At 35.0% G+C, this 230,686-nt stretch carries 197 protein-coding genes and 1 riboswitch (1 of these 198 cut by a window edge); of the genes, 103 read left to right on the plus strand and 94 right to left on the minus strand.

What is annotated here, in order from left to right:
- Together Y10_RS02845 and Y10_RS02850 are read left to right on the plus strand one after the other, a co-directional pair.
- Positions 1-121: the 3' end of a hypothetical protein gene (locus Y10_RS02845; RefSeq protein ID WP_281763853.1), read on the plus strand. 263 nt of this gene lie to the left of the window's left edge; 121 of the gene's 384 nt are visible here — the last part of the coding sequence; the start codon falls outside the window, past its left edge; the stop codon is at positions 119-121.
- 127 nt (positions 122-248) lie between these two features.
- The gene (locus Y10_RS02850) at positions 249-503 is read left to right on the plus strand and encodes a hypothetical protein (protein WP_281763854.1); all 255 of its coding nucleotides are present in this window, start codon (positions 249-251) and stop codon (positions 501-503) included.
- Between the two features lie 71 nt (positions 504-574).
- Here Y10_RS02850 and Y10_RS02855 read toward each other — a convergent pair whose 3' ends face one another.
- The 4 genes from Y10_RS02855 to lepA form a co-directional block, all read right to left on the minus strand.
- On the minus strand, positions 575-1,447 hold the full coding sequence (locus tag Y10_RS02855; RefSeq protein WP_281763855.1) for a hypothetical protein: 873 nt from the start codon (positions 1,445-1,447) through the stop codon (positions 575-577).
- 330 nt (positions 1,448-1,777) lie between these two features.
- A complete protein-coding gene (locus Y10_RS02860; protein ID WP_281763856.1) occupies positions 1,778-3,601 on the minus strand; it encodes a cytochrome c peroxidase in 1,824 nt (607 codons plus the stop codon).
- A gap of 77 nt (positions 3,602-3,678) precedes the next feature.
- Entirely contained in the window at positions 3,679-5,226 is a 1,548-nt protein-coding gene (locus Y10_RS02865; RefSeq protein ID WP_281763857.1) for a PhoX family protein, read from the minus strand.
- Positions 5,227-5,504: 278 nt separating this feature from the next.
- Positions 5,505-7,301 carry a translation elongation factor 4 gene (gene lepA, locus Y10_RS02870; protein WP_281763858.1) on the minus strand — a complete coding sequence of 599 codons (1,797 nt, stop codon included), beginning with the start codon at positions 7,299-7,301 and terminating at the stop codon, positions 5,505-5,507.
- Positions 7,302-7,445: 144 nt separating this feature from the next.
- Here lepA and Y10_RS02875 point away from each other — a divergent pair, with 144 nt between their 5' ends.
- On the plus strand, positions 7,446-9,836 hold the full coding sequence (locus tag Y10_RS02875) for a TonB-dependent receptor domain-containing protein (protein ID WP_281763859.1): 2,391 nt from the start codon (positions 7,446-7,448) through the stop codon (positions 9,834-9,836).
- Between the two features lie 73 nt (positions 9,837-9,909).
- Here Y10_RS02875 and Y10_RS02880 read toward each other — a convergent pair whose 3' ends face one another.
- Entirely contained in the window at positions 9,910-10,932 is a 1,023-nt protein-coding gene (locus Y10_RS02880) for a hypothetical protein (protein ID WP_281763860.1), read from the minus strand.
- 136 nt (positions 10,933-11,068) lie between these two features.
- Here Y10_RS02880 and dusB point away from each other — a divergent pair, with 136 nt between their 5' ends.
- The 4 genes from dusB (at position 11,069) to Y10_RS02900 (ending at position 14,196) form a co-directional block, all read left to right on the plus strand.
- On the plus strand, positions 11,069-12,061 hold the full coding sequence (gene dusB, locus Y10_RS02885) for a tRNA dihydrouridine synthase DusB (protein ID WP_281763861.1): 993 nt from the start codon (positions 11,069-11,071) through the stop codon (positions 12,059-12,061).
- Positions 12,062-12,160: 99 nt separating this feature from the next.
- The gene (locus Y10_RS02890; RefSeq protein WP_281763862.1) at positions 12,161-12,682 is read left to right on the plus strand and encodes a DUF3575 domain-containing protein; all 522 of its coding nucleotides are present in this window, start codon (positions 12,161-12,163) and stop codon (positions 12,680-12,682) included.
- A 126-nt stretch (positions 12,683-12,808) separates the two neighbouring features.
- The gene (locus Y10_RS02895) at positions 12,809-13,507 is read left to right on the plus strand and encodes a CoA transferase subunit A (protein ID WP_281763863.1); all 699 of its coding nucleotides are present in this window, start codon (positions 12,809-12,811) and stop codon (positions 13,505-13,507) included.
- A 35-nt stretch (positions 13,508-13,542) separates the two neighbouring features.
- Positions 13,543-14,196, plus strand: a complete 654-nt coding sequence (locus Y10_RS02900; RefSeq protein WP_281763864.1) for a 3-oxoacid CoA-transferase subunit B — start codon at positions 13,543-13,545, stop codon at positions 14,194-14,196.
- 98 nt (positions 14,197-14,294) lie between these two features.
- On the opposite strand, the gene mqo is transcribed toward Y10_RS02900, so the two are convergent.
- Positions 14,295-15,824, minus strand: a complete 1,530-nt coding sequence (gene mqo, locus Y10_RS02905; protein ID WP_281763865.1) for a malate dehydrogenase (quinone) — start codon at positions 15,822-15,824, stop codon at positions 14,295-14,297.
- Between the two features lie 98 nt (positions 15,825-15,922).
- The gene (locus Y10_RS02910) at positions 15,923-17,623 is read right to left on the minus strand and encodes an ABC transporter ATP-binding protein (protein WP_281763866.1); all 1,701 of its coding nucleotides are present in this window, start codon (positions 17,621-17,623) and stop codon (positions 15,923-15,925) included.
- Positions 17,624-17,758: 135 nt separating this feature from the next.
- Here Y10_RS02910 and lepB point away from each other — a divergent pair, with 135 nt between their 5' ends.
- The 3 genes from lepB to Y10_RS02925 all read left to right on the plus strand — a co-directional run bounded on the left by lepB (position 17,759) and on the right by Y10_RS02925 (position 20,593).
- Positions 17,759-19,333, plus strand: a complete 1,575-nt coding sequence (gene lepB / locus Y10_RS02915) for a signal peptidase I (RefSeq protein ID WP_281763867.1) — start codon at positions 17,759-17,761, stop codon at positions 19,331-19,333.
- 139 nt (positions 19,334-19,472) lie between these two features.
- Complete coding sequence (locus Y10_RS02920; RefSeq protein ID WP_281763868.1) at positions 19,473-19,949, plus strand: response regulator transcription factor; 477 nt, start codon at positions 19,473-19,475, stop codon at positions 19,947-19,949.
- Between the two features lie 107 nt (positions 19,950-20,056).
- A complete protein-coding gene (locus tag Y10_RS02925; RefSeq protein WP_281763869.1) occupies positions 20,057-20,593 on the plus strand; it encodes a DUF4199 domain-containing protein in 537 nt (178 codons plus the stop codon).
- Positions 20,594-20,684: 91 nt separating this feature from the next.
- On the opposite strand, the gene Y10_RS02930 is transcribed toward Y10_RS02925, so the two are convergent.
- Both Y10_RS02930 and Y10_RS02935 read right to left on the minus strand, forming a co-directional pair.
- Positions 20,685-21,812 (minus strand): PepSY-associated TM helix domain-containing protein, encoded by a 1,128-nt coding sequence (locus Y10_RS02930; protein ID WP_281763870.1) that lies wholly within the window; start codon positions 21,810-21,812, stop codon positions 20,685-20,687.
- 47 nt (positions 21,813-21,859) lie between these two features.
- Entirely contained in the window at positions 21,860-24,262 is a 2,403-nt protein-coding gene (locus tag Y10_RS02935; RefSeq protein ID WP_281763871.1) for a TonB-dependent receptor, read from the minus strand.
- A 343-nt stretch (positions 24,263-24,605) separates the two neighbouring features.
- On the opposite strand from Y10_RS02935, the gene Y10_RS02940 reads away from it, so the two are divergent.
- A complete protein-coding gene (locus Y10_RS02940; RefSeq protein WP_281763872.1) occupies positions 24,606-25,292 on the plus strand; it encodes a hypothetical protein in 687 nt (228 codons plus the stop codon).
- Between the two features lie 58 nt (positions 25,293-25,350).
- On the opposite strand, the gene Y10_RS02945 is transcribed toward Y10_RS02940, so the two are convergent.
- The 7 genes from Y10_RS02945 to Y10_RS02975 all read right to left on the minus strand — a co-directional run bounded on the left by Y10_RS02945 (position 25,351) and on the right by Y10_RS02975 (position 30,439).
- A complete protein-coding gene (locus tag Y10_RS02945) occupies positions 25,351-26,064 on the minus strand; it encodes a 3'-5' exonuclease (RefSeq protein WP_281763873.1) in 714 nt (237 codons plus the stop codon).
- The gene (locus Y10_RS02950) at positions 26,048-27,211 is read right to left on the minus strand and encodes a serine hydrolase domain-containing protein (protein WP_281763874.1); all 1,164 of its coding nucleotides are present in this window, start codon (positions 27,209-27,211) and stop codon (positions 26,048-26,050) included. Before Y10_RS02950 ends, Y10_RS02945 begins: the two co-directional genes overlap by 17 nt.
- 46 nt (positions 27,212-27,257) lie before the next feature.
- Positions 27,258-27,740: a methylated-DNA--[protein]-cysteine S-methyltransferase gene (locus Y10_RS02955; RefSeq protein ID WP_281763875.1), complete on the minus strand. Its 483-nt coding sequence runs from the start codon at positions 27,738-27,740 to the stop codon at positions 27,258-27,260.
- Entirely contained in the window at positions 27,733-28,803 is a 1,071-nt protein-coding gene (locus Y10_RS02960; RefSeq protein WP_281763876.1) for a CNNM domain-containing protein, read from the minus strand. The genes Y10_RS02955 and Y10_RS02960 overlap by 8 nt, the downstream gene beginning before the upstream one ends.
- Positions 28,804-29,005: 202 nt before the next feature.
- Complete coding sequence (locus Y10_RS02965; RefSeq protein ID WP_281763877.1) at positions 29,006-29,467, minus strand: hypothetical protein; 462 nt, start codon at positions 29,465-29,467, stop codon at positions 29,006-29,008.
- Between the two features lie 54 nt (positions 29,468-29,521).
- Positions 29,522-29,833: a hypothetical protein gene (locus Y10_RS02970; RefSeq protein ID WP_281763878.1), complete on the minus strand. Its 312-nt coding sequence runs from the start codon at positions 29,831-29,833 to the stop codon at positions 29,522-29,524.
- 102 nt (positions 29,834-29,935) lie between these two features.
- Positions 29,936-30,439 carry a DinB family protein gene (locus Y10_RS02975; RefSeq protein WP_281763879.1) on the minus strand — a complete coding sequence of 168 codons (504 nt, stop codon included), beginning with the start codon at positions 30,437-30,439 and terminating at the stop codon, positions 29,936-29,938.
- Positions 30,440-30,628: 189 nt separating this feature from the next.
- On the opposite strand from Y10_RS02975, the gene Y10_RS02980 reads away from it, so the two are divergent.
- Positions 30,629-31,339 (plus strand): alpha/beta fold hydrolase, encoded by a 711-nt coding sequence (locus tag Y10_RS02980; RefSeq protein ID WP_281763880.1) that lies wholly within the window; start codon positions 30,629-30,631, stop codon positions 31,337-31,339.
- Here Y10_RS02980 and Y10_RS02985 read toward each other — a convergent pair.
- The 4 genes from Y10_RS02985 to hemF form a co-directional block, all read right to left on the minus strand.
- On the minus strand, positions 31,336-31,887 hold the full coding sequence (locus Y10_RS02985; RefSeq protein ID WP_281763881.1) for a GNAT family N-acetyltransferase: 552 nt from the start codon (positions 31,885-31,887) through the stop codon (positions 31,336-31,338). The genes Y10_RS02980 and Y10_RS02985 overlap by 4 nt on opposite strands.
- Before the next feature lie 63 nt (positions 31,888-31,950).
- Positions 31,951-32,946: a porphobilinogen synthase gene (hemB, locus tag Y10_RS02990; RefSeq protein ID WP_281763882.1), complete on the minus strand. Its 996-nt coding sequence runs from the start codon at positions 32,944-32,946 to the stop codon at positions 31,951-31,953.
- Positions 32,947-33,125: 179 nt separating this feature from the next.
- Entirely contained in the window at positions 33,126-33,512 is a 387-nt protein-coding gene (locus tag Y10_RS02995) for a YchJ family protein (RefSeq protein WP_281763883.1), read from the minus strand.
- Entirely contained in the window at positions 33,512-34,414 is a 903-nt protein-coding gene (hemF, locus tag Y10_RS03000) for an oxygen-dependent coproporphyrinogen oxidase (protein ID WP_281763884.1), read from the minus strand. The genes Y10_RS02995 and hemF overlap by 1 nt, the downstream gene beginning before the upstream one ends.
- A gap of 159 nt (positions 34,415-34,573) precedes the next feature.
- Here hemF and Y10_RS03005 point away from each other — a divergent pair, with 159 nt between their 5' ends.
- Positions 34,574-37,285, plus strand: coding sequence for a T9SS-dependent M36 family metallopeptidase (locus tag Y10_RS03005; RefSeq protein WP_281763885.1), 2,712 nt, complete (start codon positions 34,574-34,576; stop codon positions 37,283-37,285).
- Positions 37,286-37,392: 107 nt separating this feature from the next.
- Here Y10_RS03005 and Y10_RS03010 read toward each other — a convergent pair whose 3' ends face one another.
- The 8 genes from Y10_RS03010 to hemA are packed head-to-tail and all read right to left on the minus strand — an operon-like array spanning position 37,393 to position 44,710.
- The gene (locus Y10_RS03010) at positions 37,393-37,791 is read right to left on the minus strand and encodes a hypothetical protein (RefSeq protein WP_281763886.1); all 399 of its coding nucleotides are present in this window, start codon (positions 37,789-37,791) and stop codon (positions 37,393-37,395) included.
- Between the two features lie 2 nt (positions 37,792-37,793).
- Positions 37,794-38,387 carry a DUF3575 domain-containing protein gene (locus tag Y10_RS03015; protein ID WP_281763887.1) on the minus strand — a complete coding sequence of 198 codons (594 nt, stop codon included), beginning with the start codon at positions 38,385-38,387 and terminating at the stop codon, positions 37,794-37,796.
- 5 nt (positions 38,388-38,392) lie between these two features.
- Positions 38,393-39,427: a uroporphyrinogen decarboxylase gene (gene hemE, locus Y10_RS03020; RefSeq protein WP_281763888.1), complete on the minus strand. Its 1,035-nt coding sequence runs from the start codon at positions 39,425-39,427 to the stop codon at positions 38,393-38,395.
- Positions 39,424-40,104, minus strand: a complete 681-nt coding sequence (locus Y10_RS03025; protein ID WP_281763889.1) for a uroporphyrinogen-III synthase — start codon at positions 40,102-40,104, stop codon at positions 39,424-39,426. The genes hemE and Y10_RS03025 overlap by 4 nt, the downstream gene beginning before the upstream one ends.
- Positions 40,104-40,793 carry a potassium channel family protein gene (locus tag Y10_RS03030; RefSeq protein WP_281763890.1) on the minus strand — a complete coding sequence of 230 codons (690 nt, stop codon included), beginning with the start codon at positions 40,791-40,793 and terminating at the stop codon, positions 40,104-40,106. Before Y10_RS03030 ends, Y10_RS03025 begins: the two co-directional genes overlap by 1 nt.
- A 5-nt stretch (positions 40,794-40,798) precedes the next feature.
- Positions 40,799-42,535 (minus strand): TrkH family potassium uptake protein, encoded by a 1,737-nt coding sequence (locus tag Y10_RS03035; protein ID WP_281763891.1) that lies wholly within the window; start codon positions 42,533-42,535, stop codon positions 40,799-40,801.
- On the minus strand, positions 42,528-43,457 hold the full coding sequence (gene hemC / locus Y10_RS03040; RefSeq protein WP_281763892.1) for a hydroxymethylbilane synthase: 930 nt from the start codon (positions 43,455-43,457) through the stop codon (positions 42,528-42,530). The genes Y10_RS03035 and hemC overlap by 8 nt, the downstream gene beginning before the upstream one ends.
- Entirely contained in the window at positions 43,457-44,710 is a 1,254-nt protein-coding gene (gene hemA / locus Y10_RS03045) for a glutamyl-tRNA reductase (protein ID WP_281763893.1), read from the minus strand. The genes hemC and hemA overlap by 1 nt, the downstream gene beginning before the upstream one ends.
- 201 nt (positions 44,711-44,911) lie before the next feature.
- Between hemA and Y10_RS03050 the strand changes: the two genes are divergently transcribed.
- A complete protein-coding gene (locus Y10_RS03050) occupies positions 44,912-45,799 on the plus strand; it encodes an AraC family transcriptional regulator (RefSeq protein ID WP_281763894.1) in 888 nt (295 codons plus the stop codon).
- A gap of 9 nt (positions 45,800-45,808) precedes the next feature.
- Here the strand turns inward: Y10_RS03050 and Y10_RS03055 are convergent, their stop codons facing one another.
- Positions 45,809-49,303, minus strand: a complete 3,495-nt coding sequence (locus tag Y10_RS03055; RefSeq protein WP_281763895.1) for a TraB/GumN family protein — start codon at positions 49,301-49,303, stop codon at positions 45,809-45,811.
- A gap of 61 nt (positions 49,304-49,364) precedes the next feature.
- Here Y10_RS03055 and hemH point away from each other — a divergent pair, with 61 nt between their 5' ends.
- The 12 genes from hemH to Y10_RS03115 all read left to right on the plus strand — a co-directional run bounded on the left by hemH (position 49,365) and on the right by Y10_RS03115 (position 60,845).
- Complete coding sequence (gene hemH / locus Y10_RS03060) at positions 49,365-50,396, plus strand: ferrochelatase (protein ID WP_281763896.1); 1,032 nt, start codon at positions 49,365-49,367, stop codon at positions 50,394-50,396.
- 12 nt (positions 50,397-50,408) lie between these two features.
- Positions 50,409-50,960: a CopD family protein gene (locus Y10_RS03065; RefSeq protein WP_281763897.1), complete on the plus strand. Its 552-nt coding sequence runs from the start codon at positions 50,409-50,411 to the stop codon at positions 50,958-50,960.
- A gap of 129 nt (positions 50,961-51,089) precedes the next feature.
- The gene (locus Y10_RS03070; RefSeq protein WP_281764758.1) at positions 51,090-52,505 is read left to right on the plus strand and encodes a sensor histidine kinase; all 1,416 of its coding nucleotides are present in this window, start codon (positions 51,090-51,092) and stop codon (positions 52,503-52,505) included.
- Positions 52,506-52,507: 2 nt separating this feature from the next.
- On the plus strand, positions 52,508-53,290 hold the full coding sequence (locus tag Y10_RS03075) for an enoyl-CoA hydratase-related protein (protein ID WP_281763898.1): 783 nt from the start codon (positions 52,508-52,510) through the stop codon (positions 53,288-53,290).
- A gap of 131 nt (positions 53,291-53,421) precedes the next feature.
- A complete protein-coding gene (locus Y10_RS03080) occupies positions 53,422-54,582 on the plus strand; it encodes a hypothetical protein (RefSeq protein WP_281763899.1) in 1,161 nt (386 codons plus the stop codon).
- Between the two features lie 141 nt (positions 54,583-54,723).
- The gene (locus tag Y10_RS03085) at positions 54,724-55,797 is read left to right on the plus strand and encodes a PA0069 family radical SAM protein (RefSeq protein ID WP_281763900.1); all 1,074 of its coding nucleotides are present in this window, start codon (positions 54,724-54,726) and stop codon (positions 55,795-55,797) included.
- An 80-nt stretch (positions 55,798-55,877) separates the two neighbouring features.
- Positions 55,878-56,315, plus strand: coding sequence for a hypothetical protein (locus Y10_RS03090; protein WP_281763901.1), 438 nt, complete (start codon positions 55,878-55,880; stop codon positions 56,313-56,315).
- A 929-nt stretch (positions 56,316-57,244) separates the two neighbouring features.
- Positions 57,245-57,760, plus strand: a complete 516-nt coding sequence (locus Y10_RS03095; protein ID WP_281763902.1) for a hypothetical protein — start codon at positions 57,245-57,247, stop codon at positions 57,758-57,760.
- Between the two features lie 88 nt (positions 57,761-57,848).
- On the plus strand, positions 57,849-58,487 hold the full coding sequence (locus Y10_RS03100) for a hypothetical protein (RefSeq protein ID WP_281763903.1): 639 nt from the start codon (positions 57,849-57,851) through the stop codon (positions 58,485-58,487).
- A 98-nt stretch (positions 58,488-58,585) separates the two neighbouring features.
- The gene (locus Y10_RS03105) at positions 58,586-59,236 is read left to right on the plus strand and encodes a hypothetical protein (protein ID WP_281763904.1); all 651 of its coding nucleotides are present in this window, start codon (positions 58,586-58,588) and stop codon (positions 59,234-59,236) included.
- A 134-nt stretch (positions 59,237-59,370) separates the two neighbouring features.
- On the plus strand, positions 59,371-60,168 hold the full coding sequence (locus Y10_RS03110; RefSeq protein WP_281763905.1) for a sensor histidine kinase: 798 nt from the start codon (positions 59,371-59,373) through the stop codon (positions 60,166-60,168).
- Positions 60,169-60,170: 2 nt separating this feature from the next.
- Positions 60,171-60,845, plus strand: coding sequence for a response regulator transcription factor (locus tag Y10_RS03115; protein ID WP_281763906.1), 675 nt, complete (start codon positions 60,171-60,173; stop codon positions 60,843-60,845).
- On the opposite strand, the gene Y10_RS03120 is transcribed toward Y10_RS03115, so the two are convergent.
- From Y10_RS03120 to Y10_RS03135, 4 genes are all read right to left on the minus strand, one after another.
- A complete protein-coding gene (locus tag Y10_RS03120) occupies positions 60,842-61,291 on the minus strand; it encodes a hypothetical protein (RefSeq protein ID WP_281763907.1) in 450 nt (149 codons plus the stop codon). The genes Y10_RS03115 and Y10_RS03120 overlap by 4 nt on opposite strands.
- Positions 61,292-61,373: 82 nt before the next feature.
- Positions 61,374-62,036, minus strand: a complete 663-nt coding sequence (locus Y10_RS03125) for an HD domain-containing protein (RefSeq protein WP_281763908.1) — start codon at positions 62,034-62,036, stop codon at positions 61,374-61,376.
- A 15-nt stretch (positions 62,037-62,051) separates the two neighbouring features.
- Positions 62,052-62,786 carry a lysophospholipid acyltransferase family protein gene (locus Y10_RS03130; RefSeq protein WP_281763909.1) on the minus strand — a complete coding sequence of 245 codons (735 nt, stop codon included), beginning with the start codon at positions 62,784-62,786 and terminating at the stop codon, positions 62,052-62,054.
- Between the two features lie 151 nt (positions 62,787-62,937).
- A complete protein-coding gene (locus Y10_RS03135; RefSeq protein ID WP_281763910.1) occupies positions 62,938-63,348 on the minus strand; it encodes a BrxA/BrxB family bacilliredoxin in 411 nt (136 codons plus the stop codon).
- Between the two features lie 204 nt (positions 63,349-63,552).
- Here Y10_RS03135 and Y10_RS03140 point away from each other — a divergent pair, with 204 nt between their 5' ends.
- The gene (locus Y10_RS03140; RefSeq protein ID WP_281763911.1) at positions 63,553-64,269 is read left to right on the plus strand and encodes a molecular chaperone DjiA; all 717 of its coding nucleotides are present in this window, start codon (positions 63,553-63,555) and stop codon (positions 64,267-64,269) included.
- 71 nt (positions 64,270-64,340) lie between these two features.
- Here the strand turns inward: Y10_RS03140 and Y10_RS03145 are convergent, their stop codons facing one another.
- Entirely contained in the window at positions 64,341-66,713 is a 2,373-nt protein-coding gene (locus tag Y10_RS03145; RefSeq protein WP_281763912.1) for a TonB-dependent receptor, read from the minus strand.
- Between the two features lie 169 nt (positions 66,714-66,882).
- Here Y10_RS03145 and Y10_RS03150 point away from each other — a divergent pair, with 169 nt between their 5' ends.
- The 3 genes from Y10_RS03150 (at position 66,883) to Y10_RS03160 (ending at position 69,600) form a co-directional block, all read left to right on the plus strand.
- Positions 66,883-67,467, plus strand: a complete 585-nt coding sequence (locus Y10_RS03150; RefSeq protein ID WP_281763913.1) for a HupE/UreJ family protein — start codon at positions 66,883-66,885, stop codon at positions 67,465-67,467.
- Between the two features lie 101 nt (positions 67,468-67,568).
- Positions 67,569-68,000, plus strand: a complete 432-nt coding sequence (locus tag Y10_RS03155) for a deoxycytidylate deaminase (protein ID WP_281763914.1) — start codon at positions 67,569-67,571, stop codon at positions 67,998-68,000.
- Positions 68,001-68,004: 4 nt separating this feature from the next.
- Positions 68,005-69,600: a S41 family peptidase gene (locus Y10_RS03160; RefSeq protein ID WP_281763915.1), complete on the plus strand. Its 1,596-nt coding sequence runs from the start codon at positions 68,005-68,007 to the stop codon at positions 69,598-69,600.
- Positions 69,601-69,644: 44 nt separating this feature from the next.
- Here the strand turns inward: Y10_RS03160 and Y10_RS03165 are convergent, their stop codons facing one another.
- Genes Y10_RS03165 through Y10_RS03175 form a run of 3 tightly spaced genes read right to left on the minus strand, consistent with a single transcriptional unit; the run spans position 69,645 to position 71,042 of the window.
- A complete protein-coding gene (locus tag Y10_RS03165; protein WP_281763916.1) occupies positions 69,645-70,259 on the minus strand; it encodes an FAD-dependent oxidoreductase in 615 nt (204 codons plus the stop codon).
- Complete coding sequence (locus tag Y10_RS03170) at positions 70,259-70,459, minus strand: hypothetical protein (RefSeq protein WP_281763917.1); 201 nt, start codon at positions 70,457-70,459, stop codon at positions 70,259-70,261. The genes Y10_RS03165 and Y10_RS03170 overlap by 1 nt, the downstream gene beginning before the upstream one ends.
- A 10-nt stretch (positions 70,460-70,469) precedes the next feature.
- The gene (locus Y10_RS03175) at positions 70,470-71,042 is read right to left on the minus strand and encodes a MarC family protein (protein WP_281763918.1); all 573 of its coding nucleotides are present in this window, start codon (positions 71,040-71,042) and stop codon (positions 70,470-70,472) included.
- Positions 71,043-71,171: 129 nt separating this feature from the next.
- On the opposite strand from Y10_RS03175, the gene Y10_RS03180 reads away from it, so the two are divergent.
- Both Y10_RS03180 and Y10_RS03185 read left to right on the plus strand, forming a co-directional pair.
- The gene (locus Y10_RS03180) at positions 71,172-71,744 is read left to right on the plus strand and encodes a DUF3109 family protein (RefSeq protein WP_281763919.1); all 573 of its coding nucleotides are present in this window, start codon (positions 71,172-71,174) and stop codon (positions 71,742-71,744) included.
- A 45-nt stretch (positions 71,745-71,789) separates the two neighbouring features.
- Positions 71,790-72,371 carry a hypothetical protein gene (locus tag Y10_RS03185; protein ID WP_281763920.1) on the plus strand — a complete coding sequence of 194 codons (582 nt, stop codon included), beginning with the start codon at positions 71,790-71,792 and terminating at the stop codon, positions 72,369-72,371.
- Here the strand turns inward: Y10_RS03185 and Y10_RS03190 are convergent.
- From Y10_RS03190 to Y10_RS03205, 4 genes are all read right to left on the minus strand, one after another.
- On the minus strand, positions 72,368-73,216 hold the full coding sequence (locus tag Y10_RS03190; protein ID WP_281763921.1) for an alpha/beta hydrolase family protein: 849 nt from the start codon (positions 73,214-73,216) through the stop codon (positions 72,368-72,370). The genes Y10_RS03185 and Y10_RS03190 overlap by 4 nt on opposite strands.
- Before the next feature lie 4 nt (positions 73,217-73,220).
- Complete coding sequence (locus tag Y10_RS03195; protein WP_281763922.1) at positions 73,221-75,962, minus strand: PD-(D/E)XK nuclease family protein; 2,742 nt, start codon at positions 75,960-75,962, stop codon at positions 73,221-73,223.
- A gap of 65 nt (positions 75,963-76,027) precedes the next feature.
- On the minus strand, positions 76,028-77,416 hold the full coding sequence (locus tag Y10_RS03200) for an OmpA family protein (protein WP_281763923.1): 1,389 nt from the start codon (positions 77,414-77,416) through the stop codon (positions 76,028-76,030).
- A gap of 216 nt (positions 77,417-77,632) precedes the next feature.
- Positions 77,633-80,749 (minus strand): UvrD-helicase domain-containing protein, encoded by a 3,117-nt coding sequence (locus Y10_RS03205; RefSeq protein WP_281763924.1) that lies wholly within the window; start codon positions 80,747-80,749, stop codon positions 77,633-77,635.
- 122 nt (positions 80,750-80,871) lie between these two features.
- Between Y10_RS03205 and Y10_RS03210 the strand changes: the two genes are divergently transcribed.
- Positions 80,872-81,477 (plus strand): superoxide dismutase, encoded by a 606-nt coding sequence (locus Y10_RS03210; RefSeq protein ID WP_281763925.1) that lies wholly within the window; start codon positions 80,872-80,874, stop codon positions 81,475-81,477.
- A gap of 252 nt (positions 81,478-81,729) precedes the next feature.
- Here Y10_RS03210 and Y10_RS03215 read toward each other — a convergent pair whose 3' ends face one another.
- From Y10_RS03215 to purN, 4 genes are all read right to left on the minus strand, one after another.
- Positions 81,730-83,628, minus strand: a complete 1,899-nt coding sequence (locus Y10_RS03215) for an amidophosphoribosyltransferase (RefSeq protein WP_281763926.1) — start codon at positions 83,626-83,628, stop codon at positions 81,730-81,732.
- A 105-nt stretch (positions 83,629-83,733) separates the two neighbouring features.
- Positions 83,734-84,660: a PfkB family carbohydrate kinase gene (locus tag Y10_RS03220; protein WP_281763927.1), complete on the minus strand. Its 927-nt coding sequence runs from the start codon at positions 84,658-84,660 to the stop codon at positions 83,734-83,736.
- A 78-nt stretch (positions 84,661-84,738) separates the two neighbouring features.
- A complete protein-coding gene (gene rnhA / locus Y10_RS03225) occupies positions 84,739-85,206 on the minus strand; it encodes a ribonuclease HI (protein WP_281763928.1) in 468 nt (155 codons plus the stop codon).
- A complete protein-coding gene (purN, locus tag Y10_RS03230; protein WP_281763929.1) occupies positions 85,199-85,765 on the minus strand; it encodes a phosphoribosylglycinamide formyltransferase in 567 nt (188 codons plus the stop codon). Before purN ends, rnhA begins: the two co-directional genes overlap by 8 nt.
- A gap of 178 nt (positions 85,766-85,943) precedes the next feature.
- On the opposite strand from purN, the gene Y10_RS03235 reads away from it, so the two are divergent.
- The 5 genes from Y10_RS03235 to pyk all read left to right on the plus strand — a co-directional run bounded on the left by Y10_RS03235 (position 85,944) and on the right by pyk (position 90,319).
- Positions 85,944-86,177: an acyl carrier protein gene (locus Y10_RS03235; protein WP_008236559.1), complete on the plus strand. Its 234-nt coding sequence runs from the start codon at positions 85,944-85,946 to the stop codon at positions 86,175-86,177.
- A 111-nt stretch (positions 86,178-86,288) separates the two neighbouring features.
- A complete protein-coding gene (gene fabF, locus Y10_RS03240; protein ID WP_281763930.1) occupies positions 86,289-87,542 on the plus strand; it encodes a beta-ketoacyl-ACP synthase II in 1,254 nt (417 codons plus the stop codon).
- 3 nt (positions 87,543-87,545) lie between these two features.
- Positions 87,546-88,286 carry a ribonuclease III gene (gene rnc / locus Y10_RS03245; RefSeq protein WP_281763931.1) on the plus strand — a complete coding sequence of 247 codons (741 nt, stop codon included), beginning with the start codon at positions 87,546-87,548 and terminating at the stop codon, positions 88,284-88,286.
- A 114-nt stretch (positions 88,287-88,400) separates the two neighbouring features.
- Positions 88,401-88,871, plus strand: coding sequence for an IPExxxVDY family protein (locus Y10_RS03250; protein WP_281763932.1), 471 nt, complete (start codon positions 88,401-88,403; stop codon positions 88,869-88,871).
- 2 nt (positions 88,872-88,873) lie between these two features.
- On the plus strand, positions 88,874-90,319 hold the full coding sequence (pyk, locus tag Y10_RS03255; RefSeq protein WP_281763933.1) for a pyruvate kinase: 1,446 nt from the start codon (positions 88,874-88,876) through the stop codon (positions 90,317-90,319).
- A gap of 62 nt (positions 90,320-90,381) precedes the next feature.
- On the opposite strand, the gene dinB is transcribed toward pyk, so the two are convergent.
- Positions 90,382-91,491, minus strand: coding sequence for a DNA polymerase IV (gene dinB / locus Y10_RS03260; RefSeq protein ID WP_281763934.1), 1,110 nt, complete (start codon positions 91,489-91,491; stop codon positions 90,382-90,384).
- An 89-nt stretch (positions 91,492-91,580) separates the two neighbouring features.
- Between dinB and Y10_RS16930 the strand changes: the two genes are divergently transcribed.
- From Y10_RS16930 to Y10_RS03290, 7 genes are all read left to right on the plus strand, one after another.
- Positions 91,581-92,009 carry an NAD(P)H-binding protein gene (locus Y10_RS16930; RefSeq protein WP_309297813.1) on the plus strand — a complete coding sequence of 143 codons (429 nt, stop codon included), beginning with the start codon at positions 91,581-91,583 and terminating at the stop codon, positions 92,007-92,009.
- Positions 92,002-92,244 carry a Rossmann-fold NAD(P)-binding domain-containing protein gene (locus Y10_RS16935; RefSeq protein ID WP_309297814.1) on the plus strand — a complete coding sequence of 81 codons (243 nt, stop codon included), beginning with the start codon at positions 92,002-92,004 and terminating at the stop codon, positions 92,242-92,244. Before Y10_RS16930 ends, Y10_RS16935 begins: the two co-directional genes overlap by 8 nt.
- A 19-nt stretch (positions 92,245-92,263) precedes the next feature.
- Positions 92,264-92,325, plus strand: a riboswitch (Fluoride riboswitch).
- 38 nt (positions 92,326-92,363) lie between these two features.
- Positions 92,364-93,665 carry a voltage-gated chloride channel family protein gene (locus Y10_RS03270; RefSeq protein ID WP_281763935.1) on the plus strand — a complete coding sequence of 434 codons (1,302 nt, stop codon included), beginning with the start codon at positions 92,364-92,366 and terminating at the stop codon, positions 93,663-93,665.
- Between the two features lie 9 nt (positions 93,666-93,674).
- Entirely contained in the window at positions 93,675-94,142 is a 468-nt protein-coding gene (locus Y10_RS03275; protein WP_281763936.1) for a CYTH domain-containing protein, read from the plus strand.
- 1 nt (position 94,143) lies between these two features.
- Positions 94,144-94,620, plus strand: a complete 477-nt coding sequence (locus Y10_RS03280) for a YciI family protein (RefSeq protein ID WP_281763937.1) — start codon at positions 94,144-94,146, stop codon at positions 94,618-94,620.
- Positions 94,621-94,735: 115 nt separating this feature from the next.
- Positions 94,736-94,987 carry a GIY-YIG nuclease family protein gene (locus Y10_RS03285; RefSeq protein ID WP_281763938.1) on the plus strand — a complete coding sequence of 84 codons (252 nt, stop codon included), beginning with the start codon at positions 94,736-94,738 and terminating at the stop codon, positions 94,985-94,987.
- 75 nt (positions 94,988-95,062) lie between these two features.
- On the plus strand, positions 95,063-95,389 hold the full coding sequence (locus tag Y10_RS03290) for a GIY-YIG nuclease family protein (protein ID WP_281763939.1): 327 nt from the start codon (positions 95,063-95,065) through the stop codon (positions 95,387-95,389).
- Between the two features lie 145 nt (positions 95,390-95,534).
- Here Y10_RS03290 and Y10_RS03295 read toward each other — a convergent pair whose 3' ends face one another.
- From Y10_RS03295 to pbpC, 5 genes are all read right to left on the minus strand, one after another.
- Positions 95,535-96,950 (minus strand): efflux transporter outer membrane subunit, encoded by a 1,416-nt coding sequence (locus Y10_RS03295; RefSeq protein ID WP_281763940.1) that lies wholly within the window; start codon positions 96,948-96,950, stop codon positions 95,535-95,537.
- 2 nt (positions 96,951-96,952) lie between these two features.
- Positions 96,953-100,105, minus strand: coding sequence for an efflux RND transporter permease subunit (locus Y10_RS03300; RefSeq protein WP_281763941.1), 3,153 nt, complete (start codon positions 100,103-100,105; stop codon positions 96,953-96,955).
- An 18-nt stretch (positions 100,106-100,123) separates the two neighbouring features.
- Complete coding sequence (locus Y10_RS03305) at positions 100,124-101,260, minus strand: efflux RND transporter periplasmic adaptor subunit (protein WP_281763942.1); 1,137 nt, start codon at positions 101,258-101,260, stop codon at positions 100,124-100,126.
- Positions 101,257-101,784 (minus strand): GbsR/MarR family transcriptional regulator, encoded by a 528-nt coding sequence (locus tag Y10_RS03310; protein ID WP_281763943.1) that lies wholly within the window; start codon positions 101,782-101,784, stop codon positions 101,257-101,259. The genes Y10_RS03305 and Y10_RS03310 overlap by 4 nt, the downstream gene beginning before the upstream one ends.
- A 69-nt stretch (positions 101,785-101,853) precedes the next feature.
- Positions 101,854-104,205, minus strand: coding sequence for a penicillin-binding protein 1C (gene pbpC, locus Y10_RS03315; RefSeq protein WP_281763944.1), 2,352 nt, complete (start codon positions 104,203-104,205; stop codon positions 101,854-101,856).
- A 259-nt stretch (positions 104,206-104,464) separates the two neighbouring features.
- On the opposite strand from pbpC, the gene Y10_RS03320 reads away from it, so the two are divergent.
- A complete protein-coding gene (locus Y10_RS03320; protein ID WP_281763945.1) occupies positions 104,465-107,344 on the plus strand; it encodes a T9SS type A sorting domain-containing protein in 2,880 nt (959 codons plus the stop codon).
- Positions 107,345-107,502: 158 nt separating this feature from the next.
- Here the strand turns inward: Y10_RS03320 and Y10_RS03325 are convergent, their stop codons facing one another.
- Both Y10_RS03325 and Y10_RS03330 read right to left on the minus strand, forming a co-directional pair.
- Positions 107,503-113,064 carry an alpha-2-macroglobulin family protein gene (locus Y10_RS03325; protein WP_281763946.1) on the minus strand — a complete coding sequence of 1,854 codons (5,562 nt, stop codon included), beginning with the start codon at positions 113,062-113,064 and terminating at the stop codon, positions 107,503-107,505.
- Between the two features lies 1 nt (position 113,065).
- Positions 113,066-114,115, minus strand: coding sequence for an isoaspartyl peptidase/L-asparaginase family protein (locus Y10_RS03330; RefSeq protein WP_281763947.1), 1,050 nt, complete (start codon positions 114,113-114,115; stop codon positions 113,066-113,068).
- Between the two features lie 182 nt (positions 114,116-114,297).
- On the opposite strand from Y10_RS03330, the gene Y10_RS03335 reads away from it, so the two are divergent.
- The 3 genes from Y10_RS03335 (at position 114,298) to Y10_RS03345 (ending at position 118,187) form a co-directional block, all read left to right on the plus strand.
- Positions 114,298-114,837 (plus strand): 3-hydroxyanthranilate 3,4-dioxygenase, encoded by a 540-nt coding sequence (locus Y10_RS03335; RefSeq protein WP_281763948.1) that lies wholly within the window; start codon positions 114,298-114,300, stop codon positions 114,835-114,837.
- Positions 114,838-114,910: 73 nt separating this feature from the next.
- A complete protein-coding gene (amaB, locus tag Y10_RS03340) occupies positions 114,911-116,464 on the plus strand; it encodes an L-piperidine-6-carboxylate dehydrogenase (protein ID WP_281763949.1) in 1,554 nt (517 codons plus the stop codon).
- Positions 116,465-116,786: 322 nt separating this feature from the next.
- Entirely contained in the window at positions 116,787-118,187 is a 1,401-nt protein-coding gene (locus Y10_RS03345) for a choice-of-anchor tandem repeat GloVer-containing protein (RefSeq protein WP_281763950.1), read from the plus strand.
- Positions 118,188-118,212: 25 nt separating this feature from the next.
- Here the strand turns inward: Y10_RS03345 and Y10_RS03350 are convergent, their stop codons facing one another.
- Entirely contained in the window at positions 118,213-118,944 is a 732-nt protein-coding gene (locus Y10_RS03350) for a LytR/AlgR family response regulator transcription factor (RefSeq protein ID WP_281763951.1), read from the minus strand.
- Entirely contained in the window at positions 118,944-119,972 is a 1,029-nt protein-coding gene (locus tag Y10_RS03355; RefSeq protein WP_281763952.1) for a sensor histidine kinase, read from the minus strand. The genes Y10_RS03350 and Y10_RS03355 overlap by 1 nt, the downstream gene beginning before the upstream one ends.
- A gap of 212 nt (positions 119,973-120,184) precedes the next feature.
- Between Y10_RS03355 and Y10_RS03360 the strand changes: the two genes are divergently transcribed.
- Positions 120,185-122,566: an outer membrane beta-barrel protein gene (locus Y10_RS03360; protein ID WP_281763953.1), complete on the plus strand. Its 2,382-nt coding sequence runs from the start codon at positions 120,185-120,187 to the stop codon at positions 122,564-122,566.
- Between the two features lie 144 nt (positions 122,567-122,710).
- Positions 122,711-123,943: a DUF2254 domain-containing protein gene (locus tag Y10_RS03365; RefSeq protein WP_281763954.1), complete on the plus strand. Its 1,233-nt coding sequence runs from the start codon at positions 122,711-122,713 to the stop codon at positions 123,941-123,943.
- Positions 123,944-123,991: 48 nt separating this feature from the next.
- On the opposite strand, the gene Y10_RS03370 is transcribed toward Y10_RS03365, so the two are convergent.
- From Y10_RS03370 to Y10_RS03385, 4 genes are all read right to left on the minus strand, one after another.
- Positions 123,992-125,014, minus strand: coding sequence for a T9SS type A sorting domain-containing protein (locus Y10_RS03370; RefSeq protein ID WP_281763955.1), 1,023 nt, complete (start codon positions 125,012-125,014; stop codon positions 123,992-123,994).
- Positions 125,015-125,148: 134 nt separating this feature from the next.
- Positions 125,149-125,730 (minus strand): PhnA domain-containing protein, encoded by a 582-nt coding sequence (locus Y10_RS03375; RefSeq protein WP_281763956.1) that lies wholly within the window; start codon positions 125,728-125,730, stop codon positions 125,149-125,151.
- A 27-nt stretch (positions 125,731-125,757) separates the two neighbouring features.
- Complete coding sequence (locus tag Y10_RS03380) at positions 125,758-126,468, minus strand: SDR family oxidoreductase (protein WP_281763957.1); 711 nt, start codon at positions 126,466-126,468, stop codon at positions 125,758-125,760.
- A gap of 206 nt (positions 126,469-126,674) precedes the next feature.
- The gene (locus Y10_RS03385) at positions 126,675-127,361 is read right to left on the minus strand and encodes an NUDIX hydrolase (protein WP_281763958.1); all 687 of its coding nucleotides are present in this window, start codon (positions 127,359-127,361) and stop codon (positions 126,675-126,677) included.
- Between the two features lie 229 nt (positions 127,362-127,590).
- Here Y10_RS03385 and Y10_RS03390 point away from each other — a divergent pair, with 229 nt between their 5' ends.
- The 17 genes from Y10_RS03390 to Y10_RS03470 all read left to right on the plus strand — a co-directional run bounded on the left by Y10_RS03390 (position 127,591) and on the right by Y10_RS03470 (position 156,427).
- On the plus strand, positions 127,591-130,623 hold the full coding sequence (locus Y10_RS03390) for a SusC/RagA family TonB-linked outer membrane protein (protein WP_281763959.1): 3,033 nt from the start codon (positions 127,591-127,593) through the stop codon (positions 130,621-130,623).
- A gap of 20 nt (positions 130,624-130,643) precedes the next feature.
- Complete coding sequence (locus tag Y10_RS03395; protein WP_281763960.1) at positions 130,644-132,215, plus strand: RagB/SusD family nutrient uptake outer membrane protein; 1,572 nt, start codon at positions 130,644-130,646, stop codon at positions 132,213-132,215.
- A 264-nt stretch (positions 132,216-132,479) separates the two neighbouring features.
- The gene (locus Y10_RS03400) at positions 132,480-135,512 is read left to right on the plus strand and encodes a SusC/RagA family TonB-linked outer membrane protein (RefSeq protein ID WP_281763961.1); all 3,033 of its coding nucleotides are present in this window, start codon (positions 132,480-132,482) and stop codon (positions 135,510-135,512) included.
- Between the two features lie 10 nt (positions 135,513-135,522).
- A complete protein-coding gene (locus tag Y10_RS03405; RefSeq protein ID WP_281763962.1) occupies positions 135,523-137,154 on the plus strand; it encodes a RagB/SusD family nutrient uptake outer membrane protein in 1,632 nt (543 codons plus the stop codon).
- 80 nt (positions 137,155-137,234) lie between these two features.
- Positions 137,235-138,782, plus strand: a complete 1,548-nt coding sequence (locus Y10_RS03410) for an alpha-N-arabinofuranosidase (protein WP_408733604.1) — start codon at positions 137,235-137,237, stop codon at positions 138,780-138,782.
- Between the two features lie 8 nt (positions 138,783-138,790).
- Positions 138,791-140,404: an arabinan endo-1,5-alpha-L-arabinosidase gene (locus tag Y10_RS03415; RefSeq protein ID WP_281763963.1), complete on the plus strand. Its 1,614-nt coding sequence runs from the start codon at positions 138,791-138,793 to the stop codon at positions 140,402-140,404.
- A 10-nt stretch (positions 140,405-140,414) separates the two neighbouring features.
- Entirely contained in the window at positions 140,415-141,416 is a 1,002-nt protein-coding gene (locus Y10_RS03420; protein ID WP_281763964.1) for a glycoside hydrolase family 43 protein, read from the plus strand.
- Between the two features lie 4 nt (positions 141,417-141,420).
- Complete coding sequence (locus tag Y10_RS03425; protein WP_281763965.1) at positions 141,421-142,416, plus strand: arabinan endo-1,5-alpha-L-arabinosidase; 996 nt, start codon at positions 141,421-141,423, stop codon at positions 142,414-142,416.
- A gap of 1 nt (position 142,417) precedes the next feature.
- Positions 142,418-144,496 (plus strand): carbohydrate binding domain-containing protein, encoded by a 2,079-nt coding sequence (locus Y10_RS03430; protein WP_281763966.1) that lies wholly within the window; start codon positions 142,418-142,420, stop codon positions 144,494-144,496.
- Positions 144,483-146,495 carry a glycoside hydrolase family 127 protein gene (locus Y10_RS03435; RefSeq protein WP_281763967.1) on the plus strand — a complete coding sequence of 671 codons (2,013 nt, stop codon included), beginning with the start codon at positions 144,483-144,485 and terminating at the stop codon, positions 146,493-146,495. The genes Y10_RS03430 and Y10_RS03435 overlap by 14 nt, the downstream gene beginning before the upstream one ends.
- Before the next feature lie 21 nt (positions 146,496-146,516).
- Complete coding sequence (locus Y10_RS03440; RefSeq protein ID WP_281763968.1) at positions 146,517-148,502, plus strand: alpha-L-arabinofuranosidase C-terminal domain-containing protein; 1,986 nt, start codon at positions 146,517-146,519, stop codon at positions 148,500-148,502.
- Positions 148,503-148,584: 82 nt separating this feature from the next.
- On the plus strand, positions 148,585-150,276 hold the full coding sequence (locus Y10_RS03445) for a ribulokinase (RefSeq protein WP_281763969.1): 1,692 nt from the start codon (positions 148,585-148,587) through the stop codon (positions 150,274-150,276).
- Positions 150,260-150,964, plus strand: a complete 705-nt coding sequence (locus Y10_RS03450; protein WP_281763970.1) for an L-ribulose-5-phosphate 4-epimerase — start codon at positions 150,260-150,262, stop codon at positions 150,962-150,964. Before Y10_RS03445 ends, Y10_RS03450 begins: the two co-directional genes overlap by 17 nt.
- Positions 150,965-150,990: 26 nt before the next feature.
- Positions 150,991-152,481 carry an L-arabinose isomerase gene (gene araA, locus Y10_RS03455; protein WP_281763971.1) on the plus strand — a complete coding sequence of 497 codons (1,491 nt, stop codon included), beginning with the start codon at positions 150,991-150,993 and terminating at the stop codon, positions 152,479-152,481.
- A gap of 17 nt (positions 152,482-152,498) precedes the next feature.
- Complete coding sequence (locus tag Y10_RS03460) at positions 152,499-153,680, plus strand: aldose epimerase family protein (protein WP_281763972.1); 1,182 nt, start codon at positions 152,499-152,501, stop codon at positions 153,678-153,680.
- 16 nt (positions 153,681-153,696) lie between these two features.
- Entirely contained in the window at positions 153,697-155,583 is a 1,887-nt protein-coding gene (locus Y10_RS03465; RefSeq protein WP_281763973.1) for a sodium:solute symporter family transporter, read from the plus strand.
- 190 nt (positions 155,584-155,773) lie between these two features.
- Positions 155,774-156,427, plus strand: a complete 654-nt coding sequence (locus tag Y10_RS03470; protein WP_281763974.1) for a DUF3108 domain-containing protein — start codon at positions 155,774-155,776, stop codon at positions 156,425-156,427.
- A 90-nt stretch (positions 156,428-156,517) separates the two neighbouring features.
- On the opposite strand, the gene Y10_RS03475 is transcribed toward Y10_RS03470, so the two are convergent.
- The 3 genes from Y10_RS03475 to Y10_RS03485 form a co-directional block, all read right to left on the minus strand.
- Entirely contained in the window at positions 156,518-158,449 is a 1,932-nt protein-coding gene (locus tag Y10_RS03475; protein ID WP_281763975.1) for a glycoside hydrolase family 97 protein, read from the minus strand.
- A gap of 61 nt (positions 158,450-158,510) precedes the next feature.
- Positions 158,511-159,236 carry a metallophosphoesterase family protein gene (locus Y10_RS03480; protein WP_281763976.1) on the minus strand — a complete coding sequence of 242 codons (726 nt, stop codon included), beginning with the start codon at positions 159,234-159,236 and terminating at the stop codon, positions 158,511-158,513.
- Positions 159,237-159,343: 107 nt separating this feature from the next.
- Positions 159,344-160,480: an ATP-binding protein gene (locus tag Y10_RS03485; protein ID WP_281763977.1), complete on the minus strand. Its 1,137-nt coding sequence runs from the start codon at positions 160,478-160,480 to the stop codon at positions 159,344-159,346.
- Between the two features lie 191 nt (positions 160,481-160,671).
- Between Y10_RS03485 and Y10_RS03490 the strand changes: the two genes are divergently transcribed.
- The 5 genes from Y10_RS03490 to ygiD all read left to right on the plus strand — a co-directional run bounded on the left by Y10_RS03490 (position 160,672) and on the right by ygiD (position 164,069).
- The gene (locus tag Y10_RS03490) at positions 160,672-161,253 is read left to right on the plus strand and encodes a Crp/Fnr family transcriptional regulator (protein ID WP_281763978.1); all 582 of its coding nucleotides are present in this window, start codon (positions 160,672-160,674) and stop codon (positions 161,251-161,253) included.
- Between the two features lie 109 nt (positions 161,254-161,362).
- Positions 161,363-162,022: an NADPH-dependent F420 reductase gene (locus Y10_RS03495; RefSeq protein ID WP_281763979.1), complete on the plus strand. Its 660-nt coding sequence runs from the start codon at positions 161,363-161,365 to the stop codon at positions 162,020-162,022.
- Between the two features lie 37 nt (positions 162,023-162,059).
- Complete coding sequence (locus Y10_RS03500) at positions 162,060-162,632, plus strand: YceI family protein (protein WP_281763980.1); 573 nt, start codon at positions 162,060-162,062, stop codon at positions 162,630-162,632.
- A gap of 43 nt (positions 162,633-162,675) precedes the next feature.
- On the plus strand, positions 162,676-163,176 hold the full coding sequence (locus tag Y10_RS03505) for a VOC family protein (protein ID WP_281763981.1): 501 nt from the start codon (positions 162,676-162,678) through the stop codon (positions 163,174-163,176).
- A gap of 14 nt (positions 163,177-163,190) precedes the next feature.
- A complete protein-coding gene (gene ygiD, locus Y10_RS03510; protein WP_281763982.1) occupies positions 163,191-164,069 on the plus strand; it encodes a 4,5-DOPA-extradiol-dioxygenase in 879 nt (292 codons plus the stop codon).
- A gap of 95 nt (positions 164,070-164,164) precedes the next feature.
- On the opposite strand, the gene Y10_RS03515 is transcribed toward ygiD, so the two are convergent.
- Together Y10_RS03515 and Y10_RS03520 are read right to left on the minus strand one after the other, a co-directional pair.
- Complete coding sequence (locus Y10_RS03515) at positions 164,165-164,929, minus strand: SDR family NAD(P)-dependent oxidoreductase (RefSeq protein ID WP_408733605.1); 765 nt, start codon at positions 164,927-164,929, stop codon at positions 164,165-164,167.
- 12 nt (positions 164,930-164,941) lie between these two features.
- Complete coding sequence (locus Y10_RS03520; RefSeq protein WP_281763983.1) at positions 164,942-165,805, minus strand: aldo/keto reductase; 864 nt, start codon at positions 165,803-165,805, stop codon at positions 164,942-164,944.
- 182 nt (positions 165,806-165,987) lie between these two features.
- Between Y10_RS03520 and Y10_RS03525 the strand changes: the two genes are divergently transcribed.
- The 10 genes from Y10_RS03525 (at position 165,988) to Y10_RS03570 (ending at position 177,130) form a co-directional block, all read left to right on the plus strand.
- Positions 165,988-166,989 (plus strand): AAA family ATPase, encoded by a 1,002-nt coding sequence (locus Y10_RS03525; protein WP_281764761.1) that lies wholly within the window; start codon positions 165,988-165,990, stop codon positions 166,987-166,989.
- Positions 166,990-167,060: 71 nt separating this feature from the next.
- A complete protein-coding gene (locus tag Y10_RS03530; protein ID WP_281763984.1) occupies positions 167,061-167,927 on the plus strand; it encodes a DUF58 domain-containing protein in 867 nt (288 codons plus the stop codon).
- Between the two features lie 4 nt (positions 167,928-167,931).
- Positions 167,932-169,635, plus strand: a complete 1,704-nt coding sequence (locus Y10_RS03535) for a hypothetical protein (protein ID WP_281763985.1) — start codon at positions 167,932-167,934, stop codon at positions 169,633-169,635.
- Between the two features lies 1 nt (position 169,636).
- A complete protein-coding gene (locus Y10_RS03540; protein WP_281763986.1) occupies positions 169,637-170,638 on the plus strand; it encodes a vWA domain-containing protein in 1,002 nt (333 codons plus the stop codon).
- Positions 170,639-170,646: 8 nt separating this feature from the next.
- Entirely contained in the window at positions 170,647-171,705 is a 1,059-nt protein-coding gene (locus Y10_RS03545) for a vWA domain-containing protein (protein WP_281763987.1), read from the plus strand.
- Positions 171,702-172,514 (plus strand): tetratricopeptide repeat protein, encoded by an 813-nt coding sequence (locus Y10_RS03550; protein ID WP_281763988.1) that lies wholly within the window; start codon positions 171,702-171,704, stop codon positions 172,512-172,514. The genes Y10_RS03545 and Y10_RS03550 overlap by 4 nt, the downstream gene beginning before the upstream one ends.
- A gap of 21 nt (positions 172,515-172,535) precedes the next feature.
- Positions 172,536-174,317, plus strand: a complete 1,782-nt coding sequence (locus Y10_RS03555; RefSeq protein ID WP_281763989.1) for a BatD family protein — start codon at positions 172,536-172,538, stop codon at positions 174,315-174,317.
- A 12-nt stretch (positions 174,318-174,329) separates the two neighbouring features.
- Positions 174,330-175,079 carry a tetratricopeptide repeat protein gene (locus Y10_RS03560; RefSeq protein ID WP_281763990.1) on the plus strand — a complete coding sequence of 250 codons (750 nt, stop codon included), beginning with the start codon at positions 174,330-174,332 and terminating at the stop codon, positions 175,077-175,079.
- An 88-nt stretch (positions 175,080-175,167) separates the two neighbouring features.
- Positions 175,168-175,476, plus strand: a complete 309-nt coding sequence (locus tag Y10_RS03565; protein ID WP_281763991.1) for a hypothetical protein — start codon at positions 175,168-175,170, stop codon at positions 175,474-175,476.
- A 76-nt stretch (positions 175,477-175,552) separates the two neighbouring features.
- Positions 175,553-177,130: a SulP family inorganic anion transporter gene (locus Y10_RS03570; protein WP_281763992.1), complete on the plus strand. Its 1,578-nt coding sequence runs from the start codon at positions 175,553-175,555 to the stop codon at positions 177,128-177,130.
- Positions 177,131-177,212: 82 nt separating this feature from the next.
- Here Y10_RS03570 and Y10_RS03575 read toward each other — a convergent pair whose 3' ends face one another.
- Positions 177,213-177,737 carry a CvpA family protein gene (locus Y10_RS03575; RefSeq protein ID WP_281763993.1) on the minus strand — a complete coding sequence of 175 codons (525 nt, stop codon included), beginning with the start codon at positions 177,735-177,737 and terminating at the stop codon, positions 177,213-177,215.
- 71 nt (positions 177,738-177,808) lie between these two features.
- Between Y10_RS03575 and Y10_RS03580 the strand changes: the two genes are divergently transcribed.
- A complete protein-coding gene (locus tag Y10_RS03580; RefSeq protein WP_281763994.1) occupies positions 177,809-178,174 on the plus strand; it encodes a hypothetical protein in 366 nt (121 codons plus the stop codon).
- Here the strand turns inward: Y10_RS03580 and Y10_RS03585 are convergent.
- Positions 178,155-178,985 carry an endonuclease/exonuclease/phosphatase family protein gene (locus Y10_RS03585; protein ID WP_281763995.1) on the minus strand — a complete coding sequence of 277 codons (831 nt, stop codon included), beginning with the start codon at positions 178,983-178,985 and terminating at the stop codon, positions 178,155-178,157. The two genes, Y10_RS03580 and Y10_RS03585, sit on opposite strands and share 20 nt — an antisense overlap.
- A gap of 124 nt (positions 178,986-179,109) precedes the next feature.
- Between Y10_RS03585 and Y10_RS03590 the strand changes: the two genes are divergently transcribed.
- The 3 genes from Y10_RS03590 to Y10_RS03600 all read left to right on the plus strand — a co-directional run bounded on the left by Y10_RS03590 (position 179,110) and on the right by Y10_RS03600 (position 181,305).
- Positions 179,110-179,727 (plus strand): hypothetical protein, encoded by a 618-nt coding sequence (locus Y10_RS03590; RefSeq protein WP_281763996.1) that lies wholly within the window; start codon positions 179,110-179,112, stop codon positions 179,725-179,727.
- Positions 179,728-179,806: 79 nt separating this feature from the next.
- Positions 179,807-180,826 carry a phenylalanine--tRNA ligase subunit alpha gene (pheS, locus tag Y10_RS03595; protein ID WP_281763997.1) on the plus strand — a complete coding sequence of 340 codons (1,020 nt, stop codon included), beginning with the start codon at positions 179,807-179,809 and terminating at the stop codon, positions 180,824-180,826.
- Positions 180,827-180,909: 83 nt separating this feature from the next.
- A complete protein-coding gene (locus Y10_RS03600) occupies positions 180,910-181,305 on the plus strand; it encodes a hypothetical protein (RefSeq protein ID WP_281763998.1) in 396 nt (131 codons plus the stop codon).
- An 89-nt stretch (positions 181,306-181,394) separates the two neighbouring features.
- On the opposite strand, the gene Y10_RS03605 is transcribed toward Y10_RS03600, so the two are convergent.
- Positions 181,395-183,518: a T9SS type A sorting domain-containing protein gene (locus Y10_RS03605; RefSeq protein WP_281763999.1), complete on the minus strand. Its 2,124-nt coding sequence runs from the start codon at positions 183,516-183,518 to the stop codon at positions 181,395-181,397.
- 199 nt (positions 183,519-183,717) lie between these two features.
- On the opposite strand from Y10_RS03605, the gene Y10_RS03610 reads away from it, so the two are divergent.
- The gene (locus Y10_RS03610; protein ID WP_281764000.1) at positions 183,718-186,402 is read left to right on the plus strand and encodes a zinc-dependent metalloprotease; all 2,685 of its coding nucleotides are present in this window, start codon (positions 183,718-183,720) and stop codon (positions 186,400-186,402) included.
- A gap of 85 nt (positions 186,403-186,487) precedes the next feature.
- Here the strand turns inward: Y10_RS03610 and Y10_RS03615 are convergent, their stop codons facing one another.
- From Y10_RS03615 to Y10_RS03630, 4 genes are all read right to left on the minus strand, one after another.
- A complete protein-coding gene (locus Y10_RS03615) occupies positions 186,488-187,477 on the minus strand; it encodes an aspartate-semialdehyde dehydrogenase (protein WP_281764001.1) in 990 nt (329 codons plus the stop codon).
- Positions 187,478-187,696: 219 nt separating this feature from the next.
- Positions 187,697-188,113, minus strand: a complete 417-nt coding sequence (mscL, locus tag Y10_RS03620) for a large-conductance mechanosensitive channel protein MscL (protein WP_281764762.1) — start codon at positions 188,111-188,113, stop codon at positions 187,697-187,699.
- Between the two features lie 86 nt (positions 188,114-188,199).
- A complete protein-coding gene (gene alr, locus Y10_RS03625) occupies positions 188,200-189,306 on the minus strand; it encodes an alanine racemase (protein WP_281764002.1) in 1,107 nt (368 codons plus the stop codon).
- The gene (locus Y10_RS03630) at positions 189,290-189,952 is read right to left on the minus strand and encodes a thymidine kinase (RefSeq protein WP_281764003.1); all 663 of its coding nucleotides are present in this window, start codon (positions 189,950-189,952) and stop codon (positions 189,290-189,292) included. The genes alr and Y10_RS03630 overlap by 17 nt, the downstream gene beginning before the upstream one ends.
- 106 nt (positions 189,953-190,058) lie before the next feature.
- Between Y10_RS03630 and Y10_RS03635 the strand changes: the two genes are divergently transcribed.
- The gene (locus tag Y10_RS03635) at positions 190,059-190,850 is read left to right on the plus strand and encodes a hypothetical protein (protein ID WP_281764004.1); all 792 of its coding nucleotides are present in this window, start codon (positions 190,059-190,061) and stop codon (positions 190,848-190,850) included.
- A 31-nt stretch (positions 190,851-190,881) separates the two neighbouring features.
- Positions 190,882-191,571 (plus strand): 16S rRNA (cytidine(1402)-2'-O)-methyltransferase, encoded by a 690-nt coding sequence (gene rsmI / locus Y10_RS03640; RefSeq protein WP_281764005.1) that lies wholly within the window; start codon positions 190,882-190,884, stop codon positions 191,569-191,571.
- 88 nt (positions 191,572-191,659) lie between these two features.
- Here the strand turns inward: rsmI and Y10_RS03645 are convergent, their stop codons facing one another.
- Entirely contained in the window at positions 191,660-192,058 is a 399-nt protein-coding gene (locus tag Y10_RS03645; protein ID WP_281764006.1) for an ankyrin repeat domain-containing protein, read from the minus strand.
- Between the two features lie 711 nt (positions 192,059-192,769).
- Here Y10_RS03645 and proC point away from each other — a divergent pair.
- From proC to Y10_RS03675, 6 genes are all read left to right on the plus strand, one after another.
- Positions 192,770-193,576 carry a pyrroline-5-carboxylate reductase gene (gene proC / locus Y10_RS03650; protein ID WP_281764007.1) on the plus strand — a complete coding sequence of 269 codons (807 nt, stop codon included), beginning with the start codon at positions 192,770-192,772 and terminating at the stop codon, positions 193,574-193,576.
- 17 nt (positions 193,577-193,593) lie between these two features.
- Positions 193,594-194,364 carry a glutamate 5-kinase gene (gene proB, locus Y10_RS03655; protein ID WP_281764008.1) on the plus strand — a complete coding sequence of 257 codons (771 nt, stop codon included), beginning with the start codon at positions 193,594-193,596 and terminating at the stop codon, positions 194,362-194,364.
- 15 nt (positions 194,365-194,379) lie between these two features.
- Positions 194,380-195,579: a glutamate-5-semialdehyde dehydrogenase gene (locus tag Y10_RS03660; RefSeq protein WP_281764009.1), complete on the plus strand. Its 1,200-nt coding sequence runs from the start codon at positions 194,380-194,382 to the stop codon at positions 195,577-195,579.
- Between the two features lie 76 nt (positions 195,580-195,655).
- Complete coding sequence (locus Y10_RS03665; RefSeq protein WP_281764010.1) at positions 195,656-196,015, plus strand: YraN family protein; 360 nt, start codon at positions 195,656-195,658, stop codon at positions 196,013-196,015.
- A gap of 64 nt (positions 196,016-196,079) precedes the next feature.
- Complete coding sequence (locus Y10_RS03670; protein WP_281764011.1) at positions 196,080-196,739, plus strand: aspartate kinase; 660 nt, start codon at positions 196,080-196,082, stop codon at positions 196,737-196,739.
- Positions 196,740-196,811: 72 nt separating this feature from the next.
- Positions 196,812-199,004, plus strand: a complete 2,193-nt coding sequence (locus Y10_RS03675; RefSeq protein WP_281764012.1) for a M12 family metallo-peptidase — start codon at positions 196,812-196,814, stop codon at positions 199,002-199,004.
- A gap of 63 nt (positions 199,005-199,067) precedes the next feature.
- Here Y10_RS03675 and mfd read toward each other — a convergent pair whose 3' ends face one another.
- The 8 genes from mfd to Y10_RS03715 form a co-directional block, all read right to left on the minus strand.
- Positions 199,068-202,409, minus strand: a complete 3,342-nt coding sequence (gene mfd, locus Y10_RS03680; protein WP_281764013.1) for a transcription-repair coupling factor — start codon at positions 202,407-202,409, stop codon at positions 199,068-199,070.
- A 58-nt stretch (positions 202,410-202,467) separates the two neighbouring features.
- Positions 202,468-203,253 carry a tryptophan-rich sensory protein gene (locus Y10_RS03685; RefSeq protein WP_281764014.1) on the minus strand — a complete coding sequence of 262 codons (786 nt, stop codon included), beginning with the start codon at positions 203,251-203,253 and terminating at the stop codon, positions 202,468-202,470.
- A 76-nt stretch (positions 203,254-203,329) separates the two neighbouring features.
- Positions 203,330-203,974, minus strand: a complete 645-nt coding sequence (gene pdeM, locus Y10_RS03690) for a ligase-associated DNA damage response endonuclease PdeM (RefSeq protein ID WP_281764015.1) — start codon at positions 203,972-203,974, stop codon at positions 203,330-203,332.
- A complete protein-coding gene (locus Y10_RS03695; RefSeq protein ID WP_281764016.1) occupies positions 203,971-204,174 on the minus strand; it encodes a hypothetical protein in 204 nt (67 codons plus the stop codon). The genes pdeM and Y10_RS03695 overlap by 4 nt, the downstream gene beginning before the upstream one ends.
- A gap of 21 nt (positions 204,175-204,195) precedes the next feature.
- The gene (locus tag Y10_RS03700) at positions 204,196-206,664 is read right to left on the minus strand and encodes a ligase-associated DNA damage response DEXH box helicase (protein WP_281764017.1); all 2,469 of its coding nucleotides are present in this window, start codon (positions 206,662-206,664) and stop codon (positions 204,196-204,198) included.
- An 82-nt stretch (positions 206,665-206,746) separates the two neighbouring features.
- Positions 206,747-207,244 carry a hypothetical protein gene (locus Y10_RS03705; RefSeq protein ID WP_281764018.1) on the minus strand — a complete coding sequence of 166 codons (498 nt, stop codon included), beginning with the start codon at positions 207,242-207,244 and terminating at the stop codon, positions 206,747-206,749.
- A gap of 108 nt (positions 207,245-207,352) precedes the next feature.
- Positions 207,353-208,942 (minus strand): ATP-dependent DNA ligase, encoded by a 1,590-nt coding sequence (locus tag Y10_RS03710; RefSeq protein ID WP_281764019.1) that lies wholly within the window; start codon positions 208,940-208,942, stop codon positions 207,353-207,355.
- Positions 208,939-209,958: a ligase-associated DNA damage response exonuclease gene (locus Y10_RS03715; protein WP_281764020.1), complete on the minus strand. Its 1,020-nt coding sequence runs from the start codon at positions 209,956-209,958 to the stop codon at positions 208,939-208,941. The genes Y10_RS03710 and Y10_RS03715 overlap by 4 nt, the downstream gene beginning before the upstream one ends.
- A 139-nt stretch (positions 209,959-210,097) precedes the next feature.
- On the opposite strand from Y10_RS03715, the gene Y10_RS03720 reads away from it, so the two are divergent.
- On the plus strand, positions 210,098-210,529 hold the full coding sequence (locus Y10_RS03720; protein WP_281764021.1) for a TerB family tellurite resistance protein: 432 nt from the start codon (positions 210,098-210,100) through the stop codon (positions 210,527-210,529).
- Between the two features lie 34 nt (positions 210,530-210,563).
- On the opposite strand, the gene fbp is transcribed toward Y10_RS03720, so the two are convergent.
- Positions 210,564-211,574 (minus strand): class 1 fructose-bisphosphatase, encoded by a 1,011-nt coding sequence (gene fbp, locus Y10_RS03725; RefSeq protein ID WP_281764022.1) that lies wholly within the window; start codon positions 211,572-211,574, stop codon positions 210,564-210,566.
- 126 nt (positions 211,575-211,700) lie between these two features.
- Here fbp and Y10_RS03730 point away from each other — a divergent pair, with 126 nt between their 5' ends.
- Genes Y10_RS03730 through Y10_RS03745 form a run of 4 tightly spaced genes read left to right on the plus strand, consistent with a single transcriptional unit; the run spans position 211,701 to position 216,286 of the window.
- Complete coding sequence (locus Y10_RS03730) at positions 211,701-212,192, plus strand: GNAT family N-acetyltransferase (protein WP_408733606.1); 492 nt, start codon at positions 211,701-211,703, stop codon at positions 212,190-212,192.
- Positions 212,179-213,429, plus strand: coding sequence for an aspartate kinase (locus tag Y10_RS03735; protein ID WP_281764023.1), 1,251 nt, complete (start codon positions 212,179-212,181; stop codon positions 213,427-213,429). The genes Y10_RS03730 and Y10_RS03735 overlap by 14 nt, the downstream gene beginning before the upstream one ends.
- A 45-nt stretch (positions 213,430-213,474) precedes the next feature.
- Positions 213,475-215,289 (plus strand): lysophospholipid acyltransferase family protein, encoded by a 1,815-nt coding sequence (locus tag Y10_RS03740; protein ID WP_281764024.1) that lies wholly within the window; start codon positions 213,475-213,477, stop codon positions 215,287-215,289.
- The gene (locus Y10_RS03745; RefSeq protein ID WP_281764025.1) at positions 215,282-216,286 is read left to right on the plus strand and encodes a carboxypeptidase-like regulatory domain-containing protein; all 1,005 of its coding nucleotides are present in this window, start codon (positions 215,282-215,284) and stop codon (positions 216,284-216,286) included. The genes Y10_RS03740 and Y10_RS03745 overlap by 8 nt, the downstream gene beginning before the upstream one ends.
- Before the next feature lie 36 nt (positions 216,287-216,322).
- Here the strand turns inward: Y10_RS03745 and Y10_RS03750 are convergent, their stop codons facing one another.
- The 7 genes from Y10_RS03750 to Y10_RS03780 all read right to left on the minus strand — a co-directional run bounded on the left by Y10_RS03750 (position 216,323) and on the right by Y10_RS03780 (position 221,104).
- The gene (locus tag Y10_RS03750; RefSeq protein WP_281764026.1) at positions 216,323-216,580 is read right to left on the minus strand and encodes a TM2 domain-containing protein; all 258 of its coding nucleotides are present in this window, start codon (positions 216,578-216,580) and stop codon (positions 216,323-216,325) included.
- 38 nt (positions 216,581-216,618) lie between these two features.
- Complete coding sequence (locus Y10_RS03755; protein WP_281764027.1) at positions 216,619-217,005, minus strand: VOC family protein; 387 nt, start codon at positions 217,003-217,005, stop codon at positions 216,619-216,621.
- Between the two features lie 73 nt (positions 217,006-217,078).
- The gene (locus Y10_RS03760; RefSeq protein ID WP_281764028.1) at positions 217,079-217,534 is read right to left on the minus strand and encodes a DUF1801 domain-containing protein; all 456 of its coding nucleotides are present in this window, start codon (positions 217,532-217,534) and stop codon (positions 217,079-217,081) included.
- 30 nt (positions 217,535-217,564) lie between these two features.
- Positions 217,565-218,503 carry a 2-hydroxyacid dehydrogenase gene (locus tag Y10_RS03765; RefSeq protein ID WP_281764029.1) on the minus strand — a complete coding sequence of 313 codons (939 nt, stop codon included), beginning with the start codon at positions 218,501-218,503 and terminating at the stop codon, positions 217,565-217,567.
- A gap of 85 nt (positions 218,504-218,588) precedes the next feature.
- Positions 218,589-219,944 (minus strand): magnesium transporter, encoded by a 1,356-nt coding sequence (gene mgtE / locus Y10_RS03770; RefSeq protein ID WP_281764030.1) that lies wholly within the window; start codon positions 219,942-219,944, stop codon positions 218,589-218,591.
- 65 nt (positions 219,945-220,009) lie between these two features.
- Positions 220,010-220,789: a 16S rRNA (adenine(1518)-N(6)/adenine(1519)-N(6))-dimethyltransferase RsmA gene (rsmA, locus tag Y10_RS03775; protein ID WP_281764031.1), complete on the minus strand. Its 780-nt coding sequence runs from the start codon at positions 220,787-220,789 to the stop codon at positions 220,010-220,012.
- 3 nt (positions 220,790-220,792) lie between these two features.
- Positions 220,793-221,104, minus strand: a complete 312-nt coding sequence (locus Y10_RS03780) for a DUF4286 family protein (protein WP_281764032.1) — start codon at positions 221,102-221,104, stop codon at positions 220,793-220,795.
- Positions 221,105-221,207: 103 nt separating this feature from the next.
- Here Y10_RS03780 and Y10_RS03785 point away from each other — a divergent pair, with 103 nt between their 5' ends.
- Complete coding sequence (locus Y10_RS03785) at positions 221,208-222,158, plus strand: NADP-dependent oxidoreductase (RefSeq protein WP_281764033.1); 951 nt, start codon at positions 221,208-221,210, stop codon at positions 222,156-222,158.
- 58 nt (positions 222,159-222,216) lie between these two features.
- Here the strand turns inward: Y10_RS03785 and Y10_RS03790 are convergent, their stop codons facing one another.
- On the minus strand, positions 222,217-223,209 hold the full coding sequence (locus Y10_RS03790; protein ID WP_281764034.1) for an aldo/keto reductase: 993 nt from the start codon (positions 223,207-223,209) through the stop codon (positions 222,217-222,219).
- A gap of 273 nt (positions 223,210-223,482) precedes the next feature.
- Here Y10_RS03790 and Y10_RS03795 point away from each other — a divergent pair, with 273 nt between their 5' ends.
- Positions 223,483-224,106, plus strand: a complete 624-nt coding sequence (locus tag Y10_RS03795; RefSeq protein ID WP_281764035.1) for a MarC family protein — start codon at positions 223,483-223,485, stop codon at positions 224,104-224,106.
- On the opposite strand, the gene Y10_RS03800 is transcribed toward Y10_RS03795, so the two are convergent.
- The 5 genes from Y10_RS03800 to Y10_RS03820 all read right to left on the minus strand — a co-directional run bounded on the left by Y10_RS03800 (position 224,101) and on the right by Y10_RS03820 (position 230,686).
- Positions 224,101-225,894: a tetratricopeptide repeat protein gene (locus Y10_RS03800; RefSeq protein WP_281764036.1), complete on the minus strand. Its 1,794-nt coding sequence runs from the start codon at positions 225,892-225,894 to the stop codon at positions 224,101-224,103. The two genes, Y10_RS03795 and Y10_RS03800, sit on opposite strands and share 6 nt — an antisense overlap.
- 109 nt (positions 225,895-226,003) lie before the next feature.
- The gene (serS, locus tag Y10_RS03805) at positions 226,004-227,275 is read right to left on the minus strand and encodes a serine--tRNA ligase (protein WP_281764037.1); all 1,272 of its coding nucleotides are present in this window, start codon (positions 227,273-227,275) and stop codon (positions 226,004-226,006) included.
- Between the two features lie 95 nt (positions 227,276-227,370).
- Positions 227,371-228,687, minus strand: coding sequence for an HTTM domain-containing protein (locus Y10_RS03810; RefSeq protein ID WP_281764038.1), 1,317 nt, complete (start codon positions 228,685-228,687; stop codon positions 227,371-227,373).
- On the minus strand, positions 228,677-229,615 hold the full coding sequence (locus tag Y10_RS03815; RefSeq protein ID WP_281764039.1) for a bifunctional riboflavin kinase/FAD synthetase: 939 nt from the start codon (positions 229,613-229,615) through the stop codon (positions 228,677-228,679). The genes Y10_RS03810 and Y10_RS03815 overlap by 11 nt, the downstream gene beginning before the upstream one ends.
- Before the next feature lie 69 nt (positions 229,616-229,684).
- Complete coding sequence (locus Y10_RS03820) at positions 229,685-230,686, minus strand: NAD(P)H-dependent glycerol-3-phosphate dehydrogenase (protein ID WP_281764040.1); 1,002 nt, start codon at positions 230,684-230,686, stop codon at positions 229,685-229,687.

Genomic DNA, 230,686 nt, shown 5'->3' on the forward strand with positions numbered 1-230,686 from the left:
TGTTGATTTATACTTGAGTAAAGTAGGTTTCGATAGTCTTGATAAGAATAAATATGAATTAATAGATATCTTACCTACTGATAAAGATAAGTTTACCAGATTAGAGAATGAAAGGAATTAACTATTGTGTTTTTAAGAAATTAATGAACAGACGATACCTCTTTATATTTGCATTACTATTGATTTCCTGTTTGGAAACCATCATTTCTAAATTTAGAAGGAGTTATATTAAATAAATATTTAAAGATTTGATTAACAATAAGAAAATTTTGATTTCTATTTTACTAAATTCATTAATACTAATAGGGGCAGGTTATGGTTTGGGAATATTAGTATTATTAGATTTTATAAGTATAAATATTTTTCTAAAGGAAGATTTTAATTTTCATTTGGATGAGACTTATGATAGTAGATTGATCGCAACAGGATTAATAGCTTTTTTAGGAAAATTAATTCTTTTGTTAAGTATGCTGATGACAAATTTTTATTTAAAAAATGGATAGCCAATCTTGGGTTTTTAATGTTAATAGCATCATTTATGATATTAACATCAGGTGACTGGGGTTATAATAGACTATTTATGTGTAACATTTTTCAAAGCATCTTCAATAATAGAATAAATAACATAAGGGAATTTTCGCTTATTGATATCGAACTTTTTATTTTTAAATTTATCTGTATAAGTATTTGATAGATTTACATCTTCCAATTTTTCTCTAAGTTTCGCATAGTATCCTTCCAGTTCAATTAAAATTTTTTTATGTGTTGACTTTTGAGATTCAAAACGTTCGAGCATTTTTTCTGGTTTAGAGAAGTCTATTTTAGATTCATCATGTCTAAGAATGAATGCAGAAACAATTTTTATATAATCTAATAGAGATATTTTACCCGCGTTCCTACCTTTTTCTTTTGTTTTAGCTTTATATTTATTACCAAACAAAAAAATTAGCCAATAATTAAATGTTCTAGGGTCTGGATAACCCAATTCTTTCCGTGTTTGAGATAAACTAAATGTATTAATTTTGTGGATATAGCTGATTATTTCATTTTTCGAATCTTCTGAAATATCAAGTATTTCTTCAAAAGCAGGTTTCATATAATTTTCATAATCATGAAGCATTTTAGGAGCAATTTTTTTAAAACTTAATGAAGATTCAGATGCTTTAAAATCACTCATACGTTTTAATAAATCTTTACAACCGGTAGACTCTGAAAAAATCTCGATTATGACTTTCCAATAGTTATAATAAAAATCTTTTTTTAATTTTTCTGTAACAGCAGCTTGCAAATCATCATCATTATCATGACTGTTTACTAAATCTTCAAAAACTTTTTCAGCTTCTTCACGACTGCCATATTTTTTTATATAAAAATTCTCTATGATGCTAAAAGTTGTATCAGAGGTAATGCCAAGTATTTCATTTATTTTTAAATCTTCTAATTTCATAATATAAAAATAGCAATGTATAAAAACACTGCTATTTTTAAAAGAATTAATGATACGTAATTAATTTTCTTCTCTTGAATGCCAATATTCATCATTATTAGGATTCATTTGGTTTGCGTGATTATCCAAATCAGCTTGAGTTGGATAATCTTTTTTAAATATTAATTTTTTCATTAGTAAAACGTTTAAAATTTATATGGCGTAAATGTACTATGAGTTTCTAGTGAAATTTTTTAATTAATACACGATTAGATATTTTTATTAGTTAAAGTATAAAAAAAAACCAACCCCCGTAAAGGAGTTGGTTTCTTCAAAGTGTTTGTGTTTGTTTTAGTGTGTACCTTCTACATTTGTATCGGTAAGTGTTTTCATAAAAGCAACTAGTGCTTTTTGCTCCGTTTCCGTAAGCTCTAAATTATCAAACGGTAGGGTTTGGTAGGGTAGGTCAAAACCTAGTCCGCCACCGCCACCTTTATTATAAAAGTCTACAACTTGTTCTAAAGTGGTGTACACGCCGTTGTGCATATAGGGTGCAGTTTGTGCTGCATTACGTACTGTTGGGGTTTTAAACATGCCTTTGTGCAAGTCTACCTTATAGTACCAATAAAAGCCAGTATCGTCATCCAATTCTGTGTTATCAGCTGTTTCTGGTACACCAATTACTTCTTTTTCGCTGTTGTTAAAAAATGGAGGTACGGTACCATTGGTAAGCGGAATAAAGTGGCAAGTAGCACACAATGCTTTACCAGCAAATAAGTTAAAGCCTAACTGCTCCTCTGGTGTAAAGGTATTTTCTTCTCCACGTATGTTACGGTCAAACTTAGCATTAAACCCATTTAATGTGCTCATGTATGCCGAAAGTGCTTTAATAACAACTGTGTTTCTGCTAGGTATTTTACCATATGCATTTTCAAACATTTTAATATAGGTAGTATCTTCTAAAATAGCATCCGAAAACTGGTGCACATCGGTATCAAATTCATCTTTGTTGTTAAAAACAGAAGTTATTTGGTCGGCAATAGTTTCTGATCTTCCATCTAAAAAGTAACTCTTTTGAAAAATAGAATTGATAAGCGTAGGTGCATTTCTTTGCAGTTTTTGTCCTTTGTTACCCTGGGAAATAGCCCTACCATCGGTATATGCCTTTTCAGGGTCGTGACAGGTAATACAGCTCATATTTTTTGTGGAAGATAGATTTTCATCGTAGAAAAGTTTCTTACCTAATGCTATTTGTTGGTTGGTTGGTTTGCTGTTGTTAGGTGGTAAAAAATAAGCGGTATTAAAACTATTGTTTTCAAAAAACGTAGGCGCATCAAAATTGAACGGATACGCTAAGCTACCCTCCCATAAGTTGCTGGTTTTACGTATAGCCACCCAATTACGTGTAATAGGGTTCATATAATCTCTAATAAACGTATAGCGGTCAAACCCAGCAAAGTTGGTATGGTTTTGTAAATAGGCTACGGCCTTTTTAATGTTGTTATTAAAACTGTTGTGAAGTGCGTTGTCTTTTTCTGTAATTACAGGAGCCAATGTTTCACCATACAATTGTTGTAATGATAGCAAAGAAACCTCAGCTTCGTGCAAGCCAATGTTGCTTACAGGGGTATCAAACCCGGTAATAGAAAATGAAATAATACGCAGTAATTGTTGGTGCGTAGCTACAAAAAAACGCTTGGGAGTAAGCTCTCTTTTTACAATGTTTTTACGAAGTACATTTAACAACCCTATGGTCATTTCTACTTCGGTGGTAAAAACGTCTGGTGCGGTTTCACCCTCGTAAACACCTTCTTCTATTTTTTGCAACCCAATAGGTGCCATTACACGGTTGTTATCGTCTTTAAAAACAGGTAGGGCAGGACCATTTGCTTGGTGACCCACCTCTGGGTTTAAATAAGATGCAAAGGGCTCTGCTTTTTTAAAGTATAAACGCGCTTCTGTAAACAGTTGTTTGCTGTTTTGGTGAGCTGCGCCTACAGCTTTTAAAGCATTTAATTTTACCATAGCACTGTCTAAATTCTGTAGGTAGTAGGCATGCGCATTTTCCCAACCAGTTTTGGCTACAGTAGTTTCATATTCCGGGGTTTGTTTTTTACATCCGGTGATGAGTGTAAGGGCAATAAGTGCAAATAATAGGGTACTTTTAGTTTTCATACCAAGAGCGTTTTAAAAAAATAAGATACCCCTGCACAGGAAATGCAGAGGTATACTTTTTATGGAAAGTCTATACCTTATTTAGGTAAGTTTTGTAATACAATAATTTGAGATGCTTGGTCGTCTTCATAAACAGCAGAATGGTCATGACCATCTAAGTTTTTAAAGTCGTCACTTTCCCAGTAGTGTGGCTGCACCGCTAAGATGAAAGTTCCTGCAACACCCACTTTGTCTGATACATCAATTAACGAACCGAATTCTCCGCTAATTCCTGTACTGTTATTAGGGTCTAAATCTTGACGAACTACTAATTCTAATAATTTATTGATGTTGTTACCATTTAAATCACTTTGGTAAATGTAAGAAGCGTGTCCTTTACTAAAAGAGTTAGGATCTTCTTGTACGTAGATAAAGTTTTCAGTAACACAAATGTTATCAGGGCTTTGTAATTCAGCCAAGTTACCATCCATGTTATTAGTGTTTGTGTTACCACTAATGATTTGCTTTAAAGTACCTTGTAATGGGTTGTTAGGGTCTAAAACTAATTTGTAAACAGTACCCCAATCGTTATAAGTACCTTGTCCTGGACCTCTACCAGTTACGTTAAAATATACATTTCTAGCAGCAGCATCACTACCTTTTTGGTAATCAACATCTTCAACTCTCATAAACTGAGTAGCTAATACGTTGTTACATTCTGTTTCCACTTCGTTTTTAGTTAAAGAAGCTGCATTTGTAATTTCTACAAACTCTACTTCGTACTCTACACCAAAGTCAAAGTTACCTTCGTTGTATTGCGTAGTAGCATCTACTGCCATAGCACCACCTGTACCGTTAGAAACTTCTTTAGTTCTAAGTACATATACTTTACCATTATCAAAATCTGCATCACCACTTTGAGAGTAATACATAATAACCTGACCTTCTGAATTGCTAGAGTCATCGTCACCACCAATAATAACAGTAGCACCCGAATAAGCACCCTGAGGTAATGGCACAGCATTTTCCCAAGAGAATTCTCCTAACGCATCTAACCCATAATCAGCAGCAGGGTCTGGGCTTGGGTTCCAAGGGTCAATACCTTTTACATCATAGTTAATACTTTCAGAAGCAGAAAGAAATAAATCTTGGCTACCACCATGAATATCAGCTTCCCACATTGTAGCAGAACACTGACGTGCGTAATCTGCAACACCAGAGTTTAATAAATAATCTCCAGCAATAGGGTTAAAATACTGATCTAAACGAATACGAGCTACAGCATAACTGTCTTCACAGTTTACAACATAAATATACTCGTCTCCATCTTTTAATAAACCTGCACCATCTGCAGAACCAGCTAATTGAAAGTTGGTATCTCCAATCATATCAGGAGAACTGATTAAAGAATACGCTTTTACGTAATTAAATTGTGGAGCAATAGCCACTAAAGGATCTACTGAAGATTTGTTTTCAAACATAGTTTGTTCTGTTGTGTAGTCCTCACCGTCTTGACCGTCTTGTCCGTTCTGACCATCAACGCCATTAATACCATCTCTTCCGTCTTCACCTGTACATGATACAAATACACCAGCAAGGGCTACAGAAGCAAATAGCAATTTTGTAAAGTTTTTTGAGATTTTCATTGTTTACGAGTAATTAAGTGTTTTGATGGTCTCAAAAATATCCCGTAGAAATGAAAGTGTATTTAAGCTAAGGTTGTGAATGCTTTAAGTAACTATGTCGTCTATATTACCAAGTTTAAATTTCTATTAATCAAAGTTGTAAATTTTTTTTATACGAAATAAAGATTATTTTATACCACACGTATAATGGTGTACTTATAACTATAACTAGGTGGTATATAACAAAAAAATCCGGAGCATGACTCCGGATTTATATATAATGTATAGGGTTACTATATTTAATCGTTTAGTTTAAGTACCGCCATAAATGCTTGTTGCGGTATTTCTACATTACCTACTTGGCGCATACGCTTTTTACCTTTTTTCTGCTTTTCTAGTAGTTTACGTTTACGCGAGATATCTCCCCCGTAACATTTAGCAGTTACATCTTTACGTAAGGCCTTAATAGTTTCACGAGAAATAATTTTAGCACCAATAGCCGCCTGAATAGGAATATCAAATTGTTGGCGTGGTATTAACTCTCTTAATTTCTCACACATTTTTTTACCAATGTTATAGGCATTGTCTGCGTGAATTAAAGCAGATAGTGCATCTACACTCTGTGCATTAATAAGTACGTCTACCCTTACCAATTTAGAAGCTCTCATACCAATAGGGCTATAGTCAAAAGAAGCATACCCTTTAGATACCGTTTTTAAACGGTCATAGAAATCAAATACAATTTCTGCTAATGGCATGTCAAAGTTTAACTCTACACGTTCTGGTGTTAAGTAGGTTTGGTTGGTAATTTGTCCACGTTTTTCAATACATAAACTCATAACAGGCCCTACAAAATCTGCCTTGGTAATAATACTTGCTTTAATAAACGGCTCTTCTACACGATCCATAATGGTAGGATCTGGCATATCAGAAGGGTTGTTTACTACAATAATATCATTAGGATTCTTTTTTGTAAATGCGTGGTAGCTAACGTTAGGTACCGTAGTAATCACGGTCATGTCAAACTCACGCTCTAAACGTTCCTGAATAATTTCTAAGTGAAGCATTCCTAAGAATCCGCATCGGAAACCAAAACCTAAAGCCGCAGAACTTTCAGGAGTAAATACCAATGAAGCATCGTTCAATTGTAATTTTTCCATAGAAGCTCTTAACTCTTCATAATCTTCTGTATCTACCGGATAAATACCAGCAAATACCATTGGTTTTACATTTTCAAAACCAGAAATCATGTTTTGTGTAGGGTTTACAGCATCGGTAATCGTATCACCCACTTTTACTTCACGGGCGTCTTTAATACCTGTAATTAAGTACCCTACGTCTCCTGCAGAAATAATTTGCTTAGGATGTTGTACTAATTTTAAGGTACCAATTTCATCGGCATTATAGGTTTTACCCGTTGCCATGAATTTGATTTTCTGATTTTTTTTAATTTGTCCGTTTAATACTCTGAAGTACGTTTCAACCCCACGGAAAGGATTGTAAACAGAATCGAAAATAAGTGCTTGTAAAGGTTCATCTTCTGTACCTTTAGGAGCAGGGATGCGTTCAATAATAGCATTTAATATTTCTTCAATACCAATACCTGTTTTAGCCGAAGCCGGAATTACCTCATCGGCATCGCATCCTAAAAGGTCTACAATATCATCGGTAACTTCTTCAGGGTTAGCACTTGGTAAATCTACTTTATTTAAAACAGGAATAATTTCTAAGTCGTTTTCTAAAGCTAAGTATAAGTTAGAAATAGTTTGTGCCTGTATACTTTGTGCAGCATCTACTACTAGTAGCGCACCTTCACAGGCAGCAATAGAACGTGATACCTCGTAACTAAAGTCAACGTGACCTGGGGTGTCAATAAGGTTTAAAACATAGGTTTCTCCTTTATACACATATTCCATTTGAATAGCATGACTCTTAATGGTAATACCACGCTCACGCTCCAAATCCATACTATCAAGTAACTGATCTTGCTTTTCTCGTTCCGTTACGGCCCCTGTAAAATCCAAGAGTCTATCGGCCAGTGTACTCTTACCATGGTCAATGTGTGCTATAATACAAAAGTTACGAATGTGCTTCATCTTCCTTAAATTGCTTTCTTATCAATTTGCAAATATAATGTATTTACTAGGCCATTTCACAGTGCTATGTATATTTGTTTCCAAGTAAGAAAAAATTGATATATTTGTTAATGATTTGTTAACAACTCTAACCAAACAATTCTTATGAAAAAAATAGCAGTGCTATGTACTTTGGCGGTTTTTTATAGCACCACGATATTCGCTCAAGAATATCAAATATCCGGCAAAGTTGTAGATAATAACAACGCTCCTGTTTCTTATGCAACCATATTACTAAACACCACCAATGATGAGGCAATTAAAGGAGTTGCCAGTGATGATAATGGAGCTTTTACCATTACAGGTTTAAAAGAAGGAACCTATAAAATTGTATGTTCGTTTGTTGGTTTTACTACCACCACGCAAGAGGTTTCTGTAACAGGAGATATCACGGTACCCCCAATAGTAATGCAACCTAGCAACGAAAATTTAGAAGAAGTAACTGTAAGTGCTAAAAAGCCTACGGTTAAAAAACTATCGGACCGTATAGTGTTTGATGTAGCTAGTACTTCTTTAACCAATGGTAGTACTTGGGGTGTATTAGAAAAAACGCCACAGATTATTTTACTAAACAACCAGCTTACGGTAAAAGGGCAAAGTCCAACGGTTTACATCAACAATAAAAAAGTACACCTTTCCTCGGCAGAGCTACAGCAGTTATTAGAAAGTACGCCAGCAACTTCTATAGAAGCGGTTGAGGTAATTACTAGTCCGTCTGCAAAATACGATGCAGAAGATGCTATTGTAGTAAATATTAAAATGGGTAAAAACCTAATTACGGGCTATAATGGTAACATTGGCGGTAATTATACGCAAGGTATTTATCCTAAATATGCTCTTAGTACTGGGCACTTTTATAAAACGGATAAGTTAAACGTATATTTAAGCTATGGGTTTAACAAGAAGAAGTTAGATAGAATTACATCGGAGTATGTTCAGTTTTATGACAATACCCAAGAAAACGGATATTGGGATAGTGCTATTGACTTAGATACTTGGCAAGAAGACCATACCGTTACTACGAATATAGATTATGAGTTAAGTGCCAAAAGCAATTTAAATTTTTCTGCCAATCTGTTATATAACCCGTATTGGGAGCGTAACACCAAAAGTAATACTATTGCTTATGACAATTTTGGGGTTATAGATTCTACCTTTAATTCTTTTAATAATACAAGAGATAACAAAACAAACATAGCTTTAAATCTTGGGTATACTTATGCTATAGATGATGAAGGACAAAATCTTTCGGTTTTGTTACACCATACCAATTATGATTATGAACGTTCACAAAACGTAGTAACTAATTATTATGATGCCGCTGCTAGTTTGTTAAATAGCAATACCATTAACTCATTACAAAATCAGGATATAAGTATTACTACAGGTCAGGTAGATTATGAATTGCCTTTACCAAAAAGTGCTACCCTTTCTTTTGGAGCGAAAGGAGTTACTATTGATACCGGAAGCGATTTACTACAAGAAGGTGTAGAAAACGGTGCCGATAATGCTTATGACTTTGATTATACTGAAACTAATATTGCAGGGTATACCAGTTTTTCTAAGAGCTTTACAAAGTGGAGTATGAGGGCAGGTGTACGTGCTGAATATACCGATGCGGAAGGAACCGCAGCAGATGCTACCGATAATAATAGCTTTGATTATTTAAAATGGTTTCCATCGGCAAGTTTGTCGTATGATCCGGCAGACAATCATAGCTTTGCATTTTCCTATAAGCGTAGTATTAACAGACCTTCTTATAAGCGTTTAAATCCGTTTCGTTACTATTTAAGTGATAATAGTTTTGTAACTGGAAACTCTAGATTGTTACCAGCTTTAAAACACTACATGAATATAGATTATACTTTTAAAAGAGCGTATACAGTATCTTTATTCTATAAGCATATTAGTGACCCAATGTCTGAATTAAGTTTTCAGGAAAATGAAACCAGAAAACTTAAGTATGTTGCAGATAACTTAGAAAGAGAAGAATCTTATGGGTTAGATTTATATGTTAGTAAACCTATTTCTAACCGTTGGTATTTGTATTTTGAGTCGTCTACTTTTTACAATAAACTTCAGTTTTTTGCGGTAGAGAATAATAATGCACTTGTTGATAATAACAGATGGACAGGGTGGTTTTTTATGGGTAACTATTTTACCTTTTTAAAAGATAACTCTTGGCTAGTAGATGTTACTTATATGTATGTATTACCAGCTAACGATGCCAATGCACAGGTAACAGCACGTAGTAACTTTTCTATTTCTATGAGTAAATCGTTATGGAACAACCGTGCTAGTCTAAGCTTACAAGCCAACGATATTTTTAACGGACAAATATTTACTAGCTCAACCGAGTATTTAAACCAATCTAACGCATACCGAAGCAGATTTGAAAACCGAACTATTATGTTAGGTTTTAAATATAAGTTTGGTAATTACCGCCTTAGAAACAACAAACAAGATATTGACGTTGAAGAGCGCGAACGATTATAATTTTTAACAAGCCCAAATACTTACCCTAGGTATATTTCTTGCGTCTGTTACTATTTAGTAGCAGGCGCTTTTTTTATAAAACCAATTTTGCTATAACTGCTTTGGGTTGTACATAGTTTAGGTAATATTCAGTAGCTTCTTTTTCTAGTTGATTTTTTGTAGCTGTACTTTCTATGAGGGTTTGTATGGCCTTTTTTAAAGAGGCTTCATCATTAATCTCTATACACGGTAAGGCTTTTGGTAGCTTATTGTAAAGAGGGGTAGTAATAATAGCTTTTCCCATGGCAAGATATTCTCCTAATTTCCAACCATGACAAAAATGTACAGCGGGTGTATTAAAAACCATGTACGAGGCTTTTGTTTTAGCAATGTATGCCGTTGTAGGGTACGGCGTATCAAAACAATCTTCTTTGTATGTTTTGTACTGTGGGTGTTCTGGCGTAGCCCAAAAACCACCTTCAAATATAATAGGTAGTTGTTTGCAAATACGCATAAATTGGTGTCGCCTTTCATTGGTTTCAGCTACACAGTTTTCATCTTTCCACAGGCTTGCAATCATAAAAACATACGGTTTTTTGTTGCTATTGGAGTGTAGGGTATTTTGGTAATCGGCTAGTACGTTGCGTTTATGTTGGTGGTAATAATCTTTAAAGTACTTTTTAGGAAACTGAAACTTAGCTTTTTTACAGCGGATATAATTGGTTATAGCCATGAGTGCCGTTTTAGGGGCACTCCATATGCGTATACCAAAACTAGGTGGTATATGTACCAGTTTTTCTAAAAACTGAGGTGCTGTTTCAGCGGGGTTAAAATTTATTTTAGCGTATGCATGGCACCATTGGTATGCATTTTTACTAATATCAGGTGGGTCACAAAAATCTACTATGTAGCGTTTTTCTGTGCCATTTTCATCTATTACAAAAGCAAAATAATGCTCAAAAGAAAAAGCTTCATTGTCTTTGTCTAGTGCTGTAAACGGATGTGCCGAAAAAGATACCTGTTGTTTTCCAAATACCTCATAAAGCCCTTGTATGTAAAAGGATGCATATAAAATTCTAGAGCGGGGGTCTATGTATACTTTTGCGGGCGTTGGCATTTGCTAAAAACGTTTCTCAAATATAGTATATTAAGTAGTATTTAAACCAAGTAGTTTTGCATTTACAGAGGTGTACGTAGTACTATAGCATATAGAAAAGATAAAAACTTATCTTTGCATCAAAATCTGGAATATTTTGGTAAAAATAGGAAACATAGAGTTAGGAGAATTTCCGTTGTTGTTAGCACCAATGGAAGATGTAAGTGATCCGCCGTTTAGAAGACTGTGTAAAATGCACGGGGCAGATATGTTGTATTCAGAATTTATTTCTTCTGAGGGCTTAATACGTGATGCTATTAAGAGCAAGATGAAGCTTGATATTTTTGATTACGAACGTCCTGTTGGTATTCAGATTTTTGGTGGAGATGAAGAAGCGATGGCAATGTCTGCCAAAATAGTAGAAACGGTAAAGCCAGATGTATTAGATATTAACTTTGGTTGCCCGGTAAAAAAGGTGGTTACCAAAGGGGCTGGTGCCGGAGTATTAAAAGATGTAGATTTAATGATACGCCTAACCAAGGCAGTGATAGATAGTACCAGTTTACCGGTAACGGTAAAAACCCGATTGGGTTGGGACGATAGCTCTATAAATATTGATGAGGTAGCAGAACGTTTGCAAGATGTAGGGGTACAAGCCTTAAGTATACATGGTAGAACCCGTGCCCAACTATACAAAGGAGAGGCAGATTGGGTACCCATTGCACGCGTGAAAGAAAATCCTAGAATTACCATGCCTATATTTGGTAATGGGGATGTAGATTCTCCTGAAAAAGCCTTAGAATACCGCAATAAGTACGGGGTAGATGGTATTATGATTGGTAGGGCTGCTATTGGATATCCGTGGATTTTTAACGAGATAAAACACTTTTTTGAAACTGGTGAACATTTAGATCCGCCTACAATTGCTGATAGAGTAGAGGCTGCTAAAAATCATCTTACATGGTCTACCGAATGGAAAGGAGAACGTTTAGGAATTATGGAAATGCGTAGGCACTATACCAATTACTTTAAAGGAATACCTCATTTTAAAGAGTACCGACAACAGTTGGTTACTAATGATAATTTAGATGAGCTATACGGAGTATTTGACCAAATACTAGAGAATTTTAAGGATACAGTGATAAAATAAAATTTATAAAGGTTGCAAACGCAACCTTTTTTGTTTTTAAGAATCTACTTACTAATTAATAAACTTATTAATTAGTACAACCTAACAAAATAACCTAAAATGAAAAAAATCACGTTGATGCTTTTAATCGTTCTTGGGCTCTGTAAAGTACAGGCACAAAACGGACAAAATACCTCATACGATAACAATGAAGTGAGTTTAAATTTACTGTATACTGCTTTAGGTTTACCCGAGGTTACCTATGAGCGTATTATTTCTGACAACGGATCTATAGGACTTTCTGCGGCAATTTCGCTTAATGATGAGCATATTGATATTAATTATATTTCTACTGCTTTCTACAGATTCTATTTTGGAAAAAAAAGAGCCGCTGGCTTTTATTTAGAAGGAAATGTTACCGTGTTTGAGGAAACAGTTGAAAAAGTTTGGGACTTGAGCTACAACCATGAAGATATAAATAAAGTTGGTTACGGAATGGGTGTAAGTGTAGGTGCCAAGTTTTTAAACAATCATAATTGGACAGGTACCATTTACGGCGGACTAGGTGGTAATTTTGCAGATTATGCAAATGCACAAAGTGCTTATTTAAGGGCAGGTATATCTATAGGAAAACGATTTTAGAAAAGGTTACCAATAGATTAAAAAGAGGGGTGTAAATATTAATATTTACACCCCTCTTTTTAGTTTATGTTAAAAAATGTATATTGTTATTGAAAAATTCGTATTTTAATAAAAAAATATTACATAATGATTAAAAAAGTAGTTTCGGGTGTTGAAGCAGCTTTAAGCGGTGTTACAGATGGAATGACCCTAATGTTGGGAGGTTTTGGATTGTGCGGAATTCCGGAAAATAGTATCTCGCAATTGGTAAAGTTAAATGTACAAGGGCTTACTTGTATTTCTAATAATGCTGGAGTAGACAATTTTGGATTAGGGTTGCTACTTCAGAAAAAACAAATACGTAAAATGATTTCTTCTTATGTGGGAGAAAATGACGAGTTTGAACGCCAAATGTTAAGTGGTGAATTAGAGGTAGAATTAACACCACAAGGTACATTGGCAGAGAAATGCAGGGCTGCTCAAGCGGGTATTCCAGCATTTTTTACACCCGCAGGCTATGGTACCGAAGTTGCCCAAGGTAAAGAAAGTAGAGAATTTAATGGTAAAATGTACTTAATGGAAGAGGCCTACAAAGCAGATTTTGCTTTTGTGAAAGCTTGGAAGGGCGATGAAGCTGGTAACTTGGTATTTAAGGGTACCGCCCGTAATTTTAACCCGTGTATGTGCGGTGCTGCTAAAGTTACCGTAGTGGAGGTTGAAGAGTTGCTGCCAGCTGGGGCATTAGACCCAAATGAAATTCATATACCCGGAATTTTTGTAAACCGAATTTTTAAGGGCACCCATTATGAAAAACGTATTGAGCAACGAACAGTGAGAAGTAAGTAACGGGAGCGGTATTACCAACATTTTAATTTTAGAACATGTTAGATAAAAACGGTATAGCAAAACGAATTGCAAAAGAAGTAAAAGACGGCTATTATGTAAACCTAGGAATAGGAATACCTACTTTGGTAGCTAATTTTGTACGCGATGATATTGCAGTAGAATTTCAGAGTGAAAACGGAGTATTGGGTATGGGACCTTTTCCGTTTGAGGGAGAGGAAGATGCAGATGTAATTAATGCAGGCAAGCAAACCATTACTACATTGGACGGGGCTAGTTTTTTTGATTCTGCTACTAGTTTTGCCATGATACGCGGTAAGCATGTAGACCTTACTATATTAGGAGCTATGGAAGTAGCAGAAAACGGTGATATTGCCAATTGGAAAATACCGGGTAAAATGGTTAAAGGTATGGGAGGTGCTATGGACTTGGTAGCCTCTGCCGAAAATATCATAGTGGCTATGATGCATACCAATAGAGCAGGAGCGTCTAAATTACTGCCGCAATGTTCATTACCCTTAACAGGAGTAGGGTGCGTAAAAAAAATAGTGACTAATATGGCGGTATTAGAAGTAACCGCTGAAGGGTTTTTACTTTTAGAACGAGCACCAGGTGTAAGTGTAGAAGAAATAAAAAATGCAACCGCAGGAAAACTAATTGTAAACGGAGATATTCCGGAGATGAAGTTATAAAAAGAAAGAGGCTGGCTAAAATTCTTTGTGCTATATAGGTTAAATAGTTAGGTATTTAGACCCAATAATTTTTTTCATGATAGCCAGCCTTTCTGCTATTAACTAACGTAAGATGAAACTTCTTCTCTTTTATGTTGCATTGCTGGTGTAAGACCTAAAATAGCGGCAGTACGTTGTCTGCTGTCACTATACTCTTTTGGAGCAATACTTGCTTTGTTATACGAAGGTATAATTTCTTGAATTTTACCTTTCCATGCTGCTTCAAAACGTTCAGGGAAACATCTTTGAAGCAAATCTATCATTATAGATACTGCGGTAGAGGCTCCTGGAGAAGCTCCTAATAATCCGGCTAAAGAACCGTCTTCACAGCATACAATTTCAGTTCCGAATTTAAGTACACCACCTTTACCATCTTTTTGAATTACTTGTACACGTTGTCCGGCAAGTTCTTCATCCCAATCTTCTGCTTTTGCATCTGGGAAATAGTCTCTTAAGGCGTTTAATTTATCTTCTTTGGTTTGGCGTACCTGCTCAATTAAATATTTGGTTAACGGTATGTTGTGAATTCCGGCAGACATCATTGGTACAATGTTATCTTTACGCATAGAACCTACAAAATCCCAATAGGATCCGTTTTTCAAAAACTTGGTTGAAAATCCGGCAAATGGTCCAAATAATAAACTAGCTTTTCCATTAATTTGTCGGCTATCTAAGTGAGGAACCGACATTGGTGGCGCCCCAATTTTAGCTTTACCGTATACTTTAGCGTGGTGTTGTTTTACAACTTCAGGATTGTTACAAATTAACCACTCACCACTAACTGGGAATCCGCCATACCCTTTTGCCTCTTTAATATGAGATTTTTCTAATAAGGTAATTGCTTTTCCGCCAGCACCAATAAACACAAAGTTTGCTTTTTTGGTACTTTTCTTTTTAGTAGCAAGATTTTTTACTTTTAACTCCCATGAACCGTCTTCTTTCTTTTTCAGATTTTTTACCTCATGTGCCATGTGTAAATCAATCTGGTTATGGAAAAGTAAGTTCATTAAGATTTTACGAGTAAGTTCTCCATAGTTTACATCAGTACCATGTTCCATTCGGGTGGCAGCAACTGGCTCTCCTTTTTTACGATCTTTCATCACTAAAGGTAACCAACTTGCAATTTCATCCCAATCTTCAGAGTACTTCATGTCTTTAAACAATGGGTGCGTAGAAAGTGTTTCCCATCTTTTCCTCAAAAAATTTACGTCGTCTTCTCCCCAAACAAAGCTCATGTGTGGTGTAGGTGTAATAAAATCTTCAGGGTTACTGATAATTTCATTTTCTACTAGGTGAGCCCAAAATTCTCTTGATAAATCAAAAGAGCTTGCAACATCAATGGCTTTCTTAATATCAATAGAGCCATCTTCTTTTTCAGGGGTATAATTTAGTTCACAAAAACCTGCATGTCCGGTACCGGCATTATTCATAGCATTAGAGCTTTCACCGGAAATAACATCTAGTTTTTCGTAAACAGTAATGGTAAGAGTCGGATCTAATTTTTTTAGAAGTACTGCTAAAGTAGCACTCATAATTCCGGCTCCTATTAAAACCACTTCTTGAGTTTCAGGAACAGAATTCTTACGCATATTAATTGTGTTTTGGTGTTACAAAGGTATAACAATAGCTGTTAAACAATTGCAATTTTTTTACTAAAAATTAAGAAGTGTTAGAAATTCAACAAAAATTATTTACGAAAACGTTTTTTTATTGCATTTTCCTTAGGGATAGCAGCTATTAGTTTGTGCGTGTATTCTGACTTCGGGTTTGCGTAAATAACATCTGCATCGCCAATTTCTTCTATTTTACCCTTATTCATTACAATTAATTGATCGCTCATGTATTTCACTACGGCTAAATCATGGGAAATAAAAAGGTATGTAAAACCAAAATTTTCTTTTAACTCATTCAATAAATTAAGTACTTGTGCTTGTACCGAAATATCTAAGGCAGAGACAGATTCATCACAAATAATAAGTTTGGGCTGTAATGCAATGGTACGTGCAATACCAATACGTTGACGTTGCCCACCAGAAAATTCATGCGGATATCTATTGTAGTGATCGGCTTCTAAACCAACCCGCTCTAAAAGCGCAATAACCCTTTCTTTACGTTGTGCATCATTTTCATAAAGTCCGTGCACTTTCATAGGTTCTAAAATGGCGTTTCCTACGGCTATTCTAGGGTTGAGTGAAGAATACGGATCTTGAAAAATAAGCTGAATTTCTTTGCGTAACGTTTTAATTTGGCTACTGTTGAGTTTGGTAATATCGGTACCTCTATAGCGTATGCTACCCGCCGTGGCTTTGTCTAACTGCAAAATGGCATTACCAAGGGTAGATTTTCCGCAGCCGCTTTCGCCTACCAAACCAACGGTTTCGCCTTCGTATACTTTAAAGGAAACATCATTTACAGCTTTAAAGCTGGTACTTTTTCCGAATAAAGAGGCTTGACCCAAGTACTCTTTTTCAACATTAGCAACTTCTAATAAGGGAGGTTGACTGTATAGTTGTTGATGTTTTTCTGCTCGGTCTTGTGCTGTAACTATGGTGTTATCAATAGTATTATTTAAAAAATCGGCTATGGTGGGTAGTTTTGCCAGCCTAACGTCTAATGAAGGTCTAGAGGCTAGTAAAGCTTTAGTATAGGTATGTTGTGGCTGGTTAAATATAGTTGCCGCACTACCTTGTTCTACAATAGCTCCCTTGTACATAACCACTACTTTATCGGCAATTTCTGAAACCAATGCTAAATCATGAGAAATAAATATGATGCTCATATTGGTTTCTTGCTGTAGTTTTTTTAGCAGCTTTATAATTTCCTTTTGTACGGTTACATCTAGTGCTGTTGTAGGTTCATCTGCAATAAGTAATTTAGGTTTACAGGCTATTGCCATAGCAATCATTACCCGCTGTTTTTGTCCGCCAGATATTTGATGCGGATATTTGTTGTACAACACCTCGGGTTCTGGTAGTTGCACTTTTTCAAACAGCGATAAAACCTCTGCTTTCGCCTCTTTGGTAGTTAGTTTGGTATGTGCTTTCAAAATTTCTAGTACTTGCTTACCACATTTCATAGAGGGGTTTAAAGATGACATAGGCTCTTGAAAAATCATGGAAATTTGATTTCCTCTTATCCGTCTAAATTCCTTTTCTGAAAGTTGCGTAAGTTCTTGATCTTGAAAGCTAATACTACCAGACGATATGTTACTTATTTTTTTAGGAAGTAAGCCCATTAATGCTAATGATGAAACTGATTTACCACTACCAGATTCTCCTACAATACCAATAATTTCATTGGTCTCTACACTATAAGAGATGTTATGGATAACATTGGTAAAAGCGTTTTCTTTTTTAAACGCAACCGATAAATTAGTAACCTTTAGCATAGGTTAAAGATAGTAGAATTATGTGAATTATAGTTGTTAGGGTAGGCACATACATTTTAAATACATCACGTGAAATAGTAAATATAACTGTAACAATACCTTACTTTTGTCTACCTATGTGATTAAAAATTTGAAATGACATTTTCTCAGTGGCTTATATTTTTACTTGTAGTACAGGTAATACATTTTGCAGGAACTTATAAATTATACCAACGTGCAGGCAGAAAAGCCTGGGAAGCATTGGTGCCTGTATACAATGCGGTGGTGCTTATGAAAATAATAAACCGCCCTAAGTGGTGGGTAGTACTGCTGTTTTTACCAGTAATTAATTTGGCCATGATACCTATTGTATGGGTAGAAACCATACGTAGCTTTGGTAAAAACAGTATGAAAGATACGTATTTGGGGGTGCTAACATTAGGGTTTTATATTTACTATGTAAACTATGCTACAGATGCTGCCTATATACCCAACCGTAGTTTAAAACCAACAACAGCTATTGGCGAGTGGACAAACTCTATTTTGTTTGCGGTGGTTGCTGCTACTTTTGTACATATGTATATTATGCAGCCCTTTGTAATACCTTCTTCTTCTTTAGAAAAAAGTTTACTGGTGGGCGATTTTCTTTTTGTAAGTAAGTTTCATTACGGAGCAAGAGTACCTATGACTACCATTGCAGCACCCTTTGTGCATGATACGTTACCTGTAGTAGGGTCTAAGTCATACGTGTTTGATGATGATTATGAGAAACGAGAAACTTCTTTTTGGAATTCGTTTCAGCTGCCCTATTTACGATTACCTGGTTTTCAGAAGATAAAGAATAATGATATTGTGGTATTTAATCAGCCGGCAGATACGCTGAAGGATATGAACAATTTTCATCCCGATAGAAACTATTACAAGCCAATTGATAAAAAAACAAACTTGGTAAAACGCTGTGTGGGTATTGCGGGCGATACCTTAGAGATTAAAAATGGTTATGTGTTTATTAATGGAAAACAAACACAATTACCAGAGCGTGCTAAACCCCAATATGGTTTTTATGTAGATACCGATAATCAGCAGATACCGCTTGGCGCATTAAAAGAGCGCTACGGATTTAGAGAAGGAGGTAGCTATAAGAATGGCTATTATTTAACCTTAACAGATGAAGAAGCTGCCCGATTAAAAGAGCATCCTTTGGTAAAAAGTGTAGAGAAGCAATTGGTGTTAGATGGGGTAAAGGGAGAAGTGTTTCCGTATATAGATTCTTTACAATGGAACCGCGATAATTACGGACCAATTTATATTCCGGAAGAAGGTGCTACCATTGATATTACAAAAGCAAACTTACCTTTTTACAAACGTATTATAACCGAGTACGAGCATAATAATTTAACCACTGCTGGAAATGATATTTTTATTAATGGTAAAAAGGCAACTACCTATACGTTTAAACAGAATTACTATTGGATGATGGGCGACAACCGCCATAATTCATTAGATGCACGTATGTGGGGTTATGTACCTTTTGATCATGTAGTTGGTAAACCTGTGTTTATATTTATGAGTTTTGAGAAAAATGCTCAGGGCTTTGACAAAATACGTTGGGACAGGCTTTTTACTACCGTTGGTGGTAGCGGTAAGCCCGTATCGTATTTTTGGTATGCGGTGGTTATTGGGGTATTGATATATATAGGGTCTAAATATTATAAGAAGAAAAAGGCATAATAGCTATTTAAGAAATACAATTTAAAAGGAGTTTATCAGACAGATGAACTCCTTTTTTTATTTCAATGTAGCTTTGTAGAAACTTCAATTACTATATTGCTAACGCAATTAGAAGTAATTCAGTAAAATAGATATTCAATTGAAATACCGCTCCTTTTTTAAAAAATATAAAACTACCATTTTATATGGTGTTAGCTTGGCTTTACTGCTTTTTTTGTTGAGGTGGTTAGAGCTTCGATTTGTTGTTTTTGAACACTATTTTGAAATTTATATTGGCTTTATTGCCCTTATATTTACCGCACTTGGTATTTGGTTGGCAGCAAAACTTACCAAACCAAAAGTTGAAACACGTATTATAGAAAAGGAAATTTATATAACCCCAAAGGCAACATTTACTATTAATACGCAACAATTGGAAATGCTTGAAATTACCAAGCGCGAATTAGAAATATTACAGTTGATAGCATTAGGGCATACGAACCAAGAAATAGCATCTGAACTAAGTGTGTCGGTAAGCACGGTAAAATCGCATAATCAGAATTTGTTTAGTAAATTACAAGTACAACGACGTACGCAAGCTGTAGAAAAGGCAAAGCGCTTAGGACTAATACCATAACTCATACTTTGGTACTAAAAAGGGAGAATTTTAAAGAAATGGCCAAAAGTATGAGATAGAAATTAGGCAAAACCTGTACTATTGTTGCATCTTAAAAACGTATTACAATGAAAAAAATTACTCTTGTTTATGGACTTATTGCCGGTGTTATAGTGTCGGCATCTATGTTGTTATCTATTAGTGGTATGTTTGATACCGAAGGTGCCGTAGATTTTGATAAGGGAATGATAATTGGCTATGCCTCTATGCTTATAGCCTTTTCTATGGTGTTTATAGGCATTAGAAATTATAGGAATAATTATAATGGTGGGGTAATTAGTTTTGGGAAGGCTTTTAAAGTTGGTGGTATTATTGTGCTAATTGCTTCTACGGTGTATGTAGTATCTTGGTTGATAGACTATTTTTATTTTATTCCGGATTTTATGGAAAAGTATGCCGAGCATACCATTGCCAATTTAAGAGCAGCCGGAGCTACCCAAGCAGAAATAGACCAACAAGTACAAGAGATGGCAGACTATGCTGAAATGTACAAGAACCCATTTATTAATGCCGGGTTTACGTATATGGAAATACTGCCTCCAGGATTAATTGTTACGCTTATTAGTGCTTTGATACTTAAGCGCAAGGAAAAGACGATTGCGTAAACAATTTTAATAAATTGTATCGGTTTGTGTTTTACAGCACAAACCGACTACAACAAATAATATATGAAAGGTGGTTTGTATGCAGTTAGTTTTATTTCTTTTTTCTTTTTCCCCACCAAATTATAAACCCTGTAATAGGCAAACTGGTAGCAATAATACCTGTGATAAAAGTGAGTAGTTTACCTAATTGCCCCCACCATTGTCCCATATGTAGTTGCCATACTGTATTTTCAGTTTTTGCGTGTGTAATCGTTTTTTCAGATAGGTTAATCTGGTCACCAGAATATTTGTCAAAGGCAATTATTTCGTCACCTTCTATACTTTTTAAACCTGGTTTTCCTGCAGTAAAAGCAAATGCGCCCAAATTTTGTACTTGGTATACCCATATACTAGCAGCCTCTTTCTGAGGAAATTTTTCGTCTAGAGTTTTATATGCGAATGCTGCCATGTCTAGAGGAATTTTGTTGGAGTCTGCTTTAGGTAGTTTTTCTATAATACCTAGTTCATCACCACCGGCAACCTTAACGGTAACATCCATTAAAGTATGGAAAAAAATAATGAGCCCTGTACCACTTAGAATAACACATAATAACAAGGAATAGAATCCGAAAACATTATGTAAATCATAATTTAAACGTTTAAATTTTGCACTCCATTTTACAGTAAAGCTTGCTTTTTTGGTTGTTTTATTCCATTTTTTTGGCCACCATAAAATGAGACCAGTAAGACAGTTAACAAAAAAAACAATAGTAGAAATAGCCACAATCCATCCACCAATAGAGCCTGCTAATAGTTGTGCATGTAAATGTGCTGTAATAAAGAAAAAATAAATAGTACTATCTTTTTTAAGAATTTCACCTGTATATGGGTTCACATACATCATAAACATTTTGACATTCTTTCTGTCAAAAATTCTTAAACGAAGACTTCGGTTGGGCTCTTTATAAAATACAGCTTCAGATACAGCATACATAGAGTCTTGCTGTAATACTTTTTCATTAATTTCTGAGTAAGTTAATTTGTGTTCTCCTGGAGTTACATATTTGGCTTCTCCGGCAGAGAGGTCCATAATCTCATCTGTATACACAATAATAGTACCTGTAATACAAACAAAAACAACAATAATACCCGATACAATACTAGGCCATAAATGTATCCATGCAACTACCTTGTTAAAGGTAGATTTTCCTTTTTTCTTTTTGTGTACTTTTTGCTTCATAAAATAAAAGAAAGTTGGCCCATGGAGACCAACTTTCAACGGAAAGGTTAAAATTTATAAGTGAAGTTTACAACAAAATTTCTTGTTTTTTGTGGTTGAGCCCAGTAGCTTGCAGCCCAGTACTCTTCATTTGTAATGTTGTTCAGTTTAAACCCAATTCTATATTTAGGCTGGTCATAAAATATGGTACTGTTAATAACAGTATATTCAGGAAGCGTAAAAGTGTTAGCATCGTTGAAATAAGATTCACCTACATAATTTCCTCCAAATCCTAGTCCAAAACCTTTTAAAGTACCTTTACTAAAGTTATAGCTAGTCCAAAAGTTGGCAACATTATAAGGAGTAGAGTAAGGTTTATTGCCTTCTACATCTATATCAGCTTTGGTATATCTACTTTCGTTATATCCGTATCCTGCAATAATATTCCAACCGGTTAATGGGTTGGCAATTACTTCTAATTCTAAACCTTTGCTATTTTGAGTACCATCTTGTACTGCATTAAAAACACCAATGTTGTTAGGGTCTGGAACACTACGTACAATATCTCTTACGGTGATATCATAATAACTTGCAGTTAACGCTAGTTTATTGTTAAATAAATCTGCTTTTACTCCTCCTTCAATTTGGGTAGCATGTTCTGGGTCATAAGTAACAGCTACGCCATCGGTTTCACTAGGATCTACATTTTGAAAACCATCCATAAAGTTTCCGAATAGGGTTAGTTGATCTTTCATAACTTCATAGGTAATACCTAGTTTTGGTGAGAAAGCAGTTTGGTCATAATCTGCTTCCTTATTCTTATAATGGTCTACACGTAAGCTAGCCATTATGTTTAAACGGTCTGCAATGGTAATTACATCAGATACATAGGCACTATAGGTTTCCTGTTCTCTTGTTACTCTAGCATACGGGTCAGTCTCTCCGAGTGTAGTTAGGTATGATTGATAATTGATATCGGCATCGGTATCCTGTGGGCTAATTACATCATATACATAGCGGGTTCTTCGGTCTTTAGTAGTGAGGTAATAATAGTCTAATCCTACCAAAATTTTGTTTTCTACATTACCAAATTTCATGGTGCCATTAAAGTTTTGCTGTATTTGAGTACTATTAAAGTTACTCACAATATTCATTGGCATTCTTCTTATGCTGCTATCTGTTAAATAAGTTAAGAATAAGTAGTTTGCATTATTATCTGTATTGGCAGTTGAAATATTGGTTTGTGAGGTCCAATTATCTGATATTTGATAGATTGCCTGAGCAAATACATTGAACACATCAGCTTCACTTTGTAATTGGTCACTACCAAAAGAGAAGTCAAAGTTGTAATCTAGTTCATCAAAGCTATTAGCAGTTACCCCGCTACCATCATCAGCTTTATTAATTCCAATGTAGTTACTTGGTCTATTGGTATGGAATAATTCGGCTTCTATGTTTAACGTTAAACGGTCATTTACCAGATATGTTAAACTAGGTGTTACTGCATAGTTATTTTGGTGACCTAAGTTTTGGAAACTTTTTTCGTTGTGTTTAGCTGCATTTAATCTAAATAAAACGGTTTTATCTTTATTTAAAGGGGTGTTAATATCAGCAGTAATTCTAGATAAGCCAAAACTACCTAATGAGTATCCAACCTCGCCACCAAAACTACTATATGGTTTTTTGGTAACTCGGTTAACTAACCCACTATAAGATGTTAAGGTAGAACCAAACAGAGTAGCAGATGGCCCTTTAATTACTTCTAAACGTTCTAGGTTAACTGGGTCTGTCATAGTAACAAAAGTTGTAGCCATACCATTACGCATGTTAACACCTGTACTAAAACCACGCATATACATGGTTAAACCAACTCCGCCAGAACCAACACTTTCTACAAGGTTACTTACACCAGGAGTATTTACCAAAGCTCCTTGAACGTCGGTAACTAGCTGCTCTTGCATTACATCTTTTGAGATTACCGAATATACCTGTGGGTTTTGCATATAACTTATCGGCATGTGCGATACGGTTTTACTCTCTTTTTTACTGAATTTATTTTGGTTACTTTCTACTACTACTTCATTCAGTATTTCATTTTGCTGTTTTAAGGTAAAATCTACTTTAATCTCTGTGTTAGTAGTAACAATTATTTTTTTGGTTTGGGTTTCCATACCTACGTAGGCTACTTTAATGGTATAGGTGCCTTGTTCTAATCCTCCAATGAAAAAGTACCCTCTTTCATTGGTTACAGTTCCTAAAGAGGTGCCTTCAATAGTAATATTTGCTTGAGCAATAGGAGTGCCATTCGTATCAGTAATATAACCAGACACAGCGCTAGCTATAAAATGATTCTTAATATCTGTATTTAGATGGGTTTTTTCGAAGGAGTATAGAGGATTATTTATAGTTACTCCTAACAAACAAATAGCTAAGGAAAGTGTGCTAATTTTTAATTTATAGGTAAACTTCATAATTGATTATTAGTTTAATTTATTGACAAATGTATAAACTTATTTAGATTTAATAAAAATAATAAACAGAAAAAGTAGTGTTTTTTTGTAAGTGATTGTAACATACTAAAACATATTTTTTTCGACATGTGTCGGGTTTAAAATTGTTATAAGGAATTATAAAAGCTTATATTTTGGTTGTTAGATTCATAGTCTCTTTTATTAGCAATTTGATGCTTAAATAAAAGGAGGATGTATTTGTGTTAACGATCTTTTTGCAAACTCGAAATGCTTTTAATATTGATTACCAAATGTATTAGGAAACTTAAATGGATATAATTAGTTTTATATTTTTAGCTATACTATGAAAAGAGTTTTATACATATCAATTTTAGGTTTGTTTTTAACTCCTTCTGCTTGGGCACAAAAAGTAACCGATACCACTTATTTTGAAGGAACTATTACTTACGATATTACTTATATTTCTAGCAAAAAGGGAATTGATAAGAATAGACTCATGGCGTTGGAGGGTAATAAGATGGTTATGACTTTTAAGAATGGTAACTATAAAAAAGAATTTTTTGCGCCTGATAAGTCTTGGTTACGTAGTTATTACCTGCTAGTAGAAAATAAAAAAACATACGCAAAAGTGGCAGATACCGATACGGTATATTGGTATAGTATGGCACAGCGGACCAGCGATGCTTTTATTACTAAAGGTAAAGACAGTGTAATTTTAAACCATAAGGTAGTAGGGTTTAATTCAAATATAAAAGTGACATTAAAAACACAACCAGATTCGGTATTTTATGTTACTAGTAGTTACTATTTTGCTCCTGATTTAAAGGTAAATCCAGATTGGTATGAAGGTTTTACCGAGTACCGTTTTGACGAATTATTTAGAAGAGGAAAAGGAATACAACTCTTTATGATTGAAGAAGGACTTTATTGGACAAAGATATACACACCAACAGCTATTAATAGAAGACCCGTAAAAGATAGTGAGTTGACCCTTAATTTACCAGAAGGCACTGTGTTTTTGGAATTGTAAATTGGTTAGTATTATGGTAATGGGTATTTACAATTTTTTCAAAATAATAAGCTACTCCTTACACATGCAAAATCTCATCATCGGTTAGTAGCGCTTCATTTCTAAAGCGTAGTAAAATTTGAGCAACGGCAATAGTATCTTTTTCGCAATAGGTGATAATACGGTCTATGTTTTTTTCTTCATAAAAAACAGCACGTACCTCGCTACCATCTATATCATCTTTAGGAGATGGAATGCCTAAAATGTGGGTAAGTAGCTTTAAAGAAGTATAGTTTTTAAAATCGCCAAACTTCCAGAGTTCCATGGTGTCTAGGTGGGGTACTTCCCAAGGTTTTTTACCAAACAGGTTTAGTTTATAGGGGATGTCTATGCTATGAATTACCATTCTTCTGGTAATGTACGGAAAGTCAAATTCCTTTCCATTATGTGCGCATAGCAATTGTTGTGGATGTTGGTAATGGGTATCTAACAGATTTTTAAACTCTAACAGCAACTGTTTTTCTTCCCCATAAAAGGTAGTTACCCTAAAGGAGCGGGTATCTCCTTTCAGCACAAAATAACCAACTGAAATACAGATAATTTTACCAAACTCTGCCCAAATACCGGCGTTGTTATAAAACTCCTCTGCCGAAAATTCTTCTTTACGTTGGTATGCCGATTTAAGCTCCCAGAGTTTTTGGGAAGTTTCATCCAGTTCGTTAAAGTTTTCAAACTCCGGTACAGTTTCAATATCCAGAAAAAGAATTTTGTCTAAGCTAATCCTTTTGAGCATGGTCCATCATTTTATAAGCCTCGTCTATATACCCGTAGGTATCTGCGGTAAAGGGGTCACCTTCATATAAACGTTTGTTTGGGCGTGTGTGTCCTAGGCGTACAATAATAATATTATCTTCTGGTTCTACAATTACATATTGCCCTAAATGTCCGCGTAACATAAAAAAGTCTTTATTGCGGTGGTGCAATAACCACAAGCCGTATCCATATTCAGGGCTTTCTTTAAAACGTGGGTGGGTAGATTTTAATACAAAAGCTTTGGGTAAAATACGTGTTTCATTCCAAACCCCATCATCTTTATATAGTTTTCCCATACGGGCAAAATCACGGGCATTACTAGCAATACAGCAATAGGCTTTTTCCATACCCATTTCTTCACTGTCTACTTGCCAAAGGGCTTCATTTTCTGCCCCCATAGGTTCCCAAAATTTTTCTTCAAAACTTTCGGCTAACGATTTTCCGGTGGCTTTTTCTAATACCATACCTAAAAGTTGGGTATTACCACTTAAGTAAATATACTCTTGGCCTGGGGGAGAGGTAATAGGTACCTCAAGCATCATGCTTCTTAAATCGGTATCAAAATAGGCACGGGTGGTAATGCTAAACGGACTGTAATAACTCTCATCCCATTGCATACCCGATGCCATTGATGAAAGATCTCCCACGGTTAGGTCTTCTGCATATTCTCCTTCTAGCTCTGGTAAATAATGTGTTACGGGTTCATCTAAACTCTGAATTTTACCTTCCATAATAGCATTTCCTAGCAAGGCAGAAACCATTGTTTTTGCCATAGAAAACGAGTTGCTTTTACTGTTTTTGGTATACCCATCAAAATACTCTTCAAACCAAATGCTATCATTTTTTATGATGAGGTATGCAACACTTTTGTTGTCTTTGTGCAGTTTGGTAAGTCTATCGGTAGGCGTTGCTGTATTGTAGTTTTTATGTAAAGGCCACGGCTGTGGTTGGTTACTCTTTTCAATTACATGATTATCAAATTCTTCATAGTCCTCTAAAAAAGCAGTGGAATGCCCGTTAAAATAAATGGTTTTGACTGCTGTAAATAAATATCCGTATCCAAATACGTACAAAGCCACACAAAGTACTGCTACTATGATAAGCAGCCATTTTAAGCATTTTTTCATTATTTTTTGGTTTTATTAGAGTACGTATAAAAATAATGAAAATATATTAAAATAACGACTGTTGTTTTACGGGGTTTTCAAGTTCAAGCAACCACTTCTTTCTCCATAGTCCGCCAGCATAACCTGTAAGTGACCCGTCTGACCCAATTACCCTATGGCATGGTACTATAATCCATAACGGATTTTTACCATTGGCAGCAGCAACTGCCCTGATGGCTTTTATATCTCCTAACTGTGTTGAAAGCGCTGCATAAGACATGGTTTTACCATACGGTATTTGTACCAGTGCATTCCATACCTTCTTCTGAAAATCGGTTCCTGTGGGGTTAAGTTTACAGGTAAACTCTTGTAAGTTTCCTTTAAAATATTCGGTAAGTTCAGTTACACAGAGTTGTAAACTTTCGGGAATAGTTGTAGAAATAGGAACTTCTGCATCGAGTACTTTTATTTGTTGAATACCGTTAGCATTCCCTGAAATTTCTGTTACCCCTAACGGAGTTTTCATCAAGGCATGTTCTAAATTATTCATTTTTTTGTTCTTCTATCATGCCTAATAATTTAGCGCGGTGCTCCCAATTTCTTCGGGCAAGTTGTTGTAGGTCTTCAATAGAATCGCTTTCATCCATAATTTCTAAGCCTAGCAAAGTTTCAATAACATCTTCTTGGGTAACCAATCCGCTTACCGATCCGTATTCATCTATAACCAAAGCCATGTGGTTTTTACTTTGTATGAGTTCTTCAAAAAGCTCAGGAATAGGTTTGGTACGGTTGGTAATAAGTATGGTACGGCGTATGCTATCTAAAGTATCGCTTCCTCTACCATCTACTAATGCTTGTAAAGCATCTGTTTTAAGCACCAGGCCTTTTATATTATCACTATCTTCATGGTATACAGGTATACGAGAGAAGCGTAAGGTTTTGTTTTTGTTATAAAAATCTTCAATGGTTTCTTGCTCATCTGCTATTTTCATTACCGTTCTAGGTGTCATCACATCTTTCGCCTGAATATCATTAAAGGAGATTAAGTTTTTAATAATTTTAGATTCCGACTCTAAAAAGACACCTTCCTTTTCTGCAATTTCTGCCATAGCACTAAAGTCTTCTCTACTAACCATACTAGCATGCCCGCTACCCCCAATAAGTTTGGTAATACGTTGTGCCAACCAAAGTATACCTGTATATTTTAATGGGAATATCATTATTTGTAAGGCAGTGGTAGTAAATGCGGCTAGCTTTTTCCAGTTAGAAGCCCCAATGGTTTTTGGAATAATTTCTGAAACCACTAAAATCAAAAACGTCATAACTGCCGATACTATGCCTACAGCATTAGAACCGTTTCCAAAAGCAGTTTCTGCCTGCGAACCCACCAATATAGCACCCACTGTATGCGCAACGGTATTAATGGTTAATATAGAAATTAAAGGTTTGTCTATATCATTTTTTAAATGTTCTAGGGTGGTTGCATATGCTTTGCCTTCTTCCTTTTTTATAGAAATAAAAGTAGGCGTAATGCTCAACAATACCGCTTCTAAGACCGAGCATAGAAACGAAAAGAAGATAGATACAACAGCATAAACTATAAGTAGTGTCATTAATTTGATTAAAAGTTAAGATACTAAGTTAATAAATTAGTAAAAAAACCATCTTAAGGAAATGTAAAAAAGAGAATGCCGGGTTAATGAGTTTTGTTAAAAGTACTTACCAATATGAGGAAAAAGCTAAATGAGAAGAAATGAAATAAAGGGATTGGCAGCCTTATAACCATTAACCCGGCAACAATTTAAAATCAACAAATTATAATCTTTGAAGCCTATGAACCATATTTTTGGTTTGGTCTACTATGTTATTACATTGCAACTGATTGGGGTATGTTTCATCAAACACATTAAGGTGTTCTGACGTATTGGGGTTTTTTACGGTAACGATAATTTTACTTATAATACTTTTACCATTTGCTAGCTTTTCATCTTCAAAACGTGCTATGATAGCATGGGTGTTTTTATCAAATTGTGCAACTTGATTTGTAGTAGCGTTTGAATTGAAAATGATGCCTCTTTTTTCATTAGTATTCACTAAAAAAATTAAATGGCCAATTTCTACAGGTTCTATCCCTGAAAGGTTAAATTTTGTAGCTGTTTGTTGTATGTAGTTTTTAACAGCTCTGGTTTTGTTGCGTTCACGAAAAACCAGGTATAAAATGGGTACCATAAAAATAAATAAAAATAGGATACCCAATAGTGTTCCACTATTGCTCATTATATGTATTTAATTAATTGAATTTCTTAAAATATGTTTTTGAAAATCAATTAATTAGTAGAAAAAGTGAAACGGAAAAATAACCTTTAGCAGTTGTTCCTTTTTAGTGAAAGCATTAAGGGCAGTCTTAGTATAGTTATTTAAGACTGGTATATAAAAGGTTTGATTTTGGCTTTTTGAGATATAGTCAGTAGAAAAGTTAGGCTGACTCTCGTTTTGTTGATCAGATTGTGAAATACTAGTTTCTTCTAGTATAGCAATAGCATTTTTACTTTCAGATTGCTTAGCAATTGTTTTAGCAGCAACCGTATGTTCAGTAGCTGTAGTAGTGGTTGTTTCTGCTTTTGCCGCAAACGACAAAAACATAACTAAAACAGCTATTAAGTATTTACTATATGTATTGCTAAATTTCACACAACAATATTAAGGTATTCTAAATAGGTAAATTATAATTAAAAGTTAAAATAATTACCAACCGCTATATCTGGGCGGAGCCACATTGTTTAGGTTTAAATACACAATAATTTGTCCGCGGTGATGTGTTACGTGATCTTGTAGTAGATTTAAAATTTGGAGTTTCGTTTTTGGTCCGGCAAAAAAATCAACTACGGTACTCAGGTCTTTTTCATCCGTTGATTTCACTGCATTTCTGGCATTAGAAAAAGCCGCTTTTAATAAGGAGATGATTTCTTCTTTATCACTTACTTCTGTGTATTTTTCTACTTTTTCACCTTTAAAGTAGGTGTTGCTTAACCAATTGATGTTATTAGCTATATGTACCAGTTGTTCTGCAAAACTCATTTCTCTTTCGGTGGGTTTAAAACTATAGTGGTTTGCAGGCATAGCCTCGGCAATCTCTAAAAGATAGTGTTCAGAGTTAGTCCATTTTTCTTGCCAAGCTGTTAAGGGTTTATCTTGTGCAGTAGCCATAGTTACGGTTATCAATGCAATTAGGGTAATAAGCTTTTTCATAGAAACTATAAAATTAGGGGGTTGTACAAGAAGAATGCAATTTGCCCAAGCATAACTTCTTTAGTATGGGGTAAATGTACAAATTTCTTTTTTTAAGAATTTTAGGTAAGTGTGTTAACGGAATAGTTAAAGTGTTTACAAATTTGAGTTAGTGCATGCACTTTGTAGGTATCTTACGGATAAAAAAAGATGAACGTAGTTTTTATTCATTATTTCGGAGGTAAGGGTGAAAGCTGGCAATGGGTAGATAGTTTATTAAACGGAGTACATGCCTATTATATGACCCTGCCTGGTTTTGGAGGTACTACTGCACTAAAACATGTAGATATACATAAAATGGCAAATGCTGTATTACAGTATTTAGCATATCACGAGATAAAAGAGTGTGTTTTGGTGGGGCATTCAATGGGCGGAAAACTTGCGTTATTGGCTGCTGCAATGGCAAAAGATGTTACCATACAAAAGGTTGTATTAGTAGCACCTAGCCCCCCAACTATTGAGGCTATGCCTGAAAGAGAAAAAATAAGAATGTTGCATCACCCAGATTACACAGAGGCAGAGACCACGGTAATTAACGGTACCTACCAAGCCTTGCCAATGCCAAAATTAGAATTTGCCATACAAACCCAACTAGAGGTAGAAAATAATACTTGGAAGTGGTGGTTAGAAGAAGGAATGAAAAACTCTGTGTTGGCGGAAGTTGAAAATTTAAAGGTGCCTTTATATTTAATTTGCTCTGAGCATGATAATGCCATTACTAAAGAAATGATACAAGATGAGGTACTTTCTAATTTAAGATTTGAAAAGATATATACCACTAGTCATGTTGGGCATTTACTTCCTATTGAGAACCCGCAATATGTAGCTGCTATTTTAAAGCAAATAGTAGCAGCAGATTAATTACGTTTATCCCATTCCGTTTTAAGCATGGCATACTGATACTCACTACCCCAACTACCTTTAAAAAAGATATTTTCAATAAAATGAGCCTCTTTTCTAAATCCTAAACTTTCTATAAGGGCTATAGAGGCTTTGTTTTCTACATCTATAATTTCTTCTACTCGGTGTAGTTGTTTTTCGTTAAACAGAAAAGAAAGTATACCTAGCATAGCTTCTTTAGCAAAACCTTTTTGTTGCTCTAAGTGAGAGATAGTAATACCAATAGTTGCAATGCGAGGTTCGTGCTCGTACAGCCGAATGGCACAATCTCCTATCAGTTTATTATTGGCAACCTCTTCAATGGCATATTGTACCCATTGCCCTGGTTTACCATATTGTTTTGGATATTCTTGTTGAATGAAAGCTTTACATTGGTCTAGTGTTAAAACATCAAACCCTTGGTATTTGGTTACATCTGGGTTAGAACGGTATACATAGAAATCTTGTAGATCGCTCAATTTTAAATTTCTAATATGTAATCGGGGGGTGTTAATCTTTATAAACTCCATTGTATGTATTCGTACTAAAAATAAAAATCCCCGTACTTATTTGTATGGGGATTTTATTTAATATTATTTGTTTAAAAGAATAGCTGCTTGCTTAGCAAAATAGGTAGAAATAATACTAGCCCCGGCACGTTTTATACACATAAGTTGTTCTAGCATTATTTGGTCATGGTCTAACCATCCTCTTTCTGCGGCTGCTTTTACCATAGCATATTCGCCAGATACTTGGTATACTGCAACAGGCACATCTACCGCATCTTTAACTTCGCGTACAATATCTAAATATGCCATTCCTGGTTTTACCATTACAATATCGGCACCTTCATTTACATCATCTACCGCTTCTTTAATAGCTTCAATACGGTTGGCATAATCCATTTGATAGGTCTTTTTGTCTTTAGGTACTTCTATACCTGCTTGTTTAGGTGCAGAATCTAAAGCATCTCTAAACGGCCCATAAAAAGCAGAAGCATATTTAGCACTATAACTCATAATACCTACATTCGGGAATCCGCTTTCTTCCAAAGCAGTTCTAATAGCCAATACTCTTCCGTCCATCATATCACTAGGAGCTACAAAATCGGCACCTGCTTCGGCATGGCTAAGACTCATTCTGGTTAAAGCATTTACAGTAGCATCGTTTATAATTTGTCCGTTTTCAATAATACCATCGTGTCCGTAAGTAGAGTATGGGTCTAAGGCAACATCTGGCATTACAATCATTTCTGGCACAGCATCTTTAATGGCTTTAATGGTTTGTTGCATTAAACCATCTTTATTCCATGCTTCTTTACCGGTATTATCTTTTAGGTTTTCGCTAACCTTTACATATATATTAACAGCTTTAATACCAAGGTTCCAAAGCTCTTTAACTTCTTGTACAGTACCATCTATAGATTGCCTGTAGATACCTGGCATAGAAGGTATCTCGGTTTTTACATTTTTTCCTTCGGCAACAAACATTGGAAACATAAAGTCTTGCGGACTCAAACTTGTTTCTCTAACCAAGCTTCTTATAGATTCATTGGTTCTTAGTCTTCTATTTCTTCTTAATGGAAACATATTTTTTATATTTGGTACAAAGTTAAAAAGATAAACCTACCCAATGCTTTTTAAAGCCCCAAAGTTTTCTTATTCATACCGTAATTACCAGAGCGTATTTCTAGATGATATTATATTAGAAAGAAATATAAGAAATCGTAGTGTAGAATTAAAGGTATTTTGTGGCATTGAAAAATACCTTACTTACTCAATCCTAAATATTTCCAAACACCTTTTTCTTTTACAAATGCCGATTTTTCGTGAATCACATCTACTTTGCCGTTTTCAAAAAAGTAGGCATTAAAGGTTACGGTTCCTTTATCATCTGTAGGATTACCTTTTTGGGTAGCTAATACTTCCAGTTTTATCCAATTTACAGATTTTGCCCAAGCTACAATAGCTTTCTTTTCTCTTACAGGTCGGGTTTTGCTATGGTGACTAAGCATTAAATAATCGCCATTTGCTAAAACAAAAGCACTGTAGCGAGAGCGCATAAGTTGTTCGGCAGTTGCTGTATTCCCTCCGTTACGGTGAAAAACTTCACAGCATTCGCTGTAGGGTTTGGTATTTCCACAATAGCAATTCATTACACCCATTCTTTAGGGTTTGCTAATACCTCTAAAAGTAACGCCTCTGGGCTATCTTTTTCTGGCTGGTGATTGTACACCCATTGTACGTGCGGAGGTAAACTCATAAGAATACTCTCAATACGTCCGTTTGTTTTTAAACCAAAAAGAGTTCCTTTATCATGTACTAAATTAAACTCTACATAGCGTCCTCTTCTTATTTCTTGCCAGTTGCGGTGTTCTTCAGTGTATACAATATCTTTTCTACGTTCTACAATGGGGGTGTAAGCCTCTAAAAAACTATCACCTACAGTAGTAACAAAATTATACCATTGCTGCATATTCATTTCATCGGATGCTTTGCAATAGTCAAAAAATAAACCACCTATTCCACGTGCTTCATTTCTATGTGCATTCCAAAAATACTCATCACAACGTTTTTTATAGGTAGGATAAAACTCAGGATTATGGGCGTCACAAGCTTGTTTACAGGTAGCGTGAAAATGCTTAGCATCTTCTTCAAATAAATAATATGGTGTAAGGTCTTGTCCGCCGCCAAACCATTGGTTAATGATGGTGCCGTTTTCATCATACATTTCAAAGTAGCGCCAGTTGGCATGTACTGTTGGTACAAAAGGGTTTTTAGGGTGTATTACTAAACTTAAACCACAAGCAAAAAAGTCAGCTTCTGCAACTCCAAACATTTTTTGCATAGTATCGGGTAACTTACCATGTACAGCAGAGATATTTACACCACCTTTTTCAAATACATTTCCGTTTTCAATAACACGGGTTCTTCCACCACCACCTTCAGGTCTGTCCCATAAATCTTCCTGAAATTTTACAGCCCCGTCAATAGACTCTAGTTTAGAAGTTATGGTGTCTTGTAGTTGTTGAATGTATTTGTAAAATTCTTCTTTCATTTTTTAATTTTCTTGAGAATGTAATTTTTTAGCCAAAAAGGATGAGTATATAATATATAAAGAGCTCAAATTCACTCATTTTGTTAAAAATATTGTTAACATATTTTTAAAAAAAAAATTATGTTACATTTGCGCTTTAACAAAATTTTAAAATCCTCGATGAAAAAATTACTAACATTACTTATTTTATTAGTTTCTTCTAGCGCTGTATTTGCTCAGAGTACAGAACAGAAGATTCAAAATTATTTAGATAGTAACTATAGGAACTATAGTTTGACCCTAAATGATGTTCAAGATTGGACTATTGAAAGTACAGGAACATCAAAGGCTACCAAAATTACCAATTATTATATTAAGCAGCAGTATCAGGGGATAGATATTTTTAGAGCTGTATCTAATGTATGGTATAAAGATGAACAAGTTATTAATGTAGCAAATAGATTTTTAACTAATATTGAAGATAAAGTAAATACAACAAGTGCTAATATAGCTGTTACAGATGCTTTTACTTTAGCTTTAAGTGCTGTTAAAGAAGATGCTTTTTCTACAACTGTTATTGAAAATAAAGATGCTAACAACTATTTATTACAAAACGGTGCTTTAACAGAAGATCCTGTTTTAGCAGAATTAGTTTTTGCTAATGTAAATAACGAAGGGCAAACGTTAAAACTTGCTTGGGACTTTACTTTCTACGCACAAAACTACCAACACTTATGGAGTGTTAGAATAGATGCTGTAAATGGTGAAGTTATTGAGAAAGAGGATTGGACTATTTCTTGTAATTTCGGGAAAGCTCCTAATGCAGATATGGCTGAAATATTAAACAAACGTGTTAAAGAAAACGCTTTTAGTTTTGAGAAAGAGGCTTTTGTTAAAAATAATGAGTCATTCATGTTTAATCCACCTACTGCTTCTTATAGAGTTTTACCTTATTATGTTGAAAGTCCAAATCACGGAAGCAGACAGTTATTAACAAATCCTGAGAATTTAAATGCTTCTCCTTACGGATGGCATGATGTTAATCAGGCAGACGGTGCTGAGTTTACTATTACAAGAGGTAATAATGTACACGCGCAAGACGATCCTGATGGAGATAATGGTGCTGGATATTCGCCAGATGCCGGATCTACTTTAAATTTTGACTATGCATATCCTGGAACTGGAGTTACTGCAGATACTTATGTAGATGCTGCGGTTACCAATTTATTCTACATGAATAATATTATGCATGATATTACATACCAATATGGTTTTGATGAGCCAAATGGAAATTTCCAGCAAAATAACTATGGAAACGGAGGTACTTTCAGTTTCTTTGGAGATTATGTGTTAGCAGATGCTCAAGATGGTGCAGGAACGAATAATGCAAACTTTTCTACTCCAGTTGATGGAAACAGACCAAGAATGCAAATGTACCTTTGGGATAATGGTCCAGCGCCAAAGTACTTAACAGTAAATGCTCCTTCTTCTGTTGCGGGAGAATACATTTCTTTAGATAATGTTTTTGATCCAGGTCATGTAGCACCACCAACAGAGCCTAATGGAATAACAGCTGATTTAGTTTTATTTGATGATGGTGTAGGGCCAGATACTTCTGATGCTTGTACAGCGGCCACACCAACTAATGCAGCTGAAATAAATGGTAATTTTGCTATTATAAGAAGAGGTGATTGTACGTTTGTTAGTAAAGTTGCTATGGCTCAAAGTGTTGGAGCTATTGGAGTTATTATAGTAAATAACGTTTCTTATGCCGAAGATGGCGAGAATGATTATGTGAATATGTCTGGTGCAGATGCATCTATAACAATACCTGCTATTTTTGTTTCTAAAGCTGACGGGGAAGCGCTTATTGCTGAAATTGAAAGTGGAAGTACTTTAAATGTTACTTTTGAAACTCCTGGTGATGTATTTATTAATTCTGATGGTGATTTTGATAACATGGTTATTGGTCACGAATATGGCCATGGTGTTTCAACAAGACTTACTGGTGGATATTCGAACTCTTCTTGTTTAGGAAATAATGAGCAAATGGGTGAAGGATGGTCTGACTGGTTAGGTTTAATGTTACAAATTGAAGCTGGAGATATTGGAACTGATTATAGAGGTGTTGCTACTTTCTTAGCAGGTCAAGATGTTGACGGTGGAGGTATTAGACAATACCCTTATTCAACTGACTTTAATGTTGACCCGCTAACCTTAGCAGATACCAATGATTATACTTATGTAGTTGATGGTATTACGTATACAGATGTTCATAGTGTTGGTACTGTTTGGGCTTCTATGTTATGGGATTTAACATGGGCTTACATTGAAAAATATGGCTTTGACGCTGATATCTATAACGGTACAGGTGGAAATAATAAAGTTTTCCAACTTGTGTTAGATGCAATGAAGTTACAGCCTTGTAACCCTGGTTTTGTTGATGGTCGTGATGCTATTATTGCTGCTGACCAAGCAACTACAGGAGGAGAAGACTATTGTTTAATTTGGGAAGTTTTTGCTGCAAGAGGTTTAGGAGTTAATGCTAGTTCAGGATCTACATTTAACTCTACTGACCAGGTTGAAGATTTTACAGAACCAGCTCAAGGTCCTAACTGTACATTCTTAAGAACTGAGAATATCCAAGAAAGAGCTTCTGTTAATATTTATCCTAACCCATCTACAGGTATATTCAATATTGAAATTGCTGACTTTGCAGGAGATGTTGAGGTTACCGTATTTGATATTAATGGTAGAATAGTTTATGAAGATTTCAAAGCTGATTTCAGCGCTAAATCTCAAGTTAATCTTGGTAGTTTAGATAGAGGAATGTACATCATTCAATTAAAATCTAATGGTCTTGATTACGTAACTAAGTTGATGAAAAACTAAGATACAATAGAATATATAAAAAAAGCGTCCATGAAAATGGACGCTTTTTTTATGTATACACCATTACTAATGGTAGTGTTTTCAAGTTAAAATTTTAGGTTAGTGTATTAGGGCAAGTAGGCTTTAGCCATGTTAATCTTACTTATAAGACCAAAAGAAAACATATTACTTTCTTTTTGGGCATGCTCATATATTGCTATAGCCTTTTCAGCTAGTGGTATTTTGTTTGTTTTCTTCTCTAAAGGGAGTACTTTTAAAAGAATGTCTCCTAAAAGTTCTTGGTTCTCAAAACTAAGTGAATGCTCCTCTATCTTAGCAAAAAAATCAAGTATAGATATTTCTATTATATCGGAAATAGAAATTCCTGTAAGTGCTATTAATTGCGCGTTTAAAGCTTGTTTCTGAGATTGTTCCCAATAGTCTGGTACAAATTCTAATTGTAATATTTTACCAAGCTCTTCACTTAATTTACGCTGATCCTGATCTTTAAATCCTTTGGTGAACATTCTTATAATTTATAGGTAAGCATTAACCCGCCTTCATAAGGTAGCCAATCTCCACTTCTATCAAATTGTCTATTCATGTCTTGTACTTGGTCTTGGTCGTATTGTTCTCCTGTGCTTAAGTAATATCCTCTATAGAAACTGCCTATAAATCCTCCTCCTACAAATAATTCAAGCCCCCATTTCTCATTAATTTTAAAATTATAACCTAAAGATGCACCACCTAAGTAGGCATATCCTACTTGGTATTTATCGGTGTTCCAATAGTTATATTTTTGCATTTTAAAGTTAGCACCACCTATGTTTAAACCTGCAAAAAAACCATGATCTATGGTGTCTAAATGGTAGCGTGCCTCTGCTATTAAGAAAAAGAATTTTTGAGGTCCACCATTTACCGATTCCCATAAAGAAGCAGTTGCACTAGCTTGTACCGACCATTTACCACCAATTCCCGTTTCTATTGCAAAATTGGGTATTAAAACTGCTGCTAAAGGGAGATTTCCTTTAACATAAGTTTGAGCACTAGCTTGTTTTGAATACAAAAAGCTAAGCGCTAGAACTAAAGAGCAGATAATAACTTTGGTTTTTTTGGCTTTCATGTTTTTTAGTTGTTATGTGGTGTGTATTCTTTAACAGCGTCTACAAAGGCTTTAGCATGGTCTACTGGTACGTTTGGTAAAATACCATGACCTAGGTTTACAATATAATTGTCTACGCCAAAATCGTCTATCATGCTATGAACCATTTTTTTAATGGTTGGTATTGGCGACAGTAAACGAGAGGGGTCAAAGTTACCTTGCAATGTTTTTTTGCCACCTGTTAGGTAGCGCGCATTTTTTGCAGAGCATGTCCAGTCTACTCCAATAGCAGATGCTTTACTTTTAGACATTTCGTTTAAGGCAAACCAACACCCTTTACCAAATACAATAACTTTGGTGTAAGGGGCAAGAGCCTCTGTAATTTGGTTCATGTATTTCCATGAAAACTCTTGGTAATCTTGCGGAGAAAGCATTCCTCCCCAGCTATCAAAAATCTGAACCGCTTGTACCCCTGCTTTTACCTTTTCTTTTAAGTAAGCAATGGTGGTATCTGTTATTTTTTGCAATAATGCATGTGCTGCTTCTGGCTGACTAAAACAGAAGCTCTTAGCAATATCAAAATTCTTTGAACCTTGTCCTTGTACTGCATAGCACAGAATTGTCCATGGAGAGCCTGCAAAACCTATTAAAGGCACTCTATCAGCAAGCATCTCTTTAGTTAGTTTAATGGCATCCATAACATACCCTAATTCTTCTTGTATATTTGGTACAACCACTTGCTCAACATCTTTAGCAGACCTAATTGGGTTTGGTAACCATGGGCCAACACCTGGTTTCATTTCAACCTCTATGTTCATGGCTTGTGGTACTACCAAAATATCAGAGAATAAAATAGCAGCGTCTGTTTTTACAATGTCTATAGGTTGCACTGTAATTTCTGCAGCTAATTCAGGAGTTCTACATCTAGTAAAAAAGTCATACTTTTCTTTTAATGCCATAAACTCTGGTAAATATCTACCTGCCTGACGCATCATCCATACTGGTGGGCGACTTACTTTTTCGTTATTTAAAGCCTTTAAAAAAAGATCGTTCTGTATCATTTCTCGTTTAATTCCTTATTAAAATGTTTTACCACCTTTACAATTACGTTTTCAATAGTAGGCTGGGTGGCTGTAATAGTATTTTTGGTATATGGTTTTATGGCATCTTCTGTTGTGGTGCCAATGCAAAACGCAATTGCATTTTGAAGTTTGTTACTAAAGAAAAAGCTTTCTGCTTGTGATGGACTAAAAAATAATACTCCATCAAATTTGCCAGGTATTTCCTGAGGTGCAAAAAAGGTTTTATAGCTTACTACTTCTTCTAGGTAAATGTTGTTTTTTTTAAGTAAAGAAGGCATCTCTTTACGTCTAATGTTACCACAGAAATAAGTGAATTTTTCCTCTTTTTTTTCAGCAACTAAATAGTTACCTAGTTCTTTAGAATTTGCAAAACTTTTGGTAACGGTTAATGCTTTTGAAGTTATTAGGCTTGCAGTTTTAGCACCTACGCAATAAATAGTTTTAGTATTTAACGCGCTCAACAGGTTATTGTGCTCTAAGCTTAAAACTCCATTTTTGCTTGAAATTATAACATTATTACAAACAGTATTTTCTTTAATATCTGTAAATGCTACCTTAATAAAGTCGGCTTGCACTAAAGCGAATCCTTTATTTAAAAGAAGTTCTTGCTGTGCAGCACTTAATACTTTAGTAGATAGAATTCTGATGGTATTCATTATGAATTTTTATCACAGATTTTAGAAATGTTATCGTTTAATCCAAATACTACTAAAATATCATTTTTCTCAATAACTGTATCCGCGGCAGGTATACCAATTACTTCCATAATGCTAGTAGTATTACCAATAATATTGGTTTTTTCTTTCTTTCTTAAAATGGTAATAATGTTCAATTTGTATTCTGCACGAATGTTTAGATCTACAATTGATTTGCCCACAAATTTTGGGGGTGTTTTTATTTCTGAAATAGAATATTTTGCATCAATCTTAAAATTGTCTACAATATTCTTAAGGTTAATTTTATTGGTAAGCTTTTCAGCGGCTTCTTGCTCTGGGTGCACAATTGAAACAATACCCATGGCTTGAAGTACCGTGTCGTGAATAGGCGATAAAGATCTACTAATTACCTTTGCATTAGACATTTTCTTGATGATTGCGGTGGTAATTATAGCGGCTCCTTCATTTTCTCCAATAGCCACTACAGCCATATCGGCTTGTTTCATGGGTAATGCTTGGTATCCTAACTCGTTGGTAGAATCCATACAAACACTGTGAGCTATTTTATCCTTCATCATATCTGCCTTGGTTAAGTCTTTATCAACCCCAATAACTTCGTTACCAGTTTCGGTTAAACTTAATGCCAAAGACATTCCAAAATTTCCGAGTCCAAAAATGATTATCTTCATTTCGCTTAGTTTATTAAAATATTTTCCTGAGGATATTTATAAAACTTCTGTTTTACTTGTTTAAGCATACCAATCATTAAGTTGAGCATACCAATACGGCCAATAAACATTACCGCTATAATAACGTATTTACTAGGCTGACTTAATGTAGGGGTTACGTTTAAACTTAATCCTACGGTACTATAGGCAGAAAAACTCTCAAATGCTATTGCTAAAAGATCTTTCTCCGGTTCAAAAAATAAGAGTAATAAAATAGATACTCCAATTACTATTAAAGATATACAAATAATTGCAAATGCTTTGTTGGTAGTACTACTAGATATTTCTCGGGTATTAATTTCTATTCGTTTTTTTCCTTTAGCTGTTGCTAAAATGTTCAAGGTTGCAATAGCAAATGTACTTGTTTTAATACCCCCTCCTGTAGATGCTGGCGATGCCCCAATCCACATTAATAAAATAACAAACAGTAAAGATGGGGTTGCCACCTGGGTATAATCAATAGTATTAAAACCTGCTGTTCTTGGTGTTACCGATGAGAACATAGCAGTAGTAATTTTACCTAGGGTTGTTGTGTGTTCTTTTAAAGAGTGTTGCCCTTCTGCAAAAAAGAAAAATATAAAACCTGCTACCAATAAGATAGAGGTAGTAACAAATATAATTTTAGAGTTAAGTGTAAACACACGTACCGGTAAGTGCTTTTTTCTTTTGATAAAGATGTTTACAAAAATAGCTTTAAAATACGTAAAGGTGTTAAATACAATGTTATAACCCAAACCTCCAAATACTATAAGTGCCATAATTACCCATTGTAAAGAGTAATTAAAACGTAAGGATTCTGCATACAAACTTGATGAAGAGGTTGAAAAACCTGCATTACAAAAAGAAGATACAGCATGAAATATAGAGAAGAAAAGCTTGTCTTGTATCTCATCTATATCTAATACAGTATAATAAATGCTAATAGCACCAATAAGTTCTAATGTAAGGGTAAACAAAACAATGTTAACGGCTACCTTAAATACATCTTGTAAATGCTCTGAGGCAGTAAAATCTTTTACATACATACCTTCTCTAAAAGAAGAACTCTCTTTAAAGAAAAAAGCAAAGAACGATGTAAATGTTAAGATACCCAACCCACCAATTTGAATAAGTACCAATATTACTATTTGCCCTAGTTGAGTAAAGTCTTTAGCGGTATCCATTACGGCAAGCCCTGTTACACAAATAGCACTAGTAGAGGTAAATAAAGCATCGGTAAAGTTAATACCGTGTGTTGTTACCTTAGGTAGCATTAAAAAGAAAGCACCTATTAGCGAAAAAATACCGAAACTCCCAACAAACAAAATAGCGGGGTTAAAGTAAATTTTATAAATGTATTTAATTAAAAATGTTAACCTTAGCAGTAGGTAAAAGAAGAGGCCTACCTCAAAAATTACCTTAGACTTAAGGGTTAATAAAAAAATAGATTCTTGTCTGTGTGATAATAAAAATAGTGCGGCAGAAATAATGGTAACTGTAATAATACTCATGTTTACAGCCACGGTTCTTCTAGAACTTAAATCTTTATACTGAAAAAACTTTACAATATTAAAGGTTAAGAGTAGTGCACTTAGAGTAAAAAAACCTACTAACTTATAAGGTCTATATCCTTCGTTAATATTAAATCCAAAATCGAATATGAGGAAGAACAAGATAAAAACATCTATAAACCTATATATATTTTGAAGCGTTTTCTTATTCATTAGTTGTTTTTGGCTTAAGTACTTTTCTAATCTCTTTCATCATCTCCAAACCACCATTTTCCAATAAATTAGTAGCACAAATATTACCAAAGTTACTAAAGGATTCTTTAGCAACAGACTTTTCAACCATTAATTTTTGTTTTCCGTCTAAACTAAATAAAGCCCCGGTAAAGGCTATTTGATTATTTGCCATAGTAGCAATAGCCCCAATAGGAGCCGTACAACCCCCTTCAAGAGTTCTTAAAAAATCTCTTTCAATATGTGTGCAAATATCGGTTTCCTCATCGTTTAGTTTACTTAAGGCATTTAAAGTAAAATCATCCTTTTCCATAGCTACCACTAGCATAGCACCTTGCGCAGGGGCAGGTACCATCCAATCTAATACGGTATGGTTATCTGGTGTAAGATTAATTCTTTCTAAACCAGCTTTTGCAAAAATGGCTCCGTTCCAAGGGTTGTCTTTAAGTTTCTGCAAACGGGTATTTACATTACCTCTTAAATCTTCTACCTTATGTGTTGGGTATTTATTTAGCCATTGTGCTTTTCTGCGTAAACTACCGGTAGCAATGGTTCCTGTTTGTTCCAGAAAATCGGTAGTACCTTTGTGTACCAAAATATCTTCAGAAGGTGCTCTTTTAAGTACAGCAGCCTTTACAATACCTTTTGGTAAAAGGGTAGGTACATCTTTCATACTATGAACGGCAATATCAACTTTGCCAGCCAACATAGCAACATCAAGGGTTTTAGTAAAAATACCAGTAATGCCTAACTCATACAAAGGTTTATCTAGTATAATATCTCCGGTAGATTTTACCGGTACCAATTCAGTAGAAAATCCTAATTGTTCTAATTTATCTTTTACGGTATTTGCCTGCCATAATGCTAATTCACTATCGCGCGTACCAATGCGAATTGTTCTCATTAAAAATCTTTTTCAAGCTGAAAAACTTGTTGAATAAATTCAATACTATCACTAGAAGAACTACCAGAGTCTTTCAGATGATTTGCAAAATGTGTGGTTATTTTTTGAATAATTCGGTTGCTTAAAATTTCTGCCTGCTCTTCATTGAAATCAGATAATTTTTTACGCTGATAATCAATTTCGGCATCTTTAAGCGACTTAAGTTTTTTATTCAGCGCTTTAATGGTTGGTGCAAATTTACGAGTTTCTAACCAACTAATAAACTCTTGCTTAATTTGCTCTATAATGGCTTCGGCCTGTGGTATGTATTGTTTTCTATTTTGTAGTGTTTCGTTGGTTAGTTGCGATAACAAATCTAAAGGAACTAAGGTTACATTATCTAAATCAGCAACATCATCTGCTACGTTAGCCGGTACTGATAAATCTAAAATAAGTAACTCTTTATTAGGAAAAATAAGCTCTTTAGAAATGGTAGGGTTTTGCGCCCCTGTGGCAACTATTAAAATATCTGCTTTTCTAATTTCAGAAGGCAGATCAGCATAATCTTTCACAACCAAATCAAATTTTCCGGCAATTTTTTCAGCCTTGTCTTTGGTTCTGTTAATAAGTGTTATTTGATTATTCTTGGTATGCTTTACTAGGTTTTCGCAAGTGTTTCTACCAATTTTACCTGTTCCGAAAAGCAAAATATTTTTTTCAGAAACGTTGGCAACATTCCTTAAGATGTACTGTACAGAAGCAAATGAAACTGAAGTTGCCCCCGAAGAAAGCTTGGTTTCGTTTTTTATTTTTTTGCTTGCTTGTATCACCGAATTGGTAAGTCTTTCTAAAAACGGGTTGGCTAAACCATTCTCTTTAGAATTGGAGAAACTTTGCTTTATTTGACTAATTATTTCAAAGTCGCCTAAAATTTGACTGTCTAAACCTGTGCCTACTTTAAACAAATGCCCAATAGCATCTTGGTTTTTGTAAACATAGGCTACCTTTTCAAACTCATCTACAGTACCATGAGAATGTTCGCAAAGTAATTTAATTAATTGAAAAGGATGTTGAGCAAAACCATATAACTCGGTACGGTTACATGTAGAGGTAACTATAAGACCATCAATACCTTCGTTTTTAGCTTGAAGTAATAAATTAGCCTTGCCGGTATCTGTTAAACTAAAAAGTCCACGCGTTTTAGCGTCTGCTTTTTTGTAACTTAAACCAACGGCGTAAAAAGTACTATGCTTAGAAATATTATATCGTTCCATTTGCTCAAACCGGAAATCTGAACAAAAGTAGTTTGGTTAACATTAAAAAAATAACGCTAAGCGTACTTTTTTTATCGCTTGAAGAGTTGTACTTTTATAATATGCTTACAACCCTTAAAAATAGTGGTGTTTACCGAAAACAGTGGTGTTGGCTAATTATTAGTTTAGAACAATTCTAAATAAATTAAACGCGATTTACAGATGGAAATGATAGAGAAAAATAACGCTCAAGGTTCACTTAATGAAATTGAAATAGAAAAAGGGTTCATTGTTTTAAAACATCAAAACGATACCGAAGAAACGGTGTTGGTAACCAAAGATGTGGATTGTAGTTTTATCCAGTTCCATTTTAGTTTAAAGGGCACTAGCAAGTTTAATTTTAATGACGGAGCTTATAGTTTAAATGTTGGGGAAGAAAGTGCGTTGTTACTTTACAACCCGCAGCGCGATTTGCCTATTAACCTTGAAATAGAGCCTAATAGTTGGTTGGTATCTATTTTAATTTCTATCAAAAAGTTTCACTCCCTATTTTCTGCAGAGGCAGATTATATTGATTTTTTGAGTGCTGATAATAAAGATAAAAAGTATTATAACGATAGTAAAATTACGCCTATCATGGCGGTAGTTTTACACCAACTTTTTAATACAACCCTTAATAAATACATACAACCTTTATATACCAAAGGGAAGGCTTATGAGTTGTTGAGTTTGTATTTTAATAAGGAAGATGCCGATATAGAACAATGCCCGTTTTTAATTGATGAAGAGAATATTTTAAAAATTAGAAAGGCGAAAGAAATTGTACTAAACAATATGGCAGAGCCACCAGGTTTGCAAGAGTTGGCAAATGAGGTGGGGCTTAATGTGAAAAAGCTAAAAGTTGGTTTTAAACAACTATATGGAGATACGGTGTATAGCTTTTTGTTTGATTATAAAATGGAGTTTGCCCGTAAAATGTTGGAGACAGGAGAGCATAACGTAAACGAAATTAGTTTGCGAATAGGGTATAGCACCCCTAGTCATTTTATATCTGCCTTCAAGAAAAAATATGGTACTACCCCAAAACAATATATAATGGCTTTGAGGTAGCCCGTTTTTTTAATAGTTCTGTACTTTAACGCGTTCTCTACCTTTAAATTCAAGTTGTTCTAAAGTATGCTTTATCAACTCGTCTACATCTGAGTGGTCATAAATGGTTTTTGAATATGAGAATTCAGGTTCATACATAGGGGTTGAATTTTCAGGTACCGCATAGGTTTTAATGGCTTTAGTTTCGTTGCCACTACTTTTATATACGCTTACTACACGGTATATGTAGACATCAAAAGTGCCTAGTTTATTGGCAATTTTTTTCTTTTCTATAAGTTCACAGCTTTTAACCGAACTGTAACTACGTGAGCTTATTTTTCTGTAGGTATACCCTACTAATAAAGAGTCTTGTACAAAGTATTCTTTAGGATATAGTTTTAGTGCATCCTGATTTTCTAAAAGCCTGTATAAAATAGAAATGTGTTTAGGATCTTTAGCATACTGCACCAATGCTTCTTTGTTAGGTTCTTTACCAAATAAGTATTGAGTTATATGATAACTAATTTTAAAATAAGGATTTTTAGATTGTACTATTTTTTCAAAAAATTCAGCTACATTCTTTTGTTTTTTATAAGGGTAAAGCAAGGTTATATAATCTTCCATAGGTAAGTGTTTGGTAGAAGCACTTAAGTAAGGCTCTTCTTCTGTAAAGTCTTGCTTAAGCATTATTTTAGCTTCATTAAGTAACTGACTTACCTGATTTTTGTACATCTTAGCTTTTACTTTTTTGTGCACCAATAAATCTGCTAACGAATGAAATATAGGATATTTATATTCTTCTATAGAGGCATATTCTAGAATATCAGGATATAAATGACTACCCAATGCCAATGAATCGGTAAAATGGTTGATAAAATAAAAGCTTTTAACATCTACAGGAAAATCTTCTTCTAATAAGCCTAGTATTTCTGTTATGGCTTTTGTGTTTTTATTTTGAGCTAACTGATTTAATATGAATTCTTGTATGTGTGGGTCTTGGTAAGAGTTGTAGTAAAGTTGTTTTAAATACGGTTTTACTTTTGGGTTATAAGCATTAGCAATGGCCGAAAGAAATACAAATTTTATAGGTTGCTGTTCTGTGGTAAAGTTAAAGTTAGATACAAACTTCATTAAGGTATCTAGGTGTTTTTCGGTAAATGAAACTTCATTGTATATTTCTTTTACGATGCTGTCATTTGCACGTAGTTTTTCAAAAAACAATGGTGCTTTATCGGTAAACGGACTTTTTCCTATTACGGTATCGGCTGGTTTAAAATTAGCATAGAAGTTTTCTACAAACGTTGTTGGCTTGCTAATGGTGTCTCCCATTGTTTTTAAACGGTATAGGCTACCATTTTTAAAAAAGCTTTTTACATAAATAGCTCTGCTGCTAAGTGTATCTGTAAGTATGCGTGTTTCTGTATAAACACTGTCTTTGTCAATTGCACGAATAGGTTTACTGGTAATAAAGCTAGTTTTGTCTTGGTCTATTTCAAATTCATTATTCCATAGGCTATCAATGTTAGCATAGGTGGTATAATCGTTTAGTTTAATAAGTTCTACATTTATTTTTTCGCTGTTTCTATTAAGGTATACACTTGTTTTTACGTATTTTTTATAGGTGTCTTCGTTTTTCTTATTTCTATTATTGTATACCGGATGAATTACTAAATTGGTATGCTCTGGTACCTTAGCATTTGTTTTGGTAGTAAAGTGTAAAGCGGTATCAATTACCTTTTCAAATGGTTTTTCGTATGTTGGTTGCTTAATTTTTAAAGAGGTAAAAAATGCTGTAGCATCTTTTTCTGTTGCATTAAATGCACTCATTAAATAAAAGTTGCCTTTGTGTAGTGTAGTAGCTACATGTACTTTGGTGTTGGTAGTAGAGTCTACTATGCCACTTGAGGTTAGCAATGAATGTTTACCCAAGGTGGTAAATGGGTTATATGCTGGGGTTACATCTAAACTTTCGTAAAAGCGTCGTTGGAAGTGTTTTAATTCAAAGGGATCTTCTTCAATATAATTAAACTCATTATGTGTTACTTTTTCTAAAGTGTAAACGCTTCCGGTTTGGGTATTAACTGCTTGAATAAGTTTGGTGCCTATTTTATCGTAATTGTAAAACGCATATTCTTCGGGTACAGTAATTTCAAAACTTTTAAAAGCATCGGTTACCGTTGTTAAGCTGTTATTTGTATGGTTTCTAAAAGAGATAGTATTAAAAATAGCATCGCTATGTGATAAAACAAACTCTTTTTTACCCCCCATTTTAAAAATTACAATTTCTAAAGGGGTTTCAAAAATTTGGTAGCGTTGGTAATCTCCATTTTTAAGTTTACTAACAATATTATATCCTGCATAATTACCATTAGTAATAGGAGTTTTGGTAGTGATGTTGCCAGGTATTACTTCAAAAAACAAATTCTCTAATTCTTTTAAAGATATACTATCGGCCTTTGGTAAATAATGAAACCTACTAACCCTTATAAGTGATACATACGAACCATTGGTAAGGTCTGGTGAACCATAAAATGTAGCATTGTTTATGGTGCCCATGTTGTATAGTTTACTAGGTAGTTTTAAGTTTATGAAATTGGTTTCGGTTCCGGTTTCTTGTAAATCTGTATTCACAAATTTATCTTCAAACTTTGCTTTAATTTTTTTCCCTTTAGCAGTTTTAGAAGATTGTAGGGGTGTTACTGTGTATCCTGCATCTCTTAACAGTTGTATAACCCCATTTTCACCTGGCAAGTGGGCTGCACCAACACCAGTAAAGGTACTTCCTTTTTGAATGGTGTTTATAATACCTCTAGCCATTATCTTGTTACGCTCATAAAGCATGTACTTTAGATAATTTTTATTGTAAAAACCTCTTTGTAAAGAGTCTATAAAGTTAATGTTTCGTTCTCTGTAAGCGTTTTCCATTAAGCTTCCGTAGTTCTCATTTTTCAGCTTTTTCTTTAACCACTCATCAGGTATATCTTTAACATCATCCTCTCTAAGATGCATCATTAAAGAGTCTGATTCTTTAATATCTTCTAGCGGAACAAATTTTTTGTCAAACTTTTTACAAGCTTGATAGATAAACATATCTAAATAGGTTTCGTCTTCAAAGTTTTGCGAATAGTCATTGGTACGGTACAGCACACCATTAATCATTTGGTTATCATACCCAAATAAAGAGGCTACTTCATTAATCGTGGGTTGCTTAATATTGGCCTCTCTATAGAGTCCACCTCTGTAATAATTATAAAAATCTATTGAAAACTGTTTATCTATATAATAATCTAGCCATAAATTTGGGTCGCTTTCTAGGGCAACATATTCGGCATTGTCTAGGGCATTAAAAAATACATCGTCAAGTCTAAAGGCTATTTTTGCACTTACGTGCATAGTACCATATAGGTAAGAGGGTTGTTTTAAATTATTTCCAGAAATTTGCCATAATAAGCTATTATCGGTTAATGACTGTGAAAAAGCAACATAGCTACTAATTAGTAGTAAAAGAAGAAATTTAAATCGCATTATCGTGTGGTTAGATATGTAAAAATAGAATTAAATACTAATTTTGAAAAAAAAATAACAGATGAAAGGCGTATTATTTGTGAATCTTGGTTCTCCAGACAGCACTGACCCAAAGGATGTTAAGAAGTATTTAGATGAGTTTTTAATGGATGAAAGGGTTATTGATCAGCCTTATTTGTTACGAGCTTTCCTAGTAAAAGGAATTATTTTAAATACACGTCCTAAAAAATCTGCGGCTGCGTATAAAAAAATATGGTGGGACGAAGGTTCGCCACTTATTGTATTGTCTGAGCGCTTACAAGAAAAGGTGCAAGAGAAAGTTTCTGTACCAGTGGCTTTAGCAATGAGATACGGAAATCCTTCTATTGAAAGTGGACTTCAAGAGTTAGCAGATAAAGGGGTAGACGAAGTACTTTTAGTGCCTTTATACCCGCAATTTGCTATGGCTACTACCGAGACTATTTTGGTATTGGCAGAGGAAATAAGAAAGAAAAAATTCCCTAAAATGTCTTTTACAGAGTTGCCTGCATTTTATAATCATGCAGATTATGTAAGAGTGTTATCACAGTCTATTGCAGACGAGTTGAAAGATAAAAAATGGGATTACTTATTATTCTCTTACCACGGAGTACCAGAAAGACATATAAGAAAATCAGACATTACTAAGTCGCACTGTCAAATAGATGGGCAATGTTGTAAAACACCATCACCTGCACATCAGTTCTGTTACCGTCATCAGTGTTATGAAACTACAAGACAAGTAGTAGAAACACTAGGTTTAAAAGAAGGTACCTACAGTACATCGTTCCAAAGTAGATTGGGTAGAGACCCATGGTTACAACCGTATACCGATAAAACCATTGAAGATTTAGCCCATAAAGGAATTAAAAACTTAGCGGTAGTAACCCCTGCCTTTGTATCTGATTGTTTAGAAACATTGGAAGAGATTGGTATGGAAGGTAAAGAGGAGTTTATTGAAGCTGGAGGTGCTAATTTCTACGCAATACCTTGTTTAAATGACCGTGAAGACTGGATAAATGTACTAGCACGTTGGGTAGACCAATGGGCAGCAACACAAGAAATAACAGCTTAATATTTGTACCTAATGGAAGAGTTTTATAATTATGTAAAAGCACTTCATCTTATTTTTGTAATTACCTGGTTTGCTGGGTTGTTTTACATACCTAGGCTTTTTATGTACCACATAGAGGCAGCCGCCAAGCCAGAGCCAGAAAAAAGTATTTTAACGGAGCAGCTTAGGTTAATGACCAAGCGTTTATGGTTTATTATTACTTGGCCATCGGCAATACTGGCTACTACCTTTGCCATTGCTTTACTTATTATAAGACCCTTCTATTTAGAACAACCTTGGATGCATGTAAAATTGCTGTTTGTAGTTTTTCTTATTATCTACCACTTAAAAACACATCAAATATTTAAGCAACTGCAACAAGGCATTGTAAAATACACGTCTAACTTTATGCGTATTTATAATGAAGGGGCTACTATTATTTTATTTGCCGTTATCTTTTTAGTGATTTTAAAAAGCGCTATAAACTGGGTGTTTGGTGTAGTTGGCATTTTTGTATTAGGTATTTTATTAATGCTGGGTATACGTTTGTACAAACGTATTAGAGAAAAGAATCCGGAGGCTTAATAAGCAAGGTGTTATGGCACCATATTTGAAAAGTTAGGCATAAGATGCTTTAATTTAGTATCTTTAAACAGCAAAACACAACAGCCGGTGCTAAAAAAAATATCTTTACGTTCGCGTATTTTTGTGGCCATGATTTCATTGGTAATTATTGCATGTTTGCTAATTGCCATTGTAACTATTTACCAATACCGGCAACAAGCAAAAGATTACCATGAGTCTCGTTTAGAAACCAAAGAAGAGCAAATTATGCTCAGTATTGACTATGTGCTAAAGGGAACTACTTACGAGGTTACTACCGAGAATTTACAATATATTTTTAGAGATGCTATCTATGAGATTGCAGATATACAAAATGTAAATTTTAATATCTACGATCTTGATGGAGAGATTATTAAAAGTTCGCGCCCGCAATTAGTGTACAACGGTTATGCTACACAATTAAGCACCGAGGTTTTAGATAATTTATACAACAGCCCCAACAAAAGGTATGTTGCCTATCAGCACGCGGCAGGTAATAGCTACCAATCGTTATACGTTTATATAACCGATGCCCGCTTTAAACCCATAGGTATTTTAAATATACCTTATTTTGAAGACGATTCTTTAACCAATAGAGAGTTAGAAGAGTTCTTATACCGCTTGGTAATTGTATATGTGTTTATGATTATTATAGCGGTTTTCTTGGCGTATTTTGTATCAACTTATATCACCAAATCTTTAAAAACTATTTCAGATAAGTTACACGAAACACAGTTAACCAAAGGAGACCAGAAAATTTATATAAAAGATCCTAGCGACGAGCTACGTCACCTTATAGAAGCCTATAACGGAATGATTGATAAGCTGGCGGAAAGTGCGGTAAAATTGGCTAAGAGTGAGCGTGAGCAAGCGTGGCGAGAAATGGCAAAACAAGTAGCACACGAAATTAAAAACCCATTAACGCCTATGCGTTTAAGTGTACAAAGTTTTGAAAGACGTTTTGATCCTGCCGATCCTAATGTGCATACAAAAGTAAGTGAGTTTTGTGAAACGCTAATTCAGCAGATTGATACTATGAGTAGTATAGCATCGGCATTTTCTAGTTTTGCTAATATGCCTGCCCAACAAAACGAAACGCTAGATGTGGTAAGTGTAGTAAAGCTAGCACTAGACATTTTTAAAGAAGAAAAAATTATATACCGCCCACAGCAAGATGAACTGATTGCTAAATTAGACCGTACGCAATTAGTGCGTATTATTACTAACTTAGTAAAAAATGCGTTGCAGGCTATACCAGAAGGTAAAGAACCAAAAATATTGGTAAGTGTATTTGCAGAAGGCGATGCTATTAAAATACAAGTGGCCGATAACGGAATTGGAATTTTAGAAGAAAATAAAGATAAAATATTTGAGCCCAAATTTACCACCAAAACCAGCGGAATGGGATTAGGTTTAGGAATGGTAAAGAATATTGTGGAAACCTATAAGGGAACCATTACATTTACATCTAAACAAAACACCGGAACCGTATTTACGGTAACATTTCCAAAAGAAAAAGAACTTTAATTATGGATTACAACAACATCATTACAGCAAAGGAAAACAACCTGGCAATTATTACTATTAACAGGCCTAAAAAGTTGAATGCACTAAACAACGAAACTATTAAAGAGTTGCACAGTGCTTTTGAAGTTTTAGATGCAGATGCTGAGGTAAAAGCTATTATTATTACCGGGAGCGGTGAAAAGGCATTTGTGGCTGGGGCAGACATAGCAGAATTTGCATCGTTTTCTGTGGAAGAAGGTACTGCATTGGCAGCCAAAGGCCACCATACGTTATTTGATTTTGTAGAGAATTTAAAAACACCGGTTATTGCGGCTGTGAATGGTTTTGCATTAGGAGGTGGTTTAGAGCTAGCTATGGCATGCCATATTAGAGTAGCTAGTGATAGTGCCAGAATGGGCTTGCCAGAGGTGTCTTTAGGAGTAATACCAGGATATGGTGGTACGCAGCGCTTACCTAGACTTATTGGTAAAGGGAGAGCTATGGAAATGATAATGACTGGTGGAATGATAGGTACAGAATCAGCACTTATGTGGGGGTTAATAAACCACATGGTAGCACAAGAAGAATTATTGCCATTTTGTAAAAAGTTGGCTGAAAAAATTACTAAGAACTCTCCGGTAGCTATAGGTAAGGCTATAGAGGCTGTTAACGGCGGTTTTAAATATGATGTAGATGGTTTTAAAACAGAAATTGAGGCTTTTGGATATTGTTTTGGAACTGAAGATTTTAAAGAAGGAACTACGGCATTCTTAGAAAAGCGTAAAGCTGATTTTCCAGGAAAATAGGCTGACTTTAAATTATATTTACAGAGAGGAAGGATGGTTTAACCATCCTTTTTTTTAGTGTACCTTTACGCATATTAGATGTGTAATTAGCGTATCTAATAGTTAAACAACCCAATCAATTTCTTTAGTTTATGAGAAAAATAGCTTTTTTAGTCGTATTACTTTTTGCTTTTATAAAGCCTTTGCAGGCACAACGTTACTATCCATCTTTTAGGAAATTATTAGTGATGGATGATCAAGTTAAAATACCTAAGGAGTTTAACTTTTTTAGAGATTGGTATGTAGCTTCTAATAGTAAGGTTTTCTACAAAGATTTACAGTATAATATAGATGCTAGAAATTCTGCCATGTTTTTTAGTATGGCACTAATTCCTAAAACCAATTATGATTTTGAATTTCTAAACACCGATATTGTTTTATCTTTTAATAAAAATTTAGAAGATAGAAGCAACCCTATTAGAGTTATCTCTACATCTGAATGGCCTGGCTATGCTTATGGGTTGTCTTATACAATTGATGAAATTTACCCTAACAACTACTTAAGAATGTTTAGCATTATTAAAGTAGTGCAGTCTATGAGCGAAGCACAGGTGTTGGCTAGCTGTATAAACCATTACGATTTTGAAGATGACGCTGCTGTTGTAGAACAAGCCATTGCTCTTTTAAACAAAAAGAATGGAATTGCATTAAGTTTTGAGAATCTAAATGATGTTAAGCTTAATGAAATGTGCAAACAAATAGCAGAATTAACAGGTAAGCGCACTAGTTTAGATGGTATTTATAAAGCCTTTATTGAAGGATCTACTGCAGAAGAGACACATAAGAATCTATCGGAGTTTTTAGCTACCCTCACAGTAGGCAGTCTAGAAGAATATATAAATAGATTTTTACTACCAAAATGGCAAGTAGAATTTGCCGATAATGCTTTAAGTATAGCTTTACCCGAAAGCTATTTTGAGCAATTAGAAAACAAGAAGGAACCTGTGTCTTTTAATATACGTAAGATTGAATATGCCCCAGTTTTTGATTATGAAAAGGGAATGTACTTAGATGTTAAAATATATCCGGAGTATATGAAGAATATGTCTTTTGAATTTAAAGCTGAAAAAAGTAAGGTGATACAAAGTAAAGGTAAATACCGTACAGCTAAGGTTGCAGAGAATAGCTTAGATTATATAGAATTTTATATTTATGAAGACGATATAAATGTAAATATATCTATTAAGCAAACTAGAAATGAGTATAGTGGGATATATCAACTTTATAAGAATATCAAATTTAAAAAGAAATAAGGGCGCTTAGTTTAGACTAAAGAGCTGTTTCAAAATTGCACAAAAAGTTAATTCTCTTTTATAGCAGAAAGTTAAATAATATTTTACTCGCGAATGAAGATATAATACCAAAGGTGGTTTTTATTTTTAACGCGTAGTGCAATGTCAGACGATTCTTTTTTAAAAGGGCGTGGTGCCCAAAAAAACATACATAATCGCTTTTTAGAAGGGGAACATACACCCGATGCCGAATATTTAGAGTATTGCTTTAAAGAGGGAGAAGAAGCAGACAATAACAAAACTAGGTTTGTTGAGGTTTTTCCTAAAACGATAGTGAATAAGGTACATAGTCCAGATGTGGGTATGTCGTATTCTATGAATCCTTACCAAGGGTGTGAGCATGGTTGCGTGTATTGCTATGCACGTAATAGCCATGAGTATTGGGGGTATAGTGCTGGGTTAGATTTTGAGAGAACCATACTTGTAAAGAAAAATGCTCCTGAAGTTTTAGAGAAAAAGCTACGAAGTAAGAGCTGGCAGGCACAACCTATTATACTTTCGGGCAATACAGATTGTTACCAACCAGCAGAAAAGAAATTTGAAATTACCCGTAGTTGTCTAGAGCTTTTTTTAAAGTATAAGCATCCGGTAGGTATCATCACCAAAAATGCCTTAATACTACGCGATTTAGATATTTTAAAGCAACTAGCCCAAGAGAACTTAGTAGGGGTAAATATTTCGGTAACTTCATTGTCTGAAGAAACCAGACGTCTGTTAGAGCCCCGTACCGCTACTATTAAAAAGCGTTTAGAAACTATTCAAATATTATCGGAAAACGGTATTCCTGTAAATGCTATGTTGGCACCTATTATTCCGGGTATTAATAGTCATGAGATATTACCTATGGCAAAGGCAGTATCTAGTGCAGGCGCATTGTCTATTGGCTACACTGTAGTAAGACTCAATGGAGCTATAGGAGAAATATTTACAGATTGGATTCATAAAACAATGCCTGATAGAGCTAATAAGGTACTCAACCAAATTAAAGAATGCCACGGGGGTAGTTTAAACGATAGTAGGTTTGGGCAACGTATGCGAGGAGAAGGTGTTTTTGCAATGCAGATTAAAAGGCAAATAGAATTAGCTAAGGCAACCTTTTTTAAACAGAAGAAATTTCCGCCGTTATGCACTTCTAAATACATTAAGAATCAAGATGATCAGCTTAAACTTTTTTAAAAAGTAATATTTGGGTAATCTTTCTTATGTAACTTTTAATTTACTTAGGCTACAGATACACATATTAAAATAGTATAGCGATGAGTAACTTAACATTGGCAGAAAACCAACTGACCTTAGAAGAAGCACAGAAAAGAATATCTAATTACCTAGCAAGCAAAGAAAATTTTCAGGCAGATTTACAATTGTTGGAAAAGGGAGCCATAAAACCCCAAGAATTTTATGAAAAGTATAAAGAAGATAGTAATCAGGTTTTAAGAGCCTTTACCATTCCTGGGGATGATTTTATTTCGTTGGCCAATATGGAAGGTGTAAAACAAGTAAGAGCTTATTTAGGTATTAAAGATGGTGAAACTAAGCCTTGTTTATTGTTATGTGGGGTAAACGATGAAAATAAAGATATTGTATATACGGTAGAGCAACAGACCGCTTTGGAACTAAAAACTTCTGGGGTATATGATTTTACATCACCATGTCCTTCTGTTTGTGATACAAACAGCGCATTATTTGTAAAGTAAGGTTGCTTTATAATCAAGATAAAATACAACGAGCTTGGCTCAATATTAAAAGAATGTATAAGTGAAGCTGCTTCGAGGGTGTTTACCTTGGAGGCAGTTTATTAAAGCAAGAGTTACAGATACTTTAATGCTAAAGCTAATAATGTATTGATACGGAAACTCTTTTAGCAGCGTAAATTATGTACGATTTTGTAGCATTTTTAAACTTTGCCCTATTAATTTTAAACACCATACTTTTTACGGTTTACTTACCTAAAAATAAAAACAAACCTTATAAAATTTTCACAGTATATTCATGGTGCATGGTTGTTGTGCAACTGTTTACCTTGTACTTAACAAGTATAGGTGTCACTAATTTATTTCTATCTCATTTTTATTTTTTAGTGCAGTTTATACTCTTGTCACTTGTTTTTAAGAATTTATTATCAAAAAGTTTTTCTAGGTTAATTCTTGTGTTGCTAGTGTGCATACCTCTTATGGTAATCATTCAATTTATAATATACCCTTCTATATTCCATAAGTTTTCTGTGTTAGAAGTGTTGCTATGTTCATTGAGTTTAGTGGCTTATGGTATTATATATTTATATACATCAGTAGATGCCCAAAAAAGAACTTGGCTGTTATTTACTTCGGGCCTTATAGTGTATTTGTTATCTAGTAGTATTGTATTTACGGGCGCAAATTATTTTTTAGAAAAGGTAGTAAATGAGTTTGTTTCCTTCAGATATAATTTTTGGAGTATCAATGCTTTTGTATACGTTATTTACCAACTTCTTATAATGATTGAATGGTATAAAAACTTCCGGAAACCCGTAATTGACCGATAATCATTTTTATACATCGATAATAGTAATCGTTTGCTGAAAATCAATGATATATGTGTTATATTTAATGGTATACCTAGTACTAACTTTTAAAAATAACATATTATGAAAAAACCAGTAGGATTAGAGAATAATGAAATATCAATAGGTACCGCTGTAGATCGTATTAGCCGTTATGCCAATACAATGACTGCCATTGTAGATATTTATAACGAAGGGAAACCTGAAGAAGAGCGATTGCCAACAGATTTTGTAAAGGGATTTTGGATACCTAAAGATGATATTGAGGGACTCTATAATATGGCAGCTGAGCTAAGAAAATTGAGTGCTATTAGTGGAGATGTTAACGGATGCCGCGTATACTTAGGAATGGACGAAAATTACCAAATGACATTGAGTATTAATGCCACAGAATTTGGGTCGGAAGTAATTGATGATGTGGAGGTGGAGTTATCTAAAGATATTATTGTTGATGGACTGGTGGCTGAAAATGGAGTAGGTTTGGATGAAACATCTACGGGTATTTTTGACTTTATTGAGCCTTGTCCTGAAAATTGTGACCCAAATAGTGTTTTAATGGAGCCATACGCAACCGATGGAGAATGCAAAGATTGTAAATAGGTTATAGCACAAGTAAAAGATTGCTAAAGCGTTTAGTAAAAGCAATCTTTTATTTTTTAAATTAGTGGTACCTAAGCCTAACTAATTTATGCATACACTTATAACTGATCTTTGTTATGTCTTTTTATTGGTAAACAGTATTTTGTTTACTTATTCTTTTATAAGAAACTACACGTCTAAAGTACTACTGTATTTGTTTTTGTACACTGCTGTTATGATGCTCAATCAGTTGGTTATAGGTTATTTACGTAGCAATGGTGTTAATAATTTATGGCTTTCTCATGTTTATTTTTTGGTGCAGTTTATTACCATATCATTAGCGTTTAGACAGCTACAAACAAACCTGTTTATTCGTAAACTGAATAGTGTTCTTCTTATTACCATACCGGTAACTGTAGGGGCAATTTTAGCAATAACCCCCGGAGCTTTCAAAAATTTTAATATTCCGGAAACGTTACTATGCTCTATACCCTTAATTGCCTATTGTGTACATCACCTAATTCAAGCAATAGACGGAAACCAAAGCAAATTGATACTGTTTAGCATTGGCTTGTTTGTGTATCTAGTAAGTAGCACCTTGGTTTTTGTAAGTGCAAAAATTATTGTAGATGATTACTTAGGACAAGGTTTTATTACTCAACTCTGGAAAATTAATAATATAATTTACCTAAGTTATCAGATACTTATAGTTATAGAATGGTATAAAAATTTTAGACGAACTAGCTAGTCTATACTGTAAGTCTTTTAATTAGGTTTATTGTAGTATTTTTGCGTAATTAAGATAGCTGACTTTTTAAAACTACAACCCCAAACCTTTTTGTTGGTATGCATTCGTTACTTATAGATAATCTTGGTTATTTTTTCATGGGTATCAATGCATTGGTATTCTCTTTTTTTACGAAGGGGAAAAGTAGTCCTACGCTTTATTGGTTTAGGTGGTATGCGTGGAGTATTGTACTGGTTCAAATAGTTACGGCTTATTATTCTAGCCATAAAATGAATAACCTTTTCATATCTCATTTTTATTTTAATTTTCAGTTCATTACAGTGTCGCTTATGTTTAAACATTTGATACATAATAAGTTTTTGCGAAAGCTTAATATGTATTTGGTGGTGTTAGTTCCGTTATTTCTAGTACACCAATATGTTTTTAATCCTGAAGATTTTTTCAATATCTATATTGGTGAGGTGTTTTTATGTTCGTTGCCTTTGGTGGCATATGCTGTTTATTACTTGTACAGGTCTATAGAGCTAATGAATAGAAAGTGGATTTTTTTTTCATCGGGGCTATTACTCTACCTACTATCTAGTAGCATTGTTTTTTCAGGGTATGATATCTTGGTGAGAGATCATATAGAGACTCTTAAAAAGTTTAACTTCTGGATACTTAACAATATCATTTATCTCATCTACCAAATAATGGTTACAATTGAGTGGTACGAAAACTTTAGAAAGAATAGGAATCGTAGATATTAGTTTCTAAATCAGTTACGCTTATAGCCAGACTCTGTATTATTAGCTTTTTTTAAATAGCGCTAATAAATATTTATGTAATTTACCGCTTCTAACGGTAGAATTTTATTTACTAACCACACCTACATTTGAGTTTTATGGAAACAACTACTTCTAATGGCTATGCCTTTTTAACTATTGTAATTATAGCGGTGATGTTATTATTGGTTATGGCCTTAACCTTAATATTATTCTTTTACTTATCTAGAAAGAAAGTGGTTAAGAAGGAGTTAGAAAAGCAACAATTGGTTATTGGGCACCAAAAGGAAATGTTATTAGCTGCTATAGAAACACAAGAGGAAGAACGTAAGCGTATAGCGCAAGATTTGCATGATGATATTAGTTCTAAACTAAATGTAGTGTCTTTAAATGCTCAGTTTTTACTAGAGGAAGAAATGGAGGGCGAAGAGTTAAAACAAATGTTAACCCAAGTGCTACAGATTACCAATGCTACATTAGATACTTCAAGAAAGATTGCGCATAATTTATTACCACCTATTTTAGAAAAGTTTGGTTTAGGGGCAGCCATAGAAGAAGTGTGCGAAGAATATCACAAGAGTAAAAAAGTTTCTGTAACTTTAGATAATAAATACCAGACATCTTTTTTGGCTGAGCAAGAAGAGCTTCACGTGTTTCGTATTGTTCAGGAGTTATTAAATAATTCTTTAAAACACGGTAAAGCAACTGAAATTGCAGTAAGTATAGCTACAGATGTTTCTTCAGGGTTAACCTTGGTATATAGAGATAATGGAAAAGGTTTTGATGTTGACAAGGCTATGTTGAAGAAGGGCTTAGGATTACAAAATATTGAAAGCCGTTTAGAGATACTAAAAGGAAACATCAATTACAAAAGTAAGCCTGGAGAGGGTGTTTTGGTAGCCATTAAAATAAACTAGCTATGGAGGGAAAAATTAAAATTGCAGTAACAGACGATGAAACTTTATTTAGAGCAGGAATTCTATTTATTCTAAACAGAGTACCTGAATTTGAGGTGTTGTTTGAAGCTGAGAATGGTGTAGAATTATTAGATAAGTTGGCCGCTTCTGAAGAAAAACCAGATGTTATATTAATGGATATTAAAATGCCTGAAATGAATGGTGTTGAATGCACCAAAACTATTCAGAAGAAATATCCAGATATTAATATTGTAGCCTTAAGTAGCTATGGCGGTAGAGCCTTTATTACCAATATGATAAATGTAGGGGCATCTTCTTATTTGTTAAAAAATACGTCACCTAAAGAAGTAGTAGCTACCATTAAAAAGGTGTACGAAACAGGTTTCCATTACGATCAGTGGGTGCATGAAGTTTTAGATGAAGAAAGGGTGAATGGAAAAGCGGTAAATATAGAAACGGTTTTAAACAATCAGTTATCTAAGCGAGAGCTAGAAATATTAGAGCTTATTTGTAATCAGTATACCAATCACGAAATTGCAGAGAAATTGTTTATTAGTCCGCGTACTGTTGAGGTACACCGTAAAAAACTACTTATAAAAACCGAGTCTAAAAACACAGCTGGCTTAGTAGTATATGGTATACGTAATGAATTAGTACAAGTATCTCCAGATATCTAGTCACAAATATCTTTAGTTAACCTGTAGTTTAAATAATCTTGCTCAGAGTTGGTAACCATTACGGCAGCATCTGTGTTATTTACTTCTATCAAGATAGGAAAGCTAACAGGCGTTCCTGCTTCTGTATAAGAATAAATTCCTTTGATTGTGGTGTCTAATCTTGCTCCCTCAAACGTACCTTTAATACTATCTTTTTCCATAGTGCAGATAGTAAATGTACCTTTAACAGCATCGTCTTCGGTTACAGAATAGTTAAGATTATAAATAGTTCCCAAAGTATCTGCGCTATAACATCCTTTACTTACTACCTCAGGGTTCATGGCTTCTTCTACAGTGTTTACAATACTTGACATATTGGCAGCTTGTAATTCTGTTGTTCTTTTTTTGCTACATGCAATAATACCGCCTAGCAATATTATGCAAACTATCATTACTAACTTTTTCATAATTATCCTTCATTTTTTATAAAGGTAAACTAAGTAGTAGTCTGTAAATGATAAAGTTATGCTTAATAAATCTTAAAATATGTTATTGTTTTCCATTCCATTCATTATAGAACTGTTCTAGAAACTGTTCCATAAAGGCGTGTCTTTGTTCGGCTATTTTCTTACCAGATGCTGTGTTCATTCGGTCTTTAAGCAGTAGTAGTTTTTCGTAGAAATGGTTAATAGTAGGAGCGGTAGATTTTTTATAAGTTTCCTTATCCATGTTTAAATCAGGAGCAATTTCAGGATCGTAGATAGCTCTGTTTTTAAAACCACCATAGTTAAAGGTGCGCGCAATACCAATGGCACCAATGGCATCTAATCTATCGGCGTCTTGTACAATATCCAATTCTTTAGAAGAAAACGTGTTTGTAGTGTTTCCTCCTTTAAACGATATGTTTTCAATGATTTTAATTACATGATCTATTACCTCGGTATCTACCTGTAAAGCAATTAAAAATTCTTTTGCCATTTTAGGGCCCACAGTTTCATCTCCATCATAAAATTTACTGTCGGCAATGTCATGTAATAAAGCACCTAAGGCTACAACCAATACATTATAAGATTCAGGTGCTTCATCCTTCGCTATTAATAAAGAATTTTTAAATACCCGTTGTATATGAAACCAATCATGGCCACCTTCTGCATTGGCTAAAGTTTCTTTTACAAAAGCAATGGTTTGCTCTATAATAGCATCATTTTTCAAAGGAATGGCGTTATGTTAAGCTTCTATTTTACTTTTAACTTCTTCTTCTACCATTGTTATTAAAGTTTCTGTGTCATAGTCTTTAATGGCTAATGGTTTGCCTGTGGTTAGCGTAACTTTATGCCCAATACCCATAGGAAATTTACCGTATTCTAAATTTTTCCATGAGTTGTTTATAGTAAGTGGCACTACATACCCTTCAGGTATTTTTTTAAAGAGCAGTTTGAGTCCGGTTTTTTGAAAAGGCTTTGGTTGTCCGTTTCTACTTCTGGTTCCTTCAGGGAATATAACTGCTGAAAAGTTGTTTTTATTAATATAGCTTCCGAATTCTAAAATTGCAGGCACCGATTGTCTAGAGTCCTTACGGTCTATTAAAACAGAACCACCATGTTTTAGGTTGAAAGAAACACTTGGTATACCTTTACCTAATTCTTTTTTACTAATAAATTTAGGATGGTTTTTACTAAAATACCAAATGATAGGAGGTATGTCATACATACTTTGGTGGTTAGCAACAATTACTAAAGGCTTGTCTTCTGGTATGTCAAAATCGTTTTTAAATTTAACGGTAGTACCCAGTAGTAGTAAACATCTGGTAAGTCCACCATTTAAAATAACTACACTTGTTTTGTGTGCTTTGTACCCAAAAACTTTTAAACAAAACCATTGTATTGGGTGAAATATTACTAGTAGTAACCCAAAAGCTAAAAGGTAAATAACCGTTAACGGATATGCTAAAATTTTTCTCATTAGAATTGTTGTAACTAAAGTTCCAAAAATACTAAAGATTAGTTTTTTGCCTCTATAGAATTTTAAAAAAATATGTTTTACTAGTGAACGCTATATGTTATAAACTAAAAAAGGCTGCAACTGCAGCCTTTTTTATACTTGGTTTTGTTTATTAACAAAACTCGTCATAAGCATCTTTAAGATTGTCAGCAATCATTTCCGCTGGTCTACCTTCAATGTGGTGACGCTCTAACATATGAACCAATTCCCCGTTTCTAAATAACGCCATACTTGGAGATGACGGAGGGAAAGGAACCATATGACTTCTTGCTACATCTGTTGCATCTTTATCTACACCTGCAAAAACAGTTACAATATGATCAGGTTTTTTAGCATTTGCTAAGCTTAATTTAGCACCTGGTCTTGCATTTGCTGCGGCACATCCACAAACTGAGTTTACAACTACTAATGTGGTTCCTTCTTTTGCTAATGCAGCTTCTACTGCTTCTGGTGTATGTAATTCTTCAAACCCTACTTGAGTAAGGTCTTCTCTCATTGGTTTTACTAATTCTGCTGGGTACATAATTATTGCTTTTGTATGGTTTGCAAAATAAAATTCAAAGTTACAAAATTTAAATGTTGTGATAACATAACTTACCCTTACTATAGGGCTTCTATTTTTATTTGTCGTAACTTATTGTTTTCTTTACAAAGAAAAATCAAAAATTACTAGCAGAGCTTCTCAAAAGTCTGATTTTTTGATAGTTAATATAATTGCGTTTTTTTAATGTTCAAACTAGCTATTCTCATTGGTTTAATTTATGTTATTTACAGGCTTAGTTCGGGTTTATCATTGTTTGGTGGTGATACTAATAATGGTGGAGAGCGAATAAAAGTTACCCCGTATGATATTGAATTAAATATATTATCACTTACTTCATTAGTAATAAAGTCTGATGGTTATGTAAACCGGCCAGAGATGGACTTTGTGCGGGCATATTTTGTTCAGAAATATGGAAAAGCAAGAGCCAATGCTACTTTTAAAACCTTTAACGAAACGCTAAAGAATAGAGAGATTACTGCACATAGAGTTTGTTATTTTATATTGCATAAAACCAATTATCAAGAGCGCATAGAAATTATTCAGCTGTTGTTTGGGGTTGCTTTGGCCGATGGTAATGTGAGCCCAAGAGAGGCTTACAAGATTGAAGAAATAGCAGGTTTTTTAAAAATATATAGAGTAGATTTTGAAACTATCAAGAGAATGTATAGTGCTAAATCCAATACTTACCAAAAGCCTGTACCGCCTAATGCGTACAAAGTATTAGACTTAGAAACTAATGCTACCGATGCAGAGGTAAAAACCGCTTACCGTAATTTAGTTAAAAAATATCACCCAGATAAGGTAATTACAGGTAGTGATACCGTGAAGAAAAATGCCGAAATGAACTTTAGAAGAGTTCAAGAAGCCTATGAGCAAATACAAAAGGAACGAGGCTTTTAAATACAAAAAAGGCATTACTATATAGTAATGCCCTTCTGCTTAAAATTTAACTACGTACAAAAAAACGTTTTTTAAAAATTGTAATTTAATACTGCTGCAAATGTTCTAGGATCTGTTTGGTTAATAAACCTAGTTCTGTATGCGTTGTAACCAATGGTATTAAATATATTGTTAGCTAATAGCCTTACATTCCAATGTTCGTTTATAGTGTAGCCTGCTTGTAAATTTACCAAGGTATAAGCTTCTACATAAAAAGGCTTTTGGTTGGGTACAATACCATCATGTGTTACTGCAGTTGCCCAGTCGTTAATTGGTCTTTCACCTGTATAGTATGCACCTGCTCCTAATGATAATCCATCTAAACTACCTTTAAAAGAATAATTAGCGTAAGCATTAAAAGTATGCTTAGGTGTGTTTAATGGTGCCGACCCATATACGTATGATGTGTGTTCTTTGTACTGTGCATCTATATATGAGTATCCGGTAACAACCTCTAGGTTTTCTAAAATTCTACCAGTAAGTTCAACTTCTACCCCTTGTCTTTGGTCGTTACCACCTTGTTGGTAGTATCCAGTTGGGTTCCAGTTTTCATCGTATACAGGTAGGTTAATATTTTTGTTGTTAATTTTAAATAAGGTAAGGTTAAAACGTAAACGACTGTCTAACCAGTTGGTTTTAATACCAGCTTCTAATTGGTCAAAACGCTCATTACCTAATTCGTTTCCATTTACATCTAAACGGGTAGCAGTTCTTGGGTAAGAGCTGTTTGTGTACGATGCAAATACATTTACATTTTTAATAGGGCTAAGTACTAAACCAACTAAAGGGTTAAAAGCATCTGACGATGTAGTTTCAGTTTCAGCAATGGTTTGTGTAGTACTGTATCGAATCCCTAAGAAGGTTTTAACCCAATCATTCCAAGTAATTACATCTTGACCTACAAAACCGGTCGAACGAGATCTAGCTCCTGTTGGGTCAGCATCTGGTAAGCTTACTTCTGGTAATACGTTGCTAATACCTGTAAAAACATTAATAGTATCTAACGTTCTAATAGATTGATTGGTAGTAGAGAATTTAGTAGTTCTGTAATCAAACCCTACTTGAAAGGTGTGTTTAATAGACCCTGTGTAAACATCGTCTCCAATAAGGTCAAATTGTAAAACACTGTTATCATCGTTTCTACTAGAAACACTGTACCCTCTACTTCTTATGTTATAAAAAGTCTCATCGTTTTCTGTAATGGCACCACCAAGTGAAGCTCCTTTATCATCTAAATTTAAAGACGATTTAAAGAATGCACCTTTTAAGGTTAGCTTCTCGCTAATAATTTTATTAAAACGAAGTGAATAACTTGTATTCTGTGTAATTGATTTATCGTTTTTAAAACCTAAAAATTGATCGTGTGGTAAATCGTAGATAGCATTTACATCATTCGGAGCTAAATTAACGGTACCTAAATCTGGTGTACGGCTATCATCAAAATAATCCATTTCAGCGGTAATGGTAGTCGTATTATCAACTCTCCATTCTAACGATGGGTTAATGTAAAAACGTTCAGATGATACACCATGTCTAAAATTATCTGCTCTTTCAAGGGCACCATCTATTCTAAATGCCAATGTTTTCTCTTTGTTAATAGGGCCATATACATCGTAGGTAGCTCTTGTTTGTCCGTAGCTTCCAACTCTTAAAGAGGCAGATCCACCCTTTTGGTACTTAGGTGTTTTGGTTACAATATTAATAACCCCTCCTGGGCTTCCTAAATCGGTAGCAACCCCTTGAGTAATGGCTGCAGCACCTTTAAGTACTTGTATATTATCTACCCCTTGCATATCGGTTAAAACACCTACTCCTCTAAAATCAGAGTTTACTCTAACTCCATTTTTTAGAATAGGAATACCTCTAAACCCACGAGAAGACATACTTTCTCTTTTGTTACCATAGGTAGCAAAGGTGTAAACCCCTGGCACGTTTTTGGTAGCTTCAGAAATAGTTAAAGCACCTTGGTTCTCTATTAATTTTTCAGAAATAACAGATATACTTTGAATTTGTTCGTATGGCTCTAAAGGTAAACGTGTAAGTGCTTCTATTTTATCTGGGTGTTTGTATCGGTCTCCAAAAACTTCAACGTCATCTAGTTCAGTATCGGCATTTAGTTGAACGTTTACGTTGTTTTGTGTTGCTTGGTTTACTACCAAATGAAGTGTTGTTGTTTTAAAACCAACAGCACTTATTAATAGATTGTGCGTGCCGTAGGGTACTTGAGAAAGTGTAAACAATCCTTCGGCATTTGCCGCATTACCATTTTTAGTGTTTTGAATGTACACGTTTGCATAAGGGATTGGGGCTCCATTAGTATCGGTTACTTTCCCTGTAATTACAGATGTTTGCGCGTTAGAAATGAGTGCTGTGAAGAGCAACGCAAAAGCTACAAGCGATTTCATATTTGTTCTTATTTAGATTCATTAAAAAAAGCGACGCAAAAATAATAGCAATTACAAAACCAGCCTAATTTATTTAGATTAAATTTAATTAAAAATAAGAGAGTCGAGTTTTATTGTAAGATTTCAACATTAAATTGTAGTTTTGACCTTCTGCTAACTAACATTAGAAATGGATCAGTTCTTATTTTACTTACAATTAGGTTTTAACCATGTATTAGACATTCAAGCCTACGATCATGTATTATTTTTTGCGGCTTTGGTGGTGCCGTATTTGTTTAAAGATTGGAAACGCGTGCTATTATTAGTAACCTTATTTACCATAGGGCATACGCTAACCTTAATTTTAGCAGTGTATAATTTTATAAATGTAAATGGAGCCTACGTAGAGTTTTTGATACCTATAACCATTTTTATTACAGCCTTGTATAATGTATTTACTGCAGGTAAATCTGTGAGTAGTAATAAAATTAATTTGGTGGTTTTTACTAGTTTGTTTTTCGGCTTAATTCATGGGTTAGGATTTTCAAGATACTTTAAACAAATAGTTGCTGGCGATAGTGCTAAGCTTGTAAAATCTTTGGAGTTTGCTTTAGGGGTAGAGGCAGCACAAATAATTGTTGCTTTTGCCATATTGTTATTAGGAGTACTGGTACAAACTATATTTAGGTTTAACAGAAGAGATTGGGTAATGGTGCTCTCTTCCATTATTATAGGTATGGTAATTCCTATGCTTATAAATACCTATCCGTTTTAAAGGGTTGTTTGAGAGGCTATTTCTGTTTATCTTCGTTAGAATTAGAAAGAGTCAAAAATTTTTAGGCATCCTTTTTGATATACTTATTAAACAAGCATTACATGGTTGAAGAAAAGCAGCTACGCTATGATAAGGCGTACTTAAGAATGGCAGCAGAATGGGGTAAGTTGTCTCATTGCAACAGAAAAAAGGTAGGTGCAATTATTGTAAAAGACCGAATGATTATTTCAGATGGATATAATGGTACTCCTACAGGTTTTGAAAACTATTGTGAAGATGACGAAGGATATACTAAATGGTATGTTTTACACGCCGAAGCCAATGCTATTTTAAAAGTTGCAGCATCTACACAATCTTGTGAAGGGGCTACTTTATATATTACGTTATCTCCTTGTAAAGAGTGTAGTAAGCTGGTGCACCAAGCAGGTATAACCCGTGTTGTATATGTAAATGCTTATAAAGATGATGCTGGTTTAAAATTTTTAGCTAAAGCTGGCGTTCAATTAGAACATATACCAAATATAGAAGAGTAAGACTATGAAAAAAAGAACGTATCTCATTCCCATTTTTATTGCAGTGGCACTGGCCGCCGGTATTTTAATTGGTAGCAAGATGCGTTTTAGTGATAGTGCTCAGCTCTTTTTTACTTCTAACTCTAAAAAAGATAAGCTTAACAAGCTTATAGATTACATAGATCATGAGTATGTAGATGATGTGAATACCGATAGCATTGTAGATATTACCGTAAACAACATCTTGGCAAAGCTAGATCCGCACTCGGTGTACATACCAAACTCTCAAACCGAATTATTGGCAGAAAACATGAAGGGCGAGTTTGAAGGTGTAGGTATTAGTATTATGATGTTGAACGATACTTTGGCTGTTACCAGAATTTTAGAAGATACCCCTGCTGAGGAACGTGGTATTTTAGCTGGTGATAGAATTTTAATGGCAGATAAAGATACACTTTACGGAAAAGGGTATACCAGAGGGTATGTAATTAGCAAATTAAAAGGGAATTCTGGTGAACCTGTTACGCTAAAAGTATATAGAAAAACTACAGATGAGATTATAGATATTTCTTTAAATAGGGCGCCGGTACCTTTAAAAAGTGTAGATGCCTTTTTTATGATTGATGATGTTGGCTATATTAAGGTAAACCGATTTGCAGAAAGTACGTATAAGGAATTTAGAACGGCTTTAACCCTTTTAAAGCATAACGGAGCTAAAGCTATTGCTTTAGATTTACGTGATAATCCTGGTGGCTATATGGAAATGGCAGAGCATATTGCCGATGAGTTTCTTAGAAAAGGTAGACTTATTGTATTTACCCGAAATAAAAAGGGAGAAGAAACACAGGTTTTTGCTACCGATAAAGGTGATTTTGAAGATGGACAAGTATATGTACTGATTAATGAAAACTCTGCATCGGCTAGTGAAATAGTAGCTGGGGCTTTACAAGATAATGATGTGGGTACCATTGTGGGTAGACGCTCTTTTGGAAAAGGATTGGTACAAAGAGAAATGCCATTGCCAGATGGTTCTGCAGTTAGGCTTACTATTGCACGTTATTATACACCTACCGGAAGATCTATTCAGCGTTCTTATAAAGATGGCATGCAAGACTACTATGATGATTTTCAGAAACGTTATGAGAGTGGTGAGTTGCAGTATGCAGATAGTATTAAGGTAGCAGACTCATTACGATTTACTACACCTAAAGGAAAAGTAGTATATGGCGGTGGTGGTATTATACCAGATGTTTTTGTACCGCTGGAAACATCTGTTTACAAAGATCATTTAAACTATATACTAGGTTCTGAATTAGTGTCTACATATATTTTTGAATATTTAGATGATAAGCGAGCAGATTTTAGCGGTATGAGTCAAGATGATTTTGTAAAGAATTATACGGTAACTGACGATGCTTTCACTGGATTTCAAGAATACCTATACGATAATGATTTTGGTTTTGATATTTCAGAATACAAATATGAAGTAGGAAAGGCTTTAAAAGCGTCTATTGCACACCAAATATATGGTGATAATGCATATTATAGAGTGCTTAAAAGTGACGATACTATGCTACAGAAAGTGTTAGAGCTGTATTATACCTCAGACTCTGAAGAGTAATTCTTGATAATTAAATGTTTCGTAAGCTAGCGCGGAGGATGGTACTATAGTTGTTTTTTATCGTGCACTTGTACTGGGGCTCCGTTGTTCCAAGAGGTTAATACATCTATGGCTACTTGTGCTCCACTACCCATAGCAATAGGAAGTTGGCTGGTCCAACCAGCTAAAGAACCTGCTACATACAAACCATCGGTTACTTTATGGTTTTCATTTTTTAATTGAATGCGCTCTTTTTCAGGGTTGGCTCTTTCGTGTGGCACCACGTAATCCATCAATCCTTCTATGTGAAATAAATTGGTGTTCCCGAGTGCTACTACAATTTGGTTGGCAGTATAGGTGTTTTTATTAGTAGTAATGGTAAAGTTGTTTATAGTGCCGTCTACTTTAGTAACTTTTTCCTTCTCAATTTGATGTACATGTGGGTATAAGCTAGTTAATTGCTCTTTTCCCATTACCAGTATATCCTCACCTTCGGTTTCAGGCGATAGCCCCAAAACGTTATTAAATAGTGCAGTTTGTAAATGAGAAGCTTTTTGGTGCATAACTATACCAACGCTCTTCTGGGTAGCAAAAGGTTTGTTTTTGGCTGAGCCTAATAACAGCGCACATTGCATACCAGCAGCCCCACCCCCTATAATAAGTACATCAAAATGTTGCATTACTGGTCTTTTAGTTTTTCTGCTATTTTTTTAGAAGTTTGTAAAATCAGCATTAAAACAATAGCACATAACGAGGCTAGTATGCCTACTAATGCAATAGAACTATCACCTTCAAAAGGAGCGTTTAAGCTTACTTTAGTAGCATTAAAACCAATAAATACAATGGCTAAGAATATAACTGTAATAGTGAAAAATTTCATAAACGATATTTTAAAATAATCCGGTTACGTTAGAGGCAAATAATTTTACCGCTATTGCCAACAAAATTACACCAAATATTTTACGTATAACCCCTAAACCAGATTTTCCAAGTACCTTTTCTATTTTTCCTGAAGATTTTAACACTATATATACAAAAACCATATTTATAAAAATAGCCACAATAATATTAGCTACTTCATATTCTGCACGTAACGATAATAATGTGGTCATAGTACCAGCACCAGCAATAAGTGGAAATGCAATAGGTACAATAGAAGCTGTTTCTGGGGCATCATCTTTATGTAAGGTTATCCCTAAAATCATTTCAATGGCTAAAAAGAACAGGATGAAAGCACCTGCCACTGCAAATGAATTTACATCTATACCAATTAGTTTTAAAATTTCATCTCCTACAAATAAGAAAGCAATCATAATAAAAAGAGAAACTATAGAGGCTTTCTCTGATTGTACATGACCTACTTTAGCACGTAGATTTACAATAATAGGAATACTACCTATAATATCTATTACAGAAAAGAGTACCATGGTAGCTGTTACAATTTGTTTTAAATCAAATGACATAATAACTTCTTTTTAAAAAATAGCCCGCAAAAGTATTAAAAATGCAATTACCTAAATGTTATATTAATCTAAAATATGAATTAATTAATTTAAATGGTGTTGATTGTAATTTTAACTTATATTTGAAGCATGTTTCAGATAGATAAAACCATAGTTTCAGAGGAGATTATTTCGCAAGATTTTGTGTGTAATTTAACCGCATGTAAAGGTGCATGTTGTATTGATGGAGAAGCGGGTGCCCCGTTAGAAGATGAGGAAACTACCATCTTAGAAGAAGTGTACCCTAAAGTAAAACCATATTTAAGACCAGAAGGTATTAAAGCTATTGAAGCGCAAGGTACTTTTGTAAAAGGTGTTGATGGAGAATGGGAAACACCACTTATTGATGGGGCAGATTGTGCGTATGTTATTTTTGATAAAAAAGGAACTGCACTTTGTGCTTTAGAAGAAGCTTATAACCAAGGAGATATTTCATGGAAAAAGCCAGTCTCTTGTGAGTTATATCCGGTGCGTGTTAATGAGTATAGTTCATTTTCGGCGGTTAACTATCATAAATGGCATATTTGTGACGATGCATGTACATTAGGGAAGGAGTTACAAGTGCCTATTTATAAATTTGTAAAGGCTGCTTTAATTAGAAAGTTTGGTGAAGCTTGGTATAACGAATTGGAAGAGGTAGCTGAAGCTTGGAAGAATAGATAGTTTTACTATATTTATAAGATAATTAGGTATTAAATTCAACACAAAATGAGAAAAATAGCCCCCTTGAATGTTGTTGGTAGTGTGATGTTAGTACTTACGTTGGTTTCTTGTTCTGCCATCTCAGAAATCTTAGGAAAGGAACAAGTTGTTAAAACAAATAACAAGCAACGCTTGGCTTATTACAACAACTTTTTAAAAGATACCCTTGACTATGGTATTTATATTCATACCTTAAAAAACAAACAGGCTTTGTTAGAAACCAAGGAGAAGTTTGCTGGTTTTCCTGAGGCTTATGTTTTTGATAGTTCTAGCAAAAAAGGCTTTTTTGTATCTACTAATAGTGCTTCTGTAGAGGTGTCTGCTATAAACCAGCAGTTATTAGATAGTCTTACCGCAATTGATTTTAGCTTGTTGCAAGATTTTAGAAAGTTAGTGCTTACCAAAACAGAAACGGTATATGCACATGACAATTTCATGATGCGAGAGCACCAAAATCAGCACTTAGATGTGTATTTATTGTGTAATACCAAAGTAGGTAAAAAGGAACTGAAGAACCTTCAGAACCTTCAAGACCTAAATGATATTGCTACAATTCATATTTTAGATTTAAGTATAGAGGCTAACTAATGCTTGTTGATAAAAGCAATGGTTAGGTCGGCTACGTTTTGTAAATCTCCTGGTAATTCATTAGTATCCCAAGGGTGTTTACCGCCAAATACATGATCTCCGTTAGGTATAACGTCTAGTGTTGCATGTGATGGATTCCATTTTTTCATGTTTTCTGCTTCCCATAGCGGTACGGTAGCATCGGCATCACCATGTACCAATAATACTGGTATGGTTAACTTCTGCATGGCTCTTTTAATATTTAGGCGTTCTCTATTTTCTATAAAGTTTTTGTAAAACTGATAGTAGTGCGGCATTTTTTGTTTGGTTCTAGAGTTTTCTACATACCCAACGCCTCTTAGTTTCCATACAAAACGTTTAAAACCTTTAGGAAATCTGCTTTCAAAGTCGCTTACTCCTGCCCATGAAACTAATTTATTAACGCGCGCATCTTCTGCAGCATAGACAGTAATAATTCCACCTCCTCTAGAGTGTCCTATGATGGTAATATTATCTGTGTCTATTTCTTCTGCATACGGATGGTCTGGGCTAGTAACCCAATCCATAACGGTTTGTATATCGTCTAATTCTTTTATGTAGTTATTATTACCAAAAGCCTCTAGGTCAGGAAAATCAATAGGTTGTTCCACCGTGCCTCCGTTGTGAGAAAAATTAAACTTTAAAAAGCACATTCCTGCTTCAGCAAATTTTTCTGCTGCCAAATACCAACAGCCCCAATCTTTAAAGCCTTTATAACCATGTACAAATAGTACCAAAGGTTTTTTTTCTCCATTGGTTTTAATGGTTATATCGGCAAGTATAGGTTTGGTATGTTTACCTTCTAATATAAATTCTTCTTTTGTCATATAGCTAAATTTCTTTTTCTTCAAACGGAATCTCCGGATTCATAATTTCTCTTATCAGGTTGTGTAGTTGTATCTCAAAAGCCTTTAGTGTCTCTTGTGTTATCATACTATCTTTTTTAGCTCTAGCAGCTCTTTTGTCTTTGATACAAAATGGTAAAAAGCCTGCTTGTAAATTTTTGAAAGATATGATACCCGCAGTGGCTGAGGTAAAAGGTACTTTGTCATATCTCATATATGCATAAGCTAACACCTGAAAAGCCTTGCTATAGGTGTATTCATCAATAATTTCTCCCCAGTCAATTATTTCTACGTGTTTGTTTTCTACACGGCCCGATTTATAATCTACAATACGTAACTGCCCATCTACTTCATCTACACGGTCTACTTTTCCTTTCAGTATAATGGGGGTATGTATTCCGTCTATGTGAATGGGCACTCTATAATTACCTTCTATGGTTATTATTTTTAGGGTATGGTTGCTAACTAGTTCCTCTTCATGTTCTAAGAAGCGTTTTACATAAGCCTTAGCTACATTGTAAATTAAAAGGTTTTTCCCTTTACTATATTCAGCACCTTTGTATACTTCTTTAAACTGATTGATTAATTCTACTTCAAAGTTTTTTTGAAAAGCTTTGATATCATCAGTGGTAACAAATTTGTTTTCAAAAGGTTTGTAAAGGTTCTCAAGGGTGTTATGTATTATAGTACCCAAAGTATTAGCAGCAATAGTTTCTTCAACCTCTTCTTGCTGGTTAATACCTAGTACAGATTGCAAATAAAAATCTAGCGGATTGCGTACATAGTTGGTTAAACTACTAGGCGAAAATCCTTTGCCGGCAATTTCTTTTAAACGCTCTACTAAAGCAGCATCTTTAGCAATACATTTTTCTTGCGTATATAAATGTATATTAGGTGATGCTATGCTATGCGAAATATGATGTTTAGGCATAGGCTCTGTTTCTAATTGCATAATAAACCTACTTTTTTCCCCGCCTTTTAAGGCGTCTGCAATTTCAGTGTTGTATAGTAGATATATATTTTTTGCCCTTTGTAACAAGCGGTAAAAGTGGTAGGTGTATACGGCATCTTTTTCTTTGTAGGTAGGCATTTCTAAAAGCGTCTTTATATCAAACGGAATAAAAGAGTTGTTGCTTTTCCCTGAGGGTAAAATACCTTCGTTAACAGAGGTGAGTATAACCGTTTCAAAATCTAAATTTCTGCTTTCAAGCATCCCCATTATTTGTAGTCCGTCTAGTGGTTCTCCTTGAAAATCTAATGTTTCAGTACTTATCAACTCTTTATAAATACCATACAGTGTTTTAATATTGTTTATATAGGTGCTGCTACGACAATAGTCTAACAATTGATTAAATAAATTGTAGAAGCGGTATAAGTACTCTAGCTCTAGCCTGTATAGCTGCTTATCTTCTTCGTAAAATGATTTTAATGAAGCTATGATGTTAAAGCAATTATCTAATAACTCTAGCGGACCTACTTGGGTTTGCTCTCTAAACAAATATTGTAGCGCATCTGGAGTTTCTTCTGTCCAGAGTTGTATTTGCCCTGGGCTTATTTGAATTTTATTGTTTGCCTGAATATGTTGTATAATATTATTAGCGGCATTACCCAATAATTGTCTGGAGCAGTTATGAGTTAATAAGTTAATAACATCTTTAAAATACCACGTAGGTTTTTGATGCACGTATAACTGAAAATATAATGAAAACAACGTAGCTAAAGGTACTTCAGATAAAGGGAGCCCCATAGTAATGTTTACCTGCTGAATTTGTTCAGGTACTTCATTAAGTACAGGAGATAACAGGCTTTCATCTCCTAATACCACTACGGTATTTTTTAAACTGGTTTGAATGTTGAGGTCACTCAGCAGATTACCTACATATTTAGCTTGTCCTACGTTTTTCGGTATTCCTACTAAATGAATGTTTTTTTCATTTTCAAACTCATTGTAAATCCAATTTGGTGTGTGGGTTTTAAAATATTTCCAACTGTTCAGGTGTTTTCTAATAAACAGCCCTGCATCATGCTCTTTATCTGATAGAAATTGATGGTCAATATCCCAAAATATTTTGGTATTACCATGCTCTAGCAGTTCCTGAATAATTTTTTCTTCAGCTTTGTTAAGGGCATTAAAACCAACAAATATGTGTTGCGTTTGTGTGTTAGAGGTAAGGTAATGTTCAAGGTTTTCAATAGCTTCTTTATAAATCATCCCTTGATACCCAATCCCTTGTTTTGATAGTATTTCTTTAAATTTAAAATAGTAATCTCCTAAACCATTCCAGAACTTTATGTAGTTTTTCTGTAGCTCTGTTTTTTCTTCTTCTAAAGACCAGTGGTTAAGTTCTTTTATAGAGGCTAGGTACGGAAATATAGTATCTGGTTGTACTAAGTAGCGGTCAATTTCATTAAAGTCTTGTAATAAAATTTGTCCCCATTTAGAAAAGCTATAAAAGTCTTCAGGTTCATTTTTTTCAATAGATAAGTACGTGGTGTAAAGCTCAAATAATAACTGAATATTATTGGCATACTTTAAACCAGATATATTTTCTATAAAAGATTCAATACTTACAAATTGAGGTGCAAAACCTGTTTTTTTAAACTGTTTTAAAAAAGCATCTTTTAAAAAAACACCTGCTCTTTTACTGGGTAAAATAAAGGTGATGTTTTCTACATTTTCATGCGTTTCTAATATATTGCTAACTACCTCTTTTAAAAAACTTTTCATTTTATAAAAATAAAAAACGCTCCGTTAATCGGAGCGTTTTTCTATAATTGTTTATTAACTAGTACTTATTTTACTAAGTTAATTTCTACACGTCTGTTGTTAGCTCTACCAGCTCTGGTTTTGTTAGTGTCTATTGGTTTAGACTCACCATAACCTTTAGCAGATAATCTGAACTCTTCAATACCATGAGAAGTTAAGTACTCTTTTACAGAAAGAGCTCTAGACTCAGATAATTTTTGGTTGTTAGCTTCGCTACCAACGCTATCTGTATGACCTTCAACTGTAAACTTAGCTGTTGGGTACTCTCCTAAAATTTCAATAATGTTTTCTAAAACTTCTTGAGATTGTGCTTGGATAGAAGATTTACCAGTATCAAATAAGATAGTTTTAGCATACTCATTTAATTGTTTCTGAACAACTTCTGTTACTTCAGGACAACCTTTGTTAGCTACAGTACCAGCAACATTAGGACATTGATCATCTTTGTCTAATACACCGTCACCATCAGTATCTGGCCATGGACATCCACCGTTAGCAAGTGGTCCAGCTTCGTTAGGACATTTATCGTCTGCGTCAGCAATACCATCACCGTCAGCATCAGGACAACCGTTTAATGATTTTAAACCTGGTACTTTAGGACATTTGTCATCTTTATCAGCAACACCGTCACCGTCAGAATCAGGACATCCCATAAATTCTTCTAAACCAGCTTCATTAGGACAAGCATCTTTAGCATCTTCAATACCGTCACCATCAGAGTCAGGACAACCATTGAATTCTACTAAACCTGGTACTTCAGGACAAGCATCTTCTCTGTCATAGATACCGTCACCGTCTGTATCTTTACCACCAAATTTAAAGATGATACCAGCCATGTGTTGGAAGTGAGGTAAACCATCATCTCCAAAAGCATGTTTGTAACCAGACTGTACGTTAATACCAACGTTTTCTCCTAACCAGAAGTTAAGACCTAATGCTCCGTTAGCAGTTGGTGCACCTACAGTTTCGCTAGTTCCACCATAGTTTGGTAAACCAGGAGCAGATGTAATCCAAGTGTAACCACCACCTACTTCAACGTAAGGCTCAATAGTAGTCATTTTAGTAAAGCTGAATCTACCAAAAGCATCAGCACCATAATATTTTAAGTCGTTTACTCCCATATCACCATAATGTTTGATGTTATTAAGAGTTCCTCTAACTCCAACAGAAAAGTTACTACCAACGTATCTAGATACTGAAAAAGCAGATACAGCAGGTAAAGTACTCCAGTGATCAGTTACGTTAAAATACTCTGAAAACCAATTACCAACTTGTCCGTTAGCATTGGTAGGGTAGAAATCTACTGCGTTAACTCCTAAACCTACAGCCCAAGGGTTGTTTTCGTCCTGAGCATGTAAACTGTTTACTCCTACGCATAGTACTAAAACTAAAAGTAGTGTGTTTAAATGTTTCATATTAATTTTTTGATTTAAGTTAATTATAAGCAATTTTATCAGGTAATTACTGTTAAATTATGAGTGCAAATATATACCTTTTTTTAATGGATAGCATTTAGAACCCCTATAGATTAAGATAATATTAAGATTTTATAACTTTAAATTATCAATTAAGGGGGTTATTGTTGCAATTATTAAAGGGGGTGCGAGTGTAAACTATTTTAAGGGCACATATTAAAGGGTCTGAATGTCTACTTTAGGATATATATATACCAATTTTTTTTGTATATCCTTGTAGTTCATTTGTTTCAATGCTTGCGCATATTTCTGCAATTGGTTTTTATAGCTATCGTTATAATCTCCTGTTTTATAATCTATAATGATAGCTTCCGATGTTGATTCGCAAAGCATTAAACGGTCTAAACGTAGTATTTTACCTTCCTGGGTAAAAAGCTCTTTTTCATTAAAGATAGAAAAATTACTGGTTATAAAATAATTTTTTAGTTCAGGATGTTCCGTTATGCTGCTTATAAGGTTTTTAAAATCATCGGCATCCTCTTTCGTAATAATACCTTCGGTAATGGCTTGGTATATTGCCATATCTATGTCGTCTATAGTTTTTACCCAAGCGAGTATTTGGTGTACTATATTTCCCTTTTCAATGGCCTTTTGTTGTTTGGTATCCCAAAGCATACCATTCTTAGTAACAATGTTCCATTGTTTCTTAGAAGTTTCCTTCCCAAATGAAATGGTTTCTTGGGTTAATTTTTCCTCTTGTTCTTTGTCTGGTAAAAAGCCCGGGGTTCCATATATTTCATTAAACGGTAGTACTTCTTGTTTTTCTTTCTGTATAAAGTCTTTTAAAAGTTGAGATAAGGTATTGTCATAACTCTTATTGTTACTTATAATGTGCAGTTGTTTCACGGCTCTGGTAAAAGCTACGTAGGTTACATTATAATTATCTAGCATGCTTTTGCTATCAAGTGTCTCCTTAATAATGCCAGTGTCTTCTGTAATTTCGGTAAAATCTTTATTGGCATTCACCAAAATAGTTTCAAAACCATTATAGTCTTCTGGGTTTACAGAAATCCATGTTTCATTTCTGTCTGAAATAAGTTTATCTTCTGCAAACGGGTAAATAACTACAGGAAATTCTAATCCTTTAGAACGGTGAATGGTTAAGATAGAAACAGCATTGATACCATCTGGTGCTACAAGGCTAAGGTTATCTTTTCTTTCTTCCCAATAATTTAAAAAGGCTGTAAAACCTTCTTTATGGTTATAGGTAAAGTCTTGTATTAAATCTAAATAATATTGAAGGTAGGCATCAGAAGCATCTGCTAAATCAAATTTATGTATAGCATACAGTATGGCGTTGTAAAACGGTTTTTGTAAAAATGCTTCTAAAGAAAAGTTATAGTCTGTAAAGGTTTCTTCATTCTCTTTTTCAAGTCGTGTTGCAATAAAGGAGTGGGTACTTTCTACATTTTGTTTCAGTGCTAAGAACAAGAGTAAGGTTGCCTTTAAATCTTTGCTATCAGCAAAAAGTCCGTATTTAATTAAATTATTTAAAAATGTAATTTTGGGGTTATTAGCCAGTAATAAAGACTCCGATGAAATCATGGGTATTGATGCCTCGGTAAGTGCATTGGCTACTAAAACCCCTTGTTTGTTTTTGCGGGTTAAAATAGCAATGTCTTTATAAGTGTACCCTTGTGCTAATACATTATTAATTGTTTGTAGCGTTTGTGCAACATATAATTCTGCATTGGTTTTTTCATCTTCTGGCTCTATAAAACTTACTGTTACTAAACCTCCTTTTTTAGCATTGGTTTTTTGGTTGCCTAAAGCATATAAATTTTGATGGGCACTGGTGAGTAATCCTTCTTTTGCAAAGTTGAAAAAAGCATTATTGAAATTAATAATTTCATCGTAGCTTCGGTAGTTGGTATCAAGATTTTGGTTGGTAACCTCAGATACAAACGGATTTACTTTTTGGTCATACAAATCTACAAACTGTTCAGGGTTACCACCTCTCCAGCGGTAAATGGCTTGTTTGGCATCTCCTACCAACAATAACGATCCTTTTTTGCCCGTCAGGGTTTCAGAAGACAAAGCATTATCCATTAGCGGAATTAAATTTTGCCATTGCAGTTCTGAGGTGTCCTGAAATTCATCTATAAAGTAATGTTTAAACTTTTCGCCTAAACGTTCATAGATAAAGGGTGCTGGTTGATCTTTTATAGTTTCAGAGATAGTAGCATTAAACTCAGAAATGAGTACTAAATTTTCATCGTCTTTAATTTTCTGAAGTTCATTTTGAACACTATTTATTACCGTTAGCGGAACTAAGTTTTTATAAACGTTTTTAGCAAATTTCCATTTGTAGTAATGAGCTTTTATGTTTAAAAATGCTTGTTCTATTTCTGGTAACAAGCTATCTATATCTGCTTGTTTAGAAGCATCTAGTTTTTTAGGATATAAACCGCTACCCGTACGTATATTTTCTTCTAGTTTAGTAGCATACGGAGATGTGGTGCCATAGGTTAGCGTACTGTGTTTTAAGAAGTGATTAGGTAAACTTTGTCTTGTAAAATCGGTATAATCAATTCCGTTATCTGTGATTCGCTGTAATATGTTTTTTGCTTCAGATGTTATTTGTTCTTCGAGTGTTTTAATGTCTGAAAACACTTTTTTTTGTAATCCTTTAAAATCTGTAATCGATTTATCTTTTAAAGTTTTTAAAGGTAGGTAATGGTTTTCTTGTGTTATTTTTTTAGAAGTATCTAAAATGTCTCTAGAAATATCCCAGCTTTTATCATCATCTATTTTTTCTAAAACAAAATCAACTAAAATATTGGTTAGCTCTTTGTCTTCTCCGGCATTAGCTATAAGGTTGTCTACAGCTTCTTTTAATAGTAAATCGGTGTCTAGAGTAACTTCAAAATTTTGCGGCAGTTTTAAATCAAACGCAAAAGTTCTAATAATACGGTGGTTAAACTTGTCTATGGTAGAAACATCAAAAAACGCATAATTGTGTAAAATTTTCTTAAGCACCTTTTTAGAACGCTCTATTAACTCTTGCTCACTTAAATGCAACTCGTTACAAAGCATTTTAAACATATCGTTAGAAGTAGCTACATCTTCTTTAGTAGCAAAAGCTGCCAAATTATCTATAATACGTTCTTTCATTTCGCCAACAGCTTTGTTGGTAAAAGTGATGGCAAGAATGTTTTTAAATCCATCTGCATGATTGCTTGATAGTAAAATACTTAAGTAGTTTTTTACCAAGGTAAAAGTTTTACCAGAACCCGCTGAGGCGTTATAGATAGTGAAAGAAGTAGAATTCAATGTGTTTACTTTATTGCAAAATAAGAAATCTTTATGGTTCTTAACAATATATTAGTATATCTTTCCTCTATTAATTGTTAAATTTGATAGTATAAATATTAACCTAAAAAAACGAAAATATTATGTCATTCGAATTACCGAAATTATCATATGCATATGATGCATTAGAACCAAATATTGATGCTAAAACTATGGAAATTCACCATACTAAGCACCATGCAGGATATACTACAAAATTAAATGCAGCTGTAGAAGGAACAGATTTAGAAGGAAAAACTATTGAAGAAATTCTTACTTCTTTAGATATGTCTAACGGAGCTGTAAGAAACAATGGAGGTGGATTTTACAACCACAACCTTTTCTGGACAGTAATGTCTCCTGATGGTGGAGGAGAGCCAACAGGTGCTTTAGCTGATGCTATTAACGCTGAGTTTGGATCTTTCGAAGCTTTCAAAGAAAAGTTCTCTGCTGCTGCAGCTACTCAATTTGGTTCAGGATGGGCATGGCTATGTGTTCATAAGGGTGGTAAAGTAGAAGTTTGTTCTACTCCAAACCAAGATAACCCTTTAATGCCAGGTAATTGTGGTGGTACTCCTATCTTAGGTTTAGATGTATGGGAGCACGCTTACTACTTAAACTACCAAAATAAAAGACCTGATTATATTGCGGCTTTCTTTAACGTAATTAACTGGGCTAAAGTTTCTGAGTTATACGAAGCTAATAAATAATAGCTATACACATAAAATAGAAAAGTCCGGTTTTGCCGGACTTTTTTTTATACTAAATACTTTTACTTGAGTTGGAATAGGCATAAAATAAAAAAAGACGAAAATGAATTCGTCTTTTTTTGCCCCAAATCTTACCATTAACTTAACCTACTTATGTTATGGCTCTACGAATGTAGTAACATAATCATTATCAGTATAATTTTATAGATTAAGTGCTTTTTTATTAGTTAAAGTGTATTATACTACAACGTACTAGTAAGCTCTTTCCTTATTACCTTCGTAAAAGTTAATGAAAGCTCTGTTAACCACACGGTTACCTCCTGGAGTTGGGTAGTCTCCTGTGAAGTACCAATCTCCTAAATTCTTAGGACATGCTTCGTGTAGTTTTGCAACACTTTGAAAAACAATTTCTAATTCTGCCTTTAATCCTTCCGGAGCAAGTAACTCTGCAATCTTATCAGATATTTGTTCATCTGTAAACGGCGCATATAAATCGTTTACTACGTTTACAACATCGGTATCTGTATAGTCTACTTGCGATAAACATCTTTGGTAGATATCTTCTATGATAGCTTCAGTACCGGCATCTTTGTGTAAAGCTAATGCAGCTCTAAAGGCAACTAAATCTTCTAACCTTGCCATGTCAATACCATAGCAGTCAGGGTATCTAATTTGTGGAGCCGATGAAACAACTACAATTTTCTTAGGACTTAGTCTGTCTAATATTCTTAAGATACTCTTTTTAAGTGTAGTACCTCTAACAATACTATCGTCTATAATTACTAAGTTATCGGTAGGTTTTACAGATCCGTAGGTAATGTCATAAACGTGCGCAACTAAATCATCTCTACTGTTATCATCTGCAATAAAGGTTCTTAGTTTGGCGTCTTTAATAGCTACCTTTTCAATTCTAGGTCTAACATTTAATATTTCTTGTAAACGCTCAGGAGTCATAGTATCCATTTCAGATAAAATTGTCTCCTGTTTCTGTTGGTTTAAATACGATTGAGCTTCTTTTACCATTCCGTAAAAAGAAGTTTCTGCTGTATTAGGAATGTATGAGAAAACAGTGTTTTCTAAATCGCCATCAATTTTTTCAATAATTTGTGGCATTAATAATTTTCCTAACGTTTTACGCTCCTCGTAAATTTCTTTATCACTACCTCTAGAGAAATAGATGCGCTCAAAAGAACATGCTTTACGTTCTAATGGGTTCAGTATTTTTTTGTTTAGAACTTCTCCTGCTTTTTTTACAATAATAGCATGGCCTGGTTCAATTTCTTTAATCTTATCGTAATCTACGTTAAATACTGTTTGTATTACGGGTCTTTCAGAGGCAATGGCAACTATCTCATCATCTTGATAGTAATATGCAGGTCTAATACCAGCCGGATCTCTTAGTACAAAAGCATCTCCGTGACCAACTAAACCAGCCATAGCATAACCACCATCCCAACTTTTTGCAGCACGCTTTAAAATTTTAGTAATATTTAAGTGTTCTGCAATTAAAGGAGAAGCTTCAATTTTACTATATCCTTCTCTTTTAAATTTCTTGTATAGTTTATTTACTTCATCATCTAAGAAATGACCAATTCTTTCCATTACTGTAATGGTATCTGCCTTTTCTTTTGGGTGCTGACCTAAACGTACCAATCTTTCAAAAAGCTCATTAACATTGGTCATGTTAAAGTTACCTGCAACAATTAAGTTACGGTGCATCCAGTTGTTTTGTCTTAAAAACGGGTGTACACTTTCAATACTGTTTTTACCAAAAGTTCCGTAACGTACGTGACCAAGATAAAGTTCTCCTAAGTATGGTAACTGTTTTTTCTGTTCCTCAACATCATCAATTAAGCCAGGGGTATTATCTAGAATTTCGTTAATTCTGTTATTTATCTGGCTAAAAATATCCTGAATAGGCTGTTGTTGGTTAGAACGTACTCTACTCATGTAGCGCTCACCCGGGTCCATATCCATTTTAATGCTGGCTAAACCAGCTCCATCTTGTCCGCGGTTGTGCTGCTTTTCCATCATCAGATACATTTTCTGAATACCGTAAAAAGAAGTACCGTATTTTTCTTTGTAATAATCTAACGGTTTTAATAATCTAACCAGGGCAATTCCACATTCATGTTTAATAGCGTCACTCATAGTTGTATTGTAAAGGTTATGGGGCGGATCTTGGTTTTGTTTACCACCTTACGTATTGCAAATATTACTTTATTAAAAAAGCCCCGAAAAATCAGGGCATAACTATTATGGTATTTCTATTTCAAATTGAGTTAACTTTCTAAACTGTCCGAGGCGTTTCTGTACCTCGTCTTTCGTTAACTGTTGCATCCTTTCGGTTCCAAACTTTTCAACGCAGAACGATGCTAGGTTAGAGCCGTAAATAATGGCGTTTTTCATATTGCTGAAGGAGATATCTCCTGTATGTGCTAAATATCCTGAAAAACCACCTGCAAAGGTGTCTCCAGCTCCTGTTGGGTCAAATACTTCTTCCAACGGAAGGGCAGGTGCAAAAAAGATATTTTCTTTATCAAAAAGCATAGCGCCGTGTTCTCCTTTTTTAATAACCACATATTGAGGTCCCATTTGAAGTATTTTTTGTGCTGCTTTTACCAATGAATATTCATCAGATAATTGTCTGGCTTCTTCATCGTTAATAGTAACAACATCTACTTTCGCTAAAACCTTCATTAGCTCATCCCACGTGTTATCCATCCAAAAGTTCATGGTGTCTAAAACAATAAGCTGTGGTTTTTTCTCCATTTGTTCAATTACACTTAATTGGACGGATGGATGTAGATTTCCTAACATAACAACATCAGCATCTTTAAAATTATCTGGTACTACCGGATTAAAGTCTGCTAATACATTCAATTCTGTTATTAAGGTATCTCTTGAGTTTAAATCGTTGTGGTATTTTCCTTTCCAGAAAAACGTTTTTCCATCTTTAACCACTTCAATACCAGAAATGTCAATGTTTCTGCTTTCTAGCATTTTAAGGTCTTCTTCAGGAAAATCTTCTCCAACTACAGAAACTATAGCCGAATCTATTTTAAAGTTAGACGCCGATAAACCTATATAAGTAGCGGCTCCTCCTAGTATTTTATCAGTTTGTCCGAAAGGTGTTTCAATAGCATCAAAGGCTACTGTACCTACTATTAATAGTTTGCTCATTAAACTTTAATTTTTTGCAAATATAAGGTTACTTTTTTATTTCTGGAATTTACTACGGTATTAGAAGAAACTTAATTTTTAAGAAGCTTCAAATCCGTAGTCGGTTTTCAGATTGGGTTTCTTAGAGGCTTCCACCGCTAAAAAGTCGCATCGCTCATTTTGCGGATGGTTGTTATGTCCTTTAACCCATTGAAAAGTAACTTCATGTTTTCTGTATTCTATTAAAAACAGTTTCCATAAGTCGCTGTTTTTTTTGTCTTTAAAATTGGTTTTCTCCCATTTAAACACCCATCCTTTGGTTACCGCATCTGCAACATATTTAGAATCGGTAAAAACTACTGATTTAGTATTGGGTAACTTCAGTTTTTTGAGAGCCTCAATAACGGCTAACAACTCCATGCGGTTGTTGGTAGTTTTTTTAAAACCTTCTGAAAATTCTTTTCGATACGGTTTTCCTACCCATTCCATGACTATGCCGTAGCCACCTGGTCCTGGGTTTCCGCGAGAAGAACCGTCTGTGTATATATGTACTTGTGCGTTACTCACTAAGTAATTGTGTTATAATTTTAGGAAAATGCTCATATTCTAACTCGTGTACTTTGGCTGCTACATCATCTGCCGTATCGGTTGGTAGTACTGGGCAGGTGGCTTGGTGTATAATAGCGCCTTCGTCATAGTTTTCATTTACATAATGTATTGTAATACCGCTTTCAGTTTCGTTATTTGCAACAACTGCATTATGTACATGGTCACCATACATACCTTTTCCTCCATACTTAGGTAATAGCGCTGGGTGTATATTTATAATTTTGTTAGGGAATGCTTCAATGATGTTTTCAGGGAATTTCCATAAGAAACCAGCCAAAACTATAAGGTCTGGTTGTGCTGTTTTGATCGTTTCTAGCACAAAATTGTGGGTGTAGAACGCCGTTCGGTTAAAAGTTAGGGCACTAATGTTTAATTTTTTTGCTCTTTCTAGCACAAATGCTTTCGGATTGTTGCAAAGAATTAAATTAACCCTAAAATTGGTGTTTTCTTCTAGGTAATTTATAATGTTTTCTGCGTTAGATCCAGATCCAGAGGCAAAAATGACTACATTTTTCATAGTTAAATAAGTATATCGAATTGCAAAAAAACTAATTCTAAACTAGAATTAGAAGCCAAAAAACTAAATTGTTGAATTAATTTTCATTAATTTAGGAGCACATTTTTTAAGTAAAATGTTGTTTTAAATTAAAGTTTTTTATTTTTGCCAACAAATTAAATTTTAAAACTAAAAGATTATGTCAGACATTGCATCAAGAGTAAAGGCTATCATCGTTGACAAATTAGGGGTTGACGAGAACGAAGTGGTAGCTGAAGCTAGCTTTACTAACGACCTAGGAGCAGACTCATTGGACACAGTGGAATTAATAATGGAATTCGAAAAAGAATTTGATATTCAAATTCCAGACGACCAAGCAGAAAACATTGCAACTGTAGGTCAGGCAATTCAATACATTGAATCAGCAAAGTAATTTAAAATTTATACAAAAGTATACATGAATTTTTTATAGAATGTTCAGCTTTTAGCTGGGCATTCTCTTCATGCTCTATTGTAATTATTTAGAACGTAAAATTATTTCACAATGAAATTAAGGCGAGTTGTTGTTACAGGTATGGGTGCATTAACACCAATTGGTAATAACCTGGAAGAATATTGGGAAGCACTGAAAAACGGAGTAAGTGGGGCAGCCCCTATTACACATTTTGACGCTTCAAAATTTAAAACACAGTTTGCCTGTGAGGTAAAAAATTTCAATGTATTTGATTTTATCGATCGAAAGGAAAGTCGTCGATTAGACAAATTTTCACAATTTGCTGTTATTGCCAGTGATGAGGCTATTAAAGACTCAGCTATGGATTTAGAATCTATAGACAAGTCGAGAGTTGGGGTTATTTGGGGTGCCGGAATTGGAGGTTTAGAAACATTTCAAGAAGAAGTTATTAATTATTCCAAAGGAGACGGTACGCCAAAATTTAATCCTTTCTTTATTCCTAAAATGATTGCCGATATTGCTCCTGCTCATATATCTATGAGAAATGGCTTTATGGGGCCTAATTTCACTACCGTTTCTGCATGTGCTTCTTCTGCTAATGCCCTTATAGATGCCCTTAACTACATTCGTTTGGGAGTGTGTGATGTTGTGGTATCTGGTGGTTCTGAAGCAGCAGTTACTATTGCAGGTATGGGTGGTTTTAATGCTATGCATGCGCTTTCTACAAGAAATGACAGTCCGGAAACTGCATCAAGACCATTTGATGGAGAACGTGACGGGTTTGTACTTGGAGAAGGAGCTGGTGCGCTTGTTCTAGAAGAATATGAACACGCAAAGGCAAGAGGTGCAAAAATTTACTGTGAAGTAAGCGGTGGCGGAATGTCATCTGATGCTTACCATTTAACTGCGCCACACCCTGAAGGTTTAGGTGTGATGGCCGTTATGAGAAATTGTTTGAAAGATGCTGGAGTGAATCCGGAAGAAGTGGATCACATTAACACGCACGGAACTTCTACACCACTTGGTGATGTAGCAGAGTTAAAAGCCATTTCTACAGTGTTTGGAGAACATGCTAAAGAAATTAGCATTAACTCTACCAAATCTATGACTGGGCATTTACTTGGTGCTGCTGGTGCTATAGAGGCTATTGCTTCAATATTACCGTTAACAGAAGGTATTATTCCTCCAACAATTAATCATACAACTAAGGATGAAAAAATTGATCCGGAACTAAATTTAGTACTCAACAATTCTGAAAAGAGAGATATTAAAATATCTATGAGTAATACCTTTGGTTTTGGTGGACATAATGCTTGTGTATTATTCAGAAAATACGAAGAATAATATATGGGGCTTATTCGCAAAATATTAAATTCCCGCTCAAAAGATGAAGACGGGAATTTTTTTGTTCATTTGCAACGTGTTTTAGGATTTAAGCCCAAAGATTTTGAAGTCTACAAAGTTGCTTTTACCCATAGATCTACCAATATTAAAGATGATCAAGGGAACCCAATTAATTACGAGCGGTTAGAGTTTTTAGGTGATGCCATGTTAAGTGCAGTCATTTCTAAGTATTTATATGAAGAGGCGCCTGCAGGTGACGAGGGATACCTTACTAAAATGCGTTCTAAAATTGTTAGTAGAGAGCATCTTAACGAATTGGGTAAAGAATTAAGACTGCTAGATTATGTAGTAAGTAGTATTTCTAAAGAAAGTTTTGGAGACAATGTGCATGGTAATTTATTTGAAGCCCTCGTGGGTGCTATTTATTTAGACAGAGGATATAATTATTGTGAGCGTTTTATTAATAAAAGGGTTATTAAACCGCATGTTGATATTGAACGACTTGAAGGCAAAATTATAAGTTATAAAAGTTTGCTTATTGAGTGGTGCCAAAAGGAGAAAAAATCATTCTATTTTAATGTGTTTGAAGATAACGGTAACGATGTTTTAAAACATTTTGCTGTGAAATTAAGCATTGATAATAAAGTGATTGCCAAAGCAAGAGCTACTTCTAAAAAGAAAGCCGAAGAGGCGGCAGCAAAAAGAGCATACTTTGCTTTACAGAGCCAAATAGAGAACCTATAGGATTATTAAATTGTTAACTATCTCGTTTTCGCACCCGGTTATCATTAAACATTTGAAATATAATTATATAATCTTTTAAAGAAGTCATATATTTACAGCAATTTGCGAATATCTATGACTGTATATAAGTTAACAGATGACTTTGAAGATGACTGTGAGTTTACACTAATAGCTATTCATAGTGCGGTGGAAGATTACCGAATGGCTTTTTTACTAAACAAGTATTTAGGTCTGGGGTTTAAAAAAGTAACACCGGTTGAAATGGATGATAACCATGTGTTTCAACGTTTTGAATGGCTAGATGAAAAAAACGATACGTATTGGAGTCTTATTCAGAATTCTGCAATAAAAAAGGAGGAAGTAAGTAAAAGTGCTTTCATGTTATTTGAAGAATGGGGAGGAGAGCAAACAATTTATTTATTGCCAGAACATAAAAAGGTAGATTTTTTTATAAAAATAGAAATCGCAGAAAGCTATTTAGATGTGCCAAGTATTGTGCAAAAAATACAGCAAATACCAAATATAGTTACAACATATAAATTAGCTACAAACCGAATTAAAACTAGAACGAACTTAATTTTCTGAAAATGCTTAAAGTTAAAAAAACCAAAATAGTTGCAACACTAGGGCCTGCTACCAGTAATAAAGAGACCCTTAGAAATATGATTGAAGCAGGAGCCAACGTATTCAGAATTAACTTCTCTCACGCAGATTATAAAGATGTGGAAGAGCGAGTTAATATGATTAGAGAACTGAATGAAGAGTACGGATATGCAGCCGGAATTTTGGGAGATTTACAAGGGCCTAAATTACGTGTAGGTGTAATGGCAGAAGATGTTGTGGTAAACGACGGTGATACCATTACATTTGTTACAGGTGAGCCATTTGAAGGTAATGCCGAGCGCGTTTACATGAACTATAAAGAATTTCCTAAGGATGTAAAGCCAGGAGAACGTATATTATTAGATGATGGTAAACTTATTTTTGAAGTTACCGGAACTGATAAAGAAAAAGAAGTAACTACTAAAGTTGTTCAAGGTGGGCCATTAAAGTCTAAGAAAGGTGTAAACCTTCCTAATACGGCATTGTCTTTACCTGCATTAACTGAGAAAGATATTAGAGATGCTATTTTTGCTATTCAGCAAAAAGTAGATTGGATAGCCCTTTCTTTTGTACGTCACGAACAAGATATTATTGATCTTCAGAACTTAATTAAAGAGCACTCTGAGATTAAAATTCCTATTATTGCTAAAATTGAAAAACCTGAAGGGGTTGCCAATATAGACAAAATTGTTTCTTACTGTGATGGATTAATGGTTGCTCGTGGTGACCTAGGTGTTGAGATTCCTGCTCAAGAGGTTCCATTAATTCAGAAGAAATTAGTTTTAAGAGCTAAAAAAGCACGTATTCCTGTAATTATTGCTACCCAAATGATGGAAAGCATGATTACTAGTTTAACACCTACAAGAGCAGAGGTAAACGATGTTGCTAACTCTGTAATGGACGGTGCAGATGCGGTAATGCTTTCTGGTGAAACTTCTGTTGGTGCATATCCTGTACAGGTAATTGAAAGAATGAGTAGCATTATTGAAAGTGTAGAGAACTCTTCTTTAATTAAAGTACCACAAGAGCCACCATTTATTAAAACAAAAAGATATATTACTAAATCTATTTGTTATCACGCGGCTTCTATGGCTAACGATATTAAAGCAAAAGCTATTTCTACGTTAACTAATAGTGGTTACACTGCATTCCAGATTTCTGCGTGGAGACCAAAATCTTATATTTTAGTATTTACATCTAACAAACACATACTTACTCAATTAAGTTTACTTTGGGGTGTAGAGGCATTTTATTATGACCGCTACGTAAGTACCGATGAAACTATTGAAGATGTAAACCGTATTGCCTGTGAAAAAGGTTTCTTAGAGCCAGGTGATATGCTTATTAGTTTAGCGGCTATGCCTATTAAAGACAAAGGTATGGTGAATACTTTAAGAGTAAAAGAAATTGAAACTTGTAACTTCGGATAATCTCTGAAGCTTATATAATATAAAAACCGCCTTTTGGGCGGTTTTTTTTATGTTTTAAGTTACTAAAATTCAAATTTAAGCTGTACTTGAATTGGTTTTTCTGGGGTTTGCTTTTCTTTTTTATCAGTATTTAAATTGCTTAAAGAAATGCCTAGTAAGCGTACAGAGTCTTCAGGTTTTTGTTGGTACAAGAGTTCCTTAGCAGTTTCTAAAATCAAATGTTTGTCTGCAACAAAGTAAGACAAAGTTTTGCTACGGGTTTGTTGCTCAAAAGTACTGTACTTAATTTTTAACGTAATGGTTTTACCTGCAATGTTGTTTTTCTTTAAGCGTTTTTCTAGCTCTTGAGCAATGTTGGTTAATTTTTCCAACATAAAAATTTCAGAGGTTAGGTTTTCACTAAAAGTACGTTCGGCTCCTACAGATTTTGGCGTGCGGTGTGGCTTTACTTCACTAGTGTGTATACCTCTTACAATGTGGTAATAGTGAGATCCACTCTTACCAAAATGTGTTTCTAAATACTCCAGGCTTTTGGTTTTTAAATCGAGCCCTGTAAAAATACCATGCTGATACATCTTTTCAGCAGTAACCTTACCAACACCATAAAACTTCTTAATGTCTAACTGTTCTAAAAAGTTAATTACCTCTTCTGGGTTTACGGTTTTTTGTCCGTTAGGTTTGTTATAATCACTGGCTATTTTTGCTACAAATTTATTAATAGAAATACCAGCCGATGCGGTAAGTCCAATCTCGTCAAAAATGCGTTTACGTATTTCTCTAGCAATTTTAGTAGCGCTTGGGTTTCCTTTTTTATTTTGGGTAACATCTAAGTATGCTTCATCTAAGGCCAGGGGTTCTACCAAATCGGTATACTCATAAAAGATGTTTCTAATTTTTTGCGAAATCTCTCGGTAGCGTTCAAATCTTGGTTTTACAAAAATGATATCTGGGCATCTTTTTTTTGCTAAATAACCACTAATGGCACTACGTACGCCGTACTTTCTAGCTTCATAACTAGCAGCCGACACAACGCCTCGCTTTTCAGCACCGCCAACTGCTACAGGCTTGCCTTTTAGCTCAGGGTTGTCCATTTGTTCTACAGAAGCATAAAATGCATCCATGTCTACATGAATAATTTTACGTAACGGGATGTTTATGCCATCTACTTCCATATCGCAAATTTAGCGTAAATTGCTATAGTAAACTACTTGTAAACAAGTGTTCAGGTAGTTAAGCTGTGGTATCCACTAAATTATGAATTATGAAAAAGAAAACTGCCATACTACTTGGTGCTACTGGGCTTACGGGTGGTTATGTTTTAAGTGAGCTGTTATATGACGATAGGTACGAGAAAATTATTTTGTTTTCTAGAAGTACTAAAGGTATAGATAACCCAAAATTAGAAGAACATTTAATAGCTATGGATGAGCTGCCCAAATATGCTTCTCTTTTTAAAGGAGATGAAGTGTATTGCTGTGTGGGTACTACCAAGAAAAAAACACCTGATAAAGCTGTTTACAAAACTATAGATTATGGTATACCTGTAAATGCTGCACAATTAGCTAAATTAAATAATATACCTACGTTTATAGTAGTGTCTGCCATGGGCGCTAGTGAGCAAAGTGCGGTTTTTTATAACCGACTAAAAGGAGAAATGGAGGCTGATGTAAAAAAAAGTAAGATTGACTAAACTACATTTTGTAAGGCCGGCTTTAATTAGTGGTAAAAGAGAGGAATTTAGATTAGGGGAGTATTTAGGCAAACAACTTTTTAAGTTGTTAGATTATGTTATGGTAGGGCCTTTAGAAAAATATAAATCAGTTCACCCTTCTAAAATAGCTAAAACTATGATATGGCTTGCCAACCATTCGTATGATAAAGTGGTGGTAGAGAGTGACCAAATTCAAAAACTAGGTTCACATTAAAAAAAAGTGTAATTTTGATGCACTGTTTGGCAATGATGTCTGCCCTGAACCGCCGCAAGAGCTGATGACGTCTACTATCTGGCAATATTGCCACAGGAAACGTATTTATTAAAATCAGTATGGCATCAATAAAAGAGAAGTTAACTTCTATAGAGCAAATTCCGTCTTTTGTTTATTTATGTAAATGGCTTGTAATAGCCGCTTTAATTGGTGCGTTAGCAGGTTCTGCATCGGCAGCGTTACTGTATAGTTTAGAGTGGGCTACCAACTACCGTGAAGCCAATAAATGGATTATTGCGTTGTTACCTATTGGTGGACTCATAGTTGGCTTGGTGTATCATTACTACGGCAGTAGCGTAGTAAAAGGAAATAATCAGCTGTTAGAAGAGTTTCATTCGCCTCATAAAATTATACCTTTTAGAATGGCGCCTCTGGTACTTTTTGGTACCGTAATGACGCATTTGTTTGGGGGGTCTGCTGGTAGAGAGGGAAGTGCTGTGCAAATGGGAGGTGCTATTGCAGATCAATTTACCAAATGGTTTAAACTTAAGAAAGAAGATAGAAAAATTGTAATTATAATTGGGGTAAGTGCCGGTTTTGCATCGGTGTTTGGTACGCCATTGGCAGGAGCCATTTTTGCACTTGAGGTAATGATATTGGGCCGTATGCGCTACGATGCCTTGTTGGCTAGTGTGCTAGGTGGTATTATTGCCGATTATGTTTGTAAACTATGGCCAGTGCACCACACACATTACGGAGTAGAGCTGGTGCCTGAAATTACGCCTACCACCTTGTTCTATGCTATTATTGCCGGACTCATATTTGGTTTAGGAGGGTTGGCTTTTTCTAAGGCCACACACTTTTTTACAATAGTTTTTAAGAAATTGAATTATCCGCCATTACGCCCTTTTATTGGTGGTGCTGTAGTGGCGCTAGCGGTGTACCTTATTGGTACTACCAAATATATTGGTTTAGGGGTACCTACTATTGTAGATGCTTTTAACATGGAGTTGCCTTGGTATGATTTTGCAGCTAAGTTACTATTTACTGCTTTTACTTTGGGTGCTGGTTTTAAAGGGGGCGAAGTAACACCTTTATTTTATATAGGTGCTACCCTAGGTAATGCGTTGATATGGTTTGTACCATTACCTACCGAGTTATTGGCGGGTATGGGTTTTGTAGCTGTATTTGCAGCGGCTACTAATACACCTATTGCCTGTACTATAATGGCTATTGAATTGTTTGGTGGTGAAGGTGCTGTATACTTTGGGGTGGCCTGTGTGGTAGCTTATATGTTTTCTGGGCATTCAGGTATCTATTCTTCGCAAATTGTGGGAAGCCCTAAGCACTTTTTGTTTGGTGTAGATAAGGGTAAAACGTTGGCAGCTATAGATAGTTTTAGAAAAAAGAAATCTTCTTAGATATAGAGTATGGTAGAAATAGAACGTAAGTTTTTAGTGGTTGATGAAACGTTTAAGCAACAAGCGGTAAAACAAACCAGAATTGTACAAGGATTTTTAACTACCGACCCAGAGCGTACCGTGCGCATACGTATTAAGGGTAATACCGGGTTTATTACCATAAAAGGAAAATCTGATGCAGAAGGGTTAGAACGTTTCGAATGGGAAAAGGAGATTGCTTCAACAGAAGCAGAAGCATTATTAAAGCTGTGCTTGCCAGGCACTATAGATAAAATACGATACGAAGTACCATTGGAAGATGTGGTTTTTGAGATTGATGAGTTTTTTGGTGCTAATGAAGGACTTGTAGTTGCAGAGGTAGAACTTACCCACAAGCAACAGAAACATCCTGTACCTAATTGGTTAGGCAAAGAGGTAACAGGTGAGGTGAAATATTATAACTCACAATTAAGCAAAAAACCATTTAAAACCTGGTAATATGAAAAAGTTACTTATGGTATTTACATTATTGGCTGCGTTGGTAGCTTGTGATGTAAAGGTGAAAAAAGAATTAAAAACAGCTACAGAGGCACCTGTTTTAGAATCGGTAGCAAAGGAGGTAAAAGACACAGGACACGAAACCTTTAGTTATAAAGAAGGAGATACTACCTATGTAATGCAAAAATACTTCATGGTGTTTTTAAAGAAGGGCCCAGTGCGTAGTCAAGATTCAGTTGTGTTGGCACAACTTCAGCAAAATCATATGCAGCACCTAGAAAAACTGCATTTGGCCGGTAAAATAAGTATGGCTGGTCCTTTTGATGATGACAGTGATGTTTCTGGTATTGCAGTTTACAATACCCCAACTTTTGAAGAAGCCGATAGCTTAGCCAAAGCCGACCCTATGGTGAAGGCGGGTAGGTTAGTGATAGAAACACATCCGTTTTGGGCAGCTAAGGGCAGTAGTTTAAAATAAGCTTACCCTGTAAAAACTACCATTTAACTTTAGAAAACAGCTACTCGTATAATAACACCTATTCAACACTATTATTCATACTACATTTAAGGTATAACGTTAAAATGTTTTTAGTATGAAAGAGTGTTATGTATATATTTTAGGAGACGCTGGGAGAACGTCACTAACAACAGGGTATACTACCAATTTAGAAGAAACATGTAATACAGGCGTACCAGATGGTAGTAGCTTGTTGTATTATGAAACGTTTAGAACAGCAGAGCAAGCAGCTTACCGTGAAGGACAGCTTAAAAGCTGGAAAGAAACCTGGAGGTTACAGTTAGTTAGTAGATTTAATCCTGCTTTAGAAAAACTAAAAATAGGGTAATTATAATCATAAAATATACCTATAGTATTTTCTATATTTTGAGTATTCTTAAAAATTAGTGTTAAATATTTGTATATGTTTAATATTATAGCTAATTTTTATCAAAATCAAAAATTAGTAGGCTATATAATGAGAAGGTGCTATGTGTACATTCTTGCTAACAGATGTAGAACTTCTATGTTAACGGGTCTTACAGGAGATTTGCGCACATTTTTAACAACTGACTCAGTTGCCTTACACCGCAAACCTAGGCTTAAAGAAGCAGATTTACTGTATTACGAGACCTTTATGAATGTTCAACAGGCTGTTAGAAGAGAGAAACAATTAAAGAATTGGAAAATAGGATGGAAGCTTGAATTGATTAGGCGACTAAATCCTGATTTAAAGGCATTACAATTGTAGTTGCCTGTGATGATACAAATATCTGGTTACTTTTTTTTGAAAGGATAGAGTAGCAGTTATTTTTTTGGGTTATTAAAGAAAAAAAAGCACTTGTTTTAACAAGTGCTTTTTGAATATATATAAGGGGGGAATGTAAAAAAATTGCTTATTGCCAACCACCACCAAGGGCTTCGTATAAGTTTACTACAGCTAATAATTGTTGTAATTTGCTATCAATTAAATTAAGTTCTGCACTTAATCTGCTTTCACGCGCTGTTAGTAAATCTAAATACGTGGCATATCCGTTATCAAGCAATTCTTCAGAATTTGTTTCAGCATTTTGCAATGCTTGTACTTGTAAGTCTAAATATTCGTATTTTTCAACTTCGGCATCATACGTATATAATGCTTCAGAAACTTCTTTTCCTGCAGTTAATAGGGTTTGCTTAAAGTTTAACAAAGATTGTTCTTGTTGTGCTTGAGCTACCTCATACTGAGTTTTTATTTGTCTTTGGTTAAAAATAGGTTGCGTTAACCCACCTACTAATGTTGCAAAGAATGAGCTTCCACTAAACCAGTTGTCAAAAGTTAAACTTTGTAAACCACTATTAGCAGTTAAAGTTAACGATGGGTAGAAGTTACTTTTTGCTACGTTGGTTAACTCAAAAGAGTTAATTAACCCATATTCAGCAGCCATAACATCTGGTCTGTTTCTTAATAAAGAAGTAGGAACTCCAATTTTTAATTCGGTATTAATTTTTTCATCAGCTAGGCTAGCTCTTTCATATCCTTGAGGGGTTTCACCTAAAAGAATAGCTAATGTATTTTCAGCTTGAAAAATTGAATTTTTTAAATCAATAACTAAAGCTTGAGCACTGTATAATTGAGCTGTAGTTTGGTCTACTGCCACTTGGTTTTGTTGCCCTGCTTCTTTTAATGCTTTAATAGTTTCAACACTTTGTTTTCTGGTAGCAACAGTTTGTTCTGTAATACGTAACTGCTCGTCTAGAGAAAGTAAAGTATAATATGTTGCAGCAATTTGAGAAACTAAAGCCGTTTTAACAGCTTTATGTGCTGCTACACTTTGTAAGTAACTAGCTTCACTGGCTCTTTTATTGCTTCTAATTTTACCCCATATATCAGCCTCCCAAGACAGGTCTCCAGATAATTCATATTGGTCTATAGACCCGTTAAAGAATGAACCAAACTGACTGTTTTTAGATAAGTTTTGGTGTGTAACTGTGGCTCCTGCGCTTAGCGTTGGAAAATAACCAGATTTTCCCTGTTTAAGATACGCTTGCGCTGCATTCATTTGCTGAATAGCTACACGTATATCTATATTGTTTTGTAATCCTTTTTCAATATACCCAACTAAGTATTGGTCTGTAAAGATTTCTTTCCAAGAAACCTCTGCCATAGAAACACTGTCTGTAGGTAAACTGTCCGTTCTAAATAAATGTTCGGTCTCTTCAAATTCGGGACGATCATAATTTTTAGCTACAAAACAGCTTTGCAAAGTGATGGCCAGAACAGCAATTAAAGCTGTTCTGATCATGATGTTTTTATGTTTAATGAATTTCATTGTTATGCGTTTACATTTTCTGTTTGTTCAACAAATTTTGGACCGCCTGATATTTTTTCTTGTAACCATTGGAACATGATAAACAAGATAGGAATAACAAACAACCCTAGAATTGTACCAATTAATAGACCACCAACAGCACCTGTACCAATAGAGCGGTTACCTTCTGCCCCAACACCACTTGCTAATACTAATGGCATTAACCCTAGGATAAATGCAAAAGAGGTCATTAAGATAGGACGTAAACGTGCTTTAGCACCATCTATAGCCGCATCTACAATAGACTCGCCATGGCGTCGTCTCTGTATGGCAAACTCTACAATAAGAATTGCGTTTTTAGCTAATAAACCAACTAACATGATTAATGCAATTTGGAAGTAGATGTTGTTTTCTAATCCCATTAAGTTGGTAGAAATGTAAGCTCCGAAAATACCTAGAGGTAACGATAAAATTACTGAGAATGGTAATAAGTAACTTTCGTATTGTGCAGCAAGTAAGAAGTATACAAATACCACACAAAGAATAAAGATTACGGTGGTTTGACTACCTGCATTTACCTCTTCACGAGTTAAACCAGAATAAGAAATACCATAATCTGTTCCTAATTTAGCTGCTTCTTCTTCAACAATTCTAATACCATCACCAGAACTAAATCCTGGGTTCATAGCTACGTTAATTTTAGTATTGTTAAATAAGTTGAAACGGGTTACAGACTGAGGGCCATAAACTCTTTTTAAAGATACATATTGGCTTAATGGAGACATTTCTCCGCTAGTAGTTGCTACAAACATTTTATCAAGATCTGATGTAGTAGCTCTATCCGATGGGTATGTTTGAATATACACACGATACTGCTTACCAAATCTAGAAAAATCTGCTGCATATATACCACCAATATATCCTTGTAAGGTTGCAAATATGGTATTTACAGAAACTCCTGTTTGTTTTGCTAATGGCATGTTAATATCCATTTCGTACTGTGGGTAGTTGGTGTTAAAGGTAGACTGCCCGTACTGAACTTCTGGGTGTTGCATTAATGCTCCAATAAATTCATTTTTAGCTTGGTCTAATGCCTTAACATCTCCACCGGTACGGTCTAACAGGTTTACCTCTACCCCTGCAGACATACTAAATCCTGGTACACTAGGAGGTCCAAAGAATAAAATAGTTGCATCTGGGAAAGATTGTGCTAAACCAAATAACTGACCTTGAATAGCTTCTAATGATAAAGATGGATCTTCACGTTCTGACCAGTTTTTTAATTTAATAAAACCTAATGCGTAGTTACTACCCTGACCACCAAGTAAACTAAATCCGTCTACCATGTTCATACCTTCAATACCTGGTATGTTTTTAGCTTTTTCGTAGAAAGCTTCGGTAATTTCATGGGTTTTATCTAAAGAAGAACCAGCAGGTAATTCTACGTTTGCAAATAAAATACCTCTATCTTCATTAGGTACAAAACCTGTTCTTGTATTATTAGCGGTCCACCAAATACCTACACCAGAAAGTATAATTAGTAAAAAGGTAATCCATTTGTTTTTGTATAAGAAGTGTAATGATTTACCGTAACGGTTAATGGTAGCATTAAACCCTCTGTTAAAACCATCATAGAAACGTTGTAAAAACGACTTTTTCTTGTGTCCTTCTTCTAATTCATCATGGCCTTTAAGTAATAACGCACATAAAGCAGGGCTTAATGTTAATGCGTTTACTGCAGAAATAATAATAGAAACAATAAGCGTAATACCAAACTGCTCATAGAAAACCCCTGTTGGCCCTGTAATAAAGGTTACCGGAATAAATACCGCTGCCATTACTAAGGTAATAGAGATAATTGCACCAGATATTTCGTGCATGGCATCTAAGGTTGCCGTTTTCGCATTGTTAGCACCTTCATCTATCTTGGCGTGTACTGCTTCTACTACCACAATGGCATCATCCACAACAATACCAATGGCTAATACTAATGCAAATAAGGTAAGTAAGTTAATAGAGTAACCAAATAGGTTAAGGAAGAAGAACGTACCTACAATAGAAACCGGAACCGCAATAGCAGGAATTAAAGTAGATCTAAAATCTTGTAAGAAGATAAATACTACGATAAATACTAATATAAATGCTTCAAATAAAGTGTGAACCACCTTATCTATAGATGCGTTTAAGAATTCATTGGTATCAAACGGAACAAAAACTTCAATTCCTTCTGGGAAATTAGGTTTTAATTCTTCAATACGTTGTTTGATGTTCTCAATAATTTCTTGCGCATTAGATCCTTTTGTTTGGTAGATAGCCATACTCACACTAGGGTATCCCTTAGTTTGAGATGTTACTTGGTAAGATTGAGCATCTAATTCAATATCTGCTACATCTTTTAAACGTAAGAACTGTCCGTTACCAATAGATTTGATAATGATATCGCTATATTGATCTTCGCTTTTATAACGTCCGCTATATTTAATAGTGTATGAAAAGTTTTCACCACTGTTTTCACCTAATGAACCTGCGGCAGCTTCCTGACTTTGTTCATTAATAGCCGACATTACATCGGCAGGTACTAAGCCATAAGCTTTTAACTTTTCTGGTTTTAACCAGATACGCATAGCATAGGTTTGACGCGAAAAGTTTGTTACATCACCAACACCATAAACCCTTTTAAATTCAGGAATAACGTTAATGTTTAAGTAGTTGTTCAAAAACGTATCATCATAATCTGGGTTAGTAGAGTAGAATGACAAGAACATTAATGAACTTGTTTGTTGCTTTTGAGTAGTAACCCCAGCTTGTGTTACCTCAGAAGGTAATAATGGGCTTGCTAAAGCAACTCTGTTCTGCACGTTTACGGCAGCAATATCTGGGTCAATATCCTGATCAAAGTATACATTAATTTCGGCAGTACCAGCGTTGGTAGCAGTAGAAGTAATGTAGGTCATACCTTCTACACCATTAATTTGTTCTTCAATAGGAATAATAACACTCTCTAAGATGGTTTCTGCACTCGCACCTGTGTAGGTGGCAGAAACTCTTACCGTTGGAGGGGCAATATCGGGATATTGTTCCACAGGAAGGGTGGTAAGCCCTAATACTCCTAAAATAACTACAATAATGGAGATTACCGTAGAGAGTACAGGTCTTTCTATAAATCTTTTTAACATGATCTTACTTCTTGTATTTTAAAATAATTGTTTAACCGGTTTTGCAATGGTATCAAATGGTACTTCGTTTGGTTGTACGCTAGCACCAGGGCGTAATTTGCTTACACCAGCAGCAACTACCTTATCTCCTTTTTTAAGTCCAGATTCAACAACATATAAATTGCCTACAATAGCTTTTGTTTTTACCATGGTAGAACTAGTTTTATTATCTGAAGTAAGGGTGTAGGCCATAATATTACCTTGTTGCTCAAAAGTTGAGGTTTGCGGTATTACTGGAGCATTTTCATACACTACAGGAATTTTAATAGTACCACTGTTACCGTTGGTTAATAAGCCAGTTGGGTTATCAAACACAGCTCTAAAGCTTACGGTACCTGTATTAGCGTTAATTTGACCTGTTACAGTTTCAATTTTACCTTTTTGTTCGTAAGACTTACCGTTTACTAATACTAGGGTTACTTCTGGGAAGTTGTTTACCTTATCTTGTAAAGACTCACCTGGAGTGTTTTGTAAAAAGTCTAGATAATCAGACTCATTCATAGAGAAATAAGCATATACTTGCTTAATGTCTGTTACGGTAGTTAATGGCGTTGTATCGTTAGGCCCTACTAAAGCACCTTGTCTGTAAGGTATAGCCCCTACATACCCGTCAACTGGGCTTTTTACGGTAGCATAACCAATATTAGCTACTATACTTTCATAGCTACTTTTAGCTTGCTCTAATTGTGCTTTTGCAGTTTCTAATTGAACATTACTAATAATGTCTTTTTTTACAAGAGGTTTTAATTTATCTACCTCTACTTGTGCTGCGTTTACATTAGCTTTTGCTGCCGCTGCATCCTGGCTTAAGCTTTGCGTTTCTAGTCTGAATAAGGCTTGTCCTTTTCTAACTTTCTGACCTTCATCTACAAGTACTTCTTGTATATATCCTTGTACCTTGGCTCTCACACCACTGTTAATAATACCTTCAATACTTGTTGGGTAGCTACTGTACCCTGTAACGGTTTTACTTGGAATTGTAATTACCGAAACTGGAGTAGCTTGGGCCTGCTGCCCGGCTGCTTGCTGAGCTTGTGGGTTGTCTTTTCCACAACTTGCAAAAATCACTGTTACCAGTGCCATAACCATTATTTGGGAAAGGGTTCTTGTTCTCATTTACTTTCTTTTTCTCGTTTTAAGTATGTTGCAAATAAATTTTCCTTTAATAATTCTAAATTTTGTAGCATTTTATCAATAAACTCTATGTAATGTTTGTTGTAAGAGAGTCTAAGTTGTAAGCTGTCTTTAAGTTCAATTTCTTTTACTTCCAGCACTTTTTCTTTATATCTAAGCACCTTTTCATGTAGAAGCTTTTCTTGTTTCCAAGCTTCAATTTTTTCATCAAGTCTGTTTATTACTTGCTGATCGTCAATTTTGAAGTAGCGTTTTCTATCTCCTGGTTTTGTGCAGTACCCAATTCTTCCTTTAGATTGTAGTAGCTGTAAATTGGTAGAGATAGAACTTTTACTAGCCTCTAATGTTTCTTGAATTTCTTCAAACGGAACACCGTCTTCTAATGAAAGTGCCAACAATGCAAAGATTCTTGAAGATAAAGGCGATAGGGTGTCCCAGTTTTCAAAACAAACGCCCATTTCCTCTATTAAGAGTCTTTTTTCTTTTTCTAGTTCTTCAATAGTCATTGTCTGCAATTATAATTACAGTGCAAATATACGTTTGGTTCGGTTTTTACCGAACCAATTAGAAGTTAATTATTTGTTAATGTTTATTTTTCTAGAAATCTGGTATCCGTTTTCGTCAAGTGCAGTAATGGTGTGCCAACCTTTTGAAGGAGAAATTTTTAGCTCGTGGAATTGTTTGGTTTGGCCAATGTATTGTTCATCTAGGTACCAAAAAATCTTGGCATCACTATCTCTATGCGCTATTTTTAGTACAATTTCGTTAAAGCTACCGTCAAAATCTTTGGCAATGGTAATGGTAGTGTTGTTTTCTGGGTAAATAAATTCCATAGATTTTTCTAGGTCATTGTAGCAATCGGTTTTGTAAGGAGGTAATTCTTTATAGTTTACATGGTTCTTTTTATAATAGTATTCCATAAGTGGGGGTAGGGTAAACCACGGTATGGTAGTTATTTTGTCTATAGGCTGGCAAGATGCGTTTACTCTAAATTGTTTTTGCAAGTCAACATGTACCAAATGGTGGTAGGGGCATGTACTACTTCTAGCTCCGGTTTTCGGAATCCATTTAGTTACCGATGGGCATATGCTAGAGGCTAAATAACCACTTTGAGTGCATATACTTCTTTCAATTAATTCATCTAGAGGTTTTTTAAACCATGTAGTTTTAGGTAGTACATCAAATACATCAAACAAAATAGGGGCTGCACTACTTACACCTGTAATTTGTGGTCTACCTTCTCCATCTGCATTGCCTACCCAAATACCCACTACATAATCTTTTGTTAGCCCAATAGACCATGCATCTTTATTACCAAAACTTGTACCTGTTTTCCAAGCAATCTCAGTAGAAGATTCAAAGTATTGCCAAGAAACTTCATCTTCAGGTCTGTTTACCGTTTTCATAGCTTCTAGTGTAGCGTAGATACTTCCGGCATCAAAAATATTCTTTTGCTGTACTTTTTCTCCAAAATTAGATTGTTTACCATATAGTAAGCAGGGTTCGGTAAACTCATGGGTGTAGTACTCACTAGAAGTTTCATTAAAGTGATTAACGGTAGAAGCTAAGGATGCATATGTTTTACATAAATCCCATAGGTTGCTTTCTGCGCCACCTAGAATAAGAGGTAAACCATAGTGGTAAGCAGGGCGATTAATATCTTTTAACTTGAAAAAGTCTAGTTCATCTCTAAATTTTTCAAGTCCGTGTTGCTTCAATAAACGCACTGCAGGAATATTTAAAGATCTTGCCAAGGCTTCATCTGCGGGTACAGCACCATTGTATGTTTCGTCAAAATTTTGCGGACTGTAGTCACCAATTTTGGTGGGTATATCTTCTACAAGCATTTTAGGTAACAGCTCTCCATCATCCATCATTGCGGCATACAATAGCGGTTTTAAAATACTACCCGTACTACGCGGAGCGTGTATCATATCTACATCTTTTTCATGAAACATATCAGTAGGGCTATTGCCTACATATGCCAATACATTTCTGTTATGCACATCTAATACCAAAGCAGCAATATTATAAACATGGTTTTGCTTTAATTGCAGATAATGACTTTTAACAATTTGGTTTACTTCTTTTTGTAACTTATAATTGATTGTTGTTTTTACTTCTTTACCTGTTTTAGTTTGGTGTAAATATTCAGACAGATGAGGTGCTAGCCGTGGTATCTCATAAGCTTTTTGTGGTAAAGGCTCTATAAGTGCAAGCTCATAAGTAGTTTGGTTAATAATCTTATGGTCTTTTAATTTTTTTAAAAGGCCATTTCTTCTTTTTAGTAAAGTAGATTGATTTTTACCGGGGTAAATAATACCTGGTGCATTAGGTAACACCGCTAGCGTGGCACTTTCTGCCCATGAAAGTTGTTTTGCTTCAATACCAAAATAGCGCCAAGCTGCAATATCTAATCCAACAGTATTTCCTCCAAACGGGGCATGAGAAGCATACAATGCTAGTATTTTATTTTTAGAATAGCGCAATTCTAATCGGGTGGCAAGTATAGATTCTTTTAACTTTTCAAAATAGGTTCTGGCAGTGCCTTTTCTAGAGAGCCTTATAACTTGTTGTGTTATGGTGCTACCACCTCTTACTGTTTTTCCTGCTTTTATATTAGCACCTAAGGCTTTTCCCATAGATATAGGATTGACACCAGGATGTTTATAAAAGTGTTCGTCTTCAAAAAGTAAAATACATTGTTTAAATTTTTCTGGTACGGTGTCTATTTCAGGAAAACGCCATTGTTCATCTGCTGCAATTTTAGCTCCTAACCATTGTCCGTTGGCTGCCTTTACCACGGTGGCAGTGGGGTCTTCAAATAGTGTAGTAGGCAAACAGAAATAGTACCAAATAACTAAAGTTGTTATAAGTATATACCGTATAGGATGTGAGGTAATATTTTTAATAGTTTTTGAGAACAAGATACTAGCTACAGTGTTTTTAAATATACATTTTTAAGTCTTATAAAAATATAATGGTATGTATAAACTTCTAACGTAATTGTCATTTAAAAATTTAATCATTGTTTCTAAGTGAATTATTGATAATTATAAGCTTAATATTTTGTACATATAATTTCTATTTAACCTAAAAGGTGTTTATTTAACAATTATTTAATCGAATGTTTGCAGATGGTTGAATTTTGGATAATTTTAACACAAATCATCTAACATTTATTTTATGAAACAATTTTACTTTTCTAATTATTTAGAATTGAGAAAGAAAGACTGCTTTAGCAGATTTCAGTATTTTATGATGGCCTTTGCCATGATTTTTGTTGCCGGTTTTGCACAGGCTCAAACCACTACCACGGTAGGTACGGGTACTTCATCTTCTAACCAGAGTCCTATTAATAGGTATTACAATTATTCGGCAAGCGAAATTTTGTACGCTGGTTCAGAAATTGGTTTAACAGGTACTATTACAGACATTGCTTTTGAAAAAGAAAGTGGTAGTAACTCGGTAACAATTGACGAGGTTTTTATTTATATGAGAACCACTACTGATGCTGCAGTTAGTGCAGCACCAGCTATTCCAGATTACACTTTGGTATATCAAGGGGCTTTTCCTAATGATAATACCGGATGGATGGGTGTCACTTTAGATACTCCTTTTGCGTTTACAGATAACACGCAAAACTTATCGGTTTTGGTGGTAAAATCCAATCAGAGTTGGTCTTATGATAGACCCTATTATGCGTATACAAGTACTACTGGGAATACCATGGCTTACTACCAAAATGACTCAGGGCCTTGGACTTCTGGAAGTAGCTTAAATGCCACTACTAACCGTCCTAATGCTCAATTTACGTTGTCTGGTGTAGCCTCTTGTACTTCACCAACAGATGCGCCTACAGCTTTAACTTTAAGTGCAGATTCGGCTACTGCTATAAGTGGTTCTTTTACAGCAGCTACTTCTGCACCAGATTCTTACTTAATAGTGAGAAGCACTAGTAGTACGTTAACAGATTTGCCTGTTGACATGACAACTTATACTGTTGGAGATGCCTTAGGAGGTGGAACTGTTATACAAGTAGGTTCTTCATTATCTTTTACCGATAGTGGTTTGGATGAAAATACAATGTATTATTATTTTGTTTATGGCTATAATGGAGCTTGTTCTGGTGGTCCATTATATTATACAACTGAGTTATCAGGTTCTGAGACTACTCCATTTTATCCTCCTGTTTTAATGGGAGCTAGTAATATTACTAGTGAAACCGCTACTATTAACTGGGTAAGTTCAGGAGCAGGTGCTACTTATGCTTTAGACGTGGCAACCGATGCAGCTTTTACTTCTATTGTTAGTAGCTTTACAGGTATTACTACTGCTGCACAAGATGTAACAGGATTAACAGATGGTACTATGTATTATGTAAGAGTAATGGTAGAAGGCCAAGGTTCTTACGCTACTGGAGACTTTACTGCTGAGAACGATTTAACACCTATTACAGTTACCGGGTTTAACGAAGATGTTATTGCTAATGGTGCTGGGGCTTCTGCTGCAAGTACTACTAATGTAGTAGATGGAGCTAACTATGCTTTTTTTGCAAACGGATTTAATCCGCTTGGAACGGAGTATACGAATGGATTACCTGCTGATGGAGTTTTGTATAGTAATACGGCTCCTAATGGTTTGCAATATTTTATGGCGCCTTATGACGCTAATAACGACCTTAGATTAGGTATGGACGGAGAAGTTGGTACACTTACCTTAACTACTCCTTTAATGTTACAAGAAATTTATTTAGGAGTTACCGGAGGATCTGGTTCTGCATCGTTTACAGCTGAAGTAACTTATGATGATGCTACAACAGATACCTTTACAGGCCTTTCAGCCCCAGACTGGTTTGGTAACACTGGATATATTACTAACATTGGTTCTCGTGTAAATATTACTGATGATGGTGTTGGTACTTCAAGTTCTGGACCTCGTATTTATGCTGTTACTATAGATATTCCTGTGGCTAGTCAACTTAAACAGGTAGTAAGTGTTACCTTTACTAGTACAACAGGTGTTACATCTGGAGATAATGTTTTAAACGTATTTACACTTGCTGGAAAAGTAGCTTCTTCTTGTGCTGGGACTCCTGATGGAGGTGTGGCATCGCTTTCTGCTACTACGGGTGGTGTAGGTTCTGTATTTACAGCTTCTGCATCAGGTGTTTCTGATGCGGCAGGAATTGTATACCAGTGGCAGTATTCTGCTGATGGTGCTACTAACTGGACAGATATTTCAGGTGCTGACGCTGTGACAAGTGATATTACTGCAGAAAATATGATTACAACTTCTTATTATAGATTGGCTTCTACATGTACTAACTCTGGTATTACTAGTTATTCTGATGTAGTTGATTTTACTACTACTGCATGTACACCATCTTATTCAACTAGTGGAAGTAGCTGGAGTATGTCTGAGTTTTCAATTACTGAGGTAAGTTTTACAGATGCTACTTTAACGTACAACGATCATGACCAAACAGACGTTGTAATTCCTACTTTAACAATAGGGAATACATATACGTTTGAAGTAACGCTTTCTGGATGGATGAGTCTTGGTGTTGCTGTAGACTTTAATGATAATGGTTCTTTTAGTGATACAGATGAGGTGGTGGCTTTACCAGCTTATGTGGCTTCTAGCCCTGTAACATATACGTTTTCTGTTACCATTCCTAGTTCTGTTAACCCTGGTACATATAATATGAGAATATGGAACAGAGAAGCAAATGCAGGAGCAGGTGATGACCCATGTGGTTCTTATGGATATGGAACTTATGCTGATTATTCTTTAACAGTAGACTCTAATATGGCGGTTGCTTCTTTTGATGCTGTTTCGCTTTCTAGCTATCCTAACCCTGTTGTTAACGATTTAAATTTAACTGCTGAAGGAGTAATGAAGTCAGTTCAGGTGTATACATTAACTGGTCAGTTAGTTAAATCTGAAACTATTGATGCTACTGATGCTAAAATTGATATGAAGAGTTTTGCTACAGGAGTTTATTTTGTGAAGGTATTTATGGAGAATTCCAATACCAAAACAATTAAAATTCTTAAGCAATAATGTTGCCTTAATAATAGAGAAGCCTCCTTTTTAAGGAGGCTTTTTTATTTGTGTATTATCTGATATACTTAAGATTAATTATTAGGTAGGTTTGCTTTGAAGCGGTTGGGTTAACCTATCATTAGAATTCTACATTTCTAGAAATGAGAATCTATTTATTATTTTACTACGTTAATCCATTTTCCTTTAGTTCTTAGTATATAGTCGTTATCATACATAGCTTCACATTGTATACCTGGTAAGTAATAACTACCCAAATAAGATGCATTTATAAGAACACGAATTACTTTAGTTTCTTTTTCCTTCAAGTCAAAATAGAAATTGGCGCGGTCATCTCTAATATCTGTATAGGTAACGTTATTATTACTAAAATCTCCAAAATCGGTAAATCGAGTATTAATAATTTCCCAACCACTTGGGAAAATCTCTGTTAGTGCAACATCATTCACCCTACGGTCTGTAGTGTTGGTAACAGTAACCTCCGCTACAAAGTCGGTACCTTGGGTAAGGTTTTCAGGAGAAATAGTTTCACCATTTCTAGTTTTATACTTCACAAATCCAACAATATTATTTTGTGCCGTTTTTTCTTTCCCTACAGGTAAAATACCAGAGTTTACCACTTTAATGTATACTAGTTGATCTTTCTTATTAGATATTTCAATAGTATTAGCTCCGTTTTTAATATCCAGATTTCTATTCATTAACGTTTTAGAAGACGAGTTTACAGTATTGCTTTTTCCATTATTTATTTTAAAAGTTAACTCCATTCCTTTTCCACCGGTAAAGTTGGCAAACCTTGTCATGGCAAGTAAACTGTACGCTGTAGTTTGTGTACTCATCCATTGGTTGCTATTTAGTTGCTCTGCAATATCTTCAGCCAAGTCTTTGCTTTTGTAAGCGTCTTTCAGTAACACATAGGTTTCTAATTCCATTGCTAAATTTCTGGTTTTAGAACCATAAGAATAGTAATAGTAGTGGTACGGTTTGTTTACTTGAGGTGCGCCTGCGGTTTTGATGATTTCTTTAGCAGCATCGCTTTGGTTAATAAGTGCATAGGTAGCTGCTAAACGGTACTTAGCCTCTCTAGAAATATTACTAGATTCTCTCATGCGGTTCATGGAAGCCACATCAGGGTTACCAGCTAATGCAAGCGTGTATAAACGGTAGGCTTGCACCATACTACCACCATTGCTATTACGCCATTGTCTTGCCATATCTTTTTGATAATTAATCCATTTAGATTTGAAGGCAATTGGTAATACATAACCTTTTTTCTCTGCTTCAATTAAAAAGTGCCCAGCGTACGAGGTGCCCCAATCACTGGTGGCGTTTTGTCCTGGCCAATAAGAAAAGCTACCGTTAGGTAATTGAAAATTAGCCAATCTGTTAATACCATCTTTTATATGCTGTTGTATTTTCAGTTTTTTGTCGCCAGTAATATCCATTACATCAGAAAGATATAGCTGAGGAAAAACTGCTGAAGTAGTTTGCTCTACGCAACCATGTGGGTACTGAATTAAGTATTCCAATCTATAACTAAAGTTCATAGGTGGGAGCGTAGAAAATTCAATTTGTGCCGTATTAGTACCCTGCACACCAAAAGTTTCTAATGGAATACTAATAGTTTCATTAGCATTAATAACATGGTCATTAGCAATGGTAGTAAGCGGGTTAGGGTTTACGGCGTCAATTTCTACTTCATACGATGCTTTTTCACCATTTCCCGAAGCTTCTACTACTACTTTTCCTATACCTTCAAAGTCTGATACTTCTAGCTCAAAGTACACCATTTGCTCATCGGGTTGGTCAAAAGTAATGGTTTGGTTTTTACTACCTACTACTTTATAAGCCTTATTATCTTTTACTTTTACAGTTACATTTTTTACTTTTTTCTCCATTGCAAAAACGGTAACTGGTAAGGTTACTTTTTCTCCCGGAGTTATTTTTCTAGGTAACGATGCCAAAACCATTAACGGTTTACGTACGGGAGTAGTTTTTTCGGCATTTCCGTAAGCTTCTGTTGCCGCATCTTCGGCAACTACCATAGTACGTACAGAGCCTATGTATTTTGGTATTTTTAAGGTATGTGTTTTGGTTTCTCCTTTGCCTAGGGTAAATGGCCCTTTGTAAATAACCATTGGTTTAAAACGGTTGGCCTTTTTGTTTTTAGCACCCGCTAAACCATCATCACCACCTATGGCAAATACCTGATCTATTTTACCTCCGTAGGCGCCTAGAACATCATCATATAAATCCCATGTTTTAACCCCTAAAGCCTCTTTTGCATAAAATGCATCCCAAGCATTTGGTGTTTTAAAGCGGGTAAGGTCTAACAGACCTTCGTCTACAATGGCAAGTGAGTAAGTCATTGGTTTACCAGACTTCTCATTTACTTTTACAGTAATAGTTTGCTCTGGTTGTAATACATCTGGCATTTGAATATTAGGATACAACCTTGTGTTAGGGTCTTCTACAGAAATAGGCATTACTCCATATAAACGTATCGGAAGATCGTTTTTAGAAGAGGCATGTGGTTGTAAAAGTGATATATGGATAAATACGTTTGGTGCGTATAAGCTAGTTATTGGCAACTCAAAACGTGTTTCCCCTTTTTTAGGGGTTACCCAAAGTGCGTCTAATACTTCGGTACCGTTTTCTATGGTTACTAAAGCACGACCTTGCTCACTACTAGGGAATGTTATAATAGCTTTTTCGCCTACATTATATGCTTTTTTGTCAGTAGAGAATGCTAGTACCTGAGCGTTAGAAGGGTCATTTTTTCTTGATTTCCCTGCCCATCCTGGCCAATCTATATACATTGTTTTTCCAGTGGCGTGCCCTCCGTTTTTATCTACTACGCGTACTAAATATCTACCCCAATCAGGGTAGTTAAGTGTAAATTTAAAAGTAGCCTTACCGTCTGAACCAGTAGTGAGTGTTTTGCCAAATACTTTTTCATGGTAGTTACTACCGTTGTAAGACGAAACATTGTCTGCACCGGTTTGCCACCACCAACGCCAGTTTACTTTATGTATGGAAACCTCTAAATCTTCAACGGACTTTGGTTTTCCATTTTCATCTACTGTAACCACTTCAAATAAGTGAGGAGTATCGGTTAAGAGCATCCCTCTGGTTTTATCTCCTTTAGGTACATTAATACCCACAAAAGTTTCGTACGGCGCGTATGTTTTGGTAAATACATCGGTACTAAAATCGCCGCCATTTTCATAAACTTTAGCAATAAAAGAGGCTTTTAGCATACCTGGTGCATTTTCCTTTAATTCAGGTTTTAAGCTAAAACTTGTTTTACCTTGGTCGTTTACTTTGCCGTTAAATACGGTTTGTTCTTCGCTGTTAAATCTTCTGGAAGGGTCGTCAAATATATATCCTGGGAATGTTTTAAAAGAGGTTGTTGTAGGTACAAACTTTACGTTAATATCTGTTTTAAGGTTTTTAGCAATAGCCCCATGTAACCAAGTTACCTCCAAATCTCCGTTAATAGGTTTACTACCGTTAAGTATATCGTCATCAAAAGATGTTTTAATCTTAAGTCGGTTTGGTTTAATGGTTTCTATTTTAATACGCTGATTAAAAGTTACCCCACCTACAGTTACACTAGCACGCCAATTACCGGTTGGTGCATTTTCATCGGTAGCAACGGTAAAGGAGTAGAAATTGGTTGCCTCATTACCTGTTACTACCCTTTTAGTAAGTTTACCATACGGATCAAAAAGTTCAAATTTAACAGGGTGTTCTTTTGGTAATTTACTCTTAGCATCGTTTAAAACAAATGATAAAAATAAGGTGTCACCAGGTCTCCAAACACCTCTTTCACCATATAAATATCCTTTTAATCCTTTCTCTAATTTTTGTCCGGCAACATCAAATTTACTTACCGAAAGTACATTACCATCGTTCAATTTCAGATATGATTTTTGCTTGTTACGTTCTGCAATAGCAAAATAAGCCGGTTTTTCACTATCAAAGAAAGAGAATCCTTTTTCGTCTGTTAATACGCTGCCTAATACTTGTTGTTGAAAATTGTAAAAAGTAACTTTTGTACCTTGTAAGGGCTCGGTAGTTAAAATGTCGTTGGTACTTACAAAGTAACTTTCGTTAATTCCTTTTTTTACGGTTAACCCAATATTGCTAGCCAGTACATTGGTAGAAATTCCTTTATTTCTGTAATACGAAGTATGGCAAGGGTTGTCACGTTCTCTCCACTCATAATCGTAATCATAGTAATAATCGTCTTCGTAATAATAATAGCTTTCTATATTATCCCAGTAGCTTGTTTCTTCGGCATCATCAAAATTGTCTGAAGTAGTAAGGTTTTCAGTGGTTTCAAAATTGGTTTCATCACAACGATACGAGCTATATTCTGGTTTAAAATTGATGTTTACTCTGTAGATAGCCCCTGGTTCAGGTGTAATTAATTCTTTTAAATCTATAGCGTATGCACGGTAAGCACTGGTATTAGATGGGTTTAAACTACTTTGTAAAACAATGGTTTTATGTGCTATAGGGCGCGCTACATTTCTTAAGTAAGAGGAGCCATTTAAATCGTTAAACTGAAGAAACTGTAAAACGTTGTTTTCGAAAATTTTGGTTACTGAAACATCAACAGCTTTAAGATTTACTGCTTCAAAATTAACTTTAAGATTTTTAGAGTTAGGTAAAATAGTGGCGTTATTAAGTAGCCTAACGTTTGGTTTTAATTGTTCAAAATTAAGTGCTTCTGAAAAGGTGTTTTTCAGTTTATAACCGTCAACACTTTTAATACCTTGAAAAAGCTCTACAACGCTAGACCCTTTTACCTCTGTTTTAGGATATACTTTAAGATTATTACCATCTATAGAAAAGGTAAGTCCTTTAGAACCGCTTACAGAAACGAGTCCATCTAAATTCTGAGACTTATCTATAGGGTCTGAAAAATTGATAAGAATGTATTGGTTTAAACCGCTATTTACAGATACATTTAAAATGGTAAAATTATCTTTTCCGGGTATCAGCATTTTTTGGGTATCGGCAGTCTCAATACCAAACTCTTTGCCAGACCATGCAATGGTAATGCTATCGTTTTCTACTTTTCTTTTAATACTATCAATAGTAAAATGGAAAAGAGTACCTTCTTCTGGGAGGGTTTCAAACTTAATTTTTAACGGGTTGTTATCTTGGGTAGCACGTACTAATTTTTTGGCATGACTAAGCGCCATTATATCTGCGGTGTGCACGGTACCTTCTATGTATTGCCAATCTTTAGAATAGGATTGTAAGGTGTTGGTTACTATATTGAAATTCTGTTTTATGGTATGTATACTAAAATGAAACTCTTGGTATTCTTTAGGTATGTTGGGGTATATATCTTTTAAATTAAGCGTAAGGTTGTAACCTTTGTCGTTTTCAAATGGAGTTTCTGGTGTAAAAGATATTGTTTGACTATTTAAAGCAACTAATTTACCTTTTACGTTAGGTGATATAGCTAACAGTTTACTATCTAAAGGAGTATTGGTATCCCAATTACTTATTGGGGTTTGTAAAATAATTTTAATATCTGCCATTGCCGACAGTTCTCCTTGCGTTACACTACTTATGTAATCTTTAAAGTTATAGAGATTGTCAATTTGTTCTTGAGCTGTTTGTTGTTTTTTTTCAGAACAAGCTCCTAAAAGCACCGCAAAGGCAATTAGTAAAGTTAGTTGTTTGATTAAATTCTTCATTTTAATTTTTGTAAATACCAATCGTTAAGTTTCCATTTGCATCAATACTAGCACGAAACATCCCTGCTGTATTAAATTCAGTAATAATAGTACCCAAATGGTCAATACCAATAACACCGCCGGTACCCCCCATTTTTGTTAGTTTGTCTTGTATCACAGTTTTAGAGGCTTCTTCAATACCTACTCCTTTATATTCCATCATGGCAGAGATATCATGGGCAACAACCCCTCTTATAAAATACTCACCCCATCCGGTAGAAGAAATACCACAGGTGGCATTATTAGCATAAGTACCTGCCCCAATAATGGGTGAATCTCCAATTCTGTTCCATCGTTTATTAGTCATACCTCCAGTAGAGGTTCCGGCTGCTATAGTGCCGTTTTGGTCTAAAGCTACACAACCAACTGTTCCGTATTTTGTGTTTTGAATGTAGGGGTCATAAGTGTTAACGCCAGAAACTTTATTTTGTTTTTCACGTTCCTGCACTTTTAGTAAAGATTGCATTCGTTTTTTAGTATAGAAATACGAAGGGTCTATAATTTCTAGCCCAACACTTGCAGCAAATTCTTCGGCTCCTTTACCACTTAGCATTACATGTTCAGATTGTTCCATTACAGCTCTTGCTAGACTTATCGGGTTTTTAACTGTAGTAACACCCGCCACTGCGCCTGCATTTAAGTTTTTCCCTTCCATAAAACTAGCGTCTAGCTCATTCTTACCTTCGGCAGTAAAAACTGCTCCTTTTGCCGAATTGAACAAGGGAGAGTCTTCCATAACTTTAATGGTTTGCTCAACAGCATCTAAACTGCTTCCTCCATTTTTTAATATTGCGTAGCCTTTGGTAACAGCTTCTTTTAGTTTAGCCTTGTAAGCAGCCTCTAAAGAGTCGGGCATATTTTCTTTTAAAATAGTACCTGCACCCCCATGTATAACAATAGCAAAGGTGGGTATGCTATCTTTTTTAGGTGTGTTTTTAGCACCTTCAGTTGAGGGTGTAGAAGTACATGCCCAAAATAGGGGGAGTAAAAGTAATGCTAAGAAAACCCTCATGATAGTTAATTATTAAGCGTAAATAGTCCTTTTTAAAGTTAGTAAATAAGTTTGTATTTAAAAGGTGAACGGAATTATTTTTTTGAAATATTAGCTGTGTTAATACCTGTATATTGTTAGTATAACATTAAGAAAGTAACTTAAATATAATTGTTACTTTTAGGGTACTTAAAAATTAAACTATGGCTGTTAAAAAACCATTCAATTTACAACAGTGGATTAAGGATAACCGACACTTATTAAAACCACCTGTAGGAAATAAGAATATTTACAAGGAAATATCTGAAGATTATATAGTTATGATAGTTGGTGGACCTAATGCCCGTAAGGATTATCATTATAACGAAACAGAAGAATTGTTTTATCAATTAGAAGGTACTATTCAGGTAGCAATACAAGAGGAAGGAGAGCGTAAAGTGATGGAGCTTGGCCCTGGAGATATGTATTTGCACCCTGCTAAAATACCACATTCACCTATTCGATCTGAAGGTTCTGTGGGCTTGGTGGTAGAATATAAAAGAGCAGGAAAAGGATATACCGATGGACTTGTATGGCATTGTGAGAGCTGTAACCATAAATTATATGACGTATTTTTTGAGCTACATGACATAGAGAAAGACTTTTTACCTCATTTTAATCATTTTTATAAATCGGAGGAATTACGTACCTGTGACAAATGTGGTACTGTAATGGAAGCAGACAAACGTTTTGTAACAGAATAAGAATTCATTTTTAGGTGTTAATGGAAATGAGTACCTTTATGAAATATAACAAATCTCGACAAATATGTTAAAAATGAAACAATTAGCCGAAGATTTCGGAATCACGGAAGCATTAGCGAAATTATATATTGAGCAGGAAAATCAGGGGACTTCTACCGGATCTGAATGGTTTGGAGAAGGTGCTCAGATTACCTCGGTTTCTCCTGTAGATGGTGCAGCAATAGCATCGGTTACAACTACTACAAAATCAGATTACGAAAAAGTAGTAGCCAAAGCTCAAGAGGCTTTTACAGAATGGCGTATGGTACCCGCTCCACAAAGAGGAGAAATTGTACGTCAGTTTGGTGAAAAACTAAGAGCTTACAAAGAACCGCTAGGGAAACTAGTTTCTTATGAAATGGGGAAAAGTTACCAAGAAGGTTTGGGAGAAGTTCAGGAAATGATTGATATCTGCGATTTTGCTGTTGGACTGTCTAGACAATTGCATGGGTTTACCATGCACAGTGAACGCCCAGGACACCGTATGTATGAGCAATATCACCCGCTTGGAATAGTAGGTATTATTTCTGCCTTTAACTTTCCGGTGGCAGTTTGGAGCTGGAATACAGCTTTAGCTTGGGTATGTGGTGATGTGTGTATTTGGAAACCTTCTGAGAAAACTCCTTTAACTGGGGTGGCTTGTCAGCAATTAATCACCAAGGTGTTGCAAGAAAACAATATGCCAGAAGGTATTTCTTGTTTAATAAATGGAGGTGCTGAGGTAGGTGCGTTGATGACTGCCGATAAACGTGTACCATTAATTTCGGCTACAGGCTCTACTCGTATGGGTAAAAAAGTAGCAGCTGTTGTAGGTGAGCGTTTAGGGAAATCGTTACTAGAATTAGGAGGAAATAATGCGATTATTGTAACTCCTGACGCTGATATTAAAATGACGGTTATTGGTGCCATCTTTGGAGCTGTTGGTACTGCTGGGCAACGTTGTACTTCTACTAGAAGGCTTATTGTACATGAAGATGTGTACGATACCGTAAAAGATGCTTTGGTAAAAGCTTACGGACAATTGAAAATTGGTAATCCGCTAGATGAGAAAAATCATGTAGGGCCTATTATTGATAAGGATGCGGTAAATATGTATTTGGCTGCTTTAGAAAAGGCAGAAAAAGAAGGAGGTAATATTATTGTTCCAGGGGGTGTTTTAGAAGGCAATGGGTATGAGAGCGGTTGCTACGTAAAGCCTGCTATGGTAGAAGTAGAGAATAGTTATGAGATTGTGCAACATGAAACTTTTGCACCTATCTTGTACTTAATTAAATATTCTGGTACTGTAGAAAATGCTATTGCTTTGCAAAATGATGTAGTACAAGGATTATCTTCTGCAATAATGACCAATAATTTAAGAGAGGCAGAAACTTTTTTAAGTCATAAAGGATCTGATTGTGGTATTGCCAATGTGAATATTGGTACTTCCGGAGCTGAAATTGGTGGAGCTTTTGGTGGTGAGAAAGAAACTGGTGGTGGGCGTGAGTCTGGTTCTGATGCATGGAAAGTATACATGCGCAGACAAACAAACACTATTAACTATACTACTGAGTTACCGTTAGCACAAGGTATTAAATTTGATTTATAATAAAAGTCAGTATACTTAAACAGAGAGGCCTTACCATTTGGTAAGGCTTTTTTCTTTATTGTGTAATTATATTTATATAAAATACTCATTTAAAGATGTTTTAATGGAGTTAAGCTACGTATGTAATTAAAATAAATTACATTTGTGCCTATAGAGGTATTTTAAATACCTTGTTTTATAGGTTTTAGACACATTTAGACACTTTTTAGACACAGACGACCCTTGCATTATGCAGGGGTTGTTTTTTTTGTGTATTTATATTTTCTCGTCACGTATAAAAAACATATATTTATAAGTAAATCAGTGTTTTATAACTTTGCTTATGATAAAAAAAACTACTTTACTTCTTTTTTTATGTTTGTTTTTTAATTTTCTAGATGCTCAAAATTTAGAAATTTGGACTACTACTTCTACAGGTGGAACGTATAATGACGGTGCGCTAATTTCCTTTGAACCCTCTTCTGGAGTTTTAACAACTCATGTAAACTTTCATGATAATAATACGGTTGGAGCATATCCTGCTAGTAATTTAACTATGGGCTCTAATGGTAAAACCTATGGTGTTGCTAGGGCAGGAGGTACGTATAATGAGGGTGTTATTTTTTCTTATGAAATGGCTACGGGTGCATTTACTATTGTTGCTAGTTTTAATGGTACTAATGGTTCTTATCCATTTAAAGGGATGGTTGAAGCCCCAAATGGTAAATTTTATGGTACTACTGTAAATGGGGGTACCAATAGTATTGGTGTGTTATTTGAGTTTGACCCCGTAACGAATATTATAACTAAAAAATATGATTTCTCCATGCTCTCTGGCTATAACTCTAGGAGTGCACTAGTATTGGTGAATTCAAGTGAAATTTATGGAACAACATCCAACGGAGGAGCGAACGATGACGGTGTTATTTTTTGTTATAATTTTTTAACCGATACCTTTACTACAAAGCATGAATTTGATTATACCGATGGGGCTATACCGCAAGGGTCTTTATTAAAAGTTGGAAACTCTAAAATTTACGGTACGTGTTCATCGGGTGGCGGAAACTTAGGTGGTGTTATATATATGTATGATACAGCATATGATACATTTTCCAATGTGCACGATTTTGTAGCGTCAAGCGGTTACCATTCAAGGGCTGGATTAGCAATAGGAGGTAACAATATGTTATATGGAATGACCGAAAATGGTGGTACTAATAATTATGGTGTTTTATATGCTTTCAATACTGTTAATAATTCTTATTCAGTTGAATATAATTTTGATGGTTATTATAATGGAGGGTGGCCTTATGGAGTTCCAACATTAGATGGAACGGGTAAATTATACGGAACTACAACTTATGGAGGAGCATCTAATGCAGGAACTATTTTTGAGTTTGATACTAGTACGGGTGTATTGACAAAATTATATGATCTTACGGTTCAAGAAGGTTCACATCCAAGAAGTAAAGTTTTATTAATAAATAGTACCCCTATGAATGTTGCAAATTTTGATGCTCCAGATATTACTTTTTATCCGAATCCTGCGTCAGACAAAATACATATTACGTCTGAAGATCCTTTGATAGCATTACGAATCTATGATGTTCAAGGAAAACTTTTGGTAGAGCAAACTTCAATAATCAATAATACTATAAGCACTGCCTCCTTAGCAACCGGATTATATTTAGTTAGCTGTAAAACAACAACAAAGGAGGTGATTAAGAAAATTCAAATAGAATAAAATTGTAGTTTTAGAAAAATACTTTTTATAATTTACGATCATTAATTTTATCAAAAAAGGTATTCTTAAAGGTATCACCTAGGGGTAAACATTGTTCATTAATCCATACCTCGTTGGTGTCTGTTTTCTCTACCTTTTGTAACGCAACAATAAACGATTTATGAATTTTAGCAAATTGGTGTTCTGGTAGGTTTTGTTCAAAATACTTTAGGGTATTATAGGTTACCACTTGTTCTGTATTGGTATGAATCACTACATAATTTTTAATACTCTCCAGATATAATATGTTGTTTAGAACAATTTTCTTAAATCGGTTTTTACCATCTGTTTTTACAAAAAAGTAGGTGTCATTAGCAGTGCTTTTTTCTATTACTTTCGGGGTATTTGCAGAAGAACTCTCTAACTTTTTCACCTTTTCAACGGCTGCTATAAATCTATTAAAAGAAATAGGTTTTAGTAAATAATCTACTGCATTTAGCTCAAAACCTTCAACTGCAAATTGGGCGTAAGCAGTAGTAAAAATAATATGTGTTTTATCTTTTATAAGGGTAGATAGTTGTATACCCGTTAAATCGGGCATTTGAATGTCTAAAAAAACAACATCGGGTTCATGTGTAGTAATAAGTTGCAATGCCTCTATAGCTTTGGTGGTAGTGGCAATACATTCAATAGCTGGTAATTGCGCTACGTACTTTTGTAAAATGCGTATTGCTGGTGGTTCGTCGTCTATAATAATACAAGTTAAATGTTCGCTCATTACAAAATGGGTATGTTTAATAGAATAGCGTAGGTAGTGTCTGTTTGGTTTACCTCTAAAGTATAATTTTTAGGAAATAATATAGCTAAGCGTTTCTCTATATTTTTTTGTCCAATACCAGGTTCATCATAATGGGCACTGGTTTTATAATAGTTAGAAACCTTGTAAACAAGTCTATTGTTAAGTACTTCTAGTTTTATTTGTATGGGCATATTAGGGTTGTCTAGTATACCATGTTTAAAAGCATTTTCTACAAAATGTATTAATAATAACGAAGGTATTTTTCCGGCTAAATTGGTAGTAGAGCTTGTAAATGTTACGGGTATATTATTATCAAAACGTCTGTTAAACAAGTCAATATAATTTTGTAAAAAATCTTTTTCGCTGGTTAGCGGTACCATGTCGTTTTCGTTTTCATAAGTTACATAGCGCAACATTTCAGAAAGCTTTAGTATATCATCAGCTACTTCAGGTTGGGTGTCAAACAAATCAGAATAAAAACTATTGAGCGTATTAAAAAGAAAATGCGGACTTAGTTGATTTTTTAAGACTTGTAATTCTGCTTGCTTCTTTTCTAATTGCAATAAGCTTAACCGTTGGTTGGTATTAAGCGTATGTTTTACAAAATAAAATACCACAGCTAACGATAAAATTCTAATGGCATAATAGGAGTTGTCATATACGTAATAAATAGCCATTCTACTACTGTCAGCATAGTTATGATATCCTGTTATTTTGTATAAGATGATTTCTTCGGCTATATAGCGTACCCCTGCAAAAACAAATATGAGTAGAAAATTGCCCAATATAAACAGCGCTATCCGTTTACGTTGAATGGTTTTGGGGCATACATACGCATACGATATATAGAATATAATAGCCTGTAGCCCATTAAAGGCAATGGTTTGTAATACATACCAAAAAGAGGGTAGTTTTTTCTCTAAAATAATAACATCTGAAAATAGATCCATAGCTATGAAAACTATCCAGAAGATAATATGTAGTAGTATTTCCTTTTTCTTGTTCATAGGCTCTAAAGTAACGCTTTTGGATAACTTTTATGAATCTGAAGGGTAATAAGAGGTAAAACTCAAGACGAACAGGTGGTTTTATACAACAAACACAGAAAAGGTACATAAGAGGTAGTTTGTTTTGTGAGAACAGGGGTTTGTGTAATGCATCATTTTACCTGCTTACTTCTGCCTAATCTTGTAGTGTAAGCAGTTAAAAACACAATACTATGAAAACATTATTTACAACATTAGCCTTTCTTATTTCAGTAGTAGCATTTAGTCAAAAAACAACTATTTCTGGTACGGTAACAGATTCTATATCGGGTACTACCTTAACCTATGCTACAGTAACTATTCAAGCAAATGAAGCTGAAAAGGTACTAGCCTTTGCCTATACCAATGAAGAGGGGACGTTTTCTTTAGAGCTACCTAATGGTTTTACCAATGGATTATTAAAGGTTCAGTTTATGGGGTATAAGAGTTTTACCAAGGCTATTGGTAACACTAGCCCTGAAACAGTATATAACATACAGCTTTTTCCAGATACGAATACCTTAGAGGCTGTTACAGTAAGTAAAACAAAAAAAGCGGTGATGGTTAAGGGCGATAAAGTGGTTTACAATATTGCAGAAACCGGACTAGGCAATGGGAATAACGGTTTAGAAACCTTGCAGCGTTTACCTGGAGTTAAATTAGATAAAGATGATAATGTACAATTTAGAGGAGACGCTGGTGTGCAGATAATGATTAATGGGAGAAAGTCTCTTTTAGAAGGAGAAGCTCTAAGAGAATATATCAGGTCATTAAACGGAGACGATATTCAGTCTGTAGAGATCATTGCGCAACCTTCTGCCAGATATGAAGCTACAGGAACTACGGGTATTATAAATATTGTATTAAAAAAGAATACCAAAATGGGTATTAACGGAAATGTGTATACATCTGGTTCTTATGGTGAATACTTTAGACAGCGACATGGTGGGTTATTATTTTATAATGATTCCCTATGGTCTGTGAGTGCTAATGGGTATTATTACGATGGTAAATCTTTTAACGATAGAGAAGTTACACAACAAATTCAATTAGATAATGAAGTTAGAACACTAGAACAAAATAACCTTTGGTTACCACATACTATTTCTAAAAAATTGGGTTTTGGTGTAGAACGTAAGCTTACAAAAAATCAGTTAGTAAGTACCGAGTGGCAATATTACAATAGTAAAGGAGATGAGGATACTTTTGGTACTACCAATGAGTATACCAATGGGGCATTAACCAATGTGGTAAATTTAACCCAAAAGGCCATTAGCACTAAAGAGCAAGTAACAGGAAACGTGTTTTACAATTTTACTTCTGATAGCGCTACTACTAAATTTGATGCTCAAGTAAACTATGCGTATTATAACAAAGATTTAGGTGGGTTTCAGCAAAACGAGTATGCTAATAATAGTATCATGCGTTTAACAGGTACTAATGTAACTAAGTATAATATTGGAAATGTTCAATTAGATTTTAATCAAGATATCACTAAAAAATTACACTTAGAGGCTGGTTTTAAATATGCTAGAGTGGCTATGAATTATAACAACGCTTACCAAACTAATAACCCAGCTTTGTTGTACATACCAGATAGTTTATTGGTTAACAATTTTGACTATAAAGAGAATTTAGTATCTGCATATACTCAGTTTTCGTATGATACAGGAAATTGGAATTTCTTGGCAGGATTGCGTATGGAAAGCTATAATTATACCGCAAAGTCTTTAAATAACGGTGCTGTTAACAGTAATAGCTATACCAACTGGTTTCCTTCTTTCTCTGCTAATTATAAAAAGGACAGAAACCAGTATAAAATTGCGTATAGTAGACGTATTGGTAGACCTTCTTACCTAGATTTAAATCCGTTTTACGAATATATGGATGCGTATAGTTTAGAAACAGGAAATCCTAATTTACAACCAAGACTTTATCACAGTTTTGAGGTAGACTATATTTATAGAAATGCGTTGAACATAAGTTTATACGGATATTTATATGACAATGCGTTTGCTGATGTTATAGACTATCAAGAAGATGAAAACTACAATATTGTTTATACGGCAAATGCATCAAAAGGAAGTCGTTTCGGATTGTCGGCTAGTGTTCCGTATGAAGTAACAGACTCATATGCCGTACAATTAGAATTAGATGCAGCTTACAACAGTGAAACTTCTAATATTCCGGAATATAGTTATGACGGAAGTGGTTTTGGGTATGATATAAGTTTATACCAACGTTTGCAGTTGAAAAATGATTGGACAGTAACATGGAATGGGTATTACTCAGGTAGAGCTACCAACCCTACGGGTTATATGAGAAGTGTTTTTGATTTTAGTTTTTCGGTAAAAAAATCGTTGTTTGATGATAAGGTGAGATTATTAACAGGATGCACTAACTTTTTAAAAAATAGCTACTATAGCAAAGTGTCTACGGTTAATAACGTAACAACAGATTGGACAAACAGATGGGAAACTAGAAAGTTTTATTTACAAGTGAATTATTACTTTGGAAATGCTAAGGAGAAGAAAGTAAGAGGTACTTCTTTATCTGAGGAAAAAGGCAGAATGTAAAATAGTATTAATAATGCATGGTGTAGCGTTAATACCATCTTAATAACAAACAACAGCGCAAACAGATTTTGTACCTTACCTTGTTTTTAAATACTACAAGCAATGGTTAAACTGCTAAACAAAATCTATAATCTTTATTTTTATTTGGAAAGCAAAATAGCATTTTATCCAAGTATTATAACCTTGGGTGGGGTGCTATTTACTTTTGTAATGTTTTATGCAGAGAGTTTTCAAATTTCAGCGTATGTGGTAGATATCATACCGCAATTAGAAATAAAGGATTCAGATACTGCTCAAACTTTGCTAAGTACCATTATTGGTGGGCTCATATCGCTTATGGTATTTAGTTTTTCTATGGTGATGGTGGTGCTTAATCAGGCTTCTTCTAATTTTTCACCGCGCTTGTTACCTGGTTTAATTTCTAATAAAAATCATCAATATGTATTAGGTATTTATTTAGCCACTATTATTTATTGTATTTTAATTTTTATATCGGTAGAGTCTGGAGAAAAAGAGAATATGCTACCTATCTTTTCAATTTTAGTAGCTATTATTTTTACTGTTTGGTGTTTAGGGTTGTTCATCTATTTTATTCACTCCATTTCACAATCTATTCAAGTAAATAACATTGTAAGAACCATTTATACTACAGCTTGTAACAGATTGTCAATTTTATTAGATGATAAAGAGCCTAATCCTGTGCAACATAACAATATTTCTTGGCACCACTTTACCACAGAGAGCGTAGGCTATTATGCGGGTATTAATAAAAGAAGTTTTAGCCGTATTTTTAAAGATAAAGAAGATGTGCAACTGTATGTTACCGTATATAAAGGGCAATTTGTAAAGCCAGGGGTTGAGGTTTTTAAAACCAATGTTACCTTAACAGAGGCAGAGCAGAAAGAGTTTACGAGTTGTTTAACTTTTACCGATGGTGAAATTGTAGAAGAAAACTATGCGCTTGCCTTTAAACAACTTACCGAGATTGCGGTAAAAGCAATGTCTCCTGGTATAAACGACCCTGGAACTGCAATTTTATGTATAGACTATTTGTCGCTATTGTTAAGACTGCGTATGAGATTAACAGACGATCCCTTGCTTGAAAAATGTGGTAACCATATGTTGTATAATGAGGTGGTAAGCTTTAAAAATATTCTTAGTGTAATGCTATTAGAATTAAGAAGGTATTGTACAGAAGATACGGCCTTGGTAATAAAACTTATTCATATGCTACAGTACTTAATGCAGCAGCCAAAAGCATGCCCTTCGTACCATGAAACAATAAAAACAGAATTGGCTATTTTAAAAGCAGATGCACTAAACAATATAACTTCTGAAAATGATAGAAATACAGTCAGGGCACTGTTCACTAATTAAGAAGTAATATATAGAAGCGGTTAGTGCAAACTAACCGCTTCTTAGTTGTTATAGTTTAATAAACTTTTTGGTAGTAGAAGCACCAGAGGTAGCAACTATTTTAATGAAATACATTCCTGGAGCATAATTAGAAACATTCACACGAGTGTTGTTTTTTTCGGTAGCTATAAGTGTACCATTGATATTGTATATAGTTATATTCTCAACAGATGTTAAGTCAGAAACTTTAACCTGTAAAAAGTCGGTTGTTGGATTAGGGTATACCTCAAGGGTAGCAAGTTCGCTGCTATCGGTTTTCATTGGAGTATACGTACAGTCGTTATTTAATTGAAATTCGTAGCTCTTACTAGCTATACAACCAGACCAACAATCACCGCCATATAACCAAAAGGTATATATGTTATTATTAACCGTAATATTAGTAGCTTCTACATTATAACTTGTTCCCCAAGCATCATCAATGGTATAGGCTATACCAGTATAATTAAATGGAGATACGCTGGTTGCTGCTTCAGCAAAGCTAATATCAGTTACAGCAGTAAAATCATCTATCAAAGCTTCTACATTTAGTATATCTGTAGATTCAAGAACAAACCATGTACAATTACAAGAGTTTAAATCGTTAAAATTTGAAATACTAAAATTATAGGTAGTCATTAAATTGTCTAAAGTACTATCTCCAGAAACACCGGTAGTTTTAAAAGTAGTTAACCATGGCGTATTGTTTGGTATTCTAATATTAATAGAATTGTAAGCCATAGGTGTGCTAAAATTAGGATTGCCAGGAATAGCATGAATAGCAAATTCATTAAACATAGAATCTGTTACCTGATTGTTATTTGCATTGGCATAAATAACAGACAAACCTTCTAAATAAGGCTGATATCTTGCTACAGGAATTTCCGGATTGTTATAATCGGGGTCTGCGGGGTCACTCAATATTTCTCGTAACGCTAAAATTTTAGCATCATCTAAATAATTAGTGGTAATATAGGCATCTGTGGCACATTGTGCACTACCTAAATAGGTTAGCAAGCTTAATAAGCATAAAGAAAGTAGATTTTTTATCATAGTAGGAACGTTATATTCGCATAAAAATAATAAAAAATCAAATGCAAGTAAAGTTTTAGCTTATATTTTATGTAGGAAACAAACTACTTGTGTGTGAAGAGTAAAAAAGCCCGCTGGTAAACGGGCTTTTTAAATTATTTTGTTTTTTTAACGTATTGTGTCAGTATAACAATATGCTGGCCTTCTACGCGTCCTTCAATTTGTTCGGCATTGTCCCAAACTAGAGATATACGGTGTACAGGCGTACCACGTTTAGCAATAAAATTTGCTCCTTTTACATCTAAATCTTTAATTAAAACTACAGAGTCACCGTCTTGCAAAATATTACCGTTACTATCTTTATGTACAATAGTAGGTTCTTCATCGGCTTCACCAGTGGCTTTAGCCCATTCCAGCGCTTCTTCATCTAGGTACATCATATCTAGTAAATCTTGTGGCCAACCTTCTGCACGTAGTCTAGTAAGCATTCTCCAAGCCACAATTTGTACTGGTAAAAACTCACTCCACATACTGTCGTTTAAACATCTCCAATGGTTGGTATCCATGGTTTCGGCATCTTCAATTTGCCCTACACAGGTTTTACATGCTAAGATACTAGTATCTAAATCTTCACGCTCTTTTGGTGGCACTATATATACTTGTAAATCGTGCTCATTACCACACAGCTCACATTTGCTGTTACTTCTGTCTTTTAATTTTTTTTCTATTACACTCATGGTCTGGCTAGTTTGAGCGCAAATGTACTATTTTTTATCAGGACGTGTTGGGCGAACCTCAATTTTACTAGGTAAAGTTCGTGGATGCATGTTTAGTAAGTCTACTACCATTTGACCGATGTCTTCTGGCTGAATTTTCCAAGCATCACTTTCAGATGGGGTGTGATCATTAAAATGTGAAGCTACTGAACCAGGCATAATGGTAGAAACCTTAATATCGTATTTTCTTAGATCTAACATAGCTGCTTGCGTAAAACCAACTACCCCAAATTTTGAAGCGTTGTAACCTGCTCCGTTGGCAAAGAAATTAGTTCCTGCTAAACTTGCTATGGTTATGTAGTAACCTTTACTGGCTTTTAAAGCCTCAACCGATGCCTTTAAAGTATGAAATACACCATTTAAATTGGTATTAATCATTTGGTGCCATGCGTCTTCTGTCATTTCATCAATTGGAGCAAAATTACCAACACCTGCATTGGCAAGTACTACATCTAATTGTCCAAACGTATCAAGTATTTTACTTACAGCAGCTTGTTCATCTGCTAATTTAGCAACATCAGAAGCTAATCCTAAAACCTTTGAAGTATCACCAAGTTCTTTAGCTGCTTTTTCAGCAGTTTCTAAACTTCTGCCGCTAATGGCAACGCGCATTCCGGCATTTAGTAGCACTTTAGCCATTCCGTAACCAATTCCTTTTGTACCTCCGGTAATATATACCACTTTATTTTCTAAACTCATTCTGAATATTTTTAATAGATAAGGGTAGAAAAATAAGATGATTTTATGACAATCCCTGAAATAGGGATGTTATTATTTTCTTAATAAAGGTGATATTGGGGAAAAGAAAAAATAGAGCCGAGGTATCGGTTAAAACATTATAAAGAAAAGTAAGATATTACTTTATTGATAGGATTTTAAAAAAGAGAGATATTTCTTTCAATAATCTAAAGTTTAAAAGTGAACCCATCTGATACTTTTGCTCTGTACTTTAGTTCGTCAAAAGTATATAGGTATGAACCTTTTCTAGAAGAATTCATGTCTTTTTCGTCTAATTTTAAAAGAATATCTAATCCATTTATTTTGTTGATAAAGTTACGTTTATCAAGTTTTTCACCTAGTATAGCTTCGTACAAACTTTGCAATTGTTTCATGGTAAATTTTTGCGGAAGCAATTCAAAACCAATAGGTTTGGTTTGTGCTCTGTAACGTAACCTGCTAATAGCGTAACGCACCATTTCTTGGTGGTCAAATATCAATGATGGAGCTTCATCAATGTTAAACCATTTGGCAGAATATTCTTCGTTTATTTCTGTATGGTCAGAAATATTAATAAGGGCATAGTATGCCAATGATAGTGTTCTTTCAACAGGATCCCTGTCTACTTTACTATAGCCACGTAGTTGCTCCAGATATACGTTGTTCAATCCGGTTAGGTGTCTTAATACTCTATCGGCAGCTTCATCTAAGGTTTCACTCTTCTTTAAAAATCCACCCATTAACGACCATTTCCCACGTTCGGGCTCAAAGTCTCTCTTAATAAGTAAGATTTTTAAATTTTCATTATCAAAGCCAAAAATAATACAGTCCACTGCAACGAGTGCCTTATCCTCGTCTTTGTAAAGATTAATCATTTTTCAAATAATTAAGTAGTAACAGAATACAAACGTACTAAATTTTTATATTAAATTATATTTTTTTAAAACGTTGTAGGTTAATATTTACCCAAAACTATATGTATGCCATTACAAATTACATTAAAAAGTATGAATATGATAAAATATATTTGTTTTATTGAAAAATCTTTAATTACTTTGAAAGTGTAAAATTCACATTTATTAAGCTAACCAAATTTTAATTATTATGATCACAATAGCTAGGTTATTGGGAAGCAAGAAAGAAGGTTTTCAATTATGGAAATTAGTATGTCTTGTTTCTTTTGTGGTATCAGGGTTTAGTATGCAGGCACAGAATACTATTACTGGTACGGTTATCTCCGGGGAAGATCAAAGTCCACTTCCGGGAGCAAGTGTCATGGTTAAAGGCACATCTGTAGGGACTTCGACAGATTTTGATGGAAATTATAGTATTAACGTAAACAAAGGCGATGTACTAGAATTTGCGTATGTAGGTTTCGTTACTCAAGAAATCGTTGTAGGAGATGCTTCGGTAATTAATGTTACTTTAGAGGTAGATGCTACAACGTTGGATGACGTGGTGGTTATTGGATACGGTGCTAAAAAGAAATCAGATTTAACTGGTTCGGTTGCCGTTGTAGAGGTTGAAGAAGCAAAAAAGAACATTACGCACGATGTAGCTAAAATGCTTCAAGGACAGGTTGCCGGGGTTACGGTACAGTCTTCTGGGGAACCGGGAGGTTTTGTAAACCTTAAAATACGTGGTATTTCTTCGTTCCGTAATAATAATCCTTTGTTTGTTATTGATGGGATGTTAGTAGACAACCCTTATGATTTCGCCCCTGGTGAAATTGAATCTATTCAAGTACTAAAAGATGCATCTTCTGCTGCCATTTATGGTGTTAGAGGGGCTAACGGGGTAGTTATTATTACTACTAAAAAGGGTAAAGAAGGTAAGTTAAGCGTTAAGCTTAAATCTATGTATGGTTTTCAAACGGTACCAAAAGAAATACCGCTTACAGACCGTGTAGGGTACCAAACTATTACCAACGCTGCTTACATAAATTCGGGTCAGTCTATCTTACCAGGTAACGACCCATCAAGTAGTTATTTTATTGATGATGTAGATACTGATTGGCAAGATGCTGCTTATACTACAGGTGAAGTACAGAACCATTCGGTTTCTTTTAGTGGTGGAGCAGAGAGCCTTACCTATAACATGAACTTAGATTATTTTAAAAACTCAAGTTATGTAGATACGCCTCAAGATTATGAACGTTTATCTACTATAATTAATCTAACGGGTGAAAAAGGTAAATTTAAGTATGGTGCTAAAGTAGGATATACAAGTTCTGACAAAGAGAACTTTAATGAGTATTTAGCAGGTACTTCGTCTGTTATTAACTTATTACAAGCCATTCCTACGATGCCGGTATACGATGAAAACCGTTTAGGCGGGTATGGAGGTACCGATAACTTTACGCAACGAGCTATTACCTTAAACGTTATTGGTTTCAATAGATTGTTAGAGAATACTACTGAACGTAAAAGGTTTATAGGTAATGTTTGGACTGAGGTTGAGGTTTTAAAGAATTTAAAATATACTTTTAGAGCTAGTGCAGACCGTTTAGATGAAATGAACAGACTATACAACCCTGAAAGTGATTTAGGATGGTACTATATTACCACAGCTGATGAAGCATCTTTAAACGTTAATAATTATGCACAAACAACTACTATTTTAGATAACTTATTAAATTATGATATAGAAGTTGGAAAGCATAAAATAGGTGCATTAGCAGGGGTTATTCAACAACGTGTTAAAAATTATAACCACTGGTCTAGAGGTGTAGGATATTCTTATGGTACCATACCTCATTTAGAATATGCAGACTCTCAGTCGGCAGGGGAATATGAAGATGAAATTACTACGTTATCTTACCTAAGTAGATTAGATTATTCGTTTGATGATACATATATGTTAACCTTTAACTTCAGACAGGATAAATCATCATTATTTACAAAGAAAAACAATGCGGGTAACTTTTTCTCTTTCTCAGCAGGATGGAAACTTCACAAAACTTTTGAGTTGCCAGAATGGTTTAGTACGTTAAAATTAAGAGGAGGTTACGGTGAGTTAGGTAATAATACTATTGGTGTATACGAGTGGTATAACCGTGTGAACTCTTTTGCTAGTTATGATTTTAACGATGAGTTAGCGCCAGGTACTACCGTTGTAGAAATTACAGATTCTGATATTAGATGGGAGGTAACCACTACCACTAATGCTGCATTAGAATTCGGAATGTTTAAAGATAGGCTTACTTTTACTACTGAATATTACTTAAAAACTTCTGATGATTTATTAGCGGATGTTCCGTTACCTTATTCAGTAGGTGTTGTGCCATTAAGCATAACTACTAATGCTGCAAAAGTTAGAAACAGTGGTTTTGAATTTGCAGCAACCTATCAAGATAATCCATCTGAAAATTTCGGATTTAGTGTTTCTGCAAACATAGGTACTTTAAAGAATGAAGTATTAAGTATTGGAGATGATGATTTACCAATCTATGGGGTAAACTCTAAAACGGAAGTAGGACGATCTATTGGGGAACTTTTTGCTTATGAAACTGAAGGGTTATTCCAAAGTCAGGATGAAATTGACAATCATGCATTTCAGTCAGGAGCACAGCCAGGGGATGTTAAATTCCGTGATGTAAATGGTGATGGTTTAATTACTGATGACGATAGAACATTTCAAGGGGTTACCATACCTAAAATTAGCTATGGTTTAAACTTTTCATGTAACTATAAAGATTTTGATTTTTCTATGTTCTGGCAAGGTGCGGCGGGGCATAAGATATATAATGGTACTTATAACTCGTTAATGATTGGAGGATTATTAAACCACCATGAAGATATGTTAAACTTCTGGACTCCAGATAATACCGATACCAATATACCAAGGCCAGATGTATTAGAGATTAACCAAAATGCAAGAGCATCTGATCGTTTTATTGAAAAAGGAGATTACATTAAACTTCAAAATGTTCAGATAGGATATACACTTCCTTTAAACGAGAACAAGTATGTTAAGAGAGCTAGAGTCTACGCTCAAGGTCAAAACTTATTCGCAATTACCGGATATAGAGGTTATGACCCTGATTTTATGAGTGATGGATTATTTTCTAGAGGGTACGATTTCGGATCGTTCCCGAATCCTAGAACCGTTTCACTTGGTGTAGAAGTTGATTTTTAATAACTCTAATAAACAAAGCAATGAGATTTTTAAAAAACATAAAACAAGCAATAGTTGTAACAGCAGTACCATTTATGTTTACAGGTTGTGTTGATAACGCAGACTTGGTACAGCTAGATAATAATAATTATACAGAAACTTCTTTTTGGGAAACTGATGAAGATGCTGTAGAAGGTGTAAATGCCGTATATGCTAGTTTACTAACAGACGGTACGTACATGAGAAGTACTCCTTTATTATTAGATCTTAAAGGAGATGACACGCGTAGCCAAAGTCCTTGGGCTGCTATGGCAAACGTTGGTAGATTTAATACCAGTGTTTCTGATGCAGCTATTTACGGATGGGCTTTTGAAACTTACTATCAAGGAGTTTTTAGAGCTAACCAAGTACTTACATTTGTACCAGAAATGGAGATGGAAGATGCTGCTTTAAAAGACCGCGTTATTGGACAAGCATATTTTTTAAGAGGATTGTATTTTTTCCATTTAGTAAATATGTTTAAAAGTGTTCCGTTACCACAAGCTCCTGTAGACTATAGTCAGTTTAGTTTTGAGCAAAAAACACAAGAAGAAGGTTGGGCTCAGGTAATTTCAGATTTGCAAATGGCGGTTGATTTATTACCAAACGACTATACAAGTATTTCTGGTTTAGATGCTGGTGATGTGGGTAGAGCTACTAAAGGTGCAGCGTATGCATATTTAGGAAAAGCTTACTTGTTTAATCAAGATTATGCAAGTGCTAGAACTGCTTTTGAGCAAGTGATGAGTATGGGCTATTCTTTAGTACCAAACTATAGAGATAACTTTACTACTGATAATGAGAATAACTCAGAGTCTATTTTTGAAGTTCAGTTTAGTAGAGATGCTGGTGGTGTAAATTTAGGATGGGGTGGAGCTCCAGGTTCTGACTGGGGTAAAACATCAGCTAGAGCAATTACGTATGCGCCTCGTAACTTTGGTTGGACAGATGTACAACCAACTTGGCAATTATTTAATGAATTCCAAGAAGAGTTAACCGTAAACGGAGAAGTAGATCCTCGTTTAGATGCTACTATGTTTTATAACAAACCAGGAGGTATGATGTTATACGGGCAAGATTTTGCTACTGTGTATGCTGGTAGTCCGGCAGATTTAAATGATTTATTTTGTAGAAAATACCAAAATTCTGATGGGCAATTTGCAGATGAGTATGACTGGAGATCAGGTATCAACGAGCGTTTAATGCGCTATGCAGATGTATTGTTAATGTATGCAGAATGTTTAAATGAACTAGGGCAAACTTCAGATGCCTATACGTATATTCAAATGGTGAGAGACCGTGTAAACTTACCAGATTTGGCAACTACAATGCCAGGTATGTCACAAGCTGAAATGAGAGATCAAATAGGTCATGAAAGATTCTTAGAATTTGGTTTGGAAGGACACCGTTTTGATGATATTAGAAGATGGGGGTGGTTAGATACCAGACTACAGTGGCTACAAGACAGAGATCCTGAATTTAATACGTATGTAGATGGAAGAGAGTATTTTCCAATTCCACAAACAGAAATTGACAATAACCCAGGTATTGTAGATCAAAATCCAGGATATTAATATAAGATAGCTTAATTATTTGAATGCTCAATAACTATGGCAATTGGCCAAAATAGATTGCCATAGTTTTTGCATTCTATTGTAAACATAATACTTACAGTAGTGAACGTTGTAGTAAGAGTATTCTTTGGTAATTACGTTTTTAATATTTTGCAACTGTTAAAAGTTAAGATTTTGTAAAAATTATTTGTTTTATTATAAAATCTTTAAGTAATTTGGAAGTGTAAAAATTACATTTATTAAAGCTAACCAAATTAATTTATTATGATTGCAATAGTTAGGTTATTGAAAAGCAACATAGCTAACTTTCGAGTATGGAAGTTTTTATGTGTTGTTTTTTTCATGGTATCGGCTTATGGTATGCAAGCGCAAACCACTATAACTGGTACAATTATCTCAGGAGAGGACGATAGTCCACTGCCTGGAGCGAGTGTTATGATTAAAGGTACCTCTACAGGTACTTCTACAGATTTTGATGGTAATTATTCTCTTAGCGGTGTAAACCAAGGTGATGTGCTTGAGTTTTCATACGTGGGGTTTATTACTAAGGAAATAACAGTAGGCACAGAAACTGTTATTAGTGTTACTTTAGAGGTAGATGCTACAACGTTGGATGATGTAGTTGTGGTTGGTTACGGAACTCAGAAAAAAGAACAAGTAACCAGTTCGGTTGCCTCAGTTTCTTCAGAAGAGTTTGTAACTCCAGCTGGTTCATCAGATGTAGGATCATTAATCCAAGGTAAAGTAGCGGGGGTGAGTATTGTACAAAATAGTGGAGATCCTACAGCGGGTACCCAAGTAAGATTAAGAGGTACTAGTACACTTTTAGGAACCAACACTTCACCATTAGTAATTATTGATGGGGTTCCTGGAGATTTTAATACTGTGGCACCACAAGATATAGAATCTATTAGTGTGTTAAAAGATGGTTCTGCTGCGGCTATGTATGGTACACGTGGTACCAATGGGGTTATTTTAGTTACTACCAAAAGAGCTTCTGGTTCTTATGATAGTAAAGTAACTTATTCTGCTTCTGTGAGTACACAAGAGTTTGTGAGAACACTTGATATGCTTAGTGCTCAAGATTATCGTGATCAAGTTGCGGCTGGTACTAGACCAATAGCTGGTGCTGCTTCTGATTTAGGATATGATACTGATTGGCTAGATGTTATTACAAGAACTCCTATTTCTCATACACATAATGTTACTTTTAGAGGAGGAGATTTTAAAACTAACTACTTGGCAACTGTAAATGTTAGAGAGTTAGAAGGAATGTTTTTGAAGTCTGATAATAAAATTTTAACAGGTAGAGTAGATATTAACCATAGTATGTTTGATGATAAATTACGCTTCAACTTTGGTTATTTAGTAAGAGGTAGAAATTTCACAACTACAGCAGATGGGGGTAGTTTTAACGGATACACTTATCGCCAAGCATTGATTAGGAATCCTACCTCACCCGTAAGACATGAAGATGGTTCTTGGGATTCTAATGAACTTGGAGAAGTGGGTAATTTTAACTATGAGAATCCACTAGGAAGAATCAAGGAATCTGATGGTAGGAACAAGAGTAACTTTACTCGTTTAAATAGTAGAATAGATTATAATCCTTTTGATGGGTTGAAGTTATCGGCTCTTTTATCACTATCAAGATATAATGAGACCAGAGGATATTATGAAACCAAAAATCACATTTCTAATATCAGAGATGGTGTAAATGGATATGTTTCTAATGGTACTTTAGAAACAGAAGATAAGTTAATGGAGCTAACAGCTCAGTACAGTAAAACTCTTGGAGAGCATGATTTTACTGTTCTAGGTGGATATAGTTATCAGAGCTTTTATAACCATAATTATTGGATGTCTAATACTGATTTTCAAACGGATATTTTCGGTTTTGATAATATAGGTTTAGGGTTAGGTCTTGCAGAAAATAAAGCCAGAACAGGTATTGGAAGTTTTACCTCTATGACAAACTTAATAAGTTTCTTTGGAAGGTTGAATTATGCATATAAAGATAAATACTTGTTACAAGCTAGTTTACGTTATGAGGCAGCTAGCCAATTGTATAAAACAGAAGATCCATGGGGAGCTTTCCCTGCAATTTCTGCAGGATGGAGAATTTCTGAAGAAGACTTTATGAAAAGTGTAAAGTTTATCAGCGATTTAAAAGTAAGAGTTGGTTATGGGGTTACAGGTACTCCTAATAGTGATGGTTTTGGAGCAGTTGCTTTATTAGGTTACAGCGATCCTTTCTACTATGATGGAAATTGGATTAGAACCTTAACGCCTACTCAAAACCCGAATCCATATTTAAAATGGGAAGAAAAACATGAAACCAATATTGGTTTAGATTTTGGCTTGTTCGATAATTTTATTACTGGTAATATAGATTACTACCAACGTAATATTAAAGATTTATTATACGATTATCAGGTGCCAGTACCACCAAACTTTGTAAGTACTACACGTGCTAATGTGGGAGAGATTTCTAATAGTGGTTTAGAGGTATTGATAAATGTAAATGCCATACAAACTGAAGATTTTGAATGGACCACAAGTGTTAACTTTTCTACTAACAAAAGTAAGTTAGAGCAATTGTCTAATGATTTATACCAAGCACAGCAAGATTATTTTTATACAGGGGCAACAGGTGAGCCAATTCAACAGACAACACATATTGTACAAGTAGGGCAACCAATTGGAAACTTCTATGGGTTTAAAGTAGTAGATGTTGATGATGAGGGAAGATGGATTTATGAAGATGCTGATGGAACACTTAAAAATTATGATGAGTTTGGAAGAGGATATGAAAACATGCAGGTGTTAGGTAATGGGTTGCCAAATTACTACGCAGGTTGGAACAACAGTTTCAAGTATAAAAACTTTGATTTAAGTGTTACTATGCGTGGTGCTTTTGATTATCAGATTATTAATTATAATAGAATGTATTTAGAAAATCCAACGTTAACTCAGTATAATCGTTTGGCATCTTCTAAGGAACCTGTTTTTGGAAAGACACAATTAACTTCACCACAAGAGTTTAACAGTTATTACGTAGAAGATGGTGATTTTTGGAAAATAGATAACATAACCTTAGGATACAATTTAGGTGAACTAGGAAAATACATCAGTTCTGCTAGGGTATATGTTACTACTTCAAATACTTTTTTAATAACTGGATATAAAGGAATTGATCCGGAGGTGAATTTTGGAGGTCTTTCTCCTGGTGTAGATAGTAGAGATACGTATCCAACAACAAGAAATTTCACTTTAGGTTTTGATGTTTCTTTTTAAAAAAAAAACAATGAAAAAATTAAACACATATATAGGAAAAAGTTTGGTAGTGCTAATGGCGTTATTAATGGGGTCATGTACCGAACTTGAAAACGAAAATTATAGTGCAATCATTTCAGCGGATTTTCAACCAACAGAAGATGATGTGGCTGCACTTTTAGGGGCTGCTTATGTAAATTGGAGAGAAACCTTTTTATTATGGAACGGTGTTTGGCGTGCTCAAGAAGCAACAGCCGATGAAATTATTATACCAGGGAGACCTAATGGATGGGTTGATGGAGGTATATATAAGCGAATGCATCAACACACTTGGTTAAATCAGGATGATATTGCATATCAATCTTGGTACAGAACCTATGAAGGGATTTCTAACTGTAACCGTTTGATATTTCAGATTGAAGACGGAGCTATTCCAGTTACGGATGAGCAGCGTGTAGCAATGCTAGCGGAACTTAAAGTATTAAGAGCTTCATTTTATTACATTTTATTAGATGTTTATGGTAATGTAGCTTATAGTATAGATTATGATGTGCCGGATGGGTTTGTACCAGAGCAATTAACACGTGATGAAACCTACAATTTTATAGTTTCTGAAATAACAGAAAATATCGATGATTTAGATGAAACTAATGGTCAGGCTTATTATGGTCGATTCAACAAATGGGCAGCGTATACTTTATTGGCTAAAGTATATTTAAATGCAGAGGTATATACGGGTACTTCGCATTGGGATGACTGTATTGCTGCTTGTGATATGGTAATCAATTCTGGTGAGTTTTCATTAGAAGCTGTGCAAAAGAATGTGTTTATCACAGAAAACGAGAATTCTTCTGAAATTATTTTTGGATTGGCTATAGATAACGAGTATACAAAGCAGTGGAATCAGTTTGATATTCATATGCAAACACTTCAGCCTAACAACCAATTAACCTATGATTTAGCGGCTACACCATGGGGAGGTATGTGTGCAACACCACAGTTTATTGATACGTTTGATCCGGATGATTTACGTTTAACGGAAAACTTTATTTACGGACAACAATATTCTTCTTCTGGAGATCCTATCGATTGCTCACTTGGAGCTTATGCTGGCCAACCTTTAGCATATATAAATGAAGTACCTAGTATTGATACATCTGAAGAAATCCATGGGTATCGTTTCGGGAAGTTTGAAATAGCAATGGGGACTAATAATATTTTAAGTAATGATTTCCCATTATTTAGATATGCTGATATTTTAATGATGAAAGCTGAGTCATTACTTAGAACAGGGGATGCAGATGGGGCTGCTGCTTTAGTTACAGAAGTGAGACAAAGAGCTTTTGCAACAACCGATCCAACTAAAGCTACTGTTACAGGAGCTGAGTTAATGCAAGGAAGTGTATATGACTATGGTTTACGTGATAATACTCAACAAACCTATGAAGGGGGTGCAGATATTCAGTACGGTAGATTTTTAGATGAATTAGCTTGGGAGTTTAACCAAGAGGGTAGAAGAAGACAAGACATGATTCGTTTTGGTGCTTTTACTACCAAATCATGGTTCTCACATTCAGCTAGTGATGCTACTAAGCAGTTATTACCAATACCGCAACAAGCGATATTAACAAATGGAAATTTAACTCAGAATCCTGGGTACTAATTATAGAATAACAAGAATAGCTTATGGCAAGTAATGCTACTTGCCATAAGATTATTCAATAACATAAAAACATCATACATATGAAATCTTATAAAAAAATAGTTTTAGTAATGGCAGGGATACTTGTTTCGGCAACTGCTATGGCGCAAAAAAAAGCGTCGGTTACTATTAACAAGGTGGAAGATGCACCAACCATTAGTAAACATATATATGGGCATTTTGCAGAACATTTAGGACGTTGTATTTATGGTGGATTTTTTGTGGGTGATACGAGTAGTATCCCTAATGTAGACGGTGTAAGAAAAGATGTGATTGATGCGTTGAAAGAATTAAAAGTACCTAATTTACGTTGGCCTGGTGGTTGTTTTGCAGATACCTATCATTGGAAAGATGGGATTGGACCAAAAGAAGACCGACCAACCATTGTAAATACATGGTGGGGTGGCGTTACTGAAGATAATAGCTTTGGTACACATGACTTTTTAAATTTATGTGAAGTTTTAGATGCTGAACCTTACTTGGCGGCAAATGTTGGTAGTGGTACAGTAAAAGAATTTGCAGACTGGTTGCAGTATGTAAACCATATAGGGCCTAGCCCAATGGCAGACCTAAGAAAAAAATACGGTAGAGAAACACCATGGGGTGTGAAATACTGGGGAGTTGGTAATGAAATGTGGGGATGTGGTGGAAACATGACACCTGAATATTATGCGAATTTGTATAGAAAATATGCCACTTTTATGACATCGTGGGATAATGAGCAACATTTGTTCCGTATTGCTTCGGGTGCAAACGTTGATGATTATCACTGGACAGAAGTGCTTATGAGAGATATACCTAAGCATCTTATAGAAGGGGTTGCATTACACTCATATTCGTATGTAGAATGGGATGAAAAAGGTTCTTCTGTAAACTTTGATGAAGCACAGTATTTTTCTACCATGCAAACAGCATTGCGTATGGAAGAGTTAGTAACCAAGCATACGGCTATTATGGATAAATACGACCCAAAAGGAGAAATTGCTTTAGTAGTTGATGAATGGGGCGGGTGGTATAACGTAATGGAGGGAACCAACCCTGGTTTCTTATACCAACAAAATACTATGAGAGACGCTATGATTGCGGGTACCACTTTGAATACGTTTAATAATCATAGTGATCGTGTACGTATTGCAAACTTAGCACAAACCGTAAATGTTCTTCAGGCGGTCATATTAACTGAAGATGAGAAAATGTTGCTAACACCAACATATTATGTAATGAAAATGTACAATGTACACCAAGATGCTACATTGTTGCCATTACAATTAATTTCTCCTGAGTATGTATTTAACGGAGAAAGCTTGCCAGCAGTTTCTGCTTCGGCATCTACAAAGGATGGATTAACACATATTTCTTTAGTGAATATAGATGCAGCTAAAGAAGTAGAAGTAACAATAAATGTTGAAAGCCTGAATGTTAAAAGTTTCACTGCTGAAGTATTAACTTCTTCAAAACTACAAGACTATAATTCATTTGAAAAAGCAACCAACATTACCCCTAAAGAATTTAAAGATTTTAAATTGAAAAAAGGAAGTTTAACAATTACGCTTCCTCCATTTTCTGTTGTAGTACTTGAAGGTAAATAAGAAACGAAATGATGTTAAAAACGCAACAAATTAAAAAATCTAAATGGACACTTAGAGCATCTATGCTATTAATGCTAGGTACAATGATAGTGGGTTGTTCTAAAGATGATGGAACCTCAGGCGGTACTCCCGAAGTACCAGAAGAACCTGTAGGCAATGAGTTTGATGGACCTACTTATGCCGATGATTATACCCCTATTTCGTCATGGTCTCAAAGAGGACAATGGAATTTAGCTAATGTGCATGATCCTTCGGTAACCAAGCAAGGAGATTATTACTATATGTACCAAACAGATGCATCCTATGGTAATGCACACGATGGACATGGACATTTTCCGTACAGAAGATCTACCGATTTAATTAATTGGGATTACCAAGGGGCAGCTATGGCTTCTACCCCAGCTTGGATTAAAGATTCTTTAAACAATAAGCGTGCAGCTATGAGTTTGCCTGCCATAGATAACCCAACGTATGGGCATTGGGCACCTTATATTCATGAGTATAATGGAGTATACCGTTTGTATTATTCGGTGGTAGTAACCAACCCTATAGTTGGGAACGATACTAGTACTTCTTGGACAGAGCGTGCCTTTATTGGTATGGCAGAGTCTACAGATTTAGCTGCTAACGTTTGGGAAGATAAAGGAATGGTTATTTGTTCTGAGCCTGATGGTTTAGAAACCTATACCAGAACCGGCCCTAACGATTGGAGTGGTTATTTTAAGTTTAACGCTATTGACCCTACTGTTATTAGTAAAGATGGAGAAGAGTGGTTGGTATATGGTTCTTGGCATACCGGTATAGCGGCAGTGCAATTAGACCCTACAACCGGAAAACCATTTCAGTTAAATAATATAGATGATTACGGTGTGCGTATTGCTGGGCGTGGTAACTTAAGTACCAACAGATGGCAAGCATTGGAAGGGCCTGAGATTATTTACAATGAAGATACCGGATATTACTACCTGTTTTTAGCGTATGATGAATTGGCAGTAGCATACAATACAAGAGTAGCTAGAGCTACTAGCATTACCGGGCCTTATTATGGGTATAATGGACAAGATATTACGCAAGGCGCAGATTGTTGGCCAATGCTAACACACCCATATAAGTTTAGTAACCATACCGGATGGGTAGGTTTTTCGCATTGCTCCGTTTTTCAAGATAATGAAACTGGTAAATGGTATTATGCTTCGCAAGCTAGATTACCTGAAAACGTACCTGGAATAAATGTGTCTAACGCGGTAATGATGGGACACGTAAGAGAAATTGAATGGACTTCTGATGGATGGCCGGTAGTAGCTCCGGAAAGATACGCAGGAGTACCTGAAACCGAAATTACTGAAGCGGACATTGTAGGTACTTGGCAGCAAATTGTTATGAACTATGAATACAGAGTACAACAAGTAGCGGTAGGTGTAACCTTTAATAGCGATGGTACCTTAAGCGGTGGTGCATCTGGTACATGGTCATTAGATGCAGGTAACAATGTACTTACCATTAATGGTAACGAATGTAAAATATTTGATGCCTGGGATTGGGAAGCTTCTACCAGAAAAGTAACCATTACCTATTCTGGATTTACATCGGAAGGAAAACCAATTTGGGGTAAAAAGAACTAACGAATACAAAATGAAAAATCTAGTAACCTATAGTGTTGTTGCAGTAATGCTTTCTTCTTGTTGTAATACTACACAAGAGCAAACAGATAAGGTATTGGTAGAACATCAAAATGATACTACCCCTAAAGAAATTAATAATCCTATTATTAAAGATAAGTTTACTGCAGACCCAGCAGCATACGTATACAACGATACAGTGTACTTATATGCTGGGCATGATGAAGCACCAAACGACTTTCATTTTTATAGAATGAATGAATGGTTGGTATATTCATCTACTAATATGGTTGACTGGACAGAGCACCCGGTACCCTTAAAACCATCTGATTTTTCTTGGTCTAAAGGAGATGCTTGGGCGGCTCAAGTAATAGAACGTAATGGTAAGTTTTACTGGTATGTTACTGTAGAGCATAACGATGAGCATCCTGGAAAGGCTATTGGAGTAGCCGTAGCAGATACTCCGGTAGGGCCGTTTAAAGATGCTTTGGGAAAGGCATTAATCACAAACGATATGACTTTGCAAACCGATATTTCTTGGGATGATATTGACCCTTCTGTAATTATAGATGACGATGGGCAAGCATATTTGTTCTGGGGGAATACCGTATGCCACTATGCAAAACTAAAAGAGAATATGGTAGAGTTAGATGGGCCTATTGAAACCATTGACTTGCCACAGTTTACAGAAGCTCCATGGATTCATAAAAAAGGAGACTGGTATTACTTATCGTATGCATCTGAATTTCCTGAGAAAATTAAGTATGCTATGAGTAAATCGGTAACAGGACCATGGGAGTATAAAGGAATTTTAAATGAATTGGCGGGTAATTCTAATACCAATCACCAGTCAATCATAACCTATAAAGGAAATGATTATTTTATTTATCACACAGGTGGAATTCAGCCAAATGGAGGAAGCTTTAGAAGATCTGTTTGTATAGATAGATTGTATTATAACCAAGATGGGAGCATGAAACGTGTAATCATGACCTCAGAAGGAATTCAAAAATAAACTCATGAGTAAAAGAGTATATATATTTGTTTGTTTGTGTTTCATTGTTGGCAGCGTGTTTGCTCAAAAACCGCTGCCAATTAATGATACTTTTGTGCATGACCCTGTAATGATAGAAGAAGATGGTACGTATTATCTTTTTTGTACTGGGCATGGCATTAGCGCTTTTTCTTCAACAGATATGGAAAACTGGACAAAACTTGAGCCAGTTTTTAAAACCAAACCAAGTTGGACAGATACCGTTGTACCTAATTTTGAAAACCACATTTGGGCTCCGGATATTACCTATTATAAGGGTACGTATTACTTGTACTATTCGGTTTCTGCGTTTGCCAAAAATACATCTGCTATTGGGGTGGCTACCAATAAAACATTAAACCCTAATAGTAAAAATTTTAAATGGGTAGACCATGGTATTGTAATTCAATCGGTACCTAACAGAGATTTATGGAATGCCATAGACCCTAATTTAGTATTTGATGATAAGGGAACACCATGGCTTAGTTTTGGTTCTTTTTGGAACGGATTGAAATTGGTGAAAATGGCCGATGATTTATTAGCTGTGGCTTCACCAGAAGAATGGTATACAATTGCCAGAAGAGAAAGAAGCTTTGAGTTAGCAGATGCAAACCCAGGTGATGCTGCTTTAGAAGCACCTTTTATATTTAAAAAGAATGGCTATTACTATTTATTCCTATCATGGGATTTATGTTGTAGAGGGGAGAATAGTACCTATAAAGTGGTAGTAGGTAGAGCTAAAGAAGTAACCGGACCTTATTTAGATAAAGAGGGGAAATCTTTATTTCAAGGGGGAGGAACCTTAGTAATTGAAGGAAATAAAAACTGGTACGGCGTTGGCCATAACAGTACCTATACTTTTAACGGAAAAGATTATATGGTTTTTCATTCGTATGATGCTAAAAGAAAAGGTGCACCAGTACTAACCATAAAGGAAATTAAGTGGGAAAATAATTGGCCTACAGTAACCCCGATGGAATAAGATGAAACATAGCGTGACATATCAGCAATTTGCCTGCGTTATAATAGCATTGTTTTCAACAGTGTTATATGTAAATGCGCAGCAGTCTAAGCAGTTGACTGCGGTAATTGATGTGTCACAAAAGCAACCTCCTATAGCTGATAAGCTATTCGGGATGTTTATTGAAAACTTGGGTAATGAGGATGTAGGCAATATAACAGACGATTGTTTATGGGCAGAACTTTTAGATGATAGAAAGTTCTTTTATCCGGTAGATACATTACCAACACTTTTCCCTAAAAACAGAAAGGAAGCCATTAATCAGTGGTATCCTATGAATGCGAAGGTGTTTATGGATGAAGCCAATGCGTATGTTGGAAAGCATTCACCAAAAATAACACTTGAAAATAACACTGTTAGCGGTATTAAACAATCTGGCATTGCGCTAGAAGCAGGTAAAACCTATACTGGTAGAGTAGTGTTAAAAGCTAGTGGAAGTACAGAGGTTACTGTTGCTCTTCATTATGGGAATAACGAAAACGATGTAATTTCTAAAACGTTTAAAAATATAGATACTTCATATTCAAAGTATTATTTTCAATTTACTTGTCCAAAGAATTTCTTACAGGGTGCTCTTAGTATTACCGGTAAAGGTACCGGTAATTTTCACATAGGAGCTGTATCACTCATGCCAGATGATAATATTGATGGGTTTAGAGCAGATGTAATTCCGCTATTGAAAAACCTAAACTCTAGTATCTATCGTTGGGGTGGTAACTTTATTTCTGGTTACGACTGGAGAGACGGTGTGGGTGATAGCGATAAAAGAGCACCTAGATATGAGTATGCATGGGAATGTTTAGAAGATAATGATGTAGGTACCGATGAAATGATTCGTTTTACAGAGTTGATTGGTGTAGAGTTAGCTATGACAGTAAACACTGGTTTTGGCGATGCCTTTTCTGCAGCACAGTGGGTGGAATATGTGAATGGAAGTACCGCAACTCCTATGGGTAAATGGAGAGCTGAAAATGGTCATGCTGAACCTTACGATATTAAATTATGGTGTGTAGGTAACGAAAGTTACGGGTGGTGGCAATTAGGGCATATACCCTTAGAACATCATATTTTAAAGCATAATATGTTTGCTGAAAAAATGCTAGAAAAAGATCCAACTTTACAGCTAATAGGTTCTGGTGCTAGTATTGAAGAAATGACCGTAACTACTAGTAGCTATAAAGATGGTGGAGAGGTGGAACCCACCTATGGTTCTGAAACCGACTGGACAGGCGGCATGCTGGAAAAAGCAGCACATTTAAGTTTTATGAGTGAGCATTTTTATTGCTCGGTTACCGAACATTTTGATTTGGATAGTATTAAATATGTAACGGTTACAGAGCTCTTAGAAGATTGGACACTTAGACCTGCAAACCGTATTAAATCTAAAGCATACCATTACCAACGTTACCGTGCTACCATTCCAGGGGCAGATGCTGTTCCGGTATATTTAGATGAGTGGGCGTATTATACCAATTGGGTACACCCTACCCCAACATTGGGAGTAACTATTGGGTATGGTAGAGGTTTCAATGAATTATTCAGACATACCGATCTGTTCAAAATGGCAGGGTTTACATTTGGTACCTCATGCTTGTCTTTTACAGATACTGATGTAGATTACAACGCTACGGGGTTACTATTTAAATTATACCAATCTCAATTTGGAAGAATACCTGTTGTGGTAAATGGCAATTCACCACAGCCCGCACCTAAATGGCCTTTGGGTGGAGATCAACCTGTTGAAAATGCTGGAGGAAATGTATATCCGCTAGATGTAGTGGCTGCCTTAACAGAAGATGGTACAGCAATTACCGTTTCTATCATTAATCCTACTGAAGCAGCACATGAACTAACTTTAGACTTTTTAAATACTACCATAGCAAAAAAAGGAAGTCTGTATACGTTATCTGGTACTTCTATAGATGCTGTGAATGTAGTAAACAAGCAGCCACAGGTTACTTTACAACAAACAAACATAAAAACTAAAAGGTTGACTATTCAGCCCGCAACTATAAATATTGTTCGTTATGAGCTTAAGTAATATAGTAAAAAAAATAAGTGTATTTGGCTTGTCAAGTGCTATGGCAATAGGGGTAATTGCCTGTGATACAAAAAAAGAAACAGCAAAAGAACTAGCTGAAAATACGGGTTTAGAGAATGGGTATCCCATTGCTCCTGTAGATATTAGAAATGTAAAAGTAACCGATAGTTTTTGGTTGCCTATTATAAAAAGAGTACAAGAAAAAACCATTGAGTATGCTATTGAAAAATGTGATGAAGAAGGTCGTTTTGAGAACTTTTTAATTGCAGGCGGACAAAAAGAGGGAAAGGTAAGAGGAGTAATGCCTTTTGATGATTCTGATGTATATAAAATAATAGAAGGAGCTTCAAACTCATTAATTAGCGCGCCAAATCCTAAACTTGAAAAGTTATTAGATTCTTTAATAGGAATTGTAAAAGTAGGACAAGAAAAAGATGGGTATTTAACCACTTGGCGAACCATAAACCCAGCACAACCACCAGCTACATGGGTAGAGGTAAAGGAAGGGAAGCGTTGGGAGTCTTTATTTATGAGTCATGAGTTATATAACGCGGGGCACATGTATGAAGCAGCAGCTGTACATTACAAAGCAACCGGAAAAAGAAACTTTTTAGATATAGCTTTAAAGAATGCTGACCTGATGGTGAAAACTTTTGGTGATGGTGAAGATAAGATTGCTGCCGTACCAGGCCATCAGATTATTGAAACAGGTTTGATTAAGCTATATCAAATTACAGAGAAAGAGAGTTATTTAGAATTAGCGAAATATTTTTTAGATCATCGGGGAGATCCTGAAAATCATGAGTTATTTGGTTCGTATTCTCAGGATAGCCTTCCGGTGGTAGAGCAAGAAGAGGTAGTAGGGCATGCTGTTAGGGCTGTATATATGTATGCAGGGATGACAGATATTGCGGCATTAATGGGAGACCAACAATACCGTAATGCTGTAGATAAACTATGGCATAATATGGTATATAAGAAAATGTATGTTACTGGTGGTATTGGGGCTAAACACGAAGGTGAAGCGTTTGGTGAAAACTATGAGTTACCTAATCTCACGGCCTATAACGAAACCTGTGCTGCTATTGGCGATGTGTATTGGAATAACCGATTATTCAACCTAACAGGAGATGTAAAATATTACGACGTATTAGAAAGAACGTTGTACAATGGTTTAATCTCAGGAATATCATTAACAGGTACCGAATTTTTCTATCCGAATGCATTGGAGTCAGACGGTACTTATAAATTTAACCAAGGGGCGTGCACCCGAAAAGAATGGTTTGATTGTTCTTGTTGTCCAACCAACTTAATCCGTTTTATACCAGCTATTCCTGGACTTATCTATGCCAAAGAAGATACTACTGTATTTGTAAACATGTACATGTCTAGCGAAGCTGAGGTAGCGTTAGAAAATCAAAAGGTAGTATTGAAACAAGAAACAGCATATCCTTGGAACGGAGCTATAAAACTTACTGTTACTCCAGCGAAACAAGAAGCTTTTACTTTGAAATTACGTATTCCTGGGTGGGCAAGAAATGAAGTACTGCCAGGAGGTTTATACCACTATAAAAATACCGTAAACGATAGCTATGTAGTAAATGTAAATGGTAAAACTGAAAACGCTACCGAAGAGGATGGCTATATAGTCTTAACCAAGGAATGGAAAAAAGGAGATGTAGTAGAGCTTGTACTACCAATGGAAGTAAGAGAAGTAATAGCTAACAATAAGGTTGCAGAAGACAAAGGCAAAGTGGCTTTAGAGTACGGACCTTTAGTGTATGCAATAGAAGAAGTAGATAACAAAGAGAATTTTGACCTTTTAAAAATAAATAACAACACCCAATTTAAAGTTTCTTTTGAGCCAACACTGCTGAAAGGAGTAAATACCATTCAGTTTACAACAGATGAAACCACCTTTAAGGCAGTGCCTTACTATGCATGGTCTAACAGAGGTATTAATAAAATGAAGGTTTGGGTAGAAGAGAGCAAACAATAACACAAGCATAAATATAAATAAATGAAAACAAGAGCATTAAGAAATATTGCGTTATCGGCACTGTCATTGGCAGGGGTAACGGCAATGGCACAATCTACAGAACATGATTATGTTCTAGATTTTAAAGATACCGGCATAGATATACAACCTACTATGTATGGTATTTTCTTTGAGGATATCAACTTTGCTGCAGATGGTGGTTTGTATGCAGAAATGATTAAGAACCGTTCGTTTGAGTTCACATTGCCGCTTATGGGCTGGGAGCAACCGAACAGTGATCGTCATTCGTTTAACAAACAGTCTGGGTATGCAAATATTGTAACTACTAAAGAAGGAACCAACCATAATACGGCAAGAATAACCGTAAGAGATGATAAAGGGTATAGCCTTATAAACGAAGGTTTCCGCGGTATGGGAATTAAAGCCGGTGCTAAATATGATCTTTCTTTAATGGTTGCCAATGAAGATGGTGGGATTAAAAAAATAATCTTTCAACTAATTGATGAGAAAGGAACTGTTTTAGGAGAAACATCGGTTAGTCCTCAAGGAGCAGATTGGAAAAAATATGAAACCGTACTTACGCCTTCAAAAACAGAAGCAAAAGCAAAACTGAAAATTACTTTTGAAGGAACAGGAGTGGTGAATGTAGATATGATTTCTTTATTTCCTCAAGACACTTGGAAAGGTAGAAAAGGAGGAATGCGTAAAGATTTGGTTCAGAAATTATACGATTTAAATCCTGGATTTTTACGTTTCCCAGGAGGTTGTATTGTAGAAGGTAGAGTGCTGGAACGCAGATACCAATGGAAAAAAACAGTAGGTCCTGCAGAAGATCGTGAGATTTTAGTAAATAGATGGAATACAGAGTTTGATCATAGACCAACGCCTGATTATTTTCAATCGTTTGGTATTGGATTTTTTGAGTATTTCCAATTATCAGAAGATCTAGGGGCAGAGCCACTTCCTATTTTAAGTTGTGGTATGGCTTGCCAATTTAATACAGGAGAATTGGTACCTATGGATGAGTTAGACCCTTATGTGCAAGATGCTATTGATTTAATTCAGTTTGCTAATGGAGATACTTCTACATCTTGGGGTAAAGTAAGAGAAAGTATGGGACACCCAGAGCCATTTAACCTTAAGTATATTGGTGTAGGTAATGAGCAATGGGGACCAGACTATATAGAGCGTTACAAAGCTTTTGCAAAAGCAATTAAAGATGAATATCCTGATATTATTATTGTTTCTGGAAGTGGACCATTTCCTGATGGAGAGTATTTTGACTATGGATGGGAAGAGCTGAAAAAATTAGATGCTGAAATTGTAGATGAGCATTATTACAATACACCAGAATGGTTTAAAGAAAACGCTACTCGTTATGATGCTTACGATAGAGAGGGACCTAAAGTATTTGCAGGTGAGTATGCAGCACAAAGCGTTGCTATTGCAAGTCCTGAAAATAGAAATAATTGGGAGTGTGCATTATCTGAAGCAGCATTTATGACAGGTTTAGAGCGTAATGCAGATGTAGTGTATTTAACGTCGTATGCGCCTTTATTTGCTCATGCAGAGGGTTGGCAATGGACACCAGACCTTATTTGGTTTAACAATTTAGAATCGTACGCTACGCCAAACTACTATGTGCAACAAATGTATGGTAATAACCCTGGTACAGATTTAATTACCATTACCGAGAAAAAAGAACCTATTACTGGGCAAGATGGAATGTTTGCTACTGCGGTGGTAGATAAAAACACCAAAGAAGTTATTATTAAAATAGTAAACACGTCTGAACATGCTCAAGAAACTGATATTAAAGTACGTGGTAAAAAATTAGCCACCAAAGGTACCATGACCATTTTAGGGAATGATAAACTAGAAAGCGAGAACGGATTTGATATGGAAAATATAGCTCCTAAGACTTCAGAATTTGAATTAAAAAGCAGAAAAATGGAAGTGGAGATACCAGCGTATTCATTCGTAATCTTAAAAGTTAAAATTTCTTAAAATATATAAGTGTAAAAAATACATTTATTAAAGAAAGAGCCTTATATTTGTAAAGTTAGAAACATAAAAACTGTCTACTAAGATGAAAAAATATGTGATAGGATTAGACTATGGATCAGACTCAGTTAGAGCGGTATTGGTAGATGCTCAAAACGGAGCTGAACTAGCATCTGAAGTTCATTGGTACCAAAGATGGAAAGAGAAGTTATACTGTAATCCGGGTATAAACCAATTCCGTCAGCACCCATTAGACCATATAGAAGGATTAGAAAATACGATAAAAGCAGTTGTTACTACCAGTGGGGTAGCACCTGAAAGTGTAGTAGGTATTTGTATTGATACAACCGGATCTTCTCCGGTACCTGTTACCAAAGACGGAACACCATTAGCATTGGTAGATGGGTTTAAAGAAAACCCTAATGCTATGATGATTCTATGGAAAGACCACACAGCTATTAAAGAAGCAAATGAAATTAATGAGTTGGCTGAAAGCTGGGGAGGAGAAAATTACACCAAATACGAAGGTGGTATTTACTCATCTGAGTGGTTTTGGGCAAAAATTTTACGCATTGTAAGAGAAGATGAAGCTGTAATGAATGCTGCTTACACTTGGATGGAGCATTGTGATATTATGACTTACATTTTAGCAGATCATAAAGATTTAGATACCTTTAAAAGAAGTAGATGTGCAGCAGGGCATAAAGCTATGTGGCACGAGAGCTGGGATGGCTTGCCATCGGAAGAGTTCTTAGGAAAGTTACACCCATACTTGGCGGAATTAAGAAGTAACCTGTATAAAGATACCTTTACTTCTGATCAGGTGGCAGGACATTTGAACGAAGAGTGGGCTGCTAAACTTGGCTTAACCACAAACACGGTTATTGCAGTAGGTACATTTGATGCACACTCAGGTGCCGTAGGTGCTAAAGTAGATGAAAGAGCTTTGGTACGTGTAATGGGTACTTCTACTTGTGATATTATGGTGTCGTCTACAGATGAATTAGGAGATACGTTGGTAAAAGGTATTTGTGGTCAGGTTGATGGATCAGTAATTCCTGGAATGGTTGGTTTAGAAGCTGGTCAGTCTGGTTTTGGAGATGTATTAGCATGGTTTAAAGATGTACTTTCTTGGCCAATAGATAATTTAGTAATGGCGTCTTCTGTACTTTCTGAAAAACAGAAAGCAGAATTAGCAGAAGAAATTAATGCAAATTTCATTAGAACGTTAGCAGAGCAAGCAGAGAGCATTCCGTTAACAGAAGCTATTCCAACAGCATTAGACTGGGTAAATGGTAGAAGAACTCCAGATGCCAATCAGGAATTAAAGAGTGCTATGTCTGGTATTTCATTAGGTACCAAAGCACCTCATATTTTTAAAGCATTGGTAAATGCTATTTGCTTCGGTTCTAAAATGATTGTAGATCGTTTTGAATCTGAAGGAGTTAAAATAGATACTGTAATTGGTATTGGTGGTGTTGCACGTAAATCTCCGTTTATTATGCAAACCTTAGCAAATACATTAAACATGCCAATTAAAGTTGCTGCTTCTGACCAAGCACCAGCTTTAGGAGCTGCTATTTATGCAGCAGTAGTTGCAGGTATTTACCCTAATGTAATTGAAGCTAGTAAAGTATTAGGTAGTGATTTTGAAGCAGAATATTACCCACAAGCAGATCAGGTAGAAACCTATAAGAACCTATTTAGTGATTATGCACAATTAGCAACCTTTATAGAAACCTTCACAAAATCTAAAAATTATGAGTTCCAAGTATAAGTCGTTAAAAGAAGAATGCTACGAAGCTAATATGCAATTAGACGCATTAAAGTTAGTAGTATATACATTTGGTAATGTGAGTGCTGTAGACAGAGCTAATGGCGTATTTGCTATTAAGCCAAGTGGGGTGCCTTATGAAATTTTAAAACCTGAAGATATTGTGATTCTAGATTATGATAACAATATTATAGAGGGTACTATGCGCCCTTCTTCAGATACTAAAACACATGCTTATTTATATAAAAACTGGGAAAACATAGGTGGTATTTCTCATACCCATGCTACGTATTCTTGTGCTTGGGCACAATCGCAATTAGATATTCCAATTTTTGGTACTACCCATGCCGATCATTTAACGGCAGACATACCATGTGCGCCACCAATGAGTGATGACCTTATTCAAGGGAACTATGAGCATAATACTGGAATTCAGATTTTAGATTGTTTCAAAGAAAAAGGACTTTCTTATGAAGAAGTAGAAATGGTGTTGTTAGGGAATCACGGACCTTTTACTTGGGGTAAAAATGCAGCAAAAGCAGTGTATAACTCTAAAGTTTTAGAAACCGTTGCAGAAATGGCCTATTTAACACGCCAAATTAATCCGCAAGCACCAAGATTAAAAGATTCATTAATTAAAAAACATTATGAGCGTAAGCATGGTAAAGATGCCTATTACGGTCAGAATTAACATATTAAAACAAACAAAGAAGTAAGATGATTGATATTAGTTCAAAAGAGGTTTGGTTTATAACCGGTAGCCAACACCTTTACGGTCCTGAAACCTTAGCACAGGTAGCAGAACACTCAACAGAGATAGCACAAGCGTTAGATGCATCTAGCCTTATCCCTGTAAAAGTTGTATTTAAACCAACTGTAAAAACTACAGAAGAAATATACGAAACACTAACAGCAGCTAACCAAGAGAAAAATTGTATTGGTGTTATTACATGGATGCATACATTTTCTCCTGCTAAAATGTGGATTAGAGGATTATCTGCTTTACAAAAGCCGTTGTTACACTTACATACACAATACAATAGAGACATTCCATGGAATACAATGGATATGGACTTTATGAACCTGAACCAAGCAGCGCACGGTGACCGTGAATTTGGTTTTATGGTAAGTAGATTACGTAAAAACAGAAAAGTAGTTGTTGGGCACTGGGCACAAGAGTCTGTACAGGCTAAAATTGGAGCTTGGACACGTGTTGCTTTAGGATGGGATGACTGGCAAGGTGCTAAGTTTGCTCGTTTTGGAGATAACATGCGTTTTGTTGCGGTAACCGATGGAGATAAAGTAGAAGCTGAAACTAAATTTGGTTTTTCTGTAAACTCTTACGGTATTGGAGATTTAGTATCGTTAATTGATGCGGTTACTGATGAGCAAGTAGCAGAATTAATTAAAGAATATGAAGCTTCTTATAAAATGGCTGAAGACCTTTTAGAAGGTGGAGCAAAAAGACAATCGTTAGTAGATGCTGCACGTATTGAGCTTGGTCTTGAGAAGTTTTTAGTTGATGGCGGATTTAAAGGTTTTAGTGATACGTTTGAAGATTTATATGGTATGAAACAATTACCAGGTATTGCTGTACAACGTTTAATGGAAAAAGGATACGGATTTGCAGGTGAAGGTGACTGGAAAACTGCTGCTTTAGTACGTGCCATGAAAGTAATGGGACACGGACTTGAAGGTGGGAATGCTTTTATGGAAGATTATACCTATCATTTAGACCCTTCTGCTCCTAGAGTTTTAGGTTCTCACATGTTAGAGGTAGACCCAGTGTTAGCTGCAGAGCAACCTTCTTGTGAGGTACACCCATTAGGAATTGGTGGTAAAGAAGACCCAGTGCGTTTGGTATTTAACGGTAGAGCAGGAGATTCTTTAAATGCTGCTTTAATGGATTTTGGTAACCATTTTAGATTATTGGTTAACAAAACTAGAGGAGAAGAGGTAAAAGAAGAGTTGCCAAAATTACCAGTTGCAAGAGTAATGTGGGAGCCACTTCCTAATTTTGAGGTAGGTTGTACTGCATGGATTTTAGCGGGTGGTGCACACCATACTTGCTATAGTGAAAATGTTACTGCAGAACAGTTAGAAGATTTTGCAGAAATAGCAGGAATTGAATATCTTGTGATTGATGAAGATACTAAACTATCTGATTTCAAAAACACATTACGTTGGAACGATAAGTTCTATAGATAAACTAAACTAACATTATTATGAAAACTTTAAAATTGGGTGCATACCTTTTACTTTTTAGTTTTCTGTTTTTAAATGTAGGTTGCGAAAAAACAACTAATAAAAAAGAGGAAACTTCTGAGGTACAAGATGCACCAAAGAAGTTTCCTATTACCAAAGTAGATTACGGTACAACTCCTGAGGGTGAAAAAATTGAGAAATTTACCCTTAAAAATGCAAATGGTATGCAAATGGAGGTAATTACATTTGGTGGTATTATTACTTCTTTAACCGCGCCTGATAAAGACGGAAAATTGGAAGATATTGTATTAGGTTACACTACTCCTGACGATTATTTTAACGGAAACCCTTATTTCTTTGGAGCTGCCATTGGTAGATACGGAAACCGTATTGCCAAAGGTAAATTTTCTTTAGATGGTACCGAGTATCAACTAGCTACCAATGATGGACCTAACCATTTGCATGGTGGTAAAAAAGGGTTTGATAAAAGAATATGGACCATTACTCCGGTAAAAGATGCGGAGAGTCCAACATTACAACTTACTTATGTAAGTAAGGATATGGAAGAAGGTTATCCTGGTACGTTAACTACAACGATAACGTACACTCTTACGGATGAAAATGCACTAGAGATTTCTTATGAAGCTACTACAGATAAGAAAACCGTAGTGAACCTTACACAACATTCATACTTCAATTTATCTGGTAATTTTAATACTATTTTAGATCACGAGTTACAGTTAGATGCCGATAAAATGTTACCGGTAGACAATACCTTGATTCCAACTGGAGAACTAGCAGATGTTGCTGGTACACCTTTTGATTTTACCACTGCAAAAGAGATCGGAAAAGATATCGATGCAGCTGATGATCAATTGAAAAAAGGTTTAGGATACGATCATTGCTGGGTGTTTAATGGAAATGATAAGTCATTTAGAAAAGTGGGTTCATTATACCATAAAGCCTCTGGAAGATACATGGAAGTTTTTACAGACCAACCAGCTATTCAGTTTTATAGTGGTAATTTCTTAGATGGTACTAAGAAAAGTAAAAATGGCGGTATGTACGAACAACGTTCAGGGTTGTGTTTAGAAACACAACATTACCCAGATTCTCCTAACCAACCTGCATTTCCTTCAACAGTGCTAAATCCCGGAGAAAAGTATTTTACAAAAACGACGTACAAATTTTCAGTGAAATAAAATTTAAATTATCAATATGAACGGAGGATTTCAGCCCTTAGATTATGGGATATTTATAGGATACGTGATTTTAATTGCGGCTTTAGGATTATTTATTTCCAGAGATAAAAAAGGAACAGAGAAAAATTCTAAAGATTACTTTTTAGCAGGAGGAACGTTATCATGGTGGGCTATTGGTGCTTCACTTATTGCGGCAAATATTTCTGCAGAGCAGTTTATTGGTATGTCTGGTTCTGGGTATGCAATTGGTTTAGCAATTGCTGCTTATGAGTGGATTGCAGCCGCTGCTTTAATTATTGTGGCAAAGTACATTTTGCCAATTATGTTAGATAAAAAAATATATACCATGCCTCAGTTGGCAAGAGAACGTTACGGAAAAGGTGTTGCCTTTTTCTTCTCTTTCTTCTGGTTATTGGTATATGTGTTTGTAAACCTTACTTCGGTAGCTTGGTTAGGAGCCACAGCTATGGAACAAATTTTAGGGGTAGATAAAACGTATGGGGTAATTGGACTGTTATTATTTGCAGGTGTTTACTCTATTTATGGTGGACTTAAAGCGGTGGCTTGGACCGATGTTTTACAAGTTGTATTTCTTGTAGGGGGTGGTTTAATTACAGCTTGGTTTGCTCTTGCTGCTATTAGTGATACTGGTAGTGCTATTGACGGATTTAACTTAGTATACCACAAAGTGGTTTCTACGCCAGACGATGTGCATTTTAGTATGATTATTGAGCAAGGTAAAACAATGATTTCTGATGGTACCGGTGGCCAGAAAGATCCGTTTATAGACCTTCCTGGTGTTGCGGTTATCTTAGGTGCTATGTGGTTAACCAATTTAGGATATTGGGGTTTCAACCAGTATATCATTCAAAAAGGATTGGCTGCTAAAAACTTAAAAGAAGCAAAAAGAGGTTTATTATTTGGAGCTTACTTAAAAATATTAATTCCACTTATCGTTGTAATTCCTGGTATTGCAGCTTACGTTATTTTTGCGCATCAAGGAGACTTCCCTGAGTTAACATCACATTTACAAGGTACTATTGAAAAATCTGATGAGGCATACCCATGGTTACTTAGAAACTTTGCGCCTACAGGTATTAGAGGTTTAGCATTTGCTGCCTTAATTGCTGCAGTAGTTTCTTCGTTAGCATCTATGCTTAACTCTACTTCTACCATTTTTACTATGGATATTTATAAAGAGGTAATTAATAAAAATTCTTCTGAAAGAAACTTAGTAAAAGTGGGGCGTATTTCTGCTTTAGTTGCTTTAATAATTGCCATGTTTACAGCAAAACCATTATTAGGTGGTTTAGACCAAGCATTCCAATACATACAAGAGTTTACAGGCTTTATTTATCCTGGTGTAGTGGTTGTATTTGGTATGGGATTATTCTGGAAACGTGCTTCTAACAGAGCAGCTCTTTGGACAACCATTGCAACGTTGCCAACTTCAATTATATTAAAGTTTGCAGCTTCAGATGTACCGTTCCAGTTCCGTATGGGCTATACTTGTGTAATACTTATTACGCTAGCCGTAGTACTTACATTAACAGATAAAAACAGAGTACCAGCTACTCCGGTTTCTGATCAGAAAGCGAAACAATTTAAATTGGCAGGACTAATTTTTGCAGTGTTGGCTGTTGCAGCTGCTCTGGTAACATTAGTGTTTGGTACACCATTCTTTGGTATAGACCTAAGATTTATGGGGTATGAATCTGCTATTTTATTAGTGTTCTTATTTGGTTTCTTAGCGCTTATGATGTACAACAATGCTAATTGTACATTCCAAGATGAGAAAGCTTATGAAGTTGATACGGAGTTATTTAAAACCGATAAAACCTTCTTTATGGGGGCTATGGGTATAGTTGTTATCTTAGTAGCTTTATACGGTTACTTCTGGTAAGAATTTTTAAAATTTCGACGAAAGGTAAAATAACAAGCTAACTTTCAATATGTTCAAACCGATACCATATTTATGGTATCGGTTTTTTTGTAAATTTGTAGCAATAATCAAAAGAAATTTTTAGTTCTTACTTATGAAAAATATTACTGTTGTGCTTTTTTTGATGCTTTGCACATTAAGCAACGCTCAAATGAGATTATCCCCTGACAACAATGAAGTAGACGCTAGTCTTATTAAAGATGAGGTTTATGAAATGAGATGGTCTGTAAAATCTGGAGATACTTCTAATGATATTGGTAAGGTTATTACCAAGATTAAAAATAATGGCGATAAAGTATTAATTACTTCTGAAGTGAAAAGATACAATAGCGCTAAACGTTGGGTAGATACTACCATTGTTACCAAAGCAGATTTAAAACCAATATATCATGCTTCTTATAACGAGAACCGAGATATGGTAATTAACTATGGTGCTAAAACGGAAGGTTTTTATAAAGATAAAACCAAAAGAGAAAAGATTACTTTAAATGGTGAATATCCTACTTCTTTTGATAGTAGTATGTATCCGCAAGTAATTAGATGGTTGCCATTAAATGATAATTATACTGCAGATTTATTAGTTTTCAATTTTAATCCTTCTGGAAAAACAGATGTTTTAAATGCCTATGTAAAGGAAGTTTCTTCTACTAGCTACAATAATAAAGATGTTTGGGATGTAGTAGTAACCGATGATATTGTTGGTGGTAATGTTAAAACACATTACTACATTAGTAAAGAAGACAGATCAGTGCTTAGAATGGAAGTAAATATGGGAGCACAATCTATGATTATGGAAAGAATTTAATTTGTACCCTTATTATAAAGTTAAAAACCCTCAATACTTAAATGTACTGAGGGTTTTTTAATTACAAATGTGTTTGGGAAAAAGAGCGGGTTATATTTTTATAACAAAGCCTCCGTAGGGTTGCATTGTTATGGTTGTTTCGGTATTAGAAATTTCCGTTTGTTCAAATTTGGTTGAAGTACCATCGGTAATCATATAGCCATTTTTAGAAGGTATAAAGCTCAAGTCAATGGTCATTTCCTTCACTTTATTTTCTCCATTAATACCTGTTATAAACCAGGTTTCACCTTTTCTACGGGCAATAATAGCATCTTTACCAGGGTAGCCTGCTAGGTACTTAGATTGGTCCCAATCGGTAGGGATGTCTCTTAAATAATTTTTTACATACTCAGGCATTTTAGCCATTCCATTGGGTGTTTCTGCAATATGTTGAATGCCTGATAAAAACAACGTAGGCAGTGCAAGTTCAAAGGCAGCTGTGGTTCTACGGTGTATACCCGGTATGGTATCTAATGCCATAGGGGTAAAGTCCATAGGGTCAAATAAGTTTCTGGTATAGGGCAGCATTGCACAATGGCTCGGAGCTTCATCTGCATCTGGTTGTCCAAAGCTTATAAACTCAAAACCTTTAATGGCTTCCATAGTCATTAAATTAGGATAGGTTCTTTGCCAGCCTCTAGGTAATGTAGTACCATGAAAGTTTACTAGTATATGGTGTTTTGCAGCACTAGTTAATATCTGGTGGTAATACTCCATATAAGATTGTCCGTCTCCTCCAAAGAAATCTATTTTAACACCACCAATACCCCAATCACTTAATTTTTTAAATTCAGCTTCTCTTTTTTCAGCCGTGGTAAATCTGTCTTTAGGCTCGTACGGGGTAGTGTTCCAGTCACCTGCAGAGTTGTACCATAAAATAAGTTGTACATTTTTTTCTTTACCATAGGCTACAAGTTCTTTAATTCCGTCATCGCCTATTCTGGTATCCCAATTAACATCTATTAAGCAATAGCCCCAATTCATATCGGCAGCATAGTCAATAAACTCTTTGGTAATATCGTAAGTTATAGAGTCGTCTTTTAAAATAGCCCAACTCCAAGAAGCTAATCCGGGTTTAATATAATCGGTATCTTCTGTAATGGCTGGTTTGGCAAGGTCGGTACCTAAAGTAGAGTTGGTAACGGTTTCTAAGGTACCTAGTGCAATAACGCGCCAAGGTGTTTCCCAAGGTAATTTAGATTCTGGGTTAAGAGCCCCATCGGTCATTTTTTCTTCCGGTTGCGGAAATGTAAGTTTCAGTGCTTTATCTTCTTTGCTATATTTTAAATGTGACCCGGCATAGTTGGCTTCTAAATGAGTTTCGGTAATTGCCGCCCACATATTCTCAGCAGTATTAAAAAGAGCAGGATATATCCAACCTTCTCCAATATCTGATGGAGTATCTACACTAATTCCTTTCTTATAATGTTCCTCGTACGATGGATTAGTATGTTCCCAACCAGTTTTAGCTTTGGCTAGAGGCTGTAACCATGCTTTCGTGTTTTCCGGAAAGTTAAAAGTGGTTTTTTCATCGGTAATATATTTTACATCTTCTGAAGATTCAGGAAAAACATATTTAAAACCAAGTCCATCATTAGAAACACTAAACACAATCTGTAGTTGCTGTTCATGTTCATTAACCAAGGTAATGGTTTTTTGGTTGGCTGTGTATGTAATATTACTTTGTTTCCCGTGAGTTAAGGTATAGGTGTCTTCTATTTTTGATATATCTGAAAACGACTGCATGGATAGCTTAGATGCAAAATTTTCATCTTTACGCTCTAAACCAAGTACAGAGGTATCAATAACCACTTGGTTATTTTTATAAACTAAATAATATGCGGTAGAATCCTTCTTAATCCCTGTATGTACGCTAATACTCTCATCAGGGCTTTCAATGGTGGTAGAAGGCTTAGAATTTTCAGGAGGACAACAGGATGCTAGTAAGATACATAGCAAACCTTTTATCGCGATATTTTTCATTATGGTTATCTATAAGTGTTTTGTGAACATTTATAAATATACAAAAAAATAGCTTCAAAAATCAATTCCTCCCATTTTCGTCTGGATATAATTCATTTACATTGTCACTTTGCCAAAATTCCTTGGTGTCAACATTCATAATAGTTAACGGATTTGTATAGGCAGCACCTGTATCCATATTCCAAACATTAGCTCTATTTTGAGGGGTAGATTCGCCAATTCTGGTAAGTGGTGTGTGCCCAATAAATATCTCTTTATAGTGTAAAAAACGTTTTGGGTATCTAATATCGTCTTTAGAAAGGTTTGGGTCTAAGGCTAATGCGGTTTCCCAAAGTGTCCTGTCCCAGTAAAACAATCTTGGGTAGTACTCTAGTAAAACGCCGTGTAAATTGGTAAACCCTGCATGAATAAACAACCTATTATCATCATCTAAATAATAGGGTTTTAGGTTTCTTAGAAACTCTAAATGAATTTCTTTTTCATCGTGAGATAATTCGTCATAAGCAGCTACCGATGCGCCACCTCCGTGCATAAACCATAAATCGTTATCAGTTCTACCTTTAAAATAGTCCAGTAGTAGTTCATCATGGTTTCCTTGAATAAATACGCAGTCGTTACTAGCTTTTAGTTCAATTAATTTGGCAATTACTTGCGGAGACTGGCTCCAGCCATCAACATAGTCTCCTAAAAATATAAGTTTGTCGTTTTCGGTAACTTTTGCTCTTTCTAAAATTTGAAGTAATGCTTTGTATGCTCCGTGAATATCGCCTATGACAAGGGTTCTCATGCTCGTTAGTTTTTCTCAAAGGTCTTAAAAGATCTTATATATGACAAATTCAGAAAGTTAACTTTACTTCATAATCAAGATTAAAAGCTCGTTTGCTTGTAGTGAGATTAGCTATACTTTACCTTTCGTAGAATGCGCAAACATTCTTTTAAAGATTCGTAAACGTTGCGGTCATAATCTTTTATAATCCATCGGTTTTCTTCTAAAATACTGCGGGCATCTTCAAATCCATTTAAGGCACAAATTAGATAGGTATTGGGTAAGTTACGTAAGCTTTTTTTATCGCTAGCTGATAGTGGTAGTTTCTTTTTTATTTTAGAGAGAATAGTATTGTTGGTATTGTATATATGGTACAAGGTACTCTTTACATATTGGGGCGGATTAAAGAGTAGGGTACTTTCTATTTTATAGGTGCCATTTTCTTGAAAATAAATATTGGTACTCTCAAGCGGGTAATATTTTTGATGATTGTTTAAGCCCATTTGCACATACTCGGTAATCGAAAAAGAATCTTCGGTATGTGCAATTTCTACTTCGTCTAACGCAGAATAGAATAGTTTTACTTGCTCATTAATCAGTTCAATGTCTACTCTAGAGTAGTAGATTCTATCATTACTTTTTTTGGTGGTACCAGCCCAGCATACCACAAATTGCTCTTTAAACACTTTATAATTGCCTTTAAGGTCTTTATGGCGGTCATATAAAAAATCAATTACACCATTTAGGGTAAGCTCAATATTATTACTAGCTTGTTTTTCTATTTCGGCTACGGTTTGGGAGTTAATGTCTTTAAGTTTTATATCAAAAACTTTAGGCATACTCATACTACCATCTCTAAAAAATACAGAACCACCATAGTATTTCCAGATGTTTTTACGTAGCGAGCATACCTTACCATTAGAGCGTATGGTAACCAAACCTACTACCTTGTTTTCTGGTAGATGCGGAAAAGGAATATTTTCATATGAAATAAGCGGAGGATTATCTAAGTAAGCATTTACCAGATTTTGAATTTTACTATCATCAAAAAAGTCAACTCCTAAGATGAGATTTTCTTCATCTTCAACCCCAATTACTATAAATGAATTGTTGTTGGGGTTAGAGTTTGCCAAAGCGCATACGTGCTTTAAGAATTTAGCTTTGCCTTCTTTTTCACCAATATTTATAAAGCGTTTTTTGTCATAAAAACTATTTTCATCATTATGCGCTAAAAGACTTTTCACAAGAAGTCGTTTATTAATCATAGAACAAATAGCTTTTGTTGTGCATTAAATGTAAGTAATAAAGCTGAAATGTAACTGTTTATAAACGTTAAACTTATCAACGTTTTAGGCGTGTTGGTTGCTTACAGGGGCATTATTATTTAGCAGTATTTTAGAGGTTACAACCTCTAGAACTTATAATTTTACTGTACTTTTATATAAAATACTTACTCATGTACGAGGTCTATTTTCATAACTTTAAAAAACGGGTAGCGCTTACCGAAGAAGAGGAAGCACTTATAAAGTCGTACCTATCAGTTAAGAAAATAAGAAAACGACAGTTTCTGTTGCAAGAAGACGATGTATGTAAAACCATTGCTTTTGTAGAGCATGGTATGTTGCGAAGTTTTTCGGTAGATGATGCGGGTTCTGAGCACATTCTACAGTTTGCTGCAGAGGGTTGGTTTATTTCTGATATGCTTAGTTTTTTAACAGAAGAACCTGCTACCTTTAATATAGAAGCTGTTGAAAACTCTGAATTGGTTTTAATAAGTAAGTCTGCCCATGAAGAGCTTTTAAAATTGAGTCCGAAGTATGAAACCTTTATACGTGAGCTTATTACCAATGCTTATATAGCATTGCAAAAAAGAATAAATGCTAATAATAGCCAATCTATAGAAGAGCGCTATGAAGACTTTATTCACAACTATCCTGATATTACTAAGCGTGTCCCTCAGCACATGATTGCCTCTTATATGGGCACTACCCCCGAAACAATTAGTAGAATACGAAAAAGATTAACTACTCGTAAATAGAGGGTTAGCTTATTTTATTGATTTAAATCAATAGTTTTTCTTGATTTTCCACAATGGAAGAAGCCTTGTGGGCACCCTATCTTCGTATTGTTATAAAAAGGAAAAGATTATGATAGCAACACAAACCATAGCCATTATAGGTGCCGCCGGTAACATGGGCAGTGCTATAGCTAAAAGTTTAGCTAAAGGAAATTACAATTTGTTGTTGCAGGCTTCTCATGTGCAGAAAGCGCAAGGTGTGTTAAATGAGATTAAGAAAGCGAACCCTGATATTTCAGCGGAAGTGATAAATTGTTCTTTTGAAGCATCATGGGAGGCCGACATTATCATACTTGCTGTGCCTTACCAAGCAGAGCAAGTTGTAGCAGAAAAAATTAGAGAGGTGGCTAATCAGAAAATTGTGATTAGTGTATCCAATCCATTAAATAGTACGTATAACGGGTTGCTTACTAATGAGCTTAGTGCGGCAGAAGAATTACAGGATTTGTTGCCCAATGCCAAAGTGGTAAAAGCATTTAATACCACATTTAAAGCTGATTTTGAGAAACCCTTTATAAAAGACACGCAGGTAGATGCTTTTATTGCCGGAGATAATAAAGAGGCTGTAGCTACCGTGAAAGAGTTGATTGAAACAGTTGGTTTTCGGGCGGTAAATGCAGGAGGACTTTCAGTAAGCAGAACCCTAGAGCGTATGCAATTATTATTAATTCAGCTGTCGGTTGCTAATAATTATAACTGGCATGCAGGTTGGAAAGTATTACATAATTAAAACACTATATATTAATCTAAAATTAAATTTAAAAATCATGAAAAAGTTATTATTTGTTGCTATTGCATTTGTTTCGTTAAGCGCATTTACTGTTGCTAGTAAAGTTTGGACTAATGATGATCCTCACACTCAATTAGGGTTTACAGTTACCCACTTAGGTATTAATGATATTTCAGGAGCATTTACAGATGTAGATATTACGCTAGAGGCTTCTAAAGAAGATTTTAGTGATGCAGTTTTTAATCTTACTGCTAAAACAGCTTCTATTGATACACGTGTTGAAGCACGTAACAATCACTTAAAAAGTGCTGATTTCTTTGATGTTGAAAAATATCCAACCTTAACTTTTAAAAGTACAGGTATTAAAAAAGCAGGAAAAGATACTTACAAAATTGAAGGTGATTTAACTATGCACGGAGTTACTAAAAAAGTGTCTTTAAAGGCTACATACAGAGGTAGCGTAGTAAACCCAATGAGCAGCAAAGAAACTCAAGGTTTCCAAGTAACTGGTACACTTAAACGTTCAGATTTCGGAATTGGTGAAAAATTCCCAGAAGCAGTAGTTAGCGACGAAGTACGTATTGAGGCTAACGCTGAGTTTGTACAGTAATTAATAAAGGAATAAAGAATCTAATAAATCACAATTTAGAGATATGAATACGTTAGACCCCCAATACAAGGTTCCCCCAAATACAAAAATTGGACATGTGCATTTACGTGTATCTGATCTTCAAAAATCGTTAGCTTTTTATTGTGATTTGTTAGGTTTTGAGTTAATACAACTCTATGGAGATGATGCCGCTTTTGTTTCGGCAGGTGGTTATCATCACCACATAGGGTTAAACACCTGGCATAGTAAAAATGCTGAGCCTGATACCAGAGAAGGAGTAGGTTTGTACCATTTGGCAATTTTGTATCCTACAGAAAAGGATTTAGCCAATATTTTGAAACGATTAAGAGCAGCACATTTTCCTAGAATTGGTGCTTCAGATCATGGCGTGTCAAAGGCATTATACCTTAGAGACCCAGATAATAACGGAGTAGAATTGTATTGGGACAGACCCAAAGAGCAATGGCCAATTAATGAAAAGGGAGGTTTAGATATGTATACTAAACCTTTAGATTTAGAAGCATTGTTGGCATTAGCTGATTAATTAAGATATTGCAGATGAAAAGAAAAGATTTTATAAAAACATTGACCATGGGAACAGTTGGAATGACATCATTATCGGCATTTAAAAATATGACCGATAATTTAAAGGAGAGTGCAACCGTAATGCCTGTATTATTTATAGGACATGGTTCTCCTATGAACGGAATAGAAGACAATGAGTTTTCTAGAAGATGGAGTGCAATGGCAAAAGAAATCCCAATGCCGTCTGCTGTTTTAGTAGTCTCTGCACACTGGTATACTAGAGGTACGCGTATTACTGCTATGGATTTTCCTGAAACCATTCATGATTTTGGTGGTTTCCCTCAAGAGTTATTTGATGTACAATACAATGCACCTGGTAACCCAGAGCTAGCAAAAGAAACGGTTAAGTTAAGTACCCATACTGATATTATACTAGACCATGATTGGGGTTTAGATCATGGAGCTTGGACAGTGGTTCGTCACATGTACCCAGATGCTAAAGTGCCCGTGCTACAGTTAAGTATAGATGGTACCAAACCAGCACAATATCATTACAATTTAGCAAAAGAGTTGTATGAATTACGTAAAAAAGGAGTGCTGATAATAGGTAGTGGTAATATGGTGCATAACCTAGGTATGGTAGCTTGGGATAAAATAGATGCTACTTACGGGTATGATTGGGCTTTAGACCTGAACGAAACGTTTAAAAAGCATATTTCAGAAACCAATCATAGTTCTTTAATTAACTATGATAAGTTAGGGATGGCAGCTCGTTTAGCCATACCAACTCCAGAACATTATTTGCCATTAATGTACACCTTAGGGTTACAAAAAGATAAAGATGATATTTCGTTCTTTAATGATAAGGCGGTAGCAGGGTCTTTAACAATGACCTCTGTAAAGATTGGCTGATAGAACTAGAAATATTTATTTATGAATGTATTCTAAAAAACGCTGTTTGAAATTTCAAACAGCGTTTTTTATTTTTTTTAATTTAACAAAGAAATCTACTCTTTATATGTCATCGTTGCCGATACCTGAGCGGTAGGCAATATCAATAAATCTGAGATGTTTACATGGTATGGGCGGGTAACAACAAAGTGTATTACATCAGCAATATCATGTCCGGTTAAAGGTTCAAACCCTTGGTAAACTGTTTTAGCTTTTTCGGTATCTCCTTTAAAGCGTACATCACTAAATTCAGTTTCTACCAATCCAGGGTGTACCGCACCTACACGTATTCCTTTTCCGTAAAGGTCTACGCGCATAGCCTTGTTTAAAGCATTCACAGCATGTTTGGTGGCACAATATACATTTCCGTTAGGGTATACTTCTTTACCTGCAATAGAACCAATATTAATAATATGTCCTGTTTTACGGGCAATCATTCCCGGAATAATAGCTTTAGAAACATACAATAACCCTTTTACATTAATATCTATCATGGCATCCCAATCATCTAAACTACCCTCTTGTATAGGGTCTAAACCATGTGCATTACCAGCGTTGTTAATCAAAATATCAATATTAGAAAACGCTTCAGGTATACTATCAATGGCAGCTAAAACAGCCTCTTTGTTGCTTACATCAAAAGCCAAGGTATGTACTTTTACCATAGAAGAAAGTTCAGCTTTCATTGCGGCTAATCTATCTTCGCGTCTTCCACAAATAATTAAATCAATACCATTTTTAGCAAATAGTTCGGCTGTTGCTTTACCTATACCGCTAGTAGCCCCGGTAACAAGGGCTATTTTTGTTGTGTTATTCATCATACATATTTAAAATTAGGGTACTGGATTACCAGAAACTACTTCTAACATCATAAACCAATCTTCCAGGCTTAACGGAATATTTTTAGCCTCAATAGCTTTCTTAATTCGTTTCGGTTGCGTAGTACCAATTACCGGAACAATAGCTGCAGGATGTTTCATAATCCAAGCTATTAAAAGCGCATCTTCTTCTACCTTATATTTTTCACATAAGTTAGGCATGAGTTGCTTTAATCCGGGGTATTGTTTTTTAAAGTAATTGCCAAGCGGACTCCAAGCCATAGGTTTAATTTTCTTTAGCATCATATGGTCTAAAGTACCATCAAACATGGCTTCGTGTGTAGTTAAAGAAAACTCAATCTGGTTGGTTTCTACAGGTACATATTCACTTAAAAGATTGGTTTGTGTAGGGGTAAAATTAGATACTCCAAAGTGTTTTACTTTTCCGGTTTCAATAAGTTTATTTACTGTTTCTCCAACCTCTTTTGGGTCTAATAAAGGGCTAGGTCTGTGCAGTAATAAAATATCTAAATATTCGGTTTGTAAATGCTCTAAAGAAGTTTCAACACTTTTTATAATATGCTCTTTAGAGTAGTTGTAATGCTTTACTTTGTGGCTACGGTTTTTGCCTACCATTTGTATACCACATTTGGTAATAAATTGTACTTTTTCACGGTCAAGACCACTAGCGGCAAATGCCTTTCCAAAGTCGGCTTCTGTAGTATGATTACCGTAGATGTCGGCATGGTCAAAAGTGGTAATACCTTGCTCAAAATAGAAATGTTGTAGCGCAACCATTTCTTTAGTTCTTAATTTTTTACCCCATTGCCCCCAAGTCATTGTGCCAGCTACCAAATGAGATATTTGTAAATTTTTCATTAATTTAACGTTTTGCTCTGAAAATATATATCTAAGGTAGCGCTTCTAACGCTAAAACTTACTTAAAATGTGGTATTGTTGTTAATTTTTAACCAATTATTAACAGCTGTACTACTATAAAATTGACAATTTGCGTTGTTAAAATTTTGAACGATAGATTTACCCAACAAAATATAAATATGATGGAGCAAACGAATACCGTTGACATTAGTAAAATTAATGAGAAAATAGAGAGAGAGAGTGCTTTTATAGACCTGTTGATGATGGAGATGAACAAGGTGATTGTGGGGCAGAAGTACATGGTAGAAAGATTATTGATTGGATTACTAGGGCGTGGACACATACTTTTAGAAGGTGTGCCAGGATTAGCAAAAACGTTGGCTATTAATACCCTGTCTAAAGCAGTGCAAGGATCTTTTAGTCGTATTCAGTTTACACCAGACTTGTTACCTGCCGATGTAGTGGGTACACTAATTTACAACATTAAAGAGAATGACTTTTCTATTAAGAAGGGACCTATATTTGCCAACTTTGTGCTAGCGGATGAGATTAACCGTGCCCCTGCAAAAGTGCAGTCGGCTTTGTTAGAAGCCATGCAGGAAAAGCAAGTTACTATTGGAGATGAAACTTTTGTGTTAGACAAGCCATTTTTAGTAATGGCAACACAAAACCCGGTAGAGCAAGAAGGTACGTACCCATTACCAGAAGCACAGGTAGACCGTTTTATGTTAAAAACAGTAATTGATTATCCTAAGTTAGATGAGGAGCAATTAATTATTAGAGCCAACCTTAAAGGTTCTTTTGAAACGGTAAATCCCGTTGTTACTACAGAACAGATTTTAAGAGCGCAAGAAGCTGTGAAAGAAGTGTACATGGATGAGAAGATTGAGCGCTATATCTTAGACATTATTTTTGCTACACGTTATCCTGAAAAATACAATCTTGAAAGCTTAAAACCTTTAATTGGTTTTGGGGCTTCGCCAAGGGGTAGTATTAACCTTGCTAACGCTGCTAAATGTTATGCATTTATAAAACGTAGAGGGTATGTAGTACCAGAAGATGTAAGAGCGGTAGTACACGATGTATTAAGACACAGAATAGGAATTACCTATGAAGCAGAGGCTGAGAATATTAGTTCTGTAGATATTGTAAATAAAATAGTGAACGAGATTGAAGTACCTTAATCAGTTGCCTTAACTAAGGTAGCTTACTAACTGCTACCAGCCAATAACAACCATAACTGAATTTGGATACAATGGATACTAAGGAGCTATTAAAGAAAGTACGAAAAATTGAGATAAAGACACGCCGACTGTCTGACCATATTTTTGGAGGTGAATATCATTCTACTTTTAAAGGTAGAGGGATGACATTTTCTGAGGTGCGCCAGTACCAGTTTGGAGACGATGTAAGAAATATAGACTGGAATGTAACGGCACGTTATAACGAGCCGTATATTAAAGTTTTTGAAGAAGAACGAGAGCTTACCATGATGCTTATGGTAGATGTTTCTGGTTCTGAAATCTTCGGTACACAAGACGCTTTTAAAAGAGAAATTATTACTGAAATAGCAGCTACTCTTGCTTTTTCGGCACTACAGAACAATGATAAGATTGGGGTTATTTTATTTACCGATCAGATAGAGTTGTTTATACCTCCTAAAAAAGGGAAATCTCATGTTTTAAGAATTATACGTGAAATGTTAGAGTTTGAGCCTAAGAGCCAAGGTACTAACATTGCAGAAGCGTTGAAGTTTTTAAGCAGTGTAATGAAGAAGAAGGCAATTTCTTTTGTGTTGTCTGATTTTATGGATTCTGGTTATGAACAAACACTTAAAATTGCTGGAAAGAAACATGACCTTACGGGTATTAGAGTGTACGATGCAAAAGAGGAAGCTATGCCTAATATTGGGTTGGTGCAAATGAAGGATAGTGAAACGGGTGAATTAGTGCTGGTAAATACCGGGTCTAAAAGTGTTAGAAATGCATACACCAAGTATTACAAAGATAATGTAGCCTATTTTGAAGAAGTGTTTAGTAAAAGTGGTAGTGGTACTTTGGCTAGCAGGGTAGATGAAAATTATGTAAAAAAACTATTGGGTTATTTTAAAAGAAGAGGGTAAAACTATGAATATGTTGCAACGGGTAATAACTACAAAACACACACAATGGAGCGTAAGTGCATTGTTCGTGTTTTTTGCGTGTTTTGCCACCTGGGCTCAAGAAGCTCCGAAGGTTACCAAAGAAGTAGATACAACCTCCATTAAAATAGGAGAGCAAATAATGTATAAGGTATCGGTGGAAACCGATTCTACTGCACAAGTTATTTTTCCGGAAGGACAAACATTTGTGCCTTTAGAAATGGTAGAGGCTTACAAAACTGATACTATTAAAAGCAATAAAAAGTTTACTTGGGTAAAAAAATATGCACTGTCTAAGTTTGACTCGGGTACATATTATATTCCTAAGCAACTTATTTTAGTTAATGAGAAGCCGTATTTGTTAGATTCTTTATTGGTTTCTGTAGCTGGTGTAGAAGTAGATACTACCAAGCAAAAGATGTACGATATTAAACCTCTTGTTGAGGTAGAGGGTAGAAATAGTTTTGATTTTACACTACTCCTTTGGGCTTTAATTCCTATTGCTATTATTGCCTTTATAGTGTACTGGTTTTTAATAAGAAAAAAACCATTGACCGAAGAGGAAAAAATAGCCTTGTTGCCACCCTTTGAAAGAGCTATTCAGGAGTTAGACGGATTGGAAAATTCTAAATATTTATTAGAGTCTAATTATAAAGGATACTATTCTGAGTTAACTACTATTGTAAAACGCTACTTAGAAGAAGAAGTTCATATAGATGCTTTAGAGTCTACTACCGATGAGCTTTTTGCAAAAATAGAGATGCTACAAGAAAAAGGTGGTGTAAGGTTAGAGCAGGAAACCATTAATAACTTTAAGCGTGTTTTACAGACTGCCGACTTGGTTAAGTTTGCACGTTCTACACCCGATGATAATCAGGTAAGTAATGATAAAAAAGTTATACAACATGTGGTTGTAGAAACCAATGAATCTTTACCAGAACCTACTGAAGAAGAACTGGCACAAACAGAAGCTTACCAAGAATTACTGCTTAAGAAAAAGAAACAGAAAAATATTCTTATTGTAGTGGCTGCGGGTATGTTAACCATACTTTTAACCATAGGAGGCTTTATTTGGTATTATGGTCCAACGTATGTGTATGATACAGTTACAGGCCATGAGTCTAAATTAATGCTGGAAGGTGAATGGACAGTGAGTGATTATGGGATACCTCCTGTACGCATAGAAACACCAGAAGTATTAAAGCGTACCAAATTGGTATTGCCGGAAGAAGTAGAGCAAGTAATAGCCAGTGGTAAAATGTTTACCATGGGGAACGGAGTAAGAGATAATTTTTATGTGGCTGTAAGTACCGTAAATTTAAAACCAGAGGTTGCTAACCCTAACAGTGGAGTTACCATTCCTGAGTTTATGAAGCAGATTTATTTAGATGACTTAGAGGCTGCAGGGGCAGAAAATTTGCTTACGAAAGAAGAAGAGTTTATTAGTAAAGATGGCGTAGAAGGAAATAAAATGTATGGTTCTTTTAGTTGGAAAGAGAAAGAAGAAGATGAAGAACCTATTGATGCTACCTATCAGTTAATATCGTTTAAAGGAGATACGTACCAACAGAACATTTTAATTGTGTACAACGAGTTTAAAAATGATGAGTACATAGATAAGGTAGTAGACCGAATAGAAACCTCTATTGAAGTGAATACCTTAGCTAACGAAAATACGAAACAGGAGTAACATGTTTAAAGAAATTGAATTTGCGAATCCACATTTTTTCTGGTTGTTTTTAGTACTTCCAGTATTAATAGGGTGGTATATATGGCGCAGAAAAGAACAAACAGCTGCCCTTAAGGTATCTAGCGTAAAAGGGTTTAAAGTAAAAGGTTCTTTTTTAGCTAAGTTTAAGCCAATGTTATTTGTGCTAAGGTTATTGGCGTTGGCTGCGTTTATAGTGGCAATGGCAAGGCCACAAACTTCTGATGTTAGCTCGCAAACAAAAACTACCAAGGGGATAGATATTGTGATGGCTATAGATGTGTCTTCTAGTATGTTGGCACAAGATTTGAGACCAAACAGATTAAAGGCACTGAAAAAAGTAGCAACCGATTTTATAGATGAACGCCCTAACGACCGTATTGGTTTGGTAGTGTACGGTGGAGAGAGTTTTACTAAAACACCTATTACTAGTGATAAAAGTATTGTAAAGCGTGCTTTAGAAGAAATAGAAAACGGAATTGTAGAAGATGGTACTGCTATTGGCTCTGGTTTAGCTACGGCAGTAAACCGCTTAAAAGATAGTAAGGCAAAAAGTAAAATAATTATTTTACTTACCGATGGTGTTAAAACTGCCGGATCTATAGAGCCTATAGATGCCGCTGAGCTTGCGGTTGCTTTTGGTATTAAAGTGTATACCATTGGTATTGGGTCTAACGGTATGGCAAGAACTCCTATTGCGTACAACGCAGACGGTAGTTTTAGGTATGGTTTAAAGAAAGTACAGATAGATGAAGATTTGCTAAAAGCCATTGCAGAACGTACCGAGGGAACTTACTTTAGAGCAACAAGTAACTCGTCTTTACAAGATATTTATGATGAAATAAACAAGTTGGAAACAACCGAGATAGAGGAGTTTAAGTTTACCAACTATGACGAGAAGTACAGACCCTTTGTTATTGCAGGGCTTATACTATTAATGCTTGAGTTTTTATTAAAAAATACAGTGTTTAGAAGTTTTATATAAAACGGATTATGATAGACTTTGATGAAAAAATATATTTTTACGGATTAGCGGTAATTCCAGTATTGCTTTTGATTTTCATAGGTATTCAATTATGGAAAAAGCAAACGCAAAAAAAGTTTGCCTCTGATGCGTTGTTAAAAAAGCTTGCGCCAGAAAAATCTATATTTAAGCCTATTTTAAAAGTAATTGTATTTTTATTGGCCATTGCTTTGCTAGTAATAGCGTTGGTAGACCCTAAAATAGGAACCAAATTAGAAACGGTTAAAAGAGAAGGGGTAGATGTTGTTTTTGCGGTAGACGTATCTAAGAGTATGTTGGCAGAAGATATTGCACCTAGTAGAATTGAAAAGGCAAAACACGTGGTTTCTGAAATTATGGATAAACTTGTAAGTGATAGAGTTGGTATTATAGCCTACGCCGGGCAAGCATACCCGCAATTGCCTATTACTACAGATTATTCGGCGGCAAATATGTTTTTAAAAAGCATGAATACCGATATGCTTTCATCGCAAGGTACAGCTATAGATCAAGCTATTAAATTAGCAGGTACCTATTATAACGATGATAACCAAGCCAGTAGAATTTTGTTTATTATTTCTGATGGGGAAGACCATGAAGAGAATGATAACCAAATGAAAACGATTATTGAAGAGGCAGCAGATAAAGGAATTAAAATTATTACTATTGGGGTAGGAACTGCCAAAGGAGGTAGAATACCTATTAAAGATAGTAGAGGTATTCTAGAGGAGTATAAGAAAGATGGTAACGGACAAACAGTAGTTACCCGTTTAAATGAGGTTAATTTAAAACAGATTGCAGAAGAAGGAAATGGTATTTACATTAATGGAGACAATACCGATGCAGCTGTTACAAAGGTTATAGAGGAATTAAACAAAATGGATAAAACCACTTTTGAGGCAAAAGAATATACCGACTATGAAGACCAGTTTCAATGGTTTTTAGCAGCAGGTATGTTTTTGCTAATAATAGATGTGTTTATGCTAGAGAAGAAAACAAAATGGGTACAAATGTTGAATTTGTTTAATGAAAAAGAAAAGCAAGCATGAAGAGATTAGTTTTTATAGTAATAACTATGTTTGGCTTTACGTTGTCAAATGCTCAAGATGATAAGGATAAAGAGTTAGAACGTGCCAAAGTTAAATCTGAAAATTATACCTATAGTGCCAATGAGGAATTAAAAGGGGATGCGTATGTAGAAGCAGAAAGAAGCTATAGAAAAGCCATTTCTGATTATAAAGACAACACTACAGCCAGATATAATTTAGGTACTGCATACTATACCAAAGAAACTTATGACGAGGCAGCTTTGCGTTTTAAGGAAACAGCTGAGCAAGCAGAAACCAAAGCCGAAAAACATAAGGCATACCATAATTTAGGGAATGTGTTTATGAAAGAGAAGATGTACCAAAATGCGGTAGGAGCATATAAGCAAGCCTTGATTAATGACCCTACCGATGATGAAACGAGGTACAATTATGCGTTAGCCAAAAAGATGTTGGAAGATGAACAAAAAAATGGTGGCGGTGATGATAATGATAAAGATAAGGATAAGAACAAAGACCAAAACCAAGAAGATAAAAAGAATAAGAACGACGATAAGAACAAGAATAGTAAGAAAGACCAAGGCAACGACGAAAAGGATGAGCAGCAGAATGAAGGAAAGAATAATGAGCAGCAAAAAAATCCTGACCAGCCAAAAGATGGGCAACCACCAGAGCAGAGTAAGTCTAAAGCTTCTCCTGAGCAAATAAAACGTATGCTTAGAGCTATAGAGCAAGAAGATAAAAATGTTCAGGAAAAACAGAATACCAAAAAAGTAAAAGGTATTCCGGTGAAAACAGAAAAAGACTGGTAATCTTAACAAGCAACTTTTAAGATGAAAAAATTAGTAACACTGTTTATACTTTTGTTTATAAGCTTTGCAAATGCACAAAACGATGAGGTATCGTTTACGGCAAATGTGAGCAAAAAGAAATTGGGTGTAAATCAACGACTACGTGTAGATTTTACTATTGAGAATAAAGATGGAGATAATTTTACAAGACCTAGTTTTGAAGGTTTTAGAATTATCTCGGGTCCTGCACAGCAGGTAAGTAATGTGTGGAATAATGGAGTGCGTTCTTTTTCAAGAAGTTATTCGTATATTCTTCAGCCTTCAGAGGTAGGCAAGGTAGTTATTAGCCAAGCCACTATTGAGGTAGATGGTAAGGTGTACAAAACCATGCCTATAGAAATAGAGGTAACAAAAGCTGTTGACGACCCTAATGCTATACCTGGAGTAGATGAAGATTTAGGAGATAAGTTACTGCTTATGGCAGAAGTTTCTAAAACCAATCCGTATGTAAACGAGCCTATATCTGTAACCTATAAGCTTTATTTTGCCACAGATATAGGGGTAAATCAATTTGATGTAATAGACGACCCAAAGTATAGCAACTTCTGGAATCAGAATATTGAGACAAAGGGGTATAATACAGAAACCAAACTTTATAACGGAAAACGCTACCGAGTAGCCACCCTTAAAAAGGTTGCTTTATATCCGCAACAGGCTGGTGAACTAGAAATAGAACCGCTAACCATTGATGTAGGGGTTGAGGTACCTACTAATAGACGAAATTTTATTGGTAGACCTATCTATGTAAACACTACAAAAAGAGTATCAGCAGGTACTAGAACTATTAATGTGAAACCATTGCCTACAGAGGGTAAACCCGAAAGTTTCTCAGGTGCCGTTGGACAATTCGATTTTAAAGTGGAGATATCCAGAGATTCTTTAGAGGCTAATGAATCTTTAGACGCTCGTGTTAGAGTATCTGGTAATGGTAATTTAAAACTGTTGAGTTTACCTAAACTTAAAACACCAAGTGCTTTAGAAACGTACGACCCAGAGTACGAAGAAAAGGTTACTACCAAACTTACCGGTATGGAAGGTAGCGTAGCCGAAAATTATACTATTGTTGCTAGGTACAAGGGTAAGTATCCAATTCCGTCTGTATCGTTCACGTATTTTGATCCGAAAGCAGGAAAATATAAAACTATTGATTCTGGTGAAAAGATTATCAATGTAACCACAGGGCCAGTTAATAATCAGGTTGTTACTAATGAGCCTACAACTGCAAATGCAGTAACGGGCAAGCAACAAGTAGTAACCAATGGTAACGATTTTAGGTTTATTAAAATAGATCCTGAATTAGAGCCTATTACTAAAAGTTACTTCTATAAATCTACCATGTTTTATATACTCATGGTGTTACCATTGCTATTTATACCTATAGTAATAGTATCTAGAAATAAAAGGGAAGCTTATAGGGCAGATGTGCAGGGTAATAAAATTAGAAAGGCTAACAAATTAGCGAAGAAATATTTGTCTACTGCTCGTAAAACTTTAGGAGATAAAGAGGCGTTTTATATAGCTTTAGAAAAGGCATTGCATAATTACCTGAAAGCGAAACTACATATTGAAACTTCAGAATTCAGTAAAGAAAAAATAGCGCATCTGTTAGATGAAAAAGGAGTAACCGCTGAAGATGTAACCGAGTTTGTTAGTTTATTAGAAAGTTGTGAATTGGCTAGGTATTCTCCGGCATCTAATGTAACCATGCAGCAAGATTATGATAAGGCAGCAAGTAGTATTACTAAAATTGATAAACAAATTTAAAGTAGATAAGTGATGAAGAATTTTGTTTATATACTATTGTTATTAATAACTTCATTAGGCTTTGCACAAAATAATGCATTGTTTAAAGAGGCAACCGATTTATATAATTCTGGTAAGTACGAAGAAGCTATACAAAAGTATGAAGCTATTTTAAATGCAGGTGAGGAGTCTGCTGCTTTGTATTTTAATTTGGGGAATGCACACTATAAATTAAGTGATATAGCGCCCAGTATTTATTATTATGAGAAAGCATTGCAATTGGCACCAAATGATGCCGATATTAAAAATAATAGAGCCTTTGCACAAAACATGACGGTAGACGCTATTACACCGTTGCCATTAACCAGTTGGGATAAATTTAAACAGAACACTGTAGGTGCTTTGCATTTTGATGCTTGGGCCATAATTGCAGTGACGCTTTTAATAGCCTTTGTGGTATTTATTTCGGTATATAATCTTGTGTATGCCAGTTGGAAAAAACGATTGTTTTTTGTTCTGGGCTGTATTATGTTTATTGGGTCTGCAGTTAGCGTCTATTTTGCCGAATTGCAATATGTTAAAGCAAAGAATAGTAAGTATGCTATTGTTTTTTCTGCGGCGGCAGATGTAAACCCTGAACCTAACGAAGGTTCTAACCCTATTTTTACCTTACATGAAGGAACCAAAGTTAAAGTGTTAAACGACTTAAACGGATGGAGAAGAATTGCTTTGGAAGATGGTAAAGTAGGCTGGTTAAAAAAATCTGCTATTAAAAAATTATAAGTTTAAAGGCTGTTTTGGTATATAACGGTTTATAATATATCAATTTTTATTATATTGTGGTTTGTAAGTAGATTTTTCTTAATAAAAAATGAAAAACAAGCACAATATAGTACCCTTTATATTATTGCTTATAATGTTCTGTTTTTTGCCTACAGCTTTAAAGGCAGTACTACAGAGCAACACTGATGTGCGTGTTTGTACCATTTTAGAGGAAGAAGAGGAAGATAGTTCTGAAGGTGAAAATAATACCGTATATAAGACTATAGATTTATTTGTTTTAAACAAAGATGTTATTGTTCTATTGCCATTAAAGAGTACTGCTTTATACTATTTTTATCAGCCAGAATATACAATACACGATAGTAACAAGACTACCCACCCTCCCGAATTAGCGTAACAATTTTTGTAAGCGGCTATTTTATAGCTAATGCCGTTATTTTTTAATTATTGTTATAACTAATTCATTCACTCATATGTTTAAAACATTAAAAAATGATATTCCTGCTAGTATCATTGTATTTTTTGTAGCACTACCCCTTTGTTTAGGAATTGCATTGGTTAGTGAAGCACCGCCGTTTGCGGGGTTAATTGCTGGTATTGTTGGTGGTGTTGTAGTAGGTAGCTTAAGTGGTTCGTCTTTAGGTGTTAGTGGTCCTGCGGCTGGCTTAGCAGCCATTGTTGCTGCAGCCATTTTAAAGTTAGGATATGAAAATTTTCTGGTAGCGGTGGTGTTGGCCGGCATAATTCAATTGGTTTTTGGTATTATAAAGGCAGGTGTTATTGGGTATTATTTTCCTAATTCGGTTATTAAGGGAATGCTTACCGGTATTGGGATTTTAATTATTTTAAAAGAAATACCTCATTTTTTTGGATACGATAAAGACCCAGAAGGAGACTGGGAGTTTATTCAAGTTGATGGTGAAAATACCTTATCTGAAATTCTATCGGCAGTAAACCACATTTCACCAGGGGCAACATTGGTGGGTATTATAGCTTTGTTAATACTAATACTGTGGAGTACTGTATTAGCTAAGAAATCAAAAATTTTTCAGTTAATCCAGGGCCCTTTAGTAGCTGTGGTTGTGGGTATTTTATTATTCAATGTATTTCAGGGAAATAATTTATTAGCTATAGCACCTAACCATTTAGTAAGAGTGCCAGTGCCAGAAGGTATAGATAGTTTCTTGGGGCAGTTTAGCTTTCCTAATTTTGATGCCTTAGGAAATAAAGAAGTTTATATTGTTGCGTTTACCATTGCCTTAGTGGCAAGTTTAGAAACGTTGTTGAGTGTAGAAGCAACCGATAAAATAGACCCTGAAAAAAGGGTGACACCTACGAATAGAGAGTTATTGGCTCAAGGTACGGGTAATATTGTTTCTGGCTTAATTGGTGGTTTGCCTATAACACAGGTAATTGTGCGTAGTTCTGCTAACATACAGTCTAATGCCAAATCTAAAATGTCTGCAATACTACACGGTTTTTTATTGCTAATATCTGTTATATTAATTCCTAAGTTACTTAATATGATTCCGCTTTCTGCTTTGGCAGCAGTGTTGTTTGTAGTGGGGTATAAATTGGCAAAACCGTCTTTGTTTGTAACCATGTGGAAGGCAGGGCGTAAACAGTTTTTACCTTTTATAGTAACTATAGTGCTCATTGTGTTTAAAGATTTGCTTTGGGGTATTGGTGTAGGGTTAGCCATTGGCGTGTTAATAGTCTTGGTAAAAAGTTATCGAAATTCTCATTTTTTACATAAGAAAGAAAGTGCAGACCATCATCACTTTACCATGCGTTTAGCAGAAGAGGTAACCTTTTTTAATAAGGGTGCTATTTTACGAGAGCTGGAAAGTATACCTGAACATTCTTTTCTAGAATTAGATGTTAGAGGTACAAAATATTTAGACAATGATATAGTGGAGATACTAGAAGATTTCTCTTATAAAGCCAAAGCAAGAAATATTCATATTAAACTAATATCTGAAAAAGGAGTTGTTGACAACCCTGATAGCTATCTAGCTTTTTTTGGCGTTGTTTCTGCTTCTGGGCATTAGTGTATTGCGTTGTTATAGAAATTTGAATATCTATATTGTGTTTGTTACAAATAGGCTACCCAAGAGTTTGTATTAGGGTAGCCTATTTAATATCTAGCTTTTCTAATTCTTCTGTATCTATACCACTTTCTATAACTTTCAGAAATATAAATCTGCCAGCAGTGTTAAGCGGTTGGTATAAAATAGATTCGTCTAAAGTTTTTTTATCTACAAACCTAACTAGGTTATTGGTGGCATTAAAAAAGAGTAATAAGGCACTTAGTATCAGCCCCATTTTTAAAAATCCGAAGAGCGCACCTAAAAATTTATTGGTAAGCCCTAATGTAGCGGCATCTGCAGCTTTTGTTAACAGTTTCCCTAAAAGATAAATAATAAGAACTACTACCATAAACGTTATGGCAAAGGCTACTAAGTTTAGCGTGTTCGGTTCCCAATCTACTATAGTTGCTAAATAATCACTTACATAAAACGAAAAGTGTATAGCTACATATATACCAGCTATAAATGCAATAAATGTGGCAACCTCTAGTAATAGGCCTTTCATAAAACCACGTATTAAACCAAACAGTAAAAGGGCTCCCAATACGATGTCTAAGTAGTTCATCATTTAAATTTTAACAAATATAAACTTTCCGAATTAGTTATTTGTAACTTTGCCGTTGCTAAACGCGTTAGGATATGGCTAGAGATGAGCAATTAAAAAAATACTGGGACTATATAGTTACCAGCCTATCGGACAAGTTTGCCGATGGAGATCAGTTAGACTTAGATGCTATTATATATTTAATAGGTGTACAAGAATTAGGACAGTTACACCGTAGGTTTAAAAAGGATGATAAACTAAACTTAATGCATATAGCTATATGTAGGTTGTTAGAGCCTTATGGCTACTATGAGTTTGATCATGTAGATGCAGACGGCTGGCCACATTACACTATTAAAGAGCAACTACCTGCTTTAAAAGCAGGAGAGCAGTCTATATTAATGAAAGAAGCGATTGTACAGTATTTCTCCGAAAGAGATTTTATTCCTGAAGAGCTGTAATAAGCACAGGTAAGTGATCGCTCGGATACTTAAAATCGTAAAAGTCTGTAATAGTGCGGTATTTTAGCACTTTTAAATTACCGCTGGTGAAAATATAATCGATTCGGTTTACAGGGTTTTCTGAGAAATGATAAGCGTTCCATGTACCTGCAGGGCCATAAGGTTTTGTAGTGCTGTGGGTGTAGCTATCATTAAGTTGTTGGCTAAATATTTGAATAGGCTCAGATGCTGGAGTTAAGTTAAAATCTCCAGTAACAAATGCTGGCAGGTTGTCTGTATTTAATTCCTTCAATTTTAGTAGCATTAGTTTGGCGGCTTCTGCTCTTGCCTGTACCCCAACATGATCAAAATGTGCATTAAACACATAAAATCTACTTTTGGTTTCTTTGTTTTCAAATAATCCATAGGTGCATACTCTATTTAAAGCAGCGTCCCATCCTTTGCTGGGTACATCTGGTGTTGGTGACAACCAAAAAGTTGCCGATTTTAGCACTTTAAATTTTTTACTATTGTAAAATATAGCGGAATATTCTCCTTCCTTTTTGCCATTATCTCTACCCACGCCAATGTATTTATAAGAAGAATTTTTAGCTATGTATTCTAGTTGATATTGTAAGCCTTCTTGGGTGCCCATTACATCGGGGCTATAGTAATTGATTAAGTTTACCAATGCTTCTTTTCTAAAACTCCAAGAGTTTTCATCGTCAGTCTCATTACCATACCTAATGTTATAGGTCATGATATTAATTTCTTGTGAAAAGGAAGTCTGAAATACTACAAACAGACCAGCGATTAAGAATATTTTTTTCATAGGTAGTAACTTTAGTATAGTATTACAAAAGTAGTAGCAAAATAGATAGATGAGGTAAATTATTTGTTAACGTTATTGGCTGTATTTTATAAATACTTTACATTAGAAGTTTTAATATATATCCATGAATAACACTTTGTTTTTAATTACTGCAATTTTCTATATGTTGTTAGATTGTGGTTATGCTCAGAAAACTCCCGATGAAATAATACCTAAAAGTTCTAATGATTTAATAGAGGAATTAGATAACAATAAAGTAGTATATCATGATAATGATCTTTATTATTTAAAGGGGCTTAAGGAATTAGTAGCTTTAAGCAATGCGGAAGGGCTTACCATACCAAATGTTCAATTTTATAATAAAGACGGTTTTTTTGTAAGTAATGTATGGAGTAAGGGAGAATGCACTCAGGTAAAGAATGAGATAGATGCTATTAATACACAACCTTACACAGAAGATAAAACAATAGCTTTTTGGTTAGATAAAATACAAGCATTTCAAATAGCAGAGCAACCAGAAGGAATGGATAAGATTTATGATGGATATATTGTAATAAGTTGGGCGAATTGGGATTTTTTGAAGCCAAAGTTGATGCGTCGTTTAAATAAGCAATCATTTGAGTGGTATGAGCAACTTAAAGACATTCCGAATATGAAAGTTATCTTTTTAAGCATTGATGTTATGGAGGAATGGGGATTGTCTGAAACCGAGCTAACCAAGCTACGAGCAGCTATAAATTAATCTATTTTAGATAGATTGTTAGTGTATAAGGAGGTGTACACAAAAAAATTATTAAATTTGCCTTCCATAAGAAAAAGCCATGATTGATAAAATTAAGGAGCATATTGCTCAGGTAGAAAAGTTTGAGGCAACCTCAAAAGAAGATTTAGAAGCTTTCAGAATTAAATATTTAGGAAAGAAGGGAATCTTAAATGATTTTTTTGCTGAGTTTAGAAATGTTCCTAACGAAATGAAGAAAGAATTTGGGCAAACTATCAATGCTTTAAAAACCAAAGCAGAGACTAAAGTTGCCGATATTCGTGAAGCGCTAGAAAATAAGGAAGAAGATAAAGGCGTTTATGGCGATTTAACACGTCCGGCTGAGCCTATTAACTTAGGGTCTAGACATCCTATTTCTTTGGTGAAAAATCAGATTATTGAAATTTTTGCTAACGTTGGGTTTAATGTATCTGAAGGTCCTGAGATAGAAGATGACTGGCATAACTTTACTGCATTAAATTTACCAGAATATCATCCTGCTAGAGATATGCAGGATACATTTTTTATTCAAACCAATCCTGACGTTTTACTACGTACACATACAAGTTCTGTACAGGTACGTTATATGGAAAAGAACCAGCCACCAATTAGAACTATTTCTCCTGGTAGAGTATTCAGAAATGAGGCTATTTCTGCCCGTTCACACTGTATTTTCCATCAGGTAGAAGGTTTGTATATTGATAAGGATGTTTCTTTTGCAGATCTTAAACAAACCCTGTTATACTTTACTAAAGAAATGTTTGGTAAGTCTAAAATTAGATTGCGCCCTTCTTATTTCCCATTTACAGAACCAAGTGCTGAAGTGGATATTTACTGGGGGTTAAACAATGAAATAGATTACCGAATTACCAAAGGTACCGGATGGTTAGAAATTATGGGATGCGGAATGGTAGACCCAAATGTTCTTGAAAATTGTGGAATTGATTCTAAAGAGTACTCTGGTTTTGCGTTTGGTATGGGTATAGAGCGTATTGCCATGCTTTTATATCAAATAGGAGACATTCGTATGTTCTATGAAAATGATGTGCGTTTTCTTGAGCAGTTTAAGTCGGTTTTATAAAACAGAAAAATATAAATACATTAGTGCCATCCAGAGATTTTTTTGGATGGTTTTTTTATAGTTAATTTTTTGAATGTTCTGAAATGAAAAAAGATATTGAAATACCAAAAGTATCACAAGTATATGTAGCTATGGCTCATGAATGGAATGAAGAGTTTTTAGCAAAAGATTGGAATGCTTACATTATAAATGATAGAGATGAAGCTATAGAAACAGTACTTATTGTTTCTAAAGGATATGATGGAGAAACCAAAACAGCTACTTTTAGACATTTAGTAGAGAAAATAGAACCGAAAGGGTATGCTAAAATTGAATTGGTACAAGATGCCGTGTTAGCATTAAATAACGAGTTTTATGTTACTTTTTTTGCGGATAATAAAATGTATGAAAAAAAGTTTTTGTTTAGAAAAAACACAATTAATGATAAAGCTATGAGACCACTGCCTGTTATGGAAATAGATGGTGTTTTATGTAAATAGTTTTTAAGTTTAAAGGATATAAAAAATCCCGCTCTTTACAAAGAGCGGGATTTTTTGTTGCACCTATATAGGTGATATGTTATCTCAAATTATTTTTTGATAAACTGTAAAGCAACTGATTCAGAACCACTTTCAATTTTCACTACATAAACACCAGTAGCTAAAGCGCTAGTGTTAATTTGTAAATCTTGAGCGTTCTCAATTCCTTTGTTTAATACTCTTTGTCCTAAAGTATTGTAAATACTATAGCTAGTAGGTAACTCATTGTTTCCAATGTTAATATTTAAAGTGTTACCTGCAGGGTTAGGGTATAAAGAAATTTGCTCTAGGTTAAAAGATTCTGTGCTTAATGCATCGTATACACTAAATGAAACACTTTCGCTATCAGTATAGTCACAACCTCCTGCAAACTCAACACCGTCAGATTGTAAAGAGTAATATCCGTCAGCTTCAGGATACCCTAGGTCTGCAAGAGCACAGATACCATCTCCATAACTATCATAAATAGTAAATGTATAACAGCCTACACTTAAAGGAATAGATTGCGTATCTAATGGATCAATATTACTAAATGTATAAGCACCTGTAAATGGATTTTGAGTTGCTGTACCATCGTTATAAGGACCTCCACTGTAAACTATAGCACCAGCAGCATTTGTAATTTCCCAAGTAATTTCAGAGCCATATAAATCAGGTTGAACTTCTAAAGTTATCGTTGAGTTCATATCAATAGCCGCATCTGTTTGGAAAGGATATGAAGAAGAATCGTTAGAAGCTACCATATCAGAGGTTCCGTTTACAGAAGCAATAGTAGCGTAATATACATGTGCATTATTATCGCTAATAGTAGCAGAAGGTAAAGTAATGGTTTCAGAAGCACCATATGCTAAACTTCCTGTCCAGTTATATGTAGCTGGTGTATTAGCATCAATATAATAACTAATAGTCGCAGAAGTTAAAGTAATGTTCCCCAGGTTAGTTAACTCTACTATTGGAGTTATTACATTACTACAAGCGGTAGAGTTGATAGAGTTTATCTCTACTTTACCGTCATAATCTTCTGGATTTGGTGCGTTACAAACCGTAGAGCTTAATAATTCTACTCTTCTAGGAGAGTTAGCCAATACGGTAAGCATACGTGTTTTTTGATCTTGAGTGAAAACATTCATACAGGTATCATTGGTATAATCCATATAGTTTTCAGTCATATCGTTTCCAGCAGCTAGTGTACAACTATCATAATCTGCATTACAATCGTAATTAGCATCAGCAGCAGCTGGAGTATCAGGACAATAATCTTGGGCACTATCTGTAGCGTTTACAACACAAGAGCTAGAGTCTCCCCAGATATGTCTTAAACCTAAACAGTGTCCAATTTCGTGAGTTAAGGTACGTCCTTTATCATAACTGCTAAAGTAAGAACCAGCAGCGTAGTCAGAAGAACCAAAACATCTCCAGTCTAAAACAACACCGTCAGTGTTTGCAGCACCTCCATTAGTATTTAAACCTCCTAAACCAGAGTTAGAAGGAAATTGAGCATATCCTAAAATACCCCCTAAATCACCACCAAATTCACATACCCAAATATTAAAGTATTGAGTTGGATCCCATTGTGTTTGTGGTTTTAATACACCTTCAACATTCGTATTGTTCCATGTGTAGCCTGAAAGGTTAACACGGTCTATACCAGAAGTAAGGCTACCATCAGGAGCTGTTTGTGCTAAACAAAATTCAATTTCTGTATCGGCACCTACTGCATTGGTATTATAGCCAGGTGTACCTGCCATTCTTCTGTAATCCTCGTTTAAAACGGTAATCTGAGAAGCTACACGTGTATCTGAAATGTTTTCGTTAGATCCTACAGCATCACCATTGTGTATTACGTGTACAACTACCGGAATAGTAACTACGGTATTCGTACCCATAGTTTTTTGAGCGGCCATTTTTTGTTTCATCTCCGCAACTTTAGGAGCTAGCCAGTTTTCAAATTCTTCGGTAGAGTATCTGTTAGGATATAAAGTTTGTAATCTGTCCTCGTTTTCAGTAGTTAAACATCTAACGGTTCCAGCTTCGTCTTTGTGTGCTTGGTTAGTAGCGTTTAGCTGTATAGTTTGCTGAGCTGTTTTTTTTGAAAACGCTTTTTTTTCTTGAGCATTTAACGCTAAACCACTAAGTAAGCAGAAAAAAAGAGTTGATAATGTAATTTTTTTCATCTTGTGGGATGGATTAAGGTTTAAAGATTCGCGCAAATATAATAGAATGTATTAAAAAAACTTTAAGTTTTTAGAAATAATGTTATATAGATTATATGAACAGGAGGTATTTATCTATGAATAATGTAAATGTTAGCGTTGGCTTAATTTTTATTTAGAAAAATAATAACGATATTTATAGCTTAAGAAAATACTGATTATGAAAAAACTTTTACTTTTTACCTGTATACTTCTGTCATTTAGTGGCTTGTATGCACAAGATCTATGGAGGTCAACAGAGCAAACGAGGTTAGAAGGCCTTGAGAAGTTTGATAGAAACGCTATGCCAATGGCTTATGGTTTGTATCATCTAGATTTTACACAACTTAAGCAACAATTAGATAGCGCACCTTTAAGAAATGGAGGTGCTATTTCTAATGTAAATATTCAGTTTCCAACTAAGAAAGGAAATTTTGAGAGCTTTGTAGTGTATAATGCTCCGGTAGTGGCTGATGAGCTAGCACTTAAATTTCCTGGATTGACTTCTTATGTGGGGCAGAGTATTGAAAATCCGGCAAATACAGTTAGGTTTAGTGTTACCCAATTTGGATTGCATGCTATGTTTTTTAGAGAAGAAGGTGTTAGCTATATAGATACCTATACTAAGGACTTATCGAACTATATTTTTTATGAAAAAGCAGCGTTGTTTCAAGATCGTAATTTTGAATGTTTAGTTACCGATAATGGAAACACAGCTGGTAAGGTAGCAGATGTAGGTGGCGTAAACGCTCCTTACATGGATGATAGCACATTAAGATCTTACAGATTGGCAATGGCTTGTACTATTGAATATGCCGCTTTTCACATAGCTGAGGCAGGTGTAGGTTCAGGAACACTAGCACAACAAAAAGCAGCAGTACTTGCTGCTATGGTGGTAACCATGACACGTGTTAATGGTATTTACGAAAGAGATATGGCGGTAACTATGGTGTTAGTTGCTAACAACGAAGATGTTATTTATGTTACGTCTGATAGTTTTACTAATGATAATGCTAATGCGCTTATTAATGAAAGCCAGACTGTTATAAATAGTGTTATAGGTAGTGCAAATTATGATATAGGACATACCGTAAGTACTGGTGGTGGTGGATTGGCTCAGTTAAATGTGCCGTGTACAACCAACAAAGCTAGAGGTATTACGGGGTCTCCTTCACCTGTAGGAGATACCTATGACATAGATTACGTAGCTCACGAAATGGGACACCAATTTGGAGCTCACCATACATTTAATAATTCTTGTAGTGGGAATAGAACAGACGCTACTGCTGTAGAGCCTGGTAGTGGTAGTACTATTATGGCATATGCGGGTATTTGTGCTCCTAACGTACAAAACAATTCTGATGATCATTTTCATGCTATTAGTATTGCAGAAATGCGTAGCTGTGTATTAAATATTGCTACGTGTTCAACCAATACACCTAATGGAAATACGGTGCCTGTAGTAAATGCTGGGAATGATTACACAATTCCAAAAGGAACTCCATTTGTTTTAGAGGCTGTAGGAACCGATGCCGATGGTGATGCATTGACTTATTGTTGGGAGCAAACGGATAATGAGATTTCTACACAACCTCCTGTAGAAACGAATAATTCTGGTCCTAATTATAGATCTAATTCTCCTGTGGCTTCTCCTATGAGATATTTTCCTAGCTTAGATGCGGTTTTATTAGATAACCTTACGCCAACATGGGAAGTGACTCCTAACATTGGGCGAACTATGAACTTTGCCTGTACTGTTAGAGATAATCAGTTGATTGCAGGAGGGCAAACAAGTAGAGACGATATGATGATTACCGTAAACGGATTTATGGGGCCATTTGATGTTACTTCTCAAAATACAACAGGTATTTCATGGACACAAGGAGAAACCAGAACCATTACTTGGGATGTAAATAATACGAGTAGTCTTCCTGGCGCAACAAATGTTGATATTATGTTATCTACCGATGGTGGGTATACATATGATACTATGTTAGCAGCTAATACACCAAATGACGGGTCTGAAGATATTACAGTACCTAATGTAGCAGCACCATTCTGTAGAGTAATGGTAAAACCAACAGGAAATGTATTTTATGATATAAATCCGGTTGCTTTTGCAATTGGGTATACAGTTACTAATACTTGTTATACATATACTAACAACACTCCTTTAGCGGTTCCTGATGGAGCTGGAGCTAACCAGCCAGGTACTGTTGTAAGTAATACAGTTACTGTTGCAGATAATGTAACTATTACAGATGTGAATGTAACAGTAGATGTTTCGCATACCTATATAGAGGATTTAGTGATTGCTGTAAATCATCCGAACGGTGACCAAGTGTTGCTTTGGGGAAGATATTGTGATGGTGAAGATGCCTTTAATATTACTTTTGATGATGATGGTCCTGCTTTGGCTACTTCAGGATGTACCAACCCACAAACAGGTACTTTTGCACCTTATGGTTCGTTAGCAGATTTTAATGGATTAACCTCACCTGGAGATTGGGAACTATTGGCAGTAGATTATTATACAGGTGATACTGGAACTGTTAACTCATGGACCTTAGAAATTTGTGAACAACAAGCTACTATGAAAAACGATAACTTTAATTCGTTATCTGAGTTTAATGTATATCCTAATCCTAATAATGGTAACTTCTCTGTGCATTTAATGAGTACTTCTTCTCAAGATATAAACTTAGAGTTATTTGATATTAGAGGTAGAAATGTATTTGCTAACAGTTATACAAATACAGGAACTTTTAATCAGGTGATTAATTTAGATAATGTAACTCCTGGAGTTTATATGCTAAATGTATCTGATGGAGAAAGTAAAGAAACTAAAAAGATTGTGATTCAATAAGAATACAAATTATAGCTATTAAAAAACCCCGGAACTTCCGGGGTTTTTCTTTATGCTGTGTTAAGATGTACTTTAAAGTAATCTCTTAAATAAGTTTATTGGCTACTAAATATTCAGCAATTTGAACAGCGTTGGTAGCGGCACCTTTACGTAAATTGTCTGCAACAATCCACATATTAAGTGTATTTGGGTTTGTTTCATCTCTACGAATTCTACCTACAAATACTTCATCTTTTTGGTGCGCATATATTGGCATAGGGTAGGTGTTAGTATCTGTATTATCTTGTACTACTACACCTGGGGTTTCGCTTAATAATTTACGAACCTCACCAAGTTCAAAATCATTCTCAAACTCAACATTCACAGATTCTGAGTGTCCACCAGCAGTAGGTATTCTAACAGCGGTAGCGGTTACAGAAAAAGAATCGTCTGATAGTATTTTTTTAGGCTCATTAGCCAATTTCATTTCTTCTTTAGTGTATCCATTTTCTAAAAATACATCGCAATGTGGTAATGCATTTCTATAAATAGGATAAGGGTAGGCCATATCGCCTTTAACACCTTGTTCTTCGTTAGCTAATTGTTGTACTGCCTTTACCCCTGTACCAGAAACAGATTGGTAGGTAGAAACAATAACACGTTTCATTTTATATGCACGGTGTAGTGGGGCTAATGCCAATACCATTTGAATGGTAGAGCAATTAGGGTTTGCAATAATTTTGTCTTCTTTGGTTAACTCGTTTGCATTGATTTCCGGAACCACTAATTTTTTGGTAGGATCCATTCTCCATGCAGAAGAATTATCTACTACGGTAGTACCTACTTCAGCAAATTTAGGAGCCCATTCTAACGAGGTATCTCCACCTGCTGAAAAAATAGCTACATCTGGTTTTAATGCAACAGCATCTGCTAAACCAATAACTTTATACGGTTGTCCGTTAAACAAAATTTCTTTACCTACAGAACGCTCAGATGCAACCGGATATAATTCTGTAACCGGAAAATTACGTTCTGCTAATACTTGTAACATTACTTCGCCTACCATACCGGTAGCGCCTACTACAGCTACTCTCATGATGTATAAATTTTAATCTTTACAAATGTACACAAACTGAGGAATGAATTTTATAAAAAATATCAGTTTTATAAAAATATAACAAAAAGTTATTTTTATAACAAAAAGACCGCTCTTTATGGGAGCGGTTTAGTGAAACATAACATTTATTGATGCAGTGTAGCGGTTACACGGCGTATTTTTATTAACTCGATAATCGAGATTGAATGTTTTTTAAGTTTACTTTTTTAGTAAATCTCTAATTTCTGTAAGTAACTCTTCTTGAGTAGGCCCTTTAGGAGCAGCTGGTTTTGGTTCTTCTTTTTTCTGTGTTTTTTCATATGCTTTTAAAGCCCAATAAATAAAGAAACCAATAATTATAAAGTCTATTACCACTTGTAAAAAGTTACCATATCTAATAGCTACTTCAGGAGTAAGTACAGTTCCGTTGGCGGCGTCAATGGTAGCTTCTTTTAGTATCACTTTTAAATCGGTAAACTTAGTGTTACCTAATACCATACCTAGTGGAGGCATAATAATATCATTGGTGAATGAGGTAACAATTTTACCAAAAGCACCTCCTATAATTACCGCTGTAGAAAGTTTTACAATATCTCCTTTAAGTAAAAAGGCTTTAAAATCTTTTAAAAATGCCATACCTGATTTTTTTATATCGTTAGTCATTGTAATTTAAGAAAAAAAATAATGTGATGTGTTAAATACTTGTTTGAGAAATGTTAGGCTTACTGTAAAAAGGTACGTTTTATTCTTTTAGATAAATCGGTAATAAGCTCATAAGAGATAGTGCCAGCAGCTTCAGCAAGAGCTTCTGCGGTATATGTTCTATCAAATACAATTACTTCATCTCCTTCTTCACAATTTATATGGGTTACATCTACCATAACCATATCCATACAAACGTTGCCTACAATAGGTGCTTTTATATCATTTATATATACAAAGCCTTTTCCTTTACCATAAATACGGGTAAGTCCGTCTGCGTGTCCAATAGGTAAGGTGGCCGTTTTCATTATTTTTTTGGTAATCAATCCACGGTTATATCCTAGGCTATCTCCCGGCTGTAAAGTGTGTATTTGAGAAATTACGGTTTTTAGAGAAGCTATAGGTATAAAGTTGTGTTCATATTTTTTATCGTTACCAAAACCATACAAGCCAATACCGCTACGTACCATATTAAAATGCGCTTCAGGGTAGTTTAATATACCCGATGTATTGCATTGATGAAGTATGGGTTGATATCCTAATTTAGGAATAAAGGTTTCTGTAATAGTTTTAAATAATGTAATCTGACCTTTAGTAAAGTCAGCTTCACTTAAGTCTTCTGAAGCAGCTAAGTGCGAAAAACACGAGGCTACTTTTACAGTATTGGTTTTAGATAAAGTTTCTAAAATAAAAGGTACATCTTGCAAATCGAACCCTAAACGATTTAAACCGGTATTAAATTTTAGGTGAATAGGGTATGCCGTTTGTTGTTGCTTCTGTGCTACCTCTATAAACTCTAACAATGTTTTTTTAGAGTATATACTAGGTTCAAGACATCTATTAATAATGGTGGCTAGGTTTACCTTTTGCGGGTGCAGCACCAAAATGGGTTTGGTTATTCCGGCATCGCGTAACTCTGTACCTTCTCCCGTATATGCCACAGCAAAATAATCGGCACCTAATTTTTCAAGGTGTTTAGCAATGGGTACAGAATCGTTTCCGTATGAAAAAGCTTTTACTACAGCTAAAAACTTTGTTTGTGGTTGTAGTTTAGACTTAAGAAACTCATAGTTATGAGTAAGCGCTTTTAAGTCAATTTCTAAAATCGTTTCATTCGCCTTCGGCATCTTTAGTATCTACGTCTTTTTTAAAAGGTAGTTGGTTAGGGTCTTTTACCTCTAATTTATTTAATTTTTCTTTTAGCATTACTTTATAAAAAGCAGCTCTGCTTAGGGGTTCATATTCTTCCGTCTCACCTAGTAACACTAAGTTATCGTTACTAGATTTACGGTGGCTAAAATGCGCTAGGTTACCTGTTCTGGTGCAGACAGCGTGTACTTTAGTAACATACTCTGCAGTAGCCATAAGTGCAGGCATTGGTCCAAAGGGGTTTCCTTTAAAGTCCATGTCTAATCCGGCAACTATAACTCTAATGCCACTATTGGCAAGGTCATTACAAACCGCTACAATTTCATCGTCAAAAAATTGAGCTTCGTCAATACCTACAACATCGCAGCCATCTGCTAGTAACCTAATATTAGCAGCAGCGGGTACCGGAGTAGAGGTAATTTCATTAGCGTCGTGTGACACTACCATTTCTTCATCATAACGTGTATCTACCGTTGGTTTAAAAATTTCAACACGTTGTTTGGCAAACTGGGCTCTTTTAAGTCTTCGGATGAGCTCTTCGGTTTTACCGGAGAACATGGATCCGCATATTACTTCTATCCAACCAAATTGTTCTTTGTGATTAACAGTATTTTCGAGAAACATTTTGTAATTTTCAGGTCTAAAGCTATTATATTGCTTTTTGTAAAGCTAACAAGCTTATGCAAATTTATCAAAAAACTATGGTAGCAATTTGCTTAAAATTTAAAATATGAAAAAGAAACTAGAGTCTGAGCTAATTAGTATAGCCCATAAGGTGTTGAAATTAAAGGGCAAAGAGGATGTAGATGCGTTGTTGGAAGAAACTAGAAAATTATATGAAAAACTTACTGTCTTAAAATTTGTTGAAGAACATTTTGGAGAGGTGCAGCCTACTATTGGTAAGAGTGAGGTGATAGAAAAGTTTGAAGAAATGGCGGGTAATGTAATGACCAACAACACACAGGTACCCGAAAGTAACCCAAATGAAGATGATATTGTATCTCCTTTAATGGATACTATTAAAGGTATGGTAGAAGAAATGCCCGAAAAAGAATCGGAGGCAGAAACTTTAGAAGATATTTTGCAAGGATTTTCTTCTGAAGCTATGTTTGTGAAAAAAGATGAGTTTACTACTTCGGTAACTAAAGAAGAAGTAACCATTGAAGAGGAAAAAATAGCAGAACAAACTATTATATCTGAAACTTTATTTGAAGAGGTTAAGCCTGTAACACCGGTAACACCAGAAGTAAAGAAAGAAGGGAAGCCGAAATCGTTAAACGATAAAGCATTTCGTCATGGTATTCAAATAGGATTAAACGACAGAATAGGCTTTGTAAAGCATTTATTTGGCGGTAACAATGAAGATTACAACCGTGTGATTTCTCAATTAAATACAGCAAACTCTTTTGAAGATGCTAAAATGTTTGTAGACCAAATGGTAAAACCAGACTACAATAATTGGGAAGGTAAAGAAGAGTATGAAGTACGTTTTTTTGCCATTGTAGAGAAGAAGTTTGATTAACAATTAGTAGATACAGTTGTAATTAGTATATATGAGTTCAGAATTACCGGTTAAATTATATATTGTTCCTACCCCTATTGGTAATTTAGAGGATATGACTTTTAGAGCCATTAGAGTTTTAAAAGAGGTTGATTTTATTTTAGCAGAAGATACCAGAACTTCTGGGAAGTTGTTAAAACACTTTGAGATAACAACGCAAATGTTTAGCCATCACATGCATAATGAGCATAAAACGGTAGAAACCGTTATTGGTAGACTACAAAGGGGAGAGTCTGCTGCTTTAATTAGTGATGCAGGAACACCTGCTATATCAGATCCCGGATTTTTATTAACGCGTGCCTGTGTAGAGCAAGGCATAGAGGTAGAATGTTTACCGGGTGCTACGGCCTTTGTACCTGCCCTAGTAAATAGTGGTTTACCTAATGATAAGTTTGTGTTTGAAGGTTTTTTACCTGTTAAGAAAGGAAGACAAACCAGATTGCAACTGTTGGCAGAAGAAACCAGAACTATCATTTTTTATGAATCGCCTCATAAGTTGATAAAAACCTTAACTAATTTTGTTGCATATTTTGGAGCCGATAGAAAGGTGGTGGTTTGCAGAGAATTGAGTAAACTACATGAAGAAACAGTTAGAGGAAGTGCAGAAGAGGTATTAAAACATTTTGAAACAAAGCCACCCAAGGGTGAAATTGTAATTATAGTAGAAGGCAAAAAAAAGTGATATGCAACGCATATCACTTTCTTCATATTTTTTGATTGACTTGACAATCGAGATGAAATGTCTCGAATTAGTTTACTAAACTTTATTTTTAAACTTGCCCCTCGCTAGTGATAATAGCAATAATTTCAGTGGCATTTGATAACTCAGCAAATTTTTCAGCGGTAAAATCTTCTTTATCAGATTTAATAGAAAGATTAGCTCCATTAGCAACCAATAATCTGAAAATTTCTACTTTATTATATCTAGCAGCATACATTGCTGGAGTTTTTCCTAAGCATTTTTGATTTACATCTTCTCCTAATTCTATCATTTGTTTTACCACATCTAGTTTACCTAAAACTATGGCTTTACAAAAAGGATTTAATGCAGAGTTTAAAACTGTCACATCAGTTTCTACAGGTTCTACAACAGGTTCAGTAACCATATTATTTGCAAATGATACAACAGCTACTAAAGCTAAAACGAAGGTTAAAATTGATTTTTTCATAATGAATGATGTTTTTCGATTTTTTTTAATGAATGATTTATGTTTATTTGAGTGTCTTACTCGTTATTAATAGACTGTGAATTTATTTAATTGTTACAGAAAAGTAATTATTTAAAGTTTTTTTAACATATTTTCATTTATATGGTTTAATATTGATAAATCAATAAAACTAGTGTGGTTTATGGGTTTTTGATAGAGATGTTTGGTATGACTGTTTTTTCTTAAAACGTAGGGTTAAAACTATTACGTTTTAGTAATTTTTACAATTAACGGTACGGAATAAAAAAATATGATTATTTATAAGTTAAAACTACTTTTTATTGTAGTAATAAACTGAACTTTTACAATGATAGTTTGACGACATGTAAGTGTTCGTCGATTTTTCTAAGGTCTTTTTTTCGCAGTAAAATGGGCTTAACATTTTTTAACATGCCTTAAAACACCAATTCTTTATTAAAAAATGGGTCAATTTCATTCACTTTTTTTGGATTTTAAGAAAATCTGTTATCCTACAAGGGTTAAGGGATAAGCGAATTTTTATAACCTTTAATCGATAGATAAAAAAAATTTTCTTTGTCAATACCTATCGAAATTATTTATAGTATCTGGTTTAACTTCAATAATCTCTATAGCTAAAAATGGCATAAACGCCAGTATTTGAGGAATTTTGTATCAGAAAATTTAAATATTAATTCAAAACAAAACTAATACATGAAAGTTTTAGTTATAGGTGCAGGAAATATGGGTCTCACCTATGCCCAAGCAATGTCTAAGTCAAGATTTTTAAAAAAGAAAGATTTAATGATCTTAGATAATTCTCCTGAAAAGTTATTATCATTAGAAAAAATTGAACATTTTGATGTGTATGATCAGCTAGATTTATGTTTGCCTAAAGCAGATATCATATTTGTAGCGGTAAAACCTTTTCATAGTGCAGAGTTATTTGCCAAAATGAAAGAATTAGTTACCAATGATCAAATTGTAATTTCTATTATGGCAGGTGTAACAATTGACACTATGCAGTCTTCTATAGGAATTGATAAAGTAGTAAGAGCAATGCCTAACTTACCAGCACAGGTGGGTAAAGGGGTTACTAGCTTTACTGCTAGCCAAGAGGTTTCTAGATTAGAGCTAATCACCGTAGAAAGTTTATTAAACACTACAGGGAAATCTTTAAAAGTAAGTTCAGAAAAATTTATTGATGCCTCTACCGGTATATCTGGTAGTGGTCCTGCATACGTGTTTTACTTCATGCAATCTATGATGGAAGCAGCCCTTAAAATGGGATTCTCTACAGAAGATTCTAAAGTTTTGGTTACCCAAACTTTTGATGGTGCGGTAGAGCTGTTCAATCAGTCAGATCTTTCTCCAAACACATGGATGGATAGAGTAGCCTCTAAAGGAGGTACTACGAGAGCTGCATTAGATTCTATGGAAGATAACAATGTAAAAGAGCTTATAAAGGAAGCTGCTTATGCCGCTTTTGATAGAGCTGTTGAATTAGGGAAAGAAAAATAAATTTTAAAGAAAAAGAAATGTACGATAAACGCGTAGTTATTAAAGTTGGTACCAACGTAATGACTAACAAAGACAATAGAATAGTAAGACCTGTAATTGAACATTTGGTAAAGCAAGTGGCACAGTTATATGAAGAAAATATTATGACTGTTCTGGTATCTTCAGGATCTGTAATTGCAGGGAAAGAAGTGCTTGGTGAAAGTACTATTGAGGATAAAGGAATGAGACGTCAGGTGTTTAGTGCTATAGGGCAACCACGTATGATGCGCTTATATTATAATATTTTTCATGATTATGGTATGAAGTGTGCTCAGGTGCTAGCTACTAAAAGAGATTTTAACCCTGGTGAGCATAGAAAGAATATGGTAAATTGTTATGAAGGCTTGTTATCTGAAGGGGTAGTGCCCATTGCAAATGAAGATGATGCCGTATCTTTAACAAGTAGTATGTTTACCGATAACGATGAGCTTGCTAGTTTAGTTGCAGAATTGATTAATGCAGATATGATGATTATGCTAACTGATACTGATGGATTATATGACGGACATCCAGAGGATGATAATACCAAACTAATCCAGAATGTAAAAGTAGCTGAGAATGTTGAAAAGTATGTTGCTGAAAACCGCAAAGGTGAAGCAGAAGGTAGAGGTGGTATGGCTTCTAAACTTCATATTGCTAAGGCAACCGCTAAAAAAGATATTCCAACATTTATAGCAAATGGTAAAACCGAGAATATTATAGTGGATATTGTAAACGGTAAGTCTGTAGGAACAAAAATAACCGCTTAAAAAAGAAAGGACGATATGAAATTAATGACGACAGATATAAAGAATAAAGTTTTAAAATCTATGATTACCATTTTAGGTAAGCGTAGGAAAGAAATTATTGAGGCCAATAAAAAAGATCTTGACGCTTTTAATAAAGAGGATAGAGCTATGTATGATAGATTGGTAGTAGATGATAAAAAAGTAGATGGAATGATTCAGTCTGTTACGGAGGTAATGGAACAAGAAGATCCTGTAAATACTGAAATTTCTAGCTTAACCTTAGATAATGGATTAAACATAATAAATAAAACAGCTCCGTTTGGTACTATTATGATTATCTATGAATCTAGACCAGATGTTACTATTGAGGCAGCAGTACTAGCTTTCAAGGCAAATAATAAAATCTTACTAAAAGGTGGTAAAGAGGCTGTACATAGTAATAAAGAGCTTGTTAACTGCTGGCACATGGCATTAGCAGAAAATGGTTTAGCAAATGATTGGATCCAGCTGTTAACCCTTAATAGAGAAGAAACACAAGCATTTCTTAAGAACCCAGATCAAAAATTAGATTTGATTGTTCCTAGAGGTGGTGAGCGTTTAATTGCCTTTGTTAAAGAACATGCACAATGTGCAGTGTTAATAAGTGGTAGAGGTAATAATTTCCTATATGTACATAAAGATGCCGATTGGGATAAAACGGTGAAAGTAATTGTAAATGCTAAAACACACAAAATATCGGCATGTAATGCGCTAGATAAAATTTTGTTTGATGCTCAATTACCAGATCTTGAGAAGAAATTGAAAGATTTGAATGCTGTTTTAAAGGAAGAAGGGGTAAAAGTACTTGTAGATGGTGAGGTTGCTAAAGTACTTACTGAAGAACAGGTTATTTCAGATAATACTATATGGTATGAAGAGTTTTTAGCAATGCAATGTATTATTGGCATGACAGATAATGTAGATACGGCCATTGAAAAGATAAATACCTATTCTGGTGGACATTCATCTACTATTATGACAGAAGATAAAGAGGCTGCCTTTGCATTTATGCAACAGGTAGATAGTGCTGCAGTTTACCATAATGCGTCTACACGATTTACCGATGGTGGTCAGATGGGTGTAGGTGCAGAGCTAGCCATTAGTACTGACAAGTTACACCATAGAGGTCCGCTTGGGTTAAAACAGTTAACCACTAACAAGTATTATGTGTTCGGAGACGGACAAGTAAGAGTATAACGCTTTCTAATTATACACAGTAAGGGGAACCGTAATTTACGGTTCCCCTTTTTTTATATCTTACTTCAAAAATCTAATGGCAGATCATAATGATTTTGGTAAAGAGGCAGAGGAAAAAGCAGTGCGCCATTTAAAAAGTTCGGGGTATGAGATATTGGCACAAAACTATTATTACAGAAAAGCAGAGATAGATATTCTGGCATTTAAAAATAATACCTTAATAGTGGTAGAAGTTAAGGCTAGAAAGAATGCTTATTTTGGTAACCCTGAGCAGGCTGTGAACAAGAAAAAAATTAGATTATTAATGGAGGCTGTGAATAATTATATTGATTTGAATGACCTAGATGCTGAGGTAAGATTTGATATAATAGCAATTTTAAGGCAAAAAGAAGGCTTTTATGTTAATCATATTGAAGATGCATTTTACTTTTTCTAAAAAATTTAATGAAATGTTGTATTTACAACAAAATGTTTTATTTTTGAGAAACAAAATCAACCTTATGAAAACAATATCCTCAGTTGTAGAAGATTACATTAAGTCTAAACCTTTTTTACAAAGTGCTTTGGCTCAAGGTATTATTAACTTGACTTCTTTGTCAAGGGTAATTAAAGAAGATATACAAGAAGATCTTGGTAAGGAAGTAAGAAGTGGAGCCGTAGTAATGGCACTGAAAAGGCTGTCTGCTGATATGGAATTTAGAGCTACTCACAAGATTTTGAAAGTACTTAAAAATATTGGAGAAATTACAGTGCGTTCTTCCCTTACAGATTATACCTTTTTAGTATCTGAAACAATTTTGAATAGTCAGTCTCAATTGTTAAAAGAGATTAATAAGAATAAGGATGTATTTTATACTTCTTCTCGTGGTGTTAACGAAATAAATATTGTTATCAGTAATACCATGCAACCTGTTGTAGAGGAAACATTTCGTTTGGAGAAACAAACGCAAAAATTAGAAAACTTGTCTTCAATTTCAGTAAAACTACCAGAAGATAACGTTTCTACTCCGGGTATTTATTATTTTATTTTCCAACGTTTGGCGTGGGAAGGTATCACTATTAATGAGGTTATTTCTACTTCTAATGAGTTTACTATTATTGTAGCAGAAGAACAAATAGATAAAGCATTTAAAGTAATGAAAGACTTGAAGAGTCTATAATAAATACGTTAAAGCTTTGAATTTTACCTAAAATAAGTTTGCTTTGTTGTTTTATATTATATTCTTAAAGCAATGAAAAAAACTTTATTTTTAGTCTTCTTTTTGTTTGCAGGTATATGTTCTATACATGCACAACAGGAGGTTGCCAAAAAGATTAATTTACTTAAAAAATCAGGAGCAAATTTTCCTTTGTTCCAGGTGTTGAATGAAGATGCTTCTGTTGCTACAGATGCCGCTACAAAGGCGGTTACAGAAGCAGTATACGCTACAATGAATTCGCAGGATGTTACAAATGTTGTAAACAATGCCTATGAAACTATTCAGGTAGAAATTCCTTATATTCAAGAAACATTAACGGCTACTTTGTATAAAGTAGATCTATTTACAGATGGCTTTACACTTAATACCGATAAAGCTACTGATGTAGCCTATACCCCAGGAGTATATTATAGAGGTATTATTGAAGGAGAAACTGCTTCGGTAGTATCACTTAACTTTTTTCAAGGTGAATTAAATGGTGTTTTGTCTTCTGAGCGATTAGGAAATATTGTTGTAGGAGAATTAACCGGACAAAACCCTGATTCTGCATATATTATTTATAATGATAAAGATTTAGTTACCGGATTAGATTTTGAATGTCACACGGAAGATTTAGATCCACGTGAAGAGTTACCAACAGATCAAGGATTAAAAGCTACTGAAACAGGTACAGTAAATACCACTAACTGTGTAACTATGTATTTTGAGTTGGATAACGATTTGTATCTTCAAAATGGTAGTGATGTAACCGCAACAACCAACTGGATGACTTCAGTTTTTAATAACGTACAAACTTTATACAATAATGACGGTATTACTGTTTCTTTAAACGATTTGTTTATTTGGACAACTACCGACCCTTATACGGGAACAACCTCTGGAGAAAATTTGAATCTTTTTTATCAAAATAGAGGATTTTTTAACGCAGATGTAGGTCAGCTAATTGGTATTGATGCTGGTGGTTTAGGAGGTTTAGCTTCTACAATTGATGGTTTGTGTACAGATTCTAATAGAGCATATTCAGATGTTAGTATTAACTATAACACGGTTCCAACATATTCTTGGACTGTGATGGTGATAACCCATGAGTTTGGACATGTTTTGGGTTCTAGACATACACACGCTTGTGTTTGGAATGGAAATGGCACTGTAATAGATGGTTGCGGACAAACTGCCGGATACCAAGAAGGGTCTTGTGTAACTGGACCTATACCAACAAACGGAGGTTCTCTTATGAGTTATTGTCATTTAATTTCGGGTGTGGGTATTAATTTTTCCAATGGCTTTGGTTTTCAGCCTACTGCTGCAATTCAAGGGGCTATAGATGGTTCTTCTTGTTTAAGTACAGATTGTATTAGTACTTGTATTAATATGGTGTATGATGTACAAGCAACAAATATTACTGATAATTCAGCTGTTATTACCTGGAACTCGGGTAATAGTGTAGGTCAGTTTGAAGTGGCTGTGTCACCTTACGCGGCATTGCCTATGTTTGTTACTTATACAACCGTAACAGGAAATTCTTATACGGCTACAGGATTAAATAGTAACTCATACTATAGAATTAGAATTAGACCTGTTTGTACTTCGGGGATAACTTCTACTGTGAAAACAGATGTTTTTGCTACCAATGGAGATGTTTGTGGTGGATTTGTTTTTACCGATACAGGCGGAACTGTTGGTGATTATGGTGATGATCAAACTATTGTTAGAACCTTTACACCTAACCAATCTGGTAAAGTTGCTACAGTTGAGTTTACCGATTTTTTCTTGGAAACAGATTATGATTATTTATATGTGTATAACGGGCCAGATACTACTTACCCACTATTAACTCCTAATGGGTTAACAGGTAATATTGCTCCTGGTATTTTTACATCTACAGCTCCAGATGGTTCATTAACCTTTCAACTTATTTCAGATCCGTATGTAACTGAATTAGGTTGGGTGGCAAATGTATCTTGTTCAGATGCTATGGGTATAGATGCAAATGAGTTGGTAGATTTCACCTATTATCCTAACCCTACATCGGGTATCGTGAATATTGATGCTGCTTTACAGATTAACAAGGTGGAAGTTTATAATACAACAGGACAGCTTTTATATGCTGCTGAACCTGGGTTAACAGAAACTACAGTGAATTTGTCTAAGTTTGCTTCGGGTACATATTTCTTTACCATTGATGTAAATGGTAATCAAGCTAATTTTAAAGTAGTTAAATACTAAGAAAATAAACGTATAGCTAAAATAAAAAAGCCTGCTTAACAGTTTAAGCAGGCTTTTTTAATATTACATGTGCTGGAAAATTTCTAATAAATCTAATGCTTTATTTACGGAGGTTACTTTATCAAAGGTAATGAGTAATCGTAAACCGTTTCGGGTCTCTTTTTCTTTCATGGTACCTTTACCTTTTAGTTGTTGTATATATTGCATTACTTTGCTGAAACGTGGACTCTGATAGAAGGCACTTTGTTGGTCCGCTATAAAATAGCCCACCATTTTACCTTTTTTAAGTACTACACGTTCAAGTCCCATTTCGGTAGCAATCCATTTAATACGTACACTATTTAATAAGTCTACAGCATTTTCAGGTAATGGACCAAAACGGTCTATAAGGTTACGTTCGTAAGTTTTTAACTCTTCCTCATTAGTAACATTACTTAGATCGTTATATAATTGCAAACGTTCCGTAACGCTATTAATATAATCATCTGGGAAGAGTATTTGGAAATCACTGTCTAATTGTGTTTCTTTTACATATACTTTATCTTCTTCCTCGGTAGGGTATAAGTCTTTAAACTCGTTTTCTTTAAGCTCTTCAATAGCTTCTTTCAATATTTTTTGATAGGTTTCAAAACCAATTTCATTCATAAAACCACTTTGCTCACCACCTAAAATATCTCCGGCACCTCTAATCTCTAAATCTTTCATGGCAATATTAAAACCACTACCTAAATCTGTAAATTGCTCTAAGGCTTGTATACGTTTACGTGCATCTTCTGTCATCACAGAGTAGGGTGGAGTAATGAAATAACAAAATGCTTTTTTATTACTTCTACCTACACGTCCACGCATTTGGTGTAAGTCAGACAGTCCAAAGTTGTTGGCATTGTTTATAAAAATGGTATTTGCATTAGGTACATCTAAACCACTTTCAATAATGGTAGTAGCCACCAAAACATCAAATTCGCCATCCATAAATGCTACCATAAGTTGCTCTAGCTTTTTACCATCCATTTGGCCATGTCCAATACCAATTTTAGCATCTGGAACCAAACGCTGAATCATGCCGGCAACTTCTTTAATATTTTCAATTCGGTTATTAATAAAGAATACTTGCCCACCTCTTTGTATCTCATATGAAACCGCATCTCTAATCACTTCTTCATTAAACTGAATTACCTGACTTTCTATTGGGTAACGGTTAGGAGGTGGTGTATTGATAACCGACAAGTCTCTTGCAGCCATTAAACTAAACTGTAGTGTACGTGGTATGGGTGTTGCTGTTAGGGTAAGCACGTCTACATTTTCTTTTAAAGTTTTTAGCTTGTCCTTTACTGATACCCCAAACTTTTGCTCTTCATCTACTATTAAAAGCCCTAAATCTTTAAAAGCTACCGATGCATTAGTAAGCTGGTGCGTACCAATAACAATATCAATATGCCCGGCTTTAAGGTCGGTTAATACTTCTTTCTTTTCTTTTGCAGTTCTAAACCTGTTTAAATAGTCTACACGTACCGGAAAATCTTTCATTCTGCTAGAGAACGATTTGTAATGCTGAAAAGCTAAAATGGTGGTGGGTACTAAAATAGCTACCTGTTTACCATTATCTACAGCTTTAAATGCGGCTCTTATGGCTACCTCGGTTTTACCAAAACCAACATCTCCACAAATAAGTCTGTCCATTGGCTGTTCGCTTTCCATATCAGACTTTACGTCTTGTGTGGCTTTGCTTTGGTCGGGTGTATCTTCGTATAAGAAAGAGGCTTCTAACTCGTGCTGTAAATAACTATCGGGGCCGTATTGAAAACCTTTATCCAGTTTTCGTTTAGCATATAGTTTAATAAGGTTAAAGGCAATTTCCTTAACCTTGGTTTTGGTTTTCTTTTTAAGGTTTTTCCAAGCGGTACTACCTAATTTATATATTTTAGGAGTTTGCCCGTCTTTACCATTAAATTTGGTGATTTTGTGTAAGGAGTGAATGCTTACGTAAAGTATATCTCTATCGCCATAAATAAGTTTAATGGCTTCTTGCTTTTTGCCTTCTACATCTATTTTTTGTAAGCCAGCAAATTTACCAATACCGTGATCTATATGGGTTACATAATCGCCAATTTGTAAGTTGGTAAGCTCTTTAAGCGTAAGTGCTTGCTTTTTAGCATACCCATTTTTAAGGTTGAATTTATGGTAACGTTCAAATATTTGGTGGTCGGTGTAGCAGGCTATTTTACTTTCAGCGTCTACAAAACCTTGATGCATGGAAAGTACAAAAGTGGTATAGTGCACTTTGGTATCCATCTCATCAAAAATATCGTGGAAACGTTTTGCTTGTTGTTCACTTACACACGCTATATAATTGGTATATCCCTCTTCATACTGCTGGTTAAGGTTGTCTATTAATAACTCAAACTGCTTGTTGAATGAAGGTTGCGGATTAATTTTATAATTAATAAATATATCAGCCTTTAAAAAGGCCTTAGCCCCAAACTCTGCAACGGTAAAGTTGAGTAGTTCTTTATTTAGTAAGGCTGCCGAAGTAAATAATTCTTCGGGTTTGGCATGTTTTACATCTTCTGATAGTTTTTGAAAAACTTCTACCGATTTTTGAAAAAGGGTGTCTATTCTACTATCTAACAGATCTATATTTTTTACAAAAACAACCGTTTTCTTAGAGATGTATTTAAAGAAACTTTGCCTTACCTCGTTCAACGATTTGTTTTCTACATTAGGCATTATAGTTATCTGCTTTACCTTTTCGGTAGATAACTGTGTTTCTACATCAAACGTTCGTATACTGTCTACTTCATCTCCAAAAAACTCAATACGGTAAGGTTCGTCATTAGAAAATGAAAATACATCTACAATACCACCACGTACCGAAAATTCTCCAGGTTCTGTAACAAAGTCTACGCGTTTAAAATCATATTCAAATAGTAGTTCGTTTACAAAATCTAGCGATAACGTATCACCAAGTTTAATTTTCAGCGTGTTCTTCTCCAGCTCTTGTTTGGTAACCACCTTTTCAAATAGGGCATCTGGGTAACTAACAATAATTGCCGGTTTTTTACGAGAATTAATGCGGTTAAGTACCTCTGCTCTCAACAATACATTGGCATTGTCGGTTTCTTCTATTTGGTATGGGCGTCTGTAACTACCAGGGTAGAACATTACATTATCTTCACCGCACAATTGCTCTAAATCGTTCAGGTAATACGCAGCTTCTTCTTTGTCATTCAAAAGAATTAGAAAGGGTTTATCTGCCTGTTTAAATATAGACGAAATTGTAAATGAAAATGATGAACCAACTAAACCTTTAAGGTGTATTTTTTGTTCGGAAAGGGTAATAGCTTCCTGCAGTTTCTTCGTTTGGGAAGACTGTGAAAAAGCTTTTAAGATATTAGACTTACTCATGCTGGCGCAAAGATAATGCTTGTAACGCTGTGTTACAACACAGTAGTTTAAATTATACTTAGCTTACTTTTTTTATAAACGGATTACTTTTACGGTTTTTAAAACCATGATAACTTGCGTATAAGAAAATAATAATAGCACCCGCTAATGCTGTATAAGCAATAGTATTATAGGTGTCTGAGTGACGCATATAAATGGCTATTAAGGTCCATACCCCTACCAAGCCAAATTCGCGCATATTTCTTTTGTAAATGGCCAGAATGTTAATAATAACTGCAACAACAATCATAATCAGCGTCCAGTTCTCTTCTGAAAGTGGTCCACCGTGCCAGCCTAGTTTAGATAGGTAGGCAGCTATATTGGCTACAGTAGCTACTGTTACCCAACCACTGTAAATACAAATAGGCCACCAATTAAAACCAATAGTTTTAGCAGGGGCATTCCAACGCTCCATATTGGTATTCAATATTATTTTTATAAGTGAAAAAAGCAGTATAAGCATTATTATTACCGAAACGCCCGTAAGCTCTAGCAACCAAACCACTACCCAAGCGGCATTGGCTATATTGGCAATAAAAAACCAATTGCCGGTTTGTAGCAAAAATTGAGGTAATTTCTTTTTAGCAAATACCTGAACTAAGTGATAAATACTAAACACCAATAAGGCAATATAAATAATACCCCAAATAGCAAATGCATAATTAGCAGGTGTAAACAGGTTATAGTATTCTTTACTTAAACTTGCCATGGTGTTGCCATTTAATTGAATGGCCTGCGTGTAATACCCTATAAAAATGGCTATTACTACCGAGATGAAATTTTGAATAGCAAATCTTTTTGCCATAAGTTCTTTTTTTGTGAAGGTACTTAAACCTCCAGTTTTTAGGAAATAGGAGCTTGTTTTTAGTAAATATTTAGTACTAAGAATGTGTTTTTATATGAAAAATGGCTTCTTCTGTACAGGCGTAGATGGCATCTGCCTCAGATTTAGTGAGGTAATAGTTACCGGTAAAATCACCAAAAGCAGGTAAAATTAATTGATTTCCTTTTTTTGCAAAACAAGGTAGTTTTAAGAGTTGTTTGCCTAAGCCTCTTAGCTTATAGCCAGGATGAATATGCCCGCAGAAATTAAATAATGTAGCGTGTGTTTCAGGGTGGTGGGTAAATAAGAATTCTACTGTTCTTATTTCTGCTACTATAGTAATTCCTAGTTTTTTAAATAAGGTAGGGGCAATAATATCATGGTTTCCTATAACAAGTGTTATGGCAGCATTTTGCTGTAGTACCCAGTTTTCAAACAAATGCCATTCATTATTTAGAGTGCTATGGAATAAATCTCCTAAAAACCATATTTTTTCAGGCTTAAAAAACTGAATCAAACGGTTTAGTTTGGTGAAGTTTTCTAGAGATACATTTGTAGGTACAGCTATACCATGCTTTCTAAAATGTGCCGTTTTACCAATATGAACATCGGCCACTAATAAGGTTTTTTCTTCTACCCAAAACAGGGCACCTGATGGGTGAAGTATAAAATTATTGTTTCCAATAGAAAGGTCCTCGGTCACCTTTTAAACAATTTTATTAGAGTGGTTAATAAAAATGCTAAGGCTAAAAGAATGGCTAATGATAGAAATACAAACTGATAAGATATAATGTAATTATTTCCTTCAATTTCCATTTGAAAAGTATCTTTTGCATTCCAAACATATCCCGTAATTAAGCATGCTAGGGAAACTATTAATACAATAAAACGTCTGTTTTTCATTTCTAATTTTTTTGCAAGGTATTAATCTTTTTCCAGTTGCATAAGCATTCGCTTAATTCGATCCTCAACTTTTTCCGAACTCAATTTTTCTCGTAATCTATCGGTTATAATAGGAAAGGAAAATGGAGTTGGCTTACTACATTGTTTATGAACTATTTGTTGGTTGCTAATGCGCTCCATTGCCTGTATAAGTCTGCCTTCTTCTAAGGTATGTTCAAACGTTTCTCTATAGGCTTGTTGGTAGAGAAGGTTATCGGGTTCAAAGTCTTTAAATACATTAAAAAGTAATTGAGAGCTGCTTTGCAAATGTTTGCTTTTTAAAAGTTTGTTTGGGTACCCTTGAAAAACTAAACCAGCTATTACGGCAATATCTCTAAATTTTCTGCGAGCCATTTCGGTAGCGTTTAAACTCTTTTGTAAATCATCGGTAACAAACCTTGCGGTAAACAAATCATTGTCTAACACCTCTTGAATACTAATTTCTTGATCTGATAACAGCTCAAAACCATAATCGTTAAAGGCTATAGAAAAGGTAATGGGTTGTAGCAAACTAATTCTATATGCTAATAAACTTCCCATGGCTTCATGTACAAACCTCCCTTCAAACGGATAGAATAACGTATGGTAACCTTCGCGGGTTTTAAAGGTTTCTATTAAAAACTGATCTGCTTCTGGTACAATAGACTCTTGCTTTTGTTTGTTAAATAAATGCGATAATGCTTTTATTTCTCTAGACCTATTAGGGTGGTTTGCTTTGTATAGTTCTTCTCTAAGCAGTGTACTCATTTGCGAAGAGAAACTCATGCGCCCGCCCATCCAACTTGGTACTTTTGCATTTTTACTTTTTGATTTTTTAACCAGTACCTGCATATTCTTAATCTGAAAAAGTTCTAAATTTCTTCCTGCAAACGTAAACACATCACCAGGTTTTAGCTTAGAGACAAACCATTCTTCTATAGTGCCAATACCTGGACCTTTTACATATTTTACTTTTAAAATGGCGTCACTAACAATGGTACCAATAGATAAACGGTGCCTCATGGCAATACCTCGGTTGTTTACTTTGTAAGTGCCGTTTTCTTCTATGGTTACTTTTTGGTACTCGTCATAATTTTGTAGTGTTTGGCTACCCTTGGTAATAAAGTTAAGAACCCATAGCCATTGGGTTTCACTTAATGCTTGAAAACAAAAGGTAGTTTGTACTTCTTTAAAAATGTCATCTGGATGAAAACCATCTGAAACGGCTAGTGTGATGAGGTATTGAACCAATACATCAAAACTTAATAAATACGGTATACGGTCTTCTACCGTAGTGGTTTTTACGGCTTGTTGAAGGGCAGAGGCTTCTATAAGCTCTATGGCATGTGTAGGTAAAAAATAAATGATACTTTCTTTACCCGGTTGGTGATTGCTACGCCCAGCTCTTTGTAAAAAACGTGCCACTCCTTTAGGGCCTCCTATTTGTATAATGGTTTCTACGGGGGCAAAATCTACTCCTAAGTCTAGGCTAGAGGTACATACTACCGCTTTTAAACTTTCATTACGTATAGCACCTTCTACCCATAACCGGGTTTCTTTATGAATACTGCCATGATGCATGGCAATTTCTCCTGCAAATTCAGGATGTGCTTCTAATATAGCTTGGTACCATAACTCACATTGCGAGCGGGTATTGGTAAAAATTAAAGAGGTTTTACTGCTTTTAATAATGGGTATAATTTCTTCTAATAAATGTAACCCTAAATGTCCCCTCCAAGGGAAGCGTTCCATTTGTTCAGGTATAATGGAGCTTACCCGTATTTTCTTTTTAATATTAGATTTTATTAAAACGGAATTGGTTAAGTAGCTATTGTTGGTACCTAATAGTACTTCCATAGCTTGCTCTAAATTGCCAATGGTAGCAGATATGCCCCAGATGAGCATGGTAGGACAAATAGTTTTTAATCTAGAAAGAGCCAACTCTGTTTGTACACCTCTTTTAGACCCTAGTAGTTCATGCCACTCATCTATAACAATACCTTCTAGGCTTTTAAATAGTTTCGGATAATTTTTTGAGGCTAATAATAAGTGTAAACTTTCAGGCGTAGTAATAAGCAAATCGGGCATTTGCTTTTTTTGCTTGCTACGTTCAGCAGTAGAGGTGTCCCCGGTTCGTAAACCTACGGTAAAAGGAATTTCCATAGCATTGCAAAACCTTTGTGTGGTTTGTTGTATTTCGGCTGCTAGTGCGCGTAAGGGTGTAACCCAAATAACTTTTAAACCTTTTTCAGGTTTTGTAAAAACCTCAGGGTGTTGTTGCAGATACTTTAATACAAAACCTATCCAAAGGGCGTACGTTTTTCCACTACCTGTTGGGGCATTAAGCAAGCCGTTTTTTCCTTTAGCAACGGATTTCCATGTTTTTTCCTGAAATGGAAAAGGTTGCCAGCCTTGTTGCTGAAACCAGTCGGTTACTTTTTGATGATATGAAATGTCTTGTTTTTTGGGCATCTATTAGGGTACTTGTCATAAAAATAAAAAAGGCTTCCCTAATTATGGGGAAACCCTTCATATTTTAATACTATTTTGTGAATTAGGTTTTTTGAGGTGTATGTTCTGGACTAGATAGTTGTTGCTGATATTGTTGCATAAAAGCATTTCTTATAGAATCCATTTTTTGAAGCTGTTCCTGAAAATCGTCGGAGAACATTCGGTTATTAAAAAAGTTTTCATCGAAGGCATTTTCTCCTACATTTAGTGAATCACTAAAGAAATGGTTCATGAAGTCTTGCGGCATTTGGGTATTTCCAAAATATTGATGGAAACTCTTCATTACATCTTTGCCTGTTTTTAAAGGAAGTGTGTCTCCATTTTCAGTGCTAAAACCATAGGTGTAAATAGAGTCGTACTGCACTAGGTTTCCATTTTCATCAAATTGTTTGTTAACTTTCCAATTGCCTTTTGGAATCTCCTGCTTAGTTATAGCATCCGCAGTTAATGGTTCATTTGTTCTACTGTCTTTTTTTTCTTGCGCATTACAGCTTACCAAACTTGTTAGTAAAGCTGCTAAAATGAAGATTCTTGTTTTCATCTTGTTTCATTTTAGAGTTCACAATTCAGTTATTTTTCTGCCATATTTTGGCTCAAAATAAATGCCAAAGCGTTAGCTGACAGTATTAAAATTATTTTAAAATTGGTGTTATTCTATAATGAGCGCTTTCAAATCGTCTAGGGAATTAGCTTCCTCTATTTTTTTGTCTTGTCGCCATCTAAGTATTCTCGGGAAACGTACTGCCACCCCACTTTTATGGCGCTTGCTCGGGGCTATACCTTCAAAGGCAATTTCAAATACCAATTCTGGAGTTACCTGCCTTACCGGACCAAACTTATCGGTGGTATTTCTTTTTACAAAATTGTCTACTTGTCTAAACTCAGCATCGGTTAAACCGCTGTAGGCTTTAGCAAAGGTTACCAATTCATTGTTGTCCCAAAGCGCAAAAGTGTAGTCTGTGAAAAGGTTGGTACGTCTTCCATGGCCACGCATAGCATAGGTTAAAACAGCATCTATGGTAAGTGGGTCTACTTTCCATTTCCACCAATCTCCTTTTTTTCTACCTATTAGATAAGGAGAATCATTTCTTTTAAGCATGAGCCCCTCACTCTTTACATCTCTAGACCGCTCCCGTTCTTTAGCGGCAGCTTCCCAAGTGTTAAAGTGCATTACTTCAGAAATGTAAAGCGGTAGGTTTTTGTCCTTACACAGTTGTATTAACTGATTAAGATAGCCTCTTCTAGTTTTAAACGGTTGCTCCCTTACATCTTCTCCTTTCCATTCTAAAACATCATACGCTTTTATAATTACGGGGGTTTTCTCAAGTAATTTTTTAGTGATGTTTTTTCTGCCTATTCTGGTTTGTAAATCGTTAAAAGTACCAATGCTATTGTTAGGGTACGGCAAAAGCTCGCCATCTATTACGGTGCCATCAGGAAAATGTTCTGTGAACACTTCAAATTCCGGATACTTATCGGTCACTAATTCTTCGCCTCTACTCCATACAAACAATTCTTTATTGCGTACAATTAGTTGCGCTCTAATACCATCCCATTTATGCTCAAAACTCCATTCAGAAACATCACCTAGCTCGGCGGGTTCTTGGTCTAACGCATAGGCTAAATAAAAAGGATAGGGTTTACTTAGGTAGTCTTCTTCATTTTCCTCTAAAATCAACTTATTAAAAGTGGTGGTTTGGGGTGTCCAATCGCCCATGAGTTTATAGGCTAAAATATCTTCGTCTATTTCAGTAGCCTTGGCTAAGGCTCGTGTCATTAATTTTTGACTAATACCAATTCTAAAACCACCCGTAATAATTTTATTAAAGGCAAACCGCTCATAATAGTCTAATTGTTGCCAAGTAGTTAATAGGTATTCCTTTTTTTGTTGCTCATCTTTATTGTATAACGCCAATAAATCGGTTGCAAAATCGGCTAAACTTTTGTCATGGGTAACGGATTCTTCAGGAATTACCAACGCTATAGTTTCTGCTAGGTCTCCAACAATATGGTATGATTCTTCAAACAACCATAAGGGGATATGAGCCGCTTCAGAAGCCCATTCTCTTAAAAGGGTAGTGGTTACGGGCCGCTTTGGGCGTCTGTGTGACAAAAGTGCAATAGTCCAAAGTTTGTCAGGGGCAGGAGCCTCCTTAAAATAAGTGGCTAAAGCCTTTACCTTTTCATTGGTTTTGTTGGTAGCATCTAATATTCTTATTAATTCTCCAAATGCCTTCATGATGTCACCTCATTTTCTTCGTTGGTTTCTGCATTTTCACCTTCATATTGTGTTTGCTCTGTACGAGCATCATATCCTAAAGTTTGCAAATACTTAGAAAATACATCGGTATATCCGTGGGTGGTAATTACTTTTTCGCAACCTGTCTCCTTAATAGCGGTTAGTAGTTCATTCCAATCGCAGTGGTCAGATAAAACAAAACCTCTATCTACAGCCCGTCTTCGTCTGGCACCTCTGAAAGCCATCCACCCACTGGCGGTAGCAGTTACAAAGGGCGCAAACCTTCGTAGCCATGGTGTGCCATGTGCGCTTGGTGGTGCAATAATTATATTACCGGCTATGGCTTTTTTATCGGTATCTGCGGTAATTCTAACGGTGTCTGGCAGTGAGAAGTGAGGTCTAATAACTTCATTTAAATTCTCTACAGCAGCATGTGTATATATGGTGCCAATTGAGGTGTCTAAATTTTTAATTAAGCGCTGTGCCTTACCTAAGGAGTAACCAAAGAGTACAGAGGTTTTACCCTCGGCTTTATTGGTTTTCCACCATTCGTTAATATCATTAAATACTTCTTGTTGCGGTCGCCATTTAAAAGCGGGTAGCCCAAAGGTACATTCAGTAATAAAGCTGTTGCATTTTACAGGTTCATACGGAACTGATAATCCATCGGGATGTAATTTATAATCACCTGTAAAAACCCATACATCTCCTTTGTGTGCTACTCTAATTTGAGACGAACCAGGAATATGACCTGCCGGATGAAAGGAAAAAGTAACGTTGTTAATTATTATTTTTTCATTATAGTTTACCCCGGTAGCTTCAATAGCACCTAATCGGTGCTTTATAATAGGAACATTGTCGTGTTGGGTTATATATTTTTTATGTCCCCAACGCGAATGGTCTGCATGGCCATGTGTTATTAGGGCATTGTCTACTTTTTTCCAGGGGTCTAGGTATACATTTGCTTGTTGGCAATAAATACCTTTTTCTGTAAATTGAAGTAGTGGGGTTTTCATGTAGCTTATTTTGTTTAGGAGGTAATTTACAGATAAATATAGGTTACTATTGATAAGGTTTTGTTATAATTTTCAGAAGTAAAATTTTTGAGTGTTAAAATTGAAGATTATGTATCTTTGTATAACTAAAAACTAAATAATGGCATTTTCAGACTTATATTCTCCTGGATTCAGGGATAGAAACAGAGACCACTTTGCAGCAATTGTGAGGGTGGCGTTATCAGATGGTATTATTAATGATGAAGAGCGCGCTTTTATAGATAGGCTAGCACATCATTTAGAAATATCTGATGAAAAGAAGGCAGAAATCATAGAAAACCCTATGAAGTATGAAATCAATCCACCGGTGCTATATGAGGCGCGTTTGGAAAGATTGTATGATATAGCTCGTATGGTATATGTAGACCATATAGCAGATGATGAAGAAATGAAAATTATGATTCGCTTGGCAATAGGTTTAGGTTTTACACCAGGTAATGCTGAGTTTATTGTAAAGAAAGCGATGTACTTATTAAATTTAGGAGTAGATATAGATACTTTTAAAGAAGAAATAAGATACATGAACAGATAAAAAAAACCGGGAAACTTCCCGGTTTTTTAATGCCTTATTGATTTGCTTTTTGAATAAATTCTTCCACTTTTTCCACCATATTTTTACTTCCGCAAAAAAATGGAACCCTCTGATGTAATTCGGTAGGGGTAATGTCCATAATTGGGGTAAACCCGTTACTAGCTTTACCACCTGCTTGCTCTGCTAAAAAAGCAATAGGGTTACACTCATACAATAAACGTAACTTACCCTCTTCTGCAATAGAGCTTTTTGGGTACATGTAAATACCACCTTTAATCATGTTCCTATGAAAATCGGATACCAATGATCCAATATATCTAGAGGTGTATGGGCGGTCTCCTTCTTCTTTTTGGCAATACTTAATATAATCTTTTACCCCTTGTGGAAAATGAATGTAGTTACCCTCGTTTACAGAGTAAATTTTTCCATTTTCAGGAAATTGCATATTAGGGTTAGATAAATAGAAGGTACCAATAGCAGGGTTTAACGTAAACCCATTTACACCATCACCGGTAGTATATACAATCATAGTAGAGGTACCATAAACAATATATCCTGCCGCTACTTGATTTCGGCCAGGCTGTAAAAAGTCTTCTATCTGCACCGGTGAGCCTATAGGTGTTACTCTTCTGTATATAGAGAAGATTGTACCTACCGATACGTTTACATCAATGTTACTAGAACCATCTAAGGGATCTATAAGTACAACATATTTGTTTTGGTGGTTGTCGTCACTACTATTAATGGTAATAAAGTCGTCTTCCTCTTCCGAGGCAATTCCGCAAACAATTTCTCGATTACGGAGTGTTTCAATAAAAATGTTGTTAGCCATAACGTCCAGTTTTTGTTGATTTTCTCCCTGAACGTTTACTTCTCCGGCTGCCCCTAAAATATCCACTAAGCCTGCCTTGTTAACTTCGTGGTTTACTACTTTAGCTGCCAGTCGTAGGGCATTAATGAGTTTTGATAATTCCCCCGATGAGTACCTAAACGAGTTTTGATTTTCAATAATGTACTCACCTAAGGTTTGGTGTTTTTTTGTCATAGAGTAATATTTGTTGTGGTTCTATACAAATATCGGTAAAAATGTTATACTATAACGATTTCGTAAAAATTAAAATCCTTACATATGTAACTTTTAGTTATATTTGAAACATATATTTATAATATTATGTTAACAATTCGATTAGCCACAGAAAACGATATGAGTCAGGTGCTTCAGCTGATACAGGAGTTGGCTATTTTTGAAAAAGAACCTGATGCTGTTGAAGTTACCATTGAAGATCTCAAGAACGATGGGTTTGGTACTACCCCTGCATTTACTGCTTTTGTAGCAGAAAAAGAGGGGGCTGTAGTAGGTTTGGCACTTTTCTATTACAGATATTCTACTTGGAAAGGAAAAACCATACATTTAGAGGACCTTATAGTCACTGAAACCGCCAGAGGTAACGGAGTAGGAAAGGCGTTATTAACAGAAGTTATTAAGTACGGTTACACAAAAAAAGTAAAACGAATAGAATGGAATGTTTTAGATTGGAACACTCCTGCAATTGAATTTTACGAGAGTAATGGTGCCGCTGTTCTAAGAGATTGGGATGTGGTACAACTAAACGAACAAGGAATACAAAATTATATTAATAGATTGGGCGATGCGAATTTTTAAATTTGGAGGAGCCTCGGTGAAGGATGCTGAGGGCGTAAGAAATGTGGTAAACGTATTAGAAACAGTAGGGTATGAGGGTACCTTGCTAGTAGTTTCTGCTATGGGAAAAACTACCAACGCTTTAGAGGTAGTGGTAAAAAATTATTTTACAGATAAAGATGCTTTGCCAGAAAGCATAGCACAGCTGAAGGCATACCATAATAGTATTATGGTAGACTTATTTGGTAAAGAAGAGCACCCGGTATTTTATAAAATAGACGGAGTGTTTGCCGAGTTGGTTTCTTTTCTTGATAGAAATAAATCTCCTAATAATAGCTTTGTGTATGATCAAGTGGTGAGTTTTGGAGAATTATTATCTACTACCATTCTTAGTTTTTATTTACAAGATAAAGGTATAAGAAACACATGGTTAGATGTTAGAACGCTTATTAAAACCGATACCAGATACAGAGATGCAAAGGTAGATTGGGCTGTAACCGAAGAACAAATTGTAGCCGGGGTAAATAAAGAAGTGCTTAACATTACACAAGGATTTTTAGGAAGTGACCCAAATAACTTTACTACTACTTTGGGTAGAGAAGGGTCTGATTATACCGCTGCAATATTTGCTTATTGTTTAGGTGCAGAAAGTGTAACTATTTGGAAAGATGTACCAGGAGTGTTAAATGCAGATCCTCGTTATTTTGAAAACACACAGTTGTTGCACCAAATTTCTTATCAAGAAGCTATTGAGCTAGCCTTTTATGGTGCCTCTGTAATTCACCCTAAAACATTGCAACCGTTACAACGTAAAGAAATTCCATTGCACGTAAAGTCGTTTTTAAATCCTACGGCAGCGGGTACAAGTGTTAGTAAAGGGCAAGATTTAGAGCCTATGGTGCCTTGCTTTATTGTTAAAAAAGGACAAGTTTTATTATCGCTTTCTACACTTGATTTCTCCTTCTTTGTAGAAGATAATATTAGTGAAATATTCAAATTATTGCACGAGGCTAAGATGAAAGTAGATGTAATTCAAAATTCTGCTATTAGTTTTTCGGTATGTGTTGAAAATAAGTATGATACGCTTGATAGTTTGTTAAATAAATTAAAAGGTAGATTTAAAATTGACTGCTACCAAGATGTGTCACTTTATACCGTAAGACACGTAAATTCAGAGGCTTTACAGCAAATTGAAGAAGGAAAAGAAGTACTGTTAAAACAATTATTACAAGATACTGTTCAAATAGTTTCTAAATAACCAATGGCTTTTTTGCTATATTTGTTAGTATAATGTAATAATTGAATGGGATTAGTTACAGCTAAAGAAGTAGCAAAAGCAATACACTTAGATAAATACGGATTTATAGGAACTTTCATTGGTTGGTTACTAATGAAAGTTCTTAAAATCTCTACGCTGAATGCAATTTATAATCGTCATAAGCATTTAGAGGGGATAGACTTTCTTAATGCCTTATTAGACGAGTTTAATATAAAATTTGAAATACCAGAGGAAGACTTAAAACGCTTGCCTAAGGAAGGGCCATTTATTACCATTTCTAATCATCCGCTTGGAGGTATAGATGGAGTGCTGCTGTTAAAATTAATGGCAGAACAAAGAGCTGATTTTAAAATTATTGCAAACTTTTTGTTGCAACGTATTAAGCCATTGAGTCCTTATGTAATGCCGGTAAATCCGTTTGAAGATAGAAAGGATGCTAAGTCTAGCATAGCCGGTTTTAAACATTCTATAAGACATTTACAAGACGGTCATCCGTTGGGTATTTTCCCGGCTGGTGAAGTTTCTACCTATAGAGATGGTAAACTTATTATAGATAAGCCTTGGGAAGAGGCTGCTATAAAACTTATTAAAAAGGCAGAAGTACCTGTAGTACCTATTTATTTTCATGCTAAAAATAGTAGGTTGTTTTACCGACTTTCTAAAATTAGTGATACCCTTAGAACAGCTAAACTACCATCGGAATTATTAACCCAGAAAAAAAGAGTTATTAAAGTACGTATTGGTAGAACCATTTCGGTTGATGCGCAAAAAGAGTTTACAGACCTTCATGAGTTTAGTGAGTTTTTGAGAAGGAAAACTTATGTACTTTCTAATGTATACGAAAAGAATAGTATTTTAAAACAAATACCTACTACCTTAAAACTTCCTAAGAGTCCTAAAGATATTATTACTCCGGTTTGTGCCGAAGCTATGGAGGCTGAGGTAGCTAGCTTGCGTACTCAGAATTGTAGATTGCTTAAAAGTAAGAACTACGAAGTATTTTTGGCTGAATCTACAAGTATACCTAACATTTTACAAGAAATAGGGAGGTTGCGTGAGATTACCTTTAGAGAAGTAGGAGAAGGAACTAATCAGGCGATAGATTTAGATAGTTTTGATGAATATTATCACCATTTGTTTCTGTGGGATGATGATGCTAAATGTTTAGCAGGAGCCTATAGAATGGGCTTAGGAAAAAGGATATTTGAGGCGCACGGTATACGAGGTTTTTATTTGCATGACCTTTTTAGATTTGAGCCTGAATTGTATAAAATGATGAGCGAATCTATTGAAATGGGTAGGGCGTTTATTATTAAAGAATATCAGCAAAAACCAATGCCTCTGTTCTTGTTATGGAAAGGTATTGTGCATACTACGTTAAGACACCCAGAGCACAATTATTTAATTGGTGGGGTAAGTATTAGTAATCAGTTTTCTAATTTCTCTAAATCGTTAATGATTGAGTTTATGAAATCTAATTATTACGACCCGTATGTGGCACAGTATATTAAACCTAAGAAAGAGTTTAAGGTAAAATTAAAAGATGCTGATAAAGATTTTATTTTTGATGAAACTAGGGCTGACCTTAACAAGTTTGATAAAATTATAGATGAGGTAGAGCCAGGAGAATTACGTTTACCAGTATTGATTAAGAAATACATTAAGCAAAATGCTAAAGTGGTAGCGTTTAATGTAGACCCTTTATTTAACAACTCAGTAGATGGTTTAATGTATATTAGAATTGCAGACTTACCAGAAAGTACGGTAAAGCCTGTTATGGAAGAATTTCAGGAAGAACTTGAACGCAAGTTCATGGGAGATCAAAACGACCATGCCTAAAACATTATATTTTTTTCTTTTATTTTTGGTAGTAACTATAGCGTCTGTAAATGCACAGGCTATTGTTACAGGTTATGTATATGACCATACTACTAAAGAACCAATGCAAGGGGTAACCGTTTATTTTGATGGTACCAGTATTGGTACTGTAACAAATAAAGAGGGGTATTTTGAGTTAGAGACCGAGAAGCAAGTGACCGCTTCGCTTATTGTTAGTTATATAGGGTATGAATCTGTTCATATAAACAATCCTTACGCTTACAAAGACATTAAATTTTATTTAAAAGAAACTTCCTTTGCTTTAGATGAGGTGGTGCTACAGGCCGATCCGTTTACTAGAGAAGCGAAAATGGTAGTGTTTAGAAAAGAGTTTTTGGGGCAAGAATATGAAGGTAACTGTAAGATTTTAAACGAAGATGTTATTATAGTTACCTATGATATGACGAAGAGTAAATTGCTGGCTTTTGCATCTGAGCCTTTAAAAATAATGAATACAGCATTAGGTTATGAGGTAACTTATAATTTGGTAGATTTTGAGGTGGTGTATACACAAAATTCTTTGAGTAGTATGTTTATTCAAAGTGTTTATTATGCAGGAACTTCCTTTTATAATGATATCTCTGAAGGGCAGGGTAAGTACAAAAGGAGACGAAGAAAAATTTACTATGGCTCTCCATTGCATTTTATGAGAACACTAGCGAAAGAGGAGTTAACAGAAGAGAAATTTGGCGTTTATAAAAGATCTTTTCCGGTAGACCCGTTGCAACACTTTACAATATCTGATTCTTTAGGTTTAAAATATGTAACAGCAACCCAACCCAAATGGAATTTACTTTATAAAAAAGATGAACAGTCTGCTATGCAAATTTATACAGACGGTTTCTTTATAGACTCATACGGCAATTTTACTCCAGTAGATGCATTGGTTTTTGGAGGGTATATGGGGAAACTTAGGTTTAAAGATATGCTTCCCCTAGATTATTATCCTGATAAATAAACAATTTTGGGTGTAAACCCAACTACTAGAATATAATTAGAACCAGGGTTTTTTGCCTAGCTGATAGGTGTGGTAAAACTCTTCGTCTGTTTTAGTGAGGTATACAATGCCTTCTATAAGCCCAATGATACTACCAACGGTACCGCAGGTTAGCAATGAGATGAGTAATAAAATAACACCTTCTTTGGTATAGCCTAATACAAATTTATGAATGGCTAATGAGCCAAATAAAATACCCATAATACCTGCAATAATACGTTTACTTTCTTCTTGTGGATGATTGATGACTTCCATAGTGATTTTTTTTAATAGCGATGTAAAAATACAAAATGCTATTTAAAGGCTTGGTCTATAGGTTCCCAAAGTTCTATTTTATTTCCTTCAGGGTCTAATATCCAACCAAATTTTCCATAATCATAGGTTTCCATATCTCCTACAACGGTAACGCCTTCTTGCTTAAGTACTTCTAATAGTTCCTCTAGATTTTCTACTCTAAAGTTCATCATAAAGTCTTTTTCACTTGGCTTAAAATAGGAGGTGTCCTTTTTAAATGGACTCCATTGTGTAGAGCACTCTTTACCTTCTTCGTCTTTCCACCAAAAGGTACATCCGTATGCATCGGTATTAAGTCCTAAGTGGTTTTTATACCAGTCCTTTACTTTGTCTGGATCTTCTGTTTTAAAAAAGAAACCTCCTAAACCTGTTACTCTTTTTTTCATATTGACTAGTTTTTAAATGAATTTAAAAATACAATTATCGTATGAAAGGTAAGTGAGTTATGTGTTTATAATTTTATCTTTTTAAATTATGCTCATAGATGTCAATCCATTCTTGCGGAGTCATTTTTGTTACTAACTCCCCTAGTAGTTCATAGGGAATAGCATCAACCTTTTTAAAGCGGATACAACTTTTACCCATGTCTAATTTGTATTTACAATGTTTGGGGTATTCGGCAACAAACCAGTCTAACAGTTCTTTTTTGGCATATATACCCATATGGTAAAATGCAATAAAGTTTTTTTGAGAAGCAAAACTCATAAAAGGTAAGGGGAGTTCAGGAGAGCAGTGATATCCGGCAGGGTATACGCTTTTAGGAACTACGTAGCCAACCATACCATAACTCATACCTTCCTGAAATCCTTCAGGAAGGTTATTGAGTACAGTTTCTCTTAATTTTATAATAGCTGCTTTTCTATCCTCAGGAAGTTCTGAGATATATTCCTCTGGTGAGGTAGCTTTAGATGTCATATTTCTGTTACTTAGGGTTACACCCCTAAATTAACAAAAATCTGCTTTAATTTTATCTAAAATAACTTGTGCAAGCTTCACATTACTTTCGTGTGTCCAACCTGCAATGTGCGGTGTTAAAATAACATCGTACGATTTGGTAAGATATTTTAATGGTTCTGGCATTACATCATCATCATACAAACCTTCAAAAGAAGATTTTTCGTATTCTAATACATCTAACCCTGCACCTTTAACAATACCTTTTTTCAAAGCATTTACTAAGTCTTGGGTTTCAACTAATTTACCTCTAGCAGTGTTTAAGAAATAGATAGGTTTTGCCAATCCGTTTAAAAACTCGGCATTAATCATTCTTTCAGAAGTAGGGTTAAGGTCGGTATGTATACTAATAACATCTGCCTTTTGTTGCAACTCTTCTAAAGAAACTTGTGTAGCGTTTTCGTCGCCTACATTTTCTTTAATATCGTAGCATAGTACTTCTACCTCAAAACCTCTTAGTTTTTTAGCAAAAGCTTTACCCATATAACCGTAGCCAATAATACCTACAGTTTTACCATCTAACTCTTCTCCTCTGTTAGATTCTCTTTCCCATTTACCTCTTCTTACCTTACGGTTTGCTTTTTTAATGTTGTTCATTAATCCTAAAAGCACTCCTAGGTTTTGTTCTGCTACAGCGTTACGGTTACCTTCTGGTGCAGCAATAAGGGTAATCCCTTTTTCTCTAGCAAAATCACCATCAATATTTTCAACACCGGCACCAACTCTAGCAATAAACTTAAGGTTGGTAGCATGTTCTAAAAATGCTTTATCAATAGAGAAACGACTTCTGATAATAATACCGTCGTACTCATGAATTTTCTTTTCAACTTTTAATTTTGGGGATAGATAGTCCTCATGATTCTCAAACCCTAAAGCGTTCAATCCCTCCAATAATAATGGGTGATTAGTGTCTAAGTGAAGTATCTTCATAACGTTATCTTTTTAGATGAGCAAAGGTACAAAGTTTGCTGTTAAGATAACGTGAAATTACAGGTAATTATGGCTATAATTTGATTTAAAAACCTAGAATAAGTTTAGCAATACTAAAGTAAACTAATATCCCAAAAATATCATTACTGGTAGTAATAAAGGGGCCTGTTGCCACAGCAGGGTCTATGCCTCTTTTATCTAGGAAAATAGGGATAAATGTACCTATAATTGCTGCAATAATGATAACAGAAATAATAGCAATACCAATGGTAAGCGATACTATATAATCGGTATTAAAAAAGAAATGTGTAATTAATAAAACAATCAAAGCAATAGAGCCACCGTTTACCAAGCCTAAAAGAAACTCTTTAAACAAACGGTTGATTATTTGTCCATCAATAGAATTGTTAGCTAATCCTTGTACTACAATAGCCGATGATTGTACGCCAACATTACCTGCGGTAGCCTGAATTAAGGGTACAAAACTGAGGAGTATTACAAAGTCGCCCATGCCTTGTTGAAAGGAGGTGATAATTTTAGCAGCCATCATACCCCCAAAGGTTCCAATAAGTAGCCATGGTAATCTTGCACGGGTAAGTTTTAAGATGCTATCTTTTGCTTCAACGTCTTTAGAAATACCTGCCGCCATTTGGTAATCTCTTTCCGCTTCATCTCTAATAACGTCTACAATATCGTCAATGGTAATTCTACCCACCAATCTACCAAGTTCGTCTACAACAGGTATAGCTTCAAGGTCATACTTGGCCATAATACGAGCCACATCTTCAGCATCGTCATGTACCGATGCATAATCTACCTTAGATATATAAATGTCTTTAATAGCGCTTCTAGTAGATGCTGTTAGTAAGTCTTTAAGTGAAAGACGTCCAATAAGTCTTTCGTTATCGTCTACAACATAAATAGAATGTACTCTGGTCACATGTTCTGCCTGAGCTCTCATTTCTTTTACGCAGTTTAATACCGACCAGTTTTCATTTACCTTAACTAGCTCTTTTGCCATTAAACCCCCAGCGGTGTCATTATCGTAACGTAAAAGTTCAACAATGTCTTTGGCGTGTTCGTGGTCATCTATAAACGCTATTACCTCGTCTCTTCTATCATCTGGTAATTCGTTAATAATATCTGCCGCGTCATCGGTGTCTAGCTCAACAATTTCGTCTGCAATTTCTTTTGCAGAAAGCTTTTCTAAGATTTTATCTCTAATATCTTCATCAAGCTCAGTAATAACATCCGATGTTTTTTTACTGTCTAGAAGTTTAATAAGGTACGTAGCTTCATCTAAATTTAGCTCGTGTATAATCTCGGCAATATCTGCGTAGTGCACATCGCCAAGTAACATTAACAACTCATGCTTATTGTCAACTTCAATAAGAGCCTCTATTTGTTCAATGAGTTCATCACTAAGTTTAAATGGGGTCATAAGCTTTGTTTTAAACACCCTATTTAGGGTGTGTATTGTACTCTTATTTTACTCGCGGAGAAACATTAATCCGGTTGATCTGAAATCATCTGCGTAATTTCTAAAAACTCGGCAACGCTCAATTGTTCCGGACGCATCCCAAAGATACTATGTTCTTTTAGATTATCGGAAGTTATAAAAGCTTTTAAACTATTTCTTAATGTTTTTCTTCGTTGATTAAAGGCAGCTTTTACAACTTGGAAAAATAATTTTTCGTCGCAAGGTAAGTGGTAGTTTTCTTTTCGTTTTAATATTAATACACCACTTTTTACTTTAGGTGGTGGGTTAAATACTTTTTCAGAAACAGTAAATAAGTAGGTTGCATTGTAAAAAGCTTGTGTTAGTACCGATAGAATACCATAGGTTTTACTACCTGGCTTTTCACAGATACGCTCTGCTACCTCTTTCTGAAACATACCAGAAAATTCAGGAACTTGATCTCTCATTTCTAATGTTTTAAAAACAATTTGAGAAGAGATGTTGTATGGGAAGTTACCTATAATAGCAAAGGGCTCTTCTTTAAAAACGTTTCTTACATCGTATTTTAAAAAATCTTTGCTTATAATTCTGTCTGATAGGTTTAGGTAATGAGTTTGCAGATATTCTACAGATTCTGTATCTATTTCTATCACATGAGTGGTAATGGGTTTTTCTAACAGGTATTTAGTTAATACACCCATACCCGGACCAATTTCTAATACATTTTGGTATCCGCTTAAGGTAAGTGAGTCTGCAATTTTTTTAGCGATATTTTCATCGGTTAAAAAATGCTGTCCTAAATGTTTTTTGGCCCTTACGTTTGTCATATTCTAGTGATCGCTAATAATTTCTAATTCGGTACGGAATGATACAATGCTGTCTGCAAACTTTTTTAATACTTTGCCTCTTAATTCTTCAGCGTGTTCATCATAATACTTATTTAAGTCTTCTTTGTTGTTTGCCGTATATTGAACCGAGTACGTAACCCCGCCCATTTCTTCTTCTACTAACACTTTTATAATTCTAGCGTTCGTAAATTTTCCGGTAGCTAATATTTCCGGAATGTGAGTTTCCTGCATCCATTTTAACCACTCTTCGTGTACCGATTCTGCAATATTGCTGGTTACATTATAAATATACATACAATCTTAAAGTTTTTTTAAAATGCAAATATAACTTGCTTTAGAGTAAAATGTCGGGTATTTTGCCTTTTTAAATGAATATAAGGATTTTCAACCGAAATACATGAGAGCTGTAAGTATTAACGAATTTGGAAGCATAAATAATTTACAAATAACCAATATAGACACTCCTTCACCTAATGATAATGAAATAATTTTGAAGGTAGAGGCTATTGGTATAAACCCTGTAGACGCAAAGGCAAGAGAAGGAAATGCTTTTGCTGCTAAATTGCCAAAAGTAAATTTTCCGGTAATTTTAGGAAAAGATGTAGCTGGTATTGTAGTGAAAAAAGGGAAAAAAATTACTAGCTATAATGTAGGTGATCATGTTTTTGGTATTGCAAGTAATGGTAGCGGTTTTGGAGAAACGTATGCTGAGTACACCAAAACAAGTATTGATGCTTTGGTACCTATACCACGCCAAGTTTCTTTTACTGATGCTGCCTCAAGTCCGGTTGCTGCTTTAACTGCTATCCAGGCACTTAAAGAAACTATAGATTTGTCTCCTACCGATCATATACTTATACATGCAGGAGCTGGTGGAGTAGGGCATTTTGCTATTCAATATGCTAAATATATAGGCGCTACAGTTACGGCTTCATCATCATTAGAAAATAAAGATTTTATATTAAATACCTTAGGAGCAGATGCTCACATTGATTATGAGAATGTTGATTATAAAGAGTATGAGAGTAAATTTGATGTGGTATTAGACCTTGTTGGATTAACGAATATTGATAACGCTATTTTAACCACCAAGCCAGGGGGCGATGTGATTTGTATACCTTCTAATTCTTTTGATTTGTTTAAGCAAAAATTAAAAGATAAAGATGTAAACGGGCATACATTGCTAATGCACCCTGATAAGGAATGGATGCATTATTTATCTCATTTATTAAAGGAAGAAATTTTAGTGCCTTATATATCTAATACCTATGGGCTAGAAGATATGCAAGAGGTTCATAAAAAAATAGAATCTGGTAAAACCCGAGGAAAACTAGTAGTAGTACCTTAAAATAAAAAGCCTTTGTAGTAACTACTACAAAGGCTTTTTATGATGTGTTTAAAATGTTTTATGATTGTAAAACAGCTACAATAGCTTGTAATTCTTCAGGTGAAAAATATAAATTTTCTAAACTTTTAATAGCGTCTGTAACCTGTTCTGGCTTACTGGTACCCACCAATACAGAGGTAACACGGTTGTCTCTTAGTAGCCAAGACAATGCCATGTGCGCCAATTTTTGTCCGCGTTTTTTAGCTATAATATTCAGTTCTTTTACCTTTTCAATAATTTCTGGTGTAATATGGCTTTCGTTTAAGAATTTGCCGCTTTTTACAACTCTACTATCCTTTGGTATACCTTTTAAATATTTGTCTGTAAGTAAACCCTGGGCAAGTGGCGAAAAAGGAATGCAGCCTACTTTATGTTCTTCAATTACATCTAACAGTCCTTCTTCAGGTGTTCTTACAAACATGCTGTATTTAGGTTGATGAATTAAACACGGAGTGCCCATTTCTTTTAAAATTTTAAATGCTTGTGCAGCTCTTTCAGGGCCATAATTGCTAATACCAACATATAAGGCTTTACCTTGGCGTACAATAAGATCTAGGGCAGCCATGGTTTCTTCCAAAGGGGTATCTGGGTCTGGACGATGATGATAAAAAATATCTACATAGTCTAGTTTCATTCTTTTTAAACTTTGGTTTAAACTAGATACCAGGTATTTTTTACTTCCCCAATCTCCGTATGGCCCATCCCACATATCGTAGCCTGCTTTGGTAGAGATTACTAATTCATCACGGTAGCCACCTAAATCATGATGTAGTATTTTACCAAAGTTCTTTTCGGCACTACCAGGTGGTGGTCCGTAATTGTTAGCAAGATCAAAATGGGTTATACCATTGTCAAAAGCGGTAAATATAATATTTTGACTATTTTCAAAATTGGTTGTATTTCCAAAGTTATGCCACAATCCTAAAGATAAAGCCGAAAGCTTAAGACCGCTGTTTCCACAACGTCTGTAGGTCATTTGTTGGTATCTTTGAGCAGAAGGTTTGTAATTCATTTTTTCTATTCATTAATCATAATCAAACTTACTAAATAAATGTGCTTTGTCATTTATTTAATCTTCAATTTTCTGATTAAAATTCATCAATTTTTATGATGTTTATAATAGATTGATTGTGAAAGTAATATCATTTGTTTTAATTTTTTGAAAGCAAATCATTACAGATGTGTTGGTATAAGCGGCTTTTTGGTTACCTATAATTAACTTTTCTAGTAGAACGGAGCAAATTCTAAATAATATGTTTTTTATTTGCATTAAAATTAAGCGTAATTGGATTTACTTAAAAGCATATTTTCAGACACTATCACAGTGTTTACCATTATGAACCCACTTTCAGTTGGGGTTATTATGCTGTCTTTATTAGATGAAGACGTGTCTGATGCAGAGGTGAAAAGTGTGGCTAATAAGGCTAGTAAAGCCATTTTTGTAGCATTGCTAATTATCTTTTTTATCGGTCAGTATATCTTTAAATTTTTAGGAGTATCACCTGATGGGTTACGTGTATTTGGTGGACTTATACTTTTAGTAATGGGTATTAACATGGTGCAAGGTCATGGTAAAAAAGTAAACCATAGTAGTAAAGAGCAAGAGGCAGCGGGTAATAGAGAAGATATTAGTGTAGTGCCCTTGGCTATACCTATTACTGTTGGCCCAGGTTTAATTACTACTACTTTGAGTATGAGTTTAAAAGCGGTAGATTGGCAACACTACGTAAGTGGTTTTGTAGCTATTTTAATCTGTTGTATTGCCAGTTTGTTAATTTTAGGGCGTATGCCGTATATTAAACAAAAACTTGGGGTAAACGGATTGCGTGTGTTTAACCGTATTATGGGGTTAGTAGTAGGTTCTTTAGCGGCACAAATGATTTTAACAGGGATTTCGGAATATTTATGATCCTAAATTGTCGCCCCTTAATTTTCTAAAGGCTTTCCTAGCGGCTACAAAGTATATACTGTCTTGGTGATTAAATATAATTTTCTCGTAGTATTCTTTTGCTTTATCGGTATCTATTAAATGATATTCATAAATGGTGGCTAAGGCAAAAAGTGCATCGTCGGTTAGAATACCGCCATCAAAGAATTCTAACATTTTTTCATAGTTTATAATAGCTTTATCATATGCTTTGGCTTTCTCATACAATTTAGCTTGTTTGTATAGGGCCTCATCTTCAATGCTTTCTCCCTTATGTTTTGTAAGTATTGTATCTAATAGCTTTATAGCTTCCGTATCTTTGTTTTGGTATGCCAATAAATCTGCTTTTGCGTATATTTTTAGCGCAGTCTGTAAAGAGTCTTCTTGCGAGTTATCTGTAATTACAAGCATTAACTGTAAGGCATCATTAGCTATGAGCTGAGAAGTAGAAGATTTTAAAATTTTTAATTGATTCTCTGCCCATTTAAAGTCGCCTTTATAAAAACTAGTTTGAGCTACTTTAAACATAGCATTTTGCCCTATAACGTCATTTTTTAATTTGGTTTGTATTTGAGAATAATAAATAAGTGCTTCGTTAAAATGCTGGTCATATACTAAAATATCGGCTAATTCCATCTTAACAGCTGCTTCATCAAAAACTGAAAGATTGAGTTTTAGTAGTTTTTTTAAATGTTCAGAAGCTACCTCCGGATTATTTTTTTGGAAGGCAATAAAATGGGCGTATGCTATGTGTAGTTGTACCGTTTGCGGTATCATACCATATTCAGGAAGTAGTTTATGAAACTTGTCTTCAATTTCTTTTTCAGGTACTGGATTCTCTTGAGACAGAAGTTTGATGATGGCCAACTCAGCTTCTAAAATAGCTCCGTTAAAATTACTCTTCTCAATAATAAAGTTATAAATACTAATGGCGGTAGCGTTCTCTTTGTCTTCGGTAGCAGCAAGCGCCAAATCTGTGAGCCTATCTAAAGATATTTCGTTGGTACGTTTGTAAATAGCTTTCTCTTGAATAAAAGCCATGTTATACTGTTTTTGTTGTACAAACAACCAACTAAGAATTTCATTCCATTTAGTATCTGGTGCAGATTGTGTTCTTTTAAGTAATAGCTTTTTAAGAAGCTGGTTACTTTGGTTGCTTGGCTCTTCTGTAATAAACTGAGCAAGGGCACGTCTTATTTTTGTTTGTTGCTGTTCGTTTGTTGCATACAAATCTAAAAGTGTATCAAACATCTTTTCTACGTTACCTTGTTCTCCATATATGGTAGCTATGGCATAACCATAGTTGAGGTTTGGTTTTAATTCCATACCCTTGGTATACGCTTGCAGAGCATAATCTAATAAGGAGTATTTGTGAAATTGATACCCAATACTACCTGAATATTCAGGTTTCATTTCAATGTACTTTATAGTTCTGTCAAAATAGTAGGTAGCTTTTACAGAATCTTTCTGAAGCAAATAGTTGTATCCCAAATCTATTTCGGTAAGTGGTATTGGGTTACCAGAATGATCTAGTTTGTGCAATAGCACTTCTTGTGCCTCAGTGTATTGTTCTAGTTGTTGATAGCATTGTACCAAATACGTTAGGTACGTGTTGTTATAGGGTTGGCTATCATATAATTCTTTATAAATAGCAAGTGCCTTATCAAAGTCTCCGTCTTCAAAGTATTGTTTGGCTAGTTGACTGTTTTGTGAAAAACCATATACGGTAAACAGAACAAAAACAATATGTAGTATCCATTTTCTTTTCATACATCAAATAAGTGCTATCTTCAAATATACATAAATAAGTGTGTATAAAATAAAAAATCCGTAACAAGCCATGGGCGTGCTACGGATTATATTTTAGGTGACTAATTTATTAGTCAATCATATCAAAACCTGTATAAGGTACTAATGCTTCTGGTATTTGAATGCCTTCGGCTGTTTGGTAGTTTTCTAAAATACCAGCAAGAACTCTAGGTAATGCTAATGAGCTACCATTTAAGGTGTGCGCCAATTTGCTTTTACCTTCTTTGTCTTTGTAGCGTAATTTTAAGCGGTTTGCTTGAAAAGTTTCAAAGTTGGATACAGAACTAATTTCTAACCAACGATCTTGAGCGGTAGAGAATACTTCAAAGTCATAGGTAAGAGCAGATGTAAATCCGGTGTCACCACCACATAATCTTAAAATTCTGTAGGGTAATTTTAATTCTTCAAGAATACCTTTAATGTGTGCCACCATACCTTCTAATGCTTCGTATGATCTTTCAGGATGTTCTACACGTACAATTTCTACTTTGTCAAATTGGTGTAATCTGTTCAATCCTCTAACGTGTGCACCATAACTACCAGCTTCTCTTCTAAAGCATGGGGTGTATGCGGTACAACAAATAGGAAAATCACTTTCAGCAATCATTTCATCTCTAAAGAAGTTAGTTACCGGTACTTCTGCAGTAGGTATCATGTATAAATCATCTGCAGTAACGTGGTACATTTGTCCTTCTTTATCTGGTAACTGACCCGTGCCGTACCCAGAGGCTTCGTTTACCATGTGCGGTACTTGGTACTCTTTGTAGCCTGCCGCGGTATTTTTGTCTAAGAAATAAGAAATTAGAGCACGTTGTAACCTAGCACCTTTTCCTTTGTATACAGGAAAACCAGCACCCGTAATTTTAGCTCCTAATTCAAAATCTATAATGTCATATTTTTTAGCTAATTCCCAGTGTGGTAAAGCTTCTTCACCAAGCTGAGGAATTTCTCCGTGCTTAAAAATTTCTTCGTTATCTTCTTCAGATTTACCAGCTTTTACACTTTCGTGTGGTACATTAGGTATCTGATACAATAACTCTGTTAATTTATCGGCAGCTTCGTTTAATTTATCGGTAAGCTCTTTAGAGGTTTCCTTTAAATTAGCAGTTTTCTCTTTTAATTCATTTGCTTCAGCAGCTTTTCCGCTTTTAAAAAGCATTCCAATTTCTTTGGATAATTTATTAGATTCAGCTAATGTGTTATCTAAGGATGACTGAATACTTCTTCTTTCTTCGTCTAACCTTAAAACCTCTTCTACCATTGCTTTGGCGTCTAGATTTCTTTTAGATAAACCGGCAATAACGGCATCTTTCTGTTCTCTAATAAATGCTACTTGTAACATGATTAATAAATTAAAATTTTCAGTATTGTTTTTACAACAATTAAGTTTCTATTGTGGCAAATTTAAAGGAATATGTTTAACTAATGTTTAAAAAATTATTCTTTTTCAAAAGGCATTATCCAATCGTTGTGAGAAAAAGTGTTCCAAGATGCGGAAGCCATATCCACTTCAGGGTTTATAAGTGGATTGCGGTTGCTTTTGTTTACTACTGCAGTTCCTACCATATGTATGCTAACGTCTTTCCCTTCTTTAGCATATTCTTTTTTAAGAACTTGAGCAAATTGCCAAGCAAAATCTGGTTTGGTAGCCACTAATCTGCTCTGCTTAGGAGTAAGGTAATCTGATTTTTTAACTACCCAAGTTTCGTTTGTTTTTTTGTCGGTAACTCTTATGGTTACGTGGCCAGTTTTGGTTCGCAGCATCATTCGCCAGCTCATTCGGTGTCCTTCTTCTGTCCATAAAACATTCCCTGGAATCACCCAATGGCGTAAAGGCATTAGTATGTTGTAGGCTAGGTACACAGCACCTGCCCATTTTACCATTTGGTGGTAAGGTGGTATGATAATCTCTTCGGCTGTATAAAGCGGTTTTCTTTTCAAAAAGTATTTTCTAATAATTTCAGGTTCAAAAAAGAACAGTGAAAACGCTAATGACAAATACGGAAAAATACCCACTTGAAAAACAAATGAATTGAATAGGTGGAAAAAGATAGACGCAAAAAATGCCCATTTTCTTGTTGGTTTGTATAATAATAAAGGTATCACCAGTAAATCATACAATATACCTGAGTAGGCTAAAAAACCATGCATCCATTTGTATTGTAGCAAAGCGCCAACAATGGGGTAGTTTGCTTTTGCATGCATCATAACTTCTATTACAGATAAGTTAAACCAATCTGGGTACCATTTGGCAACCGAAGCATAGGTGTATACTATCCACATTTGAAGTATGATAAGCCATCTACACCAGTTAGGCATAGCAATGGCTTTTATCTTAGGGTTTATTTTAGCGTCTACAGAAAGATACTTGTTGGCAGGCATTACCAACATTACCAAGCATAGTAATATAAGTAGATAGTAATGGTTGTTGTAGCTGGTTTTTTGCATAAGGTAAGTGGCTGTCCACATAAGTGTAAAGCCCCCTAAGCTCCATTTATATTTAAACCCAAGCATTACAAATAACCCAAACACCCCCATAAGTACGTAATAATAATACATTCCGTACCCAGGTAAGGGTTGAAGCCACTCAAAACCAATAAATGAAAAATTCATTTCAGGAATCATGAAGGCACGTTTTACCCAGCCGGTAAAAATGGCTCCAACAGATTCTAAAAAGATAAGCAACCCAAAAATTATTCTGAAAATAATTAATGAGGTGTTGTCTATTTGTTTAAATAAGAACCTATTGAGCATTGTATTCTTTCATAAGGGTAAGGCAGTTTTCCTTATCCAAGTCTAGCTGTTTTTTAAGAGCTTCTAACGATGAGAATTTCTCTTCACCACGTAAGTATTCTAAAAAGTGAATTCTTAGTTTTTGGTCATAAAGGTCAGCATCTAAATCTAAAAAGTTTACCTCTATGGTTTTTGGTATGTCATCTGCTATAGTAGGGTTATAGCCTATACTTAGCATACCAAATACTTTTTTGTTGTTTATAATGCTATACACAAGGTATACCCCAATAGGAGGTATTAACTTATAATTTTCCTTTATTTGAATATTTGCTGTAGGGTATAGTAGTTCTCTACCAATTCCTCTACCTCTAACAACAGTACCAGTAATAAAAAAGTGATATCCTAAATAGGTGTTAGCTGTTTTAATATCTTTTTCTATAATGGCATTTCTTATTTTGGTAGAGCTTACCGAAACATCGTCTACTAACTCCGCTGTAATTTCTTCTACATCAAATCCGTAGGTTTCTCCGTAGGTGATTAACTGTGTAATATTAGCAGTTCTGTTTCTACCAAATCTGTGGTCATAACCAATAACTACTGTTTTGGCATTTATCTTTTGTACCAATATTTTTTCTACATACTCTTCTGCGCTAAGGCGTGAAAACTCTTTATCAAAAGGGTATACAAACAGGTAATCTATACCAGACTCTTTTAATAATTCAATACGCTCTTCAATGGTATTAATAAGTTTAAGGTCTGACGCCTGTTGCAATACCATGCGCGGATGCGGAAAAAAAGTTAGTATAGTAGCTTTTAAACCTGTAGCGGCAGCAGTGCCAATAAGGCGCTCTATAATTTTTTGGTGTCCTAAATGTACCCCGTCAAAGGTGCCAATAGTAACTATTGTAGGACTTTTAATGGTATGTTCGGCAGTTGTAACTAGTTGCAATTTCAGAATTCTTTAAGCAAAGATATGAAAAAGAAGCTTGTAAAAATGAGCTATATTTTTCCTGTTCTTTTAATCTAGTTTATCTGTTAATTTCTTAAAAGTGGTTTTGGCATCTTTCCCTTCATACAGAATTTCGTAAACTGCATTTATAATAGGCGTTTTACTTTTTCTGGTAAACTTAGTGGTTATAAGGTGAGCACTTTTAACGGCATAATAGCCTTCGGCAACCATGTTCATTTCCATCATAGCGCTTTTAACAGTGTACCCTTTACCAATCATGTTACCAAACATTCTGTTTCTACTAAAAACGGAATATCCTGTTACTAACAAGTCACCTAAATAAGCAGAGTTGTTTACGTCTCTTTTTATTTTGTGTACTCTTTTAATAAAGCGTCTCATTTCTCTAATAGCACAGCTCATTAATACACTTTGGAAGTTGTCTCCGTAACCTAAGCCATGTGCAATACCAGCAGCAATTGCATATATGTTTTTTAGTACTGCAGCATACTCACTACCTATAATATCATCAGAGGTTTTGGTTTTAATGTATTCGCAGCTCATAGCTTTGGCTACTGTTTTAGCTTTTTCGCTATCCCAACACGCAATGGTTAAATATGATAGCCTTTCTAACGCTACCTCTTCTGCGTGGCATGGGCCTGTAATTACACCTATATTTTCAAAAGGAACCTCATAAAGGTTATGAAAGTGTTCACCAACAATAAGTCCAGTTTCTGGTACAATACCTTTAATGGCCGAAAACACAATTTTGTTTTTTAGCGGAACATTTAAGTTTTTTAATTCACTTTCTAAAAAGGCAGAAGGAATTGCAAAAACAAGTATATCAGCTTCTGCTACAGCTTCGTTAATATTACTGGTAAGACCTAATTTTTCCGTTTCAAACTCAACAGAGCTAATATAATTAGGGTTGTGTTTTTCTCTTTTAATATGCTCAATGGCAGCAGTGTTGCGCATGTACCAACCTACATAGTCTAAATTCTCGCAAAGAATTTTTACAATTGCAGTAGCCCAGCTTCCACCACCAATCACAGCTACTTTAACAATTTTGTCCAT

The sequence above is a fragment of the Neptunitalea lumnitzerae genome (genome assembly GCF_027924185.1).
Classification (GTDB): domain Bacteria; phylum Bacteroidota; class Bacteroidia; order Flavobacteriales; family Flavobacteriaceae; genus Neptunitalea; species Neptunitalea lumnitzerae.

Coding starts and splice junctions, on each gene's coding strand:
- Y10_RS02950 (WP_281763874.1), bottom strand. CDS start 27,211: ATGAAAAAATGCTTAAAATGGCTGCTTATCATAGTAGCAGTACTTTGT.
- Y10_RS03215 (WP_281763926.1), bottom strand. CDS start 83,628: ATGAGTGACGCTATTAAACATGAATGTGGAATTGCCCTGGTTAGATTA.
- Y10_RS03575 (WP_281763993.1), bottom strand. CDS start 177,737: ATGATGAACTACTTAGACATCGTATTGGGAGCCCTTTTACTGTTTGGT.
- Y10_RS03565 (WP_281763991.1), top strand. CDS start 175,168: ATGAAAAACAAGCACAATATAGTACCCTTTATATTATTGCTTATAATG.
- Y10_RS03760 (WP_281764028.1), bottom strand. CDS start 217,534: ATGACATCTAAAGCTACCTCACCAGAGGAATATATCTCAGAACTTCCT.
- Y10_RS03670 (WP_281764011.1), top strand. CDS start 196,080: ATGAAAACAATATCCTCAGTTGTAGAAGATTACATTAAGTCTAAACCT.
- Y10_RS03350 (WP_281763951.1), bottom strand. CDS start 118,944: ATGAGCGAACATTTAACTTGTATTATTATAGACGACGAACCACCAGCA.
- Y10_RS03235 (WP_008236559.1), top strand. CDS start 85,944: ATGTCAGACATTGCATCAAGAGTAAAGGCTATCATCGTTGACAAATTA.
- Y10_RS03550 (WP_281763988.1), top strand. CDS start 171,702: ATGAAGAGATTAGTTTTTATAGTAATAACTATGTTTGGCTTTACGTTG.
- Y10_RS02945 (WP_281763873.1), bottom strand. CDS start 26,064: ATGCTCAAAAGGATTAGCTTAGACAAAATTCTTTTTCTGGATATTGAA.
- hemF (WP_281763884.1), bottom strand. CDS start 34,414: ATGAAAGAAGAATTTTACAAATACATTCAACAACTACAAGACACCATA.
- Y10_RS03130 (WP_281763909.1), bottom strand. CDS start 62,786: ATGAGAAAAATTTTAGCATATCCGTTAACGGTTATTTACCTTTTAGCT.
- Y10_RS02955 (WP_281763875.1), bottom strand. CDS start 27,740: ATGAATAATTTAGAACATGCCTTGATGAAAACTCCGTTAGGGGTAACA.
- Y10_RS03545 (WP_281763987.1), top strand. CDS start 170,647: ATGATAGACTTTGATGAAAAAATATATTTTTACGGATTAGCGGTAATT.
- Y10_RS03555 (WP_281763989.1), top strand. CDS start 172,536: ATGAAAAAATTAGTAACACTGTTTATACTTTTGTTTATAAGCTTTGCA.
- Y10_RS03685 (WP_281764014.1), bottom strand. CDS start 203,253: ATGGCAAAAAGATTTGCTATTCAAAATTTCATCTCGGTAGTAATAGCC.
- Y10_RS03660 (WP_281764009.1), top strand. CDS start 194,380: ATGAAATTAATGACGACAGATATAAAGAATAAAGTTTTAAAATCTATG.
- pheS (WP_281763997.1), top strand. CDS start 179,807: ATGATTGATAAAATTAAGGAGCATATTGCTCAGGTAGAAAAGTTTGAG.
- Y10_RS03170 (WP_281763917.1), bottom strand. CDS start 70,459: ATGAAATTTTTCACTATTACAGTTATATTCTTAGCCATTGTATTTATT.
- alr (WP_281764002.1), bottom strand. CDS start 189,306: ATGCCGAAGGCGAATGAAACGATTTTAGAAATTGACTTAAAAGCGCTT.
- proB (WP_281764008.1), top strand. CDS start 193,594: ATGTACGATAAACGCGTAGTTATTAAAGTTGGTACCAACGTAATGACT.
- Y10_RS03025 (WP_281763889.1), bottom strand. CDS start 40,104: ATGAATACCATCAGAATTCTATCTACTAAAGTATTAAGTGCTGCACAG.
- Y10_RS03345 (WP_281763950.1), top strand. CDS start 116,787: ATGATAAAAAAAACTACTTTACTTCTTTTTTTATGTTTGTTTTTTAAT.
- Y10_RS03520 (WP_281763983.1), bottom strand. CDS start 165,805: ATGAAAAATTTACAAATATCTCATTTGGTAGCTGGCACAATGACTTGG.
- Y10_RS03720 (WP_281764021.1), top strand. CDS start 210,098: ATGGCATTTTCAGACTTATATTCTCCTGGATTCAGGGATAGAAACAGA.
- Y10_RS03185 (WP_281763920.1), top strand. CDS start 71,790: ATGAGAAAAATAGCCCCCTTGAATGTTGTTGGTAGTGTGATGTTAGTA.
- Y10_RS03160 (WP_281763915.1), top strand. CDS start 68,005: ATGAAAAAAAGAACGTATCTCATTCCCATTTTTATTGCAGTGGCACTG.
- Y10_RS03765 (WP_281764029.1), bottom strand. CDS start 218,503: ATGAAGATACTTCACTTAGACACTAATCACCCATTATTATTGGAGGGA.
- Y10_RS03385 (WP_281763958.1), bottom strand. CDS start 127,361: ATGATTAATCTTTACAAAGACGAGGATAAGGCACTCGTTGCAGTGGAC.
- fabF (WP_281763930.1), top strand. CDS start 86,289: ATGAAATTAAGGCGAGTTGTTGTTACAGGTATGGGTGCATTAACACCA.
- Y10_RS03310 (WP_281763943.1), bottom strand. CDS start 101,784: ATGACTATTGAAGAACTAGAAAAAGAAAAAAGACTCTTAATAGAGGAA.
- Y10_RS03150 (WP_281763913.1), top strand. CDS start 66,883: ATGGATCAGTTCTTATTTTACTTACAATTAGGTTTTAACCATGTATTA.
- Y10_RS03750 (WP_281764026.1), bottom strand. CDS start 216,580: ATGGAAGTCATCAATCATCCACAAGAAGAAAGTAAACGTATTATTGCA.
- Y10_RS03530 (WP_281763984.1), top strand. CDS start 167,061: ATGGATACTAAGGAGCTATTAAAGAAAGTACGAAAAATTGAGATAAAG.
- Y10_RS03085 (WP_281763900.1), top strand. CDS start 54,724: ATGTCAGACGATTCTTTTTTAAAAGGGCGTGGTGCCCAAAAAAACATA.
- Y10_RS02995 (WP_281763883.1), bottom strand. CDS start 33,512: ATGAATTGCTATTGTGGAAATACCAAACCCTACAGCGAATGCTGTGAA.
- Y10_RS03440 (WP_281763968.1), top strand. CDS start 146,517: ATGAAAACAAGAGCATTAAGAAATATTGCGTTATCGGCACTGTCATTG.
- Y10_RS03785 (WP_281764033.1), top strand. CDS start 221,208: ATGAGAGCTGTAAGTATTAACGAATTTGGAAGCATAAATAATTTACAA.
- Y10_RS03710 (WP_281764019.1), bottom strand. CDS start 208,942: ATGAAGGCATTTGGAGAATTAATAAGAATATTAGATGCTACCAACAAA.
- Y10_RS03590 (WP_281763996.1), top strand. CDS start 179,110: ATGAATAACACTTTGTTTTTAATTACTGCAATTTTCTATATGTTGTTA.
- Y10_RS03065 (WP_281763897.1), top strand. CDS start 50,409: ATGGAAGAGTTTTATAATTATGTAAAAGCACTTCATCTTATTTTTGTA.
- Y10_RS03490 (WP_281763978.1), top strand. CDS start 160,672: ATGTACGAGGTCTATTTTCATAACTTTAAAAAACGGGTAGCGCTTACC.
- Y10_RS03460 (WP_281763972.1), top strand. CDS start 152,499: ATGAAAACTTTAAAATTGGGTGCATACCTTTTACTTTTTAGTTTTCTG.
- Y10_RS02935 (WP_281763871.1), bottom strand. CDS start 24,262: ATGAAGTTTACCTATAAATTAAAAATTAGCACACTTTCCTTAGCTATT.
- Y10_RS03810 (WP_281764038.1), bottom strand. CDS start 228,687: ATGCTCAATAGGTTCTTATTTAAACAAATAGACAACACCTCATTAATT.
- Y10_RS03535 (WP_281763985.1), top strand. CDS start 167,932: ATGAATATGTTGCAACGGGTAATAACTACAAAACACACACAATGGAGC.
- Y10_RS03190 (WP_281763921.1), bottom strand. CDS start 73,216: ATGACAAAAGAAGAATTTATATTAGAAGGTAAACATACCAAACCTATA.
- hemE (WP_281763888.1), bottom strand. CDS start 39,427: ATGATACAGAACGATCTTTTTTTAAAGGCTTTAAATAACGAAAAAGTA.
- Y10_RS03180 (WP_281763919.1), top strand. CDS start 71,172: ATGTTTCAGATAGATAAAACCATAGTTTCAGAGGAGATTATTTCGCAA.
- Y10_RS02965 (WP_281763877.1), bottom strand. CDS start 29,467: ATGAGCAATAGTGGAACACTATTGGGTATCCTATTTTTATTTATTTTT.
- Y10_RS03630 (WP_281764003.1), bottom strand. CDS start 189,952: ATGTTTCTCGAAAATACTGTTAATCACAAAGAACAATTTGGTTGGATA.
- Y10_RS02975 (WP_281763879.1), bottom strand. CDS start 30,439: ATGAAAAAGCTTATTACCCTAATTGCATTGATAACCGTAACTATGGCT.
- Y10_RS03120 (WP_281763907.1), bottom strand. CDS start 61,291: ATGAAAAAGTTAGTAATGATAGTTTGCATAATATTGCTAGGCGGTATT.
- rsmI (WP_281764005.1), top strand. CDS start 190,882: ATGAGTTCAGAATTACCGGTTAAATTATATATTGTTCCTACCCCTATT.
- Y10_RS03570 (WP_281763992.1), top strand. CDS start 175,553: ATGTTTAAAACATTAAAAAATGATATTCCTGCTAGTATCATTGTATTT.
- Y10_RS03820 (WP_281764040.1), bottom strand. CDS start 230,686: ATGGACAAAATTGTTAAAGTAGCTGTGATTGGTGGTGGAAGCTGGGCT.
- Y10_RS03605 (WP_281763999.1), bottom strand. CDS start 183,518: ATGAAAAAAATTACATTATCAACTCTTTTTTTCTGCTTACTTAGTGGT.
- Y10_RS03105 (WP_281763904.1), top strand. CDS start 58,586: ATGCATTCGTTACTTATAGATAATCTTGGTTATTTTTTCATGGGTATC.
- Y10_RS03540 (WP_281763986.1), top strand. CDS start 169,637: ATGTTTAAAGAAATTGAATTTGCGAATCCACATTTTTTCTGGTTGTTT.
- Y10_RS03435 (WP_281763967.1), top strand. CDS start 144,483: ATGAGCTTAAGTAATATAGTAAAAAAAATAAGTGTATTTGGCTTGTCA.
- Y10_RS03175 (WP_281763918.1), bottom strand. CDS start 71,042: ATGTCATTTGATTTAAAACAAATTGTAACAGCTACCATGGTACTCTTT.
- Y10_RS02980 (WP_281763880.1), top strand. CDS start 30,629: ATGAACGTAGTTTTTATTCATTATTTCGGAGGTAAGGGTGAAAGCTGG.
- Y10_RS02880 (WP_281763860.1), bottom strand. CDS start 10,932: ATGCCAACGCCCGCAAAAGTATACATAGACCCCCGCTCTAGAATTTTA.
- Y10_RS03055 (WP_281763895.1), bottom strand. CDS start 49,303: ATGCGATTTAAATTTCTTCTTTTACTACTAATTAGTAGCTATGTTGCT.
- Y10_RS03200 (WP_281763923.1), bottom strand. CDS start 77,416: ATGAAACATTTAAACACACTACTTTTAGTTTTAGTACTATGCGTAGGA.
- Y10_RS03610 (WP_281764000.1), top strand. CDS start 183,718: ATGAAAAAACTTTTACTTTTTACCTGTATACTTCTGTCATTTAGTGGC.
- mfd (WP_281764013.1), bottom strand. CDS start 202,409: ATGAGTAAGTCTAATATCTTAAAAGCTTTTTCACAGTCTTCCCAAACG.
- hemC (WP_281763892.1), bottom strand. CDS start 43,457: ATGAGAACAATTCGCATTGGTACGCGCGATAGTGAATTAGCATTATGG.
- Y10_RS03465 (WP_281763973.1), top strand. CDS start 153,697: ATGAACGGAGGATTTCAGCCCTTAGATTATGGGATATTTATAGGATAC.
- Y10_RS03735 (WP_281764023.1), top strand. CDS start 212,179: ATGCGAATTTTTAAATTTGGAGGAGCCTCGGTGAAGGATGCTGAGGGC.
- Y10_RS02855 (WP_281763855.1), bottom strand. CDS start 1,447: ATGAAATTAGAAGATTTAAAAATAAATGAAATACTTGGCATTACCTCT.
- Y10_RS03450 (WP_281763970.1), top strand. CDS start 150,260: ATGAGTTCCAAGTATAAGTCGTTAAAAGAAGAATGCTACGAAGCTAAT.
- Y10_RS02960 (WP_281763876.1), bottom strand. CDS start 28,803: ATGACACTACTTATAGTTTATGCTGTTGTATCTATCTTCTTTTCGTTT.
- Y10_RS02900 (WP_281763864.1), top strand. CDS start 13,543: ATGTTAGATAAAAACGGTATAGCAAAACGAATTGCAAAAGAAGTAAAA.
- Y10_RS02910 (WP_281763866.1), bottom strand. CDS start 17,623: ATGCTAAAGGTTACTAATTTATCGGTTGCGTTTAAAAAAGAAAACGCT.
- Y10_RS03420 (WP_281763964.1), top strand. CDS start 140,415: ATGAAAAATCTAGTAACCTATAGTGTTGTTGCAGTAATGCTTTCTTCT.
- Y10_RS03500 (WP_281763980.1), top strand. CDS start 162,060: ATGAAAAAGTTATTATTTGTTGCTATTGCATTTGTTTCGTTAAGCGCA.
- Y10_RS03110 (WP_281763905.1), top strand. CDS start 59,371: ATGGAAACAACTACTTCTAATGGCTATGCCTTTTTAACTATTGTAATT.
- Y10_RS03355 (WP_281763952.1), bottom strand. CDS start 119,972: ATGAACAAGAAAAAGGAAATACTACTACATATTATCTTCTGGATAGTT.
- Y10_RS03755 (WP_281764027.1), bottom strand. CDS start 217,005: ATGAAAAAAAGAGTAACAGGTTTAGGAGGTTTCTTTTTTAAAACAGAA.
- Y10_RS03295 (WP_281763940.1), bottom strand. CDS start 96,950: ATGAAATTCATTAAACATAAAAACATCATGATCAGAACAGCTTTAATT.
- Y10_RS03095 (WP_281763902.1), top strand. CDS start 57,245: ATGAAAAAACCAGTAGGATTAGAGAATAATGAAATATCAATAGGTACC.
- Y10_RS02875 (WP_281763859.1), top strand. CDS start 7,446: ATGAAAAAAATAGCAGTGCTATGTACTTTGGCGGTTTTTTATAGCACC.
- Y10_RS03730 (WP_408733606.1), top strand. CDS start 211,701: ATGTTAACAATTCGATTAGCCACAGAAAACGATATGAGTCAGGTGCTT.
- hemA (WP_281763893.1), bottom strand. CDS start 44,710: ATGGAACGATATAATATTTCTAAGCATAGTACTTTTTACGCCGTTGGT.
- Y10_RS03585 (WP_281763995.1), bottom strand. CDS start 178,985: ATGAAAAAAATATTCTTAATCGCTGGTCTGTTTGTAGTATTTCAGACT.
- fbp (WP_281764022.1), bottom strand. CDS start 211,574: ATGACAAAAAAACACCAAACCTTAGGTGAGTACATTATTGAAAATCAA.
- Y10_RS03285 (WP_281763938.1), top strand. CDS start 94,736: ATGAAAGAGTGTTATGTATATATTTTAGGAGACGCTGGGAGAACGTCA.
- Y10_RS03115 (WP_281763906.1), top strand. CDS start 60,171: ATGGAGGGAAAAATTAAAATTGCAGTAACAGACGATGAAACTTTATTT.
- Y10_RS03145 (WP_281763912.1), bottom strand. CDS start 66,713: ATGAAATCGCTTGTAGCTTTTGCGTTGCTCTTCACAGCACTCATTTCT.
- Y10_RS03480 (WP_281763976.1), bottom strand. CDS start 159,236: ATGAGAACCCTTGTCATAGGCGATATTCACGGAGCATACAAAGCATTA.
- pyk (WP_281763933.1), top strand. CDS start 88,874: ATGCTTAAAGTTAAAAAAACCAAAATAGTTGCAACACTAGGGCCTGCT.
- Y10_RS03700 (WP_281764017.1), bottom strand. CDS start 206,664: ATGCCCAAAAAACAAGACATTTCATATCATCAAAAAGTAACCGACTGG.
- Y10_RS03380 (WP_281763957.1), bottom strand. CDS start 126,468: ATGAGTTTAGAAAATAAAGTGGTATATATTACCGGAGGTACAAAAGGA.
- Y10_RS02890 (WP_281763862.1), top strand. CDS start 12,161: ATGAAAAAAATCACGTTGATGCTTTTAATCGTTCTTGGGCTCTGTAAA.
- Y10_RS03090 (WP_281763901.1), top strand. CDS start 55,878: ATGAGTAACTTAACATTGGCAGAAAACCAACTGACCTTAGAAGAAGCA.
- Y10_RS03005 (WP_281763885.1), top strand. CDS start 34,574: ATGAAAAAATTACTAACATTACTTATTTTATTAGTTTCTTCTAGCGCT.
- Y10_RS03800 (WP_281764036.1), bottom strand. CDS start 225,894: ATGAAAAGAAAATGGATACTACATATTGTTTTTGTTCTGTTTACCGTA.
- Y10_RS03070 (WP_281764758.1), top strand. CDS start 51,090: ATGATTTCATTGGTAATTATTGCATGTTTGCTAATTGCCATTGTAACT.
- Y10_RS03165 (WP_281763916.1), bottom strand. CDS start 70,259: ATGCAACATTTTGATGTACTTATTATAGGGGGTGGGGCTGCTGGTATG.
- Y10_RS03415 (WP_281763963.1), top strand. CDS start 138,791: ATGATGTTAAAAACGCAACAAATTAAAAAATCTAAATGGACACTTAGA.
- mscL (WP_281764762.1), bottom strand. CDS start 188,113: ATGGCATTTTTAAAAGATTTTAAAGCCTTTTTACTTAAAGGAGATATT.
- Y10_RS03665 (WP_281764010.1), top strand. CDS start 195,656: ATGGCAGATCATAATGATTTTGGTAAAGAGGCAGAGGAAAAAGCAGTG.
- Y10_RS03400 (WP_281763961.1), top strand. CDS start 132,480: ATGATTGCAATAGTTAGGTTATTGAAAAGCAACATAGCTAACTTTCGA.
- serS (WP_281764037.1), bottom strand. CDS start 227,275: ATGTTACAAGTAGCATTTATTAGAGAACAGAAAGATGCCGTTATTGCC.
- Y10_RS03600 (WP_281763998.1), top strand. CDS start 180,910: ATGAAAAAAGATATTGAAATACCAAAAGTATCACAAGTATATGTAGCT.
- Y10_RS03740 (WP_281764024.1), top strand. CDS start 213,475: ATGGGATTAGTTACAGCTAAAGAAGTAGCAAAAGCAATACACTTAGAT.
- Y10_RS03390 (WP_281763959.1), top strand. CDS start 127,591: ATGATCACAATAGCTAGGTTATTGGGAAGCAAGAAAGAAGGTTTTCAA.
- Y10_RS03705 (WP_281764018.1), bottom strand. CDS start 207,244: ATGAAAACAAGAATCTTCATTTTAGCAGCTTTACTAACAAGTTTGGTA.
- Y10_RS03790 (WP_281764034.1), bottom strand. CDS start 223,209: ATGAATTACAAACCTTCTGCTCAAAGATACCAACAAATGACCTACAGA.
- Y10_RS03075 (WP_281763898.1), top strand. CDS start 52,508: ATGGATTACAACAACATCATTACAGCAAAGGAAAACAACCTGGCAATT.
- Y10_RS03195 (WP_281763922.1), bottom strand. CDS start 75,962: ATGAAAAGTTTTTTAAAAGAGGTAGTTAGCAATATATTAGAAACGCAT.
- Y10_RS03030 (WP_281763890.1), bottom strand. CDS start 40,793: ATGAAGATAATCATTTTTGGACTCGGAAATTTTGGAATGTCTTTGGCA.
- amaB (WP_281763949.1), top strand. CDS start 114,911: ATGAAACAATTAGCCGAAGATTTCGGAATCACGGAAGCATTAGCGAAA.
- Y10_RS03080 (WP_281763899.1), top strand. CDS start 53,422: ATGAGAAAAATAGCTTTTTTAGTCGTATTACTTTTTGCTTTTATAAAG.
- hemH (WP_281763896.1), top strand. CDS start 49,365: ATGAAAGGCGTATTATTTGTGAATCTTGGTTCTCCAGACAGCACTGAC.
- Y10_RS03320 (WP_281763945.1), top strand. CDS start 104,465: ATGAAACAATTTTACTTTTCTAATTATTTAGAATTGAGAAAGAAAGAC.
- Y10_RS03155 (WP_281763914.1), top strand. CDS start 67,569: ATGGTTGAAGAAAAGCAGCTACGCTATGATAAGGCGTACTTAAGAATG.
- Y10_RS03010 (WP_281763886.1), bottom strand. CDS start 37,791: ATGTTCACCAAAGGATTTAAAGATCAGGATCAGCGTAAATTAAGTGAA.
- mgtE (WP_281764030.1), bottom strand. CDS start 219,944: ATGACCCCATTTAAACTTAGTGATGAACTCATTGAACAAATAGAGGCT.
- Y10_RS02930 (WP_281763870.1), bottom strand. CDS start 21,812: ATGAAGCAAAAAGTACACAAAAAGAAAAAAGGAAAATCTACCTTTAAC.
- hemB (WP_281763882.1), bottom strand. CDS start 32,946: ATGTTTCCATTAAGAAGAAATAGAAGACTAAGAACCAATGAATCTATA.
- Y10_RS03475 (WP_281763975.1), bottom strand. CDS start 158,449: ATGAAAAATATCGCGATAAAAGGTTTGCTATGTATCTTACTAGCATCC.
- Y10_RS03645 (WP_281764006.1), bottom strand. CDS start 192,058: ATGAAAAAATCAATTTTAACCTTCGTTTTAGCTTTAGTAGCTGTTGTA.
- Y10_RS03430 (WP_281763966.1), top strand. CDS start 142,418: ATGAAACATAGCGTGACATATCAGCAATTTGCCTGCGTTATAATAGCA.
- Y10_RS03250 (WP_281763932.1), top strand. CDS start 88,401: ATGACTGTATATAAGTTAACAGATGACTTTGAAGATGACTGTGAGTTT.
- Y10_RS02860 (WP_281763856.1), bottom strand. CDS start 3,601: ATGAAAACTAAAAGTACCCTATTATTTGCACTTATTGCCCTTACACTC.
- ygiD (WP_281763982.1), top strand. CDS start 163,191: ATGAAAAGAAAAGATTTTATAAAAACATTGACCATGGGAACAGTTGGA.
- Y10_RS03560 (WP_281763990.1), top strand. CDS start 174,330: ATGAAGAATTTTGTTTATATACTATTGTTATTAATAACTTCATTAGGC.
- Y10_RS03335 (WP_281763948.1), top strand. CDS start 114,298: ATGGCTGTTAAAAAACCATTCAATTTACAACAGTGGATTAAGGATAAC.
- Y10_RS03395 (WP_281763960.1), top strand. CDS start 130,644: ATGAGATTTTTAAAAAACATAAAACAAGCAATAGTTGTAACAGCAGTA.
- Y10_RS03275 (WP_281763936.1), top strand. CDS start 93,675: ATGGTAGAAATAGAACGTAAGTTTTTAGTGGTTGATGAAACGTTTAAG.
- Y10_RS03210 (WP_281763925.1), top strand. CDS start 80,872: ATGTCATTCGAATTACCGAAATTATCATATGCATATGATGCATTAGAA.
- Y10_RS03485 (WP_281763977.1), bottom strand. CDS start 160,480: ATGATTAATAAACGACTTCTTGTGAAAAGTCTTTTAGCGCATAATGAT.
- Y10_RS03330 (WP_281763947.1), bottom strand. CDS start 114,115: ATGAGGGTTTTCTTAGCATTACTTTTACTCCCCCTATTTTGGGCATGT.
- Y10_RS03015 (WP_281763887.1), bottom strand. CDS start 38,387: ATGAAAGCCAAAAAAACCAAAGTTATTATCTGCTCTTTAGTTCTAGCG.
- Y10_RS03525 (WP_281764761.1), top strand. CDS start 165,988: ATGGAGCAAACGAATACCGTTGACATTAGTAAAATTAATGAGAAAATA.
- Y10_RS02895 (WP_281763863.1), top strand. CDS start 12,809: ATGATTAAAAAAGTAGTTTCGGGTGTTGAAGCAGCTTTAAGCGGTGTT.
- araA (WP_281763971.1), top strand. CDS start 150,991: ATGATTGATATTAGTTCAAAAGAGGTTTGGTTTATAACCGGTAGCCAA.
- Y10_RS03495 (WP_281763979.1), top strand. CDS start 161,363: ATGATAGCAACACAAACCATAGCCATTATAGGTGCCGCCGGTAACATG.
- Y10_RS03035 (WP_281763891.1), bottom strand. CDS start 42,535: ATGAATAAGAAAACGCTTCAAAATATATATAGGTTTATAGATGTTTTT.
- Y10_RS03425 (WP_281763965.1), top strand. CDS start 141,421: ATGAGTAAAAGAGTATATATATTTGTTTGTTTGTGTTTCATTGTTGGC.
- Y10_RS03675 (WP_281764012.1), top strand. CDS start 196,812: ATGAAAAAAACTTTATTTTTAGTCTTCTTTTTGTTTGCAGGTATATGT.
- Y10_RS03445 (WP_281763969.1), top strand. CDS start 148,585: ATGAAAAAATATGTGATAGGATTAGACTATGGATCAGACTCAGTTAGA.
- mqo (WP_281763865.1), bottom strand. CDS start 15,824: ATGCGTAAGAATTCTGTTCCTGAAACTCAAGAAGTGGTTTTAATAGGA.
- Y10_RS02865 (WP_281763857.1), bottom strand. CDS start 5,226: ATGAAAATCTCAAAAAACTTTACAAAATTGCTATTTGCTTCTGTAGCC.
- Y10_RS03325 (WP_281763946.1), bottom strand. CDS start 113,064: ATGAAGAATTTAATCAAACAACTAACTTTACTAATTGCCTTTGCGGTG.
- Y10_RS03050 (WP_281763894.1), top strand. CDS start 44,912: ATGGAAATGATAGAGAAAAATAACGCTCAAGGTTCACTTAATGAAATT.
- Y10_RS03270 (WP_281763935.1), top strand. CDS start 92,364: ATGGCATCAATAAAAGAGAAGTTAACTTCTATAGAGCAAATTCCGTCT.
- Y10_RS03405 (WP_281763962.1), top strand. CDS start 135,523: ATGAAAAAATTAAACACATATATAGGAAAAAGTTTGGTAGTGCTAATG.
- Y10_RS03745 (WP_281764025.1), top strand. CDS start 215,282: ATGCCTAAAACATTATATTTTTTTCTTTTATTTTTGGTAGTAACTATA.
- Y10_RS03300 (WP_281763941.1), bottom strand. CDS start 100,105: ATGTTAAAAAGATTTATAGAAAGACCTGTACTCTCTACGGTAATCTCC.
- Y10_RS03135 (WP_281763910.1), bottom strand. CDS start 63,348: ATGTACCCAGCAGAATTAGTAAAACCAATGAGAGAAGACCTTACTCAA.
- Y10_RS03370 (WP_281763955.1), bottom strand. CDS start 125,014: ATGATAAAAAATCTACTTTCTTTATGCTTATTAAGCTTGCTAACCTAT.
- Y10_RS03505 (WP_281763981.1), top strand. CDS start 162,676: ATGAATACGTTAGACCCCCAATACAAGGTTCCCCCAAATACAAAAATT.
- Y10_RS03695 (WP_281764016.1), bottom strand. CDS start 204,174: ATGAAAAACAGACGTTTTATTGTATTAATAGTTTCCCTAGCATGCTTA.
- Y10_RS03305 (WP_281763942.1), bottom strand. CDS start 101,260: ATGAGAACAAGAACCCTTTCCCAAATAATGGTTATGGCACTGGTAACA.
- dinB (WP_281763934.1), bottom strand. CDS start 91,491: ATGGAAGTAGATGGCATAAACATCCCGTTACGTAAAATTATTCATGTA.
- Y10_RS03360 (WP_281763953.1), top strand. CDS start 120,185: ATGAAAACATTATTTACAACATTAGCCTTTCTTATTTCAGTAGTAGCA.
- lepB (WP_281763867.1), top strand. CDS start 17,759: ATGACATTTTCTCAGTGGCTTATATTTTTACTTGTAGTACAGGTAATA.
- Y10_RS02925 (WP_281763869.1), top strand. CDS start 20,057: ATGAAAAAAATTACTCTTGTTTATGGACTTATTGCCGGTGTTATAGTG.
- Y10_RS03100 (WP_281763903.1), top strand. CDS start 57,849: ATGCATACACTTATAACTGATCTTTGTTATGTCTTTTTATTGGTAAAC.
- Y10_RS03780 (WP_281764032.1), bottom strand. CDS start 221,104: ATGTATATTTATAATGTAACCAGCAATATTGCAGAATCGGTACACGAA.
- Y10_RS03290 (WP_281763939.1), top strand. CDS start 95,063: ATGTTTAATATTATAGCTAATTTTTATCAAAATCAAAAATTAGTAGGC.
- Y10_RS03580 (WP_281763994.1), top strand. CDS start 177,809: ATGGCTAGAGATGAGCAATTAAAAAAATACTGGGACTATATAGTTACC.
- Y10_RS03220 (WP_281763927.1), bottom strand. CDS start 84,660: ATGAGCAAACTATTAATAGTAGGTACAGTAGCCTTTGATGCTATTGAA.
- Y10_RS03410 (WP_408733604.1), top strand. CDS start 137,235: ATGAAATCTTATAAAAAAATAGTTTTAGTAATGGCAGGGATACTTGTT.
- rnc (WP_281763931.1), top strand. CDS start 87,546: ATGGGGCTTATTCGCAAAATATTAAATTCCCGCTCAAAAGATGAAGAC.
- Y10_RS03515 (WP_408733605.1), bottom strand. CDS start 164,929: ATGATGAATAACACAACAAAAATAGCCCTTGTTACCGGGGCTACTAGC.
- Y10_RS03375 (WP_281763956.1), bottom strand. CDS start 125,730: ATGAGTGTAATAGAAAAAAAATTAAAAGACAGAAGTAACAGCAAATGT.
- Y10_RS03280 (WP_281763937.1), top strand. CDS start 94,144: ATGAAAAAGTTACTTATGGTATTTACATTATTGGCTGCGTTGGTAGCT.
- Y10_RS02985 (WP_281763881.1), bottom strand. CDS start 31,887: ATGGAGTTTATAAAGATTAACACCCCCCGATTACATATTAGAAATTTA.
- Y10_RS03715 (WP_281764020.1), bottom strand. CDS start 209,958: ATGAAAACCCCACTACTTCAATTTACAGAAAAAGGTATTTATTGCCAA.
- Y10_RS16930 (WP_309297813.1), top strand. CDS start 91,581: ATGAAAAAGAAAACTGCCATACTACTTGGTGCTACTGGGCTTACGGGT.
- proC (WP_281764007.1), top strand. CDS start 192,770: ATGAAAGTTTTAGTTATAGGTGCAGGAAATATGGGTCTCACCTATGCC.
- Y10_RS03140 (WP_281763911.1), top strand. CDS start 63,553: ATGTTCAAACTAGCTATTCTCATTGGTTTAATTTATGTTATTTACAGG.
- purN (WP_281763929.1), bottom strand. CDS start 85,765: ATGAAAAATGTAGTCATTTTTGCCTCTGGATCTGGATCTAACGCAGAA.
- Y10_RS03615 (WP_281764001.1), bottom strand. CDS start 187,477: ATGAGAGTAGCTGTAGTAGGCGCTACCGGTATGGTAGGCGAAGTAATG.
- Y10_RS02970 (WP_281763878.1), bottom strand. CDS start 29,833: ATGTTTTTGTCGTTTGCGGCAAAAGCAGAAACAACCACTACTACAGCT.
- lepA (WP_281763858.1), bottom strand. CDS start 7,301: ATGAAGCACATTCGTAACTTTTGTATTATAGCACACATTGACCATGGT.
- Y10_RS02940 (WP_281763872.1), top strand. CDS start 24,606: ATGAAAAGAGTTTTATACATATCAATTTTAGGTTTGTTTTTAACTCCT.
- rsmA (WP_281764031.1), bottom strand. CDS start 220,789: ATGACAAACGTAAGGGCCAAAAAACATTTAGGACAGCATTTTTTAACC.
- Y10_RS03635 (WP_281764004.1), top strand. CDS start 190,059: ATGAAAAAGAAACTAGAGTCTGAGCTAATTAGTATAGCCCATAAGGTG.
- Y10_RS03470 (WP_281763974.1), top strand. CDS start 155,774: ATGAGATTATCCCCTGACAACAATGAAGTAGACGCTAGTCTTATTAAA.